Here is a 226,577-nt window from a genome sequence, read left to right as displayed (position 1 = left end):
CGTGCGCTGGAGCAGGTCCGGTAGGAAGACCCCGTCGACCGGGGCCGGCAGGTCGACCACCAGCACCTCGGGCAGACAGGCCATGGCCCGGGCGAGTGCGACCCGGAATCGTTGCGCCTCGGACAGCAGGTGCGGGCGCAGACCCAGCGTGGGGGCGAGTTCGAGCCGGTCGACCAGGGCGGCCGCCCAGCCCTCGGCGACGTCGCGTACCCACCGGCGTCGGCGCTGACCGTAGGAGATGTTGCGGCCGACGGTGAGGTGGGGCAGCAGGGCGCCGCCGGCCGGCACGTATCCGATGCGACGGCGCAGCGGCGGCAGGTCGGTGACGTCGCGGCCGCCGACCAGGATCCGGCCGGTGACCGGCGCGGCCAGCCCGGCCACCACCCGCGCCACGGCCGTGGCCGGCCGGGGCCGGGCGATCAGGGCGACCGTCGCGCCGACGGTCACGTCGATGTCGAGCGGCGACATGTCCGGCACGGCAACGAGGTCGTGCATGCGTAACGTGACCATCACCTCCGGCGAGCCTCGCTGTCATCCCAGCCTGTCACAGGCGCACCACGCTCGGTGTCCTCGACCGCCGTCCATCGTGGCCTGGGCGCTGCCGGTTACCGTGCCACCCATGGGAGCGACCCCCTTCGCCGCCGGCCGTGACGCCGACGTGTACGCCCTCGACGGCGGCCGGGTGCTGCGCCGCTACCGCGACGGCACCGACGTCGCCGTCGAGGCCCGATTCATGTCCCACCTGCACGCCGCCGGATTCCCGGTACCCCGGGTGCACCGCGCCGACGGTGCGGACCTGGTGATGCAGCGGGTGACCGGACCGACGATGCTCCAGGCGCTGGTCGACGGCACGACCGAGGTCGACGCCGCCGCCCGGATCCTCGCCGGCCTGCACCGCCGGCTGCACACCGTGCCACCACTGCCGGACGCGTCCGCAGGCGAGCGGATCCTGCACCTGGACCTGCACCCGGAAAACGTCATCCTCGCGCCGAGCGGTCCGGTGCTCGTCGACTGGCGCAACGTGCGCCACGGCCCACCCGGTCTGGACGTCGCCATGACCGCGCTGATCCTCGCCCAGGTCGCCGTCGACCCCGATCAGCCGATGGCCGACGCCGCCGCTGCCGCCCTGCGGACCTACCTGCTGGTGATCCGCGAGCATGCCGTACCGCTCGTCGCCGACGCCCTGGCGATCCGGCGCGCCAACCCCACCCAGACCGCCACCGAACTCGCGCTGCTCGACACCGCGGCGGCCCTGCTCACCTCCTGACTCGCGGATCTTGCGCTTGTGGCCGCCGGGATGCCCTTTTTGTCGCTGTGCGGCGGCAGAAAGTGCAAGATCGCGGCGGGGGTGGGTGGGAGGGTAGGGTCCGGTCGTTGGCGTGGGGTGGGAGGTGGAATGGGTCGGGAGCATGTCGACGTGCTCATCGTCGGCGCCGGTCTCTCCGGCATCGGAGCCGCCTGCCACCTGCGGCGTCGCCACCCGGGCCGGACCTACGCCCTGGTCGAGGCGCGCGACGCGATCGGGGGCACCTGGGACCTGTTCCGCTACCCCGGGGTGCGTTCGGACTCGGACATGTTCACCCTCGGCTACTCGTTCGCGCCGTGGACCGCCCCGAAGAGCCTCGCCGACGGCGACACCATCCGCGACTACCTGCGGCGTACGGCCGACGAGCACGACGTCACCCGACACATCCGGTTTCGGCACCGCGTCCAGCGGGCCGACTGGGACAGCCACCGGGCCCGCTGGACGGTGCACGTACGCCGCGAGGACACCACCGAGACCGTCGTACTGACCTGCTCGTTCCTGTACGCCTGCACCGGCTACTACCGGTACGAGGCGGGCCACACGCCGCACTTCACCGGCCAGGAGCGGTTCACCGGCCGGATCGTGCATCCGCAGCAGTGGCCCGCCGACCTCGACCTCACCGGCCGTCGGGTGGTGGTGATCGGCAGCGGCGCCACCGCCGTGACGCTGGTGCCGGCGTTGGCCCGACGGGCGGCCCGGGTGACGATGCTGCAACGCTCACCGACGTACCTGCTGGCGCTGTCCTCCCGCGACCGGCTCGCCGACGCCGTACGGCGGCTGCTGCCGGCGCGGCTGGCGCACCAGACCGTGCGCTGGAAGAACATCCTGCTCGCCACGGCCAACTACCAGCTCAGCCGGCGCGCCCCCGGGCTGGTACGCCGGCTGCTGCGGCGCGGGGCGGCCCGCCGGCTGCCCGCCGGCTTCGACGTCGAACGGCACTTCACCCCCCGCTACGACCCGTGGGACCAGCGGCTGTGCGTGGTCCCCGACGGTGACCTGTTCACCGTGCTCTCCGACGGGCGGGCCGAGGTGGCCACCGACACGGTGGACACCTTCACCGCCCGGGGCATCCGGCTGGCCTCGGGTCGGGAACTGCCGGCCGACGTGGTGGTCACCGCCACCGGGCTGGACCTGCTCGCCCTCGGCGGGATGACCCTGCGGGTGGACGGGACGGAGGTGGACCTGCCGGAGACCGTCGCGTACAAGGGAATGATGCTCTCCGGGGTGCCGAACTTCGCGATGACCATCGGTTACACCAACGCCTCCTGGACGCTCAAGGCCGACCTGGTGGCCGGCTACGTGTGCCGGCTGCTGCGCCACCTGGACCGCACCGGAACCCAGATCGTCACCCCGCTCGCCCCGCCACCAGGCCCGCGTACGCCGTTGATCGGCCTAACCTCCGGTTACGTGCGCCGCGGCGTCGGCAGGCTGCCCCGCCAGGGCACCCGGGCACCGTGGCGGCTGCACCAGAACTACCTGCGTGACCTGCTGCCCATGCGGTACGGCCGGCTGACCGACCCCAATGTCCGGTTCGACCGGGCCGGCGCGCCGCCACGGAGCCGGGTTGACGCCTAGGTTCTGCGTCACCGACGGCGCGCAGACGCGGTCGACCCGGTCGCCGGCCATCGGAGGGTCGCCGCCAGCCCGACCAGCACTACCGCCACCAGGTACACCGGCGCCGGTGTCAGCGGGGTGAGCAGGACCGCCGCCGTGGCCAGCGGCACCGCCACCGGCCGCGCCCGGTCCCTGACCGGGAGCATGCGCAGCCCCCACAGCACCAGCAGCACGACCGCCACCGGCACCGCCACCGCGTAGCCGGCGACCAGACCATCGACCTCGGCGGGACTGTGCTGGTGCTCGACCGCGACGGCCAGGCCCGCGCCGACCGCGCCGAGCCCGGCGAAGACGCCGTAGTGCCCGTACCCCCAGGCCAGCGCGCCCCGCAGGGACGACGGCACCTGGATCGGCCGGTCGAAGTACAGCCACCAGAGGGCGAAGACGATCGCGGTACCCGCGCCGGCCAACGGCCACAGCCACTCGTCCCCACTGCTCACGCCGGTCTGTACCGCCATGGCGATCGCCAGCACCACCTCGCCGAGCACGATGAGGGCGAACAGCCCGTACCGCTCGGCGATGTGTCGCGGATGCCACGAGGTCATCGCGCGCCGTTCGGCGACCACCGGCACCAGCAGATCGGCCACGGCAAGCGTGAGGAACGAGATCGGGCCCAGCGCGGGCGGCACCAGCAGCCGCAGCAGCCAGCCGAGCTGCACCCCGCTGACACCGGCGGCGAACCGCAGGGCAGTGCGCCGACGTGCCGGGTCGTTGGCGGCGGCCCGCAGCCAGTTGCCGACGGTGGCCAACCGCATCACCACGTACCCGAGCGTCACCGTCGCGTAGTCGGCGCCCTCGAACGCCTGCGGCACCCCGGCGGCCAGGATCAGCGCTCCGGCGACCTGCACCAGCGTGGTGAGCCGGTACAGGTCGTCGTCGGTGTCGTACGCCGAGGCGAACCAGGTGACGTTCATCCAGGCCCACCAGATCCCGAAGAACACCATCAGGTAGCTGGTGACGGCGTGCCAGACCTGGTCCGCGACCAGCGCGTCGTGCAGTTCCCCGGCGGCCTGGGTAATGGCGACCACGAAGGACAGGTCGAAGAAGAGTTCCAGTGGGGTCGCCGCTCGGTGCGGCTCGTCGCGGCGGCGGGGCCGCATCGGCCGACGCCACGGGCGGGCGGGCCGACTGGTGACCACGGACCCCTCCCTCGCGGCGTGCTCAGCCACACCATAGGTGTGGTGGTGGCCGTGCCGGGTCGGATCGCCCGTGTCCGCCGCCGGCCGCGCGCGGGCAGCGGTGGTGAAGCGGTGCCGATCCGTCGTCGCGGCGGTAGGTTCGCCTCCGGAGGCGAACGCGGCAGCCGCGCCGTGCGGCGACGGCGGGAGCCGCGGGGCCGGTGCGGAGTAGGAGGACAGCGTGAGCCAGCAGGTACGGGGAGTCATCTCCCGCAGCAAGGGCGCGCCCGTCGAGGTCACCGAGATCGTGGTGCCCGACCCCGGGCCGGGCGAGGCGGTGGTCCGGGTGCAGTCGTGCGGCGTCTGCCACACCGACCTGCACTACCGCGAGGGCGGCATCAACGACGACTACCCGTTCCTGCTCGGCCACGAGGCCGCCGGCATCGTCGAGCAGGTCGGCGAGGGCGTGGACGCGGTCGCACCCGGTGACTTCGTGGTGCTCAACTGGCGGGCCGTCTGCGGGGTGTGCCGGGCCTGCCGGCGTGGACGCCCGTGGTACTGCTTCGCCACCCACAACGCCGCCCGGAAGATGACCCTCACCGACGGCACCGAACTCGCCCCGGCGCTGGGCATCGGCGCCTTCGCCGAGAAGACCCTGGTCCACGCCGGCCAGTGCACGAAGGTGGACCCGGCGGCCCGGCCGGCCGCCGTCGGGCTGCTCGGCTGCGGGGTGATGGCGGGCCTCGGCGCGGCCATGAACACCGGTGGGGTGACCCGGGGTGACTCGGTGGCGGTGATCGGCTGCGGTGGCGTCGGCGACGCGGCGGTGGCCGGCGCGGCCCTGGCCGGCGCGACGACGATCATCGCGGTGGACACCGACTCCCGCAAGCTCGACTGGGCCCGTCGGTTCGGCGCCACCCACACCGTCAACGCCTCCGAGGCCGACCCGGTGGCGGAGATCCAGGCCGTCACCGGCGGCTTCGGCGCCGACGTGGTGATCGACGCGGTCGGTCGGCCGGAGACCTGGAAGCAGGCGTTCTACGCCCGTGACCTGGCCGGCACCGTCGTGCTGGTCGGCGTGCCCACACCCGAGATGCGCGTTGAACTGCCCCTGCTGGACGTCTTCGGTCGCGGTGGCGCCCTCAAGTCGAGCTGGTACGGCGACTGCCTGCCCAGCCGTGACTTCCCGATGCTCACCGAGCTGTACCTGCAGGGCCGCCTTGACCTGGATGCCTTCGTCACCGAGGAGATCGGCCTGGACGGGGTGGAGGAGGCGTTCGACCGGATGCACCGGGGCGACGTGCTCCGCTCGGTGGTGGTCTTCTGATGGCCGCCCGGATCGACCACACGGTCACCTCCGGCACCTTCTCCCTCGACGGTCAGACCTTCGACGTGGACAACAACGTCTGGGTGGTCGGCGACGACACCGAGTGCGTCGTGATCGACGCCCCACACGACGTCGACGCCATCCTCGAGGTGGTGGCCGGGCGGCGGGTCACCGCGATCGTCGCCACGCACGCCCACGACGACCACGTCCGGGTCGCCCCGCAACTGTCCCGGGCCACCGGCGCCCCGGTGCTGCTGCACCCCGCCGACCGGGTGCTGTGGGACATGGTGCATCCCGACGAACCACCGGGCGGCCCCCTCGGCGACGGCCAGGCCATCACGGCGGGCGGCACCACGCTCACCGTGCTGCACACCCCCGGGCACAGCCCCGGCGCGTGCTGCCTGCACGCCCCCGAGCTGGGTGCCGTCTTCACCGGCGACACCCTGTTCGCCGGCGGGCCGGGGGCCACCGGCCGCTCGTACAGCGACTTCGGCACCATCGTCGACTCGATCCGCGACCGGCTGCTCACCCTCCCGCCGGAGACGATGGTGCACACCGGGCACGGCGACAGCACCAGCATCGGGGCCGAGGCGCCGCAGTTGCCACAGTGGCTCGCCAGGGGGCACTGAGGGCGCTGTCGCCTCCGGCCCGGCCCGGCTCGCGAGAACGGGGATGCGGCCAGGAGCCGGTCCCGGCGAGACTGCCGGCATGTCCGTCGATCCAACACTTACCGCCGCGCAACGCGCGGCACTGCGCCACGTGCGCAGGGTGGCATTGCGCGACCGTCCCGCCGCGCTGGCGGTGATCGGGCGGGCGCTGGCATCCGTCGGGGTACGCCACGAACCGGAGCGGCTCGTCGCGGAGATCGGCCGGCAGGGACGGATCACCCTCAACTTCCACCCCGACCGGCTGCGCGCAGACGGCCGCACGGTCGCCGAGGCCCTCGCCACCGAGGGGGTCTACCGCAACCAGTTCGAGACGCGGATCTCCAACGGCGGCCTCACCGCGTACCCCGGTGGGGACCGTGACCGCTGGGAGGAGCGCCTGTTCGGCGGCGCCTACCAGCGACCGGGCGTCGGCCCGGCGGAGCGGCCGAAGTACGGCGGCCTCAATCTGCTCGACCACCCCGACGGCGCCTGCCCCCGGTTCGGTTCCTGTCACCTGCGGCTGCGTCCCGAGGTACTGGCCCGGACCACCTTCTGCTTCGGCGACAGCCACCTCGGACCACGTGACGTCGGCACCGTCGACGTGGTCGAGCCGGTGCTGGCCGCCCTGATCGCCGCCACCACCGATACCGGCGTGTGCCTGGGCCGGCCCGGTACGGACCTGGTGACCCTGACCGGTGAACTGCTGCGTCGTCGTGAGGCGGTGGCCGCGGCACCCCGGGCCGCCGGCCGGGCCCTCGACGACTACGTCGAGGCGCAGGTGCACGGCGAGGTCCGACTGGACCGCGACGTCCTGGAACTGGTCGTCGATCCCTCGTTCCGGGGCACCGACACCGCGGCGAGGCTGATCGCCGCCGCCCACCGGTACGGCTTCCCGATCCGCTGGCACGCCGGCTTCGCGTTGCCTGTGGACCGGGTGGACGCCGAGTTTCGTGGGCCGGCGATCCCGCCGTTGGCGGCCCGGGTGCACGCCGAGTTCGGCGGGGCGGGTGAGCCGCTGCACGCCGCGCTGATCGGGCGGGCCGCGGCGTCGGTGGTGACCGACCCGGGCCGGTGGGCCGACCACGGGCCGACCACGGACACCTTGCAGCAGCTCAAGCAGCTCTGGCACGTCCTGGTGCGGTTCGGCGAGCCGTACGAGGTGTGACGCTCGCTGTCCGTTTCATCCCCACCGAGCCGGTCTGCGCCGTGACCTGGGTCGCAGCCGACCACCATCAGCACATTTCCGGAATGGCGGACTTGTCAACCGGGTTGTGTCCCCCATAGCGCCGGCTGGCAAACCTCGACCAGCTCGGCCCGTCCCCCGAGAGCGGCTCACCCCGAGCGGCTCGTACCCGATCGAAAGGGCAACCATCGTGAAGCCGGACTTCACTCGATGGCTCCCGGCCATCGCGACGATCCCGAACCGGAAGACCGCGCTCAGCGTGGTGGGCGTGACCGCCCTCGCCGGACTCGCCTTCGGCCCCACGGCCGTGGCCGCACCGATCACCGCCGGTCCGCATGCCGGCGCGGTTGCGGCGATCGACCGGGCGACCGGTCGCACCAGCACCGGCGTCACCGTCGAATCCGGGCTGACCACCGCCGGCCGCACCGACAAGCCGGACGCTGGGAAGCCGACCCGGGACGAGCTGATCCCGCACGGTGTGCAGGGCGCCCAGTCGCGCGTCCCGCTCGACGACGCCCAGCGCGACAACGCCAAGACCATCATCGAGGTGGCCAAGCGCACCGGTGTCGGTGAGCGCGGCGCCGTGATCGGCATCGCCACCGCGTTGCAGGAGTCGAAGCTCTACAACCTGGGACACCTCGGCGCGTGGAACGACCACGACTCGCAGGGCCTGTTCCAGCAGCGTCCGTCCACCGGATGGGGCAGCGTGGAGCAGATCCGGGATCCTGAATACTCCTCGACCGTCTTCTTCGAGGCCCTGAAGAACGTCGGCGGCTGGCGGGAGCTGCCGCTGACCACCGCCGCGCAGACGGTGCAGGTGTCGGCCTACCCGTTCCACTACGCGCAGTGGGAGGAGCAGGCGGCGGACATCGTCTCCCAGCTCTGGTGACACCGCAGTCAGTGACCGCCCGGCCGGCCCCGCTCGCGGGGCCGGCCGCGGCGGTGGTTGCCGATGATGTCGACGGCGGCCGCCACCAGGGCCAGCGCGATGATCGCGGCCGAGGTGAGCAGGGACCGTTCGAACGCCCGGGACCAGGCGTCCGCGCCGTCGGCCAGCGCGGAGAAGAAGACCGCGCCGACCACCGCGATGCCGGCGGCCGAGCCGATCCGCTGCCCGGTCTGCAACATCCCGGCACCACTGCCGGCCTGCGGAACCGGCACCTGCGTCAGGGTCAGCGTCTGGTTGGGAGCGATCACCAGGCCGCTGCCGATGCCGGCGACCAGCAACGGCAGCGCGGTCACCCAGGGCACCGGCGCGCGCGGCGCCAGCTCGATGGCCAGCGCGGCGAGACCGAGACCGGTCACCACGCCGACCAGCCCGATGGCGACCAGCGGCCGGCCGTACCTGTTGACCAGCCGCCCGCCGACGGCGGACGCGACGGCTGACCCGAGCGCGAACGGGGTAATCGCCGCACCGGCGACCAGGGCGCTGTAGCCACGCCCGTTCTGCAGGTAGAGGGTGAAGATGAAGAAGATCGCGGTGAACCCGCCGAAGTAGAGCAGCGCGATCGTCGAGCCGAGGGAGTACGACCGGTGACCGAACAGCCGGACGTCGAACAGCGGCGGGCCGTGCCGGGCGTACCGGCGCTCCCAGCCGACGAAGGCGGCGAGGGTGATCAGGCCGGCGGGCATCAGCAGCCACTTCGTCGCGCCGTGCCACTGCTCGCGCTGCACCAGCGGCAGCAGCACGAGCGTCACGCCGATGCCGAGCAGCAGCACGCCGACCGGGTCGAACCGGCGTTGCGCACCGCGTGGGGTGATCCGGCCGGGCAGCAACCGCCAGCCGAGCAGCACCGCGACGATCCCCACCGGCACGTTGACGAAGAAGACCCACCGCCAGCCGTGTTCCGGGCCACCGGCGGCGATCAGCAGGCCGCCGAGCAACGGACCGATCGCGGTGGAGATACCGATGGTGGCACCGAGCCAGCCGAAGGGTCGGCCCCGCTCGGGCCCGGCGAACAGCTGCTGGATCAGGCCGGTCACCTGCGGGTTCACCACCCCGGCGGCGGCGCCCTGGAGGAGCCGGGCGGCGATCAGCCAGCCGGGGGACTGGGCCAGCCCGGCCAGCGCGCTGGTCAGCGTGAACAGCGCGATGCCGAAGACGAACGCGTTGCGTCGCCCGCGGACGTCACCGAAGCGTCCCGCCGGCACCAGAACCAGCCCGAAGCTCAGCGCGTACCCGGACAGCACCCATTGCAGGTCGCTCGGATCCGCCCGCAGGGCACGCTCCAGGGACGGCAGGGCCACGTTGACGATGCTGATGTCGAGCAGCGTCATGAACGCCGCGACCAGCCCCACGCCGAGGGCCTGCCAGCGCCGCCGCTCGTACGACGTGGTCCCGGACCCCGCCGAACCGTTGGGCTCCGCCGAGGTCAACCGGCCATCCGCCGGGCCAGGTGGCGGTCGTGGGGTGCGCGACCGACCGTCATGCCAGCTGTTGCGCGCAGAAGCGGGGGCCGAAGTCGAGCCCGGCCATCGGCGAATCCTCCCGATGCAGCAGGTTCTTCTCGGTCAGCAGGTGCAGCGGGGTCTGTAGTTGCTCCTCGGTCAGCCCGCACTCCTGAGCGATCATGTCCGGGTACGGTACCTGGCCGCGCGCCTCCAGGGCCGCCACCGCGTCGTACACCCGCGCCTCGACGTCCGACAGCCGCACCTCTTGCATGGTGTCCTCCTCGCGCCTCCGTCCGCCTGCGGCAGGCGGTCTGCGGCCGGCGGTTACCCGGCGCGCCGGAGAAGATGCCCGCGTCAGCGGCCTGTCCCGGCCGACCGTTACCGCCGCGCGCGCCCTGGTTGATCTACCCTGCACCAGTGAGCGTCTGGGAACTCGTGGTGATCGGTGGCGGCCCTGCCGGGCTCTCCGCCGCCGCCGTCGCCGCCCGTCGAGGCGTCCGCACGCTTGTCGTCGAGCGCGCCGCGCATCCGCGCTACAAGACCTGCGGCGGTGGTTTGATCGGCACCTCGCTCGCCGCGGTGGCCGGGCGGATCGAGGTACCCGCCCACGACACGGTGGACCGGGTCACGTTCACCCTCGACGGGCGAAGCGACTTCACCCGCCGGCATGGCGCCGGGCCGCTGGTGAGCATGGTGCGCCGGGAGGAGTTCGACGACCGGCTGCGGGCCGCCGCGGTGGCCGCCGGGGCCGAGGTCCGCGAGCGGGCGACCGTCCGGTCGGTGGAGCAGGATCCCGATGTCGTACGCCTGCGACTGGCCGACGGCGAGCTGCTCCTGGCCCGTACGGTCATCGGCGCCGACGGCTCGTCCGGGGTCAGCGGACGGCACGTCGGGGTACGTCACCGCCAGGTGGATCTGGGGCTGGAGCTGGAGCTGCCGGTGCCGCCGGCCGAGCAGGCCCGGTGGCGGAGTCGGGTGCTGCTCGACTGGGGGCCGCTGCCCGGTTCGTACGCCTGGGTGTTCCCGAAGGGAGATCGGCTCACCGTCGGTGTGATCGCCGGCCGGGGGGAGGGGGAGCGGACCCGGGAGTACCTGCGGAGGTTCGTCGATCGTCTCGGGTTGGCCCACGTCTCGCCGATCCATGACTCGGGTCACCTGACCCGCTGCCGGACCGACGACTCGCCGCTGCGGCGCGGGCGGGTGCTGGTGGTCGGCGACGCCGCCGGCCTGTTGGAGCCCTGGACCAGGGAGGGGATCAGCTATGCGCTGCGCTCCGGCGAGCTTGCCGGTGCGGCGGTGGCCGGCGCTGATCTCGCCGGCTACGAGCGGTCGGTGACCGAGCGCCTCGTCCCGGCCATGCGGGCCGGGCAGCGGCTGCTCGACGTCTTCTCCCAGCGACCGGCGCTCTGCCACAGGTTGCTGGCCACGCCGCCGGGCTGGCGTGCGTTCACCCGGTTCTGCCTGGGCCGGGCCGAGTTCGACGAGTTGCTCGGCCGGGTACCGGTCCGGGCCGCGCTGGCGTTGGCGGATCGCCTGCCCGCCCCGAGGCGCCGCGTCGCCGCACGACTGTCCGACTGACGCCTGGATGGCTGGTCCCGCACGCGGCGGGACCAGCCATCCAGGATCCTAGGATGCCTTAGCGGTGGTGACGCACCGCGATCCGTGCTCGTCGAGAGTCCGTGTCGTCGCGGCGACCGGACGGTTTCCACCGAGTTCGCCCGGGTAGGGGCTTGCGGGAGCGCAACCCCACGATCCCGGGCGAGGAGACCTCCGTGAGCGAGACGCAGCACACCCCGCAGGACCCGACCGAGCAGTACGGCCAGCAGTCAGGTCAGCCGAACCAGCAGCAGAGCCCACCGGGTCGTACCGGCGACATGACGCCCGAGCCGGATCACGGAGAGGACTCCTATCGGGGCACCGGCAAGCTTGACGGCAAGAAGGCGGTGATCACCGGCGGCGACTCGGGCATCGGCCGGGCGGTCGCCATCGCGTACGCCCGGGAGGGTGCCGACGTGCTGATCTCCTATCTCCGCGAGGAGGAGGACGCGGACGCCCGGGAGACGGTACGCCTCATCGAGGCCGCGGGTCGCAAGGGTGTGGCGGTCCGGGGTGACATCGCCGACGAGCGCAACTGTGAGACGTTGATCGAGCGGGCGGTGCGTGACCTGGGTGGCATCGACATCCTGGTGAACAACGCGGCGTACCAGATGGCGCAGGACAAGGGCATCGCCGGCATCAGCACCGAGCAGTTCGACCGGGTGTTCAAGACCAATCTGTACGCGATGTTCTGGCTGTGCAAGGCGGCGTTGCCGCATCTGGGCGAGGGGTCCACGATCATCAACACGTCCTCGATCCAGGCGTTCGACCCGTCGCCGCAGTTGCTCGACTACGCCACCACCAAGGCGGGAATCGCGAACTTCACAAAGGCTCTCGCCGCCGATCTGGTCGATCGGGGCATCCGGGTCAACGCGGTGGCGCCGGGTCCGATCTGGACGCCGCTGATCCCGGCGACCATGCCGGAAGGGAAGGTCGAGCAGTTCGGCACCGACACCCCGGTCGGTCGGCCTGGTCAGCCGGCGGAGCTGGCGCCTGCGTACGTCTTCTTCGCCTCGCAGGAGTCGAGCTTCATCACCGGTGAGGTCCTGGGCGTCACCGGTGGTCGCTTCACCAAGTGAGGTCCCCGTCGACGCGGTGCTCCCGCCGGCTCGGTGTGGGTCGGCGGGGCCGGGTCAGCGGGGCCAGGCGGCCAGGTGCCGCCGGACCTGGGCGATGTCGGCGGGGTCGAGGCCGTAGCGGGTGAACCGGGCGTCGGGGATCCGGTCGAGGTACCGGCCGGCCGCCCGTACGTCGTCGTCATCGAGGGCGGGATCGATCTGGCGGGCGAGTTCCAGCAGCTCCGCGACGGACCGGTGCTCCAGGGCGGAGGCCACGTCGATGTAGTCGCGTACCTCGCGACGGTTGACCAGGGCGGCGGTCTTGTTGGCGATGAGGTCCCGCACGTCCATGACCGGACCGAGGTCCATCACCACCGGGCTGCGGTGTCGGTCGAGCCGGGCCAGGCTGAGGCGGATGCGCCGCTCGTTCCGGCCGACGACGAAGTCCCGCAGATCCCGGTCGAAGCCGTCGAACAGGTCACCGAGGTCGCTGTCCGGATCGGCGTCGGCCACCTCGAACCCGGCGCGTTCCAGCGCAACCCGGACGTCGGCCGCTGCCGCGGCGGCGGCGCCCTCCACGTCGGCGAAGAGGTCGACGTCCTCGGTGGGGCGGGTGACCAGTCCGTGCGCGGCCCAGGCCACTCCGCCACCGAGGACGAAGCGGTGCGGCCCGGCGACGGTCAACGCGACCCGGGCGACCTCGCGGTAGAACTCGTGTGGGTGTGCGTCGGAGGTCGCGTCGGTCACGCCGACCGAAGCCCCTGGTGTCGGCTCTCCCACGCGAGGCGTACGCCCCGGGGCAGGTTGAGCAGCTGCCACACCCGGCGCAGCGTCCGCCCGTTGACCAGCCGGCGCAGGTCCTCGACGCTCGTGGTCTCGCGCAGCACGTTCTCGTAGAGCCAGAGCAACTGGTCGGGGTCGGCCAGGTCGAACGCGCGGTCGGCGCACCACATCAGCCGTACCGGCAGTTCCACCACCCCTCGGGTGGGCCCACGCAGCTCGGCGAGCGTCCGGGCCACCACGGCGGGACGGCCGGGCCGGGCCAGGTGCGCCACGCCGGTCATGGTGGGGGAGACCGCCTGCATGCTGTCAGGGTAACCCCAGATGGGGTCGGGGCGGTCCGATGACCTGTCCCTGGTGTCGCAGTCGGTGACCCTGTTTGGGGCTTTTTGTCGTCGCGGGCGGCCCCGTCCGAATGTGCCGGGTGTCCGGTTCCGCCGGTGTCCGTTGGCGATCTTGGTGCGATTTGCCCTTGGGTGGGCGGTTTCGGACCAAGATTGCTGGGCGGTCGGGGGCTTGGGGTGGAATGGGTGGCGGGGTGGGGGCGTTGGAGATGGCTGAGCGACCGAGGTAGAGGGCCTGCCGCAGGGTGGGCCGGGTGGCCCCGGGAATGTTGGCGGGCCGGCGGTCGTTGGACATGGTCTCGGCGGCGTGAAGCGGCGATACGCCCCGCGTGCCGGAGATCTTTCCCCCCTTTTTTGGTTTGAGCGCCCTTTCTGGTGCTTGCGTGCGTGCGCCCGTCTCCCTCGGTGTGCGTGCGTCGACCCCCGATTGGAGCTTTGTCATGAACTCGATGCTGCGGAAGAGCGTGCTGGGTATCGCGGGTGTGGCGTTCACCGGTGGTCTGTTCGCTGGTCCGGTGGCCGCTCACGCCGATGTCACCCCGGTGAAGACCGTCCCGGTCGCGGCGGTGCAGGCTGACAAGCCGGACATGGGCAAGCTGTTGCCGCACGGCGCCCCGGCCAACCAGTCGATGATCGAGTTGAACGATGAGCAGGTCGGCAATGTGAAGGCGATCATCGCGGCGACGAAGAAGGCCGGGATGGACGAGCGGGCCGCGGTCGTGTCGATCGCCACGGCGTTGCAGGAGTCGAAGTTGGAGAACCTGGGTCACCTGGGTGACCGCAACGACCACGACTCGCAGGGCCTGTTCCAGCAGCGCCCGTCGTCGGGTTGGGGCACGGTGGAGCAGATCACCGACCCCGAGTACTCGACCCTGGCGTTCCTGAAGGGGTTGAAGCAGGTCGACGGCTGGCAGGACATGCCCCTCACCCAGGCAGCGCAGACCGTGCAGGTGTCGGCCTACCCGGACCACTACGCCCAGTGGGAGCAGCAGGCCGCCGACCTCGTCGCCGAGCACTGGACCAGCTGACCCCCACCACGGTCAGACAACAACCGAAGACATTCCTCCACAGGGGGAGCAGAAAGCCGCTGGCCGGCACCCGATCTCAGGGTGCCGGCCAGCGGCATCCTCAGCGAGTGCCGGCCCTACTGTGGCGGCGGTCACGGCAGGGGTAGGAAGAAGCAGAGCGGGTAACCTGTTGACTCGGGTGTCGGTGTGTCAAGTGTCCCCGGGCCTCACCTAAATTGCCTTCGCGGAATACCGTTCGGCTGGAGCCGCGTCGCGCCACTCGCCGAGAGGCGACCTGCACACCGGCACCTTCGTCGCCCCCGGCCCGGTCTCGGGCCGGGGGCGACGTCGTGATGTGGTTCCGAAAGGTGGGTCGCCGATCTCGGCGCGCTGTCCTAAGGTCGAGACCGGAGGTGTCGAGCGTGGGGCTGCGGGACAGGTTGCTGGGCTGGCCGGTCTACCGGCAGCTCACCGGCACCGACCCGTTGGGCCGGGGCGCGGCGGCGTGCTCGAACCGCAGTGCCGAGTTGACCGCCCGCACGGAGGGCGCCGACCGGGTGGCCCGTTCCGTCTGCCCGTACTGTGCCGTCGGCTGCGGGCAACGGGTCTTCGTCACCGACGACCAGGTCACGCAGATCGAGGGTGATCCGGACAGCCCCATCTCCCGGGGTCGGCTCTGCCCGAAGGGCGCCGCCAGCCGGAGCCTGGTCACCAGCCCGCTGCGCCAGACCACGGTGCGCTACCGGCGGCCGTACGGCACCGAGTGGGAGGACCTGGACCTCGACACGGCACTCGACATGATCGCCGATCGGGTGCTCGCGGCCCGGGCCGAGACGTGGGAGGACGTCGACGCCGAGGGCCGGCCGTTGAACCGCACGCTGGGGATCGCCAGCCTGGGCGGGGCCACCCTGGACAACGAGGAGAACTACCTCATCAAGAAGCTGTTCACCGCGATGGGGGCGCTTCAGATCGAGAACCAGGCCCGTATTTGACACTCCGCCACCGTCCCCGGTCTGGGGGCCAGCTTCGGTCGCGGTGGCGCGACGGATTTTCAGCAGGACGTGGCGAACGCCGACGTCATCGTCATCCAGGGCTCGAACATGGCCGAGGCCCATCCGGTGGGCTTCCAGTGGGTGATGGAGGCGAAACGGCGCGGGGCCAAGGTCTTCCACGTCGACCCGCGGTTCACCCGCACCAGCGCGGTCGCCGACGCGTACCTGCCGATCCGGGCGGGCACCGACATCGCGCTGCTGGGCGCGGTGGTGAACTACATCCTCACCAACGAGCTGGATTTCCGGGAGTACGTGCTGGCGTACACCAACGCCGCGACGATCGTCAGTGACGACTTCGTGGATGCCGAGGACGCCGACGGGCTCTTCTCCGGCTTCGACCCGGCGACTGCCAGCTACGTGCAGGACAGCTGGCAGTACGCGGGCCACGAGCGGGACTCCGGCAGCGGGCACACCGCCCGGGAGCGGGAGACCGCGGCCGGCCTGCGCCACGAGTCGCACGGTGCCCCGGTGTCCCGGCAGGTCCAGCGGGACGACACGCTGCAACATCCGCGCTGCGTGTACCAGATCCTCAAGCGGCACTTCGCCCGCTACACCCCGGAGATGGTGGAACGGGTCTGCGGCATCCGCCGCGAGAAGTTCCTGGAATTGGCCCGCGCCTGGACGGAGAACTCCGGGCGGGAACGCACCGGCTGCCTGATCTACTCGGTCGGCTGGACCCAGCACACCGTCGGCGTGCAGTACATCCGCACCGGGGCGATCATCCAACTGCTGCTGGGCAACGTGGGGCGGCCCGGCGGTGGGGTGATGGCGCTGCGCGGGCACGCCAGCATCCAGGGCTCCACCGACATCCCGACCCTGTTCAACCTGCTGCCGGGCTATCTGCCGATGCCGCACCACGCCCAGCATCCCGACTTCGACGCCTGGGTGGACAGCATCCGGCACCCCGGTCAGAAGGGTTTCTGGGGCGGGGCCCGCGCCTACGCCGCCAGCCTGCTCAAGGCGTACTGGGGAGACGCGGCGACACCGGAGAACGACTTCGGTTACGGCCATCTGCCCCGGCTCACCGGCGATCACGGCACCTACCAGCAGGTGCTCAACATGATCGACGGCAAGGTGAAGGGATACTTCCTGCTCGGCCAGAACCCGGCGGTCGGCTCGGCGCACGGCCGGGCCCAGCGGTTGGGCATGGCCAACCTCGACTGGCTGGTCGTACGCGACCTGTTCATGATCGAGAGTGCGACCTTCTGGCAGCGTGGCCCCGAGGTCGCCACCGGTGAGATCGTGCCGGAGCAGTGCGCCACCGAGGTGTTCTTCCTGCCGGCCGCCTCCCACGTGGAGAAGGAGGGCACGTTCACCCAGACCCAGCGGCTGCTGCAGTGGCGGGAGAAGGCCGTCGACCCGCCCGGCGACGCCCGCTCCGAGCTGTGGTTCTTCTACCACCTGGGGCGCCGGATCCGGGAGAAGCTGGCCGGCTCGACTTTGCCGCGCGACCGGGCGCTGCTCGACCTGACCTGGGACTATCCCACGCACGGCCGGCTCGCCGAGCCGGACGCCGAGGCGGTGCTGCGGGAAATCAACGGATACGACACGGTCAGTGGCCGTCCGCTGTCGGCGTTCACCCAGGCCCGCGACGACGGGACGACCGCGATCGGTTGCTGGATCTACACAGGCGTCTACGCCGACGGTGTGAACCAGGCGGCCCGGCGTCGGCCCGGGCACGAGCAGGACTGGGTGGCCGCCGAGTGGGGCTGGGCGTGGCCGGCGAACCGGCGGATGCTCTACAACCGGGCCTCCGCCGACCCGCAGGGCCGCCCGTGGAGCGAGCGCAAACGGTACGTGTGGTGGGACGACGACGCCGGCCGGTGGACCGGTCGCGACGTGCCCGACTTCGAGGTGACGAAACCGCCGTCGTACCGGCCGCCGGAGGGTGCCACGGGGCCGGCGGCGCTGGCCGGTGACGATCCGTTCATCATGCAGTCCGACGGCAAGGGCTGGCTGTACGCGCCCAGCGGGGTGCTGGACGGGCCGCTGCCGACGCACTACGAGCCGGCCGAGTCGCCGGTGCGTAATCCGCTCTACGGCCAGCAGGCCAACCCGACCCGCAAGAGGTACGACCACCCGGTGAACTCGACGAACCCGAGCCCGCCGCAGCAGCACGACGAGGTCTTCCCGTACGTGTTCACGGTCAGCCGGCTCACCGAACACCACACCGCGGGCGGGATGAGCCGGACCGTCGCGCCGTTGGCGGAACTGCAACCGGAGATGTTCGTGGAGGTGTCGCCGGAGCTGGCGACGCTGGCCGAGCTGACCCATCTCGGGTGGGCGCACCTGATCACCGCCCGCGCGGCGATCGAGGCCCGGGTGCTGGTCACCGACCGGTTGGCGCCGCTGACGGTGGACGGCCGGGTGATCCACCAGCTGTGGCTGCCGTACCACTTCGGCTTCGAGGGACTGGTCACCGGCGACTCGGCCAACGACCTGTTCGGCATCACCCTGGACCCGAACGTCCTGATCCAGGAGAGCAAGATCGGCACCTGCGACGTGCGACCGGGGCGTCGGCCCACCGGGGCGGCGCTGCGGGAACTGGTGCAGGATTACCGCACCAGGGCCGGCATCGTGCCGGGTGTTCTACCGCCGGCGGTCACCCCTGGGGTGCCGGTCGAGCCGCCCGGGTCCACCGGCGACGGAGAGGGGAACCCCTGATGGTCGACCCGCCGCACCGGCCCGCCGTACCGCCACAGTCGTCGCTGCCGGCCGCCGATCCGGCGACCGCGGCCGGCTGGGTCGACGCGCCGCCGCGTATGGGCTTCTTCACCGACACCAGCGTCTGCATCGGCTGCAAGGCGTGCGAGGTGGCCTGCAAGGAGTGGAACGGGGTACCAACCGCCGGGTTGGATCTGCTCGGCATGTCCTACGACAACACCGGCGCGTTGACCGCCAACTCGTGGCGGCACGTCGCCTTCGTGGAACAGCCCCGACCAGCCGGTCACGGCACCGCGTCGTTCGCCGGGCACCCGACGAGCGACCCCGCGAGTGCGACCTCAGCCGACACCACGAACCCGACCGGAACCGAGGCGGGTGTGCTGCCCGGTGAACCGCCGGCCGCCGCCCGGATGACTGAGTTCCTCGGCATGCCGGCGGCCGGGCCACCCGGACGCACCGGCAGCGCCGAGGGCCGCAGCGACTTCCGCTGGCTGATGATGTCGGACGTGTGCAAGCACTGCACCCGGGCCGGCTGCCTCGACGTCTGCCCGACCGGGGCGCTGTTCCGCACCGAGTTCGGCACCGTGGTGGTGCAGGAGGACATCTGCAACGGCTGCGGTTACTGCGTGTCGGCCTGCCCGTACGGGGTGATCGACCGCCGGGTGGACGACGGCCGGGTGTGGAAGTGCACGCTCTGCTACGACCGGATCGGCGCGGGCCTGACCCCCGCCTGCGCGCAGGCCTGCCCGACTGAGTCCATCCAGTACGGCCCCCTCGACGAGCTGCGGGAACGGGCCGCCGCGCGGGTCGCCACGTTGCGGGAACGGGGGGAGACGCAGGCGCGGCTCTACGGCCACGACCCGGACGACGGGGTGGGTGGCGACGGCGCGTTCTTCCTGCTGCTCGACGAGCCGGAGGTGTACGGCCTGCCGCCGGATCCGCAGGTCACCACCCGGGACCTGCCGGCGATGTGGCGCCGGGCGGGGCTGGCCGCGCTGGCCATGACGGCGGCGGCGGTCGGTGCGTTCCTCGGTGGTCGACGGTGAACCGGGACCGACCGGCCGTCGGCGACCGGTTCCGGCGCTTCCGCGCCGGTCGCCGGGGTGGTGAGGAGCTGGCCGTGCCGCCGGCGGAATTCACCTCCTACTACGGCCGGCCGATCCTGAAACCGCCGGTGTGGACGTGGGAGATCGCCGCCTACCTGTTCACCGGCGGGCTGGCCGCCGGTTCGTCGCTGCTGGCCGCCGGTGGGCAGCTCACCGGGCGGGCCGGGGTGCGCCGCGCCGGCCGGTTCGCCGCGCTGGCCGCGGTCACCGCCAGCGCCGGCCTGCTGGTCAAGGATCTGGGCCGGCCGGAACGGTTCCACCACATGCTGCGGGTGGCCAAGCCGACCTCACCCATGTCGGTGGGCACCTGGATCCTCGCCGGGTACGGTCCGGCCGCCGGACTTGCTGCGGTCGCCGAGGTGGCGCCGCTGCTGCCCACGCGGGGTCCACTCGGGCTGGCCCGTCGGGCGTTGCCGCCGGTGGGGCGGGCTGCCGGGTTGGCCGCTGCGGTGGCCGCACCGGCCCTGGGCACGTACACGGCGGTGCTGCTGGCCGACACGGCCGTGCCGTCCTGGCACGAGGCGTACGCCGACCTGCCGTTCGTCTTCGCGGGCAGCGCGCTGGCCAGCGGCGCGGGAGTGGGTCTGCTCGCCGTGCCGCCCGCCCAGGCGGGTCCGGCGCGGCGGATGGCGGTGGCCGGCGCTGGACTGGAACTGTTCGGCGCGCACCGGGTGGAGACTCGTCTCGGCCTGCTGGGTGAGCCCTACCGGACGGGGCGGCCCGGTCGGCTGCTGCGCGCCGGGCGGGCACTGACCATGGCCGGGGTGGCCGGGGCGGTGCTGGGCCGGCGTAGCCGACTGGTCTCGGCGGTCTCCGGTGCCGCGTTGCTGGCCGCCTCGGTGGCCACCCGCTTCGGGGTCTTCCACGCCGGTGTCGCCTCGGCCCGTGATCCGAAGTACACGGTGCTGCCGCAGCGGGCCCGGCTCGACCGGCGGGCGGCCGATCCCGGCCGGTGACCGTGGTGCCGACTCGGCCGCACGCCCGCCGCCGAGCTGTGATCCAATGGCCGGTGGAGGCGTTCAGGCGGCTGGTGCCCCTCCCGGTCTTCAAAACCGGTGTGGTCCGGGATCCGGGCCAGGCGGGTTCGATTCCCGTCCGTCTCCGCCAGGCTGCGAGGAGATGAACCCATGGGCGACGGCGGCGCCGACCCGCGGCGCCGGGTGCCGCGTACCGATGTGCTGCTGGCTGAGCCGCAGTTGGTCGCGGCCGCTGCGGCGGTCGGCCGCGACCGGGTGCGCAGTGCGGTGCGGCAGGCCCAGGACCGGGCCCGCCGGGGTGAGATCGACCCCGCCGAGGTACGCGACGCCGCGTTGGCCGACCTGCCGCCGCCCGTGCCACGGGTCGTGCTGAACGCCACCGGGGTGGTGCTGCACACCAATCTTGGGCGGGCCGCTCTCTCCGAGGCCGCGGTGGCCGCGGTGACCGCCGCCGCCGGGTACACCGACGTGGAACTGGACCTGGGCACCGGGCGGCGGGCGCGCCGAGGGCGGGACGCGTTGCGGGCGCTCGCCGCCGCCGTACCGGCCGCCGAGGCGGTGCACGTGGTCAACAACGGTGCCGGCGCGCTGGTGCTGGCGGCCACCGCGCTCGCCGCCGACGCCGAGATCGTGGTCAGCCGGGGCGAACTGGTGGAGATCGGCGACGGCTTTCGGCTGCCGGACCTGCTCACCAGCACCGGTGCCCGGCTGCGGGAGGTGGGCACCACCAACCGGACCACCCTCGCCGACTACGCCGCCGCCGTCGGGCCGCGTACCGGGTTCGTGTTGAAGGTGCATCCGTCGAACTTCCGGGTCACCGGTTTCACCTCGGCGGTGCCGGTGCGGCGGCTGGCCGGGCTGGGGGTGCCGGTGGTCGCCGACATCGGCTCCGGGCTGCTCGTACCCGACCCGCTGCTGCCGGACGAACCGGATGCCGCCAGCACCCTGCGTGCCGGGGCGGCGTTGGTCACCGCCAGCGGCGACAAGCTGCTGGGTGGCCCGCAGGCCGGGTTGCTGCTCGGCGTCGCCGACCTGGTAGAGCGGCTGCGTCGACATCCCCTCGCGCGGGCGTTGCGGGTGGACAAGCTGACCCTGGCCGCCCTCGCGGGCACCCTCGGTGACCCGGCCACCCCGACCCACCGGGCACTGCACGCCGACCCGGCGGCGTTGCGTGAGCGGACCGAACGGCTGCGCGACGCGCTCGCCGCCGACGGCCGCAAGGCCGAGGTGGTGCCGTCGGTGGCGGTGGTCGGCGGCGGCGGCGCGCCTGGCGTCGAACTGGACTCGTGGGCGCTGAGCCTGCCCGAGCGGTACGCCGGCCCGCTGCGTGCCGCCGACCCACCGGTGCTGGGTCGGGTGGTCCGGGCTCGGCTCCTGCTCGACCTGCGGTGCGTGCCGGAGGGGGCCGACGGGTTGCTGCGCGCGGCGGTGCTGGCCGTGCCGGGGGACGACTGACCATGCTGGTGGTGGCCACCGCCGGGCATGTCGACCACGGCAAGTCCACGCTGGTGCGGGCGTTGACCGGGATGGAACCGGACCGTTGGGCGGAGGAGCGCCGTCGCGGCATGACCATCGACCTCGGGTTCGCCTGGACGTCGCTGCCGTCGGGTCGTACCGTCGCGTTCGTCGACGTGCCGGGGCACGAGCGGTTCGTGCCGAACATGCTGGCCGGGGTGGGTCCGGTGCCGGCCGCCGTCGTGGTGGTCGCGGCCGACGCGGGCTGGATGCCGCAGTCCGCCGAGCACCTGGCCGCCCTGGACGCGCTCGGTGTCGGGTACGGCCTGCTGGTGGTGACCCGCGCGGACCTGGCCGATCCCGCCGCGACCCTGGCCAGGGCCCGGTCGGAGCTGGCGGCGACCTCGTTGGGCGAGGTGGAGACGGTGACTGTCAGTGCCGCCACCGGTGCCGGTCTGCCCGACCTGCGGGCCGCCCTGGACCGGTTGGCCGACCGGCTGCCGGCCCCGGTGCCCGACGGGCCGGTTCGGCTCTGGGTCGACCGCTGCTTCACGGTGCGGGGCAGCGGCACGGTGGTCACCGGCACCCTGGGCGCCGGGCGGTTACGTGTCGGCGACGAACTGGAGCTGGCCGGGGCCGGTGAACCGGTGCGGATCCGGGGCCTGCATCGGCTCGGCGCGGCCTGCGACGAGGCGATGCCGGTGGCCCGGGTGGCGGTGAATCTGCGGGGCGTGGCCCGCGACCGGATCGGCCGCGGCGACGCCCTGCTCACCCCGGGCCGTTTCCAACCCACCGACCTGGTGGACGTCCGCCTGGCCGGTGTCGCGGTGGCCGAGTTGCCGGTGACGCTGACGCTGCACGTCGGTTCGGCCGCGGTGCCGGTGCGGGTCCGTCCGCTGGGCGGGGACACCGCCCGGTTGCGGTTGAGTCGTCCGCTGCCGCTGCTGATCGGGGACCGGGCGTTGCTGCGCGATCCGGGCCGCCGGTACGTCGCCGGCGGGGTCACCGTGCTCGACGTGCGGCCGCCACCGTTGGCGCGTCGGGGTGCCGCGGCGGCTCGGGCGGTCGTGCTGGCCACCCTTGACGGCCGTCCCGAGCTTGCTGGTGAGCTGAGCCGGCGGGGCCTGGCCCGGGTCGGTGACCTCGTCCGGGCGGGTGTTCCGGTGACGGTCGTCCCGGTGGCGGGTGACTGGCTGGCCGATCCGCAGCACTGGCGGGGGCTGGGCGACCGGCTCGCCGTGGCCGTGGCCGAGCACGCCCGCACACATCCGCTGGCACCTGGCGCTCCGGTCGAGCAACTGCGCCGACACCTCGACCTGCCCGACCGGTCTCTGGTCGAAGCCCTGGTGAAGCCGCCGCTGCGGTTGGTCGCCGGTCGGGTGGTGGCGCCCGGCGCGGCGTCGTTGCCCGAGCCGGTGGCCCGCGCGCTGGCGCTGGTGAGCGAGGACTACGCGGCACACCCGTTCCGCGCTCCCGATGCGGACCGGCTCGCCGCGGTCGGGCTCGGTACCCGGGAGATCGGTGCCGCGGTGCGGGCCGGGGCGCTGCTGCGGCTGACGGGTAACGTGCTGTTGCTGCCCGGCGCGCCGCAGCAGGCGGTGCGGGTGCTGACCGGGCTCCCGCAGCCGTTCACCCTCAGCGCCGCCCGGCAGGCGCTCGACACGACCCGCCGGGTGGCGGTGCCGCTGCTGGAGTTGCTGGACCAGCGGGGACTGACCCGTCGGCTACCCGACGATGCTCGGGTGGTGGTGGATTGAGCACATCGTCGGCGGGCGGCGGAGCCGGGCACCTACCGTGACGGCATGGACCCCTCCGCGGTCTGGCGGGACCGGCAGCACCGGTGGCGGATCGAGGCGTACCGGGCGCCGGACCTGCGGTTCGCCGTCTACGCGACGAACGGCACCACCGAGTCCGCGCCGCTGTGGCTGTTCGGCATGTCGGCGCTGGCCCGGTGGCTGATGAGCCACAAGATCTCCCTCGACGACCTGGAGGTCGACTGAGGAGTTCCCCGAGTGGGGGACAAAACCGGCTAATCCGCCATAACGGTGCCCGGTCGCGTACCGTGCCAGCTGTGAAGGACCGAGGCATCCGGAAGTTCGTCGCGGTGCTCGCCGGCCTCGCCGTGATCTACTTCGGCACCACGGGTCGGTCCCCGGAGGAGGGGCGCGGCCTCTCCGGCGGGCTGGTGGTGCTGGCGCTGCTGGCGTCGCTGCTGGTGTGGTATCTGACCAAACCCGGCGGTGACGCGGCGAAGTGACGGCGCTCAGCGGGCCGCCACACCGCGGCTGATCTGCCCGGCGGACTCCTCGCCGAGGGCGACCCGCACCAGCGCCGAGGCGAGCCGGCCGAAGTCGACGTCGTCGACGAGCCGGGCGAGCCGGTCCGTGCTGGCCGGCAGGCCGAGTCGCCGCGCGCCGGCCACCGCCCGCCGGTCGGCGTACGGGCGCAACTGCGGCCAGACCGACTGCACCTCGCGCAGGAAGATGTCCGCGCCGGTGGGCCCGATCCCGGGAAACTCGGTGAGCAGCCGACGCAACTGCGCCGGCTCACCGGCCGCCTCCCGGTGCAACCGCCGCAGGTCGCCGTGCCAGCGGTCCAGGCAGAGCCGGGCGCCCGAGCCGAGCATGGTGGCGGTCCGCTCGTCGTAGCGGCGGTAGTGTCCGCGCCCCAGCGCGTCGACCCGTTCCTGCCAGCTGGCGGCCTCCATGGCCTGCGGGGTGCGGTAGCCGGCCACGAAGAGTTCCCGGGCCGCCGCCACCCCCACCTGCGCCCGGATCCGGGTGCTGAGCAACGTGACCAGCACCAGCAACTGGTACAGCGGCGCGGGTCGGTCAGCCAGCGCGATGCCGGCCTCCTCGGCGTACGTGCGGCGGGTCAGCAGAGACCGCGCCAGCGCCCGTTGGTCACCCATCCTCGGGGGGTACCCGCTGCCGGCCCGGTTAGCCCTCGTGCCGGAATGCCCCCGGCGCGGGCGGGTAAGCCGCAGGTGACGCGGCGCCGTGCCGCGCTCGGGCGAAGGGAGACGACCGTGACGAACCCGCAGCAGCAGGAACTCCGGCGTAACGCCCTCGGTGACACCAGCCAGGACAACAAGGGCCCCGACCCGGCCGGCCATCCCCGCAACCGCGGCTCCTCGCCGGGGGACACCGGCCGCCCGGTGCCGCACGGCCAGGTGTCACCGTACGGACCCAGCGGTCGACCGGTCGCCGAGGACGACACCGACCGTTAGGCCCTGCTGCCGGTTGACGGCCGCAGCCGGTTCCAGGTGGCTGCGGCCGTCAGCCCGAAGGTGAGGTGCGGGACGATGTCGGCGAGCCAGTCGACGCGCCGCCAGGTGCGCGGGTCGGTGACGCCGAGCAGCGTCAGCGACCCGTCCGACAGGGTCATCAGGCCCCCACCGAGCAGCGTGGCCGCGCGCAGCAACGGTTGCCGACGGCCCCGGGCCAGCAGCGCGAAGCCGACCGTCGCGGCCGCGCCGAGCCCGTAGCCCAGCAGGGCGCCGAGGCCGCTGCGCCGGTTGTCCGCCTGTTGCGGCGGCCCCAGGGACAGGTGGAAGGCGCCGGCCAGTTTCCCGGCGCTCTGCTCGGGCGTCTGGCTGGCCGGTCGGGCCCGGGCCGTCATGTCCAGGTAGGTGACGATGTTGAGCGCTGCGGTGCCGACGGCCCCGGCGATGAGGCCGTCGGTCAGGTCGGCGGTCCTCACTTCTTCGGATCCCCGGGCTCGCGGTTTCCCTTGGGCCCGTAGGCGCGTTCGCCCCGCACGACGCCGCGCCGGCCCCGATCCTCCCGCAGGATCCGGTTGGCCGCCTCGTCGGCCTTCTGGTCCGGTGTGCCCCGGCCGGAGCCGTCGATGGCGTTGCGCAGGCGGGCACGCTGCTTGTCGTATGCGTTGCTGCCGGGCCGAGGTCCTGGCATGGCTGTATCCCCCTGTTCGTCGCCGGTGGCGTACGCGGCCCGTCTACCCGCCTGGGCCGCCGCCAACCGTGCCGGCCGGTCACCGGGGGCCGCGTACCACCGCGACCGGACAGTGGCTGTGGTGCAGCATCGACTGGCTCACCGAACCCAGCAGCAACCCGGTCACCTCACCACGCCCCTGCCCCCCGACCACCAGCAGTTGCGCCTGGCGGGACGCGTCGGTGAGCACCCGGGCGGCCCGACCCCGCACCGACTCCCGGGTGATCGGCACCTCCGGGTACCGCTCGGTCAGCCCGGCGATGGACTCGGCCACCGCACGGTCCTCGTCGTCGCGCAACTCGGACTCGTCGTACACCAGCGGCTGCATGTCACCCGGGCCGGTGGACACCGGGTGCCGGTAGGCGTGCAGGGCGAGCACCGCGGCGCCGCGCAGGGCGGCCTCGTCGACGGCGAACTCCACGGCCCGGCGGGACGACTCGGAACCGTCCACCCCGACCACCACGGCACCGTCGGGGTGCTGCGCGCCGCGCGCCACCAGCACCGGACAATCGGCGTACGCGGCCAACTTCACCGCGACCGAGCCGAGCAGCAGCGCGGCGATACCGCCTGCACCGCGGTCACCGAGGACCATCATCGCCGCGCCGGGCGCCTCGGCGAGCAGCACGGCCGCAGCCTCACCGTCGATAATCTCGCCGGTGACCCGTAGTCCCGGCGCGGTCGCCTCGGCCTCTTCGACAGCGTCGGCGACCATCCGTTCCGCTCGCGCCCGCAGACCCCCGCCGGGGGCGCTCTCCGTGGCCGGCCGGACGGGGGAGTGCAGCGTCGGCCAGATGAAGGCGTGTACCACCCGCAGCGGGCGGTCGCGGCGGGCCGCCGTCGCGGCGGCAAGTCGTACCGCGGCGCGGGCGGGCTCGGAGCCGTCCACGCCGACCACCACCGCCGCGCCGCTGACCGAGCTCACCGTCGCCTCCCTGTGCTGGGCCCCGCCGTCGGGACCGGTTTGGGTAAGTATCGCCGCCCCCGGCGGCCAACGGGGCGATACCGGCGAGCGACGTGCTGTCGGTACGCTGGCGACTGGGGAAGGAGCGTCGTCGATGGTGGAGCCCGACCAGCCCAGTACCGCACGGATGATTGATTTCTGGCTCGGCGGGACGCACCACCATCCGGTGGACGTGGCTGCCGCCCGCGCCTTCGAGCAGGCGTACGGGCCGTGTGCTCCGGTCTTCCGGGCGCTGCGCGCCTTTCTCGGCCGTGCCGTACGGGCGATAGCGGCCACCGGTGTGGACGGATTCCTGGTGTTCGGCGCCGGGGTGCCGACGATGGGCAACGTGCACGAGGTGGCACCTGACGCGACGGTTCTCTACACCGACGTGGACCCGGTGACCATCCGTCTCGGGCAGCGCATCCTGGCCGGCAGCGACCGGGCGGGTTACGGCTTCGGCGACGCCACCGACATCGGCACCGTCGACCCGGCGTTGCTGCACCGGTTCGTGCCGGGCTGGGGGCGTCGGCCGGTCGGGGTGGTCTTTCTCGGCCTGGCGGCGTTCCTCGACGACGACACTCTCGCCCGCACGCTGGACGAGTTGTACACCGCGGTGGCGCCGGGCAGTCACCTGGCGATCGACTTCGACACCGAGGAGCTCGCCGCGTATCCGCAGGCGCTGGCGATGATGGGGCCGGCGTTCCGAATGCGCCCGCCGGCCGCGTTCGGGCCGTTGCTCGGCCGGTGGCAGCCCACCCGGGACGGGATCGTGCCGGTGACCCGCTGGCGGCCGGAGGGGCGGCCGGCGGAGGTGCCGGACGCGTTTCACGGCGCGGTCGCCGTGCGGTCGGTCGGGTGACCATGGGCGAAACCGCCTCCGTATGATGCTTGCCCCAGAGCAAGTATTTTTCGGAGGATGGTCATGGCGGATGCGCCCACGGGGATTTCCCGCGCCCTGCGCGAGGCCCCGCCCGACCGCGTGGTCGAGGCCGCCGACGTGGCCATCCGGTCGGCGCTCGGCGCGTCGGGCACCATCGTGTTCGTTGCCGACTACCGGATCAGTGGGCTGTGGCCGGTGCTCGACTCCCGCCAGCCCGCCGTGGCGGTCGCCGAGGTTCAGGGTACGGTGCAGCGCTGCTTCAGCAGCCAGCAGCCGGTCCGGGAGTCCGGTGAGGACGGGCGGTGCCGCATCTACGTTCCGCTGACGGTGTGGGGCGAGCGGCTGGGCGTGCTCATGGTCGAGTTGGCCGGGGAGCCGACGGAGTCGGTGGTGCGCGAGGCGGTCGACATCGCCGGGGACATGGCCATGGCGCTGCGTGCGGCCGACCGGGAGACCGACCGCTACCGGCGGGCTCGGCGGCGGGAGCGGCTGAGCATGGCCGCCGAGTTGCAGTGGGAACTGCTGCCGGGGCGCAGTGTCAGCCATGACTCGTTCCAACTGGCGGGCCAGCTGGAACCGGCGTACACGGTGGGTGGTGACCACTTCGACTGGTCGCTGGACGAGGGCCGGCTGACCGTCACCGTCCTCAACGGCGACGGTATCGGGCTGGCCGCCGCCCTGTTGACGGCGGTGACGGTCAATGCCATGCGGAACGCCCGCCGTTCCGGTGGCGGTCTGGTGGAACAGGCCGAGCTGGCCTCCGACACGGTCTACTACCAGCATCGGGGGCACCGGCACGTGGCGACGTTGCTGCTCGAACTGGACTGTGTCACCGGGCGGGTGCGGGCGGTGGACGCCGGCTCGCCACATCTGGTGCGGGTGCGCGGCGGCGCCGTCTCCCGGGTCGCTCTCGAGCAGCAGCTCCCGCTGGGGATGTTCGGTGAGACCCGTTACGACCTACAGGAGTTCGACCTCGACCCGGGGGACCGGTTGTTCATCGTCTCCGACGGGGTGTGGGCGGCCGATCCGAGCGGCCGGGAGACGTACGGCGAGCGGGCGATGGCCCGGGCGATGCGGGCCACGCGGTTGCAGCCGCCGACCGAGGCGGTTGGTACGGTGATGCGCGAGTTGCAGACCTTCCACGCGGACACCGATCTGCGGGACGACGCGGTCGTCGTCTGCCTGGACTGGCGCGGCTCGGCCGGCCAGGAACAGGGTTGACCGACCCGTCGGCCGGTTCGGTGCAGGACCAGCGGGACAATCGCAGGGGACATCGCGTGGAGCGACCGGATCTCACCGCGGCGATCGACGCGGCCGCCGAGACGCTTGTGGGCGTGCTCGACTCGGCCGTTTCCCGGCACCGCCTCTCGGTGTCGCCGACCCAGCTGCGCGTGCTGTCCCTGCTGAGTATCCGCCCGGAGATCAACGTCAACGGGCTGGCCGCGCTGCTGGACGTGGTCCCCTCCTCGGCCAGTCGGCTCTGTGACCGGCTGGAGGCAATCGGGTTGGTGCGCCGAACGGCCGACCCGCGCGACCGTCGGGAGGTGCGCCTCGTCCCGACGGCGGCGGCCGAGGTGCTGTTGGCCGAGGTGCGATCACGCCGGCACGAGGCGGTGCGGGCCGTGCTCGAACGGATGCCGGCCCGAGGGCGGCAGGACCTGCTCGGGGCGCTGGTGGCGTTCGGGCAGGCGGCCACGATGTCGTCGAGTGGCGCGAGCGCCACTGTCCCCAGCACGGGAATCCACCTCGACTAGTGTCCTAGGATGCCTTACACGCAGTGACACCCATCACAATGGCAGCAACCAGCCATCGGCACGGACCCGCTGGGCAGCGAAACCACGGCAGCAGCCCGCTATAGTGGCAGCGCATTCGACCGGCCCGTGATCATCGACGATGGACGGCGGGTCAGGGGACGGATCCCGGCAGGGGATCACAGGGGGCGCCGGCAGCAGCCGGCTGGACACGCGTACGACGCCGAACGGCGGACCTGGTCCGCGGTGCCCGAGCGCGTCGCGGAGGAGGTTCGGTGTCGGGTCGGGCGGCTCGGGAGGAGCAACCGCAGGCCCGCGACGATGGCCGGGGACCGAACGACCGGGTGCTCACCTGGCCGAATCTGATCAGCTTCGTCCGCCTGCTGGGTGTTCCCCTCTTCCTCTTTCTGTTCCTGGTGGTGCGCGCCGACGCTGCCGCAATCGTGGTGTTGGCCGTCGGTGGCACCAGCGACTGGGTGGACGGCTGGATCGCCCGGCGGCTGGGGCAGGTCAGCCGGCTTGGCGAGTTGCTCGACCCGCTCGCCGACCGGCTCTACATCCTCGCCACCCTTGTCGCGTTCACCGCCCGCGAAGTGGTGCCGTGGCAGTTCACCGCCGCGCTGTTGGCGCGGGAGGTGCTGCTGCTGGGCTCGCTCGGGGTGCTGCGGCGGCACGGCTACGGGCCGCCGCCGGTGCATTACGTCGGTAAGACGGCTACCTTCCTGCTGCTGGCTGCCTTTCCGATCCTGCTGCTGGCCGCGGTGGTGCCGGCGGCCGCAGCGGTGGCCGGCACGATCGGCTGGGCGTTGGCGTGGTGGGGGCTGGTGCTCTACTGGGTCGCTGGCGCGCTGTACGTGATTCAGGCCCGGCAGTTGGTTCGTGCGGTACGCGGTCGGCAGGGAGCGGCGGCATGAGTGACGATCAGAGCCGGCGTGGGCCGAGGGCCTTCACCCCGGATTTCCTCACCGAGTTGTTCCGTAACCCGTTGGATCCGGGCTACGCCGACGCGGCGGCCCGGCGGGCAGAGACCGGCCGGCCAGCGCGGTCGGGCTGGTCGGTGGGGCCGGTCGGCCTGGTGGTGATCGTGCTGCTCGGCTTCCTGTTCGCGGTGGCCTACCGGCAGACCATGGCCGAGGAGCCGGGGCGTGCGCAGGCCCGGTCCGGCCTGGTGGCGCAGATCAAGCAGCGGCAGGGTGAGACCGACGCCTTGTCGACCCGGGCCGAGGAACTGCGCGAGGAGGTCAACCGGCAGCGGGAGGCCGCGTTGGGTGGTTCCCGCGCGGCCCGGTTGCGGGAGCTGGAGGCGAGTACCGGCCTGGGGCGGGTGCGCGGTGACGGTGTGGTGGTGGAGTTGGCGGACGCGCCAGGTGGCCAGGATGCGCTCGGCGGTGCCGATGCCGGTCCCGCCCAGGTGATTTACCTCGACCTGCAGAGCGTGGCGAACGATCTGTGGGGTGCCGGCGCCGAGGCGATCGCCATCAATGGGCAGCGGTTGACGTCGACGTCGACGATCCGTTCCGCGGGTCAGGCGATCCTGGTGGACTTCCGTCCGGTGACCGGGCCGTACGAGGTGAGCGCGATCGGACCGGGTGGCATGCGGGAGCGGTACGAGGCCAGCGGTAGCGCGTTGACGATGCGCCAGGTGGCGAAGGTGACGGGTCTGTCGTTCGCGGTGCGCGACGCCGATGACCTCACGCTGCCGGCTGCTCCGGAGCCGCGGCTACGCTACGCGGAGCCCGCGGTGAGTCCGAGTGTGTCGTCGTCGGGCGGTGACGAGTCGTCCGGCTCGGGTACGTCCCCCAGTCCCTCCGGAGGTGGTCGATGATCGCGGTGCTGGCCCTGTTGGCCGGGGTGCTGCTCGGGCTGTGGCTTGATCCCACGGTGCCGGCGGCGTTGCAGCCGTACCTGCCGATCGCGGTGGTGGCCGCGTTGGACGCGGTGTTCGGTGGGGTGCGGGCGAAGCTGGACCGCATCTTCGACGACAAGCAGTTCGTGGTGTCGTTCATCTCGAACGTGCTGGTGGCTGCGTTGATCGTGTATCTGGGTGACCAGTTGGGGGTGGGCGGTCAGTTGTCCACCGGTGTGGTGGTCGTGTTGGGGGTTCGTATCTTCGGCAACGTGGCGGCGATCCGCCGGCACCTGTTCCGGGCGTAGGTTTGTGGCGTGAGTGACGAGCACACGCAGACGGGTACGGGGTGGCCGCAGCCGGCGGAGCCGACGCGGCCGGATGGCCCGGCGGGGGAGCCGGATCCGCGTCCGGAGGCGCCGGATCCGGACGAGTTGAGTCCGTTGTCGCCGCAGGAGCGCCCGTCGGTAGAGGACGAGGATTCGTCCGCGACGCCGGCGGAGGGGGTTGCCGCGGCGGGCCCGGCTGCGGTGGTGTCGCCGTGGCGACGGTTCAGCTCGGCGGCGGTGATGATCGTTGTGTTGCTGGGGCTGCTGGGGTTCACCCTGGCCGTGCAGTTGAAGATGACGTCGACGGATTCGTCGTTGGCGGCGGCGCGGCAGGAGGATCTGGTTCGGATCCTGTACGACCTGGAGGCGCGGGAGATCCGGTTGCGGCAGGACATCACCGCGTTGGAGGAGAGTCAGCGGCAGTTGCGTTCGGGTGAGCAGGGGCGTCAGGCCGCGTTGGAGGAGGCGACCCGGCGGGCGGACGAGTTGGGCATCCTCGCGGGTACGTTGCCGGCGCGGGGCCCGGGTCTGACGGTGCGGTTCCAGGCGGGGGCGAAGCCGATCTCGGCGGTGCGGGTGCTGGATGCGGTGCAGGAGTTGCGGGGTGCCGGGGCGGAGGCGATGCAGATCTCCGGTGGTGACCAGGCGACGGTGCGGATCGTGGCGTCGACGTATTTCCTCAACGGGGAGAACGGGGCGTTGATCGTGGACGGGCGTCCGTTGACGGGGCCGTTCACCATCACGGTGCTGGGTGACCCGGCGACGATGCGTACGGCGCTCAACATTCCTGGTGGGGTGGTGGCGTCGGTGGCTGGCGACGGCGGTAACGTGATCGTTGAGGAGCGTGAGGTTGCCGAGGTGTCGGCGCTGCACGTGCCCCGCCCGCTGGAACATGCCCGTCCGGTCTCCTGAAGGTCGGCGGGCCGGCACCGGTTGGTCCGGTGTCGCGATGGATGAGGACGCTGCTGGTGATTCCTGAGGATCTGCGTTACACCGCCGAGCATGAGTGGGTGGCCGTCGCGGACGGTGGGGCCGTCCGGGTGGGCATCACTCATTTCGCGCAGGATGCGCTCGGTGACATCGTGTATGTGCAGTTGCCGGAGGCGGGTGCGACGGTGGCGGCCGGTGAGTCGCTGGGTGAGATCGAGTCGACCAAGAGCGTGTCGGAGTTGTACGCGCCGGTGGCCGGTACGGTGTCGGCGCGTAACGAGGCGTTGGTCGACACCCCCGAGGTGATCAACAGTGATCCGTACGGTGCGGGTTGGTTGGTGGAGATCACTGCGGCGGATGCGGCGGCGGTGGATGGTCTGTTGAGTGCGGCCGCGTATCGCGAGTTGACCGAGAGCTGAGCTTTTTGCTGTGCGGGCGGGGCGGTGTCTGCCGCGCGTCCGGTTGCCCTGTTTTTCGGCGCTGGCTAGGCTCGCCCAGTCGACCGAGAACCCATTAGTTGAGCGTCGCGGACAGCCTTTCGGGGCACGGAGAGCCAGCCGCCGGGTGGATGAGAGCCCGGCGGCCAGACCCGCCGTCACCCGACGCCGACCGAAACAGATTCCGTGAGGTGGTCCCCATGACTCGCCCAGGCGACGAGTTCCCCCCGCTCGACGTCACGTCGACGCTCAATCTCGGTTCGCTCGAGGAAGCGCTGGAGGGGCCGGACACCGATGTGGTGCCGAGCCGGATGTCCGGTTCGCTGCCGCCGGGGATGGCGCTGCTGGTGGTCCGGCGGGGGCCGAACGCGGGTGCCCGGTTCCTGTTGGATCACGATGTGACGACCAGTGGGCGGCATCCGGACAGTGACATTTTCCTCGACGATGTGACGGTGTCGCGTCGGCACGCGGAGTTCCACCGGGATGGTGGGACGTTCACGGTGCGGGACGTGGGCAGTTTGAACGGCACGTACGTGAACCGGGAGCGGGTCGAGGCGGCGACCTTGAGCAACGGTGACGAGGTGCAGATCGGCAAGTTCCGGGTGGTGTTCATCGCCGGTCCGCGCCCGGAGGGTGAGGCCGGCCGGGGGTGAACGAGCCTGCGGCCTCCAGGCCGTCCGGGGTGGGTGGCGCCCCGCCGTTGATGAGTATCGGCGAGGTGCTGGCCCAGTTGCGGGCGGATTTTCCGGACGTGACGATTTCGAAGTTGCGGTTTCTTGAGGCTGAGGGCCTGGTGGAGCCGCAGCGTACGGCGGCGGGTTACCGGAAGTACGGCTGGGACGATGTGGCGCGGCTGCGGTTCGTGCTGACGGCGCAGCGGGATCAGTATCTGCCGTTGCGGGTGATCCGTGAGCAGTTGGCGCGGTGGGACGCCGATGGTGAGGTGCCGGAGGGGTCGCGTCCGGCGTTGGTTGCTGTGGGCCCTGATGGTGAGGTGCCGGGTCGTGGTGCGGCGGCGTCGGTCGAGTCGGCGCAGGTCCGGTTGGATCGTGCCGAGTTGGTGGCGCGTAGTGGGCTGGACGAGTCGACGTTGGGTGAGTTGGAGCGGCTCGGGTTGGTGGTGTCGGATCCGCCGGGGTGGTATGACGGCGACGCGTTGATCATTGCGCGGGCGGTGGCGGGTCTGGCTGCGTACGGGTTCCAGCCGCGGCATCTGCGGGGTTATCGGACGGCGGCGGATCGCGAGGTCGGTTTGTTCGCGCAGTTGGTTGCGCCGTTGGTGCGGCAGAGTGATCCGGCGGCGCGGGCGCGGGCGGCGGAGACGGCGCGGGAGTTGGTGGCGTTGTCTCAGCAGTTGCATGCGGCGTTGGTGCGGGTGGGGTTGCGTTCGACGTTGGGTCGGTGAGGTGCGTGTGCGTACTGATCGGCTGGTTGGTGAGTGGCGTAGGCTTGCGGGGGTAACCCCTCTTCTGGCGCGGGCGTGGGTGCGTGCAGCGCATGAGACGGCCGTGTCGCGGTCCGTGTACCGTGCAGAGAAGGGCGCGGTGCGGCGTAGGTGACAACGACACGGAGGCGGCGGTGCGCGAGCTGAGCGTGGTCGGGGTTCGGGTGGAGTTGCCCAGTAACCAGCCGATCGTCCTGCTCAGGGAGGTCGAGGGGGACCGCTATCTGCCGATCTGGATCGGCGCGGTCGAGGCGACGGCGATCGCTTATGAGCAGCAGGGTGTCAAGCCGGCGCGTCCGCTGACCCATGATCTTCTGCGGGATGTGTTGGCGGCGTTGAAGGCGCCGTTGCGGGCGGTGGAGATCACCGAGCTGAAGGAGAACGTGTTCTTCGCTGATCTGTTGATCGGTGATGGGGTGCGGGTTTCGGCTCGGCCGAGTGATTCGATCGCTCTGGCGTTGCGGGTGGGTGCGCCGATTCGTTGTGCGGAGCAGGTCCTCACTGAGGCGGGGATCGTGATTCCCGACGAGCAGGAGGACGAGGTGGAGAAGTTCCGGGAGTTCCTGGAGCAGGTTCGCCCGGAGGATTTCGCCGGCTGAGTGTTCGGCCCTGCCGATGGCGGTGGGAAGGCCGTGTGGGCGATGACTGTCGGTGATGGTGATGGTCATCGCTGTCGATGCGCGGCGTGTCGCGACGGTTTCTCCGTGGTAACTCCTGATGGTCGCTATAGGGTTGCCGTGTCGAGGGGTGCACGTCCCGGAAGCGGCGTGGCACCGCACTGACGGGGAGGTTGTCGGGATGTACGAGCCGCGGGATTCCGATCAGGGTGCGGTGTCGGGTGAGCCGGGTGGGATGCCCGGGTCGGCAACTGACGGTGACGGTGCGGTGGGGTACCGGGGTGTGACGGCCTGCCATGCGGTGGGGATCAGCTACCGCCAGTTGGATTACTGGGCGCGTACGGCTCTGGTGGTGCCGAGTGTGCGGGACGCGTCGGGTTCCGGTACGCAGCGGTTGTACTCGTTTCGCGACCTGGTGGTGTTGAAGGTGGTGAAGCGGCTGCTGGACGCCGGGGTGTCGTTGCAGAACATCCGCAAGGCGATCGAGGCGTTGCGGTCGCGTGGGGTGGCGGACCTGGCCGGCATCACGTTGATCTCCGATGGGACGACGGTGTACGAGTGTCGTTCGCCGGAGGAGGTGGTCGACCTGTTGCAGGGCGGCCAGGGGGTGTTCGGCATCGCTATCGGTGGCGCGTTCAAGGAGATCCAGGGTTCGCTGTCGCATCTGCCGGCGGAGCCGGCGGCGGTGTCGGTGGAGCGGGGGGCGCCGGAGGTTGCCGAGGGTGGTGCGGTGGGCGACGAGTTGGCCGCACGGCGGGCCCGGCGGCGGGCGGGTTAGTCGTTCCACTGTGTCGTCGTGCGCTCGGGCGCGCCGCTGGTGACGTTCGGCCGCTGGCAGGCCACCGGGCCTGGTTGATCACGTTGGGTGTGGGTCCGGTTGTCCCGGGGTGACGGTCCGGGGTGAGATTTGTGACTCTTCGTGTCTGGTTGTGGTCGGGATTCCGATGGGCCGGCGGTGACGGGGCGGACGCGGCACGCTATCGTCCGACACGGTCTGCTGGCTGCCGCTGCCGTGGGGTGGTTCCGGTGTCGGCGGGTCGTCGTTGCGCGCGTTGACACCGCGCGTCCCCTCACGACGGAAGGAAACAACCGTGACGGTTACCGAGGAGACCGCTCCGGTCTCGCACTACGAGCGCATCGGCGGTGCGGCTTCGGTGAAGGCCGCTGTCGAGCTGTTCTACGACCGGGTGCTCGCCGATCCGGAGCTTGCCGGTTACTTCGCCGAGGTGGACATGGCGGGTCAGCGCCGGCACCTGGCGTTGATGCTGACGGTGGTGCTCGGTGGTCCGAACGAGTACACCGGCCGGGATCTGGCGTCGGCGCATCAGCCGTTGAACATTCCGGTGGCGCACTACGTCATGGTTGGTGAGCATCTGACGGCGACGTTGACGCAGCTGGGTGTGCCGGGTGACATCATCGCCGACGTGCAGGCGGTGCTGGCGCAGGTGCAGGACCAGGTGGTGGCCGGCGGGGACCAGGCGGGCGCCTGAGCGTGGACGTGCCCCGGCTCAAGCAGAGCTGGTCGCTGGTGGCCGCGCACGGCGACCAGGTGCCGCTCTACTTCTATTCGACGCTGTTCCTGGCGTATCCGGAGACCCGGCAGATGTTCCCGACGAACATGGCGGGTCAGCGGGATCGGCTGGTGAACGCGCTCGGTCACATCGTGTCCCAGGTGGACCAGGTGGACCGGCTGGTGGGTTTCCTGCAGGATCTCGGCGTCGACCACCGCAAGTTCGCGGTGCGGGCGGAGCATTACCCGGCGGTGGGGGAGGCGTTGCTGGCGACGTTGCGGCATTTTCTCGCCGACCAGTGGACCGACGAGTTGGCGCAGGACTGGGCGGCGGCGTACGGGCTGGTGGCGCAGGTGATGTCCGAGGCGGCGCAGGCCGCTGAGGCGGTGAGTCCACCCTGGTGGGCGGCGGAGGTGGTGGGGCACGAGCGGCGGGCGTTCGACGTGGCGGTGCTGACGTTGCGTCCGCAGTATCTGTTGCCGTTCACCGCGGGTCAGTCGATCGGGGTGTCGCATCCGGCGGTGCGGTCGTGGCGGTACTACTCGCCGGCTAACGCGCCGCGCGCGGACGGCACTGTCGAGTTGCATGTCCGGGCGGCGCCGGGCGGGGCGGTGTCGTCGCGGCTGGTGTACGGGTGTGCGGTGGGTGACCAGTTGCATCTGGCCGCTCCGGTGGGTGACGGGTTGACGTTGCGTCCGGCGGGTTCGGCGGATCTGCTGCTGCTGGCCGGTGGTACCGGTTGGGCTCCGCTGAAGGCGTTGGTGGAGCAGGTGGCGGCGGAGGGTTCCCGGCGTCGGGTCGACGTGTACGTGGGGGCGCGTTCGCGCAGCGAGTTCTACGACGGTGACGCGTTGGAGAAGTTGGCCGCCTCGTACGCCTGGTTGTCGGTGACGCAGGTGGTGGGGTTGGACCTGAACCGGCCGGGGGAGTTCGTGTATCCGGTGGATCGGGCGCTGGCCGACGGTGACTGGCGGTCCCGGCATGTGTACGTGTGTGGTTCCGACGACATGGTGTCGCACACGGTGGCGACCCTGACCCGGTCCGGTTTCCATGCCGGGCAGGTGCATCACGAGGGTCTGGGTAGGCACTGGTACGGCCCCTCGTGGCGGACGGCGGTGGGAGGCCCCGCTGTCTCTGACGATTCCGGAGGTGCCCGGTGAGTGAGCCTCGTGGCCGGGAGTGGCAGGCCGGTGCGGTGAGTGGAACCCCGGTCGGCAGGTACGACGGTGCGCAGGTCGCCGGTGGTGTGCAGGTGCGGATGACCGCCGACCGGGTGCGCCGGTGGGAGTTCGGGTCGTCGTCGTTCGGGCGTCGCGGCTACGACCAGAACGACGTGGACCGGTTCCGGGTGCAGGTGGCCGATGAGTTGGATCTGCTGTCGACGCAGGTGGCGAATCTGCGGGCGGAGAACGAGCGGCTCAACGACCATGTGGAGTTGCACCGGCACGGGGTGATTCCGAGTTCGGAGCCGACGGCGAAGGTGCCGGCGGCCAAGGAGGTGAATCTGCTTTCGGCGGCGCAGCGGGAGGCCGAGCAGATCATCGCCCAGGCGCACGACTATGCGCGGCGGGTCGCCGAGTACGCCCGTACCCAGTACGAGAGCTATGTGCGGGCGGCGGTGGAGGAGGCCCGTCAGGAGGCGGAGCGGGCGGTGCAGGACTACCACGTGGCGGCGGGTCCGACGTTCGACGACGGGGTGGCGGCGCGGGAGGCCCTGCGGATCTACGGCGAGATGATGATCTCGCACATGCAGGCGGCGGCGCGGCATCTGGACGACGGCAGTGAGCAGCTGTCGCGGACCATGGAGCGGATCGGGGCGCAGCCGGCGGCGGCCGGTGCGGCGGCGGCCCGGTCGTTGCCTCGGCATCAGCAGCGCTGACGCGAGCCCGTCTGGCGGTGCCCCGCTCACCGTGGGCGCCACCGGCGGCGGTGAACCGCCGCCGCCGGTGGCGTTCGTCGGCGGCGGTGGTGCTGGGGCACGATGGGTGGGTGCAGCAGCTGATCGAGCCGTTGGCGGGGCTGGTGGCCGCCGGTGGGGTGGTGGTGCTCAGCGGTGCCGGGTTGTCCACCGAGTCGGGCATTCCCGACTATCGGGGGCCCAGTGGTGTCGCGCGCCGGCACACTCCGATGACGTATCAGACGTTTCTCGCCGACGCGGTGGCGCGGCGGCGGTACTGGGCGCGCAGTCACCTGGGGTGGCGGTTGATCGCCGGGGCGGCACCCAACGACGGGCACCGGGCGGTGGCCCGCCTGCAGCAGAGCGGGCTGGTGACGGGGATCATCACGCAGAACGTCGACGGGTTGCACTCGGCGGCCGGTAGCCGGGACGTGACGGAGTTGCACGGTCGGCTCGACGAGGTGGTCTGTCTGGGGTGTCGACGCCGTACGTCGCGGGCGGAGTTGGACGGGCGGCTGCGGGCGGCCAATCCCGGGTTCATCGGGCAGGCCGCCGCGGTCAACCCGGACGGTGATGTTGATCTCGCTGACGCGCAGGTGGCGACGTTCCGGACGGTCGACTGCGTGGCCTGCGGCGGGCTGCTCAAGCCGGATGTGGTCTTCTTCGGCGAGACGGTGCCGGCGGATCGGGTGCAGTCGTGTTTCGCGATGGTGGAGCAGGCCCGGCTGCTGCTGGTGCTGGGGTCGTCGTTGACGGTGATGTCGGGTCGCCGGTTCGTGTTGCGGGCGGCGAAGCGGGACGTGCCGGTGGTGATCGTCAACCAGGGGCCGACCCGCGGTGACGAGTACGCGTGCCTGCGGGTGGAGGCGCCGTTGGGGCGGCTGTTGCCGGCGTTGGCGGACCGGCTGCTCGGTGCCGGGCCGGCGGTGGGGTCGGCGGCGTTGCCGGGGGTGCCGAGTCCAGTCGGCGGGTGAGCGGCGGGCAGGTCAGGGGCTTCGGTGCGGGCCGTCGGGCCCGCTGGTAGCGTTGATCGCGCCGGTAGCACCGACGTGGGAGAGACCGCCTGGCGACAGCCGGGGCGGCGCCGAAGGGGCAAATCCTCCCCGGAACCTCTCAGGCAGAAGGACCACGTCGGGTCAGGCACTGTGGAGCGCCCGCGGGGTGTGACAGAGGGGGAGGGCCGACCTGTCGACCCCCGCCCCTCGCAGGAGCGCCCATGACCGCCGAGCAGTTCGCCGATCGTCACATCGGTCCCGGCCCCGACGACGAGCGCCGCATGTTGGACGCCGTCGGGTACGCCTCGATCGACGAGTTGATGGACGCGGCGATTCCCGAGGTGATCCGCTGGCACGGCCGGCTGGACCTGCCGCCACCGGCCAGCGAGCACGAGGCGCTGGCGGAGTTGCGGGCCTTGGCGGCCCGTAACACGGTCGCCGTCTCCATGATCGGGTTGGGGTATCACGGCACCCACACCCCGGCGGTGATCCGCCGCAACGTGTTGGAGAATCCGGCCTGGTACACGGCGTACACGCCGTATCAGCCGGAGATCAGCCAGGGTCGGCTGGAGGCGCTGCTGAACTTTCAGACCATGGTGTCGGATCTGACCGGTCTGGCGACGGCGAACGCGTCGATGCTCGACGAGGGCACCGCGGCGGCGGAGGCGATGACCCTGGCGCGGCGGGCGTCGAAGAGCGGCAGCCGGGTGTACGTGGTCGACGCCGACGCCCTGCCGCAGACCATCGCGGTGATCGCCGGGCGGGCCGAGCCGCTCGGTATCGAGGTTCGGGTGCTGGACCTGGCCGTCGAGCCGTTGCCGGCGGAGTTCTTCGGGGTGCACCTGCAGTATCCGGGAGCGTCCGGGGCGGTGCGGGACCACGCCCCACTGGTCGAGGCCGCGCACGCGGTCGGGGCGTTGGTGACGGTGGCGGCGGACCTGTTGGCGTTGACGCTGCTGCGGCCGCCGGGGGAGATCGGCGCGGACATCGCCGCCGGCACCACCCAGCGGTTCGGGGTGCCGATGGGTTTCGGTGGGCCGCACGCCGGCTACCTGGCGGTGCGGGCGGGTCTGGAACGGATGCTGCCGGGTCGGCTGGTCGGGGTGTCCCGGGACGCGGCCGGCGCGGCCGCATACCGGTTGGCGTTGCAGACCCGTGAGCAGCACATCCGCCGGGAGAAGGCGACCAGCAACATCTGCACCGCGCAGGTGCTGCTGGCCGTGATGGCCGGCATGTACGCCGTGTACCACGGTCCGGACGGGCTGCGGGAGATCGCGGCCCGTACCCATCGGATGGCGGCCCGGTTGGCCGCAGGGTTGCGGGCCGGTGGGGTCGAGGTGGCCGACGTCGCGTTCTTCGACACGGTGACGGCGCGGGTGCCGGGTCGGGCCGGGCAGGTGGTCGCCGAGGCGCAGCGGCGTGGGGTGAATCTGCGGCTGGTCGACGCCGACCGGGTCGGTGTGTCCTGCGACGAGACCACCACGGCCGAGCAGGTGGCATTGGTGTGGGCGGCGTTCGGTGTCGACGGCGTGGCCGGTGAGGTGCCCGAGATGTTGCCGGCCGCGTTGGCCCGCACCAGTGACTTCCTCACCCATCCGGTGTTCCGTACCCACCGGTCGGAGACGGCGATGCTGCGGTACCTGCGTCGGCTGGCGGATTTCGACTACGCCCTGGACCGGGGCATGATCCCGTTGGGGTCGTGCACGATGAAGCTGAACGCCACCGCCGAGATGGAGCCGGTGAGCTGGGCCGAGTTCGCGAACATCCACCCGTTGGCTCCGGTGGAGCAGACCGCCGGCTACCGGGAGCTGATCGGCCAGTTGGAGGGGTGGCTGGCCGAGGTCACCGGCTACGACGCGGTGAGTGTGCAGCCCAACGCCGGTTCGCAGGGCGAGCTGGCGGGGCTGTTGGCGATCCGCGCGTGGCATCACAGCCGAGGTGAGCAGCACCGCGACGTGTGCCTGATCCCGTCGTCGGCGCACGGCACCAACGCGGCCAGCGCCGTGATGGCGGGGATGCGGGTGGTCGTGGTCGGCTGCGACGCCGACGGCAACGTCGACCTGGTCGACCTGGACGCCAAGATCGACGCGCATCGGGACACCCTCGCGGCGATCATGGTGACGTATCCGTCGACGCACGGGGTGTACGAGACGGGTATCGCGTCGTTGTGCGCGAAGGTGCACGACGCCGGTGGGCAGGTGTACGTCGACGGTGCGAACCTCAACGCGCTTGTCGGGTTCGCCCGGCCGGGCCGGTTCGGTGCGGACGTGTCGCACCTGAACCTGCACAAGACGTTCTGCATTCCGCACGGCGGTGGTGGGCCGGGGGTGGGTCCGGTGGCGGTGCGGGCGCACCTGGCGCCGTTCCTGCCGGCTGATCCGGCCGGTGCGCCGGTGCCGGGGCGGCCGGCGATCGCGGCGGCCCGGTACGGGTCGGCGGGGATCCTGCCGATCCCGTGGGCGTACCTGCGGATGATGGGCGCCGACGGCCTGGTGCGGGCGACGGGGGTGGCGGTGCTGGCGGCCAACTACGTGGCGGCGCGGCTGCGGGAGCACTTCCCGGTGCTGTACGCGGGCAACAAGGGCCTGGTCGCGCACGAGTGCATCCTGGATCTGCGGCCGGTGACGAAGGCGACCGGGGTGAGTGTCGACGATGTGGCCAAGCGGCTCATCGACTACGGATTCCACGCGCCGACGATGTCGTTCCCGGTGGCGGGGACGTTGATGGTGGAGCCGACCGAGAGTGAGGACCTGGCCGAGCTGGACCGGTTCTGCGACGCGATGATCGCCATCCGGGCGGAGATCGACAAGGTGGGTTCGGGTGCCTGGCCGACCGGGGACAACCCGCTCGCCAACGCGCCGCACACGGCGGAGATGGTCGGCGGTGACGACTGGCCGCACCCGTACCCAAGGTCGGTGGGCGCGTGGCCGGCGGGGGTGGAGCGGGCGGGGAAGTACTGGCCGCCGGTGCGTCGGGTCGACGGCGGGTACGGCGACCGGAACTTGGTCTGCTCGTGCCCGTCACCGCAGGCGTACGAGAGCTGACCGGGTCCGGTACCGCGCCGACCTGGTCGTGGCGGTCCCTGACCGGGGGACTAGCCTGGGTCGGCGCGGGAAAGACGTCGTGACGGATCGTGACGTCGCCTCAGGCGGCGAGCGCGTGTCGGGCGGGGCCTCGGTGCGGTGCGATGCTGCTGCCGTCGGGCAGCAGCTCGCCGGTGTCCTCGAAGACGATGACTCCGTTGCAGAGCAGGCTCCAGCCCTGTTCACGGAAGCAGGCGATGACCCTGGCGGCTTCCCGGTCGGTGGCTTCGGCGGAGGGACAGGTGGGTTGGTGCTGGCACATCGGGTTCTCCGGACTGTGGGGGCACTGTGTCATGGTTCACATGACCAGTGACGCACAGTACCAAGCGAAAGCTTGCCGCATCGAGCAGATGTACGCGTGGTGCGCGGGAAATCCGCTGAACGGATGAGCATGAACCGTCCAGACGTAGTGGAAGCGCTCCCACGGATGGTTGTCGATCCACCCGCGGTTCCCGCGCCCTGCCGCGGCCGGCTCGTCGAACACGCCCGCTGGCAGTGGCGCCCCACCGACGGCGGCGACCCGGCCGCGTACGCCGAGCAGTTCCTCGCCGAACACGGCCTGCACCTACGCGACCTGGCCCGCCCGGCGCGCCCCCACCACCAGCACAGCATCTGCGGAGCCGCGCTCTACCTCTCCGCCACCGCCGCGGCCTTGCTCGCCGGCGGCCCACCCGGCGCACCCAACCCCGCCGACCTGCCCGAAGTCGCCGTCGTCGTCTACACCCACACCGCGGCCCGCACCACCCACCCCCACCCACCACCACCCTCGTGGCACGGCGCCTGGACGGAAAGCTGGACCCCCCGCCAGCACGCCGACGCGGTCACCGCGATCCGCCGCGCCATCGGCCACGGCGAGGTCTACCAGGTCAACCTCGTCGGCCACGCCAGCACCCCCTACACCGGCGACCCACTGCCGGCCCTGACCCGCCTCGGCCGCCTACCCGGCGCCCGCTACGGCGGCGTGCTCACCGGCCCCGGCTGGGCCATCGGCTGCGCCAGCCCGGAAACCCTCATCGAGGTACGCGACGGCACCCTCACCACCCGACCGATCAAAGGCACCCGCCCGGCCACCGCCGCCGGCCGCGCCGACCTGCTCGCCTCGGCCAAGGAACGCGCCGAACACATCATGATCGTCGACCTGGAACGTAACGACCTGGCCCGCGTCGCCCGCACCGGCAGCGTCCGCGTCGACGACCTGTTCGCCGTACGCCGCTGGTGCGACCTGTGGCAGGCCGAATCCACCATCCGCGCCGACATCGCCGACGGCCTCGGCCTGGCCGACCTGCTCCGCGCCGTCTGCCCCGGCGGCTCCGTCACCGGCGCACCGAAACTCGCCGCCCTCAACCACATCGCCGCCCTCGAACCCGTCGGCCGTGGCGCCAGCATGGGCGCCCTCGGCTGGGTCGGCCCCGACCACATCGACCTCGGCCTGACCATCCGCACCGCCGCCGTCGACGCCAACGCCCTACACGTCTGGGCAGGCGGCGGCATCACCTGGGACAGCGACCCCGCCGCCGAGGTCGCCGAAGCCGCCGCCAAGACCACCCCGGTGCGGGCCGCTCTCACCGGCCACCGAACCGGGCCACCCCCGCCGACGGCCACCGCCCGATAACCTTGCCGACATGACGATGCGGGACATCCGAATCATCGGCGACCCGGTGCTCCGCACCCCCAGCGAACCGGTCACCAGCTTCGACGCCGAACTGCGCACCCTGGTCACCGACCTGATGGACACCCTGCTCGGCGCGCCCGGCCGCGCCGGCGTCGCCGCCCCCCAGATCGGCGTCAACGCGCAGGTCTTCGTCTACGACGCCGACGGCCACCGCGGCCACATGATCAACCCGACGCTGGAGCTTTCCACCGAACTCCAGGACGACGACGAGGGCTGCCTGTCCATCCCCGGGCTGTACTTCCCGACCCCCCGCGCCCTGCACGCCACCGCCCACGGCTACGACCAGCACGGCGAACCCCTCACCATCGCCGGCAGCGGCTTCCTCGCCCGCGCCCTGCAACACGAGACCGACCACCTCGCCGGCCGCCTCTACGTCGACACCCTGCGCGGCGAAACCCGCCGCCGCGCCCTACGCGAGATCCGCGCCGGCCGCTTCGACTCCTCCCGCCGCAGCTGAACCAGCCACCCACTGGTCGTACCCCAGCTTCGCCACCAACGCCAGCACCACCACCAGCAGCACCACCCGCACGAACCCGGAACCGCGTCGCAACGCCATCCGCGCACCCACCGACGCCCCCGCGATGTTGCACACCGCCATCGCCGCACCCAGCAGCCACCACACGTGCCCGGTCACCGCGAACACCGCCAACGCACCCGCGTTCGTGCCCGCGTTGACCACCTTCGCCATCGCCGAACCGTGCAGGAAATCCGCACCCACCAGCGCGGTGAACGCCAACACCAGGAACGTGCCCGTACCCGGACCGATCAACCCGTCATACGCGGCGATGCCCACCCCGGCCACCAGCACCGCCACCACCACCCGCGGCCGGGTCCGCCGCTGCGGCACCGCCAGCACCCCCAACGCGGGACGCAGCACCACGAACAACGCCACCGACACCAGCACCACCAGCACCACCGGCCGGTACGCCGACGGCGGCACCGCCCCGGCCAACGCCGCACCCAGACCCGCACACACCACCGCCAACGCCGCCGCCGGCCCCGCCACCGCCCAATCGATCTTCGTACGGCGGGCGAACGTCACCGCCGCCGTCGACGTACCGGCGATCGCCGCCAACTTGTTCGTCCCCAACGCCGTCGCCGGAGGAATCCCCGGGGCCGCCACCAGCAACGCCGGCAACAACAGCAACCCACCACCACCCACCACCGCATCCACCCACCCCGCCAGGGCGGCGGCGGTCAGCAACGTCACCACGGTCACCGGGTCCAACTCCACGACCAGGGATTCTCCCCACCGGCACCCCGCCCACACCGCCGGCTGTGGCCAGCCTCACCGGCCCCGACGACGCCGCACCCAGATCCCCACCCCAGCAACCGCCACAAACACCAGCACCGAACAGCACAACGCCCGCAGCATCGGGCAACTCTCCCACGCCGTCGCTAAGGTGACAGCGTGCGCCTGGCCACGTTCAACCTGCTGCACGGCCGGTCCCTCACCGACGGCCTGGTCGACCCGGCCCGACTGACCGCCGCCGTCGCCGCCCTCGACGTCGACATCCTCGCCCTCCAGGAAGTCGACCGTGACCAGTCCCGCAGCGGCAACCTCGACCTCACCGCCATCGCCGCCCAGGCCCTCGGCGCACCCGAGCACCGCTTCGCCGCCGCAGTCGTCGGCACCCCCGGCGAAAAGTTCCGCCCCCTCACCCACGACGACGACGGCCACGGCGAACCCTGCTACGGCGTCGGCCTGATCTCCCGCCACCCGGTCACCCACTGGCGCGTCACCCGCCTGCACCCCGCCCCGGTGCGCTCCCCGGTCTACGTGCCCGGCCCGGGCGGCGGCCTCATCCTGCTCCGCGACGAACCCCGCGTCGTCCTCGCCGCCGTGCTGGACACCCCCCACGGCCCCCTCACCGTCGCCGCCACCCACCTGTCCTTCGTCGCCGGCTGGAACGTCCGCCAACTCCGCCAGGTCATCCGCGCCCTACGCGCCCTACCCGCCCCACGCATCCTGCTCGGCGACCTGAACCTGCCCGCCTGGGCCACCCGAGCCGTCTCCGGCTGGCACCTGCTCGCCCGCCGGCCCACCTACCCCGCCGCGCAACCCCGCGTCCAACTCGACCACATCCTCGCCGACCGGCACGGCTACGACCAGCTACCCCCGGTCACCGCCGTGCGCACCCCACTGTCGACAATCTCCGACCACCGCCCCCTGGTCGTCGACCTCGGCAGCCGCCCCTGACCCCGCGAACCCGCCGGACGCCGCTCCTCCGGCGCCCCAGCAACATCAGGGTTGTCGCGGTGTCCGGTCCCCAGGAGGCGGCAACTACAGGCTTGTTGCCGCCTCCCCGATTTTAGGGCGCGCTCACCGAGGTAGTGCCTCAGCGCCACCGCCCTGGCGACACACCGCCCGGCCAGCCGCTGACCGGGCCGCCCGCAACGCGTTACGGAACAACATCGCCACCGTCACCGGACCCACCCCACCGACCCTCGGCGTGATCGCCCCCGCCACCCGCGCACACGACTCATCGACGTCCGGCAGCAACCGACGCCCCGCGTACCGCACCCCACCACCGACCACCACCGCACCCGGGCGCACATGCTCCGGCCGCACGATGCCCGGCACCCCGGCCGCCGCCACCAGAACTTCCGCCCGACGGGTGTACCGAGGCCAGTCCGCCACTCCCGTGTGCACCACCGTCACCGCCGCGTTCGCCGTCGACCGCTTCTGCGCCAGCAGCATCGCCAACGGCCGCCCCAACGTCGCCCCACGACCCAGGATCACCACCTCACGACCAGCCACCGGCACCCCGTGGTACGCCAACAACGCCTCGATCGCCGCCGGCGTGCACGGCAACGGCCCCGGCAACCCCAACGCCAGCCGCCCCATGTTCACCGGATGCATCCCGTCCACGTCCCGATCCGGGTCGAGGGTCTGCAACGCCCGGTCGTAGTCCAGACCGCCGGGGATCGGGTGCTGCACCAACACCCCGTGCACCCCAGGATCGGAGTTGAAGTCGGCCAGCACCGCGTGCACGTCGGCCTGCGACACCGACGCCGCCAACCGTACGTGCGGCGAGGCGAAACCCAGCTCCGCCGCCCGCCGAGACTTGATCCGGATGTAACCGGCACTGGCCTCGTCGTCACCCACCAGCACCGTCGCCAACGTCGGAGTCACCCCCGCCGCCCGCAGCTGCGCCACACCCTCGGCCACCTGGGCCAGAATTTCCTCCGCCACCGGCACACCCGGCAGCAACCGCGCCGTCGTCGACATGGCTCTCCTCGCCCGTGGCAGGCCCAGGCGGACGACCCCCCACGACGAGCTTCCCGATGGTCGATCCCATCCCCGATGCCGCCAGTCGCGTCCTCGCCAGCCTGCCACACCACCGGCCGCGTCAGCTCAGTCAGGAGCCGGCAGCAGCCCCGCCAACGCCCGGTTCGTACGGTTGGCCCGCACCGCCTCCCGCTGCTGCCCCGACGTCACCTCGATGTACGTCTGCGACGACGCCAACGACGCGTGCCCCAACAGCCGCATGATCTCCGCCGCCCCGGCGCCGTCCTCGGCCAACCGGGTGGCGAACGTGTGCCGCAGCGCGTGCAACCGCGCCCCACGCGGCACCCGGTCGACGATCCCGGCCCGCCGGTAGCAGGACTCCACCAGATACTGCAGTCCGCCCCGGCGCAGCGGCTCACCCTGACGGTCCACCAACAGTGGCGACACCTGCCGCACCGTACGCGCGCCGAAGCGGCGGGCACGGCTGTCCAGATAGCTCGCCAGCACCGCGTCCAGATCCGGCTCGATCGGCAGTACCCGGGGGCGCCCGCCCTTGCCGGCCACCTCCAGCCGGCGCTCACCGGGGCGGCCACCGAGCGAATCGACCCGTAATGCCAGCAGCTCCGACAGTCGCAGCCCCGCGCACAGGGCCAGCGCCAGCACCGCCACGTCCCGCTCCGGCCACGGGTCCCGCTGCCGTCCCTCGGCCCGTGCCGCCGAGGTGAGCAGGTGTTCGGGGGTGTCCTCACCACGCAGCGGCTTGGGCGTCGGCAGGGGAGTGCGGGGACGTCCCACGGCCGGCATCGGATTGCCGGGCACCACCTGCTCGGCGACCAGGAAGGAGAAGAAGCCGTTCCAGGTGGACCAGGCCCGACCGACGGAACTGGCCGCTCGGCCGGCGGCGAACCGGGCGAACGCGGCCCGGATCAGCCTGGGGGAGAGCGCGTCGACGGGCAGTTCGGCCAGGGGGAGGGGAGGGGTGGACAGCTCCGCGGCGAGGGCGGCGACGGCGGTCAGATCCCGCCGGTAGGCCGCCTGGGTGTGCGGGGAGGGCTTACGGGTGGCCCGGGCGGTCAGGAACTCCTCGATCAGCGTTGTTACCGATTCGTCCTGTTTGTCATGCATAAGGGATATTATGCATGACTTTCGCGTTCCGGGCCCGAGGGCAGGGGAGCGTTTCTGTCAGGGGTCGGAGCTACGGTGCGATCACCGAGTTCACCGTCACCGGAGGCGCACCATGACGACCCTGCCCGAGCGACCCAACACCGCGCTGCTCGTCATCGACGTGCAGAACGGGGTGGTGGCGGACGCCCATGACCGTGACGGCGTCATCGCCAACATCAACACGGTGCTGGGTAAGGCGCGCGCCGAGGGCGTGCCGGTCGTCTGGGTGCAGCACTCCGACGAAGGCCTCCCACCGGGCAGCGAGGCCTGGCAGTACGTGCCCGAGCTGCTCCGCCAGGACACCGAGCCGTTGGTGCACAAGCGCTACGGCGACTCGTTCGAGGACACCGACCTGGAGGCGGTGCTCGCCGAACGCGGCGTGGGCCGGCTGGTCGTCACGGGCGCGCAGACCGACGCGTGCATCCGATCGACTCTGCACGGCGCGTTCGTGCGCGGCTACGACGCGACGCTTGTCGGCGACGCGCACACCACGGAAGACCTGACCGCCTACGGCGCGCCGCCGCCGGAGCAGGTCATCGCCCACACCAACCTGTACTGGAGCTTCCACAGCGCACCCGGCCGCCAGGCCGGGACCGTCCAGGCCGCCGAAGTCAACTTCGGTCCCACCGGCTGACGGTCGGGTGGGCCCTTGGATCGGTCAGGGCAGGGGCCCCACCCGCCTCAACTTTACATAATGTGCATTATCGAATCGGTACGTGGACTGTCGTCGTCGAGGAGAGGCGGGGCCGCCGACGTGCGGCTTCCCACCTCTGGCGTTCACGATGTCGACGATGCGGCGAGATGAGTACGGCGACTCATGCTTCGTCTGACGGCGGCCAGCATCCTCGCAACCATGACTCCTCGTCACCTGGTCACGTCGGCGACAGCCGCAGCTCTGGTGTTCACGCTGGCGGCCTGCGGGTCGGACGCACCCACGCCCGAGGAAGCCAGCCGGGAGGCGCAGTCGGCAGCGGTCCGACAGGCAGGTGCGTCGAGCGCCGAGCAGATCAGCATCCTGCTCTCCGACGTGGCCCGGGCGTCGCCGCTCACGCCGGTCGCCGTGGCAACGCGGGATATCTGCCATGCCGGCGACACGAACGGTCTGTGGCCCCACGACGAGTACCGCCTCAGTTGCGGTCTCACCGAGACCAGGTACTTCGGGGCCGACGGCGACCTGCTGAAGGTGCTGCGGGAGGTCGACAGACACGCCAGAGCTACCGGGCTAATGCCGTCCACCGAGTCGGCCATCGAGGAGGTCGAGAGTTACTACGCGGCGAACGGCAGGACCGAGGACGGATTGCTGCTGCCTCCGCCCGCGTTGGGCTACCTCGTCCCTGGGCAGGACCTGACTGTTCAAGTCGGATGGTCACAGGACTGGACTGCTCGGGCCGAATGGTCACGGATCGGCGATCCGCTGAACAGCCAACCCGTTCCGGATCTCATCTGGCCGACTGTCTTCGTCGAGGCGCGACCGGTCGACCTCGACGCGCTACGGAACGGCCCGTTGCGGCGGCACGAGCATATTGTCACCATCTCCTCGGGGATCACGTACCACGAGGTGCCGTGGCCTGCCTGACGGTGGGCACGGGTACCGGCGGTTCAACGCTCAGCGGTGCTGTTCGTGGCCGGCGCGCTCGTCGACCATGTGTCGGGCGTACCAGTCCGGCCAGTCGGGGTCGGGGTGGCCGAGTTTCTTCTCGTGGCGGTCGTGGGCGGACGCCGCCCGGCGCAGCGCCGCGGCCAGGTCGTCCACCGAGTCGTAGGTGGTCTGCATGTCTGCTCCCCTCCTGCGTCGAGCAGCCGCCGGGCACCCCTGTGCGCGGTGGCGGCGTAGTGCGGCTACCCGCCAGGCCGGTGCGCATTCCCGTACGACGAGTTCGTTGGCGTGCCCGCACCGTCCCGCGCTGTCCGGTCGGCGGTCAGAGGCCGCCGCCGACGCGGAGGATGGCGCCGGTGGTGTAGGAGGCGTCGGGGCTGAGCAGCCAGGCGACGGCGGCGGCGACCTCGTCGGGTTCGCCGGGGCGGCCGAGTGGGATCCGGCCGGCGGCTTGGTCGGGCCGGTCGGGTTGGCCGGAGAGCGCGTGGATGTCGGTGCGGATGATGCCGGGGGCGACGGCGTTGACGCGGATGCCGCGGGGGGCGAGTTCCTTGGCTAGGCCGGTGGTGAGCGCGTCGGTGGCGGCTTTGACGGCGGCGTAGTGCACGTACTCCCCTGGGCTGCCGAGGGTGGCGGCGACGGAGGAGAGGTTGACGATGGCGGCGCCGTCGCTCATCCGGCGGGCGGCCTGTTGGGCGCAGAGGACGTAGCCGATGAGGTTGACGTCGACGACGCGGCGCAGGTCGTCGGGGTCGAGGTCGGTGAAGGGGCCGATCGGGCTGGTGATGCCCGCGTTGTTGACCAGGCCGGTGAGGGTGCCGAGTTCGGCTGCGGCGTCGAACAGGGCGGTGACCTGGTCGGGGTCGCGGGTGTCGGCGGGGACGGCGATGGCGCGTACGCCGGTGGCGCGCAGTTCGGCCACGACGGTGTCGGCGGCGGTGTGGTCGCGGCGGTAGCCGATGGCGATGTGCTGGCCGGTGTGGGCGAGGCGGCGGGCGGTGGCGGCGCCGATGCCGCGGCTGCCGCCGGTGATGACGGTGACGCTGTCCAATGGACCTCTCCCCTGCCCCGAGCCGGTGTCGGGGACGTTACCGGCGTGGTGGCGGTGGCGGGTAGCGCGGTGTGGTCGAGCGCACGGTCGGTGGTGGGCGATGGCTTACGCTCGCGGCGATGGTGTCGTTGGGAGGGCTTGTGGCGGGTGTGGGTGTCGGGGATCTGGTCGAGGATTTCGAGTTGCCGGACGAGACGGGTCGGCCGCGGCGGTTGACGGAGTTGCTGGCGGCGGGGCCGGTGGTGTTGTTCTTCTATCCGGCGGCGATGACGCGGGGGTGCACGGCGGAGAGTTGTCACTTCCGGGATCTGGCGGCGGAGTTCGCGGCGGTCGGGGCGCAGCGGGTGGGCATCAGCCGGGATTCGGTGCGGCGTCAGGCGGAGTTCTCGCGGTTGCACGGTTTCGACTATCCGTTGTTGTCGGATCCGGACGGTGTGGTGGCCGAGCGGTTCGGGGTGCGGCGGCGGTTGCCGTTGGGGCCGTTGAGTACCCGGCGGATGACGTTCGTGATCGGGGTCGATCGGCGGGTCGTCGAGGTGGTGCACAGCGAGTTGGGCATGAATGAGCACGCCGATCGGGCGTTGCGGGCGTTGGGGGGCTGATCTTCGGGTTGTCGCTGGCTGCTGGTATCAAGGCAGGCGGCTGAACACGTGTACGAGGAATGAGGTTGGGCGATGGGTGCCGCTGGTCAGGGTTTGTCCGAGGACGAGGTGCGCGGCATCCGGGAGGCGTTGGCCGCGGGGCGTAAGCCGAAGGTCGTGTTCACGGCGGCGGCCGGTCAGATCGCTGGTCAGTTGGGTCAGGTGGTGGAGTTGACCGATCCGGCGGAGTCCGACGAGTTCGTGGTGGTGCGGTTCGGGCGCGACGAGTTGCCCTTCTCCCCCGCCGATGTGGCGGTGGCGCCGCGGGGTGCGGGTCGGCGGCCGGCCGAGTCGAAGGTGGAGCCGGCGCCGGTCGAGCCGGCGGTGGTGACGCCGGAGTTCGTGTTGGATCGGGTGCCGCAGCAGCGTCGTGAGGAGCAGCCGGGTCGGGATGAGCAGTCGGGTCGGGAGGAGCCGAGGGTGGACGAGACGGTGGGGTCGAAGGTGGAGGCGAAGCCGGCTCGGCGGGCGGTGAAGGCGGCGAAGCCGAAGGGGCCGGCGGGGTTGACGGTGACGTTGGCCTATGCCGAGGGCGAGTGGACGGTCGCGGCGCAGCAGGGTGGGAAGGTGTTGGCCAAGCCGTATGTGCTCAAGCCGGCGGAGGCGCTGCGGATGGTGGCGTTGGTGGACGTGCCGGGGGTGCACGAGGCGGTGGAGCAGATCCTGGCCGCCGAGCGGTCGGAGGCGGAGCGGCAGGCGGAGAAGTTGCGGGCGGAGTTGGCGGAGATCGAGGCCCGGTTGGCGGAGTTGCGCGAGGCGGGCTGAGGGTTTCGATCCGATCGGTGGCCCGGTCCGGCATCCCCTGCCGGGCCGGGCCGTCGGCGTTTGTCAGAAGTAGTCGATGAGGTGGGCGGTGGGTCCGGCGGCGAGCAGGTCCAGGGCGGCCGGGTCGGGGGTGCGGTGGTGCAGCAGTCCGGTTTCGGCGAGGGTGCGGGCGGTGGCGGTGCCGGTGTAGAGGCGGGCGAAGCCGCGTACGGTCAGGTGCAGGTCGGCGTCGGTGGTGGTGCGGTGCAGGTCGGCGTGGCCGTCGGCGACGGTGAGTTGCCAGGTGCCGGTGTTCCAGTCGGCGAGGTCGTCGGTGAGGGTGAAGGTGACCTGGCCGTGGGTGTGGGTGGGCCAGCCGCGGGCCTGTACGGCGCGGACGATGTCGACGGGTCGGTGCATCCAGGCTTCGCGTTCGTGTTCGCGGGCGCGTTCCAGGGGCAGGTGGGTGCTGACGGTGTCGTCGGGTAGCGGGGTCACGCGCAGGGTCGGGGTGACGCTGTACCAGCTGGCGAGGGTGCCGACGAGGGCTTGGGCGGCGTCGGCGGTGGTGGCGAAGATGTCTTCGACTGTGAGTACGGCGTCGGGGCCGTAGCCGCGGCCTCGGTCCCAGCCGGCGTAGCCGACCAGTTGGCTGTCGTGTTCGACGAGGGTGAGCCCGTCGTAGGGCAGTTCGTCGGTGGCGGTGAACCGGCGGTGGGTGCGGGTGAGCAGGCCGTTGCGGTGGTGGGCGACGCGTCGGTAGAGCTCGGCGGTGGCGGGCAGGTCGGCGGTGGTGCCGGCGCGGATGGTCAGCCGTGGGTCGGGGCGGTGTCGGGGCAGGGTGGCGGTGGGTAGGTCGAGGGTGCGTAGTTGGCCGGTGATCTCCCAGCCGCAGGCGCGGTAGGGGGCGGCGGTGGTGGGGAACAGCGTGCTGACGGCGGCGCCGCGGTCGCGGGCGTGGCGGAGCAGGGTGGTCAGTAGGGCTCGGCCCACTCCGGTGCCGCGTGCTTCGGGGGCGACGGCGACGCCGGCGACGTCGGCGGCGGGTACGGCGTGTCCGCTCCACCATTGTTCGTCGTGCAGGTCGATGGCTTTGCCGATGAGTTTTCCGGTGGGGTCGAAGGCGCCGTGGGCGGTTCGGCCGGTGGGGTTTGGTGGTGGGGGTGGTTGCGGGTCGGAGCCGAAGGCGAGCCGGCCGAGTTGCCAGGCGTCGTTCAGGTCGTCGGGGGTGAGTTCACGCACGTCGGGCACGGGCCGACGATAGCGGTCGTGGTGGTGGGGTCGACGGGATTTCCGGTGGGTTCAGGTGGTGGTGACGGGGTGGTGGCGGACTGGGAAGTTGACCGAGTTGGCGATGAAGCAGGTGTGGTGGGCGTCGTCGTGCAGGGCGGTGGCGATGTCGGTGGTGGTGGGGTCGGCGACGGTGACGTGGGGTCGCAGGGTGACCTCGGTGAAGTGGCCGTTGCCGGTGTTGTCGGTGGTCATGGTGCCGGTGGCGTGGTCGATGTAGTCGGTGACGACGATGCCTTTGTCGGCGCACAGGTGCAGGTAGGCGAGCATGTGGCACTGGGACAGGGCGGCGAGGAGGAGTTGTTCGGGGTTCCAGCGGGTGCGGTCGCCGTGGAAGGTGGGGTCGGAGCTGCCGGGGATGGGTGGGCGGCCGTCGGTGGTGATGTCGTGGTCGCGTCGGTAGTCGCGGTAGCTGCTGGTGCCGGTGCCGAGGTTGCCGGTCCAGGTGACGGTGGTGGCGTAGTGGTGGGTGCGGGCCATGGTCAGCCTTCCGGTTCGCTGTGGTGGGTGAGCAGGAGGTCGAGCAGGCGGACGAGTTCGTGGCGGTCGGTGGGGTTCAGTGGGGCGAGCAGGGTGTCCTGGGCGGTGTCGAGGGCGTGTTGCAGGTTGGTGAGTTCGAGTTGGCCGGCGGGTGTGATGTGGACGATGTTGCGGCGGCGGTCGGTGGGGTCGGCTTGGCGGCGTACGAGGTGGCGGTCGGCGAGGTCGTTGAGGGTGGCGACGATGTCGCTGCGGTCGATGCCGCTGTGTCGGCCGAGGTCGGCCTGGCTGGCGGGGCCGGTTTCGGCGAGGGTGGCCAGTAGTCGGTAGTGGTAGCCGCGGGCGTGGCGGGTGGCGAGTGCGGTGGTGACGAGGCGGGTGGCGTGGGCGGCGGTCTGGGTGAGCAGCCAGCTGGGTGTGGTGCGCAGTCGTTTGGGTGTGGGGGCGCTGGGTTGCTCCATGTGGGGACTGTACGCGATTTCGTTGGCGGCACCCACGATCGGTGCTATGTTGGCCCCGCCAACGTTGGCTTCACCAATGAATAGAGGTTGACATGTCCCTCATCCTCAACGGGCAGATCCTCGGCCGGACCCACTACGCCACCCGGGCGGTGCTGGAGCGGGAGCTGGACCGTCTCGGGTTGACCTTCGCGCAGGCGTTGCTGCTCAACGCGTTGGCTGCCGCCGATGCTCCGCTCCCCCGCGTCGATGCCGCCCGTCGGCTGGTTGACGCGGTGAAGGTGTCGACCGCGACGGCGTACGCCACGCTTGCCGAGTTGATCGCGGCGACGCTTGTGGCACCGCTGCCCACCGACGCCTCCCGGGTCGCGCTGACCCCGACCGGGCGGCACACGCAGCAGCTGGTCGCCGCGGCTTCCGCCGAGATCGGCGCCCGGCTGTGGGCCGATCTTCCGACCGACGACCTCGCGGCGGCGGCGCGGGTGCTGGAGGTGGTGCGCCGCCGCGCCGAGCAGACCCTGGCGGCGGCGTGACGGGCGGGGCCCGGGTTTTCCCGGATCCCGTCCGCCGGCCGGTCAGTGTTGCGGGATGTGGGCCACGCCTATGCGCTTGCGGAAGACCCAGTAGGTCCAGCCCTGGTAGGCCAGCACGATCGGGGTGAAGAACACCGCCACCCAGGTCATGATCGTGAGGGTGTAGGGGGTGGAAGCGGCGTTGGTGGCGGTAAGTGTGCCGGCGGGGTCCAGCGTGGAGGGCAGCACGTTCGGGAACAGGGCGGCGAACAGGGTGGCCACGGCCAGGCCGATCGCGGCGGCGGTGCCGGTGAAGGCCCAGCCCTCCCGGCGTACCGTGGCGGCGGCGAGACCGCCGAGCAGGGCGAGCGCGGCGGCGACGGCGAGCACGACGGCGGCCGTGCTGGAGCGGATGGTCAGGGTCCAGCTCAGGAAGGCCACCGCGAGGACCGCCGCGGCCACGCCCAGGCGCACGGCGAGCGCGGCGGCCCGGCCGCGGATGTCGCCGACGGTCTTGAGGGCGACGAAGACGGCGCCGTGGGTGGCGAACAGCGCCGCGGTGGTCGCGCCGCCGAGCAGGGCGTACGGGTTGAGCAGGTTGAGCAGTCCGCCGACATACTCGTGGTCGGCGTCCAGCGGCACGCCGCGCAGGATGTTGGCGAACGCCACGCCCCACAGGATGGCGGGGACGAGGGAGCCGACGAAGATGGCGTTGTCCCAGCGGCGTTTCCAGGACGCCTCGGGACGCTTGTGGCGGTATTCGAAGGCGACGCCGCGGGCGATCAGGGCCAGCAGGACGAGCAGCAGGGGCAGGTAGAAGCCGGAGAAGAGGGTGGCGTACCACTCGGGGAAGGCGGCGAACATGGCGCCTCCGGCGGTGATCAGCCAGACCTCGTTGCCGTCCCAGACCGGCCCGATCGTGTTGATCATGACTCGGCGTTCCTTGTCGTCGCGACCGAGCACGGGCAGCAGCATGCCGACGCCGAAGTCGAAGCCTTCGAGGATGAAGTAGCCGGTGAACAGCACGGCGACGAGGAGAAACCAGATGGTGGTCAGTTCCACGGTGGGGCTCCGGACTCAGTAGGCGAAGGCGAGCGGGCGCTCGGCGTCGTCGGTGTCGTCGGGTTCGGGGGCCGGGGTGACGTCTGGTACGCCGGCCTTGGCGTAACGGATCAGCAGTTTCACCTCGATGACGGCGAGGACGGCGTAGATGAGGGTGAAGGCGGTGAAGGAGGTGAGCACCTCGGTCAGGGAGACGCTGCGGGACACGCCGTCGCGGGTGAGCATCTCGCCGAAGACGATCCAGGGCTGGCGGCCCATCTCGGTGAAGATCCAACCGAAGGAGTTGGCCAGCAGCGGCAGGATCGGCATGGCCAGGCCGGCGCGCAGCAGCCATTTGCTGTTCGGTACGGCGCGGCCTCTGCGCTGGGTCCAGAGCACCAGCAGGGCGATGGCGGCGGCGGCGAGCCCGAAGCCGATCATGAGCCGGAAGCTCCAGTAGGTGACCGGGATGATCGGGGTGTAGCTGCCGGCGCCGTACTGGGCGCTGTAGCGGGCCTGGAGGTCGTTGATGCCCTGCACGGTGCCGTTGGGGTCGCCGGTGCCGAGGTAGGACAGCAGGTACGGGATCTTGAGGGCGAACAGTTCGCGGCTGCCGTCGAGGCTGCCGACGGTCAGTACGGAGAACGACGCGGGGCTCTCGGTGGCGTAGAGCCCTTCGGCGGCGGCCATCTTCATCGGCTGCACCTGCGTCATGATCTTGCCTTGGATGTCGCCGGTGATGACGACGACCGTGGCGGAGACCAGGGTGACCCAGGAGCCGAAGCGGGCGGCGAAGCGGTAGGCCGGGGTGTCGGCGCTGTCGCGGTGGCGGATGAGGTGCCACAGGGCGACGGCCACCAGCAGCGACCCGGCGACCAGGAAGGCGCCGGCGATGGTGTGCGGAAAGGTGATCAGGGCGACCTTGTTGGTCAGCACGGCGACGAAGTCGGTCAGTTCGGCGCGACCGGTGTCCGGGTTGTAGCGGTAGCCGACCGGGTTCTGCATGAACGAGTTCGCGGCGAGGATGAAGTACGCCGACAGGTTGGTGCCGATGGCCGCGGCCCAGATGCTGGCCAGGTGCAGGCGTTTGGGTAGTCGGTCCCAGCCGAAGATCCACAGTCCGATGAATGTGGATTCGAGGAAGAACGCGACCAGGGCCTCGATGGCCAGGGGCGCGCCGAAGATGTCGCCGACGAAGCGGGAGTAGTCGCTCCAGTTCATGCCGAACTGGAACTCCTGCACGATGCCGGTGACCACGCCCATGGCGAAGTTGATCAGGAAGAGTTTGCCGTAGAACTTGGTGAGCTTGAGGTACTTCTCGTCCCCCGTGCGGTGCCAGAGTGTCTGCAGGATGGCGACCAGAACGGACAGGCCGATGGTCAACGGCACGAAGAGAAAGTGGTAGACGGTGGTGACACCGAACTGCCAGCGGGCGACGTCCAACGCGTCCACCTGCGACCCCCAGGCTATTCATACTACAAGACGTAGTAAATACTACAGCGTGTCGTACGAGGATTGGCAGAGGCGGCCGGCCCGAACCGGACCGGGACCAATGACCCTGCTCACCTCTGCCGTACGGCCCGCCCTGGCCGCCGCGCCGCCCGCCCGCCCGCCGTGCGACCATTTCCCGCTGATGGAAGCAGCCCACTCCCCCTGGCGTCCGCCGCTGATCTGGCGCGTCGCGTTGCTGCTGGCCCGCGTCGTCGTCGGGACGCTGGCCCGGCTGGAGGTCACCGGCGACATCCCGGCCCGGTTGCGTGGCGGGCCGCTGATCCTGGCCGCCAACCACATCAGCCCGTTCGACCCGATCGTGCTCGCCGCGGCCTGCCGGGCCCGCCGGGTGGCACCCAGGATCATGGCCACCGGCGGGCTGTTCCGGGCCCCGCTGATCGGGACCGCGATGCGCAGCGCCGGGCACATCCGCGTCGACCGGGGCACCAGCGGCGTACACCGGGCCCTGGACGATGCCGCCGCCGCGGTCGCCGCCGGCGCACCGATCCTGGTCTACCCGGAGGGACGCATCGGCCTGGACCCGGGCATGTGGCCCGAACGCGGCAAGACCGGCGCCGCCCGCCTCGCCCTGGCCTGCGGCGCGCCCGTGATTCCCCTCGCCCAGTGGGGATCCCACGAGGTGCTGCCCTACCAGGCCCCGAAAGGGATGCTGCGCGGCGTCGCCCGGGCGCTGGTGCGCCGCCCCACCGTACGGGTGCACTTCGGCGACCCGGTGGACCTGGCCGAGGTGACCCGTGGCACGCCGGGCGCGGCCCGACAGGCCACCGACCGGATCATCGACGCGCTCACCGACACCCTGGCCCCGCTGCGGCCGGACGAACCCGACCGCCCCCGCCACCTCGACCCCAGCCGGCCGGTCGACCCCAGCCGCGCCCACCGGCGCCGCCCCGCCACCGGCTGAGCCTCAGGTCGCCTGCTGCACCGCCCGCAACACCTCGGTCACGGCCGAGGCCACCGGCGCCACCGGCGCGGCCAGGGCCGCCAGGCGCTGCAACAGCGCCGTGACCCGGGCCGGTTCCGGATCCGGCCGTGCCAGCTGGACCCGCAGTTCCGCGGCCACCGCCCGAGCCGGCTCCGGCAGCTCGTCACGGTGCCGGTCGAGGGTCTGCACCAGCTGGGCCACCAGCGCCGGCACGTCCACCCCCGGCGCCGTGGCCCACAACGTCCCACCGACCGCGTGCGCTCCCGGACCCACCGCCTGGTTGCCGACCTGGCTCACCCCACCCGACTGCTGGATCCCGAAGTTGATCGAGTTGTCGGACGTGGTCATGACGGCCTCCCGGTGCCGGCTCGACGGCTTGTGCCCTGCGGTGACGGCTGTTCCGTGGTGGTCTGCTGCTCCGCCCGCGCGCCGGCGCCCACCGCCTGGTTGCCGACGACGCTGAGGCCGCCGGTCTGGATCACACCCTGGTTGAGGATCATGGTTTGCCGGGTGCGGAACTCGGCGGTGTCCACACCCTTGTCCTCCAGGAAGTCGACGATGGCGGCCAGCACGTGCCGCTCGACCACCTTGAGATGCTTCGCGGCGTCGAGCACCTGAAAGTAGTTGTGGTAGGTGGTGCCGGTGGCCAGCTCCCGCACCCCGGCCCGGGCGCCGTAGTCGTAGCCGAGGTCCTCGCGGGCCATCCGGCGGGACCGCGACTGCCGGATCTGGTGACGAACCACCCGGACGCCGTCGCGTACCAGGCGCACCGGCGCGCCGAAGGCGGTACGCACCAACTGCTCGGCGGCGGCGGTGAACAACTGGACGAACTGGCGCACCGGGATCCACTCGGTCAGCCGGTCCACGTCGTGGTACTCGATGCGGGGCGGCTCCAGCAACGTCCGGGCGCACTCCAGGTAGAGCACCCGACCATCGGTGGAGAAGTGCAGGAACGTGCAGGCCACCACCTCGCCGCCCCAGGACGGCACCAGAGCGCCCAGAAAGTGTCGGGCGGCGCCCTGCGGCCGGCTCGCCACCGCTCGCAGCCGCTCGTCGGACCAGCGTTGCCGGGGCATCCGGCTGCGCTCGGGCAGCAGCTGCGGATCGTCGGTCAGCAGACCGCCGTGCACGAAGACCCGATCCTCAAGCACCAGCCCGGCGAGCCGTTCCGGATTCAGCTCCGGGTCGCCGGCCGGGTCGAGCCGGATCGCCGCCAGTCGTTGCCGCACGTGGTCGATCAGATCCACCACGGCGAACTGTACGGTGGCGTCCGGGTCGTCGTCGGTGACCGCCGTCGCCGGTTCGGGCAGGTGCTGTTCGGCCCGGTGGATGGGCAGGGCGAACGACCAGCCGGCCACCGGTGCGCCGTGCCCCACGAACGGGGTGTACCCGCTGTAGATCGTCACGTTGCCGTGCTGGGCCGTGTCGAGCTGGGCCAGGCGTGCCGCGTGGCGCTGCGGCACCGGGCCGGTTTCGGCCGACGTGGGCTGGAAGTGACCGCGCCGCAGCCGCTGCACCAGCAGCTGCCGGGTGCCCAGCAGGTGCAGCACAAGGATCAGGTACGCGAGCAGCCCCGCCACCAGCGCCAGCCACGGCAGGCCGATCATCCAGTCGAGCGTGCCGTCCTCGTCGGTCTGCACCCCGGCGAACTGCGCCACCAGCCACAGCGACACCACGACCGTCGCGACCAGTGCCGCCGCCGAGGCCAGTGGGCCGTTCCGGTTGGCCCGGGTCAGCGACATGCCGACCGCCAGCACCGCCGCGGCCAGCAGCGTCCACAGCGGCGCCAGCAGCAGGGCCATGCTGCCGGCGATCAGCAGGCCGGCATCGCGACGGATGCGCCGCTGACGTGCCTCAAGGCAGTGCCGCAGCACGGTGGTCAGGTCGAAGCCGACCGAGGGCGCCACCGCCCGAAGTTCGTCGTCGAGGACCTCGGACAGGGCCGAGTCGGCGAACGTGTCGTCGGTGTGCGCCGCCACGCACAGGTAGCGGGTCGCCTCGCTCGTGGCGTCCGCCGGGCCCGCCGTCGAGACCTCGGGGGTGGCCTGCCGGATCACCATGTCAGTTGCCTCCCAGACCGGGAACGGTCGGTCGCGGCCGGCGCCGCCGTGCCGGCGCCACCGCGAGCAGCAGGCCGACGACGAAGCCGCACAGCAGTGCCCGTACCAGTTCGTTCAGCAGTTCCGCACGCATCGCCGACCCGGTGTAGACGCCGCTGTCGACGGCCAGGTGCACCAGGGCGCCGACGGTCGTGGCGAGCGTCGCCGCCACGACTGTCGCGCCGAGCGTGCCGAAGAAGCGGTACGCCCGGGGAGGCGTGGCCCAGGCGGCCAACCTGCGCAGCAGCACCAGCACGATCAGGACGAACAGCGCCACCTGGGCGGTGCGCGCGAGCTGGTAGCTGGACAGGGTGTCCGGGCTGCCCCACCGCAGCCACGACAGCCCCAGCAGCAGCGCGTCGACCGCGGTCGTGAGGATCCCGGCCGGGCCGTCGATGCGGGGCAGGTTGACGCTCAGCTCCCGCAGCACCTCGTACCCCCAGGGGCTGCCGGCGGCCAGGGTCGTGACCAGCAGCGCCCCGAACCCCGGCGGAAGATCGCGGGTCGCCGGGCGGCGCGGTGGCGCGACGCGTCCGGGCAGCGGGTGCACCGGGCGGATGGTCAGCGCCGCCGGCGTCGAGGGCGGGTCGTCTCGTCGCGGTACGGAACTCGTCCACGGCATCACCGGGGCATCGTCGCCGGTGCCGACCGAGCAGGGAAGGTTACTGTCCGGCATCCGGCAATCACCGGTGGGTATCGGATGGGGCGTGGACGACGGGACGAATCCGGGTCGCCGCCGGCCCGCCACCGGGCGGTCACCGGGGCCAGGCATACTGCGCCGCGTGCCCACGAACGCGCACCCCTACCTCGACGCACCCGCGCCGCTGGCCTTCGCCCATCGCGGCGGCGCCGCCGACGGCGACGAGAACACCGCCGCCGCGTTCGCGCGGGCGGTCGAGCTGGGCTACCGGTACGTCGAGACCGACGTGCACGGCACCGCCGACGGGGTGGCCGTGGTGTTCCACGACGACACCCTGGAGCGGGTCACCGGGCAGCGTGGCCGGGTAGGCGCCATGCGCTGGGCCGACCTGGCCACGCTGCGCGTCGGCGGCTCCGCCGTGGTGCCGCGCCTGGACGAGGTGCTCGGCGCGTGGCCACAGGTGCGGTTCAACATCGACGTCAAGTCCGACCAGGGGGTTACGCCCACGGTGACCACTGTCGACCGGGCTCGCGCCGCCGACCGGGTGCTGCTGGCCTCGTTCAGCGACGCCCGGCTGACCCGGCTGCGGGCGCTGACCGGCGGACGCGTCGCCACCAGCCTCGGGGTACGCGGAGTGGCCCGGCTGCGGTGGGCCTCGTGGACCGGACGGCCGCTGCGGTTACCGCCGTCGGTGGTGGCCGCGCAGGTGCCGGTGCGCTACGGGCGGGTGCCGGTGGTCGACCGTCGCTTCCTGCGCACGGCCCACCGGCTCGGCCTGCAGGTGCACGTCTGGACGATCGACGAACCTGCCGAGATGCACGAGTTACTTGATCTTGGGGTTGATGGCATCATGACCGACCACGTCGGCGTGCTGCGCGACGTCTACCGCAGCCGCGGCCACTGGGCCGCCTGAACACCTGGGCGGAGGACCCCCATGGCCGAGACGGTCACCCCGGCGGCGCAGGACATCCCACCACCGCGAAGCACCCGGCGCGAACGCACCGGCTGGTACTTCTACGACTGGGCGAACTCGGCCTTCCAGACCACAGTCATCACGGTGTTCCTGGGGCCGTACCTGACAAGCGTCGCCAAGCTCGCTGCCGGCTGCGAATCCGGTGCCGACAACTGCAGCGGCTACGTCTATCCGCTGGGCATCAAGGTGGCCGCCGGGTCGTACTACCCGTACACGATCTCGCTGTCGGTGCTGCTGACCGTCTTCGTGCTGCCGGTGATCGGCGCGATCGCCGACCGGTCGCTGCACAAGAAGCGGCTGCTGGCCGCAAGCGCGTTCACCGGCGCGTTCGCCACCACCGCGATGGTCTTCGTCACCGGCGACCGGTACCTGCTCGGCGGTGTGCTGCTGCTGATCGCCAACATCGCCTTCGGGGCGTCGATCGTGGTGTACAACTCGTTCCTGCCGCAGCTGGGCGGGCCGGACGAACGCGACGGCATCTCCAGCAGGGGCTGGGCGCTGGGTTACCTGGGCGGCGGTCTGCTGCTGGCGTTGAACCTGGTCGTGGTGCAGTCGTTCGACAACGGCACCGCCGAGCGCACCCTGGATCTGGCCCGCTGGTCGATCGTGTCGGCCGGGCTGTGGTGGGCGGCGTTCACCCTGGTGCCATTGCGCTGGCTGCGGGAGCACCCGACCGCCGCCGCGCTGGCCGCCGCCGGCCGCGGCAACGTGCTCACCGACGGGTTCCGGCAGCTCGGGCGCACCCTGCGGGGGATGAAGACGTACCCGCTGACGCTGTTCTTCCTGCTGGCGTTCCTGGTCTACAACGACGGCATCCAGACCGTTATCACGCTGGCCAGCGTGTACGGCACCGAGGAGCTACGGCTGGGGCAGAGCACCCTGATCGTGACGATCCTGCTGGTGCAGTTCCTGGCCTTCGGCGGCGCGTTGGCCCTCGGCGCGCTGGCCGGTCGGATCGGGGCGTGGAAGACGGTCCTGCTGAGCCTGGTGCTGTGGACCTTGGTGATCGTCGCGGCGTTCCGGTTGCCCGCTGAGGATCCGCTGCCGTTCATGGTGCTCGGCGCGGCCATCGGCCTGGTCCTCGGCGGCAGCCAGGCACTGAGCCGGTCGCTGTTCAGTCAGTTGATCCCCGACGGCAAGGAGGGTGAGTACTACGGCTTCTACGAGATCAGCGACAAGGGCACCAGTTGGCTCGGACCGGCGGCGTTCGGGCTGGTGTTCCAGCTCACCAACTCCTACCGGGTCGGTCTGGTCTCCCTGCTGATCTTCTTCGTGGTCGGCTTCCTGCTGTTGTTGGCGGTACCGATCCGACGGGCCATCGTCGCCGCCGGCAACACCCCGCCCCGGGTGCTCTGACCCGGGCAACGATGCGATGATCGACACCCCGGCCGGGTCGACCGCGCCAGCCGGGAGCACACCGCACTAGGCTGCCGGTCCGTGACGACCGACGACGCCGTACCGACCTGCCTGGCCCGCCCGACACTGCCCGCTGCGGGCGACAGCCCGGCCGGGTGCGTCGCCGCCCGTGGCGTCGACGGGCGGCCGGCGCACGCCGCCGCGCTGCGGTTCTACTGGGGGCCGATGGACTGCGGCAAGTCCACGATGGCGCTGCAGATGAATTACAACCATGCCCGCCAGGGCCGCCGGGGACTGGTGACCACCCGCATCGACCGCTCCCTGGGCCCGCAGGTCACCACCCGCATCGGGCTGGCCCACGAGGCCATCGAGGTGACCGACGCGCTCGACCTGCGCACGCTTGTGCGCGACGCCTGGGCCGACGGGGTGCGGGTGGACTACCTGATCTGCGACGAGGCCAGCTTCTACGGGGTCGAGCACGTGGAGCAGATGGCCGACCTGGTCGACAGCTACGACGTCGACGTGTACGCCTTCGGCCTGGCCACCGACTTCCGCTCCAGCCTGTTCCCGGCGGCGCAGCGGCTGTTCGAGCTGGCCGACTCGGTGGCCCGGATCCAGGTCGAGGTGCTCTGCTGGTGCGGCCGTGAGGGCCTGCTCAACGCCCGGGTCGCCGACGGGCGGGTGGCCCGCGAGGGCGCGCAGGTCGTCATCGGCGACACCGTCGACACCGCGGACGTGCGGTACCAGGTGCTCTGCCGGCGGCACCACCGCGCCGGTGACCTGGGCCCCGGCAGCGGAGGCCGCGTCCCTGCATAACGAAACGATCACCGCTGCGAACCTTTCGCGGGACTCGGCCCCTCCTGGTGCATGACGGCAGCAACCAGGGGCCACAACGGCCCGCGAACCGGCGGGGGTACAGGACACATGAGGTTCGCGTTGCGGCGTGCCCGGGCCACGAGGGGTCTGCTGCTGGCGGCCGCCGGGGCGGCGCTGGTGGCCACCGTCGCGCTCGCCGGTCTGGCCGCGTACAGCCGGGACGTCGTCGACTCCGGCACCCGCAACGTGCTGACGGCGGCCACCGCCGAGGAACGCTCGATTCTGGTACGCGCCTCCGCCGGCCGCACCGCGGAGGCGCTGCGGGACCGTGACGACGCGTTGCGCAAGCAGGTCGCCGCCGACCTGGCCGGCCTACCGGCCCGGGTCAGCACCGCCGGCTACGCGGCCGGTCGGCAGCTGCGCGGAGACACCGGCGACGCCGTCGCCGACCGCAGCGGTGCCACCTACGCGTCGGTGATGTTCCTCGACGATCTGCCCGCGCACGCGCGGCTGACCGCCGGGTCGTGGCCGCAGACCGGGGCCGGTCCGGTGCAGACCGCGATCGCCGAGGTGGCCGCGACGACGCTGCGGGTGGGCGTCGGCGACCGCATCCCGATCACCGACGGGCTCAGCGGGCAGGTCACCGAGGTCGTCGTGACGGGCGTGTTCACCCCGGTCGACCCGGATTCCGCGTACTGGCGGTTGGCGCCGGAGACGACAACCGGTTCGCTGCCGCAGGCGGCCACCTACGGCCCGATGACGGTGTCCCGGGACGACTTCGACACCCACTTCCTGGCCAACGCCTCCGCTGGCTGGCTGGTCGAGCCTGACCTGGCCGGGGTCGGCCCGACCGCCCTGGACCGGCTCGCCGACGCCGCCGGCCGGATCACCACGAGCAGCCCGGCCGAAGCCGGCCTCGGCGACTCGGCGGTTGTCAGCGGTGACCTGGTGGACCTGGTGCAGCGGCTGCGCCAGGCCACCCTCGTCGGCCGGTCCGCCCTGGTCACCCCGATGCTGCTGGTGGTGGTGCTCGGCGGGTACGCGCTGCTGCTCGTGGCGATCCTGCTCACCGAGCACCGGCGGGGTGAGACCGCGCTGCTGCGCGCCCGGGGTGCCGCCCGCTGGCAGGTGGCCGGGCTGACCGCCCGGGAAGCCACCCTGGTCGTCCTGCCGGCCGTGTTTCTCGCCCCGCCGCTCGTGGTGGAGCTGCTGGGGCTGGCCGACCGGCTGCCCGGACTCGCCGCCGTCTCGCTGCGGCCGGACTGGGCCGACCCGACGGTGTGGCTGGTGGCCGGGCTCGCGGCCGCCGGCTGCGCGGCCGCGATGATCGGTCCGAGTCTGCGCCGCGGCGACAGTTACGTCGCGGACCTGGCCAGCCGCTCCCGCCCGAGCCGGCGGGGCATGGTGCAGCGGGCCGGGCTGGACGTCCTGCTCGTCGGCCTGGCCCTGCTCAGCTGGTACCAGCTGAGCAGGTACTCGTCCCCGCTGTCCCGGTCCCGGGGCGGTCAGCTGGGCGTCGATCCGCTGCTGGCGGCCGCGCCGACGCTCGGTGTGCTGGCCGGGGCGGTGCTCGCATTGCGGCTGCTGCCGCCGCTGGTGCGGCTGACGGAACGCTGGGTGGACCGCCGGCCGTGGACCGCTGTCATGCTCGGCACCTGGCAGGCCGGGCGGCGTCCGCACGCCGGCCCGGTGCTGCTGCTCGCCCTCGCCGTGGCGGTCGGCACCCTGGCCTGGTCCCTCGCCGGGACCTCGCAACGTTCCCTCGACGACCAGGCCGCTCACCGGGTCGGTGCCGACCTGCGGCTCACCGAGGCCACCGGCGCCGCCCCCGACGGCCGCGCCGACCAGCTCGCCGACCTGCCGGGGATCCGGGCGGTCCTGCCGGCCTGGCGCGAGCCGGTACGGCTCGGCGCCGGCGCCGAGCCGGCCACCATGGTGGCGGTGGACGCCGGTGCTGCCGACCAGGTGCTGCGGCTACGTGCCGACCTGGCCGGTGGATCCACCGACCGGCTGCTCGGCGGCCTCGCCGACGCGCGGGTACCGGCACCGGAGACGGTGTTGCCGACCGGCACCCGACTGACCGGCCAACTACGTACCCGCGGTGACGTCGACAGTGGCGTGCCCATCCGTCACGAGATGGTGCTCAGCGACGCCCGGGGCGAACACCGTCGGGTGGCGCTGGGCTCGACCGGCTGGGATGGTGAGCCGCTGCGGTTCTCCGTCGAGCTGCCGGCCGGCGACGGGCCGTGGCGGCTGGCCGGCTTCACCGCCGAGACCCTCGGTGGTCCGCGGCTGAACCTCGACTGGCGGCTGTCGAACCTGCGTGCCGGCCCGGACACCACCACCGGCACACCTGTGGACCTGACTGCGGACGGGCCGTGGCAGCTGGTTGACCGCGCCGGTGCGGCCACCGCGCCGACCGTCTCCGGCGCCACGCTGGCCGGTCGCTACGAACGGGACATACCGGCGGGCTGGTTCGCCCGGAACACCCCTGTGCAACTGGCCGTCACCCGGACCGCCGGCCCGGGCCGGGTGCCGGTGGTCGCCACCGGTCCGGCGCTGGACATGCTGCACGTCGACGTCGGGGCGCAGACCCGGCTGTTCCTGGGTGGCGCCGAGGTCGACGTGGTCCTGGTGGACCGGGTCGCGGCCCTGCCCGGCGACGTCGAGGACGCCGCGTTGCTTGTCGACCTGCCGTCGCTGCGTACCCGGCTGTTCCACGAGCATGGCATCGTCCGCTCGCCGCAGGAGTGGTGGGTCGCCGCCCGGCCGGGTGCGGCGGCACAGGTCGCCGGGGCCGCCGCCGCGCTCGACGACCTGACCGTGCTGGACCGCCAGGACGTCGCCGACGAGCTGGCTCGCGACCCGTTCGGCGTGGGTGCCCGTGGCGCGCTCTTCGTCGCCGCCCTGGCTGCGGTGCTGCTGGCCGCGGTGGGCGTGGCCGTGGACGTCAGCGCCACGGCACGCCGCCGGGCCAGGGAACTGGCGGTGCTGCACACCCTCGGCGCGGGTCACCGCCTGGTGGCCCGGTCGCTGCTGGCCGAGCAGTCGTTCCTCGCCGGCATGGGTGTGCTGGTGGGGTTGGCCGTGGGCATCGGGGTGGCGGCGACGATGGCGCCGCTGGTGATCCTGACTGCGTCGGCGGACCGCCCCGATCCTCCGCCGCTGCTCAGCGTCGACTGGCCGCCGGTGCTGGGTACCGGCGTCGGACTGCTGGCGCTGGCCCTGGCGTTCAGCGCCGCGGTGTCGGTAAGCGTGCGGCGGCGGCTCACCGCCGCGCACCTGCGCACCGGGGAGGACCAGTGAACGCGAGGAGTGAGCTTGCGAGCCCCGCAGTCGCGAACGAAAGGTCGGCCCAGTGAGCGCGAGGCGGATCAGGGCGTACGGCGGGCAGGTGGGCCTGCTGGCGGTGCTGGGGTTGGTGGCGGCGCTGCTGCTGACCGCCGCGCCGCGGCTGGCCGGGGAGTACGCCGATCGGGGGTTGCGCGCCGACGTGGCCCGGCTGCCGCACCTGGTGCGGGACGTGTCACTCGCCGGGCAGCGGCCCGCGCCGGTGGCTGCCGGGCAGGCGGACCTGGACCGCTACGCCGCCGAGTTGCCGCAGCCGCTGCCGGGCCTGGTGGAGCGCCGGTGGTACGCGGCGTCGTTGGACGAGGAGCAACTGTTCGCCATCGGCGACGAGCCGCCGATGAACGGCGGTGCCCGGAAGATGTTCGGTCTACGCGCCCAGACCGGCGTCGTGGAGGCGGCCGAGCTGACCGCCGGGCGCTGGCCCCGTACCCGCCCGGGTGGCCCGGCGGAGGTGGTGGTGTCGGGGGCGGTGGCCGAGACGCTGTCGTTGCGTGCCGGCCAACGGTTGCGGTTCGCGGGGCGCGATGGTCAGGCGGACGCGCACCTCGTCGGGGTGTTCGAGCCGCGAGACGCCGCTGACCCGGTCTGGGACGACCTGGGCTACGCCCTGGAGCCGGTGGTCCCGGTGCTGGACGGTGAGCCGTACATCGTGGCGGGGGTGACCGACTGGGTCGGAGTGGACGTTGTCTCCGCCGGCAGTGGTGTCCCCGCGGTCGGTGGTTGGCGGTACCGCCTCGACGAGCGACGCCTGAACGCGGCGACGCTGGAGTCGGTGACGGCGGCGGTGGCCGAGGCCCGCCGCATGTCGTGGAGTTCGGGGGCGACCGTGCAGACGTCGTTGGACGGTGCGCTGTCGCGGTTCGCCGGGCAACTGCACGCGGTGCAGGCCCTGCTCGCGGTCGTGCAGGCGGGGCTGGTCGCCAGCCTGCTCGGGCTGATCGTGCTGGCGGCGCGGTTGACGGTGCTGCGGCGACGTGACGAGTTCGCGTTGCTGCGGGCCCGGGGTGCGGCGCTTTCCGCCATCGGGCTGCGTAGCCTCGCCGAGTCCGCGCCCGTGCAGCCGCTCGCCGTGTTTGTCGGTTGGCTTGTGGGCAGCCGGGTCCCGGGTCGCGACGGGGCGTTTCCGTGGTTGGTGCTGGCGGTGGCGGTGCTCACCACCGCCGTGGTGCCGGTTTTGGCGATGCACTCGCAGCGGCGGGTCGGGGTGGTGACCGGGCGTGCCGATGTGGCGTGGCGACGGCCGTCGGTGCGGCGGCTGACCGTCGAGGCGGGCGTGCTGGTGCTGGCCGCGCTCGGGGTGGTGTTGCTGCGCCGCCGTGGTCTCGACCCGGGCGCCGGGGTCGACGCGTACCTCAGTTCGGTGCCGGTGCTGGTCGCGGTCGCCGCCGCGCTGGTGGCGGTGCGGCTGTTGCCGTGGCCGCTGCGGGCGGCCGGTCGGCTGGCCGCGCGGGCCCGGGGTGCGGTGCTGTTCCTCGGTGTCGCCCGCGCCGGACGGGGTGCGCCGGTGGCGCTGGGTCCGTTGGCGGTGTTGATCGTCGCGGTCAGCACCGGGGTCTTCGGTGGGGTGGTCACCACCACCGTCGCGGCGGCCCGGGACCGGGCGGCCACGTTGACGGTGCCGGCGGATGCCTGGCTGACCGGGTACACCTTCTCCCCCGATGCTCAGGACGCGTTGTCCGGGGTGGCCGGGGTGACGGCGGTGGCTCGGGTGTGGGTGGACTCGAATCGTCGGCTGGCGCCGGGGGCCGGGGTGCCGTCGCGGCAGATCGGCACGGCCCGGGTGCTGGTGGTGGACGGCCCGGCTTTCGCGGAGGTGGTGGCGCGCAGCGGTGTAGAGGTGGATGTGCCGGCCGCCCTGCGGGCTGCCGCCCGGGGTGACGGGCCGGTACCGGCGGTGGTGTCGTCGCAGGTGGCGGCGCAGGTCGGTGACCGGGCTGCCGTCGATGTGCAGGGCAGGTTGTACGAATTCCGGGTCGCCGAGGTGACCGACGCCTTCCCGGGCGTCGGGTTGGGCACCGAACGGTTCGTGGTGCTGCCGTGGCAGGCGCTGCCCGAGTACGAGTACACGCCGATCATCCCGAACCGGTACCTGGTCGCCGGTGACGACATCGATCAGGCGCAGTTGTTGGGGGTGGCCGACGACGCGCAACGGCGGCGGCAGTCGGCGGTGCTCGGGGTGGAGGTGACGCGTACCCAGGTGCCGGCGGCCCTGGAGACCTGGCGGGCGTACCGCGAAAACCTGGACCGGACCGGGGCCAACGACGTCCTGACCTTGGCGTTCACGGCCGGCGCGGCCGGGGGTACCGCGCTGGCGGTGCTCGCCGTCGGGTTCGCGGTGGTCGCCGACGCGGCCGGGCGGGGCCGGATGCTGTCCCGGCTGCGCACCCTGGGCCTGTCCGCCCGCCGTGGCCGGCGGCTGCTGGTGTACGAGCTGGTGCCGTTGGTGCTGGTCGCGGCGTTGACCGGGGCGGCGGTGGGGGTGGCCCTGCCCCGGATCCTGGGGCCGACCCTCGGGCTGTCCGCGTTCGTGCCCGGCGTGCCGGTTCGTGATCACCTGGATCCGTTGGTCCTGGCTTCGGTGTTGGGGCTGGTGGTCCTGGGCCTGGTGACCGGGCTGGCGGTGGAGAACCTGATGAACCGGCGGATGCGCCTCGGTGAGGTGCTGCGTCTGGGAGAGGAGAACCGATGACGGCGGTGTCGGATGTGCCGGACCTGGCGACGTTGCAACGGCGGGCGGCGGAACGAGCCGCCGCCCGGGCCGGGGGCGCCGACCGGCTGCGCGGGCACATCGTCTGCGACGGGCTGGTCCGCATCTTCACCAGCGAGGGGGTGGAGGTCGTCGCGTTGCAGGGCCTCGACCTGGTGGTGGACCGTGGTGAGCTGCTGGCCATCGTGGGCGCGTCCGGTTCCGGCAAGTCGACGGTGTTGAACATCCTGTCCGGGTTGGACACGCCGACCGCGGGCATCGCCCGGGTGGCCGGTTACGACCTGCTGACCATGTCGGCCGCCAAGCGGTTGCGGTATCGGCGGCACACCGTCGGGTTCGTGTGGCAGCAGACCGCACGCAACCTGCTGCCGTACCTGACGGCCCGGGAGAACGTGGAGCTGCCGATGCGGCTGTCGCGCCGGGGTGGCCGGGCCGCTCGGCGGCGGGCGGCCGAGCTGCTGGAGATGGTCGGTGTCGGCTACTGCGCGGATCGTCGGCCGGGGCAGATGAGCGGCGGCGAGCAGCAGCGCTGCGCCGTCGCGGTGGCGGTGGCCAACGACCCGGAGGTGCTCTTCGCCGACGAGCCGACCGGTGAGCTGGACGAGGCGACGGCCGGGGAGGTCTTCGCCGCGCTGCGCACCATCAACGCCGAGCTGGGGGTGACCGTGGTGGTGGTGACCCATGACCCGCAGGTCGCCGCACAGGTGCGCCGTACGGTGTCGATCCGCGACGGCCGCACCGCCTCGGAGGTGCACCGCACGGCGCGGGTCGGCGCCGACGGCGTCGAGGAGTTGGTGACCGAGGAGTACGCGGTGCTGGACCGGGCCGGGCGGATGCAGCTTCCGGCGGGTTTCGTCGACGCGTTGGCGCTGCGGGACCGGGTGAGGTTGACCCTGGAGCCGGACCACGTCCAGGTCCGGTCCGGCGACGAGAGGAGTACGCGGTGAGCGAGCAGGATCTGATCCGGGTCGAGGGGCTCAGCCGCGACTACGGCGGTGGCGACCGGGTGGTCCACGCGGTGCGGGACGTCTCGTTGCGTGCTGGTCGCGGTGAGCTGGTCGCGGTGCGGGGCCGTTCCGGGGCGGGCAAGACCACCCTGCTGAACCTCATCGGCGGCCTGGATCGGCCCACCTCGGGGCGGGTGTGGGTGGCCGGTCAGGAGGTCACCGCGGCCAGCGAGAAGGATCTGCTGCGGCTGCGTCGGGACACCATCGGGTTCGTGTTCCAGTCCTTCGGGCTGGTTCCGATCCTGTCCGCGGCGGAGAACGTGGGGGTGCCGATGCGGCTGGCGAAGGTTCCGGCGGCGGACCGTGAGCAGCGGGTGTCGGTGCTGCTGGAGCTGGTCGGGCTGGGTGGTCACGCGGCGCAGCGGCCGTACGAGATGTCCGGCGGGCAGCAGCAGCGGGTGGCGATCGCCCGGGCGCTGGCCAACGATCCGGCGCTGCTTATCGCTGACGAGCCGACCGGCCAGTTGGACTCGGAGACCGGCCGGGCGGTGATGGACCTGCTGCGGGCGCTGGTGCATGCCCGGGGCATGACCGCGCTGGTGGCAACGCATGACCCGACGCTTGTGGAGCTGGCCGACCGGGTGCTGGTGCTGCGCGACGGTCGGCTGGTCGAGGCGGCCGAGTCAATCGGGGTGTGACAGGTCAGTACGGGTCGCCGCAGACCCGCCAGCCGCCGTCCTCCCGCACCACCGACAGGTCCCGTTGTTCGGTGCTGCCGCTGTCGCGGGTCAGCAGCACGGTGACCTTGCCGTGGGGTCGGCCGCCGCGGGTGGCCACGGACACGTCCACGATCTCGTAGTCGCGCACCACCGGCGGGGTGCGTACCCAGCTGGTGAAGCCGATCTCGCTCCACCGGGTACGCGCGTCGGCGCAGAGCCGCTCGTACGCGCTGCCGGTGTCGCCCGCGGTGACTTCGCGCAGGAACCCTTCGGCGGTCTGGCGAACCGGGGCGGCGGCCTGGGTGACCAGTTGCAGATTCCAGGCGCCCAGGCCGGCGACGCCGACGCAGCACAGCGCCACCGCGGCTCCGGCGACGGCGAGGCCGGTCCGCATCGGATGACGTCGCCGGGCCGGTCTGCTCCACGGCTGCGCAGCGCCCACACCACTCGACGGTAGAGAATCGGCCGGCGCGGCGGGCGGAAAGTGGGCGTGGCCGGGCGGGACCGCACCGCGTCCCGTCCGGCCACGCCGGGGGCGAATCGTTGATCAGGACTTGATTTCCTTGCGGCCGTTGCCGGTCGCGCTGATGGTGACCCGGCGGGGCTTGGCCCGCTCGGCCACCGGGATCCGCAGCGTCAACACGCCGTTGTCGTAGCCGGCCTCAAGCTTGTCGGTGTCGAGGGTCTCGCCGAGGAAGAGCTGGCGGCTGAAGACGCCCATCGGGCGTTCGGCGGCGACCAGTTCGACGTTGTCGCCGGCGGGGCGGCGGCGTTCGGCGCGGACGGTCAGCACGTTGCGCTGCACGGTGCAGTCGATGCTCTCCGGGTCGACGCCGGGCAGGTCGAAGGCGGCGTAGAAGTGGTCACCGTCCCGGTAGGCGTCCATGTGCATGACGGCCGGACGGCTGGTGCTGCCGAAGAACTGCTCGGTGAGCCGGTCGATCTCACGGAACGGGTCGGTGCGCATCAGCATCGGGTGCCTCCTCGGTTCTCCTGGCCGAAGGTCCTTAGTTGAGTCCGCATGACTCAACTTCTGCTTCTTATTTAGCGCGCCTGACGCCCACCGTCAAGTCGTCCGGTCGAGCACTACCGACCTGGCGGGCACGGGCGACAATGTCACGGTGACAACGGCGACGCCGCGGGTCCGAACCGGTGCGACACAGCAGCCGCCGGCCCCCGAGCCCGGTCTCCGGACCACCGGGCCGTGGCTGGTCGCCGCGACGGTCACCCTGGTCTTGCTGGCTCTGGCCCCACGCTACGGCTACCACCGCGACGAGCTGTACTTCCTGCTCGCCGGCAGGCACCTCGACTGGGGGTACGTCGACCAGGGGCCGTTGGTACCGGCGCTGGCTCGACTCGCCGACACGGTCGCCCCCGGCAGCCTGCTCGCCCTGCGGACGCCGTCGGCGCTGTTGGCCGGAGGTGCGGTGCTGCTGGTTGCCGCGACCGCCCGGCAGTTCGGTGCGGACCGGAGCGCACAGACGTTCGCCGCCCTGCTCGGCGCCACGTCGGGGATCGTGCTGGCCACCGGTCATCTGCTCAGCACCAGCACCGTCGACCTGGTGGTCTGGTTGGCCGCCGCGCTGTGCACGGTGCGACTGCTGCGCACCGGGGACGGTCGGTGGGCCCTCGCCGTCGCGCTGGTGCTGGGCGTCGGCATGTCCAACAAGCTGCTGCCCGCGTTGCTCGCCGTGGGGTTGGTGGCCGGGCTGGCGCTGGCCGGGCCTCGCCGGCTACTCCGTGACCGCTGGGTGCTGGCCGCCACCGCGCTGTTCGGGCTGCTCACCGCCGCGAGCCTGAGCTGGCAGGCGGTGAACGGTTTCCCGCAGCTGGGAGTCGCCGCGACGATCTCCGGCGGGGACAGTTCCTACAGCGGTCGGCTCGACGCCCTGCTGCTGCACTTCGTGATCATCAGTCCGTTCGTGGTGCCGATCTGGGTGACCGGGCTGGTGGTGCTGCTGCGCCGGGCCGGCTGGCGCAGCTACCGGGCGCTGGGCTGGGCGTGGCTGGTGGTGGCCGGCATCGTGCTGGTCGTCGGCGGCAAGGGCTACTACGACGCCCCGCTGCTGCTGGTACTCACCGCCGCCGGAGCGGTCGTCGCCGCCGGCTGGGCGGCGCGCGGTCGGATACGCCGCGCCCTGCTGGCGGCGGTTGTCGTCCTCACCGCCGCCAGCAACGCGGTGCTGCTGCTGCCGGTCCTGCCGGCCGACCGGCTGCCCGGCTTCGTCGTGGCGGTCAACTATGACGCCGGGGAGACCATCGGCTGGCCAGCGTTCACCGACTCGCTGGCTGCTGTGCACCGCACCCTGCCGGCGCAGGAGCAGGCCCGGGCGATCATCCTCACCGGCAACTACGGCGAGGCGGGCGCGGTGGCCCGCTTCGGTCCGCAGCGTGGGTTGCCCGCCGCGTACCCCGGACACAACAGCATGGCCGACTTCGGCCGGCCGCCGGACGACGCGGACGTGGCGATTGCCGTCGGCTGGTCACGGCCGGACCGGTTACGGTCCTGGTTCACCGACGTCACCCTCGCCGGGCGGGTGGACCTGGGGGTGGCGGTGGACAACGACGAGAACGGCGGACCGATCTGGTTGTGCCGTGGGCTGCGGCGTCCGTGGGCCGACATCTGGGACGCCGAGGTACGTCACACGGGGTGAACGGCAGCCACGCGGACCGCCACGGCGAGCACGCCGGGCGGGTTAAGGTGCTGCGATGGGTACCCACTCCGCCGCGGTCGAGGCCCTCAAGACCGACCCGCGCACCGCCTCGCTGCGCCGATCGCTTGAGGTCTACTACGGCGATCCCGACCGGGACGCGGCGATGGACGCGTTCTACGCCCGCTTCGTCCGCCCCGGTGACCTGGTCTTCGACATCGGTTCGCACGTGGGAGACCACATCGGCACCTTCCGCCGGCTCGGCGCCCGGGTCGTCGCCGTCGAACCGCAACCGCTGTGCCTGCGGGCGCTGCGGGCCATCTACGCCGCCGACGACCAGGTCACGCTGATCGAGGCGGCCTGCGGTGCCCAACCCGGGCGGATCGGCTTCCTGGTCAACTCGGCCAACCCCACCGTCTCCACCGCCTCCACCGACTTCGTCACCGCCGCCGCGGGCGCGGGCGGCTGGGAGGACCAGGTCTGGGACGGTCAGATCGAGGTGCCGGTGACCACCGTCGACACGCTCATCGCCGAGCACGGCACGCCGGCCTTCGTCAAGATCGACGTGGAGGGCTTCGAGGACGCCGTGCTCGCCGGGTTGAGCCGCCCCCTGCCCGCCCTGTCGTTCGAGTTCACCACGATCGGACGGGCGGTCGCGGTGCGGTGCCTGGACCGGCTCGCCACGCTCGGGTTCGACGGGTTCGACGTGGCGCTCGGCGACGACAAGTCGCTGACCCTCGGGCGTTGGGTGAATGCCGAGGAGATGGCCGCGCACCTGCTCGCGCTGCCGCACGAGGCCAACTCCGGCGACGTGTACTGCGTCCGCACGCCACGCGGTTGACCCGCCGGTCAGCCGCGGCGGCGGGCCCGGGCCGCCCAGATGGCGTACGCCGGATCCCGGTCCAGGTTGTGCCGGTCCCGGTCATAACGGCGGGTGGTACGCGGATCGGCATGGCCCATCGCGTCCTGCACGTCCTCCAGCGGCACCCCCTCGGACCGCGCGGTGGTGGCGAAGGCGTGCCGCAGCGAGTGCGGTGACAGCCGCGCCCACGCGTCGATCCCGGCGCTGCGGGCGAGCCGCCGGACCAACCGGAACACCGAGTGCCGGTCGAGGCGGGCGCCGCTGGCGGTGACCAGCAACGGGCCGGTCAACTGCGTCACCTCCACCCGCTGCGCGGCGGCCCGCTCGGCCAGGTAGGCGTCGACGGCGTACGCGGTGCCCGGGGTCAGCGCCCGACGGCGGGACCGGCCGCCCTTGCCGACGAAGCGCACGCTGCGGTGTCCCCGCTCGGCGCCCAGGTCGGTCAGGTCGAGCGAGACCAGCTCCCCCACCCGCAGTCCCAGGTCGGCGAGCAGCGCGACGGCCGCCCGGTTGCGGGCAGCGGTCGGCCCGGTCTCGGCCTCGGCCGCCGCCAGCAGCGCGTCCACCTCGTCGGGGGCGAGACCGACCGTGGCCGAGTGGTCCCGGTCGACCCGTGGCCGGTCGGCTCCGGCGACCGGGTTGAGTTCCACCGCCCGCAGTTTGACCAGGAAGTCGTACCAGCTCGACAACGCGGACAGTTTCCGGGCCACCGTCGCCGCGGTCAACGGGCGGCCGGTCCGGGCCGAGACGCTGTTCTCCAACGCCCGCCCGTACTCGTTGACATGCAGGAAGTTCGCGCGCAGCGGGTCCAGTTCCCGGGCGGCGCACCAGGCCAACCAGCCGGCGACGTCCCGGCGGTACGCATCGCGAGTGTGTTCGCTCAACCGCCGGTTACGCAACCATGCGTCGGTGACGGCCATCGGCCCGTCGGGCAGGGCCGGGTAGGCCGACGGGCGGTACTGCACCGAAGTGTCGTGCGGACGCATGTGAAAAATGCTCTCAGCCCTGCTGTGGGTTGACGATCAGGCGCGCCGAAACATCATGATCGGCCGCCGGTAGGCCGGGTTCCACGTCGCACCCGGCCCCTACGCTGACCCGGTGCTGTCTCAGGTCAACGGTCTGTCCCGACACTTCACCGAGGACACCCTGCGGGCGTACCTGCTGAGTCGGTCGACCCGGGTCGACACCGGATGCCTCATCGTGCGCGGCTACGGCAGCCGGCGCGGCGTGCACCAGAAGCTCGCCGGACGGGCGTGGGCACACATCGCCGCGTACGTGGTCTTCGTCGGCGGCTACGACCCCACCCTGGAGGTCCACCACGACTGCGGGGCGCCGGACTGCATCGAGCCGACCCACCTGCGCCAGCTCAGCCACGCGGACAACTGCCGGGAACGCACCCAGCCGCCGCGCTGCCGCAACGGGCACGAACGGGAGACCGATCCGGCGACGGGCCGCCTGCGCCGGGTCTGCCGCACCTGCAACCGGTTGGCGCAGCAGCGCTGGCGTGAGCGCCAGGCCGCAGAGGTGGCGCAGGCCCGGGCGGCGTACGGGCGCGCGCCCTGTTGACCCGGCAGTCCCCGCCGGCTGGCTGGCGCCTGGCCTCCCCGTGGCCCGGGCGGGCCGGGAGTGACCCGCCCGGGCCACCGGTCAGTCGCCGGCCAGCACGGTGAAGGTGAATCCGGTACTCCTCGGACGGCGCACCGGGATGTCGCACTTGATCCGACGCAGCGCCTCGCCCCTGCTCAGGCCGAGCCCGTGGGCGATGAGCCGTTCCGGACGCACCGGCACCGGATCGGCGAAGTCGACCGCCACCTGGACCGGCCACGTCTGGCCGGGCCACTCCGGCGGGGTGTCCAGCCGCCACGCCCCCGTCCAGTCGAGGGTGACTCGGTTACGCCCGGCGAACGACGGATCCAGCAGCGTGGACGCCACCAGCTCCGCGTCGTTGACCCGGTAACCGGTCAGCTCGACCGGATCGAACGAACTGACCGGCGTCCGCTCGTACACGGTGAGCTTGCTGGTCCGATCGCAGGACACGCAGCGGACCAGCAGCCACACGTCCAGCAACTTGTGGTTGGCGTTGACCCGGAACCTGCCGGGGCCGGTGGTGGCCGACTCCGACCCGCAGTCCACGCACCGCCGCGACAGCAGCGGCAGCCTGGTCCGACGGACGACCCAGGGCAGCACGATATGAGGTGGTGAAGACACGATTGCTCCGAAGACCTGACACGAGGCCGATTGCGCGCGGCCTCAAGCGCTGTACGACCGGGCGCGCGAGGGCAGCCCGGCGAGGCCGACGGGGAGGTCGGCTACCAGAGCGGAAGAGATGTCAGGTTCAGAGAGCAGGCGGGGTCACGCGGGTATGTGTCCTCTGTCTTCACTGGGACGGGTCGTCGGCAACCTATGGCAACGTCCAGGCGAGGCTCAACCGGTTTCCGTCCGGAGCCGCTGCCCGCGCGCCCGCGGCGGCTCGGTCGCTGGGTGGTCGGCGTCAGCCCGGGCTGAGGATGCAGAAGTCGTTGCCCTCGGGGTCGGCGAGGCACCGCCACGACACGTCGCCCTGGCCGACGTCGACGACTGTGGCGCCGAGCGCCTCCAGCCGCGCCACCTCCGCCGCCTGATCGTCACCGGAGTAGGGCTTCAGGTCCAGGTGAACCCGGTTCCACCAACTCCTGGGCCCCGGCTTGCGCAGGAACTCCAGGTACGGTCCGACGCCCTGGGCCGACCGCAACCGCGCATGGTCATCGGTCACCTCGTGCAGGGCCCAGTCCGTCGCCTCACCCCAGAACCGGGCCATGGCCCGCGGATCCGCGCAGTCGACCACCACGGCGGCGATCGGCCCGGTGTCCCGGTAGATCTCCCGAGGCTCCAGAACGCAGAACACGTTGCCCTCCGGGTCGGCCAGCACCGTCCACGGGACGTCGCCCTGACCGATGTCCGCGGGCGTCGCGCCGAGGTCCATCAGGCGGCCCACCAGCTCCGCCTGGTGTGCCGCAGAGGTGGTGGCGAGGTCGAGGTGCGTGCGGTACCGCACCGTCTCCGGATCCGGAACGATGACGACGTCGATGCATACGGCCGTCGGGTCCGGCCAGGTGAAGCCCAGGGGTTCGACGTTGACCACGCCGGGCTCCTCGACGGAGACGCCCCAGCCGAGCGCGTCCGCCCAGAACCGGCCGAGGGCTGATTCGTCCCGAGCCTTGTAGTTCACCTGAACGAGCCGTAGCGCCATGCCGCCCACCCTATGCCCCGCAGGACGGGCGGGTTGGCCGGCCGCGCACACCAGCCTAAATGCTTACGCACCTTAACAGTCATTATGATGTGCGTACGTTATGCCCGATTTCGGGCGGTCAATTAATGGATTGCAGTAGCCGGTAATCCATTAATTGGGGTGATGTGGTTGCCGATGACCGGGCAGAGCGCCACAGGTGTCAGGGACAGAAACCGGCGACGGGACCTGCAACCGACGGTGCGTCACGTCACGGCCCTGGATGAGGCGGTCACGCGACAGGCGTTGCGTCCCGCTGCGGGCTCAGAGCTGGTGTGGATCGATCGTCCGCGCCGACCGGCCGGTGGCGAGGGCGATCAGGCGGCGCGGCGGCGGCGGAACCAGGAGCGTCGTCGCGGCGCCGGCGGTTCGGCGACGGGCGGCGGGACCGCCTTCCGCCGCTCGTCCTGCCAGCGGCTTACCACCGCGTCAGCGTCGACCGGGCGCACCACGACCCGTGGGCCGGACGGGTTACGCAGCCAGGCCAGCACCTCGGCGTTGAGGTCGGCCACGACCGCCCGCACCGCCTGCTCGGTGGGCAGTTCCCGGACCTCGCTGGGGAGTTGCTCGATGCGGCGACGCAGCAGCAGCGGAGTGGGCAGCAACAGGCTGGTCGGCACCTGTTCGCGCTCCAGGAAACTCTTGATCCACCAGGACTCGTCGTAGGGCAGACCCCGGCCGGCGATCGGCTTGCCCGCACCGGGCAGATTGTCGAACTCGCCGCGCTCCTGCGCCGACCGGATCTGCGCCTCGACCGACGCCTCCCACCGCATCTCCACCGTCGCCACCTCCCCGGTCAACCGTAGCGTGACCACCGTCTCCTGATGGCGCAGCGTCACGGGCCCGACCGGCATTCCCCGGTGCCCTAGGCTCAGACACACGGTGGGACGGGGGTCACGGGCATGGTCAGTACGGCGGGAATCGTCGGCATCGCGTTCGTCGCCCTCGGGATGGTGCTGACGCCGGGGCCGAACATGGTCTACCTGGTGTCGCGGTCGGTGACCCAGGGCCGGCGGGCCGGGCTGATCTCGCTGCTCGGGGTCGCTGCCGGTTTCGCGGTGTATCTGGGTGCCGCGGTCGCCGGCATCGCCACCGTGTTCGTGCTGGTGCCGGCGCTGTACACCGCGGTCAAGCTGGCCGGCGCGGCGTACCTGCTGTGGCTGGCGTGGCAGGCGTTGCGCCCGGGCGGGCAGTCGCCGTTCAACCCGGCGCCGCTGCCACCGGATCCGGCCCGCCGGCTGTTCACCATGGGTCTGGTCACCAACCTGCTCAACCCGAAGATCGCCATCCTGTACGTGTCGCTGCTGCCGCAGTTCATCGACCCGGCACGCGGCAACGTCGCCGGGCAGAGCCTGCTGCTGGGGCTGACCCAGATCACCGTGGCGCTGACGGTGAACGCGTTGATCGTGCTCACCGCCGGTGGCATCGCCGGCTTCCTCAGCCGGCGGCCGCTGTGGCTGCGCGTACAGCGGATGCTGATGGGCACGGTCCTGGCGGCGATGGCGGTGCGGATCGCCGCCGACCGGTCCCGCGCCGCCGTCGCCACCGGCTGAGCCCCGCACCGCCATGGGCGGGGCAGCCCGGTCGAGGTCAGACACGTACCGGCCCGGTGGCCGCGTCCAGCAGTTTCTCCAGGACCGCGCGGGTGGGCAGGTGCGACAGCAGGTGCGCGACGCTGCGGTCGGCGTACCGCCGCTCCTCGTCGTCGGGTGCGTCCAGGGCGACGCTCACCTGGCCGGAGACGTAGTTGGCGAGGCTGGTGACCGCGCCCTGGAACGCGGCCAGGTCCAGCGGCGGCAGGGCGCCCGCCGTCGCGCGGTACCCGTCGAGCAACGCGCGGGCGCCGGCCACGTTGACCTCCCCACCGGGAACCACGGCCCAGTCCAGCAGTGCGTTGGCCAGCTCCCAGCTCGGCGGTTGACCACCGGCATGTTCCCAGCCGACGACGACGAGGCGGCCGTTGGTGGCCAGCCGGGTGCTCGCCGGTCCGAGGGTGTTGTGGCAGAGCACAGGTTCCGGCGTCCCGGTGTCGCCGCCGATGCCGTCGAGGTCCGTCAGGGTGGCCACTGTGGCGTCGAGCGCCCCAGCCCAGCTGGCCTGGCGAGCCGCGGCGACGGCGGCGAGTTCGGGCCAGCTCGCGGTGGCCAGCCGGGTGCCGTGCCACGGGCTGATCCGATCCACCGGCAGCCTGAGCCCGTGGATCGTGGCGAGGACGCCGCCGACCGCGCGGGTGAGCGACGAACGGGCCGGGGCGAGCAGTGGTGGCCCGGAATGCAGCCCTTCGTAGACCCGCCAACGGTGCCCGCCGATGGTTTCGACGATGCGGCCCGCACGGCTGCGCACCGGCGCGGGCAGCAGGACACCGGCGGCTGCGGCGGCCTGCTGCAACGCCACGTCGGTCTCGGCGTCGACGATGGGCCACCAGGTGTCCATCGTCCGCACCGCCCAGCGGCCCCGGTCCGTCACCAGCGACCATCGACGCCCCATGTCGTCGGCACGGGCGACTGTGCGCATCTCGCCGACGACGTCGCCGAGACCGTAGCTGGCGGCGATCGCGCGGGCCAGCGAAACCTCGGCGATCTCGGCCCGGCCCCGCACCCGGGCGACCTCGGTCTTCAGCGCTGCCCAGGTGGGAAAGCCGTACTGCTCGGCCAGCCGGGCCTGAGCGGTCGTCAGCGTCGCGGCCGGATCCATGTCGCGCAGGCCGGCGAGCAGGTTCTTGGCCTGCTGACGCAGGTGGTCGAGGCTGGGGTTGTCGGGCAGGGTCTTCACACGGCACCTCACTGCTCGCCCGGACTCGCACGGGCGGAACTGAGCTTCGGTGTCCGTCGCTCGACAGGTGGTGTGTGGGGGTGGCTTCGAGCCTACCGGCGAGTCTCGGCGCGTTCCCGACGCGCTGGTCCGAGATTAGCCAGCCAGAGTCGACGGATCAACCCTTGTGCTCGCGGAGCACCGCGACCCCGCCGGGCGCCAGGGTGACCGCCCGCTCGATCGGCGTCGCGGTGAGCAGGTCCACTCCACGCGCGGGTACGTGCAGCTCCTGGTCGGTGTGGTTGAGCAGGAACAGCCAGCTCGCCGCGCCGTCGCGGCGGCGTACCGCCTCGACGCCCTCGGGCGCGTCGGGGCAGACGGTGGTGACGCCGGCCGCCCGCGCCGCGGTGTCGAGCAGCCGCCGGTAGGAGGTGTCGTCGAGGCGGGTGGACACATACCAGGCGGTGCCGGCGCCGACCCGGTGCCGGGTGACGGCCGGCATAGCGTCGAGTACGCCACCGGTGTAGGCGACGACGGTGTCGGCGCCGGTCAGGCGCAGCGTCTCGGCCCAGATCCGCCCGGTCCCGCCGTCGTCGAGTCGGACCTGGTCGGCCGCGTCGAGGGGGTGGAACTCCTCCGCGTACGCGCCGAGCAGTTCCCGCAGGGCGCCGGGGTAGCCGCCGAGGCGTACCCGGGCGTGCTCGTCGGCGACGCCGCTGAGGTAGGTGACCAGCAGGTGTCCGCCGCCGTCGACGTAGCCGCGCAGCCATTCGGCGGTGGCGTCGTCGATCAGGTAGAGGGCCGGCAGGACGAGCAGCCGGTAACCGTCGACAGGGTCGCCCGGGGTGAGCGTGTCGCAGGCGTACCCGCTGCGCCACAGTGCCCGGTGCGCGGCGGCGAGTTCGTCGTGGTGGTCCGGCAGGGCCGACGGCAGGCCCGGGTGGCGCAGCGCCCAGCCGCTGGTCGCGTCGACCACCAGCGCCACGGCCGCCTCGACGCTGCCCCGGACCTCGCTGAGCTGACGCAACGCGGCACCGAGTGCGACGGTTTCCCGGAACACCCGGCTGTCCGGGCCGGCGTGCGGCACCAGGGCGCTGTGGAAGCGCTCGGCACCGCCGACCGGTGCCCGCCACTGGAAGAACATCGCACCGTGTGAGCCGCGGGCCACGTGGGCGAGGCTGTGCCGCAGCATCCGTCCCGGTTCCTTGGTGTGCATCCGTCCGGCGGTGTGGATCTGGTTGGGTGCGCTCTCCATCAGCAGCCATGCCGCTGCGCCGCCTGCCGGCGGCGAGCCGGGGCGCCGGTGGGCGGCGTGTCGGGCCCAGCCGCGGGCCAGGTCGGCGGCGAGCGCGGTCTGTTCCTCGGCGCCGCCGTCGACGGCGGACGGGTAGTGGTCGACGGCGACCAGGTCGACCTCGGTGGCCCAGCGGGCGTGGTCGACCGGCACCCAGTCACCGAGTACGTAGTTGGTGGTGATGGTGAGCGCCGGGTTCGCCGCCCGCAGCAGGTCGCGTTGCTCGGTGTACGCGGCGAGCAGGGTGTCCGACCAGAAGCGACGGAAGTCGAGCAGGTGGCCGGGGTTGGGCAGGTACTGGGTGGCCCGGGGGGTGCTGATCTGCGCCCAGTCGGAGTAGTGCTGGCTCCAGAAGCTGGTGACCCAGGCGTCGTTGAGGGTGGCCAGGTCACCGTGGCGGGTGGTGAGCCAGCGCCGGAAGGCGCGGGCGGTGTGCTCGCAGTGGCAGGTGGTGCCGTACTCGTTGTGCACGTGCCAGCCGGCCAGTGCCGGGTGGTGGGCGTACCGGTCGGCCAGGGCGGTGGTGATGCGCAGCGCGGCGTCGCGGTAGGCGGGGGTGGCGGCGCAGTAGGTGTCCCGGCTGCCGTGGTGCAGCCGGATCCCGTCGGCGGTGACCGGCAGCGCGCCCGGATGGGCCAGGGAGAACCAGGGCGGTGGCGAGGCGGTGGGGGTGGCCAGGGCGACCCGTACGCCCCCGCCGTGCAGCAGGTCGAGCACCTGGTCGAGCCAATCGAAGGTGTACCGGCCGGGTGCCGGTTCGAGCCGGGACCAGGCGAACACCCCCACGGTGACGAGGTTGACTCCGGCCTGGCGCATCAGCGCCACGTCCTCGGACCAGACCTGCGCCGGCCACTGCTCGGGGTTGTAGTCGCCGCCGTAGCAGAGCGGGCCGTCGGTCCACATCACCATCACCAGCCCACCGGTTTAGTTGGGGATGCATCCAAACTATGGATCATCACTGCGCATGTCAACAGGTCGAAGGTGGATTGCATTCATCGTCATCGTTGACAGTTCGTTGGATAGTTAAAGAAACTGTCGGCACCGCCGCGAAACGCCGCCGAGGAGAACTGATGCCGTACAGACCGCCGCTGGTGCCCTACGAGACCTTCGTCGCCGACCCACCCGACCTGCCGGTGCGCACCCCCGGTGAGGGTGGCCCGGCCATGGTGAGCCGGGCCGAGATCGCCGGCACCGACGCACACGGCGCCACCGTCAAGGCGGTGCTGGCCGACGGGGTGACGGCGGTGGTGCGCATCGACGCGGCTGGCGACGGCATGATCCGGGTACGGCTGGCCGAGGATCCCCAGGCCCGCAGCCGATCGGCCCGGCTGATGCCGCTGACGCATCCCCGTCCCCACCCGGCCACCGTCACCGTCGACGACCGGCAACTGCGGATCGACGCCGGCGCGCTGGTCGCCGAGATCCGGCTCGACCCGTGGCACATCCGGTTCCTGCGCCCCGACGGCTCGGTGCTGCTGGAGCAGGATCCGGGCACGATCGACATCAGCGGCCGGCAACGCACCCTCCCCTTCGGACACTCGACCAGCGACGGGGTCCGGGTCGCCTGGCACGAGAGCTTCGTCGCCCCCGGCGACGAGCGGTTCGTCGGCTTCGGTGAGAAGTTCACCCCACTGGACAAGCGTGGCCAGCGGGCTCTGATGTGGAACTTCGACGCCTTCGGCAGCGAGTCCGACCGGGCGCACAAGAACGTGCCGTTCTACCTGTCCAACCGGGGCTACGGCGTCCTGGTCGACAGCGGGCTGCCGGTGCAGTTCGACGTCTGCCAGTCCACCCACAGCGCCGTGCAGATCCTCGTCCCCGACGACCTGCTCGACTACTACGTGCTGGCCGGACCGACCCCCGCCGACGTGCTCGACCGGCTGCACCAGCTGACCGGGCAGCCGTACCTGCCGCCGCGCTGGGCCTTCGGCACCTGGGTCTCCTCGGGCTTCTACCCGGACAGCCAGGAACGGGTGCTGGAGCGGGCCCGGCGCCTGCGCGAACGCGACATCCCCTGCGACGTGCTGCACCTGGACTGCTACTGGCAGGTGGCCGGCAACTGGTCGGACTTACGCTGGGACACCGAGGCGTTTCCCGACCCGGCCGGCATGCTGCGGACCCTGTCCGAGCAGGGCTTCCGGGTCTGCCTCTGGATGAATCCGTACCTGATGACGGCCAGCCCGCTCTACGCTGAGGCCGACGCGGCCGGCTATTTCCTGCGTCGACCCGACGGCAGCACGTACGTCGCCGACGTGTGGCACGGCAGCTACCCGGCCTCGGCCATCGTGGACCTGACCAACCCGGCGGCGGTGGACTGGTTCACCGGGCTGCTGCGGCCCCTGCTGCGGCAGGGGGTGGCGGTGTTCAAGACCGACTTCGCCGAGGGGGTGCCCGCCGACTCGGTGGCGCACAACGGGATGAGCGGCGTCGAGCTGCACAACGTTTACGCCCTGCTCTTCAACGACGTGGTCGCCGCGGTCACCGAGGAGGTGGCCGGCCACCGGGCGGTGTGGGCCCGCTCGTCCTACCTGGGCGGGCAGCGGCACAGCGCGCAGTGGAGCGGCGACGTCAACGCCACCTGGCCGGCCCTGGCCAGCACGCTGCGCGGCGGCCTGTCACACGGCCTGTCCGGGGTGCCGTTCTGGAGCCACGACACCGGCGGCTTCCACGGCACCCCCGAACCCGACCTCTACGTACGCTGGTCGCAGTTCGGCGCGCTGTCGCCGTTGGTGCGGCTGCACGGCACCACCAGTCGGCTGCCGTGGGAGTTTCCCGCCGAGGCGGAACGGCTCGCGGTGGCCGCGTTGCGGCTGCGCTACCGGTTGATGCCGTACCTCTGGTCGGCGGCGGTGCAGGCGGCCCGCACCGGCGTACCGATGATGCGGGCCCTGCTTGTCGACACCCCGCAGGATCCGACGGCCTGGACGACCGACCTGCAGTACCGGCTCGGGACGGATCTGCTGGTCGCGCCGGTCACCGACGCCTCGGGCGAGCGGGACGTGTACCTGCCCGTCGGCGACGACTGGTTCGACGCCGCCACCGGCGAACTGCACCCGGGAGGCCGGCACCTGCGGGTGCGGGTGCCGCTGTCCCGGCTGCCGCTGTACGTGCGCCGGGGCGCGCTGCTGCCGCTGGTCGCGCCGCAGGCCACGGTCGGCGACGGGCCGTTCCGGGAGGTCACTCTGGTCTGCTGGGGCGCGGTGGAGGGGCGGACCGTCGTGCACGACGTGGCCGGCGACACGAGCATCGAGGCGGTCCGCGACGGCGACGAGTTGCGGATCCAGACCCGGGGGCCGCTGCTGGTGGGGCAGCTGGCGCTCGCGGGGGTCGGCGACGCCGACCGACCGGCCCGGTCACTGCTCAACGGTGCGGCGGTGACCGTCCTGCCCTTCGCGGGGCTCTTCCCCGCATCGGGCTGACCGTACCCGCGCGGTGCCCGACTGGACGGAGTCGGGCACCGCGCGGGTACGGGGCCGCGATCCGCGTGGGGGTCAGCCCTTCACCGCGCCGGTGATCACGCCCTTGGTGAAGTGCCGCTGCACGAACGGGTAGATGATCACCGCCGGGATCACCGTCACCACCACCACCGCCATCTTGACCGCGAGCGTCGGCGGGTACGCGGTCACCCCGGGCAGGTTCACCGACGCGCCCGAGACGTTCGGTGACTGCCCGGCCAGGATGTAGCTCTGCAGGACCCGCTGGATCGGGAACTTGTCGTTGGAGTCGATGTAGAGCACCGCGTTGAAGTACACGTTCCAGTAGCCGACCGCGTAGAAGAGCCCGACCACGGCGATCACCGCCTTGGACAACGGCAGCACGATCCGGGTGAGGATGCGCAACTCCCCCGCGCCGTCGATGCGGGCGCTGTCGAGCAGCTCGGCCGGCACGTTCATGAAGAACGCGCGGATCACCACCAGGTTGAACACGCTTATCGCGCTGGGCAGGATCAGTGACCAGAGGCTGTCCTTGAGGCCCAGCCCGGTCACCACCAGGTAGCTCGGCACCAGCCCCGGGAAGATCAGAAACGTCAGCAGGAAGTAGAACAGCAGCCCACGGTGGGCCACCGAGCCCGGCCGGGACAGCCCGTACGCGGCCAGCACGGTGAGTACCAGGCTGACCGTGGTGCCGAACACGGTGACCAGGGTGCTGACCCACACCGCCCGGGTGACGTCGCCGCCGCTGAAGATGGTGATGTACGCCGACGGGTCGAATTCCCGAGGGATCATCACCATGCCGCCCGCGTCGTCGATGGTGCCGCGTGAGGCGAGGCTGGTGACCAGCACCGCCCAGAGCGGCACCAGCACCGCCGCCACCAGCAGCGTGAGCACGACCCCCTTGCCGATGGTCAGCGACGTCGACGGGCGGCCCGCCCACACCGGACGACCGGGGTGACGTCGCCGTGGCGGTGGCGCGGGTGGCCCCGCTGTGGCCGGTGCCGCCGGTACCGGGCCGGCCCCACTGAGCTGTGCGGTCATGACTTGGAGTACACCCCCTGCTCACCGAGCCGATGTGCGATCTTGTTGGCGGTGAGGATCAGCACCAGCCCGACCACCGCCTTGAACAGGCCCGCCGCGGCGCCGAGCCCCCACTGCTGGGTGCTGATCGCCTGGTAGTAGACGAACGTGTCGAGCACCTCGGCCGCCTGCCGGCCGACCGCCTCCCGTTGCAGGATGAACTGCTCGAAACCGACCGAGAGCGCGTCGCCGAGCCGCATGATGAGCAGCAGCACGATCACCGGACGCAGTCCGGGCAGGGTGATGTGCCACAACCGCCGCCACCGGCCGGCCCCGTCGGCCGCCGCCGCCTCGTACAGGTTCTGGTCGATGGCGGACAGTGCGGCCAGGAACACGATCGCGCCCCACCCCAGGTCCTTCCAGACCGCCTCGGCGGTGACCAGCACGATGAACGTGTCCGGGTTGGTCATGATCCCCCAGGGCTCCAGACCGGCCTGGCGCATCTCCTGGGCCAGCAGTCCGGCTCCACCGAACATCTGCACGAAGAACGTCACCACCAGCACCCAACTGAAGAAGTGCGGCAGGTAGACGACGCTCTGCACGAAGCCGCGCAGCCGCCCGGAGACCACGCTGTTGAGGATGAGCGCCAGCAGGATCGGCAGCGGGAAGAAGAACACCAGCTGGAAGGCGGTGATGCTCAGTGTGTTGCGGACCGCGTCCCAGAACAGCGGGTCGCGGAAGAGCGCCTCGAAGTTGCCGAAGCCGATCCACTCGCTGTTGAGGAACGCGTCAAGCGGGTCGTCGCCGACGAACGGGTTGTAGTCCTGGAAGGCGATGATGTTGCCCAGCGTGGGCAGGTAGTGGAAGACCAGCAGCAGCACCGCCGCCGGTGCGGCCATCGCCAGCAGCGGCCAGTCGCGGCGCAACCGGACCCGCAGGCTGCGCCGCCCACCCCGCCGGGGACGCCGCGGTGACGGCGTACGCCCCGCGGGTGGTCGCGTGTCCACGGCGCCGGGGGCACTCACGACCGCACCCCGGCACCGGTCGGCGGCGCACTCACCCGCCCGCTCATCGGCCGTTGTCGGCGAGCGCCTTCTCGTGGAACGCGCGGCCCTCCTCGCCACCGGTGTCGAGGAACTCCTTGCGTACCTGGGCCAGGTCGCTGACCGGGCGACGGCCGCGCAGGATGTCCCGGATCTTGTCCTCGGTCGGCTGGATGATCTTCGACCAGTTCGCCGGCAGCTCCAGCTTGATCCCGGCGAACAGGTCCTGCTCCATCTGGCCGATGTGGTTGCGGTAGTACCCGATGTAGTCCTGCACGTAGTTCGGGGTGTCGCCGCTGCGCACCTTGACCGGCACCCGGCCGCCGATGTGGGTGTACTGCGCGCCGAGTTCCTTACGGCCCAGCTCGGTGAGGGCTGGCGTGCCGTCGGTGCCCCGGGTGAAGTGTTGCCCCTCCACGCCGTACTCGCGCAGCTCGAACTCCCGGCTGCCGAACGGGGCGGCACACCAGTTGAGCACCCGCAGCATCTCGTCGACCCGCTCGGCGGGCAGGTCCTTCTTGAGGAAGGTGTAGAAGATCGGCTTCTCGCTGCCCCAGATGACCGGCTGGGCGCCCTGCGCGCCGAAGACCGGCAGCGGCTGCATGTCGAAGGTGGGCAGTTCCTTGGCCCGTTCGCTCTGCATGCCCTGCCAGGCGCCGAGGCCGTCACGGTACATGAGGATCTTGCCGGAGTTGAACAGTTGCTTCTCGTCCTCGCCCTTGCTTTCCGCCGTGTCCGGGTGTACCAGGCCCTCGGCGAACAGCCGGGCGGTGAACGCCAGCGCCGCCTCGAACGCCGGGTCCTCGAACTTGTGCTGCAGACCGCCGTCGGGCTTCTTGCGCCAGGTCTGGTTGCAGCCGAAGTACTGCTGGATCATTTCGAAGACGCTGCCGAAGGCCCACACGCCCTTGGCCGGGTCGGTGGCCTTCTTGCCGAACTCGTACAGCTCGTCGGGGCTGGTGGGGGTGGCCAGGCCGGCGGCGCCGAGCAGATCCTTGCGGTAGAACATGGCCCACGCGAACGGACCGTCGGTGGGGAACGGCACGGCGTAGAGCCGCCCACCCCAGACCGAGTACTCCCAGGCGCCGCTGGGCAGCGCCGCCAGGTACGGGTACTTCGCCGCGTTGTCGCCCTGGAGGTGGTCGGTCAGGTCGGTGAACAACGCTTTGACCGCGTCGGAGAACCGGGCGACCTTGTCCACCTCCCAGTTCGGCGCGGACAGCAGCTCCGGCACGTCGCGGGCGCCGAGCATGGCGTTGAGTTTGTCGGCGTAGGTCAGGCCGTCCTGCAGGCTCGGGTTGACCTCCACGCCGAGCTTGCCGTTCACCGCGCCCAGGTAGGAGTTGCGGCCCAGCGGCGGCGGGGTCGGCCCCCACCAGGGGCTCATCGTCTGGATCGGCGGACCACCCCGGCCGGGTGTCTCGGTGACCGCGTCGACGAGTTCGCGCGGGTAGCTGAGGTAGCCGTGCGGGATCGGGCCCTCGCCGGGGATGTCCGGCTTGAGCAGCTCGGCCGGCTTGTAGGTGGGCAGCACCGCCTTGATGGCGTCGGCGTTCGTGGCGCTGCCCTGGCTGCCGGCCTCCTTGCTGCAACCGGCCAGGGCGCCGCCGCCCACGGTCGCGGCGGCACCGAGGCCGATCAGCCGCAGCATGGTCCGGCGGTCGGTGGATGTGCGCGCAGAAGGCGTCACGGCGCACTCCCTTCGTCGTCGATAACGGTTTGCGGAGCGGGGGACTCCGGCTAGGATTAGTTGGGGTTCTAGCCGAACAAACTAATCGACGGCAATCCGTCCCACAAGACAGCGCTGGCGGCCTGGTCGGCCCCGCCAGCGCGGTACGCGATGATGGACGCGCGCCGCGACACCGGCGCAGGGAGCGGGCAGATCGTGATCAGCATCCACAACGAACCGCAGCCGACCGACCTCGGTGACGTCCGCGTCGCCAACCGGGCGGTGGTGCTGCGGCACGTACGCCTGCACGCCCCCTGCTCCCGCGCCGACATCGCCGCCCGTACCGGCCTGAACAAGGCCACCGTCTCCAGCCTGGTGACCGAGCTGATCGACAAGCGGCTGGTCCGCGAGACCGGGCTCACCGAGAACCGGGTCGGCCGACCCGCCACGATGCTGGTCCTCGACGGCGAGCCGTACGCCGCGCTGGGCCTGCAGATCGGCCCCGACGAGCTGGTGGCTGTCGCCATCGACCTAGGCGGCAGCCGGCTGCTGACCTGGCGGCGGGCCTTCGCCGCGACCACCGTGCCCCCCACCGAGACGCTGCGCGCCCTGGCCGCGCTCGCCCGGCGGGCGGTCGGGCGGGTCACCGCGCAGGGCCGCACCGTGCTGGGCCTCACCGTCGGCGTACCCGGCCTTGTCGACCCGTCCGGCGCGGTGCCACTGGCCAGCGCCCTGGGCTGGCGGGACGTGCCGGTCGCGGCGGAACTGCGCGCCATCCTGCGGGATCCGGAGTTCGCCGTCGGGGTCGACAGCGTCGCCAACCTGGCCGCCCTCGCCGAGCAGCGGCACGGCGGTCACGCGGGCACCACCGAACTGGTCCACCTGACCGGCGGTATCACCGTCGACGCCGGCATCATCGCCGCCGGACGACTGCTCCGCGGCGGGCGTGGCTTCGCCGGGGCGATCGGGCACCTGCCGCTGGATCCGAACGGGCCGTCGTGCGCCTGCGGCGTCCACGGCTGCCTGACCGCCCTGGTCGGCCTGCCCGCCGTGGTGCACCGGCTGCTGCCCGACGCCGAGGCCGACGGCCCGGTCCTCGACTACCTGCCGGAGTTGACCCGGATCGTGGCGCTGGCCCGGCAGGACGATCCGGGGGTGTGCAGCGGCCTGGCCGAGATCGGCCGGCACCTGGGCCGCGGCGTCGCCGTCCTGGCCGACCTGCTCAACCCGGAGACGGTCGTGCTCGGCGACCATCTCGCCACCCTGGCGCCCTGGCTGCTGCCGGCGGCCCGGTCGGAGCTGGCCGCCCGGGCCCACGCCCCCGGCGCCGGCGGCTGCCGGCTGGAAGCCTCCACCCTGGACACGGCCGCCGCGCTCGGCGGCGCAACCGCCGCACTGGCCACCGTCGAGGCCGGACGGCTGCCCGTCCGCTGACCCGGCGGGCAACGTCACCGGTCGATACCCGCTCGGCCGGTCGGAGTCTTGACCCGACCCTTCCCAGGTGCCAACCTCGAAGCGAGCCGCTCCGCACGGGCACCCGGGGCGGCTTGCTTTCCACGGTTTGTCGAAGCGCTTCGCCAGCGTCCGGGCCGACGACCGTCACCCCACCATGACCTGCGAGGCCGCTCGGCCATCCGCCGTCGAAGCGCTTCGACCTCCGGCGCGCCGGGCACTGGAAGGCGATCCACCATGACCGACCGCACCACGCCCCCGATCCGAGACCGCGTCGACGACCTGCTGGCCCGACTCACCCTGCCGGAGAAGATCGGGCTGCTGCACCAGTGGCAGACCCCCGTCCCCCGGCTCGGCCTGCCCGGCTTCCGCACCGGCACCGAGGCACTGCACGGCGTCGCCTGGCTCGGACCGGCGACCGTCTTCCCCCAGGCCATCGGCCTGGCCAGCAGCTGGAACCCCGACCTGGTACGCGCCGTCGGTGACGCCGTCGGCGCCGAGGTACGCGCCAAACACCACACCGACCCCCAGCGCGTCGGCCTCAACGTGTGGGCGCCGGTGGTCAACCCGCTGCGCGACCCGCGCTGGGGACGCAACGAGGAAGGCTGGTCGGAGGATCCGTGGCTGACCGGCCGACTCGCCACCGCCTACGCCCAGGGGCTTCGTGGCGAGCATCCGCAGCGGCTGCGTACCGCCCCCACGGTCAAGCACTTCCTCGGCTACAACAACGAGACCGACCGGGCCACCACCTCCAGCGACCTGCCGCCCCGGGTGCTGCACGAGTACGAACTTCCAGCGTTCCGCGCCCCCCTCGCCGCCGACGCGGCGGTCGCCGCGATGGCCGCGTACAACCTGGTCGACGGGGTGCCGGCGCACCTGAGCCCGCTGATCGACGGTGAGCTGCGCCGGTGGGCGCCCGGCGAGGTTCTCGTCGTCGGCGACGCGGGGGCGGTGAGCAACATCGCCGAGGTGCAGGGCCACCTGCCCGACCACGTCGACGGATTCGCCGCGGCGCTACGCGCCGGGATCGACAGCTTCACCGAGGACGACACCGACAGCGCGCCCACCCGGCGACACCTCACCGAGGCCCTGGGCCGTGGACTGATCACCGAGTCCGACGTGGACCGGGCGGTCCGTCGGGTGCTCACCGTCCGGCTGCGGCTGGGCGACCTCGATCCGCCGCACACCGACCCGTACGCCCAGACCGGCCCGGAGGTGATCGACTGCCCGGCGCACCGGAACCTGGCCCGGGAGGCCGCCCGGCAGTCCATCGTGCTGCTGCGCAACCGCGGGCTGCTGCCGCTCGCGCCCGACCTGCGGATCGCGGTGCTCGGTCCGCTCGCCGACACCGTGCACACCGACTGGTACAGCGGCACCCTGCCGTACGCGATCAGCGCCCTTGCGGGGTTGGCCGAGCGGCTGCCGACGATCACCACCCACCCGGGTGCCGACCGGATCGCGCTGCGGGTGGGTGACCGTTACGTGGGCTGCACCGACGACGCCGAGGGCGGGCCGCTGACCGTCGGCGTCGACCCGGCCTCGTTCGACGTGTTCGACTGGGGTCGGGACACGGTCGCGTTGCGGGCCGTCGGCAACGGCCGCCACGTCGGCGTCGACGACGACGGCGCGCTTGTCAACGACCGGTCCGGCCCCGGCGGCTGGGTGGTCCGGGAAACCTTCCAGTTCGACCCGCTGCCCGACGGCACCGTGCTGCTGCGCCACCTGGCCACCGACCGGTACGTCACCGTGGACCAGGACGGCCGGCTGCGGGTCGACGGCGACGACCGGCAGGCCGGCACCGGCTTCGGCATTGACCTGGTCACCGACGGTGCGGCGCGGGCCGCCGAACTGGCCGCGGCCGCCGACGTGGCGGTGGTGACCCTGGGCAACCACCCGATGGTCAACGGACGCGAGACCGAGGACCGTCTCGACCTGGCCCTGCCGGCCCGGCAGGAGGCGATGCTGCGCGCCGTGCACGCCGCCAACCCGCGCACCGTGCTGGTGGTGACCAGCAGCTACCCGTACGCGCTGGGCTGGGCACAACAGCAGCTGCCGGCGGTGCTCTGGTCGGCGCACGGCGGGCAGGAACACGGCCGCGCCCTGACCGAGGTGCTCCTCGGCGACACCGACCCCGGTGGCCGGCTCACCCAGACCTGGTACGCCGACACCGCCGACCTGCCCGACCTGCTCGACTACGACGTGATCGGCGCGGACTCCACCTACCTGTACTACCGGGGCGAGCCGCTGTACCCGTTCGGGCACGGGCTGTCCTACGCCGAGTTCGACTACCGCGACCTGCGGTTGAGCGCCACGACGGTGAGCGTCGGAGAGGAGGTGGAGGTGAGCGTGGACGTCACGAACACCAGTGAACGTCCCGGTGTCGAGGTGGTGCAGCTCTACACCCGGCAACGGCGCTCCCGGGTGAAGCAGCCGCTGCGGCAACTACGCGACTTCGCCCGGATCGTCCTCTCCCCCGGCGAACGGCGTACCGTCACGCTGCGGCTGCGCAGCGCCGAGCTGAGCTGGTGGGACACCGACGCGGGCAGCTTCGTGGTGGAGGACGCCACCCACACCGTGCTGGTCGGGCGTTCCGCCACCGACGTGCGGCTGGTCGGCGCGGTGGCCGTACGCGGTGAGCCGCTCACGCCGCCGGCCCGGCCGCACGCCACGAGCGGAGTCCGGTGAGCGGGCGGGGCCGGGTGCCGTCCGGTCAACCCACCATCGCCGACGTGGCCCGCCACGCCGGTGTCGCGGTGAGCACCGTGTCGTACGTGCTCAGCGGCAAGCGGGCCATCTCGGAGCTGACCCGCAACCGGGTGCTGGCCAGCGTCCGGTTGCTCGGCTACCACCCGAACGCGGGCGCGCGGGCCCTGGCCAGCCGCCGCGCCAACGTCATCGCGTTGGTGTTGCCGCTGCGCTCGGGCATCCAGGTGCCGGTGGTGATGCAGTTCGCCACGGCGGTGGTGACCTCCGCCCGCGGTCACGACCACGACGTGCTGCTGCTGACCTCCGACGAGGGCCCGCAGGGGTTGCACCGCATCGCCGCCGGTGCCTTGGTCGACGGGGTGCTGGTGATGGACGTGGAACTGCACGACGTGCGGGTGCCGCTGCTGCGCGGGCTTGGGCGGCCCAGCGTGCTGATCGGGCTGCCCGCCGACCCCGACGGGCTGACCTGTGTGGACCTGGACTTCCACCGGGCCGGGCAGGTCTGCGTGGAACACCTGGCGGGGCTCGGACACCGCAGCATCGCGTTGCTCGGCGCACCGGCCGCCGTCTACGACCGGGGCACCGGATTCGCCCACCGCACCCGGGCGGGCGTGGTCGAGGCGGCGGCCCGGCACGGCGTCGAGGCGGTCGCGCTGCCCTGCGAGGAAAACGCCGCCGAGGTGCACGCACGGGTGGTCGAGCTGTTCGCCCGGCAACCGGAGCTGTCCGCTCTGGTGGTGCAGAACGAGGCGGCGGTCGGCCCGGTGCAGGCGACGCTGGCCGCGCTGGGTCGACGGGTGCCCGATGACGTCTCGGTGGTGGCCGTCTGCCCGGACCAGTTCGCCGAGCACGCCAGCCCCCGCCTGACCTCGGTGCCGGTACCCGCCGAGGAGATCGGCCGGCAGGCCGTGTCACTGCTCATGCGCAAGCTGCGGGACGAGCCGGCCCCGCAGGTGACGCTGCTGGAACCCCGACTGACCGTCCGGGACAGCACGGCCGCGGCCACCGGCGCGCCGGTGACGCACGACGGTCGGGCGGCGGCCCGGTGACCGGTCCGGTCCACCGGATCTGGGACACCGCACCGGCCACCGACTGGCAGGACGCCCTGCTCGCCGGCAACGGCGAGTACGGGATCATGGTGCACGGCCAGCCGTGGGCCGAACGCATCGTGGTCAACCACCACCGGTTCGTGCTGCCCAACGGCACCCACGACGCCCGTGCCCCACAGCTGGCCGCGCTGCTGCCCCGGATCCGGCGGTTGATCCTGACCGGTCGGCGGGCGCAGGCCAGCCAGCTGCTGGCCGGTGACGGCGTGCTGCGCTGGACCCAGTCGTTTCATCCCGGCTTCGCGCTCACCGTCGACGCCGACGGCCCACCGGTGGGCGACTACCGCCGGTACACCGACTTCGACACCGGCGAGGTCGTGGTGCGGTGGGCCGGCGGGAGCCGCCGCTCGTTCGTCTCGCGTACCGACCGGCTGATCGTCACCCGGCTGGACATGGGAGCCTGCCGGGTCGGGGCGACCGGCGAACTGCCCGGCCGCCCCGCCGGCCTGCGTTACGCGGTGTCGGCGTACCGCCGCGACGGGCTGGTCTTCCTGCGGGTGCGGGCCCGCTACCCGACGGCCGGCGCGGCGTACGGCTTCGAGGGGTTGACCCTGCTGCGCGGCGCGGTCGAGATCGACGGCGACCAGGTGCACGTCGACGGGCCCGCCCTGCTGCTGACGGTCCTCGACCGCCCGCGCGACCGGTGGCGTACCGGGGCGTTGCAGCGCCGGCTGACCGCCCACCGCGACGCCCGCTACGGTGACCTGCTCGCCCGGCACACGGCCCGGCACACCCCGGCGTACCGGCGGGTCGAGCTGGACCTGGCGGTACCGGCGGCGCAGCGGGCGTTGCCGGTCGGTGACCTGCTGGCCCGGCAGGCCGCCGACCCGCACACGCTGGACGCGGCGCTGCTGGAGCGACTGTTCCACGCCGGGCGTTACCTGTTGCTCAGCGCCAGTGGTGTGCTGCCACCCCGGCTGACCGGGTTGTGGCTCGCTTCGTGGGACGCGGCCTGGGCCGGCGACTTCACCACCGACGCCAACCTCAACCTGCAACTGGCCTCGGCCAACGTGGCGGCCCTGCCGGAGGTCACCGAGGCGCACGCCCGGCTGGTACGCGCCCAGGTCGAGCACTGGCGACGCAACGCCCGCGCCATCTACGGCGCGCGCGGCCTACTGGCGCCCAGCCGCACCGACGGCGAGCACGGCCACCTGTTCCATCTGCATCCGGACTGGCCGTTCGCGGCGTGGCTGCCGGGTGCGCACTGGCTGCTGTTCCCGCTCTACGAGCGGCATCTGGTGACCGGGGAGCCGCTGGGTGAGGTGGCGGGCTGGCTGGTGGAGGTGGCCGAGTTCTTCGCCGACGTGCTGACCTCCACCGGCGACGACGGGACGTGGGGGTACGTGCCGTCGTACTCGGCGGAGACCGGGCCGCTGGACGAGTCGGGCACGGCGGTGCACGTGGCGGTCAACGCCACCATGGACCTCGCCGCGGCGCGGCACGCGTTCACGGTGGCCGCCGCGCTGACCGGCCAGCGGCGGTGGACGCGGTTGGCGGCGCGGCTGCCGCCGTACCGCCTCGATGCCGACAGTGCGTTGACCGAGTGGGCGTGGCCCGGTTACCGGGCCGACGAGAACCACCGCCACGTCAGCCACCTGTATCCGGTGTGGCCACTGGACGAGATCAACCCGGAGGACACTCCGGAACTGGCCGCCGCCGCGCACCGGGCGTTGCGCCGCCGGGGCGAGGAGAACCTGTCCGCGCACGGCAGCCTGCACCGGGCGCTGGTCGCCGCCCGGTTGCACGACGGGCCACTTGTCGAAGCGAACCTCCTCAAGATCGTCGGCAACGACATGTTCTTCCGGTCGCTGATGAGCGCGCACAACCCGGGTCGGGTCACCTACAACGCCGACGCCGCGCACGCCCTGCCGGCGGTGCTGATCGAGGCGCTGGTGCAGGGGCGGCCGGGCCGGCTGCGGCTGCTGCCGGCGCCGTTGCCGGGGCTGCCCCGTGGCACCCTGCGCGGGGTGCGCTGTCCCGGGCGGGTCACCGTCGAGGAGTTGGCGTGGCGGCCGGGTGCGGTGCGGGCCCGGCTGGTCTCGGCGGTGCCCCGACGACTGCGCGTCCGCAGCCCGTACGGCGAGACGGTGCGGAGGATGCCCGCCGGTGAGCCGGTCGAGGTGTCCTTCAATGGGTAGCCCGGCGTCGCCGTGACCTGGTCGGCGGCGCCGGGCGGGGCACTAGACTGCCCGTTCGATGGACGTTGAGTCGACTTCCGCCGCCGACACCCGCCCCTGCGCCCACTGTGGGCGGGAGGTGCCGCAGCGGGCCGGCGCCGGCCGCCCGTTCCGGTACTGCCGGGACAACGACGGCGCCTGCCAGCGGGCCTCCCGGAACAGCCGCATGCGGCACCGCAACGCCCCGGGTCTGCCCGGGCAGGTGGCCCGGACCTGGGAGGCGGTGGACCGGCTCGACCAGATCGTGGACACCCTGACCGAGGCGCTGCACGCCGAGTTGTCCCCGGCCGGGGTGCAGCGGCAGCTGTCGCAGCTGCGTGCGGAGACCGCCGGGGAGATCGCGGCGGCGCAGACCGAACGCGACGAGGCGCTGCGGGCCGCCGAGGACGCGAACGCCCACGCCGAGCGGCAGCGTCGGCAGGCTCAGGCGGCGACCGTCGAGCGGGATGCCGCCCGGGCCGAGGCCGCCCGCGCGACCGAGCAGGCGGAATCGGCCGCCCAGCGGGCGCAGGATGCGCAGACCGCCCGGGACGAGGCGCGGCGGGAGGCCGCCGCCGCGCAGGCGTTGCGTTCGCAGGCCGAGGCCGATCGCGACGCCGCCCGCGCCGAGGTGACCTCGGTGCGCGCCGACCTGACCGCCGAGCGTCGTCGCCACGACGACCTGGTCGCCGAACGCGACGCCGCCCGTGCCGAGGCGGAGCGGGCCGCCACCGCCAGCGCCGCGGCGCTAACCGAGGCCGACCGGCTGCGGGTCGAGTTGAACCAGACCCGGGCCGCAGCCGAGCAGGCCCGAGTGGACACCGAGCAGGCCCGGGCGGAGTCGGCTGCGGCCCGGGCGGAGGCCGAACGGGCGGAGCAGGCGCGGGCGCAGGCCGAGGCCGACCGCGAACGGGCCCGGACGCAGGCCCGACAGGCCGGTGAGCAGCAGGCCGCGCTCGCCGGCCGCGCCGACCGGTTGGGTGAGGAACTGGCCGGCGTACGGGCGACGCTCAACGCCGCCGAGCGCCAGGTCAGCGAGCTGACGGTACGCCTACGCGCCACCGAGGCAGACCGCGACGGTGCCCGTGAGCGGGTGGCGCAGCTGGCCGCGAAGGTCGCCGACCTGGCCACCGCCCTCACCCGCCCCACTCCCTGACCCTCACCCGGCGCGGCAACGGGCGGCGGGTGGGGGTGGGGGAGGATGGCGGTATGGGTAAGACGCATGAGCGCATCGAGGGGCGGTTGCGGGAGTTCATCGAGGCACAGCCGATGTTCTTCACCGCGACCGCCCCGCTGGCCGGCGACGGCACCGTCAACCTGTCCCCGAAGGGCCTGCGGGGCTGCCTCGCGGTGCTCGACGAGCAGACGCTGGCCTATCTGGACTTCGCCGGCAGCAACGCCGAGACCATCGCCCACCTGCGGGAGAACGGCCGGATCACGCTGATGTGGTGCGCCTTCACCGGCCCGCCCAACATCGTGCGGGTACACGGCCGGGGCGAGCCGGTGTTCCGTGACGACCCCCGCTTCCCCGACCTGCTGGCACACTTCCCCGACATCGACGCCACCCAGCACGGCCTGCGAGCGGTCATCGTGGTGCACGCCCGGCTGATCCGCGACACCTGCGGCTACGCGGTGCCACTGATGACCTACGACACCGACCGGGACCTGCACGCCCGCCGTTTCGCCCGGGAGGACGACACGTCGCTGGACGCCTACTTCGCCGGCAAGGACAACGTCGCCACCAGCATCGACGGTCTGCCGGGGCTGCCGTTGCCGCTGCCACCGACACCGCGGACCGGCTGACCGGGCCGTCGCACACCAACGGGTGCCCGCCCGGCGCGTCAAGCCACTGCGTCGCCGGGCGACGACCTCGGCCGGTTACCATTCCCGCTGGCGGTGACGGTCCGCCGAGACGACCCGGCCGGGACGACCCTCGCCGGGCGTACGTCATGGCCGGCTACCCTGGACTGCGCACCCGGGTGTACGGGGTCGTCGAGGCGCGGGGAGCGGGAATGGCCCGGCGGAGACGGACCGTTACACCGATAGGACCTGCACCACCGAAGAGGGGAAGTCGATCATGGGCGAGCGTATGCTGCGCGGAAGCCGGCTGGGCGCGGTCAGCTACGAATCCGACCGCAACACGGAGCTCGCGCCGCGGCAGACCCGCGAGTACCTGTGCGCCAAGGGTCACCAGTTCGAGGTGCCGTTCGCCGTCGACGCCGAGGTGCCGACCACCTGGGAATGCAAGTTCGACGGCAGCGTGGCCCGGCTGGTCGACGGCAGCGAGCCCGAGCAGAAGAAGGCCAAGCCGCCGCGCACCCACTGGGACATGCTGCTGGAGCGACGTTCGATCGCCGAGCTTGAGGACATCCTGGCCGAACGGCTGCAAGAGGTTCGCACCCGTCGCGGCCGCGCCTGACCCGTTCACGTCAACGGCGCCCCCGGAAGTCCCGGGGGCGCCGTTTCGCGTACGTCAGCGCGGTTCCACGATCTCACCCTCGATGGCCTCGCCCTCCACCGCCGGACGCGTCCCGGCAGCGGAGGTCTGCGGCGGTGTCGTCGCCGGGCCCTGCGGCGGCGGAGCCTGCCCCGGCTGCTGCGGCCCACCCCGGTACACCCGCACCCGACGGGGACCGAACAGGTCACCGGCGGTCATCGACGACACCCGACGCTCAGCGGCCCGCTGCACCCCACCCCGGGTCAACCGGCGCACCGGCGGCACCAGCAACAGCAACCCCACCAGGCCACTGACCAGCCCCGGGGTCGCCAAAAGCAACGCACCGAGCAGCCCCACCAGCCCGTCGGTCACCTGCCGACCGGGCGGCCGACCCGACTGCGCCGCCTCCCGGAAACCCCGCCACGCCCGCACGCCCTCCCGGCGCAGCAACACCAGACCCAGCAGCGAGGCCGCGAACACCAGCAGCGTCGCCGCACCGAACCCGAGCGTCCGACCCACCACCACGAACACGGCGATCTCCACGGCCACGGACACCAGTAGAGCCAACGGTACGAACCTCAGTGTTCGGCGCATTTCACCCCAACCGCCTCACGGCGCCTCATCGTGGCGGCCCCGCCCCGGCGGCGCAGCCGTCCCGTTCGTCAAGCATGACACGCGACCGCTCAGCGCGGGTTCGAGGAGGCTCGCCCGTGGCGAACCGAGCCGCGCTCAGGGCCACCGCGCCTGTCCAGCCGTGGCCGCGCGCAGCCCACGCCGCACCGCCGTACGCCGGTCACGCACCGCCCAGCCGGTGATCCGCCACAGCGCCTCCACGACGATCAACGGGCTCATCTTGCTGGCGCCGCGTTCCCGCTCGGCGAACGTGATCGGCACCTCCACGATCCGCGCACCCGCACGGTGCGCCAGCCGGGACAACTCCACCTGGAACGAATACCCCTGCGAACACACCGAATCCAGATCCAGGGCGTCCAGCACCCCGGCCCGGTAGACCCGGTAGCCGCCGGTGGCGTCGGCGACCGGCATACCCAACGCCAGCCGCGCGTACAGGTTGCCGCACCGCGACAGCAACAGCCGCCGCAACGGCCAGTTCACCACCCGGGCGCCCCGGGTCCACCGCGATCCGATCACCACGTCGGCGTCGCGGGCAGCGGCCAGCAACGCCGGCAGGTCCTCCGGGGCGTGGGAACCGTCGGCGTCCATCTCCACCACCGCGTCGAAACCACGCCGCCGCGCCCACGCGAACCCCGCCAGGTACGCCGCGCCGAGTCCCTGCTTCCCCTCCCGGTGCAGCACGTGCACCCGCCGGTCGGCGCGGGCGATGCCCTCGGCGATGTCGCCCGTGCCGTCCGGACTGTTGTCGTCGGCGACCAGAATCTCCACCTGCGGCGCGGCCACGCGGACCCGCCGCACGATCGCGGTCACGTTGTCGGCCTCGTTGTAGGTGGGGATGACCACCAGCACCCGACCCACGCCGGGCACCCCGGTCATCACCGGACGGATGTCGGTTCCGCGTACCACCGCTGCCCCCTTCACCCCGGGTGGGCGGCCTCCGGCACCGGTCGGCCGTCCCGCCGACGCCGCAGCACCGCCGCGCCGGCCAGCGCAGCCACCGCCAGCCCGGCCAGCACCACCTCCGGCAGCACCCCGACCCGGGTGGCCAGCGTGCGCCCCTCGGTCAGCCGCAGCTGCCGCACCACGACCGCACGGGTGTTGAACCCGGTGGCGTCGCTTACCCGCCCGTCCGGGGTGACGAACCCGGACACCCCGACCGTGGACGCCATCAACGCCGCACGCCCGTGCTCGACGGCCCGCAGCCGCACCATGGCCAACTGCTGACGCGCCTCGGCCTCGTCGAAGGTGGCGTTGTTGGTCTGCACCACCAGCAGCTGCGCCCCACCGACGACGGTGTCGCGGACCAGCCCGTCGTAGGCGACCTCGAAGCAGATCACGTCGCCGAGCACCACCGGCCCGCTGTCGACCACCCCAGCCTCGGTGCCGGCCACGAAATCGGCCCGTACCCGGTCGACCTGGTCGCTGACCATCCGGGCGATCCGGCGCAGCGGCACATACTCGGCGAACGGCACCGGATGCCGTTTGACGTACAGCTGCTCCAGGTCGGGTCCGCTGCCCGGACGCCACAGCAGTCCCGCGTTGCGCACCTGCCCCCGTTCCGGCCCGAACAGCACGGCGCCGACCAGGATCGGCACCCCGACGGCGTCCGCGGCGGCGGAGATCCGCGCCCCGGCCGACGCGTTGCGCAGCGGGTCGATGTCGCTGGAGTTCTCCGGCCACACCACCAGATCCGGTCGAGGTCGGGTGCCGGCGGTGACCTCGCCGGCCAGGGCGATGGTGGCGTCGACGTGGTTGTCGAGCACGGCCTGCCGTTGCGCGTTGAAATCCAACCCGAGCCGCGGCACGTTGCCCTGCACGATCGCCACCGTCACACTCGCGGTGTCCCGGGTGGTGGCCACCGGCACCGCCAGCCCACCGGCGAACAGCAGCAGCACCGCCGCGGCACAGCCGGCCGCGGGCGCCCACCAGCGGGGGCCACCGGTGCCGCGGCGGGCCCGTGCCGTCCACCACGCCCCGGCGACCAGCAGCCCACCGGCCAGCGCCACCGCGAACGTCACAAGCGGCGCACCACCGAGCGCGGCCAGCTGCAGCAGCGGCGACTCGTCCTGGCCGAACGCCAGCCGACCCCACGGGAACCCGCCGAACGGCGTCCGGTCGCGCAGCGCCTCCTGCCCCACCCACAGCGCGCCGGTCAGCGCCGGCCACGCCGCCGGGAACCGGTCGGCCAGCGGCGACACCCACGCCGTGGCCATCCCCAGCACCGCCAGGTAGCCGGCCTGCAACAACGACAGCAACACCCACGGCAGGTAGCCGGTGTGCAGGTTCGTCCAGGCCAGCAACGGCGCGAACAGGGCCAGACCGGTCAGGAAGCCCAGACCGGCGCCGGCCCGCAGCCGCCGCCGGTGGGTCGCGGCCGCCAACAGGGCCACCCCGACCGGCGCCAGCGGCCACCACCCGTACGGGGGGAAGGCCAGCAGCAACGCCAGGCCCGCGGCCACCGCCATGGCGACGGCCACCGGCAGGCGCACCGGGCCGGCCACCGCCGGGGCAGGTGGCGGTGGGTCGGATCCGGCGGCACGGTCCACGGTCGTCACGGGCGGGTCGGGCGCGATCACGCGCCGAAGGCTACCCGCCCGCCATGATCGTCCGCCGACGACCCGACCCCCCGCCCCGGTGGTGGAGTGACCGTCAACGGCGGCGGGCCAGCAGCACCGCGTCGTGATGGACCACCTCACGCCCGTCCGGATCCGTCACGATGCGGGGCCGGGCCTGCACCGTGAGCACCTCGAACTGGTCCGGGTCCAGCTCCGCGGCGGCCTCCTCGGCGGTGTACATCATCTCCGGATAGTGCAGGCGATGTCCGGAGTTGGGCAGGTCCGCCGGGTGGTGCCCGACGATCAGCAGCCGCCCACCGGGCGCGACCGCGTCGGCCAGCCGGGCGAAGACCTCCCGCCGCTGCGGCGGCGGCAGCTGCATGAACTGCGCCGACACCAGGTCGTACGCGCCGGACGGCGGTGACCACTCGAACAGGTCGGCGTGGGTCCACTCGATCCGGGCGGCCACCTCCGCGCCGGCGGCCTGGGCGTGACCGGCGGCCCGGGCCAACGCGACGGTGGAGATGTCCACCGCGTGGACCTGCCAGCCCCGCTCGGCCAGCCACACCGCGTCGGCGCCCTCACCGCTGCCCACGTCCAGCGCCCGACCGGGCGCCAATTCGCTGACCTCGGTGACCAGCTGCGGGTTCGGTCGGCCGCTCCACACCGCCGGCTTGGACCGGTAACGCTCCTCCCACGCCGCCTCGGTGAACATGGTCTCCCGCTGCCGCCGGTGCTCGGCCACCGCCTCGCGGGTGTCCTCCTCCACCAGATCCATGTTGATCATCCCGCCGGCGGTCGTACCGGATGCCGCGGCACGAATCACCTGGGCGGACAGATCAGCCACGTTGCCGGCCACCCACACCCCCGGTACGGAGGTCGCGCCGGTGGCGTCGGCCGGAATCTGCCGACCGATGACGTGACCGGAATGCTCCACGTCCACCGGGATCAACCCGAGCGACTCCAGCAACGCCGAGCGGGCCGTCATCCGTGCGGCGACCACCACCGCGTCGAGCTCCACCAGCTCGCCGGAAGCCAACCGCACCCCGGTCAGCCGGTCCTCGGCGGTCTCCACGGCCACCACCCGCCCGGGCACCACGGGGACACCCAGGGCCGCCAACTGTTCGGCCTCCTGCGGGCCGGGCGCCGGGCTGTCGTGCAGCAGCAGCCGCACATGCGGGCTCCACTGCCGCCACAGCTTCGCCCCGTGCACGGCCAGCGGCCCGGTGGCCAGCACCCCGATCCGCCGGTCCCGGACCTCCCAGCCGTGACAGTACGGGCAGTGCAGCACGTCCCGCCCCCACCGCTGCGTCAACCCGGGCACCTCGGGCAACTCGTCGACCAGCCCGGTGGTGACCAGCAGCCGCCGGGCTCGCACCGTACGCCCCCCGTCGACGGTGACCACGAAGCCGCTGTCGTCGCGGACGACCGCGTCGACCCGCCCGGCCACGATCTGCCCGCCGTACGCGGTGACCTCCGCACGGCCCACGGCCACCAACTCCCCCGGCGGCGCGCCCTCCCGCCCGAGATAGTTGTGCACCCCGGCGGCCGGTGCGTTACGCGGCTCCCCCGCGTCCACCACCAGCACCCTGCGCCGGGCCCGGGCCAGCGTCAGCGCCCCGGCCAACCCGGCCGCCCCGCCGCCGACCACCACCACGTCATACCTGTCGTCCATTGCCGCCCCCTCGTCGGTGATGCCTCACACCCTGCAACCAACCCCGCCGATCGACAAGTAATGTTGCTGTTATGGCAAACGAGGAGGCTGCGGTGCTGGCAGCGGTCGGGCCCCGACTACGCGCCCTGCGAAAACAACGCGGCATCACCCTGAACGAACTCTCCGACGCCACCGGCATCTCGGTGAGCACCCTGTCCCGGCTCGAATCCGGGCAACGCCGCCCCACCCTGGAACTGCTGCTGCCGCTGGCCCGCGCCCACCAGGTGCCCCTGGACGAGCTGGTCGGCGCACCCGCCGTCGGCGACCCCCGGGTACGCCCCCGCCCCATCGTCCGCCACGGCATCACCTTCCTGCCGCTGACCCGCCGCCCCGGCGGCCTCCAGGCGTTCAAACAGATCCTGCCCCCACACACCCCCGCCGAGGCGCAGCCACAGACCCACGAGGGCTACGAGTGGCTGTACGTGCTCTCCGGCCAGCTACGACTACGCCTCGGCGAGCACGACCTGCTGCTCACCCCCGGCGAGGTCGCCGAGTTCGACACCCGGATACCGCACTGCGTCACCAACCCCGGCCCCGAAACCACCGAAGTGCTCAACCTGTTCGGCCCGCAGGGCGAACGCCTGCACGTACGCGCCCGCCCCGCCACCTGAACCAGATACGAAGTCGGGGCGCGGCATATGCCGCGCCCCGATGCTCCCAGGCCCCTCCCGGCCGGTGCGGCGGAATGTGGCACGCCGACCTTCGGACCGACCCGACGATGACTGGCTGTCCCCGCCTGACCGTTGTCTACTGGCCGTGCACCCCATCCTGCCCGTACACCGGTAACCGCGGCCGGTTCGCGCCGCCCCGCCGACCCCCGCCCGCTGGACCTGGCCGCCGCGACTGAACATGCACCGTGTCGCTCGGCCAGCGGACGAAGGGACGAAGCGAACAACAGCCGCTTCCCGTGGTAGGACTCAAAGACGGTACGTGGCCCACCCCCGGCCTTGTCAACCCACCCCCGACGAGTCGTCGCACCACCCCGGCGTGTCGCGGCGGCGGCAACCCCGACAACCACCCGCCGGCCTGCCCGCGACCGCCGCCGTCCACCCTGGTCAAACGAGCAACGACCGCAACAACCCCCGAGCCGCCACCGGATGCCCGTCGGCGAGCAACCCGGCGGCGGCCAGCACATAGTCGGTGTCCACCACCGGCCGCGCCGCCCGCGGCAACGCCCACCCACCGGCATGGTCGGTCAACACCGCGTCCAACACCCCGGCCGCGTCGTTGGCCGGAGCGTGCCGCAGCACCCCACCGGAACCGACCAGCAGTCGCACATCCCGCAGATCCCGGCCGGCCCGCTCACCGGTGCCCACCCCACGGGCATGCCGACGCAACGCCACCGTCGCCGCCAACGCCGCGATCCGGGCATCGACGGCCCGCCCCGCGGCGTCGCCCGGCAGGAAACCGGGATCGGCGGCACGCACCGCGGCCTCGGCCGCCAACCCGTCGACCGCCCCCGCCGCGAGCAGACGTTCCTCGACGGCCGCCCGCACCACCCCCGGGGCGCTCCACCGCACCCCCAGGTCCCCCTCGACCGTCCGAGCCCGCCACAGCTCACCGGCCACCTCCCGGCCCGGCCCACTGGCCCGCTCATCCGGCGTGAGCACCGAATACACGTCCGTCGTCGCGCCACCCACGTCGACCACCACCAGGTCACCGCCGGCCACGTCGGCCAGCACCTCCACCCCCGACAGCACCGCGTCCGGCGTCGCCGCCCGCACCAGCCGGGCAAACCGGCCACCCCGCGACAACCCCTTACCGCCGATCACATGCCGCAGGAACACCTGCCGGATCGTCGACCGCGCCGACAACGGCGCCAACACCCCGATGCGGGGCAGCACATTGTCGGCCACCGTCACCGGCACCCCCGCCCCGGCCAACAACCCGTGCAGGTCGGCACGGACATCGACGTTGCCCGCCAACACCACCGGCACCCGCCACCGGGCCCGCGCCAACCGCGTCGCATTGTGCGTGAGCGTCTCCGCGTCCCCGCCGTCCGTGCCACCCACCAGCAGCACCACGTCCGGGCGGGCCACCCGCAACGCCGTCAACTCCGCCCGACCCAGCCGCCCGGCCGCCACATGCACCACGTCCGCCCCCGCCGACAGGCCGACCCGCCGACCCGCCTGCGCGGTCACCAACGGCTCGTAGCCGATCACCGCCAGCCGCAACCCGCCGCCCGCCGACGAACACACAAACCACGGCACCTCACCCGAGGTGAGCCCGACGGTCGCCGCACCCACCGCCGCGTCCAAGCCCCGCAGCACATCCAACCCCACAGTGGTCGGCACCGCCGCCGTCGACACCAACCCACCACCGTCGAGATCGACCACCGCCACCTTCGTGTACGTCGAACCCACGTCGGCGCAGACCGCGACGTTCACACCGCAGCAGGCACGACCACCGTGCCGGTCGCCGTCACCGCCACCAACGGCTCGGCCAACACCTCCGCCGCCGACGAACCCCGATCCGGCCGCCCCCGACACACCACCCGGGCCTCGAAGTCGATGGTGCGGCTCCGGGTACCCACCCGGGTCACCGTGGCCACCACCTCCAGCACGTCACCAGCCCGCATCGGCGCCTTGAACTGCACATCCGAATACGACGCGAACAACCCCTCGTCCCCGTCGGTACGGATACACACCTCGGTGGCCACATCCCCGAACAAACCCAACGCGTACGCCCCATCGACCAGGTCACCCGCGTAGTGCGCGTGCGCGTACGGCACATACCGCCGATGAGTCACCGTCACACCCAACCGCCGGTCAGTCATGCCACCGTCGCCTTCCTACCCGTGATCAACGCGTGGACCAGATAGGACGCCACCTCACCCGGAGTCGTACCCCGACCGAAGATCCGATCCACCCCCAGCTCAGCGGCCTGAGACTCGTCGAACCGCGGCCCACCCACAATCAACAACGGCCGCCGCCCCGCCGGCATCGCCTCCCGGAACGCCGCCGACATCTCCCGCGTGTTGTGCAGATGCGCATCCCGCTGCGTCACCACCTGCGACACCAGCACCGCATCGGCCCGCGCCACCCGCGCCGCCTCCACCAACTCCGGCACACTCACCTGAGCACCCAGGTTCGTCACCGACAACTCCCGGTAGTACTCCAGACCCTTCTCCCCCGCGATCCCCTTCACATTGAGAATCGCGTCGATACCCACCGTGTGCGCGTCCGTGCCGATACACGCCCCCACCACCGACAACTTCCGCCGCAACCGCCGCTTGACGACCGCATTGACCTCCTTGGCGCCCAGCAACGGGAAGTCCCGCTCCACCACCCGCACCGCCGACAGGTCCACCAGATGGTTCACCCGCCCGTACACCACAAAAAACGTGAACCCGTCACCGATCGGCTTCGCGTGCACCAGCAACGCCGGGTCCACACCCATCTTGTTCGCCAACTGCACCGCCGCACCCTCGGCCCGCTTGTCATGCGGCACCGGCAACGTGAACGACACCTGCACCATGCCGTCACCGGTGGTGTCCCCGTACGGCCGGACGATCTTCTGACCGCTCACGGCCGGACCTCCTCGGACCGCGACCCCGGCACCCGCCCGCCCGCACCCGGCTGCTCCAGGACCTCCGTGGCCGGGTTGTAGTAACCCGCCTCATGCCGCGCCACCCCGTCCAGACCCTTACCCCGATCCGCCGGCCGCTTCATGATCCCGAACGTGCCCTCGGCGATCGCCGTCAACAACGACTGCGCACCGATCCGCTCCAACAACCCCACCGCCTCGGCCAGCACCCGATGGGCGCGCTGCTGGATGAACCCACCCGGCGCCGGCACGAAATCCTCGTGCAACCCACCCGCCGCACCGAGCACGTACCGCACGTTCTGCAAGGCGATGTCCCGGTCCGACAACCACGGCGTCACCACCGCCTCCGTCATCATCCCCACCAGCAGGATGCCCTGCCCCGTCATGGTGCCCACCAGATTGAAGAACCCGTCCAGCAGATTCCCCCGGAACACATCCCCGGTCATGTGCTTCGTCGGCGGCATCCACTTCAACGGCGCATCCGGAAACAACTCCCGCGCCAGCAACGCGTGCGCCAACTCCAGGCGAAACGACTCCGGCACATCCGGGTTGATCTCAAAAGCGTGCCCCAACCCCAACTGCCAGTCCGCCAACCCCGCCTCATGCGCGAAATACTCGTTCAGCAACTGCGACACCGTCACCGTGTGCGCCTCGTCCACCGCATCCGCAGTGGTCAGGTAGTTGTCCTCACCGGTGTTGATAACGATCCCCGCCCGCGCGTGCACCTGCCGCGAAAACCGCTGATCCACGAACGTCCGCACCGGATTGATGTCCCGGAACAGAATCCCGTACATCGAATCGTTGAGCATCATGTCCAACCGCTCCAGACCCGCGAGCGTCGCCATCTCCGGCATGCACAACCCCGACGCGTAATTCGTCAGCCGCACATACCGACCCAACTCCTTCGACGACTCGTCCAACGCCGCCCGCATCAACCGGAAGTTCTCCTGCGTCGCATACGTGCCCGCGAACCCCTCCCGGGTCGCCCCCTCCGGCACGTAGTCCAGCAACGACTGCCCCGTCGACCGGATCACCGCGATCACATCCGCCCCGGCCCGCGCCGCCGCCTGCGCCTGCGGAATGTCCTCGTAGATGTCCCCAGTCGCCACGATCAGATAGATCCACGGCCGCTGCCTCGGATCCCCGTACCGCCTCACCAACCGGTCCCGCTCGGCCCGCCGCCGATCGATCCGCCGGATCCCCGCCGCCACCGCCCTACGGGCGGCCCGCCGCGCCGCCGTCGCCGCCCGACCCGACGGCACCTGGAACCGCACCGACCCCGCCGCCGCCTTCTGCGCCAGCAACGTCACATCCGTGGTCTGCTCCCGCACCAGCGCGTCGAACACCGGCAACGCCACCCCGTGACCCAACCCGACATCCGCCACCACCGCATCCACCAGCCGGTTCACCCACGGAATACCGTCCGGATCCGCGCCGACCACCCCGGCCAGCCGCAACACCGCCCGCTCCACCGACACCGTCGTGTGGCTACGCGCCAACTCCACCACCGGCCGCCCGGCCCGCCGCGCCAACTCCCGCGCCCGCGCCACCAGCACCGGATCCAGATCAAGCTTCCCCGTCACGCGGACCCTTCCTCATAGATCACCTCACCGCGCAGCACCGTGCGCCGGCACACCGGCAACGGCGTCGGATCATCCGCGCCACGCGCCTCCGGATCCGCGGCCTGCAACACCGGCAACCCCCGCTCCACCCCACCCGGCGTGGACCACACCGCGAACGTCGCCGGCGCACCCAACGCCAGAACCCCCTCGTTGTCCAGATGCACCGCCCGCCAACCACCCCGCGTATGCGCCGCGAACGCCGCCCGCACACTCATCCGCTGCACCGGATTGTGATGCGCCACCGCCGCCCGCACCGAACCCCACGGATCCAACGGCGTCACCGGCGAATCCGACCCGAACGCCAACGCCACCCCGACCCCGTGCATCGCACCCATCGGATTCGACGCCAACGACCGCGCCAACCCCAACCGCGACTCGTACATCCGGCCCGCGCCACCCCACAACCGGTCGAACGCCGGCTGCATCGACGCCACCACCCCGAACTCCACGAACCCGGCGATCAACCGCCGATCCACGATCTCCGCGTGCTCCACCCGATGCCGCGCCGCCCGCAACCGATCCGTACCCAACCGCCGCGCCGCCCCCGCGAAACCCTCCAGCACCGTCGACACCGCCGCGTCACCGATCGCATGGAACCCGCCCTGCATCCCGTGCGCCGCACAATCCAACAAATGATCACGAACCTGGTCCGCGCTCAGATAACCGTGACCACACCCGTCACCATCGACATACGGCTCCGACAGATGCGCCGTCCGCGAACCCAACGCACCATCGGCGAACAGATCACCACCGGCACCGACCGCACCCAACTCCCGCGCCCGCGCCGCACCACCCAACTCACCCCAGTACCCGTACACCTCCGGCACCCCCGCACCGGAAATCCCCAACAGGCCAGTGAAATCCTCCTCGTCGGAAATCTCCGGCCCACCACACTCGTGCACCGCCGCGATCCCCACCGACGCCGCATGCCCCAACGCCACCCGCTGCGCCGCCACCCGCTGCGCCCGCGTCACCGACGCCCGCGCCACCGCCCGCACCACATGATGCGCGTCCCGACGCAGCCAACCCGACTCGTCGTACCCAGGCGCGGCAACCGCCTCCGGACACGCCGCCAACAACGCCTCCGACACCAACGCCGAATGAATCGACGCCTGCGACAGGTACACCCGCCGACCACCGGCCGCCCGCCCCAACTGCGCCGCCGACGGCGGCTGCGCCACCGCCCACGTCGACTCGTCCCACCCGTGACCCAGCACCACCGCGTCCGCCGGCAGCCCCGCCGCGTACGCCGACACCGCGTCCAACAACTCACCGGCCGACCGCGCCCCGGACAGATCCAGCCCGGACAACACCAGACCCGTGTCGCTGACATGCACGTGCGCATCCACGAAAGCCGGCGTCACCAACGCACCGTCCAGCTCCACCACCCGGTCCGCCGACGGAGCGTCGGGATCCGAACCCAGCCACACGATCCGCCCGTCACGGACCAGCAACGCCGTCGCGGACGGATCCGCCGGACAGTGCAACACACCAGCGCGGTACAACGTCGAGGGGTTGTTCGTCATGAGCTCAGTCTGCCGCCAGCCGAGCCTCGAACAGCCCACGCACCCCCGGCTCACCCCGCAGCAGACCCAACGCCAACTCCGCGTGCCCCGGCACGTACCCGTTGCCGACAAGCATCGTCACGTCCGCCGCCAGACCCTCCGCACCCAACGCCGCCGCCGCGAAGCTCGTCGCCATCGAGAAAAAGATCACCGTGCCGCCGTCCGCAGTCGCCAACACCGCCCCGTGCTCACAACCCGGCACATCCACGCACACCACCGTCACGTCCGCCGGCACCCCGAACGCCGACGTCACCGCCGTCGACAACGCCACCGGATCACGGGCGTCGGCCAACACCACCGCATCGGCCAGACCCGCCGCCACCAGCGCCTCGCGCTCCGCGACCACCGGCACCACCCCGACCGTACGGCCCGCGCCCGCCCGCCGCGCCGCCGCCAGCGCCAACGAACCGCTCTTGCCCGCGCCGCCGACCACCGCCACCGTCACCGGTCGGGCCTCCCCCTCGACCGCCCGCTCGGCCACGTACCGGGACACCACCCGCGACGTCAACGCCGGCGCACCACACACGTCCAACACCGCCAGAGACAGCTGCGGATCCAGATCCCCCGGCAGCACCGCCGCGACCGACCGGGCGAACAGAATCGCCCACCCCGCACACGGCACCTGCTCGCTCCGGCCATCCCAGCCGGCCAACCCGTCGGTCACCACCAGCGGAGTCAACGTCAGCGACACCAGCGTGGCCACCCGCTCGCCCGCCTTGAGCCCCAACGGCGAACGTCGCCCCGCCTCCTCGACCGTGCCGATCAGCATGCCGCCCGACCCCGTCACCGGGTTCTGCATCTTTCCCCGAGTCGCGATGATGTCGAGCACCTCGGCCCGGATCGCGTCGCCGTCCCCGCCGTGCTTGACGGACAACTGCCGGAAACTCGCCGCGTCCAGATTCAGCCGCTCCACCCGGATCCGCACCTCGTTCGGCGCGATCTCCTGACGCGTGTCGAGCCGCCAGGCCGCCTGAGGCAACACGCCCCCGGGCTCCAGGACGCGATGCAGACCCACTGGTGACGTCACGCCAACCTCCCCTGTCTGACCGCCTGAAACTTCGCCTTGGACTCGCATGGCGGGAAAACTTACGGCAGAATAATTTCTCAACCGAAATTTTTCCAGTAGCCTTCGGTTCGCCGATCACCCAGGCAGACCAGAGGAGGGGCCGTGACCCAGACCCGACCGCCGGTGCAGACCATCCCGGCACCCCCGCCGGCCCCCACCACCCTCACCGGCCAGCCCTACGAATACCGCCGCAGCCCACTCGTCGAACCCGACTGGACCCGCTTCCCCGGCTGGCGCGACGTAACCCGCGACCAGTGGGAAAGCGCCCAGTGGCAACGCGTCAACTGCGTCAAGAACATCAAGCAGCTGCGCACCGTGCTCGGCGACACCGTCGACGACACCTTCTACGCCGACCTCGAAGCCGACCAGCGCGCCCTGGCCACCATGTCCATGCTGGTGACCCCACAAATGATCAACACCATGGCACCGTACGGCCCACCCACCACCGACGCGCTGCTCGCCGACCCCATCCGGCGCTACATGATCCCCGTCGCCTCCGACCGACGCACCGACTGGCCGTCACACCCCTACGCCACCCGCGACTCCCTGCACGAACACGACATGTGGGTCGCCGAGGGCCTCACCCACCGCTACCCCACAAAGGTCCTCGCCGAACTGCTCTCCACCTGCCCGCAGTACTGCGGGCACTGCACCCGCATGGACCTGGTCGGCAACTCCACCCCCACTGTGGACAAGCTCAAGCTCAGCCTGAAACCCGTGGACCGCTACGACGCCCACATCGGCTACCTCCGAGCCCACCCCGGCGTCCGTGACGTCGTGGTCTCCGGCGGCGACGTGGCCAACGTGCCCTGGCGCAACCTTGAGTCGTACCTGATGCGCCTACTGGAGATCGAAACCATCCGCGACATCCGGCTCGCCACCAAGGCCCTCATGGGCCTGCCCCAACACTGGCTGCAACCCGACGTCGTCGAGGGCCTGGAACGGGTCGCCCGCACCGCCGCCCGCCGCGGCGTCAACCTCGCCATCCACACCCACGTCAACCACGCCCAGTCGCTGACCCCGCTGGTCGCCCGGGCCGCCCAGACCGCCCTCGACATCGGCGTCCGCGACGTACGCAACCAGGGCGTGCTGATGCGCGGAGTCAACGCGACAAGCACCGACCTGCTCGACCTCTGCTTCGCACTACAGGGCGAGGCGGGCATCCTGCCCTACTACTTCTACATGTGCGACATGATCCCCAACGCCGAGCACTGGCGGGTGCCGGTCTGGCACGCCCAGCAGCTCCAGCACGACATCATGGGCTACCTGCCCGGGTACGCCACCCCACGGATCGTCTGCGACGTGCCCTTCGTCGGAAAACGCTGGGTGCACATGGTCACCGAGTACGACCGGGAACGCGGCATCTCCTACTGGACGAAGAACTACCGCACCTCCATCGAGTCCGCCGACCTGGAGGCGCTGAGCAAGCGCTACGCCTACTACGACCCGATCGACACTCTCCCGGAGGCCGGTCAGCAGTGGTGGCGCGTCCACCGCGACGACTGAACCAGCTCAGCGCCCGGCCGGACGGCGCATCCTCCGCCAAACCGCGCCACACCGCGAAGTGGGCCGCCGGATCATTCCGGCGGCCCACTTCCGTACCGGGCGATCACTTGTTGAAAGCGTCCTTCGCGTTGCGCCCGGCCTCCTTGACGTTCTCACCGACCTGACGGGCGCGAGCATCGCTCTGCTGGTTGGCGCCCTCGGCCCGCATGCGCTCGTTGTCGGTCATGTCGCCGATCCGCTCCCTGGCGGCACCGCTCAGTTCCTCGACCTTGTTCTTCGCCTTGTCGGTGAAGCTCATGTCGCCTCCCTGCCTGATTCCGGCGGTTCGCGGAGCGGATCGCTCCGCTCTTTGTGGTGTCCCCCCGTGCTGTGGCCTGAAACGGTCTCGCCAGCCGTGGTGGGTGGCACAATCGCTTAGGCATCCTAGGACACTAGGGGTATCGTTCAGACGCGGTCGGGCAGCTCAGCGAGCGACGCGCCCCGGCCGATCCCGCCGCCGTCCGGCAACGGGCACGGTGTCCTGGTTGACTGAGGGCATGGGCCAACGAATCCAGACAATCGGCATGACGGGGTCGTGCCTTGCCCGGAAGCGACCTGCGACGGCATGAACGACATCCTGCTCATCCGGCACGGCGAGACCACGTGGAGCGCGAGCCGCCGTCACACCTCGTACACCGATCTCAACCTCACGCCCGACGGTGAGCGGCAGGCCCGCGCGCTCGGACCGGTCCTCGCCGGACGGCGGTTCGTCGCGGTGCTGACCAGCCCACGCATCCGGGCGCTGCGCACCGCGCAGCTGGCCGGGCTGGCCGTCACCGGTTCCGACGACGACCTCGCCGAATGGCACTACGGCGACTACGAGGGCCGCACCACAGCGGAGATCCAGGACGAACGTCCCGGGTGGAGCGTCTGGACCGACGGATGCCCGGGCGGCGAGTCGCCCGGCGAGGTGGGCGAACGCCTGGATCGGCTGCTCGCCAGGCTGCATCCCCTGCTCGACCGGGGCCCCGTCGCGTTGGTCGGACACGCGCACGCGCTGCGGGTGCTGGGCGCCCGCTGGGTCGGCCTGCCGCCGTCCGCAGGCGGGCTGTTCCGCCTGGACACCGCCACCCTCAGCCTGCTCGGACACGAACACGGCCGGCGGGTGATCCTCCGCTGGAACCAACCCGTCGCCCAGCCCACCGTGCCGGCCACCGGGTCAGCCGGTCGGCACTGACCCGTCGGAGAGCAAAGCTCCGGCAGCAGGCCGGCTCGATGACCGAACAACACCGGCTCCGGCCGGCGCGAGGCCGGGCCGGAGCCGGTACGAGAACCGCTGTCGAACTCAGAGGTAGCGGGACGCCTCGTCCAGGAAATGCTGGGCGTAGCGCTCCGGCGGAATGTCGCCGAGGTAGTACTTCTTGATGTCCTGTCGGGTGGAGGCCAGCGGATCGGCGCCGAGGAGGTCGTCGAGGATCGCGTCGAGCCCTTTGACCCGGCCGCCGTGGGCGTCGATGACATAGCTGGCCCGCCCCAGCGGGAACTCGTCGGTGAACGTGTCCGCCGGCGTCGAGACGGCCACCATCGCGAAGGGCTTCTCCGAGTACAGGTAGTCGGCCACCACACTCGACACGTCCGACACCATCGCGTCCGACGCGTTGAAGCAGTCCATCACCGACATCTTCACCTCGGCCTGCTTGCCGAAGACGTGCGGCCGCCCGTTGGCCTTGCGGTCCTCGGCCAGCAGCGCCTGGATCCGCTCACACTCACGGCCCAGCGCCGGATTCCGGTTGCTGTACGGGTGTGGCCGGAAGACGATGCTGCAACCGCGCTCGACCAGCGCCTTGACGATGTCGTAGCCGACGTGCAGTGACGAGTAGTTGGAGTCGGCGTAGAAACCCGCCCAGGTCGGCGCGTAGAGCACCCGGGGGTTGGCGATCGAGGCGATCGGCTTGGCCGCCACCGCCACGTTCTCCACCTGGGGTCGCCCGACGACGCTGAACATCTCGATCGGCATCTTCACGCCGTTGGCCGCGAAGCGGTCGATCGCGGCCTGGCCGGCGACGAAGTTCTTGTCGTACATCCGGAAGACCGGGTTGTGACTCGGCACCTTGTCGCTGTCGCCGTGGTTGAGCTGGATGTGCGTCAGGTTCGTGTACCGCAGGAGGTGGTTGTTCTTCGTCGCGGTGTTCACGTAGAAGGCGGCCCGCATGGACGGGGTGACCACACTGTCCATGTCCTCCAGGGCGGTGCGCAGCACCACCGGGGCCTTGGTCAGCGCCGCCACCTCGTTGAAGTTGGCCTCGCCGCGCACCAGCACGAAGAACTTGCGACCGAGCCGCTCCAGGTAGGGCAGCCACATCGCGACCTGGTACGCGGTGCCGGCCGGTGCGGTCCAGTGCACCACGAACGCCGGTTCGTAGGCGGTGAGCGCCTTGGTGAGGTTCCGCTCACTTGTCCGCCGCGCCCGCACCCGGCCCAGCCCCTGCCACAAGGTGAACAGCGACAGGCCGAGCGCGGCCGCCGACACCGCCGCGGCGATCAACCCGAGGTTGCCGATGAAGGCGCAGACGAGGACCACCAGCACCGCGGCACCGTTGACCAGCACCGCGCGGCTCGTGTTCGGACGCCGATAGGGCCGCGCGCCGATTCCCGGCAGATTGGCCGTCACCGGGTACGCGGCACGGGAAATGAACCCCATCGGTGTCTCGCTGAGCACCGCCAATCCGGCCAGGGCCACGCCGACGGCGAGCGCGAGATCGACGCCGCCGTGCACCGCGCCGAGCAGGTACGCGCTGGCCAGCAGCAGGACGCGCGGCACGGCGGCCTTCGAGGTGGACGCCGCTCCTTCGCGCCACGTCCAGGCCAGCAGACCGACTGCCAGCACGGCCGGCGGCAACGCCCAGAGCCGGGAACCGCCCACCGCCGCCAGCAGCAGCGCGGCGAGCGCCGACACGTCGATCGCCGTGGAGGTGATGCGCCCCCCCGTCTTCGACGCCACCCATGCCCCCAGTCGGGACGTGTTCGGAGCCGCAGTCGTCACCGACGGCCCCCCGTGGACAACGGGTTGATCCGCAGCACCCGCCCCATCCGACCCCGCCAGCTCGCCAGCGACTCCTGCTGCACCCTGAGTTCCTTCTCCAACTCGGTTACCCGCTCCTCAAGCGTCCTCTGTCCGCGCGGTTCGCGGAACGGTGGTTCGAATTCGTAGGCGCGGCGCTCCAGGTCGCCCTCGTGCCCCTGCCGTAGCCAACGCAGCCGGGACATCACCTGACGCCGCCCGACCACGTCCGAGGCCATCAGCGTGTGCACCGGGCCGGGGAACGGGGCAGCGGCGAGCGCCTCGTCGTAGGCCGGGTTCGCCTTGCCCGGCTGGAACACGTGCTCAAGGTCGTTGTGCTCGAGGAACCGCACGTAGGTCTCGAAGGTCTCGGCCTGACGCGGACCGAAGGCGTCGAAGTCCGCTTCCTCGTAGAGCCGCTGCGCGTCGACGTCCGGCGGCAGCTCCGAGTAGAGGCGGTACGGGATGCCGTGGTACTCGGAGAGTTCGACGGTGCGGGAGTCGTGCGCCAACACCACCGACGGCGTGCCCGCCAGCACGCCCGCGACGTTGCCGTGGATGCGCGTGCCGAAGGCGAAGTGCTGCTCGGCCATGAAGTCGACCCAGGTCGAGGCATCGACGAAGAACCGCATCCGGTCGTTCTCGTACAGCGGATGCTCGGTGTGGATGGGCATCCGCTTGTTGGGGACCTTGGCCGGATTCTCGCCCCACAACATGAGCGCCAACCGGTGATGCTGCTGCGGCACGATGACGCTGTTGGGGTACCGGTCGGTGTTCGCCTCGACCAGTCGGTCGACGCCCTTGACCTTCGGCGTGTACGAGATGGCGATCGGGCTGTCGTAGGCCAGCCGGTCCACCTTGCGTACCAACGGTCCCAGCGGCCCGTTGCCGAACATCGACGGGCAGCCGATCACCCGCACGTGCTCGTCGCCGAAGCCGAGATACTTCAGCATGCGTGCCGTGTACTCACCGCGCACACCGATGGAGGCCGACCGGTTGAGAACGGCCCGGGTGAACCGCGTGACGATCTTCTTGTAGTTGTCGGGGAGCGAGTCGAACTCGGTGCCGTACGGCAGCTGCGCGCCGATGCCGACCACCGTGACCGGGATCTTCAACCGCTCGATGACCTTGGCGAGACGCTCCAGGTGCGGCAGGAAGGTGTCCCGGTACGAGTTCGCCATCGGCAGGACGAACCGGTCGAACTCTTCGTTTGTCCGGTTGATGTAGGTGCCCAGGTGCACCGGACGCTCATGCACGTAGGAGTTGGCGACCACCTCGGCGCCGGGCACGCTCAGCACCCGGAACACCGCGCTGTAGAACAGCATGTTCCCAGAGTTTGACCCGAAGACACCCAACCGAGAGGTGGACAGGCTTTGCTCGTGGGACAGCACGGTCAACGGGCTCTTGCCGGCACGGATGAGAATGCGTGTCATGAGCGGACTCCGGCCGCCGGCTGGCTGGAACGCGATCGCATCGATCGGTACATCTCATCCTCCCCTTCGAGACACGCGAGGCGACCCGGACACCGGGCGGCACGAACCGCCCCGGCGTCCCGGTCATGATCCGGGTCTCACCTTCCGCCGAACCAGGGATGGATCCTAGCCCCGTCTCCTGGGTCGCAGCGGCACCGGGTGTTCCGGGTCAGTCCGCCTGTGTGCCAGCTGCGGCGGGCGGTACGCCCCGGGTGCGATGGTGCGCCGCCGGGTCGAGGGTGATCTTGGGCGGTCGGTGCTCGTACGGGGTGGACAGCACCACTGTCGTCCGGGTGGTGACGTTGGCCGCCGTCCTGATCTCCTGGAGCACTCGCTCCAGGTCGACCGGACCGGCCACCCGGACCAGCAGCAGGTAGAAGTCCTCCCCCGCCACCGAGTAGCACGAGTCGATCTCCGGCAGGTGAGCCAGCCGTTCCGGCGCGTCGTCCGGCTGGGACGGATCGAACGGCCGGATCGCCACGAACGCCGTCAGGGGCAGGTCCAGCGCCTCGAAGGAGACCCGCGCGGCGTAGCCCTTGATCACCCCACGCTGCTCCAGCCGACGCACCCGCTGATGCACCGCCGAGACCGACAGGCCGACCTTCTCCGCCAGGTCCGTGTACGACAGTCGGCCGTCCGCGGTCAGCGCCACCACGATGGCGCGGTCGATCTCCTCCACGGCGTGCAACCTACCGGGTACGACAGGTCGACGCGACTGACAAAGCCGCCCGCCGTCGCGTTCGGCGGGCGGATGGTCGCGTTCGGTCAGCCCTTCGCCAGCGCGCGGGAGATCACCAGCCGCTGGATCTGGTTGGTCCCCTCCACGATCTGCAGCACCTTCGCCTCCCGCAGGTACCGCTCGACCGGGTGGTCGGCGACGTATCCCGCGCCGCCGAGCACCTGCACCGCGTCGATTGTCACCCGCATCGCCACATCCGTGGCAAACAGCTTCGCCTTGGCCGCCTCGATCGAGTACGGCCGCCCGGCGTCGCGTAGCCGGGCCGCGGCCAGCGTCAACGCCCGCGCGGCGGAGATCTGGGTGGCGAGGTCGGCCAGGGTGAACCCGAGCCCCTGGAAGTCGATGACCGACCGGCCGAACTGCTCGCGTTGCCGGGCGTAGTCCACCGCGTAGTCAAGCGCCGCCTGGGCCAGCCCGACCGCGCAGGCCGCGATGCCCAACCGACCGGAGTCCAGGGCCGACATGGCGATGGTGAAACCCGCCCCGTCGCCGCCGATCAGCCGGTCGGCCGGCACCCGGGCCTCGTCGAAGACGAGCTGCGCCACCGGAGAGGAGCGCAGCCCCATGGTGCGCTCCGCGGCCTGCGGGTGGATACCCGGCGTGGCCCGGTCGGCGAGCAGGCAGGAGACGCCCTTCGGGCCGGGGCCGCCGGTACGGCAGAAGATGTTGTAGAAGTCGGCCACCTGCGCGTGGGTGATCCACGCCTTGGTGCCGGTGACGACATAGCCGTCGCCGTCGCGCACCGCCCTGGTGGTCAGTGCCGCGGCGTCCGACCCGCCCTGCGGCTCCGACAGGCAGTACGCCCCGAGCAACTCGCCGCCGATCATGTCGGGCAGCAGCTTGCGCTGTTCCGCGCTGCCGAACGCGGCGACCGGGTAACAGGACAGGGTGTGCACGCTGACCGCCTCGGCCACGGCCAGCCAGCGGCCGGCCAGGATCTCCAGCACCTGCAGGTAGACCTCGTACGGCTGGGCGGCGCCGCCGTACTCCTCCGGGTACGGCAGGCCGAGCAGTCCCGCCCGGCCCAGCGTGCGCAGCACCTCCCGGGGAAACTCGGCCCGCTGCTCGTACTCGGTCACCTTCGGCGCGAGTTCCCGATCGGCCAGCTCGGTGGTCAGCTCCAGCAGGTCGCGAGCCTCGTCGGTGGGCAGGATCCGGTCGACAGTCATAGCGCGATGAGCTCCGTGGGGGTGGTGTTGAGCCGTCGTACGCCGTCCGTCGTGCAGACGACGATGTCCTCGATCCGGGCGCCGTGCCGCCCGGCCAGGTAGATGCCCGGTTCGACGGAGAAGGCCATTCCCGCCGCCAGCGGGCGGTCGTTGCCGGCCACCACGTACGGCTCCTCGTGGCCGTCCAGGCCGATGCCGTGTCCGGTGCGGTGCAGGAAGGCGTCGCCGTAGCCCGCCGCGGTGATCGGTTCGCGGGCGGCGGCGTCGACCGCGGCGGCGCTCACCCCGGGGCGGACCGCCGCGACGGCGGCGCGCTGCGCCTCGTGCAGCACCGCGTAGTAGTCCACGAACTCGGCAGGTGGTGGCCCACCTGGGCAGTAGGTGCGGGTGCAGTCGGAGCGGTAACCCGAGGCCATGGTGCCGCCGATGTCCACCACGACCGGCTCACCCGCGCCGATGGGCCGGTCGGAGGTGCCGTGATGCGGGCTGGCGCCGTTCGGTCCGGCGGCCACGATGACGAAGTCGACAGTGACATGGCCTTCCGCCCTGATCGCGGCGGCGATGTCGGTGGCCACCTCCACCTCGGTCCGCCCTGGTCGCAGCCACTCCCCCATTCGGGCGTGCACCGCGTCGATCGCCGCGCCGGCCTCGGCGAGCGCCTCCACCTCGGCGGCCGACTTGTGGATGCGCAGCTCCCGCAGGACGGTCGAGGCGAGCCGCTGCCGGGCGTCGGGGAGCACCGCACGCAGCGCCAGCACCTGCTCGGCCCACATCCGGTCGGCCAGGCCGACCGCGCCGACCGGCCCGCCGAGAGCGGCGGTCACCAGTGGGTACGGGTCCGTGCCGTCCGGGTGGTCGACGAGGCGTACCCCGGTGGCCGGCGCCGGGGAGGCCTCGGCCGCCGGCCGCTCCAGGGTCGGCACGACAAGCGTCGGCTCGCCCTCGGCGGGCAGCACCAGCAGGGTCAGCCGCTCACCGGCGTGCGCGTCGTAGCCGGTCAGGTAGCGCAGGTCGGATCCGGGGCTGAGCAACAGCGCGTCCAACCCGGCGGCGGCGACGGCGCGCTGCGCCGTGGTCAACCGCTGCGGCGGATACAACTCCTCGAACCCCACACCGCTAGCTTAACGGTCGTTTGGGCCGACTGGCGCGGACGGTGCCGGACCGCCACGACACACCGGTCAGGAATCGAGAAGCACCGACCACCGGGACGTCACTAGCTTGACCAGGGTAGATCCCCGGCCGGGCAGCCGCTCGGGCCGGTGCGGAGAGTCAACCGGGAGGTTCGTGATGAGTGGGAGCAACTGGATCCGGCAGACCCATCGGTGGCTGGCGATCGTGTTCACGGTGACCGTCATCGTCACCTTCGTCGCGCTCGCGCAGGAGAATCCGGTCGAGTGGATCGCGTACCTGCCGCTGCTGCCGCTGGCGCTGCTGATGATCACCGGCCTGTACCTGTTCGTGCTGCCGTACGTCGCCAAGCGCCGCCGGCGGGCTACGGCTGGCGGAAGCTGAGGGCACCGCGGGGTCAGTCCGTCAGCCAGAGGCAGAACGGGTGGCCGTCCGGGTCCAGGCAGACCCGGACGTCCTCCTGGGGCTGAGCAGCGGCGAGCGTCGCCCCGCAGGCAAGCGCGTGCTCCAGCGCCGCCGGCAGGTCCTGCACCCCGATCTCCAGGTGCATCATCATCTGCTGCCGGCCGGGCTGCGCCGGCCAACTCGGCCGCATGTACGCGCGTTCCCGCTGGAAGGACAGCCCGACCCCACCGTCGGCGGCACGCAGGATCACGTCGTCGGCCTCCTCGACCGCGATGTCCCAGCCGAGCAGGCGCGCGTAGAAGCGGGCCAGGGCCGCCGGGTCGGGCGTGTCGAGGTTGACCGTGGTCAGCGTCAGCCGGGTCGGTACGGTCATCGGCTCCTCCTTCGTCGCTGCACCGGACCGCACCGTCGACCTGCCGTGCGCCGTGAAAGTCGGTGCGGTGTGCCAGGCTGTCGGACGTGACAGCGCAGACCCCGATCATGCTCATCGACGCGCCCAGTCTCTACTTCCGGGCGTACTTCGGCATTCCCGAGTCCGCCGCGAGGACGGCCGACGGCCAGCCGGTCAACGCGGTACGCGGGTTCCTCGACATGCTCGCCCAACTGGTGCGCACCCGGCGGCCGGGGCGGATGGTGTGCGCGATGGACCACGACTGGCGGCCCGACTGGCGGGTCGCGCTGCTGCCGTCGTACAAGGCGCACCGGGTGGCGCCCGAGGGCGGCGAGGTGGTGCCGGACACCCTCTCCCCGCAGGTGCCGATGATCCTGGAGGTGCTCGACGCGCTGGGTGTGACAGTGGTCGGCGCGACCGGCTACGAGGCCGACGACGTGCTCGGCACCCTCTCGGTCACCCAGCCCGGGCCGGTCGAGGTGGTCTCCGGCGACCGGGACCTGTTCCAACTGATCGACGACGCCCGGGGCGTACGACTGCTCTACGTCGGGCGGGGGGTGGCCAAGCTGGAGGACTGCGACGACGCCGCGGTGCGGGCCCGCTACGGCGTGCCGGCCGACAGGTACGCCGAGTTCGCCGCGCTACGCGGCGACCCGTCCGACGGGTTGCCCGGGGTGGCCGGCGTCGGCGAGAAGACCGCCGCCCGGCTGGTCGACAGGTACGGCGACATCGCCGGCATCCTCGCTGCCCTGGACGACCCGGCCGCCGGCTTCGCACCCGGGTTGCGCACCAAGCTCGACGCGGCCCGGGACTACCTGGCCGTGGCGCCGAAGGTCGTCAAGGTCGCCCTGGACGTGCCGCTGCCGCCGTTGGCCACCGAGCTGCCGGTGTCGCCGGCCGACCCGGAACGGCTGCTCGACCTGGCCGAGCGGTGGAACCTCGCCGGCTCCACCCGACGCCTGGTCGACGCGCTCGCCACCCGCACCACGACGAGCTGACCCGCTTCCAGGCCGGCTCGGGCGACCATCCGGCCCGGGGGCGACCGGTTGCCGACGCCGTTCAGGCGACCTCGCGCAGGTAGCCGTCGATGGCGGCGGCCAGGATCTGCTCGCCGGGGCGTGCCCAGACCTCGGCGTTGAAGACCTCCACCTCGATCGGGCCGGCGTAGCCGGCCGCGTCGACCTCCTCGCGTAGCCGGCGCAACTCGATGCAGCCGTCGCCGGGCAGCGCCCGGCCGAGCAGCACCCCCTCCGGCAGCGGGGTGATCCAGTCGCAGACCTGGAACGCGGCGATCCACTCCCCCGCGCGGGCGATCTGGTCGTGGACGGTGTCGTCCCACCACACGTGGTACGCGTCCACCACCACACCGACCACGCCCGGGTCGAACCGCTCGGCGATGTCCAGCGCCTGACCGAGGGTGGAGATCACGCACCGGTCGGCGGCGAACATCGGGTGCAGCGGTTCGATGGCCAGGGTCACCCCGGCGGCGTCGGCGTGCGGGGCGAGTTCGGCGATCGCGTCGGCGACCCGGGCGCGGGCGCCGTCGATGTCCCGGCTGCCGGCGGGCAGGCCGCCGGAGACCAGGACCAGCACCGGTGCGCCGAGCGTGGCCGCCTCGTCGATGGCGCGCAGGTTCTGCTCCCGCCAGTCGTCGGCGGTGAAGAACCCGCCCCGGCACAGGGTGGTGACCGCCAGCCCGGCGTCGCGGACCAGTTTCGCGGCGCGGCCGAGACCGTACTCGGCGACCGGTTCCCGCCACAGGCCGACGCCTGGCACGCCGGCGGCGACACAACCGGCGACCACGTCCGGCAGCGGCCAGTGCTGGGCGGTCGCCTGGTTGAACGAGAACCGGCGCAGGGCCGCCCGGCTCGCCGGCCCGGCCCCGTGAGCCCGCTCAGCCGCGTGAGCAGGCCCGGTCACTGGGGCACCCCGGCCACGGTGAAGAAGGCCCGGGCGCGGGCGGCAGCCAGCTCGGCGTCGGGCAGCAGCCCGGCGGCGTCGGCGAGGCTGAGCAGGGTGCCCAGGTGCTCCGGGGAACGGCCGGACTGCAATCCGCCGACCATTGTGAAGTGCTCCTGATGCCCGGCCAGCCAGGCGAGGAAGACGATGCCGGTCTTGTAGTACCAGGTGGGTGCGGCGAACAGGTGCCGGGCCAGCGGCACGGTAGGAGCGAAGATCTCGTCGTACCGGGTCAGGTCACCGCGGTCGAGGGCGGCGAACGCGGCCGACGCGGCCGGCGCGATGGCGGCGAAGACCCCCAACAGCGCGTCGGAGTGGCCGGCGTCGTCACCCCGGATCAGTTCCGGGTAGTGGAAGTCGTCGCCGGTGTAGAGGCGTACGCCCGCTGGCAGCCGGCGGCGCAACGCCACCTCACGCCCGGCGTCGAGCAACGACACCTTGATGCCGTCCACCCGGGCCGCGTGGGCCTTGAGCAGCTCGACGACGGTGTCGGCGGCCAGGTCCAGGTCGGCGGTGCCCCAGTAACCGGACAGCGCCGGGTCGAACATCGGACCCAGCCAGTGCAGCACCACCGGCCCGTCGGCGGCGTGCAGCAGTTCGTCGTACACCCGCAGGTAGTCCTCGGGGCCGCGGGCGGCGGCGGCCAGGTGCCGGCTGCACATCAGCACCGGCACCGCCCCGGCGGCCTGCACGTCTTCGAGCTGCGCCCGGTAGGCGGCGGTGACCTCGGCGAGCGTCGCCGGGCCGGGCGGCAACTGGTCGGTGGTGGCTCCGGCAACGATCCGCCCGCCGACGGACCGGGCCTCCGCCGCGCTGCGGCGGATCAGCTCCCGGGTGGCCGGGTAGTCCAGACCCATGCCGCGCTGCGCGGTGTCCATCGCCTCGGCCACCCCCAGGCCGTACGACCACAGGTGCCGACGGAAGGCGAGGGTGCGGTCCCAGTCCAGGACCGCCGGGGTGCCCGGGGTGTTGTCGGCGGCCGGGTCGGCCACCACGTGCGCGGCGGCGTACGCGATGCGGGTGCGCGGCGGGCCGTCGGGGCGGGGATGCCCGCTGCCGCCGGACAGCCGGATCCGCCGGCCGCCGGGCAGGGTCACCTCGGCGCTACCGAGCCTGCTGGTTCGCTCGCTCACAGGGCCAGCTCCGGCACCTCGACGCGGCGTCCCTCACGGGCCGACAGCAGGCCCAGTTCGGCCAACTGCACGCCACGGGCGCCGGCCAGGAAGTCCCACGGGAACGGTTCGCCGGTGGCGACGTGCCGTAGGAACGCCTCCCACTGCACCTTGAAGCCGTTGTCGAAGTCCTCGTTGTCCGGCACCTCCGTCCACTGCGAACGGAAGTCCTCGGTGGCGGGCAGGTCAGGGTTCCAGACCGGCTTCGGGGTGACCGCCCGGTGCTGCACCCGGCAGCGCCGCAGCCCGGCCACCGCGCTGCCCTCGGTGCCGTCGACCTGGAACTCGACAAGCTCGTCGCGGTGCACCCGGACGCACCAGGACGAGTTGAGCTGGGCGATGATGCCGCCCGCCAGCTCGAAGGTGCCGTAGGCGGCGTCGTCGGCGGTGGCCTCGTAGGGCCGCCCGGCCTCGTCGACCCGCCGGGGAATGTGCGTGGCGATGGTGGCCGAGACGCTGCGTACCTCGCCGAACAGCTCCGCGAGCACGTAGTGCCAGTGCGGGAACATGTCCACCACGATGCCGCCACCGTCGGCGGCCCGGTAGTTCCACGACGGGCGCTGTGCGGGCTGCCAGTCGCCCTCGAACACCCAGTAGCCGAACTCGCCACGTACCGACAGCACCTGGCCGAAGAAGCCGCCGTCGAGCAGTCGCTTGAGCTTGCGCAGCCCCGGCAGGAAGAGTTTGTCCTGCACCACGCCGGTGCGTACGCCGGCCGCCCGGGCGGCACGCGCCAGGTCCAGGGCGGCGGCGGTGTCCTCGGCGAGGGGCTTCTCGGTGTAGATGTGCTTGCCGGCCTCGATGGCCTGTCGGATGGCCTTCTCCCGCTGCTGGGTCACCTGCGCGTCGAAGTAGATCTGGATGTCGTCGCGGGCCAGGGCGGCGCTCAGGTCGGTGGTCCAGTCGTCCAGGCCGTGCCGTTCGGCGATCTCGCGCAGCTTGGCCTCGCTGCGGCCGACGAGGACGAGATGCGGCCAGACGGTGGTGCCGTCGGCCAGCGGCACACCACCGGCGGAACGGATGGCCAGCAGGGAGCGCACCAGATGCTGCCGGTATCCCATCCGGCCGGTGACGCCGTTCACGATGATGCCGATCGACCTGCGGGTCATGAGGGTCCTTCCGTCGTAGGCGCTCGTACCGATCAGGTAAGCGCTTTCCTGCACAGGTTAGGCGGTGCCGCGACGGCCAGGCAAGGGCTTACCCAACCGCGGTACTTTCGGCCGTCGCAGCCGTCGCCGGGGACGGCGGCAGGAGCAGACCGCTGGCCATCTCGCCGCCCCAACGAGGATCATCACTGGATGGCTGACCAGTCAGACGAGATCGTCGCGTACTACACGGACCGCTACCGCGAGGATCTGCGGCTCGCCGCGCGGCCACAGGCCCGGCTGGAGCGGACCCGGACGTTGGAACTGCTGCGCGCGTACCTGCCGACGCCGCCCGCCCGGATCCTGGACGTCGGCGGAGGGCCCGGTGCGTACGCCCGGGCCCTCGTCGCCCTCGGCTACCGGGTACGCCTGCTCGACCTGGTGCCGGCGCACGTCGAACAGGCCCGCGCCGGCAGCCCCGCGATCGACTCGGATGTCGCCGACGCCCGCGCGCTGCCCGAGGAGGACGACAGCTACGACGCCACCCTGCTGCTGGGGCCGCTGTATCACCTGCCGCGGCGCGCCGACCGGTGTCGGGCTCTGGCCGAGGCGCTCCGCGTCACGCGACCCGGCGGACGCGTCCTCGCCGCCGCGATCTCGCGGTTCGCCGGGCCGCTCGACTTCGCCGCCACCGGGCGACTCGACGACCGGACGGTCGAGGAAGCCGAGGTGCTGCTCACCGACGGCCGGAACGACGCGCGTCTGGGTTTCACCCACGCCTACTTCCACCGGGTCGAGGAACTCCTCGACGAATGCCGTACCGCCGGGTTGGTCGAGCTGGCCGTCGACGGCGTCGAGGGACCGGCCTGGATCGCCGCCGAAGCGGCCGCGCACGGGCCGACGGCGGAGACCGTGTACGCCGCCGCCCTGCGGCTCGCCCACGTCTTCCGAGGGGAGCCGACCCTGGTCGCGGCGAGCGCCCATCTCCTCGCCCGGGGCACGGTTCCCTGACCGCGCGGCGGAGACCGGACGGACCGCCCGGACCCGCGGCCTTGACCTGCGCGAACCACGCCCCGGAAAAGGCTCCGCGCTGCGGTACGGTGTCGCTGGTCGCCGCGACAGCGGCCGGCGCGACGCGTGAGGGGGCGGGTGTGGCGACGCTGTCCGATGTGGCCCGACGGGCCGGTGTCTCACCCGCCACCGCCTCCCGCGTGATCAACGGCAGCAGCAAGCCGGTCACCGAGGAGTTACGCGAACGGGTCTTGCAGGCCGTCGCCGAGTTGCAGTACGTGCCCAACGCGCACGCCCAATTGCTGGCCCGGTCGCACCGCGGCGCCGTCGGAGTGATCGTGCACGACGTCTCCGACCCGTACTTCTCGGAGATCACCCGCGGCCTGCAACGGGTCGCCACCGACCAGGGCCGCCTGTTGATGATCTGCAACAGCTACCGCGACCCGGAGCGGGAGTTGGAGTACGTCGAGCTGTTGCGGGGCCAGCAGGTCGCCGCCATCGTCCTGGCCGGTTCGGGATACCACGACGCCGACTTCACCCGGCTGCTCAACGGCAAGCTCGCCGCGTACGAGGCCACCGGTGGCCGGGTCACGGTGATCGGCCGCCACGAGCACTCCGGTGACGCGGTGATGCCGGACAACCGGGGCGGTGGCGGACTCCTCGGTCGGGAGCTGTGCCGCCTCGGCCACGAACACATCGGTGTGGTGGCCGGGCCCCGGGTGCTGACCACCATCACCGACCGGCTCACCGGGTTGCGCGCGGCACTCGCCGAACACGGCCTTGACCTGCCGGAACACCGCATCCGGTACGCCGATTTCGACCGTGACGGCGGTGCCGAGGCCACCGCCGCGCTGCTCGACGCGGAGCCCGGCCTGACCGCGATCGCGGCGCTCAACGACTCGATGGCCATCGGGGCGCTGGCGCTGCTGCGCGCCCGCGCGGTGCCGGTGCCGCAGCAGGTCAGCGTCTTCGGGTTCGACGACATGCCGATGGCCCGCGACGTTACGCCGGCGCTGACCACGGTGCGACTGCCGCTGGTGGAGATGGGTGCCCGGGCGATGGCCCTGGCTCTCGACCCGGGCGCCGCCAGCCCTCGGGTCGAGTCGCTCGCCGCCGAACTGATCCGTCGGGACAGCACCGGGCCCGCCCCGAGGTGACGCGAGTAGTGGGGGCTCGCGGCCCGGCCGAGGGCTCGTCTACCGCCACCGAAAACGTTATCGTGAGTGATCATCGTTAGGAGCCCCATGCCCCGCGCGCACCTCACCATCAACCCGGCCTTCACCATCGGCCCGGTCCGTCGCCGACTCTTCGGCGGTTTCGTCGAGCACCTCGGTCGCCACATCTACGACGGCATCCACGAGCCCGGGCATCCGAGCGCCGGACCGGACGGATTCCGGCGCGACGTGATCGATCTGGTCAAGGAACTCGGGGTCAGCACGGTCCGGTACCCGGGGGGCAACTTCGTCTCCGGCTACAACTGGGAGGACGGTGTCGGGCCGGTGGGCGAGCGGCCGCGCCGGCTCGATCTCGCCTGGCACTCCACCGAGACCAACGAGGTCGGCCTGCACGAGTTCCAGCACTGGCTCGACCTGGTGGGCAGCGAGCTGATGCTGGCCGTGAACCTCGGCACCCGGGGCCCGAAGGAAGCCGTCGAGCTGCTGGAGTACACCAACCTGCCGGCCGGCACCGCCCGCGCCGCGCAACGGGCCGCCAACGGCCGGGAGAAGCCGTTCGGGATCGCCATGTGGTGCCTCGGCAACGAGATGGACGGCCCCTGGCAGCTCGGCCACCGCGACGCGACCGACTACGGCAAGCTCGCGTCGATGACGGCGAAGGCGATGCGACAGGTGGACCGGGATCTGGAGCTGGTCGCCTGCGGATCGTCCGGCCGGGGCATGCCGACCTTCGGTGAGTGGGAACGCGTGGTGCTGACCCACGCCTACGACGACGTCGACTACATCTCCTGCCACGCGTACTACCAGGAACACGACGGGGATCTCGCGAGTTTCCTCGCCTCCGGGGTCGACATGGACACCTACATCGAGTCGGTGGTCGCGACCGTCGACCACGTACGCACGGTGAAGCGCTCGACCAAGCGGGTGGACCTCGCGTTCGACGAGTGGAACGTCTGGTACATGTCCCGCTGGCAGGAACAGGCCCGCACGTTCACCATCGACGAGTGGCCGGTCGCACCACGCCTGCTGGAGGACCGGTACACCGTCGCGGACGCCGTGGTCCTCGGCGGTCTGCTGATCTCGCTGCTCAACCACGCCGACCGGGTCACCTCGGCGAACCTCGCGCAGTTGGTCAACGTCATCGCGCCGATCATGACGGAGCCGGGCGGGCCGGCCTGGCGGCAGACGACGTTCTTCCCGTTCTCGGTGACCTCGCACGCCGCTCGGGGCGACGCGCTGCGGGTGCTGGCCGACGCCGACGAGACGACCACTGCCACCTTCGGCTCGGTGCCGGTGGTGGCCGCCGCCGCGACCAGCGACGGCGCCGAGCTGTCGGTGTTCCTGCAGAATCGGCACCTCACCGAGGCCACCACCGTGACGATCGACCTCGGCGCGTTCCAGCCGACCGGTGCGGTCTCGGCCCGGGGGATCTGGGACACCGACGTACACGCCGCCAACGACCTGCGCGACCCGCACCGGGTCGGGCTGCGGACCAACGACACCGCGCGGCTCGCCGACGGCCTGCTCACCGTCGAGCTGCCGCCCGTGTCGTGGACCGCACTCACGGTCGAGCGCGCCGAGCCCCGAAGGGGCTGACCGTTCCGGCGGTCGGACCGTATCGTCTCCGCCGTGTCACCGGCGTTCGGAAACCTCACCCGCCGGCAGCGCACGCTGCTGGCGCGGTGGCTTCCGGGGGCGACTGTCGAGGCAGACCACAGCTGGGGTCTGGTGGCCACCACGGTCCTTGAGGTGACCTGCGCCTTCGAGGCGCAGGGCCATCGCATGATCGCCGAGGCGCTCGCCGATGTCCGGCGCTGACCAGTCCGGCGGAGGCTGTGGCATCGCGATGCGATCATCGGTGCCATGCGCAAGATTGCCGTGACGATGGCCGTGGTCGTGCTGGTGTCGGGGTGCACCGGCGGACCGGCCGGCACGGACAACTCGGTCCCCGCTGGGACAGCCGTCGGCGGATCCCCCGAAGCCGTCGTCACCAGCCCGCCGGCACCGAGCTGGCGACTGGCCACGCTGCCGGAGCTGGCCGGGCCCACAAGCGTGCTGTGGGACGTGGTGTCGGTGGACGCGAGGCACGCGTGGGCCGTCGGCAGCGAGGCTTACTCGCCCGCCCAGCCGGACGACACCGGCACCCCGGTGATCCTTCAGTGGGACGGAAGAAGCTGGGCCCGCGCGCCGCTGCCGGCGATCTCTTGGCACGGGCGGCTCGACCTCGTCGCGGCCGACTCGCCGTCGAATGTCTGGGCGGTGGGCAGCACCGCCGCCGCCACCCCGGAGGAGCAGGTGACGCACGTCCTGCACTACGACGGCAGCGCCTGGCGCGAGGTGCCGTTCGCACGGGGCGACGGCGGAAGCCTTGCACTCATCACCGGACTCACCGTCGGCGGCGGACAGACGTGGTTGGTGGGCAACGACCTCAGCAATGTGATCATCGAGCAGTGGGACGGACGATCCTGGCGGTCACACCAGCCGCCCGCCGAATGTCGCACCGGCGGCACGTCCTTCGGTGGGATGCCGAACTTCTGCACCTTCACCGCGATCAAGGCCTTCGGCCCGGACAACGTCTGGGCCGCCGGCAACGGCGCGTGGCAGGGCTTCAAGGGCCCGTTGCTCTTCCACTGGAACGGCTCCGCCTGGCGCACCGTCCAGGTGGGCGTCAATGAGGAGGAATCCTCGTTCGGCGCGCTCGCGGGTCACTCGTCCGGCGATCTGTGGGCGGTGGGCGACGGCGGGTTGGCCGTGCGCGCGAGCGGTGGATCGTTCGAACTGCTCAGGTACGCGCAAGGTGGCGCGCTGCCCGACGTGGTCACCGACCTGGCCGGACGGCCGTGGCTGATCGACAACTCGCCAACGCCGAGCCCGTCGCTCGTCACGTACCGCACGGGCGGGTGGGCCCGCGTCCCGGTGCCGCAGCCGCCCGACGCCGTCGGCATGAGCCTGCACGGGCTCGACAGCGTCCCGGGCAGCCCGCTGATGTTCGCGGTGGGAGCGGCCGATCTTCCCACCAACCCGCGATATCTGAAGGGGATCGTCCTCGAGTACGCGCCGGCCCCGTCGGCCGAACCACGCCACTGACGGGCCGGTGCCGGAGGTGGTGCTGACCGGGGTGGTGACCGACGGCTGACCCGTACCGCCCGCCGGCCGCACCCCGGGTGGGGCCGGCGGGCACGGGACGGACAGCGGGCGGAGCGCGGCCTACGCTGTCCGGGTGGCACCGGTCAGTCCGACGCAGCGGGTCCTCTCCCCCGACGACGTGGTCGACTTCGTACGGTGCTCGTTCGGTCCGGATCGGCGGGTGGCCGACTGCGGGCCGCTGTCCGGTGGCGGCTTCGCCGCGGTGTGGTGGGTCCGCCTCGACGGCGACCGGCCGGAGGCGGGCCGCGCGCAACCAGGCCACCGGGACGTCGTGCTCAAGGTCGCCCCGCCGCCCACCGCCCGGCTGCTGCGCTACGAGACCGACCTGCTCGCCGCCGAGGCCCGGTACTTCCGGCTGGTCGCCGAGCGGGCACCGCAGGTGCCGGTGCCGCCGGTGCTGCACCACGGCCACGACCGGCGACTCGGTGAGTGGCTGGTCACCGGCCGACTGCCCGGCCGGGCCCTGCCCGAGCTGGACGGCGACGACGCGGCGGTCCGCGCCGACCTGGGCGCGGCCACGGCCGCCCTGCATCGGATCACCGGCGACCGGTTCGGCTACGACGCCGGCCGCACCGGCGGGGCGACCTGGTCGGCCGCGTTCGCGGCGATCATCGACGACCTGCTCGCCGACGCGGCCGACTGGGAGGTGACGCTGCCCGCGCCGCCGGAACGGTTCCGGGTGCTTGTGGCCCGGCACCGCGAACTGCTCGACACGGTACGCCGGCCGGCGCTGCTGCACTTCGACTGCTGGGACGGCAACGTCCTCGCCGCCCTGGACGGCGACGGTGTCTACCGGATGTGTGGCCTGGTCGACGGCGAACGGTTCCTCTACGGCGATCCGCTGCTCGATCTGGTCTCTCCGCTGCTGTTCCGTTGCGCCGAGGACGAACCGACGCACCCGTTCCTGCGCGGATACGCCGAGGCCACCGGCGGGCCACTGGTCTTCGACGACGGGGCCCGCCGCCGGCTCGCGCTGTACCGGATGCACCTGCACCTGCTGATGACCGTGGAGATGCCCAGCCGGGGCATCACCCCTGACAACGACCCGGGCCGGCACACCCTGCTGGCCGAGCTGCTCGACCGCGACCTGACCGAACTGGCCGGGGCATGACCAGCCTGCCGACGGCCGCACCGCCGGCCCTGGCCGGACCAGCCAGCCAGGCCCAGGCCAGCCGGCAGGGCCGACAGTGGAACATCATCGGAGGAGCCGCCGTTGCGAGACCGTCACGCCAACCTGGCGCGCATCCGGTCGCTCGACCCCGAGCGTGACCACCTGGCGATCTACCAGACCATGCTGCGCCACGAGTTCTGCTGGGACCTGCGGCTCGGGCTCAACCTGGCGTTCAACCGCTCCTTCTCGATCCCGGAGATCGCCGCCGTGCACACCGCCACCGGCGAGCTGACCCGGCGGACCCGCAAGCGCATCGACGACACCGGCCTGCTGATGTACGAGATGGTGCTCAACGGCTTCGACCATCCGCGCGGGCGCTCCGCGCTGCGTCGGGTCAACCAGATCCACCGCCCGTACGGCATCGACAACGACCACTACCGCTATGTGCTCGGCTGCCTGGTGGTGATCCCGACCCGGTGGATCGACAGGTACGGTTGGCGCCGTACCTGCTGCCACGAGCGGCGCGCCACCCACGTCTTCTACCGGGAACTTGGCCACCGGATGGGGATCACGGACATCCCGGAGACCTATCAGGAGTTCGTCGGCTGGTTCGACGCGTACGACGCGGCACACCTGCGGCCCAACGACGACGCGGCGGCGATCGAGCGGGCCACCCGGGGGCTGCTGCTCGGCCGGCTGCCGCGCCCCCTGACTCCGATCGGCGACGCCCTGGTCGCCGCGCTGTACGACGACCGACTGCGCGCGGCCACCCGGGTCGCCCGGCCGGCCTGGCCGGTGCGGGCCGGGCTGCACGCCGGGCTACGCGTCCGGGCGTGGCTGCTGCGCCATCTGGGCCGGCCCCGCGCCGAGCCGCTGTTCACCGACGGGGTGATCAGCACGAGGACGTACCCCGACGGCTACACCATCGACCAGCTCGGCCCACACCCCGGTTGATCCGCAACCGCCCCGGCAACGGCCGTCACCGGGGCGGGACCTGGGTGTGCCGCAGGTCAGGACGGTGCGAAGCGGGCGATCGGATTGGTCAGACCACCGACCAGTTGCAGGGCTGCGGACGGGTCGGCGAGGTCGACCATCTGCTGGTTGTCGCGCAGCTGAAGCCGGTTGAGGCAGGACAGCGCGAACTCCGGGGCGAACAGGTCGTAGCGGGTCAGCCGGTCGGCCAGGTGGGGTACCCGGCCGGCGTACTCGGTGGCGCAGTCGGCCACCGTACGCCAGAACTCCTCCTCGCCGATGACGCCCTGATCGGCCAGGGTCGCGCCGAGGAAGCGGAAGAAGCAGTCGAAGACGTCGGTGAAGATCGACAGCAGCTTCATGTCCTCCGGAATGTCGGCGCGGACCCGCTCCACCGCCGGTGGTAGCTGCGCCGCAGCGCTCATCACCACGATCTCCTCGGCGATGTCCTTGAAGATCGCCCGCTCCACGGCCCCGTCGCGCAGCACCAGGATGACGTTCTCGCCGTGTGGCATGAACGCCAGGTCGTAGGCGTAGAACGCGTGCAGCAGCGGAGTCAGGTAGGCGTCCAGGTAGCGGCGCAGCCACACCCCCGGCGCCAGCCCGGAGGCGGCGATCAGCTCGGCGGCGAACGACCGCCCGTCGGCGTCGACGTGCAGCAGTGACGCCATGGTGGCCAGTCGCTGGCCGTCAGCCAGGTCGGGCACCGGGCTCTCCCGCCAGAGCGCGGCAAGCATCTTCCGGTACGGCGAGTAGCGGTCGGTGGCGGCCTCGTACTGGCGGTGCCGGTAGCCGACGGCGGCCCGCTCCCGGATGATGGTCAGCCCGGTGGCTCGGAACACCTCGTCGCCGTCGATCAGGTCGGCCAACCAGTCGTTGATGGCCGGAGTGGCCTCCATGTACGCGGCCGACAGCCCCCGCATGAAGCCCATGTTCAGCACGGACAGCGCCGTCTTGACGTAGTGCCGCTCCGGATGGCTGACGTTGAAGAAGGTACGGATGGACTGCTGGGCGAGGTACTCGTCGGGGCCTTCACCGAGGCAGACCAGCCGGCGACGCGCCACCTCGCCGGCGAAGGTGACCGACAGCTTGTTCCACCACTGCCAGGGGTGCACCGGAATGAGGTGGTAGTCGGCGAGGTCCAGGCCCAGCTCGGTCATGGTCGCGGCGAAGCGGGCGAGGGTCTCCTCGCCCAGCTCGGCACGCAGCAGCGTCTCCTCGTCCAGGTCGGCGGCGCTGGTGAAGGTGGCGTGGTCGCGGTGGGCGGCGAGCCAGACCAGCCGGACCGGGTGGGCAGCCTCGGGGGCGTACCTGTGGTACTCGTCGACACCGAAGCCGAGTCGCCCGTTGTTGGCCACGAAGCAGGGGTGGCCCTCGGTCATCGACGTCTCGATGGTCTGGAAGTCGGCCTCCACCAGCTTCGCCGCGCTGGGCAGCGCGTTGTCCAGCTTGTATGCCAGGCCGGCGAGGGTGGAGGTGATCTCCTCAAGGTAGACCGGCAGGATCCGGTCGGTGAGGCCGAGCGCGTCGCGCAGGTCGAGGCAGAGGTCGACCGCGTCCAGCGGCAGCGGCTCGCCGTCCCGGTGCCGGGTGATGCTCTCCGGATCGATGTCCCAGTGCTCCAGGGTCAGCACCCGGGCCGCGAACCGGTACCGGACCGCGCCGGAGGCGGCGGTGACGGCGTACCAGCGGCGGCCGGCGCCGTCGGCGGCAGCCGGGCCGTCCGGTTCGGGAGTGAGCAGGCGCTCGTGGGTGAACTCGGCCAGCGCCTTGCGCACCAGCAGGCGGTTGGCCCGCTCCCAGGTCTGCGGGCGCAGGTGGGCGACGGGTGAGCGCGAGGTCATGCCGGTACTCCTTCGTCTCGGGTCGCGGCCAGGAACCGCTGCCGGGTGCAGACACTCAGCAGGGCCGTCTTCTCCGGCTTGGTGACCGGTCCGACCACCTCGAAGCCGACCGCCGCGTTGAGCGCGTGCACGGCGGTGTTACGCACGTCCGGCTCGACCACGACCCGCGCCGTGGCAGGATCGGCGAAAAGCCAGGCCATCACGGTGGTGATGACCGCCCGGGTGAAGCCGGACACGGGAGCGTCGGCGGGCGCGCAGAGGAAGTGCATCCCGACGTCGCCCGGCCGGGCGTCATGCAGGCCGACCAGCTCGACGCGCGCCGGATCGTAGCGTTCGGCGAGGAACGCCGGCTCGCCCCGCCACAGACCGAGGTACGCCTCGTGGTGCGGATGATCGGCGATGAGCTGGTACTCGGCGGCCACGGTGTCGACGTCGGCGTCCTGCATCAGCCAGAACGCCGCCTTGGGGTGGGTGACCCACCGGTGCAGCAGCGGCGCGTCGGCAGCCACGTCGAGCGTACGCAGGGCGAACTCGCCGAGTCGCCGATCGTGGCGGGTGTAGACGAGCTGGGTCACCCGGTCACCCCGAAGTCCTGGAAGGCGATCGACTTCTCGATCGGGTACGGCTCGCGGCCGAGCAGTTCCCGGATGATCCAGCTGTTGCGGTACGGACCCATGCCGAGATCGGGCGAGGTGATGCTGTGCGTGTGGGTGCCCCCGTTCTGCAGGAACACGCCACGCCCGGTGGAGTCCACACTGTAGTTGCGGGCGACGTCGAGCCGACCGTGGTGGTCGAAGCGCAGCCGGTCCCGGACCGGCTCCAGGAACGCGGGCACCTCGTACCGGTAGCCGGTGGCCAGCACCAGCCCCTCGGTGTCCACTGTAAAGTCCCGCTCCTGCTCGACGTGGCGCAGCCGGAGGGTGTGCACGCCGGTGCTCTCGTCGTGGGTGACCCCGGTCAGCTCGGTGTTGGTAAGCAACCGGGTGTTCACCGGGCCGTTGATGCTGGAGGCGTAGAGCAGGTCGTAGATATCGTTGACCAACTCGGCGGAGATCCCCTTGAACAGCCCTTTCTGGTCGGCCTCCAGCCGGTACCGGGTGGGCTCGGGCAGCGCGTGGAAGTAGTCCACGTAGTCCGGCGAGGTCATCTCCAGCGTGAGCTTGGTGTACTCAAGCGGGAAGAAGCGGGGCGAGCGGGTCACCCAGTTCAGCTGGTAACCGTGATGGTGGATGTCGCCGAGCAGATCGTGGTAGATCTCGGCGGCGCTCTGCCCGCTGCCGACGATCGTGATGCTCCGCTTGGCCCGCAACGCGTCCCGGTGTTCCAGGTACCGGGAGTTGTGCACCGCGTCGGAGTTCAGCCCGGCGCAGGCGCCCGGCAGGTGTGGCGGGGTGCCGGTGCCGAGCACCAGGTGCCGGGCCCGGTGGGTGACGGTGGCGCCGTCGGCGGTGGCGGTCACCACGTACCGGTCGTCGGCCGGGTCGTACTCGACGGCGGTGACCTGGTGACCGAACCGCAGGTTTGGCAGTTTGGCGGCGGCCCAGCGGCAGTACGCGTCGTACTCGACCCGCAGCGGGAAGAAGTTCTCCCGGATGTAGAAGGGGTAGAGCCGGCCGATCTCCTTGAGGTAGTTGAGGAAGGAGAAGGGCGAGGTGGGGTCGGCGAGGGTGACCAGGTCGGCCAGGAACGGCGTCTGCAACCGGGACGACTCCAGCAGCATGCCGGGATGCCAGGAGACGTCGTCGCGGGCCTCCAGGAACAGCCCGTCGAGGTCGGCGATGGGTGCGGTCAGGCAGGCCAGGCCGAGGTTGTACGGCCCGAGGCCGATCCCGATGAAGTCGTAGCTTTCCATCCGGCCCTCCAGGCTCGGGTCAGCAGGTGGCACGGTCAGCCGACCGGGCAGGTCAGGTCGGCGGTGGCCGCGCGGGCGTGTTCGTGCACGTGACGGCCGGCATGCTCGGCGATCAGGTCCAGCACGTAGGCGACGTCCTCGGTGGTGGTGGCCGGGTTCAGGACGGTGAACTTGAGGTACTGCCGGCCGTCGACCCGGGTGCCGGCGACCACGGCGAGACCGGAGGCGGCCAACGCCTCGCGGGCCCGCAGGTTGGCCGCGTCGGCCAGGTCCCGGCCGGGTCCGGTGGGTCGCCAGCGGAACACCACGGTGCTCAGCTGTGACCGGGTCAGCACCTCGAAACGCGGGTCGGCGGCGACCAGCTCCCACGCCTGCGCGGCCCGGTCGCACACCTCGTCGAACAGCTCACCGACGGCGTCGGGCCCCATCACCCGCAGGGTCAGCCAGAGTTTGAGCGCATCGAACCGGCGGGTGGTCTGCAGGCTCTTGTCGACCTGGTTGGGGATGCGCTGGGCGACCATCCGGGCCGGGTTGAGGTAGTCGGCGTGCCAGGTGGCGTGCCGCAGGGTCCGCCGGTCGCGGACCACCAGCGCACTGGAGCTGACCGGCTGGAAGAAGGACTTGTGGTAGTCGACAGTCACCGAGTCCGCGCGTTCGATGCCGTCGAGCAGGTGCCGGCGGGTGGGCGAGACCAGCAACCCGCAGCCGTACGCGGCGTCGACGTGCAGCCAGACGCCGGACGTCGCGCACACCTCGGCAATGTCGTCGAGCGGGTCGATGGTGCCGAAGTCGGTGGTGCCGGCGGTGGCCACCACCGCCATGACGGTCAGTCCGGCGCGCCGGCAGCGGGCGATCTCGTGGCGGACCGCGCCGGGGCGCATCCGCCGGTCGGGGCCCGTTTCCACCACCACGACCGCATCCGGTGCCAGGCCGAGCAGCTTTGCCGCCTTCTGCACGCTGAAGTGACCGGCCGCCGAGGCGATGATCCGCAGCTGGGGCAGCAGGATCCGTCGGTCGGCGGGCGTCGCGGCGGCCAGCGCCTCCTCCCGGGCCAGCAGCAGAGCATGCAGGTTGGACTGGGTGCCACCGCTGGTGAACACACCGTCGGCGGCCGGGCCGAGACCGATCCGGTCGGCGGTCCACTCGATGAGCCGGCGCTCGATCAGGGTGCCGCCGGCGCTCTGGTCCCAGGTGTCCATGGAGGAGTTGACGGCGCTGAGGACCGCCTCGCCGAGCAGCGCCGGGATCACCACGGGGCAGTTGAGGTGGGCCAGGTAACGAGGGTGGTGGAACCAGACCGCGTCGCGCAGGTAGACGTCCTCCAGTTCGTCGAGCGCGGCGGTGGTGTCGCCCAACGGCCGGTCCAGATCGATCGCCTCCACCTGCGGAGCGAGTTCGTCCGGGCGTACGCCGGTGAAGGGTCCGTTCGCCTCCGCCACCCGACGGGCCACCCGGTCGGTGCCGGCGGCCACCGCGCGGCGGTACTGCTCGACCGTGTCGGCGTTGAGCAGGTGTGCCCGGGCGGGTGTGGTCTCGGGCTTCGGGTGGGTCGGCGTTGCCTCGGCGGTGTGCACCGGCAGGGTCATGGACGTGTCCTCCACGCTCGGCGGTTCGGTTTTCGGGCAGCCGGAACCCGCCGCACGACAGGTGGGCGGCGGGCACTGCGATTCTGGGAGGGCGGTGGCGGGGCGGCCGGTGCGGTGGTCGACCGTGGCCGGCCGCCCGGCGGCGTCAGGTGAGCTTCTTCGCCCCCCGAATCGCCTTGGCGAGGTTCTCCAGCAGCGGAGCCGCGCCCGCGTACGAGAAGCGGGGCACCGCGTCCCACGGCGTGACCTGCCCGGCCTGCACGGCGGGCAGTTGCTTCCAGGTGGGCTTGGCGGCCAGGTCGGTGGGTTGCAGGGCGGTGCTGCGGTTGTCGAGCAGGATCAGGTCGGCGGGGAACTTGCCGGTGTTCTCCCAGCTGAGCGCCTCGAAGTAGTCGCCGGCTTCCAGCTTGGTCGGCACCACGATGTCGACGCCGAGTTCGGCGAAGTACATCAGGTCGGTGCTGACCTTCGGGTTGGAGACGTAGAACAGGTCGGGGCTGCCGGAGGCGGCCATCACCTTGATGCCGGGGTTGGCCGCGACGGCCTGGCGGACCGCCTCGGCGGCGGCCTCGAACCGGGCCTTGGCGTCGGTGACCTTCGGTGCCGACAGGTCGGCGCCGAGGGACTCGGCGAGCTGGGCGTACCGTTCGATGGGCTTGGTCATCGGCACCCGCGCGGTGGTGATGGTCACCACCGGCGCCAGCGGCAGGATCTTGTCCTTGCTCTCGTCGGGGACGTACCAGTAGGCGCCCGGGTCGTACATGTGGGTGACCAGCAGCTCCGGGCGGAGGGCGGCGTACTTCTCGACGCTGAACTCGCCCCAGACGTTGCCGAGGATCTCCACGCTCTCCACGTCCAGGTCACCGGCCTGCGGCTCGACGCTGCCGTCGGCCTTCTTCGTCTCACCGAAGACGCCGACGATCTCGCGGCCGAGTCCGAAGTCGACAAGTGCCGCGGCGGAACCGGTGAAGGCGACCACCCGCTCCGGCCGGGCGTCGGCGGTGACCTCCTCGGGGCGGTCGTCGGTGAACGACCAGGGCCCGGAGGCGTTGTCGCCGTTGGTTCCGGAGGCATCGTCGCGGCCGCAGCCGACGAGCGCGGCGGCCACGGCGGCACCGCCGACGGCGAGCAGCCCCCGGCGGGAGAGGCGACGGGGAGAGGGGTGCTCAGACATTCGTGTCGTCTTTCGATCAGGGTCTCGGACCATGGACAGCCGGGGGTTAGGCTAACCTAACCTAACTTCGTGCCTAGACTCGGCTCCTGTCAAGTCCCGACGGCGTTTCGCACCACACTGGAGTTCACACTGTCCGTCATCGAGTCGCCACCCTATGAGACGCCGACCCGGTCGACCGCACCGCCCCGGCACCGCCGCACCGCCCTACGCGCCAGCGGTCTCCTCATGGCCGCGCTGACCCTGCTCACGGTCGCGGTGCTCAGCATGGCCGTCGGTGCCAAGCAGATCCCCCCGGGCGAGGTCTGGCACGCCCTGACCGACCGCGACGCCGCCGAGTACGCGGTGGTGCGGGAGCTGCGGCTACCGCGCACGCTGCTCGGTCTGTTGGCCGGCGCCGCGCTCGGCGTGGCCGGCGCGGCGATGCAGGCGCTGACCCGCAACCCCTTGGCCGACCCTGGTCTGCTCGGTATCAACGCCGGAGCCGCCGCCGCCATCGCCACCGCCACCGCCCTGTTCGGCCTCGGTGGCGGCACCGGGCAGGTGTGGTTCGCGCTGCTCGGCGCCGCCATCGTCACCGTCGGGGTGTACGCGGTCGGCGGCGGTCGCGCGGCCACGCCCGCCCGCCTGGCGTTGGCCGGCGCGGCGCTCAACGCGGCCCTGTACTCGTACGTCAGCGCGGTGATGCTGCTCAACGCGGCCGGTCTGGAACGGCTGCGCTTCTGGACCGTCGGGTCACTGGCCAGCGCCGACACCGGCACGGTGCTGCGGGTGCTGCCGTTCATCGCCGTCGGGCTGTTTGTCGCGTTGGCCGCCGCCCGGCCGCTCAACGCGCTCGCCCTCGGCGACGACGCCGCGCAGGCCCTGGGAGCCCGGCCGGCCGTGGCCCGAGCCGGTGTGATCCTCGCCATCACCCTGCTCTGCGGGGCGGCCACCGCAGCCTGCGGACCTATCGTCTTCGTCGGGCTGCTCGTGCCGCACCTGGTCCGTGCCCTCACCGGCCCCGACCTGCGCTGGCTGTTGCCCTACTGTGCGCTGCTCGCTCCGGTGCTGCTGCTCGGCTCCGACGTGCTCGGCCGGGTCGTCGGCCGTCCCGGCGAACTTCAGGTCGGCCTGATCACCGCCGTGGTCGGCGGCCCGCTGTTCCTGACGCTGGTGCTCAGGACGAGGACGACCCGCTCATGATTGTGATTCGTACGCCCGGCCGGCTCTCCGTCCGGTTGCATCCCCGCGTCCTCGCCGTCGGCGCGGTCTGCCTGCTGCTCACCGTCGGCGTCGGCGTACTGGCCGTCGGGCATGGCGAGTACCCGATGTCACCGGCCGACGTGCTGCGCACGCTCACCGGTGGCGGCAGCGCCGCCGAGGAGTTCATCGTCACCCAGCTGCGGTTGCCCAGGCTGGTCACCGGCCTGGCCGTGGGCACCGCGCTCGGCCTGGCCGGAGCCGTCTTCCAGGCGCTGGTCCGCAATCCGCTGGGCAGCCCGGACGTGCTCGGTTTCACCCAGGGCGCGGCAACCGGCGCGCTCGTCGTGGTCGCCGTCGGCGGCAGCAGCGCCGCCCTCGCCGGCTCCGCGGCCCTCGGCGGCGTGGTCACCGGCCTGCTCATCTACCTGATCGCGTGGCGGCGTGGCGTGCACGGCTACCGGCTGGTCCTGGTCGGCATCGGCATGTCGGCCATCCTCACCGGCGTCAACGGCTACCTGATGACCCGGGTACCGCTGATGAGCGCTTCCCGGGCGATGCTCTGGCTCACCGGCAGCCTCGACGGCCGCGGCTGGTCCGACGCCGTGCCGCTGCTGGTCGCCCTCGTGGTGCTGGTGCCGGCGCTGCTGGCCTGCGCTCCGGCGCTGCGGATGACCGAGCTGGGCGACGACGCCGCCAGCGGGCTGGGGGTGAGCGTGCATCGGATGCGGATGCTGCTGCTCGCCGGGGCCGTGCTGCTGGTGGCGCTGTCCGCAGCCGCCGCCGGGCCGGTGCCGTTCGTCGCGCTCACCGCCCCCCACCTCGCCCGCCGGCTCACCCGGGCACCCGGGGTCACCCTGCTGCCGGCGGCGCTCATCGGCGCGTTGATCATCGTGGTCGCCGATCAGGTCGCTCTGCGCGCCCTACCCGGTCAGCTGCCGGTCGGCGTGGTGACCGGCGTGATCGGCGGCGGCTACCTGGTGTGGCTACTGGCCACCGAGCGCCGGGCGGGCCGGCTGTGATGCCCGGACGGTCCCGCGAACCGCAGCCGACCACCGTGCCGGTCCCGACCGTGACACCGGTCCCGACCACGACACCCGAGAACGGAGCAACAAGCATGTCGACCTCCCGGCTCGGTGGCAACGGGCTGCGGCTCGCCTACGACCGACGCGTCGTCGCCGAGGACCTCACCGTTGCCGTGCCCGACCGCTCCTTCACGGTCATCATCGGCCCGAACGCGTGCGGTAAGTCCACGCTGCTGCGGGCGCTGTCGCGGCTGCTGAAGCCGGCCGCCGGGGCGGTGCTGCTCGACGGTGCGGACATCCACCGGCTCTCCGCCCGCGCCGTGGCCCGTACGCTCGGGTTGCTGCCCCAGTCGCCGATCGCCCCTGACGGCATCGGGGTGGCCGAGCTGGTGGCCCGGGGCCGCTACCCGCACCAGGGGCTGCTGCGGCAGTGGTCCCCCGAGGACGAGCGGATCGTCGCCGAGTCAATGGCCGCCACCGGCGTCGACGACCTCGGGGACCGGCTGGTCGACGAACTCTCCGGTGGCCAGCGACAACGGGTCTGGCTGGCCATGGCGCTGGCCCAGCAGACGCCCCTGCTGCTGCTGGACGAACCGACCACGTACCTCGACATCGCCCACCAGATCGAGGTCCTCGACCTGTGTGCCCGGCTGCACGAGGAGCAGGGACGCACGCTTGTCGCGGTGCTGCACGACCTCAACCACGCCGCCCGCTACGCCACCCACCTGATCGCGATGCGCGGTGGCCGGGTGGTGGCCGCGGGCGAACCCCGCCGGATCGTCACCGCCGAGCTGGTCGAGGAGGTCTTCGGCCTGCCCTGCCGGGTCATCGACGACCCGGAGACGGGTACGCCGCTTGTGGTTCCCGCAGCCCGCGCCCGAGCCGGTACGGTGGCGCGGTGAGCGCCCGCCGCTACCGCGACGGTTACGGCGTCCCGCACCTGCGCGCTGACGACCACACGTCGCTGGCCTACGCCCAGGGTCGGGTCACCGCCCTGGACCGGGCCTGGCAGATCGAGGTGGAACGGCACCGTTCCCAGGGCACCTCCGCCTCGTTTCTCGGCACCGACGCGGTGGCCTGGGACAGCTTCGCCCGCCGGGCGAGGCTCGACGACACCGCGCGACGTTGCCACGCCGCCCTCGACCCGGCCACCGCCGGATGGGTGGGTCGCTACGTGGACGGGGTCAACGCCGCGCTCGCCGCCGGTGCGGCGCAGGCTCCGGAGTTCGCTGCCACCGGCCTGCGGCCGGGCCGCTGGCAGCCATGGACCCCGCTGGCGATCTGGCTCGGTCACCACGTGCTCTTCGCGGGCTTCGGCACGAAACTCTGGCGCGACCACGTGGCCCGCCGACTCGGCCCGCAGGCGACCGGCCTGTTCGCGGTCGACAACCACGTCACCTCGGGCAGCAACGGCTGGCTGCTCGCCGCCGACCGCACCGCCACCGGGGCCGCCCTGATCGCCGGTGATCCGCACCGGATCATCGAAGCGCCCGGCATCTACCAGCAGATCCGTCTCGCCTGCCCGGAGTACGACGTGCTCGGGTTCGCCGTGCCCGGCGTTCCGGGCATCCCCCACTTCGGCCACGCCGGCGGGGTCGCCTGGGCGATCACCAACGCGATGGCCGACTACCAGGACGGGTACGCCGAACGGCTGCGCCACCGGGGCGACCGGGTCGAGGCGTACGGGCCGGACGGGTGGCGACCCGCGCACCGGCACGTCGAGACGATCGAGGTGGCCGGCGCCGCACCGGTCGAGGTCGAGGTGATCGAGACCGACCGGGGGCCGCTGATCTCCGGTGGGCCCGACGACGACCCGGCCGTCACGGTCAGCCTGCGCTATCCGCCCCGCGTCCTCGGTGAGCTGGGCTTCAGCGTCCTGCCGGCGCTGCTGCGGGCACGGACCGTCGACGACATCGACGCGGCGCTTGACGGCTGGGTCGAGCCGGTGAACGTGGTCCTCGCGGCCGACACGGCCGGCGGACTGCTGCACCGGGTGGCCGGCCGGGTGCCGCGTCGCCACCCGGACAACGGGCTGCGGGTGGTTCCCGGTTGGGAGGCGAGCCACGCCTGGCGGGGCTGGCACGACATGCCGAAGGCGCCGGTCGACCGGGTGGCGGTGATGGCCAACGACCGCGGCATCGCCGCCGAACTCGGCGTGGAGTTCGCGCCGCCGTACCGGGCCGACCGGATCCGCCAACTGCTGGACGCCACCGACGACTGGCGTGCCGAACAGTTGGCGAGCGTGCACACCGACACCCATTTGGCCGCCGCCGCGCCGCTGTTGGACCTGCTCACCACGCTGGACGGGCTCGGCCCGGCCGCCGCCGGGCTGCGGGAACGTCTGCTGGCCTGGGATCGCCGGATGACCGCCGACAGCGTGGACGCCGCCGCCTTCGCCGACCTGCGGGCCGCCGTGACCCGCCGGCTCGCCGCCCACCCCACGCTGGCGACGCTGGCCGAACCACCCGCCTATCCCGAGGTGTTCCGGCCGTGGCTGGCCCTGCTCCCCCGGGTCGGGTACGCGGTGACCCCGCTGCTGCACGCCGTCCTGCCCGGCCTGGATCGGGCCGAGCTGCTGAGCGAGGCCCTGGCGGAGGTGGCCGCCCACGACGACCTCCCGTGCTGGGGCGAACGGCACCGCCTCCTGCCGTGGCAGGCGTTGCCCGAGCCGGCCGCGCCGCCGGGTCCGCAGCTCTCCGGCGACCACGACTGTGTGTTGGCCACCTCCAGCGTCCCCGGAGTCACCGACCTGTGCCTGCGCGGGCCGGCGGCCCGCTACGTCTGGGACCTGGCCCGGCGGGACGACAGCCGCTGGGTGGTGCCGCTCGGCGCCACCGGCAGTGGACCGCACCGCGACGACCAACTGCCGCTGTGGGCGAGCGGCGACCTGATCCAGATCGGCTGTGACTGGGACCGGCTGACCGAGGAGCACGATGACTGACCGTCACCACTACGAACGACACGTGCCCCGATTCGGCGTGGTCACCTTCCGGCCGGTCGAGCCCGACACCGACGCCGACGTCATCCACTCCTGGGTCAGTCAGGAACGGGCCCGGTTCTGGGGGATGCGCGACGCCGACCGGGAGCAGGTCGCCGAGATCTACCGGTACGTGGACTCGCTCTCCACTCATCACGCGTACCTCACCCTGCGCGACGGGCACCCGGTGGCGCTGTTCCAGACCTACGAACCGGAGCATGACCCGGTCGGCGAGTGCTACTCGGTGCGCCCCGGTGACCACGGCGGGCACCTGCTGATCGGCACCCCGGTACGGCCGGAACCGGGGTTCACCGGCACGCTGCTGGGCGAGTTCGTCACCTTCGTCTTCACCGACCGCAGCCGGCTACGTCTGGTGATGGAGCCGGACGCCCGCAACGACAAGGCGATCAGCCGGTTGCGGCGAGCCGGTTTCGTCGACGGCCCGCTGATCGACCTGGCCGACAAGCGGGCCCGACTGATGTTCCTCGACCGTCCCCCGGATTAGACCCTGGTCGAAGTCCTCGGTCGAGCCGAGGCGGAGTCCAGCCGGCGGTCCGGCCCGGCAGGGCCTAACCCCGACATGCGGCATGCCGCGCCTTCCCGCCGCCCGGACAGCGCGAGATGCGGCATGTCGCGGCACCCGCCGCGGCAGAGACACCGCGAGATGGCGCGTCAGTCGGCCTGCGTCGGTTCGCAGCGTTCGGACAGGGCGTAGCGGGTGAGCACCACGTCACCGATCTGCCGCGCCTCGACCACCTGCGCCCGCCGACCCGGGTGCCACGGGAAGCTGCCCTCGCCGACGAACCGCGGTGCCCGCCGGTCACCCACGAAGAACGGGGCCACCACCAGGTGCAGCTCGTCGGCGAGCCCCGCCGCGAGGAACTGTCCGTGCACGCCCGCGCCGCCCTCCACCAGCAGCCTGCCGATGCCCCGCTCGGCGAGGTCGGCCAGCATCCGCACCAGGTCGACCGGGTCACCGGCGTCGACCACGGTGGCCAGCGCGCCCAGCCGGTGCCGGGTCTTCTCAACGGCGCCGCTGGCGCTGTAGACGATCCGCTCAGTGTCACCGACGGTGAACAGCCGGGCCTGCGGATCCAGGTCGCCGCAGCCGGTCACGGTCACCCGGGTGGGCGACGCCGGCAGACCACGGGCGACCCGCGCGGCCCGGCGCCGTTCGCAGCGCACCAGCAACCGGGGATCGTCACGGCGTACGGTTCCGGCGCCGACCAGGATCGCGTCGCAACCGGCGCGGACCTCGTCCACCCGGTCGAGATCCGCGTCGTTGGACAGCAGCAGCCGCTCCTCGGTGGCGTCGTCGATGTAGCCGTCGATCGAGGTGGCGCAGCTGAGCAGCACGTACGGCCGGGCCACCCCGGGCGGGCCGGTCACCGGACGAAGGGAAGGTCGGCGGTGCGGGCCGCGCGGCTGGCCTTCGCCGCGAGGTAGTCGGCGTTGGCCGGGGAGAGGAACACGCCGGTGGGCACCTGCTCGGTCACGGTGATCCCGAGCCGACCCAACTGCTCGGTCTTCTCCGGGTTGTTGCTCAGCACCGCGATCGGTCCGACGCTGAGCGCGGCGAGCATCTGCGCGGCCACGGTGTAGTCGCGTTCGTCCTCGGCGTGACCGAGCGCGACGTTGGCCTCGAAGGTGTCCAGCCCCGCGTCCTGCAACGCGTACGCGTCGAGCTTGGCGTACAGCCCGATGCCCCGGCCCTCCTGGCGCAGGTAGAGCAGGTAGCCGCCGACGTCGGCGATGCGCTGCACCGCCTCACGCAACTGCGGCCCGCAGTCGCAGCGCTGGCTGCCGAACACGTCGCCGGTGAGACATTCGCTGTGCGGCCGGACCAGTGGCACGTTGCCGCCGCGTTCGGCCGCGGCGGTGTCGCCGAGGGCGAAGGCGAGGTGCTCCCGGCCGTCGACCAGCCCGTCGAAGGTGAACAGCCGGGCCGTGGTGGTGTAACCGTCGGGAAACCGCAGCGGCACGGTGACCTGCGTCCGGATGGTGGCGACAGGCAGTGATTCGGACATGGGTCTCCTCGTCAGACGGTGGCTGGTACACGGACACGTCGGGCCAGCAGCACGGCGGCTCCGGGCAGGCTCGCGACGAGCACCAGGGCGCCGTACACCGTCGCGGTGGCCACCCCCTCGGCGGCGGTCAGGCCGGCGGCGGCGAACGCCCACGCGGCCACCCCCTCGCGGGGGCCGAAGCCGGCGACGTTGGCCGGCACCCCCATCGCGAGCAGGGCCAGCAGGGTCAGCGGCAGCAGCAGGGTCAACGGGGCGGTGGAGCCCGCGGTGCGTGCCGCCACCAGGAAGGTGGCGAGGTGCCCGGCGACGGCCAGCGCCGAGGCGAACAGCACCCCGGCCCAGGTACGCCGGCCGAGCAGCCCGCGTCGTACGTCCGAGACGGCGGTACCCAACGCGCGCGCCCACCGGGAGGCACCGGACTGCGGCAGCAGGCGGGCGGCCAGCACCACGGCGACCAGCACCGCCACCGCCACGGCGGTCGCCACCGGCAGGAACGGACGCACCGGGGACGGGAAGGCGAACAGCAGCACCACGGCGACTGCGACCAGCACCACCTGCCCGGCCATCCGTTCCCACACCACCGCCCGAATGCCGCGTCCGACGTCACCCACTTCGCGGCCGTGCCGCACCGCGCGGTGCACGTCACCGAGGATCCCGCCGGGCAGCGTCGCGTTCAGGAAGATCGCCCGGTAGCAGTGGGCGACCGCCTCCCGCAGCGGCAGCCGTACGCCGAGCCCACCCGCGACGAGACTCCACCGCCAGGCGGCGCAGACGGTGGTGAGGACGCCGATGGCGAGCGCGGCGGCCAGGGCTGGCGCGTCGATCAGCCGCAGTCCGGCCAGGAACGGACCGGTGCCGAGCCAGCAGAGCAGCCCGACGAGGACGGCCAGTCCCAGCGCCAGTCGGGCCCAGCCCCAGAACGACCGGCCCGCCGGGGTCGCCGTGGGTGCGGCGCCGCCAGCTTCATCCCCCACCCGTGCCTCCCCGGCATGACGATCTTCCCTGACTGTACGCACGTAGCTGGTCGGCTGCCGGTTCAACGGGGCAGCGCCAGCAGGTCGACGTGACCGACCAGTACCCCGAGCCGACCGGTTTCAGCCTCCGCCAGCCGACGGCGTTCGTACTCGCCGGTTCGGGCGGTCAGCTCAACGCGTTCCTCACGAGCCGCGTCGAGCCATCCGGTGAACCACTCCGCCGCCAGGGCGGCCTGCTCCGGCCCGAGCAGCCAGGGGCTGGGGCGTCGTTCCACGTCCGCCCCGTGCCGGGCGAAGGCGGCCGCACAGGCGTCGACCGCGTCCGGCCCGAGCAGCCGCCGACCGCCGACGGTACGCCGCTGGTGTGCGTTGAAGGCGGCGGCGACCTGGTCGTCCAGCGGGTCGGCCGGGGTCAACCGCACGGTGCCGGTCACGGAGATCAGGAACAACGCCGGGCAACGGGCCTCGGCGCAGGCGGCGACCAGGTGGTCGAGTTCCTCGGCGGTAAGCATGTCGAGCAGGGCCGAGGCGGTGACCAGGGCGGCGTCGGCCAACTCGGCGGCGGTCAGTCGGGTCAGGTCGCCCTGGCGCGTCTCGACGGTCACCGGTGCGCCGTCTCTGGCGGCGGCCGGCATGCCGGCGCGGGCCCGGGCCAACAGGTCCGGATCCTGGTCGTACAGGATCCAGTGCTGTGCGCCGGGCAGCAGCGGGGCCAGCCAACGGCCCAGTGAGCCGGTACCGCTGCCGAGGTCATGCACCACCAGGGGGCCGTGGCCGGGCAGCGCCGCCCGCAGCTTGTCGACCAGTTCGGTGGACCGGGCTGCCACGTCGGCGGGTTCCCGCAACGCTAGCCACCGCGCGAAATCCGGCGGAAGATCGATGCTCATGCCGACGCCTCCTTCAGGGCCGTGGTGATCTGGGCGATCGTGCTGCTCCAGTCGGCGAGGGTGTCCCGTCGCTGGACGGCGACGTGCCGCAGGTGCGCGCGCAGGGCCGCGTCGTCGAGCCAGCGGCGCAGCGCCGTGGCGAGGGCTGCCGGGTCGTCGGGCGGCACCAGCAGACCCGGCCGGTCGCCCGCCGCCGTGCGCCCGAGGGCGTCGGGCAGCCCGCCGACGGCGGTGGCGAGCACCGGTACGCCACGCGCCAGCGCCTCGGTGACCACCATCCCGTACGTCTCACCGCGCGACGGGTGCACCAGCAGGTCGGCGGCGGCGTACGCGGCAGCGAGCCGGTCACCGGCCAACGGCCCGGTCAGCCGGATCCGATCGGTGAGCCGCCCGGCGCTGATCCGCTCGCGCAGCCGGTCGACGAACTCCGGCTCCCGGTGCAGCGGACCGACGCAGGCCAACGTCCAGTGCCGGTCGGCCACCATGGTCAGCGCCTCGACCAGGACGTCGTGCCCCTTGTGCCGGGCGACCGCCGCGACGCAGAGCAGGGCCGAACCGGTCGCCGAGCCGGTCGCCGGCGACGCCGGGTCCACCCCGGGCGGCGCCACGTGCACCCGTTCGGCGGGCAGCGGGTACCGCCGCAGCAACGCGTCGCGGGTCCAGGCGCTGGTGGCCACCACGGCGGTGACCGCGGCCAGCGCTCGGGCCTCGGTGTCGTCGTCCCGGGGCAGGTGCACCAGCGCGACCAGGCGCAGCCGCCCGGAGTGCGCGGCGAGCACGTCCGGCACCACCGAGGCGACCAGGCCGTCGACCAGCACCAGCGCACCGTCCGGCGTACCGGCCAGCACCTGCGCCAACGCAGCCTGCGCCGCCGGGGACGGTCTCGGCCAGTCACCGGCCACGGCGTGCTCGCGGACCAGCCAGCCGGCGGCGGTGAGCCCGGCGCAGATCCGCCGGTCGTAGCCGTTGCCGCCGCTGGGTGACGCCGGGTCGTCGATGTCGCCCGGCAGGATCACGTGCAGGGTCGGCACGTCAGGCGGCGCCCTCACCGACGGCGGTCGAGCCGGGCAGCGCCCGCTCGTAGCTGGCCCACGCCACGTGCGACTCGTGCAGCGTGACCGTGATCCCGGTCAGGCCCCGGGCACCGCCGCCGAGTTGACCGGCGGCCACCCGCTCGGCGAGCCGGTCGGCGATGGTGCGGGCCAGCACCTCAGTGGTGGTGTTCTGCCCGGCGAACGCGGGTTCGTCGTCGAGGTTGCGGTAGTTCAGCTCGCCGAGCACCGCCTTGAGCTGCTCGGTGGCCAGTCCGATGTCGACCACGATGCCGTCGTCGTCGAGGTCCGGCCGGCGGAAGGTGGCGTCGACCACGAACGTCGCGCCGTGCAGCCGTTGGGCGGGGCCGAAGACCTCGCCACGGAAACTGTGGGCGATCATGATGTGGTCACGGACGGTCACGCTGAACACGGTTCACTCCCCGTCGTAGGTGATGAGATGGCACAGCGCGGGCAGGTCGCCCCCGCTGAGTCGGGCGAGTACGTCGGGCAGTTCCGCGAACGGCGACCGGCCGGTGATCAGCACGTCGAACGCCGGGTCGGCAAGCAGGTCCAGGGCGAGCGCCATCCGGTCGGCGTAGCTGCGACTGCCGCGTCGCGCCGGCGCCACCATGCCGACCTGGCTGCTGCGGATGTTCAGCCGTCCGGAGTGGAACGCCCCGCCGAGGGAGAGTTGCACCGGCCGGTCGCCGTACCAGCTCAGTTCGAGCAGGGTGCCTTCCGGCGCGAGCAGGTCCAGGCCGCGTTGCAGGCCGGCGGCGCTGGCGCTCGCGTGCACCACCAGGTCACGGCCGTCGCTGGCGGTCTCGGGGGCAGCGAAGTCGACACCCAACGCGGCGGCCACCTCGGCGCGGGACGGATCGGTGTCGACCAGTTCCACCCGTACCCCGGGGAAGCGGGCCAGCAGGGCGGTCACCGCACAGCCGACCATGCCACCCCCGACCACTGTCACCCGGTCGCCGACCAGGGGCGGGGCGTCCCACAACGCGTTGACGGCGGTCTCCACGGTGCCGGCCAGCACGGCACGGGCCGCCGGTACCTGCGCCGGTACGACGGTCACCGCCTCCGCCGGCACCACGTACGCGCTCTGGTGCGGGTGCAGGCAGAACACCGTACGTCCGAGCAGGTGCGCCGGGCCCTGCTCGACCTCGCCGACACTGAGGTAGCCGTACTTGACCGGGGCCGGAAAGTCGCCATCCTGAAACGGGGCGCGCATCGCGGCGTACTGGCTGGCGGGCACGCTCCCGGTGAAGACCAGGGTCTCGGTGCCCCGGCTGACCCCGGAGTACCGGCTGCGCACCAGGACCTCGTCGGCGTCCGGTTCCGGCAACGTCACCGGACGGATCTCACCCGCGCCGGGAGCCCGGAGCCAGAAGGCGAGGGCGGTACGCGTCACGGATTTTTCTCCTTACCTGCGTCCAGACCGAACCGATCCGTCGTATTTTCCGTAGTTCCCTGGCAGGGGTCGTCGATCATAAACACGGAGGCACGGTGTCCACAGTTCGAACCGGTCCGCAAATCGGGCTGATCGTCCAGATCGCGCTGCTGGCGGCGCTCGCCGCGACGGTCGGTCTCGGTGTCGCGGGCTGGCTGGCGGGCCTGGCGTACGGGGCGGTGACCTGCCTGGCGCTCGTGCGTGGGCTGCGTCACGCGGGCTCGACCCGGCTGGGACCGGCCGACTGGGTGACGATGGGTCGGGGACTGCTGGTCGGGGCGGTGACCGCGCTGATCGCCGACTCGCTGACCGGCGATCGTCCCGCGCCGGTGGCGCTGCTGGTGACGATGACCGCGGTGGCCCTGGCCCTCGACGCGGTCGACGGCAAGGTGGCCCGCCGCACCGGGACGACAAGCGCCCTCGGTGCCCGGTTCGACATGGAGGTCGACTCGTTCCTGGTGCTGATGCTGAGCCTCTACGTCGCCCCCTCGGTCGGCGCCTGGGTGCTCGCCATCGGCCTGATGCGGTACGTCTTCCTGGTCGCCGGCTGGGTGCTGCCCTGGATGAACGCGCAGCTGCCGCACCGGTACTGGCGTAAGGTGGTCGCCGCGGTCCAGGGGATCATGCTCGCGGTCGCCGCCGCCCAGGTGCTGCCCGGGATGCTGACCACGGTCGTGCTGGTGGCCGCGATCGTCCTACTGGTCGAGTCGTTCGGGCGGGACGTCAGCTGGTTGTGGCGGCACCGACCCGTCCGGACCGTGCCGGCACTTGTGGTGCCGGCGGTGCCGACCATGCCGACCGTGCCGATCGGCGTGCGACGGGCCGATCGGGTCGACGAGCGCGACCTGTCCACCGCCCCCGTACTGTCGCTGCGCTGACCCGGGAGACCCAGTTGTCGATCGCCGACCCGGCGTCCACGCCCGACGCCGACCAGAACCCGAGCACCACCACCGACGCCAAGGACGCCGCGTCCCGGCCAGCGCCGGTCACCATTCGCCGACGGATCCTCGCGCGGGTGGCCACGGCGCTCGCCGCGCTGCTGGTGCTTGTCACGTTCACCCTGCCCAACCGGCCGTGGCAGCTGGAACCCGGCGCGTTTCTACGAATCCCACTGGAGGCGCTGCTGCTGGCGGCGCTGCTGCTCGCGCTGCCCGGTCGGCCCCGCCGGGTGGTGGCCGCGCTGGCCGGTGGGCTGCTCGGGCTCGTCGCCGTGGTGAAGGTCGGTGACCTGGGTTTCTACTCCTCGCTTGGTCGCCCGTTCGACCTGGTGCTGGACTGGTCGCTGCTGGACGAGGCGTTCACCTTCGTGGCCGAGTCGATCGGCCGACCGGGCGCGATAGCCATCGCGCTCGGCATCGGGCTGCTGCTGCTGGCCGTTCCGCTGCTGACCGCCCTGTCCGCAGTACGGCTGTCCGGGGCGCTGACCCGGCACCGCACCGGCAGTACCCGGGCGGTTGCCACGCTGGTGGTGGTCTGGGCGGTGCTGGCCGCCTTCGGGGCGCGGATCGTGCCCGCCATGCCGATGGCCGACACCAACGCCACCATCCTCGTGCAGGAGCATGCCGCCGAGGTCCGGGATCGGCTGTACGACCGCCAGGCGTTCGCCACCGAGGTCGGGGTGGACCCGTTCCGGGACGTGCCCGCCGACCAGCTGCTCACCGGTCTGCGCGGCAAGAATGTGCTGATCGCCTTCGTGGAGAGCTACGGCCGCGACGCGGTCACCGACGCCGAGTTCGCGTCCATTCCCCGGATGCTCGACGAGAGCGCCGATCGGTTGACCACGGCCGGGTTCGCCACCCGCAGCGGCTTCCTCACCTCGCCGACCATCGGCGGAGCGAGCTGGTTGGCGCACGCCACCCTGCTGTCCGGCCTGTGGGTCGACAACAACCAGCGCTATCGGAACCTGCTCGCCACCGACCGGTTCACCCTCGGCGACGCGTTCCGGCGCGCCTCCTGGCGTACCGTCGGAGTGATGCCAGCCGTCAACCAGGCATGGCCGGAGGGCGCCTTCTACGGCTACGAGCAGTTCTACAGCGGCCCCGACCTGGGCTACCAGGGCCCCAAGTTCGCCTTCGCCCCGATGCCTGACCAGTTCGCCATCCACCAGTTCCATCAGCGGGAGCTGGCCGGACAGCAGGACCGTCCGGTCATGGCCGAGCTGGCCCTGGTCTCCAGCCACTCCCCCTGGACGAAGGTGCCGTCGCTCGTCGACTGGGACACCATCGACGACGGCGAGGTCTTCCGGCGGGGCATCATCGGTACGCCGACGGCGCAGGCCCGCACCGGCTACCGGCACTCGGTCAGCTACACGCTGCGTACCCTCATCTCCTACGTGGAGCGCTACGGCGACGACGACACGGTGCTGGTCTTCGTCGGTGACCACCAGCCCGCGCCGGTGGTCACCGGCGAGAATCCGAGCCACGACGTGCCGATCCACATCGTGACCAAGGACCAGGCGGTGCTGCAGCGCATCAACGACTGGGGTTGGCAGGACGGCCTGACCCCGGACCCGAGCGCACCGGTCTGGCCGATGAACGAGTTCCGCGACCGTTTCCTCACCGCCTTCGGCCCCACCGGATCCCGCCCCCAAGCCCAACCCCGCTGACCCACCCCCACCCCCACCCCCGCGATCTTGCGCTTTCTGTCCCCGCAAGAGGGGCATAGGGCACATTTCGACGACCAAAACTGCAAGATCGCGGGGGTGGGGTCGGGTCAGGTGGGTTTGTGGGCTACCAGGACGTCGCGGACTATGGCTTGGTCGACGCGGTGGGAGAGGGCGCGCCAGGGGCCGGTGTCGAGGACGGTCAGGCCGGCGGCGGTGAGGCGTTCGGCGGCGGCCTCGCGGCGGGCGACGTTCGTGTTCCAGGAGATACCCAGCGCGCCACCGGGGCGCAGCACCCGCGCCCACCCGGGGGCGGCGGCGGTGAGCAGGGCGAGCGGGTCGCGGGCCAGCCCGTTCTCGGCGGTACGGCTGCCGTGCTGCACCCCGTAGGGCGCGTCGGCCACCACCACGTCGATCGTCTCCGGGCGGAAGAACTCACCGACCCGGGTGGTGTCCGCGTTCACCACGTCCACCGACTGCACGTCGCCCGCCTTGTGGGCCTCCTTCGAGGCGGCCAACTCCACCCGCAGCCGCCGGCCGACCACCTTGCGCTCCCGACGGATCGGCCCGGACTCCAGCACCCGGTGCTTGATCCGCTTGCGCTTGAGCCAGGTGCTCAGGAACGTCTGGTACGCCTCGAAGTCCTTGCTGTCCCGGTCCAGGCCGGCGGCGTCGAAGCCGTACATCATCGCCTGGTTGAGCGTGGTGCCCCGGCCGCACAGCGGATCGAGCACCCGGAACCGTCGGGTCAGCAGCTCGCCGGCCCCGTCCGAGGCGAGCAGTGTGACGTTGAGCAGCAGCTTGGTGAACTGCTCGTTGGTCTTGCCCGGGTACTTCTGGATGGTGAGCAGGTCGTCGTCGAAGCGGTCCAGCCGGGTCACCGGCACCGGACGCAGCAGCTCGCCGACGAACTCGAAGATCGCGTACGCGCCGGAGAGGTTGCCCAGCAGCGCGGCGTCCTGCTCGCTGAGGCCACCGGCGGCCTCGAACGTGATGTAGCGCGCCCCGCCGATGGTCGCGGTCGCCACCTCACCGATCCGCCCACCGAGCACCGCGTCGCCGAAGATCTCCAGCTCCGCCCGGGTCAACTCCACGGCCGCCCCCGAGTACACCCGGTTACTCGACGGCAGACTCAGCACCCCATACCTCGTCACGACCGCCCACTATCCCACCCCACCCCGCGCTCCCCCGCACAACCCTCGCCGATCATGCAGGTGTGGCACCCGGAACAGCCCGTTTCGGGGCGTTCGTGGGGCACCACACCTGCATGATCGCGGCGGCGCGGGTCAGGAGGGCAGGCCGCCGACCTGGGAGTTGATCCAGGAGCGGATCGAGGTCAGGTCACCGTAGATGGACGGGGCGGTGGCGCAGGTGGAGCTGTTGTTACCGGCTCGACTGGTCGCGCCGATCACGTTCCACACGCCGTTGATCCGGCGCACCTGCGGGCCGCCGGAGTCGCCGTAGCAGGCGCCGGCGTTGCCGTTGGTGTTGTTGGTGCAGATCTCGTACGGACCGTTGATGCCGCTGCACCGGCTGTCGGACACGATCGAGGTGTCCAGTTCGTGGGCCACGGTGGGCGCGGAGCCGCAGCCGCGGGGCGCGCAGGTCTGGCCCCAGCCGATGATCCGGGTGGCCGTGCCGACGGCGCCGGAGGTGGTCGGGATGGGTGCCGGCGCGTAGCTGACCGAGCTGGCGAGTTGGAACAGCTTGACGTCGATGCTCGGGTGGTTGACCGCCCGGCTGACCCGGACGACAGTGCCGCCGCTGGTGCGGTTGATGCTGCCCACCCGCACCGACGACGGGGTCGGGCAGTGCCGCGCGGTGACCACCCAGTTGGACTTGATCAGGGTGCCGGTGCAGCCGGAGGTGTAGACGAGCCACGGGTAGTTCTCGGTCGCCGGCCGGCCGTTGACCACCAGGATCCCGACACCGGCGTCCTCGGTCCAGGTGTAGCTGCCGGCCGCCGCCGACGCGCGCACGCTGCCGGCGAAGAGCTGGTTGACCCGGCTCGCCTCGGCGGCGCTGGGGTACGCGTTGGTGCAGGAGACCGGCGCGCTGCTGCCGGACATCAGGTCGGAGCAGAGCCCGGTGCGCCGGTCGGGCAGGCCGAGGATGTGACCGAACTCATGGGTGGCGATCCTGGTGCGGTGGTAGCCCTGGTTGACCGCCTGCCAGCCCATCCAGATGCGGCCGGAGCCGAGCCCGGTGACCTGCGCCCGGGGCCAGCCACTGTCGACGTAGATGGTGACGCTGGCGGGCGTGCCGGGCACCAGCCGCACGTTGCTGACCCGACTGTTCCAGATCTGCGCGGCCTGGTCGAAGTTGGTCCGGAACTCGCCGGCCCGGCTGGCGTCGTAGTAGACGGTCCGGGCCGCCGAGGCGCTGGCGGCGGTGGCCACCTGAAGCCCCGTCGCCGCCAGCACCGCCGCCAGCGCGGCGGTGGCCGCGCGCAGCAGTTGTCGTCGGATCATCACGCACTCCCTGCGAACTGAGCGGCGCGCCGACACGCCGCAATCGATGTGCGTAAATATTAATGGGCGCCCCTGGATGGTTGTCATCGCGAAAGCGTCATACCGCCCGGCGCTGTTACCCCTGCGTTACGCCACGGCGAAACTGCCGTGGCGTAACGGCGCGACCGTGGGATTTCACCAGGTCAAGCCCGCACGTCCCAGGGACGAGGCGGGCTGGAAGGGAGCACCGAATGAGGACCAGAAGGACCGTCACCACGCTGCTCGTGGCGCTCGCCGCGCTGATCGCCGCCACGGCCGCGCCGAGCACCGCCACGCAGGCGGCGACCGGCGCGCCGTACTGCGGAATCACCTGGGGCAGCGCCGACAAGACCGCCGGGGCGCTCAGCTCCGCGCCACTGATCGACGTGCGAACCGGTCGGCACGACTGTCACGACCGGGTGGTGTTCGAGTTCGACGGCCCGGTCACCGGCTACAGCGTCGGCTACGGCGAGACGTACACCGAGGGTGAAGGGTTGCCGCTGTCGCCGTACACCGCCGGTGGCGCGCTGCTGCGGGTCTCGCTGCGCGCCCCCGCGTACGACGACGAGCACCTCGCGACGGTGCCGTACCGGACCGGCGAGCACGTGGCGAACGTGCTGCGCTACCAGACCCTGCGCGACGTGGTCTTCGGCGGCAGTTTCGAGGGCTACAGCACATTCGCCGTCGGTGTCCGCGCCCGGCTACCGTTCCGGGTGTTCGTGCTGGCCGGACCCGGCAACCACAGCCGGATCGTGCTCGACGTGGCGCACCAGTGGCAGGAATGACCGACCGCTGCGGTGAGGGTCCGGCGCCGGCCGGACCCTCACCCTCGCCCGTCACGCCGAGCGACGTACCTGCCGTCCGGGACTACCCTGGGTGCATCATGGACGGCCGCGTGCTGGTGGTCGAGGACGACGCCTCCATCCGGGAGGTCACCGCCCTCGGGCTGCGTCGCGCCGGGTTCCGGGTGGACACCGCCGCCGACGGCCGGCAGGCGCTGACCGCCTGGCGGGCCGGGACCGTCGACCTGATCGTGCTGGACATCATGCTGCCCGGCCTGGACGGCCTCCAGGTGTGTCGGGAGATCCGGCGCAGCAGCGCGGTGCCGATCCTCATGCTGACCGCCCGTACCGACACCATCGACGTGGTGGTCGGTCTCGAATGCGGCGCCGACGACTACCTGCGCAAGCCGTTCGACCTGCCCGAGCTGGTGGCCCGGGTCCGTTCGGTGCTGCGCCGCGCCGTGGTGCCACCCGAGCCCGGCGCGTTGCGGGTCGGCGACCTGGAGATCGACCCGGGCGCGTTCGTGGCCCGCCGGAACGGTCAGGAGCTGCCGCTGACCACGACCGAGTTCCGGCTGCTGCTGGAGTTGGCCCGCCGACCGGGGCAGGTGTTCACCCGCGAGCTGCTGCTGGACCGGGTCTGGAACCACAGCTACCTCGGTGACAGTCGGCTGGTCGACGTGGCGGTGCAGCGGCTGCGCGCCAAGGTCGAGGCGGACCCGGGCGCCCCTCGGCTGATCCGCACGGTACGCGGCACCGGGTACAAGCTCGTCGCCGGATGAGCGGCCGACGGCGATGGGTGCAACGCCAGCACGGGAGACGACGGCAGGATCACCGACCGTCCGTCCCGGCCGGCTGCGCCGCCGGCTGACCATCGCGTTCGTGCTGGTCGCCGGAATCTCCGCCGGAGGGCTCGCCGGTGGGTCGTACCTGCTGCTACACCAGGCCCGCTACGACGCGTCGTTGCACGCCGCCGCGGCCGACGCCCGCTACCGGCTGGTGCTCGCCGGGCAGTTCCTGCCGCTGACCGAGCAGCGCCGCACCGAACTGCTGACCAGCTTCGAGGGCAGCGACCGGCACGTGGTGCTGATCGCCGAGAACGCCTGGCCGTCGGACCCGGCGTACGCGCCGCACCTGACCGAGCGGCTGCGCAGCACCGTGGCAGCCGGACAGCTCGGCTATCAGCGCAGCTCCGGACCGACACGGCTGCTCGTGGTGGGCGGACGGATTCCCGGCTCGACCGCCGAGCTGTACGTGATCACCGACGAGAACGACCTCGCGGCCGGGTTGGAGCAGCTCCGCAACGCGCTCGCCGCCGGCTGGGTGCTTGTGGTGCTGCTCGCCGCCACGGTCGGGCACACCCTCGCCCGGCGCACCCTGGAACCGGTGGGGCGGGCCAGCCGGGCCGCGCGAGCCATCACGGAGGGGCTGCTCGCCACCCGGCTGCCGGTGGCCGGCCGGGACGAGTTCAGCGGGTGGGCGGCGTCGTTCAACGAGATGGCCGAGGCGCTGGAGGCGAAGATCACCGCCCTGCATCACGCACAGGAACGCGAGCGGCGGTTCACGGCCGACGTGGCGCACGAGCTGCGTACCCCGGTGACCGCCCTGGTCGGCGCGGCCTCGCTGCTGCGCGACCACCTCGACCAGTTGCCCACCGATGCCCGGCGCGCCGGTGAGCTGCTGGTCATCGACGTGGTCCGGTTGCGTCACCTGGTGGAGGACCTGATGGAGATCTCCCGGCTGGACGCCGGGCGGGAGGCGGTGCACATGACCGACGTGGACGCACCGGACCTGGTACGCCGGATCGTGGCCGCTCGCGGCTGGCCCGACCGGGTCACGGTCGACGGCGACGCGCTGCGCCTTCGCACCGACCCGCGCCGACTGGAGCGGGTGCTGGGCAACCTGATCGCCAACGCGGTGCAGCACGGTGGCGGTGAGGTGCGGGTGCGGACGGCCCGGGCCGGTGACCGGGTGCAGATCGACGTCGACGACCGGGGGCCGGGAATCCCGGCAGAGCACCTGCCCCGGCTGTTCGACCGGTTCCACAAGGTCGACCCGGCGCGATCCGGCGGCGGTAGCGGGCTCGGTCTGGCCATCGCCCTGGAGAACGCCCGGCTGCTCGGCGGCCGATTGACCGTGCACAGCACCCCCGGCACCGGCACCCGATTCCGCCTCGACCTGCCCGACATCGCGCCCGCAGGCGTCCCGTCCGCAGAGCGCACCGGGCCCGGACGGGCGTCTGCGGGGCTACCCCCCGACGTCGGCGGCTCCGAGCTGACGGGCGGCACCGGATGATCCGGTGCCGATCCGCGACGCTGATCGCCCTGGTGCTGCTGGTCGCCGGGTGCGCGCCGTCGCGGTCAGGCTCGCTCGGGCCAGCGCCCACCGCCGCCGCGCCGATCGCGCCAGCTCCCACCAGCGTCGGCCCGTCCGCCACCATCGCGCCGCCGCCCACCGACGCCCCCGCACCGACCACGCCCGGCATCGGCACCACCGGCGTCGCCCGGCCGGAGACCCTCACCCTTGAGCTGTGGTACGTCCGTGACGGGCGGCTCGTCCCGACCCGACGCACCCGACCCGCCACCGTGGCCACCTCCCGGCTGGCCCTGGCCGAGCTGGCCGCCGGGCCGACCCGGCGGGAGGCCGACGCCGGTCTGGTCACCCTGCTGCCGGACGGCGCCGAGGTGAGCCGGATCGTCGCCGGTGTCGCCACCGTCCGGCTGGCCGTCGTGGCCGACCCGGTCACCGCCCGGCTCCGTGAGGCGCAGGTGGTCTACACCCTCACCCAGTTTCCCACCGTGCGACAGGTCGACTTCGGCACCGCCGCACCGGCCGGGCGTGCCGACCACGCCGACCTGCTGCCACCGATCGTGGTCACCGGCCCGGTCATCGGCGGCCGGGTGACCAGCCCGGTCACCGTCACCGGCAGCGCCGACGTCTTCGAGGCGACGGTCAATGTCCGGGTGCTTGACGCCGCCGGCCGCCAACTCGCCACCGCCTTCACCACCGCCACCTGCGGCAACGGCTGCCGGGGCGGGTACCGGGTGGCCGTGAGATACCGGCTGTCGGCCGAGCAGAGCGGCACCATCGAGGTGTACGAGGTGTCGGCGGTCGACGGCTCCCGTACGAAGGTGGTGGCGGTGCCGGTGACCCTGGCCGCGACGCGCTGAGCCGGCTCCGCAGCGACGGGCGGAAGGTCGGTCGCGGCCGGCGACTCGATCTCGACGACCGCGGCTACGATCTCCGACGTGTCTGCGAACGCCGTGACCGGGATGGCCGGTGCCTGGACGGCCGCTGCCTCGGCCCGCCGGACGGCGCTGCTGGTGCTGTCAGGGTTCGTCATCGCCGGGCTCAACACCGGCATCGGGTACGCCGCCGCCGGCACCAGGGCTGTCGCGATCGGGACCGGCATCGTCCTGTCGCTGGCCTTCGTGTTCGCCGTCCGCCTCCTGCACCGGGCGGCCTGGCTGGCCTTCCTCTCCCTCCTCCCGGCCCTCTTCGTCCTCGTCGGTTCGGTGCAGCTCGCCCCCGACCTGGCGCTCGAACAGCGCGGCGTACGCCAGGAGGTCACCGTCGTCGACGCACAGGCCGACGGCAGCCGGCACACCTTCACCCTTTCGGGCGCGACCGGGCCCCTTGCGGAACCGCTTGTCTACCAGGGCAGTGACCCCGGTTACCGGATCGGCGAGCGGCTCACCGTGCTTACCGACCCGGACGGGGAGCTCACCCTCCAGGACGCCGACCGGGTCGACTCCGGCGGCAAGCTGATCGCGCTCCTGCTCGGCGTCAGCGGCTGGACCTTGATCGCCCTGCTCGCCGGGTGGCGTGGTCACGTCCGCCGCCGCACCGGCCGCGAGGACACCCTGGTGATCTAGCGGGTAGCGATGGTGTCGAGCGAGGGCGGCAGGGATCCTCGACCTGGGGCGGTCACCCCGGCAGCCGCCTCGCAAGGAGGGCCGGTCACGAGCGACGATTCTGCCCTACGGCCGGAGTCTTTCTCTCGACACGGCACGGCTGGGCCGTTCGTCGGACCCCGATCGCACGACGTGACGGCGGCCACCACAGGAGGTTCACTGCATGACCGAGAACACTGCGAAACGTGACCGCACCGCCGTCTGGTCGCTGGTCCACGCGGAACGGGCGGCACTGGCCGACGACCTCGCCGGCCTGACCGCCGACCGGTGGGCCACTCCGTCGCTCTGCACAGGTCTGACGGTGCGTGAGGTCCTCGCCCATCTCACCGCGGCGGCGAGCCTGAACCCCGCGCGCTGGATGTTGGGCGTGATCCGATGCCGATGGGACTTCGACCGGCAGGTGCTCATGCGACTCCGGGAGCAACTGGGCGACACCCCCGACGACACCCTCGACAGGTTCCGCGGGATCGTCACCAGCACCACCAAGCCACCCCTGCCGGTGGTGGCGATGCTCGGCGAGCAGGTCGTGCACGGCGAGGACATCCGCCGCCCTCTGGGGCTGGAGCGCCCGTACCCGATCGAGACCGTCACCCGGGTAGCGGAGTACTTCGCCGGCTCCGACCTCACCGTGCCGGCCAAGGGTCGGATCGATGGGTTGCGCCTGGCGGCGACGGACGGCCCCTTCGCCACCGGTTCCGGGCCGCTGGTGTCCGGTGGCACGCTCGCGCTGACGATGGCGATGACCGGGCGGCGGGCCTACTGCGCCGACCTGACCGGCGACGGTGTGCCGATTCTGCTCGGCCGGTGCCCCACGGCGTGATCCCACCGTCCACCGGGTCGGTGAGCGCCGCCCACCGACCGTTAATGAGCCGTCCTCATATTTGGCGTTGACCCTCCCACCCGGACATGCGATATAGATATCCATGAAATCTGCGTCATCACCGTCCTCTCCCCCGCCGACGCTCGCCACCGGCCAACCGCCGCGCCGGTCTGGTAGCCATGGCCGGCGAGGGCTGGGCCGGCTCGTCGCCGGACTAACCGTCCTGGGCGTGCTGGTCCCGGCGGCACCGGCTCACGCCAGCTCACTGCCCAACCTGCCGCACAACGCCGGCGGCTACGAGTCGTCGTTCTCGCCCGCCTACGACTACGACACCGACGGCTGCTACGCCGTCTCCGCGATCAGCCCGGACGGCACGATCAACGGCGGGCTACGGACCACCGGGGCGATCAACGGCAGCTGCCGGGACCGCTCCGACCTGGACATGTCGCAGACGTACGCCCGGTCCAAGTGCAACAACGGCTGGTGCGCGATCGTCTACGCCAGCTACTTCGAGAAGGACCAGGCCGTGCACGGCAGCGGTCTCGGCGGCCACCGGCACGACTGGGAGCACGTCATCTCCTGGGTCGACCAGGCGGCCAACCGGGTCGAGTACGTCAGCACCACCCAACACAGCAGCCGGCGCACCTACCCGCGCGCCCAGGTACGGTTCGACGGCACGCACCCGAAGGTCGTCTACCACAAGGACGGCGCGTCGACGCACTTCTTCCGCCTCGCCAACAACAACGACGAGCCGCCGGAGAACCACTACCACGTCTGGCACTACCCACCCGTGGTGGACTGGAACGGCTGGCCCAGCACCGAGCTGCGCACCCGGCTGATGGACGCCGACTTCGGCGCCGCCACCATCAAGATCAAGGATGGCTCGTTCGAGTACCTGCTCAACGCCGCCAAGCCGGCCGGGATTCCCTTCGACCCGTACGGCTGACCGGCCGCGCGCCGGGATCGGCGGCGCGGTCACCGGTTCTGGCGTTCGATGCCGCGACGGACGAGGCCACGGATGCCGGGCAGGGTGACCGCCCGGATCGTGACCTCGTTCAGCCAGACGTGCAGGCGACTCGGTGGCGCGTACTGGTACATGCCCCGGCGGGCGAGCGCCTGCCGCTTGACGACCTCGGCGCGTAGGCCGGTCTCCCACTCGGTCAGCGCCGACCGGACGTCGTCGCCGTGTCGCCCCAGGGCGGTGCCGAGTTGGTCGGCACCTGCGAGCGCCAGGGCCGCGCCATGCCCGGCGAAGAGGCTGACGCACCAGGCCGCGTCACCGAGGAGAACCGTGCGACCGACGCTCCACTGCGGCAGCATGACCTGGCTGACCCGGTCGAAGTAGGCGTTCACCGGGTCGGCCTCCAGGTCACGCAGTGCCTCGGGTACGCCGCCGGCCACGTCCCCGAAGGCCGCGCGCAACGCGGGCACCGGCCCGCGTCGCAGTTCCCGGCCCGGCTCCGCACAACGGTAGGTGAAGAAGGCCGAGGACCGTCGCGGGCCCAGGTTGACGATTGCCGCCGTACGTCCCGGACCGATGAACGTGGTGGCAGACGACGCGGGCACGGCCTCGGGCGGACGGATTAGCGGAAAGGCCGCCACCACGTACGGCAGGTCGACCCGATGACCGCCGCCGAACAGGGTCGTCCGGGTCGCGGAATGCACGCCGTCGGCACCGACGAGCAGATCGGCCTCCTCGGTGGTGCCGTCGCTGAGCCTGACCACCACCCGGTCTGCTTCCTGCTCCACGGAGTCGACGGTGGTGCCGAAGCGCAGGTCGACCCGGTCGCGGACCGCCTCGTACAGCACGTCCTCCAGATCCCCCCGGAACACCGTCAAGGTGCGGGGGCCCAGTGCCGCCTCCGCGACGACCGAGGGCACCGTGAGCTTCGGCCGACCGTCCGATCGGACCAACACGGTGGTGAACAGGCCCAGCGCGCGCTCGGCGAGGGCGGGAACCAGACCGAGCCGCTCGACGGCGTCATAGCCCCCGCCGAGCAGGTTCACCAGGTAGCCACCACTGCGCCGGACCGGGGCACGTTCCACGACGATCGGCTGCCACCCGTCGCGTGCCAGTCGCAGGGCGGTGGCGAGACCAGCTATGCCGGCACCGACGATCACCGTTCGCTTCATTAAGACCCCCAGGTATGAGCGTTTGCTCAAACATGATGAGCGTATGCTCATCCGGGCGCAAGATGCGTAGACTGCCGGCATGCCACGCGGAGTCGCCATCACCGAGCCCCGGCAGCACCTCTTCGCCGCCGCGGAACGCCTGATCGCGACTGCGGGGCCCAGCCAGCTCACCAGCCGGGCCGTGACGCGGGAGGGTGGCGTCGCCACGGGGCTGCTGTTCGCCCACTTCGCCAGCTTCGACGACTTCCTGACCGGCTACGCGGTCGACCGGAGCTTCCAGATCGCCGCCGCCGTGGCCGGGCTTCCCGACCGCGCCGGCACCGGCACCCTCGACGCGAATCTCAGTGAGACGCTGCTCGCCACCCCGATGATCACGCTGCTCGCCGTCACCCGGCTCTTCGCCTACCGGCCGATCCTCACGGAGGCCGTCGAAGCGGTGCTGGGCAGCGGAAGCGCCGCGCTGCGCGCCCTCGAACGCGCGGTCGTCGACTATCTGGCCGCCGAGCGACACATCGGACGGCTACCCGCAGCCGCCGACACCGAGGCGCTGGCGGTGGCGGTGGTCGGGGTCCTGCACCACATCGCCCTCACCGACGGAGACGACCCGGCAGCGGCCAGCCGCGTCCGTCACGCCATCACCGCCCTGACGACCGCGACGGTGAGGGCGCCTTCATGACCGTACGTCCGGACGTTGTCGTCCTCGGTGCCGGAGTCGCCGGGCTCAGTACCGGCATCCGGCTGGCCGAGGCCGGTGCGCGGCCCCAGGATCGTGCTGCTGTCGCGCTCCGATGCCGAATGTCGTTGCCCGACACGACGACGGCTCGTAGCGTCGCCGGGTGACAGTTGAGGTGCCGTTCCGATCCCTCGCCATCGATCAGTCGGACGTCCGCTACCACCACGGCCCCGACTCGCACCGACAGCAGAGCACACCGAGCGGTCACACCATCTCATCCACCGCGGCGACATCCCGGCCGCTGTCGGCCTGTTCGTCGACCCTGGCATCCTCGTGAACGCCGAGCAGCCGAGGAACCGCAACGTCGAGTACGACGCGTTCGACGACCGCCTCGTCACCTTCCTGCTGACCGAGATCATCCCGCAGGTCACCGCACGCTACTCGATCACCGATGATCCGGACCGATGGGCCATCTGTGGCGGCAGCAGCGGCGGCAATGCCGCGTTCACCGTCGCCTGGCTGCGCCCGGACAGGTTCCGGCGGGTGGTGTGCTACCTGTCCAGCTTCGCCCAGATGCCCGGCGGGGACCCGTACCCGGAACTCGTCGCCAACGAAGCCCGCAAGCCCCTACGCGTCTTCATGCAGGCCGGTCATCGGGATCTGCACTGGAACGAGCCGCGCCGCAACTGGCTCTCCCACAATCTGCGCGTCGCCGCCGCCCTGGCCGAGGCAGGATACGACTTCCGGCTCGTGCTCGGCGACGGTGGCCACAACCCCAACCACGGTGGAGTCCTCCTACCCGACGCGCTGCGCTGGCTGTGGCGACCGACCGACACTTGACCTACTTCATCGCTCTTGGCGCGACGTCGGGCGTTGCGGCCAGCAGCAGCGCCGACCCGGCCGCGATGACGGCCGCGCCGAGATAAACCAAGCCCGGTGACGCGTACGTCAGCGACCAGCCGAACGCCAATCCGGCCGTGATCGGCACGACGGTTTCCGCCACGGCGCCGATGCCGGTCAGCGCGCCCTGCACGGTGCCCTGCTCGTCGGCCCGCATGCTGCGGGAGATCCACGACTGTGCGGCGGCGCCGCCGAGCGAGCCGAGCACGCCGACCGCGCACAGGAGATAGAGCAGCCACGGCACCGACACGAACGCCGTACCGCAGAGCGAGGCGACACCGAGGAGGCTGCCGAGCACCGCGGCACGTTTGTCGCCGAGACGGCGCACCACCGGTCCCACGGCTCGGGCCTGGTAGACCACGCCGGCGAGCGCGGATACGGCCAGCACGAGCCCGATCTGGGTGGTGCTAAAGGCGAACTGGTGGGTGAGGTAGAACGTCCAGGTCGACTGGTGCGTCATCCGGGCGACGTCGGCGCAGAATCGGGCGCGGGCGAGGCGGCCGAGCACCGGTCGGCGCAGGACGGCAGCGATGGCACCGATCGGGTTCGCCAGCCGCAGGGTCACCGGGGTGCTCGGGTCACCGGGTCGTGACTCCGGCAGGACGAACCAGCCGTACGCGGCGTTGGCGAAGCAGAGTAAGGCGGCGGCGACGAAGGGCAGGCGTACGTCGACGGCACCGAGCAGGCCACCGAGGACCGGACCGGCGACGAAGCCGAGCCCGAACGCGGCGCCGATCAGCCCGTACGCCTGGGCCCGCGACCCGGGTTCCGTGACGTCGGCGATGTAGGCGTTGACCACGGTGTACGTCGCCGCGCAGGCACCAGCGGCAGCGTGGAACACCAGCAGGGTCCACGGGCTTGGCGATGCCGCGTGGGCCAACCAGTCGACGCCGAGGCAGGTCAACGACGCGAGCAGGACCGGACGGCGACCGTGGCGGTCGGACAGCCGCCCGAGCAGCGGCGAGACCACGAACTGGAGCAGCCCGTAGACCGAGCCGAGCAGGCCGGACCAGAAGACAGCTGCGGCGACGTCCTCGGTGATCGAGGTCATCAGGGCTGGCACGACCGGCACGATCAGGCCGAGCCCGAGCATGTCCAGGAAGACGGTGCCGAGGAGGACGGTGAGAGCGGGCGCCCGGCGCATTGCGGCTCCTGAGTGTCGAGTGGGCAGGGCCCCCTCGACACTCACGGTCCGCCGAAAGTACGGAGGATCAGAATATGTGCGCTGTCAAACCGTTTTCGACGTTGTTCGCCGTGGTCCGCGCCGATGCCACCTCCCGGCGAAATCAGTGGACGACGGCTTCCCGGGGTGACCGATGATGGGTCCGTGGCCGAGACGTCCGTGGTGCGCAGAACAAACCTTCCCGCCTCGAGCGCGGAGGGGGCGTGGCAGGCGTTGGTTCTCGACGTCGGGCAGCCAGACCGACCGGCCCTGCGGGTGGAGGCAGCCGGGCGTGGCCTGCTCGTGCTGCGGCGTGGCGACGCGGTCCTGCTGCTGGCCAGTGTGGCTGATGACCACTTCGGCGTCGCGTATGCGTCAACGGGCCATCACCGCCCGCCGGTGCCGCCGATGAGCGCGGCTCGGGCGGCGGTCGTCGGGGCCGCCGACGCGGGCGGCGCCTGGCTGGCTCGGTGGGCTCATCACTTCGCTACCGCGCTGACCGGGACCGGCGCAGGCCCACTGCATGCCGGCCGTTGGGTCATCCGCGGCGACGACGGATACCCGGACGTCGGCGCGACGCAGCGACCGACCCCTGTTCCGCTGCCGCATGACCGGGGCTGGATCGACTGGTTCGGCGGGGACCGGCACCGGCAGATCCTGCCGCTCCGCCCGCTGGCGGGCCCCGGCTCCGCGCGGGTCAAGGCGTATCGGAAGCAGTTCCGGGAGGGTGTCCTGCCGCCGGTCCTGCTGTGGTGGATCAGCGGCCTCGACTGCCACGTCGTGCTGGACGGTCACGATCGGCTCGTCGCCGCGCTCGCCGAGGACGGACAGCCACCGCTGCTCCGGCTCTCCTCGGTGGGCCAGCATCAGGTCGACGGTGACACGGACACCGCCGTGCGCCGCTACTCGACGACCACCGAGGCCGTACGACTCCAGGTGGCCGCCGGCACGCCCGGAGCGGCGGACGCCCTCGCCGCCGTGCACCGCCGTTTCGCCCGCGAGCTGAGCGGGGTCGGAACCGGTTACGGCACCAGCCGCGCCTGGCCCCTGCGGGGCGGCCGCGCGACCTGGCACCGGCTCTCCGAAGCGCAGGCTCCGGACTGGCACGCGGAGATCTCAGCGGCAGGCGACGGGTGCGGCCGGCGCCCGCCCCCCGACGGGCGCCGACCGCGCCTCAGCCCTTCACGCAGATCACCTGCTTGAGGTGAGCGACCACCTCGACCAGGTCCTCCTGCTGCGCCATCACCTCGTTGATGTCCTTGTACGCGCCGGGGATCTCGTCGACCACCCCGGCGTCCTTGCGGCACTCCACACCCGACGTCTGCGCCGCCAGGTCAGCGGTGCTGTACGTCCGCTTCGCCTGGGCCCGGGACATCCGCCGGCCCGCCCCGTGCGAGGCCGAGCGGTAGCTCCAGTCGTTACCTGAGCCACGGACGATGTAGGAGCCGGTGCCCATGGAACCGGGGATGATGCCCAGGTCACCGAGGCCGGCCCGGATGGCACCCTTGCGCGTCACCAACACGTCCACCCCCTCGTAGGTCTCCTCCGCCACGTAGTTGTGGTGGCAGCTGATCGGCTCGTCGTACGTGATCTGCGGGAACCGGTCCCGCATCAGGTTCATCAGGACGGCGAGCATGACGGCGCGGTTGCGCCGCGCGTACTCCTGCGCCCACCACAGGTCCCGGCGGTAGGCGTCCATCTCCGGCGTGCCGGCGAGGAACACCGCCAGGTCCCGGTCGGGCAGGTCGGCGTTGTGCGGCAGCCGGCGGGCCACCGCGATGTGGCGCTCGGCCAGTTCCTTGCCGATGTTGCGGGACCCGGAGTGCAGCATCAGCCAGACCCGCCCGGCGTCGGCACCACCCTGTTCCAGGCAGACCTCGATGAAGTGGTTGCCGCCACCGAGGGTGCCGAGCTGCCGACGGGCCCGCGACTCCAGTTGCGCCACCCGCCGGTCCAGGTCGGTGAAGCGCCGCCAGAAGTCGTCCCAGCCGCGCTGTTCCAGCCCCCGTACCCGGCGCGGGTTCACCGGCTCGTCCCGTTGCGCGAAGCCGACCGGAATGGCGGCCTCCACGGCCCGGCGCAGCCCGGCGAGGTCGTCGGGCAGGTCGTCGGCGGTCAGCGAGGTACGCACCGCCGACATGCCGCAGCCGATGTCGACTCCGACGGCCGCCGGTGAGACCGCCTGCCGCATCGCGATGACCGAGCCGACCGTGGCGCCCTTGCCGAAGTGCACGTCGGGCATGACCGCGACGCCCTGCACCCACGGCAGCGCGCCGATGTTGCGCAGCTGCCGCGCGGCCTGCGGCTCGATGGCGTACGGGTCGGTCCACACCCGCACCGGCGCCCGCGTTCCCGCGAGCAGGCTGAAGCCCATGGTGGTGTTCTCCTGGTCTCTGAGGCGAAGCCCGCCGATCATGCACCTGTGGTCGGTGGAATGCAGCTTTTGCCCCGATTTGGACAGACCGCAACTGCATGATCCACGGCCGCGCGGGCGCGGGTGGCGGGTTGGTGTGAGAGATGCCGGGGCAGCCCGGGGTCGGTTGGGATGGTCGCTGAATCGTCGGCGAATCCGAGCCGGTCAGGGTCTGCCCTGCAGCGGCGCGCCGAGCGCCGGGACTACCTGCTGGTCGTCGGGAGGGCGGGTCTGCCGGCGAGCGCGACGGCGGGGCACCACAAACAACGACCGACCTGGCTGCGGTTCAGTTCTCGCACGGCATACTCCTTCCGGCTTCCGTCGTGATCGACCTGATGCGGGAAAGGCTAGGCATGATCCGCGCCGCCCGCAATGGATATTGAACCGGGGCTGCCAGCTGTCGAGGGCCCGGTCAGGCCGGCGCGGAGTGCTCCCGCTCGTCGGCGACACGGTCCAGGTGGGCGGCGAGTTCGTCGGTGACCAGCAGGTCGGTGCGGATGTCCTCGTGCGGGTACGCGACCCGGCCGACCATGTGGGCGGCAACCGGGGCCGTGGCAAGGGAGAAGGCACCGACCAGCACCAGCGTGGTGATGTCCACCCCGGTACGCAGTCGCAGAGCGCATCCGACCAGCACCAGCAACAGACCGAGCACCTGCGGTTTGGCCGCCGCGTGCATCCGGGTGAGCAGGTCGGGGAAGCGCACCAGGGCCACCCCGGCGGCCAGGCTGAGCAACGCGCCGGCGATCAGACAGATCGAGGCCACGACGTCGAACACCACGTCCAGGTTCACGGCTGGCTCCCGTCCGAGGTGGTGGACGTGGCGTTGTCGTCACGTCGGGCGGCGAACCGGGCGACGCTGACCGAGCCGACGAATCCGAGCACGGCGAGGACGACCAGCACGGGCAGCGCGGTGGCGTCCCGGCTGTAGGCGGCCTCCGTGGCGATCGCCGCGACGATGATGGCCAGCAGCACATCGGTGGCCACAGCCCGGTCGAGGATCGACGGCCCGCGGATGACCCGGGTGAGGGTGAGCCCGCCGGCCACGGCGAGCAGCACGGTGACGGTCACGGCGACTGCGGTCATGCGGGTACTCCTTCCCGGTCAGCCGGATTCTCCCGGATGCGGCGCAACTCCTCGGGTGAGCCGATGGCCTCGATGATGCGGGCCTCAAGCTCCAGCACGCCGCGGCGGAATCGCTCGACCTCGTCCCGGCTGGTCACGCCCAGTACATGGATGTAGAGCGTGCCAGTCCGCCGGTCGGCCTCCAGGATCAGGCTGCCCGGCAGCAGCGACAACGCCTCGGCGGTGAGTGTGAGGTTGAGGTCGGTGTTGACCCGCAGTCGCGCCGCGATGATCGCGCTCTGCGGAGTGTGGCCAACCCGCATGGCCAACCAGGCGACCTGCGCCGAGGCCACCACGAGGTCGCGCAGGAAGTGCAGCCAGAAGCGGAGCATCGGCAGTGGGTGGATGCGGCCGGCGAAGGTCACCGGCGGCAGCGGGAACACGGCAAGCAGGACGGCGGCCACCACCAGTCCACCGACGATGTTGGCCCAGGAGAGGGTGCCCCAGAGCAGCACCCAGACGGCGACCAGCGCGGTCACCGCGATGACCTGGTTGCGCCGCCGGGCCGTGCGGCTCAGCGCGGGGCGTAGCGGCTCGTTCGGCTCCGCCGGGGTCATCGGGTCGGAACTCACGGCGCACCTCCCGGGAAGACGGCATCGACGTACGGCGTCCGGCGCAGCAGGTCGTCGGCGGCGTCGGTGCTGAGGTCGAACAACGGGCCGGCGACCACGGTCAACGCGAGGCCGAGCACCACCAGCGCGAGCGTCGGCGCGATCATCAGCTTGGGCAGCACAGCGCCTGACTGCCCGCCACGGTCCGGCTCCACCGCGCCCTCGGTACGGGCCGCCTGCTCGGCGTCGTCGGCGGCCGGCATGTCCACGTGCGGCGTCCGCCAGAAGGCCAGATTCCACACCCGGGCGATGGCGTAGAGGGTGAGCAGGCTGGTGACCAGCCCGCCGGCCACCAGGATCCAGGCCAGCACGCCCCCGTCGTCGACGCCCGCCTGGATCAGGCCGAGCTTGCCGAGGAACCCGGAGAACGGCGGGATGCCGGCGAGGTTCAGCGCGGGCACGAAGAACAGCACGGCGAGCACGGGTGACAGCCGGGCCAGGCCACCGAGACGGTCCAGCGCGGTGCTGCCGCCCCGGCGTTCGACCAGACCGGCGGCGAGGAACAGGGTGGTCTGGATGGTGATGTGGTGCACCACGTAGAAGATCGCCGCGGACAGCCCGAGCGACGAGGTGAGGCCCACCCCGAACAGCATGTAGCCGATGTGGCTGATCAGCGTGAACGACAGCAACCGCTTGATGTCCGACTGGGCCACCGCTCCGAGGATGCCGACCACCATGGTCAGCACCGCCGTCACCAGCAGCAGCGTGGCGGTGCGTCCGCCGGGGAACAGCAGCGTCTCGGTACGGATGATCGCGTACACGCCGACCTTGGTGAGCAGGCCGGCGAAGACCGCGGTGACCGGGGCCGGCGCCGTCGGATAGCTGTCCGGCAGCCAGGCCGACAGCGGGAAGACCGCCGCCTTGATGCCGAAGGCCAGCAGCAGCATGCCCTGCAACAGCAGGCGCAGGTCGTCCGGCAGGGTGTCCAACCGGTCGACGAGTTGGGCGAGGTTGAGCGTGCCGGTCGAGGCGTAGACCAGGCCGATCGCGATCAGGAAGATCACCGAGGAGAGCAGGCTCACCACCACGTAGGTGGTGCCGGCACGGATCCGGTTCTCCGTGCTGCCCAGGGTCAGCAGCACGTAGCTGGCGACCAGCAGGATCTCGAAACCGACGTAGAGGTTGAACAGGTCACCGGAGAGGAACGCGTTGCAGACGCCGGCGGTCAGCACCAGGTAGGTCGGGTGGTAGACCGACAGCGGGGTCTCCTCGTGGCCGTCGGCCATGCCCTGCCCGATCGAGTAGACCAGCACGCAGAGCGTCACCGCGGCCGAGACCACCAGCATCAGCGCGGCCAACTGGTCGGCGACCAGCACGATGCCCAACGGGGCGACCCAGCCGCCGACCTCCACCACCAGCGGTCCGTGCAGGCTGGACTGCACCAGCAGTGCCGCCGACACCGCCACGGTGGCGGCGAGCACGGTGAGGCTCACCCACCGCTGGGCGTGCGGACGGCCGAGCAGCAGCAGCGTCAGCGCCGCGCCGAGCAGTGGCATCACCACCGGCAGCGGTACGAGGTACGTCATCCGGCCCGACCTGCCTCCACCACGTCGACGCCCGGACGGGCACCGCCGGCCGGCCCGTCGTCGTCACCGTCACCGGTGCCGCCCTCGATGTCGGCGGTGCCCGGGCCCTCGTCGCGGATCGCGAGATCCATGATCCGGCGGTCCTCGACGTCGTCCTGCACTTCGTCGTGCCCGTTGAGGTGCCAGCTGCGGTACGCCAAGGCGAGCAGGAACGCCGTCATGCCGAGGGTGATGACGATGGCGGTGAGAATCATCGCCTGTGGCAGCGGATCACTCATCTGCTCCGGATCGGTGGTGCCGACGATCGGCGCTCCACCGGCCCGTCCGCCGGTCAGCAGCAGCAGGTTGGCACCGTTGCCGAGCAGGATGACACCCATCAGCACCCGGGTGAGGCTGCGTTCCAGCAGCAGCGTCACGCCGGCGGCGACGAGCACTCCGACCACGATCACGTAGGTGAGGTTGGCGCTCACACCAGCTCCTTTTCCCTGCTCTCGGCGGTCTCGGTCTCGCTCTCGGTCTCGGTCTCGCTCTGCCGGTCCATCTCCGCGCCGAGGCTGCGCAGGATGTCCAGCACCAGACCGACGACGATCAGGTAGACACCGACGTCGAAGAAGACCGACGTGACGAAGTGGACGTGCCCCAGCACCGGTAGGTGGAAGTCGAGGACCGCGCTCTGCAGGAACTCGCCGCCGAGCAGCATCGCGCCCACGCCGGTACCGACGGCGACGAACAGCCCGGCGCCGAGCACCACACCGGCGTCCACGGGTGCCGCGCCGTTGAGTTCGGTGCGCCCGCCGGCCAGATAGCGCACGGCCAGCGCGAGACCGGCGACCAGGCCGGCGGCGAAGCCGCCGCCGGGGGCGTTGTGGCCGCTGAACAGCAGGTAGATGGAGAAGAGCACGATCGCGTGGAACAGCAGCCGGGTCACCACCTGGAGGACCACCGACTGGGTCCGGGTGGTGGCGCCGGTGGTCAGCCACCGTGGGCGGTTGTATCCGGCCCGGCCGTCGCCGGGAATGTCGGCCCGCCGGTGCAGGTCGCCAGCCCGGCGGAAGATCAGGCTGGCCACACCGGTGGCGGCCACCACCAGCACGGCGATCTCACCCATCGTGTCCCAGGCCCGGATGTCGACCAGGGCCACGTTGACGATGTTCTTGCCACCGCCGTACGACACTGCCTCGTCGGGAAAGCCCACCGAGACCGGAATGGCCTGGCGCGAGCCCGTGGCGACGTACGCCATACCGGCGGTGACCGCACCGACGGCGACGCCGATCGCGACGCGACCACGCCGGCTGGAGCGGATCGGCCGCTCCGAGAACCGCACCGGCAGGCGCCGCAGCACCAGCACGAACATGACGATGGTGACGGTCTCCACCAGGAACTGGGTGAGCGCCAGATCGGGTGCGCCGTGCAGGATGAACAGCAGCGCGGTGCCGTAGCCGGCCACGCCTACCAGGATCATCGCGGTGAGGCGGCGCAGGGCGCGGGCGGCCAGCACCGCCGCCACGATCACCACGGCGGCGGCCACCCCCTGCAACGGGGTGTCCCAGACGTGGAACCGCTGCGGCCAGGGCGCACCGATCAGCAGGGCCCCGCCGGGCAGCAGCACCAGCACCACCAGGATGACGCCGAGGTAGAACGGCAACGAACCACGCTGGGTGGCACCGGTCAGCTCCACGGCCAGCCGGTCGACGCCACCGATGACCCGCGCGTAGACGGTGGCGCTGTCGAAGGGCAGCCGCAGCGCGGCAGGCACCCGTTCGCGGCGGCGCAACAGGTGGAACAGCCCGGCGCCGCCGGCCACCGCCAGCACCGACAGCCCCAGCGCCGGGGTCAGCCCGTGCCACAGTGCCAGGTGGTAACCCGGCTCGGCGCTGGGATACAGATCGGCGTACGGGGCGAGCAGCCGGTCCACTGCCGGGGCGAGCAGTCCGGCCGCAGCGCCCGCGAGGGCCAGCGCCGCCGCCGGGGCGATGAACGGCCAGGACACGGTCGCCACCTCGGAAGGCGCGGTGTCCGGCTTGCTGGCGAAGGCGCCCCAGAGGAACCGCAGTGTGTACGCGACGGTCAGCGCCGATCCGAGCACCACACCGGCCAGCACCATCAGGTCGGACCCGCTGCCGTGCAGCAGCGCCTCGACGGCGGCCTCCTTCGCGACGAACCCGGCCATCGGCGGCAGGCCCGCCATGGACGCCGCCGCGAGCGCGGCCACCCCGGCGAGCACCGGCGCCCGCCGGCCCAACCCACTGAGCTCGCGCAGGTCCCGGGTGCCGGCGGCATGGTCGATGAGCCCGACGGTGAGGAACAGGGTGGCCTTGAACAGGGCGTGCGCGAGCACCATGGCCGCTCCGGCCAACGCGGTGTCGCGGGTGCCGGCGCCGAGCATCACAACCAGCAGGCCGAGCTGGCTGACCGTCCCGTACGCCAACAGCAGCTTGAGGTCGGTCTGGCGCAACGCCGCCCACCCGCCGAGGAACATGGTGACCACGCCAGCGGTCAGCAGCACCGGCCGCCACGGGGTGACCTCGGCGACCGCCGGCCCCATCAGGGCGACCAGGAACACGCCGCCTTTCACCATCGCGGCGGCATGCAGGTACGCGCTGACCGGAGTCGGTGCCGCCATCGCACCCGGCAGCCAGAAGCTGAACGGGAAGATCGCCGACTTACTGAGCGCGCCGAGCAGGATCAGCACCACGGCCACGGCGAGGTATCCGCCGCCGGGCAGGTTGCCGGCGATCTCGGACCAGCGGTAGCTGCCGGCGTGCTGGCCGAGCATGACGAACCCGGCGAGCATCGCCAGGCCGCCCAGCGTCGTCACCAACAGCGCCTGCATGGCCGCCCGCCGGCTGGCCCGTTTCGCCGGGTCACTGCCGATCAGCAGGTACGAGAAGACGGTGGTCAGCTCCCAGAACACGTAGAGCAGCAGCAGATCGTCGGAGACCACCAGGCCGAGCATCGCCCCGGCGAAGGCGACGAAGACGGCGGCGAAGCGGCCGAGACCGGGATCGTCGCTGCGGAAGTAACGCGCGCTGTAGGCCAGCACCAGCGCGCCCACCCCGCCGACCAGGACGACCATCAGCCAGGAGAGCGTGCCCATCCGGAAGGCGAGTTCCAGCCCGAGTTGCGGCACCCACGGCACCGTCTCGACCACCGGTGCACCGCCGCGTACCCCGGCGGCGTGCGTGAACGCCCAGACCAGCGTCGCGCCCGGTGCCAGCGCCACCAGGTAGAGGGCGTTACGCCCCCACAGCCGCACCAGCCTCGGGGCGATCACCGCTGTCAGCGCATGGACCGCCACCAGTGCCAGCACGCAGCCTCCCCAGAGATCATCAGACGGTGTAACGACCCTATCCGGTGACGCCCGTTATCCGCACCCGTCGTGATTCTGATCAAAGACGGACGCGACGGCAGGTGGTCATTCCTTGCCGACCCGGCGGAGGCGGCCGTCGTCGCGGTCGATGCGCAGCTCCCGTTCGAGCTCGACGATGAGCGTACGCAGGTCGTCGAGACGTTGACTGATCGCGATCCGGTCCACCTCGTCGGGGACGCCGTCACCGTCGGAGTCGTAGCCGGGGCCCAACCCTTCGGTCATCTCCAGCCGGCGCGCCTCCTCCATCGAGTTGACGAAGACCGCGATCAGGATGTTGAGCAGCAAATTGACAGTGATCACCACATAGCTGCCGTAGTAGAGCACCGTCCAGGGCGAGAACTCCATCCCCTGCTCGATGAGGTCCGGCAGCATCTCCAACGACAGCAGCACGAACAGCGTCAGCAGGGAGCGGCCGATGTCTCCGTACTGCTCCGGATAGACCTCGCCGAAAATCAACCAGCCGGCCATGCCGTACACGTAGAGCGTCACCACAGCCAGGGCGAAGAAGCCGCCGATGCCGGGCAGGCTGCGCCACAGCGCGGCGACGATCGTGCGCAGCCCGGGCGAGAACCGCACCAGCCGGACGATCCGCAGCACCCGGACCACCCGCAGCAGCGCCGAGTCGCCGTGCAGGCCGGGGATGAAGATCGCGGCGATCACCAGTAGGTCGAAGACGTTCCAGCCGTGCCGGAAGAAGTCCTGCGGGCGGCGACCGTACGCCAGGATCCGGATGGTGATCTCGGCGACGAAGACCGTCCGGAAGCCCCATTCCAACGCACGCAACGCGGTGCCCGCCGGCCCCAGATCGGGGTACGTCTCCAGGCCGAGCACGATCCCGTTGGCGAGGATCACCACGACGATGGCGATCTCGAACGAGCGGGACGCGGCGAGCCGGGCGCAGCACCCGAACAACCTGGTGGTACGCGCCCGTCCGCCTCGCGGAGCCGGCACAGGCGTACCACTCATGGTGCGACCGGCCCCGGTGCGGACACCGGGGCCGGCGCGGCCACCCACCGTGCGTCATCGGCGCGCTGACGTACGGCAATCATGGGCGACAGCCTACGGGGCGACGGAGTCCGCGCTCAGCCGCCCAGCCGGCGCACCATGTTCATCACCGTCTCCACCTGGGCGCCGCCCTTGATCGGGTAGTTGGTGGCGCCGAGGTATCCCCACCAGTCCCAGCATCCGTTCGGGTTGCTGGGCACGGTGATGGCCTGTGGGTACAACACGATCGTGGCGTTGGTGTCGGCGTACTGGTTGAGGTTGGCCCGGTCCACGAAGGCGGTGCCGACCCGGCTGTGGCCCTGGAGGCAGCCGTGCAGCGCCACCAGCAGCCGGCAACTCGCTCCCGAGGCGCAGGACGACGGGACGTAGGCGAAACCGTTGGCGTCCATGCTCAGGCCGTTGGCCCAGCCACCCGGCGCGAAGCTGTTCTGGCTGAACCGCACCAGCGTGCCGCCGAGCGGCCCGGTGTTCGGCGGCTGCACCGAACCGAAGAGTTTGCGCAGGAAGGTGTGCTGCGGGTCGGTGCCGCAGTCGTTGAGGTACGGCGCGGCCGTGGCCGTGCAGCCCACCGTGCCGTAGGGCGTGACCCAGCCATGGCCGGCGGCCGAGCCGCTGTCGTACTGGACGCTGGCACCGAAGTGCTGCTGATAGCGGACCAGGTCGTCGCTCACCGACCGCTTCACGGTGCCGTCGGATCCACCGTGGAACACGTAGACCGGTTCGCCGGACAGCCCGCTGACCGGGTCGACCCAGCCGTACCCGGCCCAGGTCCGGGTGTACGACTGCAACGCGCTCAGGTACGTCGGGTAGATGTTGTCGCCGCAGCCGTACAGCGCCTGCGCGACGTTGTTCTGCGCGCAGTAGTAGGGGCCGGCAGCGAACAGCGCCGCTCCCCTGATCCGCTTCGAGTAGGCCACCTGGAGTTGGCCCGCCAGGTAGGCGCCGGAGGAGACGCCGGCGACGTACACACCCGAGATGCGGTAGGTCGACAGGCTTCCGGACACGGGACTCTTGGTGTGCGGGGTGTCGGCGGCGTGGGCGGGTGCCACCGGGGTGAGCAGCAGAGCCGCGACGGCGGCGGCGAGCAGCCGCGAGACAGGTCTGATCATGACGCTCCCTGGGGTCCGGTGAGCGCCGGCGGTGGTGTCGGCGTACGGCGACGCTAGCGTGACCTGCGTCACCGCCGACATGAGCGCAACCCACACCTCACCGGACCCCACAGTGGTGCCGGCCACCGTCCCGCCCTCTCACCCACCACGCACCGTCCATTTGAGAGACGCTGCGTTCTGTCGCTTGCGGCAACCTTGCGGTTGTCAGCCGGCCGAGGAACGGGTCACCGGCAGGTCGAAGTAGGTGTCCGGCCAGGGTTCGTCGCGGTAGCGAAAGTGCCACCACTCCCGGTCGTAGCCGACGAAACCACCGTCGGTCATCAGCTGCCGCAGTTGCCGTCGGTTCTCACCGGCGACGGGTCCGACGCGGTCCGAGTCGGTGTGCGACAGCGGGTCGAAACAGTCGAAGCCGGTACCCATGTCGACGCTGTTGTCGGGGAAACGCTGCGCACGTGGGGCGGTGCAGGCCAGCAGCGGTTGACCGGGTTCGAAGCGGGCCTGCTCGGGCGGCGGCACGTCGACCAGGGTGAGGTCGACGGTGCTGCCCCGGCTGTGTGCGCTGGGTGCGCCGAGATAGCCGCGGTCGACCAGTTCCGCTTTGGCCACCCGAGGGTAGAACTCGGCCTTCATGGCGTCCTGCCCCGGCTGGCCGGCCCAGTTCAGGAAGTCCTCGGTGGCCCGCTGCGGGCGGTAACAGTCGTACACCTTGAGGCTGCGGCCGACGGCGAGCGCCGCCTCCTGCACCCGGCGCAGCGCCTCGGCGGCGCGTCTGGTGAGCAGGCACAGGGGTTCCTGGTAGCCGTCGACGCGGCGGCCGATGAAGTTGTACGCCGTGGCGTACCGGATGTCGGTGAGGATGCGATGGTCGACATCGGACAGCACCACGAAGCCCGGCGACACTGACGGCGAACGTGGTGGCGGTGCCGGCTCCGGTTCGTCGTCCCGTCCGCAGCCGACAGCCATGACCGCCAACGCCGCCGTCGCCGTCAGGCTCAGCCGGGCGAGGGAGCGCGACGATGCCGAGCGCGGCGGCGTGCCCGCCGTCCGCGCCGGGTCGCGCCTCGACCAGTGCCGTCGCCGCATCACCTCAACGCCGACCGGCACGCGTCCCGGCGGTACGGTGCCGGCGGCGACGGCGGCCGACCAGACCGCCCGCGAGCAGCGTCACCCCGACGGCGAGGCCGATCAGGGAAACCGACCGCAGGCGACCGGCCAGGATCGCCGAGCGCGATGTCTCGGCCCCGGACGCGCCGCCGGGCAACGCCTGCGGGGGTACGGCGGCAGGTGGGGCCGAGGCGGTGGCCGCACCCGGGCTCACCAGCACTCCCACCGAGGCCGCCGGAGGCAGCTCGAATCCCCAGTCGAGCAGGGCCGCACCCTGTTGCCAGCCCCGCTTGTCGATCACGTCCGCACCCAGCAACGTCACCACGAGCCGACGTCCGCCCCGCTCGGCCATCCCGATGTAGGTGTGTCGGGCCAGGTCCGTGTAGCCGGTCTTGCCGCCCAATGCGCCGGGATAGTGGTAGAGCAACTGGTTGTCGTTGTCGATTGTGAATCCCTTGGCGCGCTGTCTCGGCTGGGCCGGGATGCTCGCCTCGCGAGTGGCCACGTAGCGCCGGAAACGTGCGTCGGCGAAACAGGCCCGGGTGATCAGAGCCAGGTCGTACGCGCTTGTGAACTGCCCGGGACCGTCCAGTCCGGAGGGGGTCGCCGCGTGGGTCTGGTACGCGCCGAGCAGTCTCGCCTGCTCGTTCATCGCCCGTAGCCCGCCGGCCATGCCGTCGGCACCACCGCCGAGGCGGGCCAACGCGTTCGCCACCTCGTTTCCCGAGCGCAGCAGCAACCCCAGCCAGAGTGTCTCCACCCGGTACCGACCGCCCGCCACCAGCCCCACCGCGGAACTCCCCGGTTCAATGTCAAGATCACCCGCGGTGATGGTGACTACGTCGGCCGGATCAAGTTTCGGGAGCATGGTCGCGGCCAGCAGCAGTTTCTGCACGCTGGCCGGGGTCGCGTACTCGTGAGGACCGCAGCCACCCAGCACCTCACCGGTGTCCAGGTCGGCCACCAGCCATGAGGTGGCGGCCACCTTCGGCGGTTTCGGTACCCCGGGCGGCACCACCAGACCGGACGTGGCCAGCCGAGGGCCGCCGACGGCCCGCTGCACCGGGTCCGGGGAGGGCGTCACAGGTGGTGTGGGGCCGGGAGCGGGCGGCGCCGAGCGCGGACACGGAACCGGCGCTGCCGCGTGGGCGTCGACGACGGGCACCAGCGGCGTCGCCAGGAGCGCGACAGTCACCGCCACCGTAAGCGCGGAAGCTCTCACAATTAGCGACACTATCGGGTGATTCCCAACCAGTCCCTCAAATCCCCCCCACCCCCCACCCCCCTCTCCCCTCTCCCCCTCTCCCCCCGTCCCCCACCCACCACCCAACCTGCCCGGATCTTGGACTCGGACGGCCCCGATAGGGGCGATTTCGCACCAAGATCCACGGCGGGTTGGGCGGGTCAGGGACGGCGGGAGGTCGCGGCAGGGGTGGGGCCAGGGGTGGCTGAGGCGGAGGCAGGGGTGGCTGAGGCGGAGGAGGCAGGGGCGGCTGAGGCGGTGGGGGCAGGGGCGGGGCTGGTCGGGAAACGTCGCGCGGCTGAGGTGGTGGGGGCGGGGGGGCGGGGGGCGTGGGGGCGGGGGGGCGGGGGTGGTTGGGGATCGTCGGGCGGCGACGACTGCCAGGGTTATCGCGAGCGCTCCGACGGCCAGCGCCACGAGCATTCCGGCGCCTGGCCCGTCGTCGACCGACGAGGCGGTGCCCGCCGGCTGAGCGGTGCCCGCCGGCTGTGCGCTCCCGGCCGGCGGGGGCGACGCCGATGACGGTTCAGCGTCCAACTCCCCCGGCTCCACCAGCCGGCCGACGCTGGCCGGCCGGGGCAGCGTGAAGCCCCAGTCGAGCAACGCGGCACCCTGCTCCCAGCCACGTTGCGGTCGCGGCTCGGCACCGAGCAGCGTCACGACCAGCCGGCGACCGTTCCGCTCGGCCGCACCCACGTAGGTGTGCCGGGCGTAGTCGGTGAAGCCGGTCTTGCCACCGAGCGCACCGGGGTAGCGGTACACCAGTTGGTTCTCGTTCTGGATCTCGAAGCCCTTGCCCCGCAAGGCCTTTTGCGCCGGAATGCGGGTGCGCTCCGTGAGCACGTACCGCCGGAATGCCGGATCGGCGAAGCAGACCCGGGCGATCAGAGCCAGGTCGTACGCGCTGGTGAACTGGCCGGGGGCGTCCAGCCCGGACGGGGTCACCGCGCGGGTCTGCCATGCGCCGAGCTTTCGGGCCTGCTCGTTCATCGCCCGTACGCCACCGGCCACGCCGTCGGCGCCACCGCCGAGGCGGGCCAGCGCGTTCGCCGCCTCGTTGCCGGATTGCAGCAGCAACCCCAGCCAGAGCGTCTCCACCCGGTACCGGCCGCCCGGCAGCAGTCCGACGGCCGAACTGCCGGGGGCGATGTCCAGATCCTCTTTGGTGACAGTGACAACCTTGGCCGGATCAAGTCGAGGCAGCATGGTCGCGGCCAGCAGCAGTTTCTGCACGCTGGCCGGGGTCGCGTACTCGTGAGGACCGCAGCCACCCAGCACCTCACCGGTGTCCAGGTCGGCCACCAGCCACGAGGTCGCCGTCACCTTGGGCGGCGTCGCCACGCCGGGCGGCACGATCAATCCGGGGGTGGCGAGCGCATCTCCGCCGACCACCCGGTGTTCCGGAACGGGCGGCGGCGGCGTCGGCTTCGGTGACCGGACCACCTTCGGCGCGACCGCCTTCGGGCAGGGCACTGCCGTCGGGGCGGCGGGCCCCCGAACGGGTGGCGGCGTAACGGCGGCGGCCGGCAGAGCGGATGAGGTCAACGGTCCAGAACCGACGGTGATCGCCGCAACACCGGGAGTCGCGGGGATCGTCACGGCGGCGAGGGCGGCAAAACCGGCGGCGAGGGCCCGGATTCTCATGAACACGCAGACTAACGGCAGGATCTCCGGCGACGCCCACCCCGGCCGGCCGGTTCGGGACTGGCGGAGGGCCGCGATCTTCGCGGGGAGATGTTGAACCGATCGCTCGCACCCCCCGTATCCACGACCGAACACATGAAACGCCCGGACCTGCGACGGGAGCGCTCCCGCAGCTCGGTCCGACGTCACCCGTGAGAATCCTCGGCATGCGGGGCGGGGCCGGCCGCCGTTGCCGATCGTCTTTCCGGGCACCCCATTGCGCACCAGCCGATGGTCGACCCGTCGGGCGGTCAATCATGAGGAGAGAAGCATGGTCAGGCGTACGCAGCAGCACCGCAAGCACGCTGCCTTGAAGCTCGGCGGCGTCGGTGTCCTGGCGGTGGTGCTCCTGGGAGGCGGTCTGACGCTGGCCTCCGCCGACGACGGCGCTGCGCCGCAGACGGCAAACTGCCCGACGGTACGGGACAAGCTGTCCAACGTGCCCGCCGCCGCCGTTGCCGGAGTCGAACAGGAACTGGCCAACCTCGACAAGCAGATCGCCGAGGCGAACGCCCGCCTCGCGCAGCAGGCCGCCAACCCCCAGGGCGGCCCCAACTTCATCCAGAACGCCATCCTCGGCCCGCTGGCCAGCAAGCGAACCGCCGCCCTCGATCGCATCGGCATCAACATCAACCGCGTCGGCGGACAGCGCCCCGATCTCGCCAGCCTCGCCACCTGCGGACTCAACGCCGCAGGGGTGCCCAGCGCCGTCAACGGCAACGCCGGAAACGCAGGCAACGGCAACGCGGGCAATGCCGGCAACGGCAACGCCGGCAACGGGAACACCGGCAACGGCAACGCGGGGGCCGGTGTGGCGCAGCGGGTGAGCTGCCCGACGGTGGCCGACCGGCTCCCGGCCGTGCCGGCTCAGGCCGCAGCGGAGGTGCAGCGGGAACTCGCCAACCTGGAGAGCCAGATCGCTGACGCCAACGCCCGCCTCGCCCGGCAGGCGGCCAACCCGCAGGGCGGCCCGAACTTCGTGCGCAACGCCATCATCGGCCCACTGGAGGACCGGCGCGTCGCGGCGATCAACCGCATCGCCACCGCGATCGGCAGGGTCGACGGCAACCGGCCCGCCGACCTGGTCAACCTGGCCCGGCCCTGCTCGGCGGGCTGACAACCTGATCTACCCAGGAAGGGCGAGCGGGTGGGGACGCGAGTGGTCGACCTTCGAACACCACGCTGAGCGAGCTTCCATCGTGGATCACTTCAGGCGGTGATGTCACTCGGACATGTGCATGTCGGAGTGACATCACCGCCTTCGACCTAGGTGCCTGCCCAGCAGTGTCAGGCGGCCAGGTGGCACAGATAGTCGTGCAGGGTCGCTGAGGCGGCCAGTCGTCGCCGGCTGCGGCGGTGCAACTCCTGCTCGCGGCGGGCCAGCTCGGCGCGGACCCGCTGCGGGCTACCGGTGGTACGCATCTCGTCGAGCACCGCTGTGATGATCTCGAACGGGTACGCACCCCGGCGCAGCAGCGCCACCACCTGTGCGGCACGCTGCTCGGCCTCGTCGTACACCCGATAACCGGTGCCCGCCTCGCGGGCCGGACGCAGCAGGCCGCGAGCCTCCCACGAGCGCAGTTGCGAGGTGCGGACCCCGACCAGGTCGGCGACGACGCCGACCCGTACCGCCCGGCGTGGCACAGTGTGCTGGCGCGCACTCGTCACCACGGTTTCGAACGCGCCGAGCACCATCCGGATCTCGGCCCGTTCGCGGTCCAGTTCGGCGTGGCCGGCGTCCAACGACGCCAGCGCCGTCGGCAGGTCACCCCGGTGGACCGCCGCCATGATCTCGCGGGTACGCGTCCAGCCGTGCCCGTCGGCCACCGCGCGGGCCACCGTAAGAGCCCGCGCGTGCGCGTCGGTGAAGATCCGGTAGCCGCTCGGGGTGCGCTCCACCCGAGGCAGTACGCCGAGGTCGACGTAGTTGCGCACCTGCTGAACGGACACACCCGCCGTCGCGGCGAGATCCACCGCGCGCAGCCGTCCGCTGACCCGACGATCCACCACCGGTTCAGCCTAGCCTCTCACGTCTGTTTGAGACTTCTCGCCATCTACCGGACCTTGCACACGCTCGATACGTCACAAAAGCCTCTACGAGCACATCAATGCGACAATTGAATCTGGCCAGGCCAATCGGAAGCCAGTTCCCGGGCGGTAGTCCGTCCACGATCTCGCGAAGGGTTCGCATGCAGCAGCCAGCACGGTCCGCCGCGGACAGCCACGACATGATCGAGGTACGCGGGGCGCGGGAGAACAACCTCGATGACGTCTCGGTCGACATCCCCAAGCGCCGACTGACCGTCTTCACCGGCGTCTCCGGCTCCGGCAAGTCATCGCTGGTCTTCGGCACCATCGCCGCCGAGTCCCAGCGGCTGATCAACGAGACCTACAGCGCCTTCCTCCAGTCGTTCATGCCCAGCCTCTCCCGGCCCGACGTGGACTCGCTGCGCAATCTCACCCCGGCCATCGTGGTCGACCAGGAGCGGATGGGCGCCAACTCACGCTCCACGGTCGGCACCGCCACCGACGCGTACGCCATGCTGCGCATCGTGTTCAGCCGGCTGGGTGAGCCACAGGTCGGCGGTGCCGGCGCCTTCAGCTTCAACCTGGCCGAGGGCATGTGCCCCACCTGCGAGGGCCTGGGCCGGGTCTCCGATCTCGACGTCAACGAACTGGTCGACGTGGAGAAGTCGCTGAACGACGGCGCGATCACCGTGCCGAACTTCGCCGTCGACACGTGGTACTGGCAGACCATCGTCGGCTCCGGCCTGTTCGACCCGGACGTCAAGCTCCAGGACTTCACGCCGCAGCAGTGGGAGGACTTCCTGCACAAGCCCGCCACGAAGATCAAGGTAGGTGGCACGAACCTGACCTACGAGGGTCTGGTCGTCAAGGTGCGTCGGCTCTACCTCGCCAAGGACCGGGAGTCCATGCAGCCGCACATCCGGGCCTTCGTCGACCGGGCGGTCACCTTCACCACCTGCGCCGGCTGTGGCGGCGCCCGACTCAACGCGGCGGCGCTGTCCTGCCGCATCGCCGGGCGCAACATCGCCGAGTGCGCCGCCATGCAGATCAGCGACCTGGCCGAGTTCATCCGGGAGATCGACGACCCGTCGGTCGCCCCGTTGACCGTCAACCTTCGGGAACTGCTGGACTCGCTTGTCGAGATCGGTCTCGGGTACCTCAGCCTCGACCGGGAGTCGGCCACCCTCTCCGGTGGTGAGGCGCAGCGGGTCAAGATGGTCCGGCACCTCGGCTCCAGCCTTTCCGACATCACGTACGTCTTCGACGAACCCACCGTCGGCCTGCATCCGCACGACATCGCCCGGATGAACGACCTGCTGCTGCGGCTGCGGGACAAGGGCAACACGGTGCTCGTGGTCGAGCACAAACCGGAGACCATCGCGGTGGCCGACCACGTGGTCGATCTCGGTCCCGGTGCCGGCACCGCCGGTGGCGGCATCTGCTACACCGGTGACGTGGCCGGCCTGCGCCGCTCCGACACCCTCACCGGCCGGCACCTGGACCACCGGGTACGGCTACGGGAACCGGTCCGTACGCCTCGGGGCCACCTCGCGATCCGGCACGCCGACCTGCACAACCTGCGCGACGTCAGCGTGGACATCCCGCTCGGCGTGCTGACCGTGGTGACCGGGGTGGCCGGCTCGGGCAAGAGTTCCCTGGTGCACGGCTCACTGCCCGGCCGCGACGGTGTGGTGGTCGTCGACCAGGCCCCGATCCGTGGCTCCCGGCGCAGCAACCCGGCCACCTACACCGGCCTGCTCGACCCGGTACGTACCGCCTTCGCCAAGGCCAACGGGGTCAAGGCCGCCCTGTTCAGTGCCAACTCCGAGGGTGCCTGCCCCACCTGCAAGGGCATCGGGCTGGTCTACACCGACCTGGCGATGATGGCCGGCGTCGCCTCCGTCTGCGAGCAGTGCGAGGGTCGCCGGTTCACCGACGAGGTGCTCACCTACCGGCTGCGCGGACGCAACATCAGCGAGGTGCTCGGCATGTCGGTGGCCGAGGCCCGGGACTTCTTTCCCAGCGGCCCGGCCCGGGTCATCCTGGACCGGATGGCCGACGTCGGGCTGAGCTACCTCACCCTCGGCCAGCCGCTCACCACGCTCTCCGGCGGCGAGCGGCAACGGCTCAAGCTCGCCATCCACATGGCCGACAGGGCCGGCACCTACGTGCTCGACGAGCCGACCACGGGACTGCACCTGGCCGACGTCGACCAGTTGCTCGCGTTGCTCGACCGGCTCGTCGACGCCGGCAACACGGTAATCGTCATCGAGCACCACCAGGCGGTGATGGCCCACGCGGACTGGCTGATCGACCTCGGCCCGGGCGCCGGTCACGAAGGCGGCCGGATCGTGTTCACCGGCACCCCGGCCGACCTGGTGGCGCACGGCAACACGCTCACCGCCCGCCACCTGCGCGATTACGTCGCCGCCTGACCACCGCCGGAGCCGGTACGCGCCGGCCGGCTCCGGCACCCGAGGTCCGACCACGGTGCCTGCTGATCCGGGCGTCGACGCTGTGGAGGCGACGCACCGGCCACCGCCACCCGTGGTCGGTCCCGCTACGCCGCCGACAGCCGGCGCAGCCAGCGCCGCTGCCAGGGCGTCTCCACCGCGCCCGGACGGTAGGCGGCGCGCACCCAGTCGACCGCATCATCGGCGGGCAGCCCGTCGAGGACCGCCAGCGCCGCCAACGCGGTGCCGGTCCGTCCCGTGCCACCCCGGCAGGCCACCTCGACCCGCTGGCCGGCGTACCCGCGGCGCAGCGCCTCGCGGAAGGCGTCCAGGGCATCCGCCCGGTCCAGCGGGATCCAGAAATCCGGCCAGCGGAGCCGCCGGTACGCCCAGCCGGGCACCGGCCCGTCAGCGAGCAGCAGACTGAAGTCGGCCGGTGAGGCGGGGTCACCGATCCGGCGACCCCGCATCCGCACCCCACCGGGCAGTTCCACCACACCGACCTCGTCCGCCCAGTCCGATCCGCTCACCAGCACCTCCCTCGGGACAGCCAACCCCGTCCGGAGCCCGTTCGGGGCGGACGGGACGGGGCATCTCTACCGGCCGGACAGGAATCAGTGCCGGGGTTCCTGGTCGGTCGGTTGGTGGCCGTCCGACCAGACGCTGCGGTAGATGGTGCCCCGCCCGTCGGGATCCGGCACCCCGGCGGGCGTCGCGTCGGTCAGGCCGGTGCCGCTGTCGTTGGACCGCAGGCCGCCGGCTCGGCGGGAGCGGCGCAGACGGGTGACGACGAACCAGACGACACCCAGCGCCGTGGCGACGATGACCACGTTCTGCAGGATGCCGGCGTACCCCTCGACCAGGTGCCAGTTGTCACCGAGCAGGAAGCCGGCCATCACGAAGGTGGTGTTCCAGATCAGACTGCCCAACGTGGTGTAGACCGCGAAGGTGAGCAGCGGCATGCGTTCCACCCCGGCCGGGATGGAGATCATGCTCCGGAAGATCGGAATCATCCGTCCGAAGAAGACGGCCTTGACGCCGTGCCGCAGGAACCACTCCTCGGTCCGGTCGATGTCGCTGAGCTTCACCAGCGGCAGCTTCGCCGCGATGGCCCGCGTCCGCTCCCGGCCCAGCGCGGCGCCGACCCAGTAGAGCGCGAGGGCGCCGAGCAGCGAACCGAGTGTCGTCCAGAAGATGGCCCCGATGACGCTCATCCGCCCCTGCGCCGCGACGAACCCGGCGAGCGGCAGGATCACCTCGCTGGGAATCGGGGGGAACAGGTTCTCCAGCGCCACGGCCAGCCCCGCACCTGGGCCGCCGAGCCGCTCCACCAGGTCGGTGACGAAACCGACCAGGCCGTCCTCGGGTGGTGCGGACTGGCCGACGACCGAGGGCGAAGCGTACCGGACATGCATCATGTCCCACACGCTACGAACCTCAGCTGAGAGTCGCCGCACCGGCATCGCCTTTCCTGCGTGCGCCTGGCCGACGACGACAACGCCGCCGGCCGAAGCGCCAGGGCGCGCCGCAGCCCCGCCAGCCGTATTGCCGGTCGCTCTAAACTGCGCAGGTGCCGCGCCCCTCGCTGACCATCGCCGTCGCCCAGCCCCGATGCGTGTCGTACGACATCGACACGAACGTGGCGGCGCACGCGGCGATGGTCGGTGCTGCCGCGGCCCGGGTGGTGGTCTTCCCGGAGTTGTCGCTGACCGGTTACGAACTCGACGCCGCGCCGGTCGACCCGTCGGACCCCCGGCTCGCGCCGCTGGTTGCCGCGTGCGCGGCCACCGGGGCGCTCGCGCTGGTCGGCGCACCGGTGGCCGGAGAGCACATCGCCACCCTCGCCGTGGACGGCGGCGGGACACGGGTGGCGTACCGCAAGATGTGGCTCGGGGAGGTCGAGGCCCGCCGGTTCCGCCCCGGACCGGCGCCGGTCGTGCTGGACGTCGACGGCTGGCGGATCGGCCTGGCGATCTGCAAGGACACCGGAATCGCGGAACACGCGGCGCGCACCTGCGCTGCCGGCGTCGACGTGTACGCGGCCTCGATCGTCGACGCCGCAGCCGAGGCGCACGTGCCGGACCAGCGGGCATCGCGGATCTGCGCCACCCACCGGGTCGTGGTCGCGGTCGCCAGCTTCGCCGGCTCCACCGGTGGCGGCTACGTCGAGACGGCCGGACGGTCGGCGATCTGGGCGCCGAACGGTTCGCTCCTCGCCCGCGCCGGGACCGCTCCGGGCGATTTCGTGCGGACGACCCTGGCCTGATCCTGGCTCAGCGGCGGTGCCGGTCGACGCCGGACAGGGTCACTCCTCCGGCAGGTTGGCCTCGAGCCGCTCCAGCACGTCGTCGACCTGGTCGGCGAAGTCAGCGGGGAGGCGACCGCGGTCCACCTCGTCGTCCAGACGCTCCCGCAGCTTCTCCAGTCGCTTCTCCTGCTCCTTCGGCCTGCCCCCGGCCAGTTCGGTCAGCTCCTCACGTAGCCGGTCCGCGGCCTTACGGTCGATCTCTCCGGTGAGCTGTGCCTCGGTGAGCAACGCGATGAGTTCGACCGCGGCCCGTCCCAGGCTCACCGGCTCCGGCCGGGCGGCCGGCGAGCTGGCGGCGGGTCGTGGTGAGGCAGGCGCGGAGGTCGGCGGGGCGGCTGGCGGCGTGGTGGGGCTGACCGTCGACTGCCCGTCACTCCGGTCGCCGAGGACGAGCGCCGCGCCCAGGCCCAGCAGCAGGACCAGCGCGAATGTGACAAGCGCGCCTGCCGGCGGGCCGCTGTGCCCCCGCCGGCCCGGCGGCCGTCCGGGTGCCGGCCGGGGTCGGCCACGGCCGGACAGTGCTCCGCGCGTCGTGGATCGTGGTGCGACGCCGGACACGGTCTCGGGGCGGGTGGTCGGCTCGATCAGGGTCGGTGGATGGTGACGCACCGGCCGGGTCTGCGGCGTCTGCTGCCCGCCGGTGGCCGGTGTGTCGACCGTGGCCGCCGCCGGTCCGGTGGCGGCGGCGCGGAACCGGGTGGCCAGTCGGCCGGCCGTGGGACGTCGTTCCGGATCAGGGTCGAGACAGGCCAGCACCAACTCGGCGAGATCAGCCGGTAGGCCCGGCACCCGCGGGGGTGCGACAGCCGGGCGGTTGGCGTGCACCCTGACCGCATCGGGCCAGCTGCGCACGGGCAGCGGAACATCGCCGGTGAGGGTGCGGTACAGCAGCGCCCCGAGGGCGTACACGTCGCTGGCCGGATGGGGCGGGTCGGCGCTCAACCGTTCCGGCGCGAGGTACGCGGGCGTACCCATCAGGGCGCCACCCGCCGGGCGGGCGCCGGGCGACGGCGCACCGGCGAGCGCGGCGATACCGAAGTCGAGCACCTTGGCACCGTTGTCGGTGAGCATGACGTTGCCCGGCTTGATGTCGCGGTGCACCACGCCCAGGCGGTGCGCGGCGGCCAGGGCGGCGGCCACCTCCGCAGCCATCCGCAGGGCCGGCCGCCAGGGCAGCGGCCCGTCGGCCAGCCGGTCGGCGAGATTCCGTCCGTCGACCAACTCCATCACCAGGTACGGCACGACGTTACCGTCAGCCAGAGCCGCCTCGCCGTAGTCGTACACCTGGGTGACGTGCGGGTGGGCCAGGCGTGCCGCGGCACGGGCCTCCCGCCGGAGGGTGGCCCGCAGATCCGGGTCCACGGCGAACGTGCCGGCAAGGACCTTCACCGCGACCGACCGGCCCAGGACCTCGTCGTCGGCGCGCCACACCTCGGACATTCCGCCGAGGCCGATGCGATCGTGCAGCACGTAGCGGTCGTGCAACCGCAGGCTGGGGGTGAACGGCGACATGGGCCTCCAGTCTGCCTGCTGCACCACCCGGCGCACCACCCGCCCGGACGGCGGACCGGCCTAGGTGCGGCAGGCGGGTGGGGCGGGCACGGGACGCGGCTGGATGTGGTCGGCGAGCCGGCGCAGCGCCCCGGCGGCGAGCCGGCGGGTGACCACCAGCCGCGCCGGCCGGGGTACGTCGGGTCGGACCGGTGCGTCCGGCCGGGCGGACATGACATGACGGGTGACGGCGTCGACGGCCATGACGAAGCCGGTGGGCTGTTCCATGGTCAACTCCTCGGGGCGGGTCCGGAGCTGCTCCGGACGACGAGCGTGGTGGGCAGCAGGATCTGGCCCGCAGCGGCGTCAGCGGGCGGGTCGAGCAGCAGCGTGGCGGCGCTTCGACCCTTCGCCTCGCCGGGCTGGCGGACGGTGGTCAGGCCGGCCGGGGCGGCCTCGGCGATGTCGTCGAAGCCGGTCACGGAGACGCGCCGCCCCCGCTCACCGTCGGCACGCAGGACGTCGAGCGCACCGAGGGCGAGCACGTCGGAGCAGGCCAGCACCGCGGTGGGCGGTTCGGGCAGGTGCGCCAACGCCCTGGCGGCGGCGGCACCCGCCGCGCGGGTGTTGTCGGTCGCGGTGAGCACGGTCAGGTCGGGCCAGGCGACGCCGACCGCCGCGAACGCCTCGGCGAAGCCCGCCAGCCGGTCCCGGGTGGTGGGGTGCGGCACGTCGGCCACGTCGCCAACCCGCAGCGGCCCGACCGGTGCGCCGGGCAGGACGTCGTCGCCGAGCAGGGCGACCCGGCGGTGACCGAGCGCGGTCAGGTGTGCCGCGGCGGACCGGGCGGCGGACCGCTCATCGATGCCGACCCAGAGGTCTCCGGCGCGGGGCCGCGAGGAGGTGGTGACGAAGGGCAGCCCACGGCCGCGAATCGTGTCGAGGATGCTCTCCTCGTCACCGGCGCAGTAGACGCAGAACCCGTCGACGGCGGCGTTCTCCACCGCCGTACGCGCGCCGGCCGCGTCGTCGGGCAGCGGTATCAGCAGCAGGTTGCTGTCGTGGCGTTCGGCCGCCTCGGCGACGCCGGTCAGGAACCGGACGGCGAAGGGGTCGGTGAACGCGTACGACAGCCGGGAGGTGAACAGCACCCCGATGGCACCGACGAATCCCCGCCGCAACGATCGCGCGGTCGGGTCGGGCCCCGGGTAACCCATCTGCCGCGCGGTCTCCAGGATGCGCTGGCGCAACTGCGGTGAGAGCTGATCCGGGCGGCCGTAGGCGTTGGAGACGGTGCTGCGCGAGACACCGACAGCCTCGGCCACGGCCCGCAATGTCGGCTTCATCAGCACTCCCCGTTCTGGATCGATCCAGTTGCTGGATCGATCCAGACCATAACCCCCGCACCCCCACACCCGTCAACCCCATCCCCGGCCCTCGACGTGTTGATCACGAAATTCCCGTCCGGGCAAGCGCTTGCCAGCAGCGGTAGCCCCATGATCAGCGCGGAGGGGCGTGGGAAGGGTGAAGGTGTGGTGGTCAGCTGGGGTCGAGGTCGGCGATCATTCGTTCGAGGATCTCCGGCGTACGCTCCGGCGGCTCGGCCTCGACGCAGAGGCGTTCCATGGCGACCGCGTAGAAGTCGAGGTCTTCGCGCTTGTCCAGGTAGATGGCGCTGGTCAGCTGCTCGATGTAAACGATGTCAGGCAGGTCCTGATCACCGAAGCGCAGAATCGTGAAGGCTCCCCCGGCGGCGGCATGCCCACCGGCGGCGAACGGGATCACCTGAAGCCGCACGTTCGGCGTACGCGTCGCCTTGAGCAGTGCCTCCAGTTGACCGCGCATTACCTGGGGGCCACCGATCGGCCGGCGCAGCGCCGCCTCGTCGACGACCGCCCACAGGCGCGGTGGGCGCGGCCGGGACAGTAGTTCCTGTCGGCGCATCCGCAGATCCACCCGACGGTCGATCTCGTCGGGACCGGCCGTGCTGTGGCCGAGCAGCACCACGGCTCGGGCGTACTCCGGAGTCTGCAACAGACCCGGGACGAACTGGACCTCGTAGCTACGGATGAGGGCGGCCGCCGCCTCCAGGCCGAGGTACGACTGGAACCACGACGGCAGGACGTCGCCGTACCGGTGCCACCAGCCCGGATTGTTCGCGTCCCGGGCCAGTTTGAGCAACGCGGCTCGCTCCTGCTCGGCGGTGACGCCGTAGAGCGTGAGCAGATCGGCCACGTCGCGCTCCTTGAAGCCGACCCGACCCAGCTCCATCCGGCTGATCTTCGACTCGGAGGATCGAATCTCCCAGCCGGCGTTCTCCCGGGTGACGCCCCGCGACTCCCGCAGCCGTCGCAGTTGTGCACCCAGCAGCATCCGCAGCACGGTCGGGCCGGCCGCCGGACCCTCCTCGGCGGAAACCATGGTCACCTACCGTCCTCCGCATGCCGTCAGCGGCCGAACCGGTGGACCGACTCGACCGACGTGTAAGCATGCCATGAACCGTCAGTGAGGTGAACCGCCCATCCCGTGCGAGACGAATCCCGTCGATGGGATGCGGGGTCAGCCGATCAGGTGATCGAAGTCACCGTCCCGGGCACCGAGCACGAACGCGGCGATCTCGTCCACCGTGTAGATCAGCGCGGGTCCGTCCGGGTGCCGGGAGTTACGCAGGGCGATGCCCGCCCCACCGGGCAGCTCCGCCAGCTCGACACAGTTCCCACTGGGATTGCTGCGCCGACTCTTCTGCCAGGCAAGGGGAGGCAAGTGGTTGACGGAAACACCGTTGGGCGGCTGCTGCATGAGGGGCTTCTGTTCTCTCCGATTGGCGCCGGTGCCGTGGGAGGAGCGGTAGCGGCTTGACGGGCGGTGTCGGCTCGTTATGCACGTGCATCTGCTATTGCATCTGCAATGGACACCGGGGATGATAACGCACGTGCGTGATGCCTACCTGCTCACGTTCTGTCCCGCGAACCTGACAACCATCAGGGGAAACGAGGTGTCTGGCAGCGTCGGCCGATCGGTGCCCGACGTGTGTCGCGGAGAAGGGAGATGGTGGTGCCGGATCCGCTGACCGTCGCGTCCGGCATCTGCGCCGCAGGAGCGTTGCTCTCCTCCTGGCAACTGGGACGCCGGGCCGTGCGGGCGGAGGCGGAGATCGGGCGTCTTCAGGCGGAACTCACCGCCGAGCGGCACGCCGCCAGCCACGACCCGCTTACCGGTCTACCGAACCGGCGGGCCTTCTACCGGCTCGCCGCGACGCTGCTCACCGACCGCTCCGGCTGCCACCTGATCGCCGTGGTCCTCGACATCGACGACTTCAAGCAGATCAACGACCGGTACGGACACGCCGCAGGCGATCAGGTGCTGGTGAGCGTCGCCGAACGACTGGCCACCTTCGCCGGTGACAACCTGGTGGCCCGCCTCGGCGGTGACGAGTTCGCCGGGCTGCTGACCAGCCCGACCCTCGACCGACGGTGGATCGACCACGCGACCCGGCGGCTGTACGACATGCTGGCCGCCCCGATCCCGATGGGTGCCGTCACCCTCCGGGTGACCGCCTCGGTCGGTCTGGCACCCGTGCAGGACAGCCAGCTCACCGAGGCGCTCAACCGCGCCGACGCGGCGATGTACGAGGCCAAGGCGCTCGGCAGTGGCCGAACGGGCCGGGCCCTGCGCGACACCGCGTACCTCGCCGAGTGCTGACGCCACCCCGGTTGCGGCCCCGGCCCGGGCGTCACCGGTCCACAGGTGGGTACTCCGCCGGGATCAGGCTCGTACGGCGGAGGGAAGATCATGGCGGACATCCGGGCGTTGATCCTCAACTGCACCCTCAAACGCTCCCCTGCCCGGTCCAGCTCCGAGGTGCTGGGCCGGGAGGTGCTCGACGCTCTCGGCGAGCAGGGGGTCACCGGCGAACTGATCCGGGTGGTGGACCACGACGTTCGCTTCGGTGTCTCCACCGACGAGGGGAATGGCGACGCCTGGCCGCAGATCCGCGCGAAGCTGATGGCCGCGCAGATCCTCGTGATCGCCACGCCGATCTGGCTCGGCCAGCCGTCGAGCGTGTGCAAGATGGTCCTGGAGCGGCTCGACGCCGAGCTCAGCGAGACCGACGACCAGGGCCGGCTGCTCACCTACGGCAAGGTCGGCGGGGTGGCGGTGGTCGGCAACGAGGACGGCGCGCACCACACGATCGGGCAGGTGCAGCAGGCGCTCAACGAGGTCGGCTTCACCTGCCCGGCGGCCGGCGCGACGTACTGGGTCGGCGAGGCACTGCACAAGACCGACTACATCGACGCGCGCCCCAAGCCCGACACCACCGGTCGGACGACGAAGGCGCTGGCGCTCAACAGCGCCCACCTGGCGCGGCTGCTCGCCGAACAGCCGTACCCGCCGCCGGACGCCCGCGACGCCGCGGTCGACCCGGCCCAGCGGTCCGGCTGAGGCCAGCGGTCCCACGGCGCACGTCACCGGCGCCGCAGCGCACGCCACCGGCTCCGTGCGGAACCGCCGGGACCGGTCGGTCAGCGCCAGCCGTACCCGGCGCGCAGGGCCTGACCCACCCGGTCGAACCGGGCCCGGTCCAGGACCGCGCCTTCCCGCCGGATGCTGTCCTCCCGCATGGTCAGTACCCGGTCCAGGCGCACCCAGCTCGGCCGCCGGTCACGGTCCCAGTCGCCCGGCCCCAGGGCCAGCCAGTGCCGGTCGCCGTGGCGGTCCTGCTGGCTGGAGAGCATCAGCCCGAACAGCGTCCGGCTGTGCCGGCCCACCACCAGCACCGGCCGGTCCTTGCCCTGGCGAGGGTCGTCCTCGTAGGACACCCAGGTCCAGACGATCTCCCCCGGATCGGCCTGGCCGTCGGGCTCCGGGGCGTACGACAACTCGCGGCGCTGCAACGCGCTGACCTGACGCGGTCGCGCGAGCCGTGCCGGGGACGGACCGGCCGCGCGCGGCCTCGGGATGACCGCGCCGACACGGGACGCCATGCTCCTGAACAGACCTGCCACGGCGGCAGCCTATCCGCTGCCACCGGTCCCCCGGCCGGCAGGGAGCGCGCCGCGAGCCGCCGAGTGCCGGCCGCGCCTCATCCGACGATCGGGTCACTGCCACCGCCGGCCGCATGCAGTCGCGTCACCATCTCCTGGAACTCGCCGACGGTCACCGTCTCGCGCAGGGTGGCGAACACGGCCGCGGCCCCGGCGGCCGCCGTACCCTCGTCGACTCCGGCCCGCTCACCGACCCGGCGGAGGAAGTCCGCCGGCTCGCCCGGCGACACCGCGTCGGTCAGCTCGGTCGGCAGGTACCCGGTCGGGTCGGTCGGCGGTGCGCCGGTCATCCGCTCCACGACGGTCTGTAGCACCGCGCGCGCGACGCTGGCCGCGGGTTCGGACGCCAGCCCGGATCGACGGGACACCGCGGCGACGAACAGCGGAAACCGCACGGCGCCCTCCTGTCGTCAGCGCCGCGCTGGTTACCCCCGCCGACACCTGACAAACGCCTGCCCCGGGTGCTCGGGGTGGTCCCGTGCGGTGACCGGGCGGGCCCGCCAGGAACCGACCAGGTGCGAGGCCGGCGGGACGAGCGCCGCCCGGAGGTCCCTCGGCCGCCGGGTACGGCTCGCACGCACACGTCGCGCCCCCGTTCGCCACCACGTGTGCCTGCCCGAAAGACCATGCTGGCAACCCGCCGGGCCGGAGCTGTCCGGCCGCTGGGGTTGCCAGGCGAATGCCATCGTACGCGTACAGTTAGGAGTCCTGTCAATGCTGGATGCCATGTCCAGCCCTCGTGTAAATATGGTGTTCCGCCGTGCGAGGAGCCTCCATGCCTGAGGAGCCGCACCACCCCGGCGAAACCTTCGCCGAGCGTCTCGACTGGCTGTTCCGAACCACCTCGGACCCGACCGGCAAGCCGTACAGCGTCCGCCATGTCGCCGCCGAGTTGACCCGGCGCGGCTGCCGCATCTCCCACACCCATCTCAACAACCTGCGCCAGGGACGAGCACCGGACCCACGGCGATCCGTGGTGGAGGCGATAGCCGCCTTCTTCGATCGTCCGCCCTCGTTCTTCACCGGTCGACCGATCGATCGGGAGCTACCCGACGACGACCTCGTCCAGCTGCTTGCCGACCCGTACCTCCGGCAGGTGGCCCGGCGGCTGGTCGACGCCCGCCTGTCGCCGGAGGGACACGCCGTCGTGGTGGCGGTGATCGAGCAGGTCCGCCGGCTGGAGGCCGCGGCCGGAAACCGATGCGCCGCGGCCACCCACGTCGCCGGGAGGTGAATCACGCCGCCGGCTGGTCACAGGTCCGGCTGCGCGCCGACTTTCCCGGCTGTCTCGGGGCCGCGATGCTGTGCCTCGCGCCAACGTGCGGCGCGGACCCGGTCCATCGTGTAGCACAGCTCCCGAGGGGACTCCGGCCGCCCGGGCATTCGGTCGAACGGGAACCCCCGACCGGCGTAGTCGTAGTGGGCCTTGAGCAGCCGGGTCAACCCCGCCATCGCACCGATGATCTTCTTGCGGGGCCGTCCCGTAGCCTCGGCCAGGTCTGCCACCGTGAACAGCCGCTCCGGATCGGCGGCGAGCGCGTCGAGCACGGCCGCGACCGTCCGATGGGTGGCGCTGTGCCCCTGGCTGAGCCGACGCAGATCCTCGACCGTCCAGTCCGACTCCGCCGGATGGGGCGTCGGGTCGGCCCGCCGACGGGGCACCGGCCCCACCCGGTGCCGGGCGTCGAGGTCGGCCAGCAGCCGGGCCACGTGCGGGACGTACGCCAGCGGGACCGCCACCAGCACCATCCCCTCCGTCGGTGTGCCCGACGGCAGCGCCGGCATGTTCACGACGTCGTCGGCGTTGCCGTGGCCTGGGCGGGCACGAACCGGTAGCCCAGGCCGCGTACGGTCACGATCATCGGCGCCTGGTCGCCGTCCAGCGCCAGTCGCCGACGCAGCCGTTTGATGTGCACGGTCAGGGTGTTCGACGTGTCGTCGGAGATGCCACCCCAGACGGCGGCGAGCAGTTGTTCGCGGGTGACCGTCCGCTCCGCGTGCGTCATGAAGAAGTAGAGCAGCCGGAACTCCTTCAAGGGCAGGGCCACCGTCCGGCCGTCCAGACTCACCTCGAACGTCGCCGGGTCCACCCGCAACCCGCCCAGTTCGATGGGTGGATCGAGGGCACCGGAGGTCTCCGGGCGGATGGCCCGCAGGAGCGGCAGTACCTCCTCGGGCCGGTAGGGACGCCGGACGCAGGCCGTGGCACCGGCCTTGAGCGCGGCGGCGGCCACCCCACCGTCCTCGTCGCCGACCCCGACCACCGTGGGGATGCCGGCCCGACTGGCGAGCAGCCGCACCAACTCGGTGCAGCTCATCGTGGACAGACCGGCGGCGACCACGGCCGCGTCCGGTTGCAGTGCCCCGGCGGCCAGCAGCGCCTCGGCGGCGTGCGCGAAGTGGTGGCCGCGTACCCGGTGGTCGGCCAGCTGGGCGACCAACGCGGCACCGACGCTCTCGTCGTCGTCCACCACGAGCAGCACGAAACGCCCGTCGGATCGATGGTCACCCCTGGTGGCCTCGACGAGATTGTTCATCGCACACCGGCTCCGGTTCAGTTCAGGCCCGCCGCGACACCCTCGGTCGCGCAGGGCGATCCCCCGCACTACAGGTCGGCGACGGTCGGCCGGACGCGGCTGGGCTCACGACGAGCCAGCCACTCCCGGTGGGTCACCCTTGCCCAACGGCGACCCACCGCCGACCGTCGCGTTCGGCCTCAGCCGAAGCGACCGGTGATGTAGTCCTCCGTACGCTTGTCGGCGGGGTTGGTGAACAACTTGCCGGTCTGGCTGAATTCGACGAGCCGCCCGTGCCGCTCCTGCGCCTCGTCCACCTCGGCGGTGAAGAACGCGGTGTAGTGGCTGACCCGGGCCGCCTGCTGCATGTTGTGGGTGACGATGACGATGGTGTAGTCGTTCGTCAGCTCGAAGATCAGATCCTCGATCTTCGCCGTGGCGATCGGGTCGAGGGCCGAGCAGGGCTCGTCCATCAGGATCACCTCGGGCTTGACGGCGATCGTCCGGGCGATGCAGAGCCGCTGCTGCTGGCCGCCGGAGAGCGCCAGAGCGCTCTTGCGCAGCTTGTCCTTGACCTCGTCCCAGAGCGCGGCCTTGGTCAGGGCCTCCTCGACGTGGTCGTCGAGGCGACCCTTGATGCCGTTGATCCGCAACCCGTACGCCACGTTGTCGTAGATGGACTTGGGGAACGGGTTGGGCTTCTGGAACACCATGCCGATGCGGCGGCGCACCTGGATCGGGTCGACGTCCTTGGCGTACAGGTCCTGGCCGTGGAAGAGGACGTCGCCGCTGACCCGGGCACCCGGGATCGGGTCGTTCATCCGGTTGAGCGCCCGCAGCACCGTCGACTTGCCGCAGCCGGAGGGCCCGATCATCGCGGTGACCTGGTTCTGCTGGATCGGCATCGTGGTGCCGCGGACCGCCTCGTAGCTGCCGTAGTAGACGCTCACGTCGCGCAACTGCATCACGGACGCGTTGGCGGACTCCGCGCCGGAGACGGTGGTGCCGGGAGCGTGCACCGCCACGGACGGGCGGGTGGTGAGGTTGGTGTCGTTGCTGGCCATGTCAGCGCTCCTTGATGGCGAACCGGCTGGAGATGAATCGGGCGATGATCGTGAAGCCGAGCACGATCACGATGAGCGTCAGCGCCGCACCCCAGGCCCGGTCCTGTGCGGCCGGGAAGGGCTGGCTGGCATTACGGAAGATCTGCGCCGGCAACGCCGTGTTGGAACCGTCGAAGAGGTTCCAGTTGGGCGAGAAGACGATGCCGGTGACGATGATGATCGGGGCGGTCTCACCGGCCGCACGGGCCACGGCCAGCAGCGAGCCGCTGGTGATCCCCGAGATCGCCGCCGGCAGCACCACGGTCAGGGTGGTCTTCCACTTGCGGGCACCGAGCGCCATGCTCGCCTGCCGCAGCTCGTCGGGGACCAGCCGGAGCATCTCCTCGCTGCTCCGGATGACCACCGGCAACATCAGACAGGCCAACGCCAGCGCGCCGGCGAAGCCGGTCTGCTCACCGACGAGCAGCACCCAGGAGATGTAGATGAACAGGCCCATCACGATCGACGGCACGCCGGTCATCACGTCGGACATCAGCCGGATGACCCGGGCCAACGGCCGCTGCTTGCCGTACTCGTTGAGGTAGATCGCGCCGAAGACGCCGAGCGGGATCGCCATCAGGGCGGCCATCCCGGTGATGAGCAACGTGCCGACGATCGCCGGGCCCATCCCACCACCTTCGCGGCGGTAGGAGTTTGGGATGTCCTCGTTCAGGAACGACAGGCTCATCACCCCACCGCCCTTGGCGATGACGGTGTAGGTCACCAGCGCCAGCGGGATGACGGCGAGCAGCACGGCGACCCAGATGGCCGCCGTGGCGAGATGGTTGGTGAACCGGCGGCGGCCGGAGAGCGCCGCCCGGGTCAGGTCGGGCCCGCCGGCGGCCGGCCGGGCGGCGGGTGGTGCGGTGAGAGTCACGCGACGCTTCCCTTCATCCGGGCCTCGGCCCGACGGACGACCACCTGGGCGAGCACGTTGATCAGCACCGTCATCGCGAACAGCACCACGCCGAGACCGATCAGCGCGGCAGTGAAGGTGCCGGTGGACTCGCCGAACTGCTGCACGATGACGGCGGCCATCGAGTTGCCGGGGGCGAACAGGTTGGCGGTGATGTTGGTGGCGCCGCCAATGACCAGCGCGACCGCGATCGTCTCGCCCATCGCCCGGCCCAGGCCGAGCATCACCGCGCCGACCACCCCGCCGAAGCTGTGTGGGAAGACCGCGCCCCGGATCATCTCCCAGCGGGTCGCGCCCAGGGCGAGGGCGGCGTCCTTGTCGGCACGCGGCACCGTGCTGAACACCTCGCGGGTGATCGAGGTGATGATCGGCGTGACCATGATCGCGAGAATCAGGCCGGCGGTCATGAAGTTGCGGCCGCTGCCCACCGGGCCGAAGAGGCGGCCGAGCAGCGGGATGCCGCCGAAGACGTCATGCATCCACTGGTAGATCGGGACCAGGGCGGGTGCCACGACCAGGATGCCCCAGAGCCCGAAGACCACCGACGGCACGGCGGCCAGCAGATCGATCACGGTCACCGCGGGGCCGCGCAGCCGGCGCGGGGCCAGCTCGGTGAGGAACAGCGCGATGCCGACCGAGACCGGCACCGCGAACAGCAGCGCGATCAGCGACGAGACCGCGGTGCCGTACGCGAACGACAGCGCGCCGAAGATGGCGTCGCCGGTGGCCGGGTTCGGGTCCCAGACCCGCTCGGTGATGAAGCGCAGGCCCATCGCGTCGAACGCCGGCCAGGCCTCCCGGACGGTGGTGATGAGGATCAGCCCGAGGATGGCCAGCACCAGCAGGCCGGTGCCGAGCGTCCACCAGGAGAAGACGCGGTCGCCGAGGGCACTGCTGCCGCGCTGGGTCAACGTCGGCTTGGCGGCGGGGGGATTGTTCGTCAAGGTCATCTTCACTCCAGCTCAGGTACCCCGCTAGGGACGGGATCGACGTGATCCCGTCCCCAGCCGGAACGCCCTAGCGATCTTGATTTGATCAGCCCTGGATCTTCTCGACCTGGGCCAGCGCCTTCTCCTTGAGCGAGGCCGGCAGCGGTGCGAAGTCGACCTCCTCGGCCAGTTCCTGGCCGTCGTTGAGCAGGTAGGTGAGGAAGCCCTTGACCAGCGCGGCCTTGTTCGCGTCGTCGTAGGACGTCTTGACGATGATGAACGTCGGCGCGGTGATCGGATAGGCGGAGGCACCGGCGGCGTTGAGCGGGTTGTAGCTCAGGTCCTCGGCGACCTCGGCACCTTCCAGGCCGGCGGTGGTGCCCTCCAGGGACGGCTCGACGAACTGGCCGTCCTTGTTCTTGATGGCGGCGAACTTCAGGCCGGTCGCCTTGGCGTCGCTCAGGTCGACGTACCCGACGGCGCCGTTGGTCTGCTTGACGATCTGCGCGACACCGGTGTTCTTCTCGCCACCCTGGGTGCTGGCCGGCCAGGCCACCGTGTCACCGCTGCCCAGCTTCCAGGTGCCCGCCGCCGCGGCGTCGAGGTACTTGGTGAAGTTGCTGGTGGTGCCGGAACCGTCCGAACGGTGCGCGACGGTGATCGGCGTGTTGGGCAGCTCGACACCCGGGTTGTCGGCCTTGACGGCCGCGTCGTCCCAGGTCTTGATGTCGGTCTGGAAGATCTTGGCGAGCGTCTCCGGGCTGAGCTGGAGCTTGTCGACGCCCTCAAGGTTGTAGGAGACCGTGATCGGGGCCGCCACCGTCGGCACGTACATGAACGAACCGGCGGTCACGCCGTCGGTGTCCTTCACCAGGCTGTCGGTGCCGGCGAAGTCGACCAGGCCCTCACCGAACTGCTTCTTGCCGGTGCCGGATCCGGTCGCGTTGTAGGTGACCGTCACGTCGGATGCCTCGGCCTTGAAGGCCTCGACGACCTCTTGGTAGTAAGCGTCCGGGAAGCTGGCGCCCGACGCCTTCAACTCGCCGGACAGGTCGGCGTAGGCGCCGTCGCCGCCACTGCCGCCCGGCTCCGAGCTGTTGTCGTTGCTACCACAGCCGGTAAGCGCGAGCGCGGCAAGCGCGACGCCGGCAAGGACGCGCCGCGAAAGCACGTTGCGGTTCACCAGGTAAGCCTCTCTATCGGGGTGCATCAGCCCGTCCGGGCCGTACGCGAGTCAAGCTAGGAGGCCCAGGTAGCCGGACTCCCGGACCCAGGTGAACGAAAAATGAACTTGCCGGCTCGGTGATGGCCACCTGGGAGTCGGGATGTGAAGTTGCGGACGCGCCGTACCGGATGTCCGGAATCTGGGGCCCGCCGGCTGCCCTACGGGTGCCGCGTCAGAGCCGGATGGTGCCGGTCACCAGGTAGACGACCTGACGGGCGACGTTCACCGCCTGGTCGGCGTAGCGCTCGTAGTAGCGGCCGAGCAGGGCCAGGTCGATCGCGGACTCCACCCCGTAGGGCCAGCCGGAGACGAGCAGTGACAGCAGGCGTTCCTGGGCGGCGTCGACCTCGTCGTCGTCCAGCCCGAGCTGCATCGCGTCGAGCCGGTCCCGGGTGGCCAGCACGACCGCGCACTTGTCCGCCACCCGCGCCGCCGCCTCGGCCAGCGCCGTCATCACCGGCATCGCCGGCTCCGGGACCACCCCGACCGGGTGCCGGCGCAGCGCCACCTTCGCGACGTGCACCGCGAGGTCACCCATCCGTTCCAGGGCACCGGCCATCCGCAGCGCGCACACCACCAGGCGCAGGTCCGAGGCGACCGGCTGGTGCCGTACCAGCACCTCGGGGATCATCGCCTCCACCTCGGCCCGCCGGGCGTCCAGCACAGTGTCACCGGCGAGCACCCTCTCGGCCGCGTCCCGGTCCACCTCCAGCAGCGCGGTGCTGGCCCCCCGGATCGCCGAGCCGGCGTCCCGACTCATCAACGCCAGGACGCCGGTGAGCCGGTCGAGCTGCTCGTCGAAGCTGTCCCGGCTCATTGCGCGTCCCTCCAGTCGGGTCACCCGGTCACGGTGCCGCCCGGGACCGGCGCGGCAGCCGGCCGATCCTGGACAGCAACCTACCTGCCCCCGGGCAGCGCCACCCCGGGCAGGGCACCGGCAGGGTCCCGCCGCACCGGTCAGTCGGCCAGCACGTCCAGCAGCAGGGCCGCCGTCCAGCTGAACGCTGGTGAGCCCAGGCCGACACCGGTGTCCGGGTGGAAGTACTCGTGGCAACCGGCCGCCGCGACCAGGTCGATCATCGAGGAACGCAGCCCGGCCGCCAACCGGTCGTGTCCGTGCCTCAGCAGTCCATGCCGGATCAGCCAGGTGATGTTCATCCAGCTCGGGCCGCGCCAGTAGCGCAGCGGCTCGAAGTCGGTTGCGGTGCGGTCGTGGCTGGGCAGTGGCCGGGGCATCCGGGCGGCGAGGCCGAAGCGGGCCGAGCGTGCCTCGGCGAGCACCGCGTCGACCTGTCGCACCGGCAGGCCGGGCAGGATCAACGGGGTCAGGCCGAGCACCGTACGGGCCGGCGTCAATCGGCCGGTACGCAGGTCACGCGGGTGGAAGGTGCCGCTGACCGGGTCGTACAGCCGGGTCACCACGGCCTCGGTGATGGCGACGGCCCGCTCCCGGTGCGGGCCCGGGTCGACGCCGATCACCTCGGCGATGCCGGCGAGCGCCACCTCCGACGCGCCCATGGCCGCGTTGAACAGCGGACACTCGACCAGGAACGGATGCCGGTCGGCCAGGCCGTCGTCGCGGTAGCCGTCCGCCCGGTACGCGGTGACCATGGTGACGTACCGCGCGTAGTCCAGGTCGGTGGGTCGGTGGGCGGGATCGGCGTGCACGGTGTCGCGCCGCCGGTACGCGCGCATCACCGCCGCCTCCGCCGGCACCGCGGACATCGGCCCGTCCCAGGCCGGGCTGTTGTCCAGTCCGGACTCCCACGGGTGCACGATGCTGACCAACCCGGCGCCACCGACATCGCGACAGGTCGCGAGGTAGCGCTGCTGCGCCACCAGGCGCGGATAGAGCCGTCGCAACGCGGCGCGGCCCGCCTCCGACGGCACGCGACGGTACGCGTGCCAGGCGGCCAACGCGTGCACGGGCGGCTGCACCAGGCCGGAGGTGGCCACCGGCGGTGTTCCCTCGACGGTGTTCGACGACCAGAACCCGGGGCCGGGAAAGTAGGCGCCGCCGGCCACCGCCGGGTTGAACACGATGTGCGGCACCCGGCCGTCGCGCCACTGGGCGCGGAACAGGCTGTCCAGCTCCGACCAGGTGCGGTCGGGGCGGAGATGGGCCCAGCCGATCGCGATGAAGGCCGAGTCCCAGCTCCACTGGTGCGGGTACAGGGTGCGCGACGGCACCGTGTGTCCGCCCGCCCAATTTCCGTCGAGGGTGGCGCGGGCCACCCCCCACATTCGGCCATGCTCACCGGCAGCGTCAGTGCCCAGAGCCGGGCCCGGCCCGGCCGGCGGAACAGTTCGGTTCACCATGAGTCACGACATGGTAGCGCGCGAGTTGGGCTCCGGACACCTGCCGTTGGTCCTGTTCCGGTGGTCCGACGGCTGCCCCGAGCCGGTCCGGATACGGTGCAGACATGACCAACAGGACCCGATGGGCCACCGACACCGGTCCCGAGCACTCGCAGTGGTACGTCAACCGGTTCCGGCAGTTGGCGGCCGAAGGGGCGGATCTGGCGGGTGAGGCCCGACTGCTCGACACGCTGGTGCCGCCGGCCTCCCGGATCCTCGACGCCGGCTGCGGCACCGGTCGGGTCGGCGCCGAGTTGGCGGCGCGTGGTCACACGGTGGTCGGGGTGGACGCGGACCCGGTGCTGATCGACGCGGCCCGGGCCGACCACCCCGCGCCCCGTTGGCTCGTCGCAGATCTGGCCGAGTTGGACCTCGCGGCGGCCGGCGAGAGCGAGCCGTTCGACGCGGCGGTCCTCGCCGGCAACGTGATGGCCTTCGTCGCCGCCGGCACCGAACGCCAGGTGCTCAGCCGGGTCGCCGCGCACCTGTGCCCGGACGGCGTGGTCGCGGTCGGATTCGGCACCGACCGGGGGTATCCACTCACCGACTTCGACGCCGACGCGATCGGCGCCGGACTGCGTCTGGAACACCGCTTCGCCACCTGGGACCTGCGCCCGTGGCGCGACGACGCGGACTTCGCCGTCACCATCCTGCGCCGTCCCACCTGATCGCCGCTCCCCCGCCGTCCGCCATCCGCCGCGTCGACGCCCGAACCGGCTGATATTGACGTGGAAGCGTCACCGCGCCTCACCGTAGCCTGAACCGATGCCCCCACAGCTCCCGCACGCCGAGCCGGGCACGCCGGACACGAGGGGGCCACTGAGGTACATCTGGTGGCTGGTCCGCTGCCAGCCGTGGCGGGTGCTACGCGGCGGTCTCATCGGCACGGCCTGGATGCTCGGGTTGTCGGCCCGGCCGTACCTCGTCGCCCGCGCCATCGACGACGGACTGCGCGCCGCGGATCACCGGGCGCTGCTGTGGTGGGTGGCCGCGATCGTCGTCGCCGGGATGGCCTTGGCCTACCTGGGCATCATGCGGCACCGCACGATGACGTTCGTCCGGGAGGATGCGTCGGCCCGGTCCGCCGCGGTCCTGTTGCGTCACCTGTCCCGGATCGGTGCCGTGCTGCCCCGCAGACTCGCCGCCGGGGAGGTCGCCACCGTGGGCGGTGCCGACATCATCCACACCTCGGCGGTGCTGACCATGACCGGGCCGGGCGTCGGGGCCGTCCTCGCGTACGTCTTCGTCGCCTTTCTCCTGTGGTCGGTGTCCCCGTTGCTTGCAGTGTTCGTGCTGCTCGGTGTGCCGGCGGTGGTGCTGCTCGTCGGGCCGCTGCTGCGCCGCCTCGAACGGGTCGAGTCGGTCTACCGGCACCAGCAGGGTCTGCTAACCACTCGGGCCGCCGACATCGTGGCCGGGCTGCGGGTGCTCGCCGGGGTCGGTGGGCGGGGACTGTTCGCCCGTCGGTACACGGCCCGCTCGCAGCGGCTACTGGCGGAGGGGTACCGGGTCGGGGCCATGAACAGCTGGATCGAGGCGCTGACAATCGCCATCCCGGGGCTGTTCCTGGCCGCCGTGGTGTGGCTGGCGGCGCGGATGGCCTCGGCCGGTGACATCACCATCGGGCAGATGGTGGCCGTGTACGGGTACGTGGCGGTGCTCATCGTGCCGGTGTGGTTCCTGCTCGAAGGTGGCCACCAGCTGATCCGGGGGCGGGTCGCCGCCCGCCGGATCGTCGCGCTGCTCAACCTGAGGCCGGACGTGGCCGGCCCGCCGTCGCCGGTCGGCGGGCCGCCTCGACCCGCCCCGGACGGGCCCGCCGACCTGCACGATCCCGACACCGGGCTGACCGTACCCGCCGGGCGGCTGCTTGCCGTTGCCGCCGACGACCCGGCCGAGTCCATCGCCTTGGCCGACCGCCTCGGGCGGTTCGTCGCCAGCGAGGTGACCTGGGGTGGCGTACCGCTGACCAGCATCGCGCTGGACGAGGTGCGGGCCCGGATCCTCGTCGCCGACCACGACTCCTACCTCTTTGCCGGGACACTGCGCGAGATCCTGCACGTCCGGGCCGACCTCGACGACACCGACCTACGGACGGCCCTGTGGACGGCGTCGGCGGAGGATGTGGTCGACGCCCATCCGGAGGGGCTCGCGATGCCGATCGGCACGCGGGCCCGAACCCTCTCCGGCGGCCAGCGACAACGCGTACGCCTGGCCCGCGCTCTGCTCGCCGAGCCGGACGTGCTGATCCTCGTCGACCCGACCTCGGCGGTGGACGCGCACACCGAGGCGCGCATCGCGCAGCGACTCCGCGCGGCGCGGGCCGAACGTACGACAGTCGTGCTGACCACCTCACCGCTGCTGCTCGGTCATGCCGACCTGGTCGCCCACCTGCGCCACGGCCGGATCACTGCTGCCGGCAGTCACGTCGAGCTGCTCGAACAGGCACCGAGCTACCGGGCCCTGGTGTCCCGGGACAACGAGGTCGCCGACGCTGACGGGTCGCTGCGGTGAGCGGACTGCCCGTCGCGGACCGGCAGGTCGTCCGCCGTGCGGCGCTGGGCCTCGTCGCCGTGGACCGCCGCGCCGTCGCCGTGATGCTGGTGCTGCACAGCGCCGCAGCGGTCGCCGGGCTCGCCACGCCGTGGCTGGTGGGCAGGATCGTGGACGAGGTCGCGGCCGGTGCCGGCGTCGCCGCCGTGGACCGCCTGGCGCTCGCGATCGGCGGCTGCGTGTTGGCGCACGGGCTGCTCACCCGGTACGCCCAGTACACCGGTCACCGGTTCGGCGAGCGTGCCGTCGCCCGGCTGCGCGAGGGGTTCGTCGCCCGTACGCTCGACCTGCCCATCGCCGTGGTCGAGCGCGCCGGCACCGGCGAACTGGCCACCCGCAGCTCGGTGGACGTGACGACGGTCGGGAGCACCGTCCGGGACGTGGTGCCCGTCATGGTCATCGCCTCGACCCAGCTGACGCTGCTCTTCGGTGCGATCTTCCTGCTGCATCCGCTGCTCGGTCTGGCCGCCCTGACCGGGCTTCCGTCGATCGTCGCGGTCACCCGCTGGTACCTGCGTCGCGCCAGGCCGGCGTACCTTGCCGAAGGGGCCGCGACCGCCGAGCTGACCGAGGCGTTGACCACCACCGCGGAGGGCGCCCGCACCGTCGAGGCGCTCCGCCTCGGCGCCGACCGCACCGCGTACGGCCGGCAGCGCATCGGCCGGGTGTGGGCCACCCGCCGGGCGACCCTGGCGCTGCGATCGGTCTTCTTCCCGGTGGTGGAGGCGAGCTACGCGCTCCCGATCGCGGTGGTGCTGCTGTTCGGCGGTCTACTGCTGGACCGTGGCATGGTGAGCCTCGGCGAGGTGGTGGCGGCGGCGCTCTACCTGCAACAGGCGATCGAGCCGCTGGACCGGCTGCTGCAATGGATGGAGCAGGCCCAACGCGGTCTCGCCTCGTTCGCCCGCGTACTCGGTGTCGGCCAGCAGGCCGAAAGCGCCGCCGCCCCGCGACCACGCGTCCCGGCGCCCGCTCGTTCTGGGCGGCTCGTCGTGCGCGGCGCCCGGTTCTCGTACGCCGACGGTCCCGACGTGCTGCGCGGGATCGATCTGGTGGTGCACCCTGGCGAACGTCTCGCCATCGTCGGCCCTTCGGGGGCGGGAAAGTCCACTCTCGCCCGGCTGCTCGCCGGAATCGACGTGCCGCGCGAGGGGGTGGTGAGCCTCGACGGCGTCGCGGTCACCGACCTCGACCCGGCCGAGCGGCGCCGCCGGATCGCCCTGGTCACCCAGGAGCACCACGTCTTCATCGGTACGCTGCGCGACAATCTCGCCTTCGCCGCACCGGACGCGTCCGACGAACAGATGCGCGACGCACTTGTCGCGGTGAGCGCCGACTGGTACGCCGACCTGCCCGACGGGCTCGACACGCAACTCGGCGACGGTGCCCGTGAACTCGGTGCCGCCGACGCTCAACAGCTCGCGCTGGCCCGGCTGGTGCTCGCCGACCCGCACACCCTGATCCTCGACGAGGCGACGGCCGCGCTCGACCCGACGACCGCGCGGCGCACTGAGCGGGCCCTCGCCGCCGTGGTCAACGGGCGTACCGTCATCGCCATCGCGCACCGGCTCAACACCGCGCACGACGCCGACCGGGTGGCGGTGCTGGAGGACGGCCGGATCACCGAACTCGGCAGCCACCACGAACTCGTCCGCGCCGGTGGCGCCTACGCCGCCCTCTGGCGCTCCTGGCACGGCTGAAACCGTCTTGCACGGCCGCCTCGTCACCCCCGATCAGGCTCGACGCCGAGCAACACCGCAGGCTGTTTCGATATTCTTCTAGGTTGACATATCTCTAATCAAGGGGCAGTCTCTGCTTCGAAGGTTGTCGAGACAGAGCCGCGGTGCAGGGACATGCGTACGCCGCATCCTGATCATCCTGCGGCCATCGAGAGGAGTTCGAATGAGCAACAACACTCAAGCTGTCGGATCCACCGACCACCCAGCCACCGCTTCCGGTTCCTGCTGCGGCAGCCCCGCCCGGCCGGCGGACACGACCCTCCCGCTCACCGGCGAGACGCCGACCACCAGTCCCTGCTGCGGCTCGACGGCGGCCGCCCAGGCTGCCGGTTCCTGCTGCGATGCCAACGCCAAGGCCGCCGCCATCAGCGCAGGACAGGGATGTTGCGGATGACACGGGTCGGGTCCGAGGATCCGTTCGGACAGGTCCGCCCGGGCGGTGCGGCGACCCCGGTCTCGTCCATCGCCGGCGACGGTCGCCCGGGACGACCAGCCGCAGCCACCGTCTTCAGGCACGACGCCCAGGTGACGTCCCTGGTCGGCCCCGGTTGCACCGGCTGATGACCACCTCCACGGTGGTGTCCGCCGATCCGAGAGCCGACGGACACCACCCGTGGCGCATGGTCGCCGCCCTCGCCATCACCTCCACGGTGGGCTACGGCACGCTGTACTACGCCTACGCCGTCCTCCTCAGGCCCATGGCCACCAGCCTCGACACGTCCACCACCGCCGTCACCGGTGCGCTGACCACAAGCGTCCTCGCCGGGGCCCTGATGGCCATACCCGTCGGCAGATGGCTCGACCGGCACGGCGGACGCGTCCTCATGACCGCAGGCTCGATCACCGCCACCGCCCTGCTGGTCGCCTGGTCCCAGGTCCAGACCGTCGGACAGCTGTACGCCGTGATGACGGGCATCGGAATCGTCAGCGCGATGGTCCTCTACGAACCCGCCTTCGCCGTCATCGTCTCCTGCTTCTCCCCCGACCGACGCCCCACCGCCCTGCTCGCAGTCACCATCGTCGCCGGTTTCGCCAGCACCATCTTCATGCCCCTCACCGGCCACCTGGTCGCTCACCTCGGTTGGCGCGCCGCACTGCTCACGCTCGCCGCCATCCACGGCCTGGTGACCGTGCCGCTGCTCTCCCTCACAATCCCGCCGCCCACCGCGTCCACGCCCACCGCGCATCCGGACCGCGGCCAGCGACGGGCGGCGGCCAGCAGGGCCACCCACGACCCGCGATTCTGGATCCTCACCGCCGCCCTCGTCGCCCACGGCGCCGCGACCAGCATCATCGCCGTCCACCTCGTCGGCTACCTCACCAGCCGCGGCCACCCTGCCACCTTCGCCGCCACCACCACCGGCCTCCTGGGCGTCCTGTCCGTCACCGGCAGACTCGTCCTCACCGCCGCCCGACGCCGCTTCGCGGTCACCACAATCGTCGCCACGGTCTTCGCCATCCAGGCCGCCGCCATCCTCGCTCTACCTTTCGCCGGAGACAGCCGGATCGGGGCGGTCATCACCGTTACCGGATTCGGCATCGGGTTCGGCATCGCCCATCTCGCCGTCCCGGCCCTGCTCACCGGCCGCTACGGCACCACCGCCTACGCAACCATCGCTGGACGACTTGCCGCCCCCGTCACCATCGCCAGAGCCACCGCACCGCTCGGTGCCGCCGCGATCCTGCACACCGGCGGTGGATACCTTCTCGTACTCGCCGCCGTGGCCCTCTGCTGCGTCCTCGCCGCCGCCGGAATGCTCGTCAGAGCCGGCACCGCGACGCCGCCCACTTGAGCTGCGCCTACCCGGACCGGGACGCTTCCGCCTGTCCCAGTCGGCGCCGGGCCGTCAGGGTCGTACGCGCCCCACCTGATCGTCGCCGTGGTGGGAGCATCCTCGGCATGATTGTCTGGATCAACGGTGCCTTCGGCGTCGGCAAGACGACCACGGCGGGCCTGCTCGTGGAGCGGCTCCCGGATGCCAAGGTCTTCGACCCTGAGTACGTCGGTTACCTGCTGACCCGGTTCGTCACCTCGCCGACCGGGGACTTCCAGGATCTTCCACTGTGGCGTCACCTCGTCGTCGAGACGATGAGCGGCCTCGCCCGGGAGTATCCGCACCCCTGGATCGCGCCGATGAGCCTCATCAACCCCGTGTACCGCGAGCAAATTCTCGACGGTATCCGCGCGGACGGCGTCGAGGTGCACGAAGTCGTGCTCACCCTCCCCGAGGAGCAGTTGCGCGTCCGCATCGATGCCGACCAGTTGGATGTCGCTGCCCGCCAGTGGCGACACGACCATGTTGCCCGGGCGCTCAGCACCTTCGCCGACGTGACCGGCGCTCATCTCGTCGACGCGTCCCAGCCGCCCGACCAGGTGGCCGACGCCGTCGCCATGAGCATCAGGTCCGCGCCCAGCCACTGACCGGCTTCGGCTGTGGGTACATCTGTTGTCGTCGGAGCGACAACAGATGTACCCACCACGGTCAGGCGGGACGGTGCCGCACCACCGGCCGGGCCGGTCGGCTGATCAACGAACGACGTCGTAGACCAGCTTCTGGATGCCGTTGGCGTAGGACTCGCTCTCGATGAGCTTGAGGTTCTGCTTGTCCCGGTCGGTGTCGGAGAACAGCCGCTTGCCCGCGCCGAGCAGCACCGGAAAGACCAGCAGGTGGTAACGGTCGATCAGGCCGGCGTCGGAGAGGTTGCGGTTCAGCGTGGCGCTGCCGTGGATGCTGATCGGGCCGCCCTCGGTCTGCTTGAGCGCGGCGACGTCGTCAAGCGACCGGAGAATGACGATCTCCCCCCAGTTGGACACCAGGTCCTGCTCCTTGAGGGTGGTCGACACGACGTACTTCGGCATGGCGTTGTAGCCGGCGAACTCGACGGTCATCTCCGGCCAGACCGGGGCGAACGCCTGGTAGCTGACCCGCCCCATCATCATCGCGGTGGCCTCGTCCTGCTCACGGCCCTTGATCTCGTAGGCGGCCTCGTCGAACGCGATGTCGTTGAAGGTCCAGCCCGAGTTGCGGTAGCCCGGTTCTCCGCCGGGTGCCTCGACGACGCCGTCGAGCGAGACGAACGCGGTGGCGATCAGGGTACGCATCTGGTTGCTCCTTGAGGTCGGTCTGACGTGCTGTCGTCAGTGCGACGAGCGAGGGTCGCCGGATTCGACAACCCACGCCGAAAAATTTCCTACCACTTCCGCGGCGCGAGTCCGAGCAGGTCAGGCGGGGGCGGCGCGCTGGCGGGCCACACTCGGGTCGAGCGAGGCGCCAGCGGGTACGAGGCTGACCACGCCTGCGGGCAGCCGGACGGGTCGCACGTCCGCGTAGCCGAGCATGCCGGTCACCTCGGGGCCGGCGAGCGCGTACCGGCGGCCGAGGTCGGTCACCACGGAGATCGCGCCGCCGGTGGCGCCCGGCGTGGCGACCGATTCGACGACCGCGCCCCGCCCCGGCTCCACCAGCACGTGGTCAGCGGTCGTGGAGTCGGCCGACTGTTCCGGCGTCGAGGCCGGCGTCGGCAGTTCCACACCCCGCCGCACCTCGACCGCACCGGTGTCGTCAGCCACCCGCACGCAGATCGTCGACGGTTCCGGCGTGGCCAGCCGGGGCGGAGCAACCGGCGGCGCGTCGGGCCCGGCGGGGACGAGATCGGGCAGCTGGGGCAGGGCGGCGAACCGGCCGAGGCTGATCTGCTCCGGCGCCCGCTGACCGGTACGGGCGAGCAGCAGACCGGCCTGTAGCTCGGTGATGCCGGCGAGCCCGTCGCGCAGCACCACCGCGTACTGCCGCCCGCCGCCGGAGTTGCTCACCACCAGCACGTCACCAATCCGAGCCTCGGCGACCCGGGTGGACCGCCGACCCAGGTCGGGCGGGTCCAGTGGGGCCAGGTCGAGACCGGCCGGCACCGAGTTGAGCAGCGCGGCGGCCACCGGTACGGACCGGGAACGGGTGGTCACCAACGCGGCCAGCACCCGGTCGGTGTCCCGGATCAGGTGCCGCTGCTGGTGCCAGAGCAGGTGCAGCCGGCCGTCGGGGTCACGCAGCAGCAGTGCGTCCCGGCCCAGCGGCCGGCCGCCGGTGCCGCCGGTGCCCACCAGCAGCACCGACCGTGCCGCCGCTGCCGGCTCGGTCGGGGGCACCGAACAGACCGACCACGGTGCGGTGGCCAGCCGGGCCGCCGGGGGCAGCGAGTCGGGAGCGTCGCGGATACCCAACGGCGATCCCCTCGGCACCCCGTCGATCGACCGCCGGGACACCAGTACGGTCTTCGGCCGCTGCGTGCCGACGATGAGCAGCGCGGAGGCGTAGTTGAGCACCGGGTGCAACTTCTCCTCCCGGTAGACGAACCGGGCACCGGACTCCTTCTCCACGATCACCACGCCAGTGTCGCGCCACTTCGCGCCGCCGCCGGTGAAGAGGCCGTAGAGGGCGGCAGCACCCAGCCCGATGACCGCCACCAGGACGCCGGCCATCCCGGCTCCGGCAAGCCGCCGCATCGGGGACTGCGCCGGGTCGGTCTCCCGCGTCACCAGCGCGGCCACCGTCCGCTGGAGGGTGAACTGGTACGAGTGCAGCTGATCCTGCCGCGACGGCATCGCTTTTCCCCTCCGGCGAGACGAACGGGGCACAGGATATGCGCTGCGTCGATGTCCCGGGGACCGAGCGTCACGCCGCTCGTGGCAGTTCACCGGCCGGTAGCATGCCGGCGGTGAGCGTACGTTTCGAGGAACTGGCCTGGCGACCGACACCCATCGGCGAGATCAGTCTGCGCCGGCGTCGCGATCCCCGGCTCGACCTGGATGTGTACGAGGTCAAGCTCGACGACGAGTTCCTGATGTCGAGCCTGTTCACCGCCGGTGAGATCGAGTTGGCCCGGTTGGGGTTGGCGCCGCTGGCCGGTGACCGCCTCGACGTCGTCGTCGGCGGGCTGGGCCTCGGCTACACCGCCCGCACCGCTCTGGCGAACGACCGGGTCGCCTCCCTGCTGGTGGTGGAGGCCATCGAGGACGTCATCGACTGGCACCGGCGCGGCCTGCTGCCGTTCGCCGCCGGGCTGGCCACGGACCCGCGTACCCGGCTGGTGCGGGCCGACTTCTTCGCCCGGGTGGCCGGCCCGGACGGCCTCGACCCCGACGACGCCGGGCGTCGTTTCCATGCGGTGCTGCTGGACGTCGACCACTCCCCCCGGCACCCGCTGCACCCGAGTCACGCCGCCTTCTACCGGCCGGACGGGTTGCGCCGCCTGGCGCGGCTGCTGCATCCGGGCGGGGTGTTCGCCCTCTGGTCGGACGATCCACCGGACCCGGACTTCGAAGCCGACCTGGCCGCCGTGTTTCCCACCCACCACAGCCACGTGGTGCGGTTCGCCAACCCGCTGACCGGCGGCACGTCGGCCAACACCGTCTACCTGGGCAAACTTGCCGACTGAACCGGGTCGCCCACTCGCACAGACGGCATGATGCGGGTGGAAACGGGTAGCCGGACCGGCAACCGCGCCCGGACCGGCCGGGCGGCCGGGTGGGAGGTGGAGATGCGTGCCCTGCTCTGGGTGGTCGGCGTCGTCGCCGGGGCGCTGGTCCTGCTCGGGCTGCTTCTGGAAGCGGTCCGCTGGCTGGTCATCATCGGCCTCATCGCGCTCGCCGCGGTGATCGTGCTGGCCTTCGTCAAGGGCCGCCAGTCCGCCCACAACTACCCCAACCGCCGCTGACCGACCCACTCCCACCCCGCCCACCAACGCTGCGGTGGGCAACTTCAGGGCTGTTGCTGGGTCAGCGGGGCCTCCAGGCAGCAACAACCCCGAAGTTGTCCGAAAACGGCGGCGGCGGGACGAAGTCGTGGCGCGGCGGTCAGGCGGCGACGAGTTCCCTGGTGGAGTGGTCGGTGGAGTCGTCGAGTGGGATGGCGGGGGCCGCCGGCTGGCGACGGTTCGGCAGCGCGAGCCGGAAGACCTTCTTCCACGCGGAGAAGACCTGCCGGGGCAGCGAGCCGGTGGTGTACTTCAGCCCGTACCTGTCGAACAGCGCCCGGATCTCCGGCGCGATCTCCTGGTAGCGGTTGCTCGGCAGGTCGGGGAAGAGGTGGTGCTCGATCTGGAATGACAGGTTGCCGGTCATGATGTGCATCAGCCGGCTGCCGCTGATGTTGGCCGAGCCCAGCATCTGCCGCACGTACCACTCCCCCCGGGTCTCGCCCTCGATCGAGGTCTTCTCGAAGGTCTCCACCCCCTCCGGGAAGTGCCCGCACATGATCACTGAGTGGCTCCAGAGGTTACGGATCAGGTTCGCGGTGAAGTTGGCGGCCAGGGTGTGCAGGAACGACGGGCCGGACAGCACCGGGAACAGCAGGTAGTCCTTGAGGAACTGGCGGCGGATCTTCCGGCCGACCGCGCGGACCCGGCGCCGGAACTCGGGGTCCTTGTGGCCCCCGTTCTTCAGCTTGTTGCCCAGGTCGAGGTCGTACGCGGCGATGCCGTACTCGAAGAAGCAGGCGTTGAGGAAGTTGTAGAGCGGCTGCCCGAGGTGAGCCGGGTGCCAGGGCTGGTCCTCGTCGACCCGCATGATGCCGTAGCCGAGGTCGTTGTCCTTGCCGACCACGTTGGTGTACCGGTGGTGCAGCTCGTTGTGCGACTGCTTCCACTGGTCGGCCGGGGCGACGTGGTCCCACTCCCAGCTGGTCGAGTGGATCTTCGGATCACGCATCCAGTCCCACTGGCCGTGCAGGACGTTGTGCCCGATCTCCATGTTCTCCAGGATCTTCGCCACCGACAGCCCGGCGGTGCCGACGATCCAGGCCGGCGGGAACAGCGAGAACAGCAGCACCACCCGGCTGCTGATCTCCAGCTTCCGCTGCGTCGAAATGACCTTGCGGATGTACGCGGCGTCCCGTTCGCCCCGGGAGGCGATCACCCGTTCCCGGATGGCGTCGAGTTCCTTGCCGAGAGTCTCGATGTCCTCGGCGGTGAGGTGGGCGATCGGGTTGTCGGCCTTTTTCTGGATCACGGTCATGTCGGTCGGTCTCCGATCAGATCTCGAGTTCGCACGGGCCGGCGGCGGCGGACACACAGGTCTGCACGCGTACGCCGTCGCCCGGCAGGGCGGTGGTGAGCTGGCCGTTGCGTAGGTCGCGGACCGCGCCCTGGCGCAGCGGCAGCACGCAGCCGAAGCAGATGCCCATTCGGCAGCCCGAGGGCATCAGCACCCCGGCGTTCTCGCCGGCGTCCAGCAGCGGGGTGGCGCCGGTGGCCGCCACGGTCACCGACGAACGGGTGAAGGTGACCGTCCCGCCGTCACCGGCGGTGATCACCGTGGGGCGGAACCGCTCAGTGTGCAAGCGGGCGGCGTGGCCGCGGGCCGCCCAGTGTGCCTCGGCCGCGTCGAGCAACCCGAGCGGGCCACACGCCCAGGTCTGACGGTCCAGGTGATCGGGGACGAGCGTGTCCAACTCGGCCACGTCGAGCAGGCCCTCGACCTCGGTGTGCCGCTCGATCAGCCGGATGGCGCCACGCTCGGCGAGGCCGCGCAGCTCCGCGCCGAAGACCACGTCCGCGGCGGTGGGCGCCGAGTGCACAAGCACCACGTCGCTGCCGGCCAGGGCACCCGAGCGCAGCATTCCGGCCACCGGGGTGATGCCGCTGCCCGCGGTGAGGAACAGCACCCGCGACGGTGCCCGCTCCGGCAGCACGAAGTCGCCGCACGCCTGGTCGAGCTGCACGATGGTGCCCGGCCGGATGCGACGGACCAGGTGATTGCTGACCACGCCGTCGGGAATGGCCTTCACCGTCACCGAGATCGGATCGGCGCGCCGGCTGGGGGCGGAGGTGACCGAGTAGGCCCGCCACTGGCGCACCCCGTCGACGTCGACACCGAGCCGGACGTACTGGCCGGGGACGTGCCCGCGCCAGCTGCGGCCAGGCTGGATCAGCAGGGTCGCCGCGTCCGGCGTCTCCGGCTGCACGGCGAGGATCCGGCCGCGCAGGTCGGCACCGGCGCGGAGCGGAGCGATCAGATCGAGGTAGTCACTGGGCAGCACCGGCGTGGTCACCGTCTCGGCGAGCCGCCACAGGCGGCGCCGCAAAGATCTCGTCGTGCCCGGTGGCGGGACGGTGGCGGTCATACGACGATGGTCGCTGCGCGCTGGCATAAAATCTTGGCCAGCGAAGGTAAAGCGATCCATCCCTTTTGTGCGGGGAGAACAACCGTGGCGGAACCATCCGGAACGACCAATCGGGCGGCCCGCATCGAACTGGACCAGCGGGTGGCCCGCGAACTGCGCGACCGGCTGCCGCTGGTGGCCGGGCAGACCGTCACCGCGATCACCGCCGAGGTGCCCAGCTACTCCGGCACCCTGACCGGGCAGATGCGGGACAAGATAGAGAACGCGGTGCAGATCGCGTTGGGCACCTTCCTGCAACTGCTCGAACAGTCCCAGGCCGCCGACCGTACCCAGGTCAACGACCCGAGCACCCCGCTGGTCCCGGCGCTGGAGGCCGCGTACGCCCTGGGCAGCGGCGAGGCCCGGTCGGGCCGCAGCGTGGACGCGCTGCTGGCCGCGTACCGGGTGGGTGCCCGGGTCTCCTGGCGGGAACTGGCCGCCGCCACCGTGGCGACCGGCCTGCCCGCCGCCAAGGTCGCCGAGTTCGCCGAGTTGATGTTCGCCTACATCGACGAGCTGTCCGCCGCGAGCGTCGCGGGGCATGCCGACGAGTTGGCAAGCGTGGGCCGGGCCCGACGACGGAACCTGGAACGGCTCACCCAGCAGTTGCTCGCCGGTGAGGCGGAGGACGTGCTGCTGCGCAGCGCCGAGCGGGCCGACTGGCCGGTACCGCAGACCCTCACCGTGGCGCTGCTGCCCCAGGCGAAGCTGCGCGGGGCGCTCGCCCTGCTGGGCGAACACACCTTGGAGAGCAGCGAGGAGCTGCCGGCCGGCGAGCCGGGCGAGGAGACCGCGGTGCTGCTCGTACCGGACATGCACGGGGACCGGCGCCGGCAGCTCGCCCGGGTGCTGCACGGACGCCGCGCGGTGCTGGGGCCCTGCCGTCCCTGGGCCCGGGTCTGTTCCTCGTACCGGCGGGTGGTCCGGGTGGTCGCGCTCGGTATCGCGCAGCCCACCGACGGCGAACCCCTGGACACCGAACAGCATCTGGCCGAACTGCTGCTCAGCGCCGACGTCGAGGCGCTCGCCGACCTGCGTGCCCGGGTCCTGCAACCCCTCGCCGCTCTGCCTGCCGCCACCGCCGAGCGGCTCACCGAGACGCTGCGTTCCTGGCTGCTGCACCAGGGACGGCGGGATGACGTCGCCGCCGACCTCTTCGTCCACCCGCAGACCGTGCGCTACCGGATGGGTCAACTGCGCGAACTCTACGGTGACCGCCTCACCGATCCGCGCAGTCTGCTCGACCTCACGGTCGCGCTCGCACTGCCGGCCGGCGGGGCGGCGGCCGGCTGAGCGAACCCGCCGGGTAGGCGGGCCGGCCGGCTGAGCAGCGGTTACTCGGAGGTCGTCGGGCCGAGCAGGCGGATCTCCTCGACGTCCAGCCGGGCCTGCAACTCCTGCAAGACGGTGTCGTCGATCTCCCGCCGGTCGCGCATCGCGGTGATCTCGCGTCGCTTGTGTTCGAGGGCGGCCAGCCGCAGTTGACGCTCGACCTCCCGGGCGGTCAGCGACTCGTCCTCCGGCTCGGCCTGCATCGCGTTCAGATGACCCGAGTACTCGGCCCGGAGCCGTTGCAGGATCTCCGCCTCGGCACCCACCCGGTCGGCGAGGTCGGGCAACGCGTCGAGGGTGGCCTGGGTGGCATTCAGCTGCGCCTGCCGCGACTCCTCGACCCGTTCCGGATCGCCGCGCAGCCCGGCCCAGCTCATCACGAACGGCAGGGTGGTGCCCTGCACCAGCATGGTCACCATGATCACCGTGGCGACGCCGAAGATGATCAGATCCCGCTCCGGCACCGGGCTGCCGTCCTGCGCGGTCAACGGCACGGCCAGCGCCGCCGCCAGCGACACCGCACCCCGGAAACCGGCCCAGCCGGCGACCGTGCGCACCCGCCAGTTGACCTGGCGGGCGAGCTGCGACTCGCGCCGGTCCACCAGCCGGGCCACTCCGGCGATCAGGTGCAGCCACAGCATCCGCACGGCCACCAGCACCCCGGCCACCACTAGCGCGATCACGACGGCCCGGCCCAGGGAGACGCTCGTGACGTTCTGCACCGCCCGCGGAATCTGCATGCCGACCAGCACGAAGAGTCCACCGTTGACGAGGAAGGTGGTCAGGTCCCAGAAGGACAGCGCGAGAATCCGGGACCGGGCCCGGATCACCCGGGGGCTGGCGTAGGAGAGCATCAGACCGGCGACCACCACCGCGAGCACCCCACTCTCGTGGATGCTGTCGGCGAGCAGGAAGGCGGCGAACGGGGTGAGCACGCTCAACGCGCCCTCCCGCAGCGGGTCGTCGAGGCGCTTGCGGATCAGGATCACCACCGTGCCGACCACCATGCCGGCGGCGATGCCGCCGAGGAAGGACAGGCCGATCCGCTCGACGAGTTCGAAGGCGTTCGGTGCGGCGCCCCCGCCGAGCAGGCCGAGCGCGATGGCGAACAGCACCAGGGCGGTGCCGTCGTTGACCAGGCTCTCCGCGCGCAGGGTGGTCAGCAGCCGGCGGGGCATCCGCTTGGCCAGCCCGGCCACCGCCGCGGCGTCGGTCGGGGCGAGCACCGCGCCGAGCACCCAGGCCACCGCCGGGTCGACACCGAAGCGCTGCACGACAAGCGACACCGCGACCATCGTGACCCCGACCAGGCCGACCGCCAGCAACGCGATGACGACGATGTTCGCCCTGATCTCGCGCAGGCTGGTGACCAGGCTCTCCCGGTACAGGATCGCCGGCAGGAACAGCAGCAGCACCACCTCGGGTGCCAGGACCACGTGCGAGAACGGGGGCAGCAGCGCCACCAGGGCCCCCAGGCTGATCAGCAGCACCGGTGGGGCGACCCGGTACCGGCCGCCGATGGTGGTGCCGACCAGCACGACGACGCCAAGCGTGATGACCAGCAGCAGCTCGCGCACCTCGCCCCCCGTTCGTCGCCCCCCACATGGTGGTACGCGGACGGGCCGCCCCGGGCTGATTCGCCGCAGCGCCCAGACCGGGCTCAGCGACGGGGACCGGCGCTCAGGTCCTCCTCGATGCGCTTGGCCGTGGCCAGCAGCGGTGGCAGCAGCTCCCTGCGGATCATCTCGAACGAGCCTCGGCTGGCGTGGGCGGAGACGTTCACGGCGGCCACCACCGAGCCGTTGTCGCCGTGGATCGGCGCGGCCAACGACCGCAGCCCCTCCTCCAGCTCCTGGTCGACGAGGGCGTACCCCTGGGTGGCGATCTTCGTCAGGAGGCCGCGCAGCTTGTCCGGGTCGGTCACGGTGCGCCGGGTCAGCGGGCGCAGCTGCGCCGTGGCGAGATAGTCGTCCAGCCATCGGGGCGGCTGCCCGGCGAGCAGCACCCGGCCCATCGACGTGGCGTACGCGGGGAACCGGGTGCCGACGCTGATCCCCACCGTCATGATCCGCTTGGTGGGCACCCGGGCGACGTAGACGACCTCGTCACCGTCGAGGACCGACACGGAGCAGGACTCGTGCACCTGCGCCACCAGCGCCTCCATGTGCGGCTGGGCCACCTCGGGCAGGCTCAGGCTGGACAGGTAGGCGTAGCCGAGGTCGAGGATGCGCGGGCGCAGGGAGAACAGCCGCCCGTCGGTGCGTACGTAGCCGAGTTCGACCAGGGTGAGCAGGAAGCGACGGGCGGCGGCCCGGGTCAGCCCGGTGGCCCGGGCCACCTCACTGAGGGTGAGCTGCGGGTGTTCGGCGTCGAAGGCCCGGATCACGGCGAGACCGCGTTCCAACGACTGGACGAACTCGCCGGAGCGGGCCGTCGCCTCGTCGGTCACGGGGCCGCCTCCTGCCGCAGAGTCTCCTGGGCCACCTTGAACGCCCGGTTCGCCGCCGGTACGCCAGCGTAGACGGCCACCTGGAGCAGCACCTCCTTCACCTCGTCGGGGGTGAGGCCGTTGCGCAGGGCGGCGCGTACGTGCATGGCCAGTTCCTCGTCGTGGTGCAGGGTGGCCAGCACGGCGAGGGTGATGCAGCTGCGGGTACGCCGGTCCAGCCCCTCCCGGGTCCAGATCTCACCCCACGCGTAGCGGGTGATCAGGTCCTGGAAGTCGGCGGTGAACTCGTCGGTGCCGGCGATGGCCCGGTCGACGTGCGCGTCGCCGAGCACCTGCCGGCGTACCGCCATGCCGGCCTCGTACCGCTGCTGGTCGGTCATCAGGGCACCGCGCCTTTCGGGTCGAGGTGGTCCGCGAGCAGTCGGGTGACGGCCTCGGGTTGCTCGACGTTGGCCAGGTGCGCCGCCCCGTCGAGCACCACCAGGCGGGCCGACGGGATCCGCTCGGCGATGGCGGCCGCGTGCTCCGGCGGGGTCGCCGGATCGTCGGCCGCGCCGACCACGAGCGTCGGTGCGCGGATCGCGGTCAGGTCCGGGCGCAGGTCCATCGCGGCGATTGCCGCACAGCAGCCGGCGTACCCGGCGGCAGGTGTGCTGACCAGCATGTTCCGGTACGCGGCGACGGCGTCCGGATGGGTCGCGGTGAAGGCCGGAGTGAACCAGCGCTCGACGATCGCGTCGGCGATGCTGTCCAGCCGACCGGCACGGACGGCGGCGGCTCGGGCCCGCCAGCCGTCCGCCGGCCCGAGCAGTGCGGAGGTGCACAGCAGGGCGAGGCGGTCGATCCGTTCGGGGGCGTGCGCGGCCAGCCACATGCCGACCATCCCGCCGAGGGAGAGCCCGGCGTAGTGGACCCGGGTCACGCTCAGGTCGTCCAGCAGCCGCAGCACCTTCCGGCCGAGCAGGTCGATGGTGTACGGCCCGGCCGGTGTCGCCGAGCCGCCGTGGCCCAGATGGTCGTAGCGGACCACGCGGTACCGCTCGGCCAGCGCCGCCACCTGCGGCTGCCACATCGCGCCGGTGGTGCCCAGGGAACTGCCGAGCAGCAGCACCGGCGCGTCCGGCGGGCCGTCGACGGTGTAGTGCAGCGCGCCGGTCACGGCCGTACCTCGCCGTCCGGCCCGACGGACGCGGCCAGGTCGTGCGCCGCCCCGGGGTGCGGTCCGCTGGACGCGGCCGGGTCGTGCGCCGCCTCGCGGTGCAGGTCGAGGGCGCGGTCGATGAGGTGCCCGGTGCTGCCGAGCCAACCGGCCGGGTCGAGGGCGGCGTCGACGTCCGATTCCGACAGGTGGGCGCGCAGGTCCGCCTCGGCCAGCAGCGCCGCCCGGAAGTCGGGCCGGCCGGCGGCGCGGCGGACCAGGTCGTGAGCGGCGGCGCGGCCCAGGGCCGGTGCCAGCCGGGCGGCGACCGCCTCGGCGAGCAGCAGGCCGCCGGTGGCGTCCAGGTTGGCCCGCATCCGCTGCGGACGTACGTCGAGGTTGGCGAGCATCCGGGCGGTGCGGGCGGCGGCCCCGCCGGCGAGGTGCGTCAGGTCGAGCAGGGGCTCCCACTCGGCGTGCCAGCCACCGGTGGCCCGCTCGTGTTCCTGGCCGGCGGCGGCGAACAACGTGCCGACGAGCCCGGGGCCACGCCGGGCCGCGGCGGTGACCAGCACCGAGTCCACCGGGTTGCGCTTGTGCGGCATCGCCGAGGAGCCGCCCCGCCCCGCGCCTCCCTCGGCCACCTCGCCGACCTCGGTCTGCGCGAGCAGGCCCACGTCGAGGGCGATCTTGCCAGTGGCGGCGAGCAGCCCGCCGAGGGCGGCGGCCAGGTCGAGCAGGGGCTGGCGGCGGGTGTGCCAGGGCAGCGGGCTCGCGGCCAGGCCGAGCTGCGTGGCGAACCGGTCGACCATCGCCGGCCCGGCAGTGCCGTAGACGGCGAGGGTGCCGACCGCCCCGCCGAGCTGCACGGGCAGGTCGGCGCGCGCCCTGGCCAGCCGGGTCCGTGCCGCCACCAGGCCGACCAGCCAGCCGGCCGCCTTGAGCCCGAAGGTGGTCGGTGCGGCCTGCTGGCCGAGGGTACGGGCGGTCATCAGGGTGTCGCGGTGGGTCCGGGCCAGCCGGGCGGCGGCGTCGGCGGCGTCGGCGAGGTGCCGCAGCAGCGGCTCGGCGGCCCGGGCCGCCACCAGCGACAGGGCGGTGTCGAGCACGTCCTGGCTGGTCGCGCCGTGGTGGACCCAGGGCCGGGCCGGCGCGGCGACCGCGGCGGTCAGCTCCCGCACCAGCGGGACGACGGGATTGCCGGCTGCCTCGGCCGCCTCGCCGAGAGCGGCCGGGTCGTACCGTTCGACGCGGCACTGCCGGACGATCTCGTCGGCGGCCGGGGCAGGCACCAGCCCGACCTCGGCGCCGGCCCGGGCCAGGGCCGCCTCCGCGTCCAGCAGCGCCCGCAGCAGGGCGTGGTCGCCGAGTTCGGCGTCGACGTCAGGCGTGCCGGAGAGCCCGCGCAGCAGTGCCTCAGACGGCGAAGAAGACGGTCTCATGCTCTCCCTGAAGGCGGATGTCGAACTGGAACCCGTCCGTGGCCGGTCGGGCCAGCAGCGTGTCACGACGCTGCGGGTCGACGGTACGCAGCACCGGGTCGCTGGCATTGGCCGCCTCGCCGGGAAAGTAGACCCGGGTGACGAGACGGTGCAGCAGCCCCCGCCCGAACACCGACAGGGTCAGGTGCGGTGCCTCGGTGTCGCCGTCGAAGGTGGGCAGCGGCCCGGGTTTGACGATGTGCAGGGCGTACCGGCCCTCGGTGTCGGTCTCGGCCCGGCCGAAACCCCGGAAGCCGGGGACCGCCGGTGGCCGGGCGCCCCGTGGATCGTCGGGGTGGTCGAAGCGCCCGTCGGGATCGGCCTGCCAGCTCTCCACCATCGCGTCGACCACGGCCGCGCCGGTGCCGTCGAAGATCCGGCCCCGCAGCCAGAACGCCCCGGGCGTACCCTCCGGGACCACGTACGGCCCGTCGGGCCAGCGCAGGCCGATGTGCAGGTACGGCCCGACGGTCTGGGCGGGCGTGACGCCCAGCGACTCACTCATCGTCGTCCTCGTCCTCGAACACGGTGGCCTCCCGGCCGCGCAGCACGATGTCGAACTCGTAGGCGAGTGCCCACTCGGGGCGGGTGGCGGCGTGGTCGTAGCGGGCCACCATCCGCTGCCGGGCCCGCTCGTCGCGGACCGAGTTGAAGATCGGGTCCTGCAAGAACAGCGGATCGCCCGGGAAGTACATCTGGGTCACCAGCCGCTGGGTGAAGGCGCGACCGAAGAGGGAGAAGTGGATGTGCGCCGGCCGCCAGGCGTTGTCGTGGTTGCGCCACGGATAGGCGCCGGGCTGCACGGTGACGAAGTGGTAACGGCCGTCCGCGTCGGTCAGGGCGCGTCCGACGCCTGTGAAGTTCGGGTCCAGCGGCGCCGGCCAGGTGTCCGCCGCGTGCCGGTAGCGGCCGGCGGCGTTGGCCTGCCAGATCTCGACAAGGGTGTGCGGCACCACGCGGCCGTCGCCGTCGAGGACCCGGCCGTGCACGATGATCCGCTGCCCGAGGGGTTCGCCGTCGTGCTGGCGGGTCAGGTCGTGGTCCAACTCGCCGAGGCGACCCTCGCCGAGCAGCGGGCCGGTGACCTCGGTGAGCCGCTGCGGCAGGTAGGTCAATGGCTGCTGCGGCGCCCGGGTCACCGTCGACCGGTAGCCGGGGCTGAGCAGCGGCGGGTGGGCGTCGACGTCGTCGCGCCGGTAGCTCGGCAGGATCAGTTTCCGCTCGGCGTCCTGGGTCAAGGCCGCTCCTCCCCTTCAGTCGATCCGAGTATCCGCGACCCGGAGGATTCGAGCGGGTGCCCGCTGACGATCGCACCACCCGGCGGTTCGGGCTGCGGCTGGTCGGTCATGCCGCCGCCCGCATTGTCGCTTCGAGGGCGCGCAGCACTCTGAGTTCCTCGGCGGTCGGTGGCTCGTTGGTGCTCAGGTCGTCGGCGACGGCGAGCGGCCAGCCGGTGGCCTCGAGGACCCGCTCGACGGTGACGCCCGGGTGCAGCCGGGTGAGGGTGAGTTCGCAGCTGTCCGGGTCGGCCTCGAGGACGCCGAGGTCCGTGATGACGGTGCGGGGTCCACCGCCGCGTAGACCGAGCCGGGCCCGGTCGCCGGGGCCGGCGCCGTAGCCGACCGAGGTGACGAAGTCGACGCGCTCGGTGAAGGTACGCCGGCTCTGCCGGACGATCACCACCACCTCGCCGCAGGAGGCGGCGATCTCGGGAGCGCCGCCGGCACCGGGCAGGCGCACCTTCGGGTCGGTGTAGTCACCGCCGATCACGGTGGTGTTGATGTTGCCGTACCGGTCGAGCTGCGCGGCGCCGAGGAACCCGACGTCGATGCGTCCGGGTTGCAGCCAGTAATTGAACACCTCGGGCACCGGGATCACCGCGTCGGCGGTGTCGGCGAGCACGCCGTCACCGATGGAGAGCGGCAGCCGGTCGGGTTTGGCGCCGAGACAACCGGACTCGTAGATCAGCACCAGGTCCGGGGCGTGGGTGGCGCGGGCCAGGTTCGCCGCGGTGCTGGGCAGTCCGATCCCGACGAAACAGGCGGTGCCGTCGCGCAGTTGCCGGGCGGCCGCCACCGTCATCATCTCGTCGGCGGTGTACTGACTCATGCCGGCCCTCCGCTGCGCTGCGGGCCGACATGAGGCACCAACGCACTGAGTTGATGATTCGCTCGCTGACGCTCACTCATGCCGGCCCTCCGCTGCGCTGCGGGCCGACATGAGGCACCAACGCACTGAGTTGATGATTCGCTCGCTGACGCTCACTCATGCCGGCCCTCCGCTGCGCTGCGGGCCGACATGAGGCACCAACGCACTGAGTTGATGATTCGCTCGCTGACGCTCACTCATGCCTTCGTCCCCGCGTTCTGCACATGCCGTTCGATCCAGTCCTGGAAGGTGTCACGGTCCCGGCTGATCTCGTCCCAGGCGACGTAGAAGGCGTTGTCCCGCACCGAGTAGCCGTGCGCGTACGAGGGGTGGGCGCCGCCG

The 226,577-nt window shown here is 71.9% G+C and carries 217 protein-coding genes, 1 tRNA gene, 2 pseudogenes and 2 riboswitches (2 of these 222 running past the window's edge); of the genes and pseudogenes, 105 read left to right on the top strand and 115 right to left on the bottom strand.

Annotated elements, in window-relative coordinates; all coding sequences use genetic code 11:
* Positions 1-495, bottom strand: partial view of an ATP-binding cassette domain-containing protein gene (locus tag ACN26Z_RS17255; protein WP_421462276.1) — the 5' portion only. 135 nt of this gene lie to the left of the window's left edge; 495 of the gene's 630 nt are visible here — the first part of the coding sequence; its start codon is at positions 493-495; its stop codon lies off the left edge, out of view.
* A 124-nt stretch (positions 496-619) separates the two neighbouring features.
* Between ACN26Z_RS17255 and ACN26Z_RS17250 the strand changes: the two genes are divergently transcribed.
* Both ACN26Z_RS17250 and ACN26Z_RS17245 read left to right on the top strand, forming a co-directional pair.
* On the top strand, positions 620-1,267 hold the full coding sequence (locus ACN26Z_RS17250) for a phosphotransferase (RefSeq protein WP_282238408.1): 648 nt from the start codon (positions 620-622) through the stop codon (positions 1,265-1,267).
* A 129-nt stretch (positions 1,268-1,396) separates the two neighbouring features.
* Entirely contained in the window at positions 1,397-2,881 is a 1,485-nt protein-coding gene (locus ACN26Z_RS17245) for a flavin-containing monooxygenase (RefSeq protein ID WP_421462273.1), read from the top strand.
* An 8-nt stretch (positions 2,882-2,889) separates the two neighbouring features.
* On the opposite strand, the gene ACN26Z_RS17240 is transcribed toward ACN26Z_RS17245, so the two are convergent.
* Positions 2,890-4,059 carry a low temperature requirement protein A gene (locus ACN26Z_RS17240; protein ID WP_421462271.1) on the bottom strand — a complete coding sequence of 390 codons (1,170 nt, stop codon included), beginning with the start codon at positions 4,057-4,059 and terminating at the stop codon, positions 2,890-2,892.
* A gap of 220 nt (positions 4,060-4,279) precedes the next feature.
* On the opposite strand from ACN26Z_RS17240, the gene ACN26Z_RS17235 reads away from it, so the two are divergent.
* The 4 genes from ACN26Z_RS17235 to ACN26Z_RS17220 all read left to right on the top strand — a co-directional run bounded on the left by ACN26Z_RS17235 (position 4,280) and on the right by ACN26Z_RS17220 (position 8,084).
* Positions 4,280-5,365: an S-(hydroxymethyl)mycothiol dehydrogenase gene (locus tag ACN26Z_RS17235; protein WP_421462269.1), complete on the top strand. Its 1,086-nt coding sequence runs from the start codon at positions 4,280-4,282 to the stop codon at positions 5,363-5,365.
* Positions 5,365-5,994: an MBL fold metallo-hydrolase gene (locus ACN26Z_RS17230; RefSeq protein ID WP_421462267.1), complete on the top strand. Its 630-nt coding sequence runs from the start codon at positions 5,365-5,367 to the stop codon at positions 5,992-5,994. The genes ACN26Z_RS17235 and ACN26Z_RS17230 overlap by 1 nt, the downstream gene beginning before the upstream one ends.
* A 79-nt stretch (positions 5,995-6,073) precedes the next feature.
* The gene (locus ACN26Z_RS17225; protein ID WP_421462265.1) at positions 6,074-7,177 is read left to right on the top strand and encodes a DUF3626 domain-containing protein; all 1,104 of its coding nucleotides are present in this window, start codon (positions 6,074-6,076) and stop codon (positions 7,175-7,177) included.
* A 208-nt stretch (positions 7,178-7,385) separates the two neighbouring features.
* Entirely contained in the window at positions 7,386-8,084 is a 699-nt protein-coding gene (locus ACN26Z_RS17220; protein ID WP_282238412.1) for a hypothetical protein, read from the top strand.
* Between the two features lie 8 nt (positions 8,085-8,092).
* Here the strand turns inward: ACN26Z_RS17220 and ACN26Z_RS17215 are convergent, their stop codons facing one another.
* Together ACN26Z_RS17215 and ACN26Z_RS17210 are read right to left on the bottom strand one after the other, a co-directional pair.
* On the bottom strand, positions 8,093-9,571 hold the full coding sequence (locus tag ACN26Z_RS17215; protein ID WP_421462263.1) for an MFS transporter: 1,479 nt from the start codon (positions 9,569-9,571) through the stop codon (positions 8,093-8,095).
* A 49-nt stretch (positions 9,572-9,620) separates the two neighbouring features.
* Positions 9,621-9,857 carry a hypothetical protein gene (locus tag ACN26Z_RS17210; RefSeq protein WP_093405548.1) on the bottom strand — a complete coding sequence of 79 codons (237 nt, stop codon included), beginning with the start codon at positions 9,855-9,857 and terminating at the stop codon, positions 9,621-9,623.
* A gap of 146 nt (positions 9,858-10,003) precedes the next feature.
* Between ACN26Z_RS17210 and ACN26Z_RS17205 the strand changes: the two genes are divergently transcribed.
* Positions 10,004-11,164, top strand: coding sequence for a geranylgeranyl reductase family protein (locus tag ACN26Z_RS17205; RefSeq protein ID WP_421462261.1), 1,161 nt, complete (start codon positions 10,004-10,006; stop codon positions 11,162-11,164).
* A gap of 194 nt (positions 11,165-11,358) precedes the next feature.
* Entirely contained in the window at positions 11,359-12,261 is a 903-nt protein-coding gene (locus tag ACN26Z_RS17200; protein ID WP_421462259.1) for an SDR family oxidoreductase, read from the top strand.
* A 54-nt stretch (positions 12,262-12,315) separates the two neighbouring features.
* Here the strand turns inward: ACN26Z_RS17200 and ACN26Z_RS17195 are convergent, their stop codons facing one another.
* Both ACN26Z_RS17195 and ACN26Z_RS17190 read right to left on the bottom strand, forming a co-directional pair.
* Positions 12,316-12,987 (bottom strand): nucleotidyl transferase AbiEii/AbiGii toxin family protein, encoded by a 672-nt coding sequence (locus ACN26Z_RS17195; RefSeq protein WP_421462257.1) that lies wholly within the window; start codon positions 12,985-12,987, stop codon positions 12,316-12,318.
* Entirely contained in the window at positions 12,984-13,325 is a 342-nt protein-coding gene (locus ACN26Z_RS17190; protein WP_421462255.1) for a hypothetical protein, read from the bottom strand. The genes ACN26Z_RS17195 and ACN26Z_RS17190 overlap by 4 nt, the downstream gene beginning before the upstream one ends.
* A 479-nt stretch (positions 13,326-13,804) precedes the next feature.
* On the opposite strand from ACN26Z_RS17190, the gene ACN26Z_RS17185 reads away from it, so the two are divergent.
* The 9 genes from ACN26Z_RS17185 to ACN26Z_RS17145 all read left to right on the top strand — a co-directional run bounded on the left by ACN26Z_RS17185 (position 13,805) and on the right by ACN26Z_RS17145 (position 23,882).
* Positions 13,805-14,392, top strand: a complete 588-nt coding sequence (locus tag ACN26Z_RS17185) for a hypothetical protein (RefSeq protein WP_421462253.1) — start codon at positions 13,805-13,807, stop codon at positions 14,390-14,392.
* 401 nt (positions 14,393-14,793) lie between these two features.
* Entirely contained in the window at positions 14,794-18,087 is a 3,294-nt protein-coding gene (fdh, locus tag ACN26Z_RS17180) for a formate dehydrogenase (protein WP_421462251.1), read from the top strand.
* Positions 18,087-19,133, top strand: coding sequence for a 4Fe-4S dicluster domain-containing protein (locus ACN26Z_RS17175; RefSeq protein ID WP_421462249.1), 1,047 nt, complete (start codon positions 18,087-18,089; stop codon positions 19,131-19,133). The genes fdh and ACN26Z_RS17175 overlap by 1 nt, the downstream gene beginning before the upstream one ends.
* On the top strand, positions 19,130-20,149 hold the full coding sequence (gene nrfD, locus ACN26Z_RS17170) for an NrfD/PsrC family molybdoenzyme membrane anchor subunit (RefSeq protein WP_282238419.1): 1,020 nt from the start codon (positions 19,130-19,132) through the stop codon (positions 20,147-20,149). Before ACN26Z_RS17175 ends, nrfD begins: the two co-directional genes overlap by 4 nt.
* A gap of 55 nt (positions 20,150-20,204) precedes the next feature.
* Positions 20,205-20,300, top strand: a tRNA-Sec gene (locus ACN26Z_RS17165).
* A 20-nt stretch (positions 20,301-20,320) separates the two neighbouring features.
* Positions 20,321-21,625: an L-seryl-tRNA(Sec) selenium transferase gene (selA, locus tag ACN26Z_RS17160; RefSeq protein WP_421462247.1), complete on the top strand. Its 1,305-nt coding sequence runs from the start codon at positions 20,321-20,323 to the stop codon at positions 21,623-21,625.
* Between the two features lie 2 nt (positions 21,626-21,627).
* On the top strand, positions 21,628-23,382 hold the full coding sequence (gene selB / locus ACN26Z_RS17155; protein WP_421462245.1) for a selenocysteine-specific translation elongation factor: 1,755 nt from the start codon (positions 21,628-21,630) through the stop codon (positions 23,380-23,382).
* A gap of 45 nt (positions 23,383-23,427) precedes the next feature.
* Positions 23,428-23,625: a hypothetical protein gene (locus ACN26Z_RS17150; protein WP_093402430.1), complete on the top strand. Its 198-nt coding sequence runs from the start codon at positions 23,428-23,430 to the stop codon at positions 23,623-23,625.
* Positions 23,626-23,696: 71 nt separating this feature from the next.
* A complete protein-coding gene (locus ACN26Z_RS17145; RefSeq protein ID WP_093402429.1) occupies positions 23,697-23,882 on the top strand; it encodes a hypothetical protein in 186 nt (61 codons plus the stop codon).
* Positions 23,883-23,888: 6 nt separating this feature from the next.
* Here ACN26Z_RS17145 and ACN26Z_RS17140 read toward each other — a convergent pair whose 3' ends face one another.
* Complete coding sequence (locus tag ACN26Z_RS17140) at positions 23,889-24,536, bottom strand: hypothetical protein (RefSeq protein WP_282238422.1); 648 nt, start codon at positions 24,534-24,536, stop codon at positions 23,889-23,891.
* A 117-nt stretch (positions 24,537-24,653) separates the two neighbouring features.
* Between ACN26Z_RS17140 and ACN26Z_RS17135 the strand changes: the two genes are divergently transcribed.
* Positions 24,654-24,854, top strand: coding sequence for a hypothetical protein (locus ACN26Z_RS17135; protein WP_282238423.1), 201 nt, complete (start codon positions 24,654-24,656; stop codon positions 24,852-24,854).
* Here ACN26Z_RS17135 and ACN26Z_RS17130 read toward each other — a convergent pair.
* The 3 genes from ACN26Z_RS17130 to ACN26Z_RS17120 all read right to left on the bottom strand — a co-directional run bounded on the left by ACN26Z_RS17130 (position 24,851) and on the right by ACN26Z_RS17120 (position 26,500).
* Entirely contained in the window at positions 24,851-25,327 is a 477-nt protein-coding gene (locus ACN26Z_RS17130) for a hypothetical protein (protein ID WP_093402426.1), read from the bottom strand. The genes ACN26Z_RS17135 and ACN26Z_RS17130 overlap by 4 nt on opposite strands.
* Positions 25,324-25,539, bottom strand: coding sequence for a phosphatidylethanolamine-binding protein (locus ACN26Z_RS17125; protein WP_282238424.1), 216 nt, complete (start codon positions 25,537-25,539; stop codon positions 25,324-25,326). Before ACN26Z_RS17125 ends, ACN26Z_RS17130 begins: the two co-directional genes overlap by 4 nt.
* 79 nt (positions 25,540-25,618) lie before the next feature.
* Positions 25,619-26,500 carry a universal stress protein gene (locus tag ACN26Z_RS17120; RefSeq protein WP_282238425.1) on the bottom strand — a complete coding sequence of 294 codons (882 nt, stop codon included), beginning with the start codon at positions 26,498-26,500 and terminating at the stop codon, positions 25,619-25,621.
* 133 nt (positions 26,501-26,633) lie between these two features.
* Between ACN26Z_RS17120 and ACN26Z_RS17115 the strand changes: the two genes are divergently transcribed.
* From ACN26Z_RS17115 to gcvP, 17 genes are all read left to right on the top strand, one after another.
* Entirely contained in the window at positions 26,634-27,380 is a 747-nt protein-coding gene (locus ACN26Z_RS17115; RefSeq protein WP_282238426.1) for an SAM-dependent methyltransferase, read from the top strand.
* A 63-nt stretch (positions 27,381-27,443) separates the two neighbouring features.
* Positions 27,444-28,622 (top strand): PP2C family protein-serine/threonine phosphatase, encoded by a 1,179-nt coding sequence (locus tag ACN26Z_RS17110; RefSeq protein WP_282238427.1) that lies wholly within the window; start codon positions 27,444-27,446, stop codon positions 28,620-28,622.
* 56 nt (positions 28,623-28,678) lie between these two features.
* Positions 28,679-29,155 carry a MarR family winged helix-turn-helix transcriptional regulator gene (locus ACN26Z_RS17105; RefSeq protein ID WP_421462241.1) on the top strand — a complete coding sequence of 159 codons (477 nt, stop codon included), beginning with the start codon at positions 28,679-28,681 and terminating at the stop codon, positions 29,153-29,155.
* 272 nt (positions 29,156-29,427) lie between these two features.
* On the top strand, positions 29,428-30,066 hold the full coding sequence (locus tag ACN26Z_RS17100; protein WP_421462239.1) for a CDP-alcohol phosphatidyltransferase family protein: 639 nt from the start codon (positions 29,428-29,430) through the stop codon (positions 30,064-30,066).
* Positions 30,063-30,977 (top strand): DUF881 domain-containing protein, encoded by a 915-nt coding sequence (locus ACN26Z_RS17095; RefSeq protein ID WP_282238429.1) that lies wholly within the window; start codon positions 30,063-30,065, stop codon positions 30,975-30,977. Before ACN26Z_RS17100 ends, ACN26Z_RS17095 begins: the two co-directional genes overlap by 4 nt.
* Complete coding sequence (locus tag ACN26Z_RS17090; protein ID WP_093402419.1) at positions 30,974-31,306, top strand: small basic family protein; 333 nt, start codon at positions 30,974-30,976, stop codon at positions 31,304-31,306. Before ACN26Z_RS17095 ends, ACN26Z_RS17090 begins: the two co-directional genes overlap by 4 nt.
* Before the next feature lie 9 nt (positions 31,307-31,315).
* Complete coding sequence (locus ACN26Z_RS17085; RefSeq protein WP_421462236.1) at positions 31,316-32,239, top strand: DUF881 domain-containing protein; 924 nt, start codon at positions 31,316-31,318, stop codon at positions 32,237-32,239.
* A 56-nt stretch (positions 32,240-32,295) separates the two neighbouring features.
* Entirely contained in the window at positions 32,296-32,676 is a 381-nt protein-coding gene (gcvH, locus tag ACN26Z_RS17080; RefSeq protein WP_093402500.1) for a glycine cleavage system protein GcvH, read from the top strand.
* A 218-nt stretch (positions 32,677-32,894) separates the two neighbouring features.
* Positions 32,895-33,347, top strand: a complete 453-nt coding sequence (odhI, locus tag ACN26Z_RS17075; protein WP_093402417.1) for an oxoglutarate dehydrogenase inhibitor Odhl — start codon at positions 32,895-32,897, stop codon at positions 33,345-33,347.
* Between the two features lie 50 nt (positions 33,348-33,397).
* Positions 33,398-34,099, top strand: a complete 702-nt coding sequence (locus ACN26Z_RS17070) for a MerR family transcriptional regulator (protein WP_281562901.1) — start codon at positions 33,398-33,400, stop codon at positions 34,097-34,099.
* 173 nt (positions 34,100-34,272) lie between these two features.
* On the top strand, positions 34,273-34,737 hold the full coding sequence (locus ACN26Z_RS17065) for a bifunctional nuclease family protein (protein ID WP_204037358.1): 465 nt from the start codon (positions 34,273-34,275) through the stop codon (positions 34,735-34,737).
* Positions 34,738-34,936: 199 nt separating this feature from the next.
* Positions 34,937-35,533 (top strand): MerR family transcriptional regulator, encoded by a 597-nt coding sequence (locus tag ACN26Z_RS17060; RefSeq protein WP_421462232.1) that lies wholly within the window; start codon positions 34,937-34,939, stop codon positions 35,531-35,533.
* A 313-nt stretch (positions 35,534-35,846) separates the two neighbouring features.
* Positions 35,847-36,245: a group I truncated hemoglobin gene (locus ACN26Z_RS17055; protein ID WP_093402414.1), complete on the top strand. Its 399-nt coding sequence runs from the start codon at positions 35,847-35,849 to the stop codon at positions 36,243-36,245.
* Between the two features lie 2 nt (positions 36,246-36,247).
* Positions 36,248-37,426 (top strand): globin domain-containing protein, encoded by a 1,179-nt coding sequence (locus ACN26Z_RS17050; protein ID WP_421462230.1) that lies wholly within the window; start codon positions 36,248-36,250, stop codon positions 37,424-37,426.
* Complete coding sequence (locus ACN26Z_RS17045; RefSeq protein ID WP_275415471.1) at positions 37,423-38,145, top strand: DivIVA domain-containing protein; 723 nt, start codon at positions 37,423-37,425, stop codon at positions 38,143-38,145. The genes ACN26Z_RS17050 and ACN26Z_RS17045 overlap by 4 nt, the downstream gene beginning before the upstream one ends.
* 110 nt (positions 38,146-38,255) lie before the next feature.
* Positions 38,256-39,137 (top strand): NAD-dependent protein deacetylase, encoded by an 882-nt coding sequence (locus ACN26Z_RS17040; RefSeq protein WP_421462228.1) that lies wholly within the window; start codon positions 38,256-38,258, stop codon positions 39,135-39,137.
* A gap of 66 nt (positions 39,138-39,203) precedes the next feature.
* Positions 39,204-39,302, top strand: a riboswitch (glycine riboswitch).
* Positions 39,303-39,379: 77 nt separating this feature from the next.
* Positions 39,380-42,202 (top strand): aminomethyl-transferring glycine dehydrogenase, encoded by a 2,823-nt coding sequence (gene gcvP, locus ACN26Z_RS17035; RefSeq protein ID WP_421462226.1) that lies wholly within the window; start codon positions 39,380-39,382, stop codon positions 42,200-42,202.
* A gap of 100 nt (positions 42,203-42,302) precedes the next feature.
* Here the strand turns inward: gcvP and ACN26Z_RS17030 are convergent, their stop codons facing one another.
* Complete coding sequence (locus ACN26Z_RS17030) at positions 42,303-42,503, bottom strand: DUF5999 family protein (RefSeq protein ID WP_093402410.1); 201 nt, start codon at positions 42,501-42,503, stop codon at positions 42,303-42,305.
* A 96-nt stretch (positions 42,504-42,599) separates the two neighbouring features.
* Here ACN26Z_RS17030 and ACN26Z_RS17025 point away from each other — a divergent pair, with 96 nt between their 5' ends.
* Together ACN26Z_RS17025 and def are read left to right on the top strand one after the other, a co-directional pair.
* Positions 42,600-43,853 carry a chorismate-binding protein gene (locus tag ACN26Z_RS17025; protein WP_421462224.1) on the top strand — a complete coding sequence of 418 codons (1,254 nt, stop codon included), beginning with the start codon at positions 42,600-42,602 and terminating at the stop codon, positions 43,851-43,853.
* Positions 43,854-43,863: 10 nt separating this feature from the next.
* Entirely contained in the window at positions 43,864-44,370 is a 507-nt protein-coding gene (gene def, locus ACN26Z_RS17020; RefSeq protein ID WP_093402408.1) for a peptide deformylase, read from the top strand.
* Here the strand turns inward: def and ACN26Z_RS17015 are convergent.
* Positions 44,323-45,147: a TSUP family transporter gene (locus ACN26Z_RS17015; protein WP_275415470.1), complete on the bottom strand. Its 825-nt coding sequence runs from the start codon at positions 45,145-45,147 to the stop codon at positions 44,323-44,325. The genes def and ACN26Z_RS17015 overlap by 48 nt on opposite strands.
* Positions 45,148-45,324: 177 nt before the next feature.
* On the opposite strand from ACN26Z_RS17015, the gene ACN26Z_RS17010 reads away from it, so the two are divergent.
* Positions 45,325-46,113 (top strand): endonuclease/exonuclease/phosphatase family protein, encoded by a 789-nt coding sequence (locus ACN26Z_RS17010; RefSeq protein ID WP_396888002.1) that lies wholly within the window; start codon positions 45,325-45,327, stop codon positions 46,111-46,113.
* Between the two features lie 123 nt (positions 46,114-46,236).
* Here ACN26Z_RS17010 and ACN26Z_RS17005 read toward each other — a convergent pair whose 3' ends face one another.
* Together ACN26Z_RS17005 and ACN26Z_RS17000 are read right to left on the bottom strand one after the other, a co-directional pair.
* Complete coding sequence (locus tag ACN26Z_RS17005; protein ID WP_421462222.1) at positions 46,237-47,145, bottom strand: bifunctional 5,10-methylenetetrahydrofolate dehydrogenase/5,10-methenyltetrahydrofolate cyclohydrolase; 909 nt, start codon at positions 47,143-47,145, stop codon at positions 46,237-46,239.
* Positions 47,146-47,159: 14 nt separating this feature from the next.
* A riboswitch (ZMP/ZTP riboswitch) is annotated at positions 47,160-47,244 on the bottom strand.
* A 27-nt stretch (positions 47,245-47,271) separates the two neighbouring features.
* Complete coding sequence (locus ACN26Z_RS17000; RefSeq protein WP_421462220.1) at positions 47,272-48,270, bottom strand: tyrosine-type recombinase/integrase; 999 nt, start codon at positions 48,268-48,270, stop codon at positions 47,272-47,274.
* 112 nt (positions 48,271-48,382) lie between these two features.
* Between ACN26Z_RS17000 and ACN26Z_RS16995 the strand changes: the two genes are divergently transcribed.
* Entirely contained in the window at positions 48,383-48,943 is a 561-nt protein-coding gene (locus ACN26Z_RS16995; protein WP_421462218.1) for a cysteine hydrolase family protein, read from the top strand.
* 219 nt (positions 48,944-49,162) lie between these two features.
* Positions 49,163-49,885, top strand: coding sequence for a hypothetical protein (locus ACN26Z_RS16990; protein WP_282238441.1), 723 nt, complete (start codon positions 49,163-49,165; stop codon positions 49,883-49,885).
* Positions 49,886-49,915: 30 nt separating this feature from the next.
* On the opposite strand, the gene ACN26Z_RS16985 is transcribed toward ACN26Z_RS16990, so the two are convergent.
* Positions 49,916-50,083 carry a hypothetical protein gene (locus ACN26Z_RS16985; RefSeq protein WP_282238442.1) on the bottom strand — a complete coding sequence of 56 codons (168 nt, stop codon included), beginning with the start codon at positions 50,081-50,083 and terminating at the stop codon, positions 49,916-49,918.
* A gap of 145 nt (positions 50,084-50,228) precedes the next feature.
* Positions 50,229-50,957, bottom strand: a complete 729-nt coding sequence (locus tag ACN26Z_RS16980; protein WP_421462216.1) for an SDR family NAD(P)-dependent oxidoreductase — start codon at positions 50,955-50,957, stop codon at positions 50,229-50,231.
* Positions 50,958-51,076: 119 nt separating this feature from the next.
* Here ACN26Z_RS16980 and ACN26Z_RS16975 point away from each other — a divergent pair, with 119 nt between their 5' ends.
* Entirely contained in the window at positions 51,077-51,559 is a 483-nt protein-coding gene (locus ACN26Z_RS16975) for a peroxiredoxin (protein WP_282238444.1), read from the top strand.
* A gap of 72 nt (positions 51,560-51,631) precedes the next feature.
* A complete protein-coding gene (locus tag ACN26Z_RS16970) occupies positions 51,632-52,363 on the top strand; it encodes a hypothetical protein (RefSeq protein ID WP_093402401.1) in 732 nt (243 codons plus the stop codon).
* 63 nt (positions 52,364-52,426) lie between these two features.
* Here the strand turns inward: ACN26Z_RS16970 and ACN26Z_RS16965 are convergent, their stop codons facing one another.
* Genes ACN26Z_RS16965 through ACN26Z_RS16955 form a run of 3 tightly spaced genes read right to left on the bottom strand, consistent with a single transcriptional unit; the run spans position 52,427 to position 54,573 of the window.
* Positions 52,427-53,593, bottom strand: a complete 1,167-nt coding sequence (locus tag ACN26Z_RS16965) for a GNAT family N-acetyltransferase (RefSeq protein ID WP_421462214.1) — start codon at positions 53,591-53,593, stop codon at positions 52,427-52,429.
* 51 nt (positions 53,594-53,644) lie between these two features.
* Positions 53,645-54,112 (bottom strand): OsmC family protein, encoded by a 468-nt coding sequence (locus ACN26Z_RS16960; protein WP_093402399.1) that lies wholly within the window; start codon positions 54,110-54,112, stop codon positions 53,645-53,647.
* A 2-nt stretch (positions 54,113-54,114) separates the two neighbouring features.
* Complete coding sequence (locus tag ACN26Z_RS16955; protein WP_421462212.1) at positions 54,115-54,573, bottom strand: MarR family winged helix-turn-helix transcriptional regulator; 459 nt, start codon at positions 54,571-54,573, stop codon at positions 54,115-54,117.
* 92 nt (positions 54,574-54,665) lie between these two features.
* Between ACN26Z_RS16955 and ACN26Z_RS16950 the strand changes: the two genes are divergently transcribed.
* A complete protein-coding gene (locus ACN26Z_RS16950; RefSeq protein ID WP_421462211.1) occupies positions 54,666-55,103 on the top strand; it encodes a hypothetical protein in 438 nt (145 codons plus the stop codon).
* A 42-nt stretch (positions 55,104-55,145) separates the two neighbouring features.
* Here ACN26Z_RS16950 and cydB read toward each other — a convergent pair whose 3' ends face one another.
* Together cydB and ACN26Z_RS16940 are read right to left on the bottom strand one after the other, a co-directional pair.
* Positions 55,146-56,144 (bottom strand): cytochrome d ubiquinol oxidase subunit II, encoded by a 999-nt coding sequence (gene cydB / locus ACN26Z_RS16945; RefSeq protein ID WP_421462210.1) that lies wholly within the window; start codon positions 56,142-56,144, stop codon positions 55,146-55,148.
* A gap of 15 nt (positions 56,145-56,159) precedes the next feature.
* Positions 56,160-57,575, bottom strand: a complete 1,416-nt coding sequence (locus ACN26Z_RS16940) for a cytochrome ubiquinol oxidase subunit I (RefSeq protein WP_421462209.1) — start codon at positions 57,573-57,575, stop codon at positions 56,160-56,162.
* A 181-nt stretch (positions 57,576-57,756) separates the two neighbouring features.
* Here ACN26Z_RS16940 and ACN26Z_RS16935 point away from each other — a divergent pair, with 181 nt between their 5' ends.
* Complete coding sequence (locus ACN26Z_RS16935; RefSeq protein ID WP_396888014.1) at positions 57,757-58,536, top strand: lysophospholipid acyltransferase family protein; 780 nt, start codon at positions 57,757-57,759, stop codon at positions 58,534-58,536.
* A gap of 3 nt (positions 58,537-58,539) precedes the next feature.
* Here the strand turns inward: ACN26Z_RS16935 and ACN26Z_RS16930 are convergent, their stop codons facing one another.
* The 3 genes from ACN26Z_RS16930 to ACN26Z_RS16920 are packed head-to-tail and all read right to left on the bottom strand — an operon-like array spanning position 58,540 to position 61,332.
* Positions 58,540-58,905, bottom strand: coding sequence for a hypothetical protein (locus ACN26Z_RS16930; protein WP_421462208.1), 366 nt, complete (start codon positions 58,903-58,905; stop codon positions 58,540-58,542).
* Positions 58,902-60,617 (bottom strand): hypothetical protein, encoded by a 1,716-nt coding sequence (locus ACN26Z_RS16925; RefSeq protein WP_421462207.1) that lies wholly within the window; start codon positions 60,615-60,617, stop codon positions 58,902-58,904. The genes ACN26Z_RS16930 and ACN26Z_RS16925 overlap by 4 nt, the downstream gene beginning before the upstream one ends.
* Position 60,618: 1 nt before the next feature.
* Entirely contained in the window at positions 60,619-61,332 is a 714-nt protein-coding gene (locus ACN26Z_RS16920) for a hypothetical protein (protein ID WP_421462206.1), read from the bottom strand.
* 106 nt (positions 61,333-61,438) lie between these two features.
* On the opposite strand from ACN26Z_RS16920, the gene ACN26Z_RS16915 reads away from it, so the two are divergent.
* The 7 genes from ACN26Z_RS16915 to ACN26Z_RS16885 all read left to right on the top strand — a co-directional run bounded on the left by ACN26Z_RS16915 (position 61,439) and on the right by ACN26Z_RS16885 (position 72,144).
* Complete coding sequence (locus ACN26Z_RS16915) at positions 61,439-62,209, top strand: glycerophosphodiester phosphodiesterase (RefSeq protein ID WP_282238454.1); 771 nt, start codon at positions 61,439-61,441, stop codon at positions 62,207-62,209.
* Between the two features lie 21 nt (positions 62,210-62,230).
* Positions 62,231-63,625: an MFS transporter gene (locus tag ACN26Z_RS16910; protein WP_282238455.1), complete on the top strand. Its 1,395-nt coding sequence runs from the start codon at positions 62,231-62,233 to the stop codon at positions 63,623-63,625.
* Between the two features lie 111 nt (positions 63,626-63,736).
* Entirely contained in the window at positions 63,737-64,441 is a 705-nt protein-coding gene (locus ACN26Z_RS16905; protein WP_373870615.1) for a thymidine kinase, read from the top strand.
* Positions 64,442-64,549: 108 nt separating this feature from the next.
* Entirely contained in the window at positions 64,550-67,747 is a 3,198-nt protein-coding gene (locus tag ACN26Z_RS16900; RefSeq protein WP_421462204.1) for an FtsX-like permease family protein, read from the top strand.
* 52 nt (positions 67,748-67,799) lie between these two features.
* The gene (locus ACN26Z_RS16895) at positions 67,800-70,481 is read left to right on the top strand and encodes an FtsX-like permease family protein (RefSeq protein WP_421462202.1); all 2,682 of its coding nucleotides are present in this window, start codon (positions 67,800-67,802) and stop codon (positions 70,479-70,481) included.
* Entirely contained in the window at positions 70,478-71,446 is a 969-nt protein-coding gene (locus tag ACN26Z_RS16890) for an ABC transporter ATP-binding protein (RefSeq protein WP_421462200.1), read from the top strand. Before ACN26Z_RS16895 ends, ACN26Z_RS16890 begins: the two co-directional genes overlap by 4 nt.
* Positions 71,443-72,144 (top strand): ABC transporter ATP-binding protein, encoded by a 702-nt coding sequence (locus ACN26Z_RS16885; RefSeq protein ID WP_282238459.1) that lies wholly within the window; start codon positions 71,443-71,445, stop codon positions 72,142-72,144. Before ACN26Z_RS16890 ends, ACN26Z_RS16885 begins: the two co-directional genes overlap by 4 nt.
* Before the next feature lie 4 nt (positions 72,145-72,148).
* Here the strand turns inward: ACN26Z_RS16885 and ACN26Z_RS16880 are convergent, their stop codons facing one another.
* On the bottom strand, positions 72,149-72,607 hold the full coding sequence (locus ACN26Z_RS16880) for a hypothetical protein (RefSeq protein ID WP_282238460.1): 459 nt from the start codon (positions 72,605-72,607) through the stop codon (positions 72,149-72,151).
* Between the two features lie 105 nt (positions 72,608-72,712).
* Complete coding sequence (locus tag ACN26Z_RS16875; RefSeq protein ID WP_421462198.1) at positions 72,713-73,138, bottom strand: Hsp20/alpha crystallin family protein; 426 nt, start codon at positions 73,136-73,138, stop codon at positions 72,713-72,715.
* Positions 73,139-73,286: 148 nt separating this feature from the next.
* Between ACN26Z_RS16875 and ACN26Z_RS16870 the strand changes: the two genes are divergently transcribed.
* A complete protein-coding gene (locus tag ACN26Z_RS16870) occupies positions 73,287-74,819 on the top strand; it encodes an ArnT family glycosyltransferase (RefSeq protein ID WP_421462196.1) in 1,533 nt (510 codons plus the stop codon).
* Between the two features lie 55 nt (positions 74,820-74,874).
* The gene (locus tag ACN26Z_RS16865) at positions 74,875-75,657 is read left to right on the top strand and encodes an FkbM family methyltransferase (RefSeq protein WP_421462194.1); all 783 of its coding nucleotides are present in this window, start codon (positions 74,875-74,877) and stop codon (positions 75,655-75,657) included.
* Between the two features lie 8 nt (positions 75,658-75,665).
* On the opposite strand, the gene ACN26Z_RS16860 is transcribed toward ACN26Z_RS16865, so the two are convergent.
* Entirely contained in the window at positions 75,666-76,664 is a 999-nt protein-coding gene (locus ACN26Z_RS16860) for a tyrosine-type recombinase/integrase (protein ID WP_282238464.1), read from the bottom strand.
* 112 nt (positions 76,665-76,776) lie between these two features.
* Here ACN26Z_RS16860 and ACN26Z_RS16855 point away from each other — a divergent pair, with 112 nt between their 5' ends.
* Entirely contained in the window at positions 76,777-77,244 is a 468-nt protein-coding gene (locus tag ACN26Z_RS16855; RefSeq protein ID WP_421462192.1) for an HNH endonuclease, read from the top strand.
* Positions 77,245-77,325: 81 nt separating this feature from the next.
* Here the strand turns inward: ACN26Z_RS16855 and ACN26Z_RS16850 are convergent, their stop codons facing one another.
* The 3 genes from ACN26Z_RS16850 to ACN26Z_RS16840 form a co-directional block, all read right to left on the bottom strand.
* Entirely contained in the window at positions 77,326-77,886 is a 561-nt protein-coding gene (locus tag ACN26Z_RS16850; protein ID WP_421462191.1) for a DUF1062 domain-containing protein, read from the bottom strand.
* 283 nt (positions 77,887-78,169) lie between these two features.
* Positions 78,170-78,907, bottom strand: coding sequence for a VOC family protein (locus tag ACN26Z_RS16845; protein ID WP_282238467.1), 738 nt, complete (start codon positions 78,905-78,907; stop codon positions 78,170-78,172).
* Positions 78,908-79,260: 353 nt separating this feature from the next.
* Entirely contained in the window at positions 79,261-79,782 is a 522-nt protein-coding gene (locus tag ACN26Z_RS16840; RefSeq protein WP_421462190.1) for a DUF1992 domain-containing protein, read from the bottom strand.
* Positions 79,783-79,845: 63 nt separating this feature from the next.
* On the opposite strand from ACN26Z_RS16840, the gene ACN26Z_RS16835 reads away from it, so the two are divergent.
* Positions 79,846-80,496 (top strand): LysE family translocator, encoded by a 651-nt coding sequence (locus tag ACN26Z_RS16835; protein ID WP_421462188.1) that lies wholly within the window; start codon positions 79,846-79,848, stop codon positions 80,494-80,496.
* A 37-nt stretch (positions 80,497-80,533) separates the two neighbouring features.
* Here ACN26Z_RS16835 and ACN26Z_RS16830 read toward each other — a convergent pair whose 3' ends face one another.
* Together ACN26Z_RS16830 and ACN26Z_RS16825 are read right to left on the bottom strand one after the other, a co-directional pair.
* On the bottom strand, positions 80,534-81,715 hold the full coding sequence (locus ACN26Z_RS16830) for a phosphotransferase (protein ID WP_421462185.1): 1,182 nt from the start codon (positions 81,713-81,715) through the stop codon (positions 80,534-80,536).
* 157 nt (positions 81,716-81,872) lie between these two features.
* The gene (locus ACN26Z_RS16825) at positions 81,873-83,897 is read right to left on the bottom strand and encodes a beta-galactosidase (RefSeq protein WP_421464671.1); all 2,025 of its coding nucleotides are present in this window, start codon (positions 83,895-83,897) and stop codon (positions 81,873-81,875) included.
* A 161-nt stretch (positions 83,898-84,058) separates the two neighbouring features.
* On the opposite strand from ACN26Z_RS16825, the gene ACN26Z_RS16820 reads away from it, so the two are divergent.
* Complete coding sequence (locus ACN26Z_RS16820; protein WP_421462183.1) at positions 84,059-86,407, top strand: TIM-barrel domain-containing protein; 2,349 nt, start codon at positions 84,059-84,061, stop codon at positions 86,405-86,407.
* Between the two features lie 72 nt (positions 86,408-86,479).
* Here ACN26Z_RS16820 and ACN26Z_RS16815 read toward each other — a convergent pair whose 3' ends face one another.
* Genes ACN26Z_RS16815 through ACN26Z_RS16805 form a run of 3 tightly spaced genes read right to left on the bottom strand, consistent with a single transcriptional unit; the run spans position 86,480 to position 90,175 of the window.
* Positions 86,480-87,463 (bottom strand): carbohydrate ABC transporter permease, encoded by a 984-nt coding sequence (locus ACN26Z_RS16815; protein ID WP_093402373.1) that lies wholly within the window; start codon positions 87,461-87,463, stop codon positions 86,480-86,482.
* Positions 87,460-88,467, bottom strand: a complete 1,008-nt coding sequence (locus tag ACN26Z_RS16810) for an ABC transporter permease (protein ID WP_093402372.1) — start codon at positions 88,465-88,467, stop codon at positions 87,460-87,462. Before ACN26Z_RS16810 ends, ACN26Z_RS16815 begins: the two co-directional genes overlap by 4 nt.
* Before the next feature lie 43 nt (positions 88,468-88,510).
* The gene (locus ACN26Z_RS16805) at positions 88,511-90,175 is read right to left on the bottom strand and encodes an extracellular solute-binding protein (RefSeq protein ID WP_282238472.1); all 1,665 of its coding nucleotides are present in this window, start codon (positions 90,173-90,175) and stop codon (positions 88,511-88,513) included.
* 195 nt (positions 90,176-90,370) lie between these two features.
* Between ACN26Z_RS16805 and ACN26Z_RS16800 the strand changes: the two genes are divergently transcribed.
* The 7 genes from ACN26Z_RS16800 (at position 90,371) to ACN26Z_RS16770 (ending at position 99,993) form a co-directional block, all read left to right on the top strand.
* Positions 90,371-91,588: an ROK family transcriptional regulator gene (locus tag ACN26Z_RS16800; RefSeq protein WP_421462181.1), complete on the top strand. Its 1,218-nt coding sequence runs from the start codon at positions 90,371-90,373 to the stop codon at positions 91,586-91,588.
* A 255-nt stretch (positions 91,589-91,843) separates the two neighbouring features.
* Entirely contained in the window at positions 91,844-94,291 is a 2,448-nt protein-coding gene (locus ACN26Z_RS16795) for a beta-glucosidase family protein (RefSeq protein WP_421462179.1), read from the top strand.
* Positions 94,288-95,361 (top strand): LacI family DNA-binding transcriptional regulator, encoded by a 1,074-nt coding sequence (locus ACN26Z_RS16790; protein ID WP_421462177.1) that lies wholly within the window; start codon positions 94,288-94,290, stop codon positions 95,359-95,361. The genes ACN26Z_RS16795 and ACN26Z_RS16790 overlap by 4 nt, the downstream gene beginning before the upstream one ends.
* On the top strand, positions 95,358-97,556 hold the full coding sequence (locus tag ACN26Z_RS16785) for a glycosyl hydrolase family 95 catalytic domain-containing protein (protein WP_421462175.1): 2,199 nt from the start codon (positions 95,358-95,360) through the stop codon (positions 97,554-97,556). Before ACN26Z_RS16790 ends, ACN26Z_RS16785 begins: the two co-directional genes overlap by 4 nt.
* Positions 97,557-97,614: 58 nt before the next feature.
* A complete protein-coding gene (locus tag ACN26Z_RS16780) occupies positions 97,615-98,730 on the top strand; it encodes a hypothetical protein (protein ID WP_421462173.1) in 1,116 nt (371 codons plus the stop codon).
* A gap of 53 nt (positions 98,731-98,783) precedes the next feature.
* The gene (locus tag ACN26Z_RS16775) at positions 98,784-99,377 is read left to right on the top strand and encodes a pyridoxamine 5'-phosphate oxidase family protein (RefSeq protein ID WP_093402366.1); all 594 of its coding nucleotides are present in this window, start codon (positions 98,784-98,786) and stop codon (positions 99,375-99,377) included.
* Positions 99,378-99,651: 274 nt separating this feature from the next.
* Entirely contained in the window at positions 99,652-99,993 is a 342-nt protein-coding gene (locus tag ACN26Z_RS16770) for an RNA polymerase-binding protein RbpA (RefSeq protein ID WP_046564157.1), read from the top strand.
* A 54-nt stretch (positions 99,994-100,047) separates the two neighbouring features.
* Here ACN26Z_RS16770 and ACN26Z_RS16765 read toward each other — a convergent pair whose 3' ends face one another.
* From ACN26Z_RS16765 to ACN26Z_RS16750, 4 genes are all read right to left on the bottom strand, one after another.
* Positions 100,048-100,605 carry an FxsA family protein gene (locus ACN26Z_RS16765; RefSeq protein ID WP_282238479.1) on the bottom strand — a complete coding sequence of 186 codons (558 nt, stop codon included), beginning with the start codon at positions 100,603-100,605 and terminating at the stop codon, positions 100,048-100,050.
* A gap of 135 nt (positions 100,606-100,740) precedes the next feature.
* Positions 100,741-101,520: a polyprenol monophosphomannose synthase gene (locus ACN26Z_RS16760; RefSeq protein ID WP_421464670.1), complete on the bottom strand. Its 780-nt coding sequence runs from the start codon at positions 101,518-101,520 to the stop codon at positions 100,741-100,743.
* 41 nt (positions 101,521-101,561) lie between these two features.
* Positions 101,562-103,328: an apolipoprotein N-acyltransferase gene (gene lnt / locus ACN26Z_RS16755; RefSeq protein ID WP_421464669.1), complete on the bottom strand. Its 1,767-nt coding sequence runs from the start codon at positions 103,326-103,328 to the stop codon at positions 101,562-101,564.
* A complete protein-coding gene (locus tag ACN26Z_RS16750; protein ID WP_421462170.1) occupies positions 103,294-104,874 on the bottom strand; it encodes an FAD-dependent oxidoreductase in 1,581 nt (526 codons plus the stop codon). The genes lnt and ACN26Z_RS16750 overlap by 35 nt, the downstream gene beginning before the upstream one ends.
* A gap of 71 nt (positions 104,875-104,945) precedes the next feature.
* Here ACN26Z_RS16750 and ACN26Z_RS16745 point away from each other — a divergent pair, with 71 nt between their 5' ends.
* Positions 104,946-105,524, top strand: a complete 579-nt coding sequence (locus tag ACN26Z_RS16745) for a helix-turn-helix domain-containing protein (protein ID WP_421462168.1) — start codon at positions 104,946-104,948, stop codon at positions 105,522-105,524.
* A gap of 444 nt (positions 105,525-105,968) precedes the next feature.
* Here ACN26Z_RS16745 and ACN26Z_RS16740 read toward each other — a convergent pair whose 3' ends face one another.
* The 6 genes from ACN26Z_RS16740 to ACN26Z_RS16715 are packed head-to-tail and all read right to left on the bottom strand — an operon-like array spanning position 105,969 to position 112,721.
* The gene (locus tag ACN26Z_RS16740) at positions 105,969-107,300 is read right to left on the bottom strand and encodes a glutamate mutase L (protein WP_421462166.1); all 1,332 of its coding nucleotides are present in this window, start codon (positions 107,298-107,300) and stop codon (positions 105,969-105,971) included.
* Positions 107,297-107,689, bottom strand: coding sequence for a hotdog domain-containing protein (locus ACN26Z_RS16735; RefSeq protein WP_093402361.1), 393 nt, complete (start codon positions 107,687-107,689; stop codon positions 107,297-107,299). The genes ACN26Z_RS16740 and ACN26Z_RS16735 overlap by 4 nt, the downstream gene beginning before the upstream one ends.
* Positions 107,686-108,441, bottom strand: coding sequence for an OAM dimerization domain-containing protein (locus ACN26Z_RS16730; RefSeq protein WP_421462165.1), 756 nt, complete (start codon positions 108,439-108,441; stop codon positions 107,686-107,688). The genes ACN26Z_RS16735 and ACN26Z_RS16730 overlap by 4 nt, the downstream gene beginning before the upstream one ends.
* Positions 108,438-110,042 (bottom strand): lysine 5,6-aminomutase subunit alpha, encoded by a 1,605-nt coding sequence (locus tag ACN26Z_RS16725; RefSeq protein WP_282238485.1) that lies wholly within the window; start codon positions 110,040-110,042, stop codon positions 108,438-108,440. The genes ACN26Z_RS16730 and ACN26Z_RS16725 overlap by 4 nt, the downstream gene beginning before the upstream one ends.
* Positions 110,039-111,607 carry an amidohydrolase gene (locus ACN26Z_RS16720; protein ID WP_421462163.1) on the bottom strand — a complete coding sequence of 523 codons (1,569 nt, stop codon included), beginning with the start codon at positions 111,605-111,607 and terminating at the stop codon, positions 110,039-110,041. The genes ACN26Z_RS16725 and ACN26Z_RS16720 overlap by 4 nt, the downstream gene beginning before the upstream one ends.
* Before the next feature lie 4 nt (positions 111,608-111,611).
* Complete coding sequence (locus ACN26Z_RS16715; protein ID WP_421462162.1) at positions 111,612-112,721, bottom strand: zinc-binding alcohol dehydrogenase; 1,110 nt, start codon at positions 112,719-112,721, stop codon at positions 111,612-111,614.
* Positions 112,722-112,814: 93 nt separating this feature from the next.
* Here ACN26Z_RS16715 and ACN26Z_RS16710 point away from each other — a divergent pair, with 93 nt between their 5' ends.
* Positions 112,815-114,218 (top strand): KamA family radical SAM protein, encoded by a 1,404-nt coding sequence (locus tag ACN26Z_RS16710; RefSeq protein ID WP_421462160.1) that lies wholly within the window; start codon positions 112,815-112,817, stop codon positions 114,216-114,218.
* Positions 114,219-114,321: 103 nt separating this feature from the next.
* On the opposite strand, the gene ACN26Z_RS16705 is transcribed toward ACN26Z_RS16710, so the two are convergent.
* Positions 114,322-114,516, bottom strand: coding sequence for a CsbD family protein (locus ACN26Z_RS16705; protein WP_282238489.1), 195 nt, complete (start codon positions 114,514-114,516; stop codon positions 114,322-114,324).
* Positions 114,517-114,822: 306 nt separating this feature from the next.
* Between ACN26Z_RS16705 and ACN26Z_RS16700 the strand changes: the two genes are divergently transcribed.
* On the top strand, positions 114,823-115,434 hold the full coding sequence (locus ACN26Z_RS16700; protein ID WP_282238490.1) for a histidine phosphatase family protein: 612 nt from the start codon (positions 114,823-114,825) through the stop codon (positions 115,432-115,434).
* 108 nt (positions 115,435-115,542) lie between these two features.
* Here the strand turns inward: ACN26Z_RS16700 and ACN26Z_RS16695 are convergent, their stop codons facing one another.
* From ACN26Z_RS16695 to ACN26Z_RS16675, 5 genes are all read right to left on the bottom strand, one after another.
* On the bottom strand, positions 115,543-117,198 hold the full coding sequence (locus ACN26Z_RS16695) for a CDP-glycerol glycerophosphotransferase family protein (protein WP_421462158.1): 1,656 nt from the start codon (positions 117,196-117,198) through the stop codon (positions 115,543-115,545).
* 38 nt (positions 117,199-117,236) lie between these two features.
* Complete coding sequence (locus ACN26Z_RS16690; RefSeq protein ID WP_093402353.1) at positions 117,237-118,691, bottom strand: polysaccharide pyruvyl transferase family protein; 1,455 nt, start codon at positions 118,689-118,691, stop codon at positions 117,237-117,239.
* 208 nt (positions 118,692-118,899) lie between these two features.
* Positions 118,900-119,409 carry an Lrp/AsnC family transcriptional regulator gene (locus ACN26Z_RS16685; RefSeq protein WP_421462156.1) on the bottom strand — a complete coding sequence of 170 codons (510 nt, stop codon included), beginning with the start codon at positions 119,407-119,409 and terminating at the stop codon, positions 118,900-118,902.
* A gap of 86 nt (positions 119,410-119,495) precedes the next feature.
* Positions 119,496-120,638: an acyl-CoA dehydrogenase family protein gene (locus tag ACN26Z_RS16680; RefSeq protein ID WP_396886694.1), complete on the bottom strand. Its 1,143-nt coding sequence runs from the start codon at positions 120,636-120,638 to the stop codon at positions 119,496-119,498.
* Positions 120,635-121,750, bottom strand: coding sequence for a M24 family metallopeptidase (locus ACN26Z_RS16675; protein ID WP_282238493.1), 1,116 nt, complete (start codon positions 121,748-121,750; stop codon positions 120,635-120,637). Before ACN26Z_RS16675 ends, ACN26Z_RS16680 begins: the two co-directional genes overlap by 4 nt.
* A gap of 175 nt (positions 121,751-121,925) precedes the next feature.
* On the opposite strand from ACN26Z_RS16675, the gene ACN26Z_RS16670 reads away from it, so the two are divergent.
* The gene (locus tag ACN26Z_RS16670) at positions 121,926-122,150 is read left to right on the top strand and encodes a hypothetical protein (RefSeq protein WP_282238494.1); all 225 of its coding nucleotides are present in this window, start codon (positions 121,926-121,928) and stop codon (positions 122,148-122,150) included.
* A 13-nt stretch (positions 122,151-122,163) separates the two neighbouring features.
* Here ACN26Z_RS16670 and ACN26Z_RS16665 read toward each other — a convergent pair whose 3' ends face one another.
* Positions 122,164-122,544, bottom strand: a complete 381-nt coding sequence (locus ACN26Z_RS16665) for a VOC family protein (RefSeq protein WP_421462153.1) — start codon at positions 122,542-122,544, stop codon at positions 122,164-122,166.
* Positions 122,545-122,651: 107 nt separating this feature from the next.
* On the opposite strand from ACN26Z_RS16665, the gene ACN26Z_RS16660 reads away from it, so the two are divergent.
* Entirely contained in the window at positions 122,652-123,560 is a 909-nt protein-coding gene (locus ACN26Z_RS16660) for a 5'-3' exonuclease (protein ID WP_421464668.1), read from the top strand.
* A gap of 61 nt (positions 123,561-123,621) precedes the next feature.
* Here ACN26Z_RS16660 and ACN26Z_RS16655 read toward each other — a convergent pair whose 3' ends face one another.
* The 3 genes from ACN26Z_RS16655 to ACN26Z_RS16645 are packed head-to-tail and all read right to left on the bottom strand — an operon-like array spanning position 123,622 to position 126,802.
* Positions 123,622-124,419, bottom strand: coding sequence for a sugar phosphate isomerase/epimerase family protein (locus tag ACN26Z_RS16655; RefSeq protein WP_421464667.1), 798 nt, complete (start codon positions 124,417-124,419; stop codon positions 123,622-123,624).
* Between the two features lie 59 nt (positions 124,420-124,478).
* Positions 124,479-125,654, bottom strand: a complete 1,176-nt coding sequence (locus ACN26Z_RS16650; protein WP_421462151.1) for a dihydrodipicolinate synthase family protein — start codon at positions 125,652-125,654, stop codon at positions 124,479-124,481.
* Complete coding sequence (locus ACN26Z_RS16645; RefSeq protein ID WP_421462149.1) at positions 125,651-126,802, bottom strand: Gfo/Idh/MocA family protein; 1,152 nt, start codon at positions 126,800-126,802, stop codon at positions 125,651-125,653. Before ACN26Z_RS16645 ends, ACN26Z_RS16650 begins: the two co-directional genes overlap by 4 nt.
* 189 nt (positions 126,803-126,991) lie before the next feature.
* On the opposite strand from ACN26Z_RS16645, the gene ACN26Z_RS16640 reads away from it, so the two are divergent.
* The 7 genes from ACN26Z_RS16640 (at position 126,992) to ACN26Z_RS16610 (ending at position 134,176) form a co-directional block, all read left to right on the top strand.
* A complete protein-coding gene (locus ACN26Z_RS16640) occupies positions 126,992-127,789 on the top strand; it encodes a class I SAM-dependent methyltransferase (RefSeq protein WP_421462147.1) in 798 nt (265 codons plus the stop codon).
* Positions 127,790-127,929: 140 nt separating this feature from the next.
* The gene (locus tag ACN26Z_RS16635) at positions 127,930-128,946 is read left to right on the top strand and encodes a LacI family DNA-binding transcriptional regulator (RefSeq protein WP_282238497.1); all 1,017 of its coding nucleotides are present in this window, start codon (positions 127,930-127,932) and stop codon (positions 128,944-128,946) included.
* 87 nt (positions 128,947-129,033) lie between these two features.
* Positions 129,034-130,560, top strand: coding sequence for an alpha-N-arabinofuranosidase (locus tag ACN26Z_RS16630; RefSeq protein ID WP_421462145.1), 1,527 nt, complete (start codon positions 129,034-129,036; stop codon positions 130,558-130,560).
* 33 nt (positions 130,561-130,593) lie between these two features.
* On the top strand, positions 130,594-130,782 hold the full coding sequence (locus ACN26Z_RS16625; protein WP_421462143.1) for a hypothetical protein: 189 nt from the start codon (positions 130,594-130,596) through the stop codon (positions 130,780-130,782).
* 45 nt (positions 130,783-130,827) lie between these two features.
* Positions 130,828-132,051, top strand: coding sequence for a hypothetical protein (locus ACN26Z_RS16620; protein ID WP_421462141.1), 1,224 nt, complete (start codon positions 130,828-130,830; stop codon positions 132,049-132,051).
* A gap of 133 nt (positions 132,052-132,184) precedes the next feature.
* Positions 132,185-133,222: a phosphotransferase gene (locus ACN26Z_RS16615; RefSeq protein ID WP_421462139.1), complete on the top strand. Its 1,038-nt coding sequence runs from the start codon at positions 132,185-132,187 to the stop codon at positions 133,220-133,222.
* A 102-nt stretch (positions 133,223-133,324) separates the two neighbouring features.
* The gene (locus ACN26Z_RS16610; protein WP_421462137.1) at positions 133,325-134,176 is read left to right on the top strand and encodes an oxygenase MpaB family protein; all 852 of its coding nucleotides are present in this window, start codon (positions 133,325-133,327) and stop codon (positions 134,174-134,176) included.
* A 56-nt stretch (positions 134,177-134,232) separates the two neighbouring features.
* On the opposite strand, the gene ACN26Z_RS16605 is transcribed toward ACN26Z_RS16610, so the two are convergent.
* The 5 genes from ACN26Z_RS16605 to ACN26Z_RS16585 all read right to left on the bottom strand — a co-directional run bounded on the left by ACN26Z_RS16605 (position 134,233) and on the right by ACN26Z_RS16585 (position 140,650).
* Complete coding sequence (locus tag ACN26Z_RS16605; RefSeq protein WP_421462135.1) at positions 134,233-136,038, bottom strand: IucA/IucC family protein; 1,806 nt, start codon at positions 136,036-136,038, stop codon at positions 134,233-134,235.
* Positions 136,035-136,613 carry a GNAT family N-acetyltransferase gene (locus ACN26Z_RS16600; protein WP_421462133.1) on the bottom strand — a complete coding sequence of 193 codons (579 nt, stop codon included), beginning with the start codon at positions 136,611-136,613 and terminating at the stop codon, positions 136,035-136,037. The genes ACN26Z_RS16605 and ACN26Z_RS16600 overlap by 4 nt, the downstream gene beginning before the upstream one ends.
* A complete protein-coding gene (locus ACN26Z_RS16595; RefSeq protein ID WP_421462131.1) occupies positions 136,610-137,890 on the bottom strand; it encodes a lysine N(6)-hydroxylase/L-ornithine N(5)-oxygenase family protein in 1,281 nt (426 codons plus the stop codon). Before ACN26Z_RS16595 ends, ACN26Z_RS16600 begins: the two co-directional genes overlap by 4 nt.
* A gap of 35 nt (positions 137,891-137,925) precedes the next feature.
* Entirely contained in the window at positions 137,926-139,476 is a 1,551-nt protein-coding gene (locus tag ACN26Z_RS16590; protein WP_421462129.1) for a pyridoxal phosphate-dependent decarboxylase family protein, read from the bottom strand.
* 145 nt (positions 139,477-139,621) lie between these two features.
* On the bottom strand, positions 139,622-140,650 hold the full coding sequence (locus ACN26Z_RS16585) for an ABC transporter substrate-binding protein (protein ID WP_093402337.1): 1,029 nt from the start codon (positions 140,648-140,650) through the stop codon (positions 139,622-139,624).
* Between the two features lie 225 nt (positions 140,651-140,875).
* Here ACN26Z_RS16585 and ACN26Z_RS16580 point away from each other — a divergent pair, with 225 nt between their 5' ends.
* From ACN26Z_RS16580 to ACN26Z_RS16560, 5 genes are all read left to right on the top strand, one after another.
* A complete protein-coding gene (locus tag ACN26Z_RS16580) occupies positions 140,876-141,832 on the top strand; it encodes a FecCD family ABC transporter permease (RefSeq protein ID WP_421464666.1) in 957 nt (318 codons plus the stop codon).
* On the top strand, positions 141,829-142,851 hold the full coding sequence (locus ACN26Z_RS16575; protein ID WP_093402335.1) for a FecCD family ABC transporter permease: 1,023 nt from the start codon (positions 141,829-141,831) through the stop codon (positions 142,849-142,851). Before ACN26Z_RS16580 ends, ACN26Z_RS16575 begins: the two co-directional genes overlap by 4 nt.
* 95 nt (positions 142,852-142,946) lie before the next feature.
* Positions 142,947-143,756 carry an ABC transporter ATP-binding protein gene (locus ACN26Z_RS16570; RefSeq protein ID WP_198413132.1) on the top strand — a complete coding sequence of 270 codons (810 nt, stop codon included), beginning with the start codon at positions 142,947-142,949 and terminating at the stop codon, positions 143,754-143,756.
* Positions 143,753-145,795: a penicillin acylase family protein gene (locus tag ACN26Z_RS16565; protein ID WP_421462127.1), complete on the top strand. Its 2,043-nt coding sequence runs from the start codon at positions 143,753-143,755 to the stop codon at positions 145,793-145,795. The genes ACN26Z_RS16570 and ACN26Z_RS16565 overlap by 4 nt, the downstream gene beginning before the upstream one ends.
* Positions 145,788-146,336 carry a GNAT family N-acetyltransferase gene (locus ACN26Z_RS16560; protein WP_421462125.1) on the top strand — a complete coding sequence of 183 codons (549 nt, stop codon included), beginning with the start codon at positions 145,788-145,790 and terminating at the stop codon, positions 146,334-146,336. The genes ACN26Z_RS16565 and ACN26Z_RS16560 overlap by 8 nt, the downstream gene beginning before the upstream one ends.
* Positions 146,337-146,503: 167 nt before the next feature.
* Here the strand turns inward: ACN26Z_RS16560 and ACN26Z_RS16555 are convergent, their stop codons facing one another.
* From ACN26Z_RS16555 to ACN26Z_RS16525, 7 genes are all read right to left on the bottom strand, one after another.
* Positions 146,504-147,220, bottom strand: a complete 717-nt coding sequence (locus ACN26Z_RS16555; protein ID WP_232511096.1) for a RibD family protein — start codon at positions 147,218-147,220, stop codon at positions 146,504-146,506.
* Positions 147,217-147,858, bottom strand: a complete 642-nt coding sequence (locus tag ACN26Z_RS16550) for a GTP cyclohydrolase II (RefSeq protein ID WP_093402332.1) — start codon at positions 147,856-147,858, stop codon at positions 147,217-147,219. Before ACN26Z_RS16550 ends, ACN26Z_RS16555 begins: the two co-directional genes overlap by 4 nt.
* Positions 147,859-147,869: 11 nt before the next feature.
* The gene (locus ACN26Z_RS16545) at positions 147,870-148,760 is read right to left on the bottom strand and encodes a lysylphosphatidylglycerol synthase domain-containing protein (RefSeq protein ID WP_421464665.1); all 891 of its coding nucleotides are present in this window, start codon (positions 148,758-148,760) and stop codon (positions 147,870-147,872) included.
* A gap of 134 nt (positions 148,761-148,894) precedes the next feature.
* Entirely contained in the window at positions 148,895-149,719 is an 825-nt protein-coding gene (locus ACN26Z_RS16540) for a methyltransferase domain-containing protein (RefSeq protein ID WP_421462123.1), read from the bottom strand.
* The gene (locus ACN26Z_RS16535; RefSeq protein ID WP_421462121.1) at positions 149,716-150,768 is read right to left on the bottom strand and encodes a glycosyltransferase family 4 protein; all 1,053 of its coding nucleotides are present in this window, start codon (positions 150,766-150,768) and stop codon (positions 149,716-149,718) included. The genes ACN26Z_RS16540 and ACN26Z_RS16535 overlap by 4 nt, the downstream gene beginning before the upstream one ends.
* Positions 150,752-151,183: a 6-pyruvoyl trahydropterin synthase family protein gene (locus ACN26Z_RS16530; RefSeq protein ID WP_396886713.1), complete on the bottom strand. Its 432-nt coding sequence runs from the start codon at positions 151,181-151,183 to the stop codon at positions 150,752-150,754. The genes ACN26Z_RS16535 and ACN26Z_RS16530 overlap by 17 nt, the downstream gene beginning before the upstream one ends.
* 3 nt (positions 151,184-151,186) lie before the next feature.
* The gene (locus ACN26Z_RS16525; protein ID WP_421462119.1) at positions 151,187-152,167 is read right to left on the bottom strand and encodes a zinc-dependent alcohol dehydrogenase; all 981 of its coding nucleotides are present in this window, start codon (positions 152,165-152,167) and stop codon (positions 151,187-151,189) included.
* A gap of 95 nt (positions 152,168-152,262) precedes the next feature.
* Between ACN26Z_RS16525 and ACN26Z_RS16520 the strand changes: the two are divergent.
* A pseudogene (locus ACN26Z_RS16520) lies at positions 152,263-154,811 on the top strand (CDP-alcohol phosphatidyltransferase family protein).
* A 107-nt stretch (positions 154,812-154,918) separates the two neighbouring features.
* Here ACN26Z_RS16520 and ACN26Z_RS16515 read toward each other — a convergent pair.
* Positions 154,919-155,962 (bottom strand): TRM11 family SAM-dependent methyltransferase, encoded by a 1,044-nt coding sequence (locus tag ACN26Z_RS16515; RefSeq protein WP_421462117.1) that lies wholly within the window; start codon positions 155,960-155,962, stop codon positions 154,919-154,921.
* Positions 155,963-156,094: 132 nt separating this feature from the next.
* Entirely contained in the window at positions 156,095-157,279 is a 1,185-nt protein-coding gene (locus tag ACN26Z_RS16510; RefSeq protein ID WP_421462116.1) for a snapalysin family zinc-dependent metalloprotease, read from the bottom strand.
* 230 nt (positions 157,280-157,509) lie between these two features.
* Between ACN26Z_RS16510 and ACN26Z_RS16505 the strand changes: the two genes are divergently transcribed.
* The 7 genes from ACN26Z_RS16505 to ACN26Z_RS16475 all read left to right on the top strand — a co-directional run bounded on the left by ACN26Z_RS16505 (position 157,510) and on the right by ACN26Z_RS16475 (position 163,759).
* Positions 157,510-158,082: an AMIN-like domain-containing (lipo)protein gene (locus ACN26Z_RS16505; RefSeq protein ID WP_421462114.1), complete on the top strand. Its 573-nt coding sequence runs from the start codon at positions 157,510-157,512 to the stop codon at positions 158,080-158,082.
* Positions 158,083-158,180: 98 nt separating this feature from the next.
* Positions 158,181-158,861, top strand: coding sequence for a response regulator (locus tag ACN26Z_RS16500; RefSeq protein WP_421462112.1), 681 nt, complete (start codon positions 158,181-158,183; stop codon positions 158,859-158,861).
* A gap of 13 nt (positions 158,862-158,874) precedes the next feature.
* Positions 158,875-160,374, top strand: a complete 1,500-nt coding sequence (locus ACN26Z_RS16495; protein WP_421462111.1) for an ATP-binding protein — start codon at positions 158,875-158,877, stop codon at positions 160,372-160,374.
* Entirely contained in the window at positions 160,371-161,249 is an 879-nt protein-coding gene (locus tag ACN26Z_RS16490) for a Gmad2 immunoglobulin-like domain-containing protein (protein WP_421462109.1), read from the top strand. The genes ACN26Z_RS16495 and ACN26Z_RS16490 overlap by 4 nt, the downstream gene beginning before the upstream one ends.
* A 78-nt stretch (positions 161,250-161,327) precedes the next feature.
* The gene (locus ACN26Z_RS16485) at positions 161,328-161,954 is read left to right on the top strand and encodes a hypothetical protein (protein WP_421462107.1); all 627 of its coding nucleotides are present in this window, start codon (positions 161,328-161,330) and stop codon (positions 161,952-161,954) included.
* Between the two features lie 202 nt (positions 161,955-162,156).
* On the top strand, positions 162,157-162,813 hold the full coding sequence (locus ACN26Z_RS16480) for a maleylpyruvate isomerase family mycothiol-dependent enzyme (RefSeq protein WP_421462106.1): 657 nt from the start codon (positions 162,157-162,159) through the stop codon (positions 162,811-162,813).
* A gap of 229 nt (positions 162,814-163,042) precedes the next feature.
* On the top strand, positions 163,043-163,759 hold the full coding sequence (locus ACN26Z_RS16475; protein WP_421462105.1) for an NPP1 family protein: 717 nt from the start codon (positions 163,043-163,045) through the stop codon (positions 163,757-163,759).
* A 29-nt stretch (positions 163,760-163,788) separates the two neighbouring features.
* On the opposite strand, the gene ACN26Z_RS16470 is transcribed toward ACN26Z_RS16475, so the two are convergent.
* The gene (locus tag ACN26Z_RS16470) at positions 163,789-164,946 is read right to left on the bottom strand and encodes an FAD-dependent oxidoreductase (protein WP_421462103.1); all 1,158 of its coding nucleotides are present in this window, start codon (positions 164,944-164,946) and stop codon (positions 163,789-163,791) included.
* A 79-nt stretch (positions 164,947-165,025) separates the two neighbouring features.
* On the opposite strand from ACN26Z_RS16470, the gene ACN26Z_RS16465 reads away from it, so the two are divergent.
* Entirely contained in the window at positions 165,026-165,622 is a 597-nt protein-coding gene (locus ACN26Z_RS16465) for a TetR family transcriptional regulator (RefSeq protein WP_421462101.1), read from the top strand.
* Positions 165,623-165,805: 183 nt separating this feature from the next.
* The gene (locus ACN26Z_RS16460) at positions 165,806-166,459 is read left to right on the top strand and encodes an alpha/beta hydrolase (RefSeq protein WP_421464664.1); all 654 of its coding nucleotides are present in this window, start codon (positions 165,806-165,808) and stop codon (positions 166,457-166,459) included.
* 1 nt (position 166,460) lies between these two features.
* On the opposite strand, the gene ACN26Z_RS16455 is transcribed toward ACN26Z_RS16460, so the two are convergent.
* A complete protein-coding gene (locus ACN26Z_RS16455; RefSeq protein ID WP_421462099.1) occupies positions 166,461-167,663 on the bottom strand; it encodes an MFS transporter in 1,203 nt (400 codons plus the stop codon).
* A 183-nt stretch (positions 167,664-167,846) separates the two neighbouring features.
* Between ACN26Z_RS16455 and ACN26Z_RS16450 the strand changes: the two genes are divergently transcribed.
* Entirely contained in the window at positions 167,847-168,884 is a 1,038-nt protein-coding gene (locus ACN26Z_RS16450) for a hypothetical protein (protein WP_421462098.1), read from the top strand.
* On the opposite strand, the gene ACN26Z_RS16445 is transcribed toward ACN26Z_RS16450, so the two are convergent.
* From ACN26Z_RS16445 to ACN26Z_RS16390, 12 genes and pseudogenes are all read right to left on the bottom strand, one after another.
* Positions 168,856-170,055, bottom strand: coding sequence for an RtcB family protein (locus ACN26Z_RS16445; protein WP_421464663.1), 1,200 nt, complete (start codon positions 170,053-170,055; stop codon positions 168,856-168,858). The two genes, ACN26Z_RS16450 and ACN26Z_RS16445, sit on opposite strands and share 29 nt — an antisense overlap.
* Positions 170,056-170,506: 451 nt before the next feature.
* Complete coding sequence (gene mnhG / locus ACN26Z_RS16440) at positions 170,507-170,884, bottom strand: monovalent cation/H(+) antiporter subunit G (RefSeq protein WP_282238530.1); 378 nt, start codon at positions 170,882-170,884, stop codon at positions 170,507-170,509.
* Positions 170,881-171,177, bottom strand: a complete 297-nt coding sequence (locus ACN26Z_RS16435; protein WP_093402310.1) for a monovalent cation/H+ antiporter complex subunit F — start codon at positions 171,175-171,177, stop codon at positions 170,881-170,883. The genes mnhG and ACN26Z_RS16435 overlap by 4 nt, the downstream gene beginning before the upstream one ends.
* Entirely contained in the window at positions 171,174-171,788 is a 615-nt protein-coding gene (locus tag ACN26Z_RS16430) for a Na+/H+ antiporter subunit E (RefSeq protein ID WP_421462095.1), read from the bottom strand. Before ACN26Z_RS16430 ends, ACN26Z_RS16435 begins: the two co-directional genes overlap by 4 nt.
* On the bottom strand, positions 171,785-173,353 hold the full coding sequence (locus ACN26Z_RS16425) for a Na+/H+ antiporter subunit D (RefSeq protein ID WP_093402309.1): 1,569 nt from the start codon (positions 173,351-173,353) through the stop codon (positions 171,785-171,787). Before ACN26Z_RS16425 ends, ACN26Z_RS16430 begins: the two co-directional genes overlap by 4 nt.
* Entirely contained in the window at positions 173,350-173,823 is a 474-nt protein-coding gene (locus tag ACN26Z_RS16420; RefSeq protein ID WP_282238532.1) for a Na(+)/H(+) antiporter subunit C, read from the bottom strand. Before ACN26Z_RS16420 ends, ACN26Z_RS16425 begins: the two co-directional genes overlap by 4 nt.
* Positions 173,820-176,663: a Na+/H+ antiporter subunit A gene (locus tag ACN26Z_RS16415; RefSeq protein ID WP_421462092.1), complete on the bottom strand. Its 2,844-nt coding sequence runs from the start codon at positions 176,661-176,663 to the stop codon at positions 173,820-173,822. The genes ACN26Z_RS16420 and ACN26Z_RS16415 overlap by 4 nt, the downstream gene beginning before the upstream one ends.
* 105 nt (positions 176,664-176,768) lie before the next feature.
* Complete coding sequence (locus ACN26Z_RS16410) at positions 176,769-177,689, bottom strand: ion transporter (protein ID WP_421462090.1); 921 nt, start codon at positions 177,687-177,689, stop codon at positions 176,769-176,771.
* A gap of 116 nt (positions 177,690-177,805) precedes the next feature.
* The gene (locus tag ACN26Z_RS16405) at positions 177,806-178,837 is read right to left on the bottom strand and encodes a poly(3-hydroxybutyrate) depolymerase (RefSeq protein ID WP_421462088.1); all 1,032 of its coding nucleotides are present in this window, start codon (positions 178,835-178,837) and stop codon (positions 177,806-177,808) included.
* A gap of 204 nt (positions 178,838-179,041) precedes the next feature.
* Positions 179,042-179,941 carry a M15 family metallopeptidase gene (locus ACN26Z_RS16400; RefSeq protein ID WP_421462087.1) on the bottom strand — a complete coding sequence of 300 codons (900 nt, stop codon included), beginning with the start codon at positions 179,939-179,941 and terminating at the stop codon, positions 179,042-179,044.
* A complete protein-coding gene (locus ACN26Z_RS16395) occupies positions 179,925-181,163 on the bottom strand; it encodes a D-alanyl-D-alanine carboxypeptidase family protein (protein ID WP_421464662.1) in 1,239 nt (412 codons plus the stop codon). The genes ACN26Z_RS16400 and ACN26Z_RS16395 overlap by 17 nt, the downstream gene beginning before the upstream one ends.
* Positions 181,164-181,556: 393 nt before the next feature.
* Positions 181,557-182,828: pseudogene (locus ACN26Z_RS16390) on the bottom strand (D-alanyl-D-alanine carboxypeptidase family protein); the annotation flags it as partial.
* A 310-nt stretch (positions 182,829-183,138) separates the two neighbouring features.
* Between ACN26Z_RS16390 and ACN26Z_RS16385 the strand changes: the two are divergent.
* Positions 183,139-183,984 carry a hypothetical protein gene (locus tag ACN26Z_RS16385; RefSeq protein ID WP_421462086.1) on the top strand — a complete coding sequence of 282 codons (846 nt, stop codon included), beginning with the start codon at positions 183,139-183,141 and terminating at the stop codon, positions 183,982-183,984.
* Between the two features lie 170 nt (positions 183,985-184,154).
* On the opposite strand, the gene ACN26Z_RS16380 is transcribed toward ACN26Z_RS16385, so the two are convergent.
* Positions 184,155-184,877 (bottom strand): MerR family DNA-binding transcriptional regulator, encoded by a 723-nt coding sequence (locus ACN26Z_RS16380; protein ID WP_421462085.1) that lies wholly within the window; start codon positions 184,875-184,877, stop codon positions 184,155-184,157.
* A gap of 179 nt (positions 184,878-185,056) precedes the next feature.
* Here ACN26Z_RS16380 and ACN26Z_RS16375 point away from each other — a divergent pair, with 179 nt between their 5' ends.
* A complete protein-coding gene (locus ACN26Z_RS16375) occupies positions 185,057-187,330 on the top strand; it encodes an ATP-binding cassette domain-containing protein (RefSeq protein WP_421462084.1) in 2,274 nt (757 codons plus the stop codon).
* A 125-nt stretch (positions 187,331-187,455) separates the two neighbouring features.
* Here the strand turns inward: ACN26Z_RS16375 and ACN26Z_RS16370 are convergent, their stop codons facing one another.
* Entirely contained in the window at positions 187,456-187,818 is a 363-nt protein-coding gene (locus tag ACN26Z_RS16370; protein ID WP_421464661.1) for a protein-tyrosine phosphatase family protein, read from the bottom strand.
* A 144-nt stretch (positions 187,819-187,962) separates the two neighbouring features.
* The gene (locus tag ACN26Z_RS16365) at positions 187,963-188,763 is read right to left on the bottom strand and encodes a DedA family protein (protein ID WP_421464660.1); all 801 of its coding nucleotides are present in this window, start codon (positions 188,761-188,763) and stop codon (positions 187,963-187,965) included.
* A 155-nt stretch (positions 188,764-188,918) separates the two neighbouring features.
* Between ACN26Z_RS16365 and ACN26Z_RS16360 the strand changes: the two genes are divergently transcribed.
* Positions 188,919-189,614 (top strand): carbon-nitrogen hydrolase family protein, encoded by a 696-nt coding sequence (locus ACN26Z_RS16360; protein WP_421462083.1) that lies wholly within the window; start codon positions 188,919-188,921, stop codon positions 189,612-189,614.
* Between the two features lie 39 nt (positions 189,615-189,653).
* On the opposite strand, the gene ACN26Z_RS16355 is transcribed toward ACN26Z_RS16360, so the two are convergent.
* The 5 genes from ACN26Z_RS16355 to ACN26Z_RS16335 form a co-directional block, all read right to left on the bottom strand.
* Entirely contained in the window at positions 189,654-191,168 is a 1,515-nt protein-coding gene (locus tag ACN26Z_RS16355; RefSeq protein WP_421462081.1) for a serine/threonine-protein kinase, read from the bottom strand.
* 60 nt (positions 191,169-191,228) lie between these two features.
* Positions 191,229-191,435, bottom strand: coding sequence for a hypothetical protein (locus tag ACN26Z_RS16350; protein WP_093402301.1), 207 nt, complete (start codon positions 191,433-191,435; stop codon positions 191,229-191,231).
* A 2-nt stretch (positions 191,436-191,437) separates the two neighbouring features.
* Positions 191,438-192,493, bottom strand: a complete 1,056-nt coding sequence (locus ACN26Z_RS16345) for a LacI family DNA-binding transcriptional regulator (protein ID WP_421462079.1) — start codon at positions 192,491-192,493, stop codon at positions 191,438-191,440.
* Positions 192,494-192,686: 193 nt separating this feature from the next.
* Positions 192,687-193,568, bottom strand: a complete 882-nt coding sequence (locus tag ACN26Z_RS16340) for a helix-turn-helix domain-containing protein (RefSeq protein ID WP_373870614.1) — start codon at positions 193,566-193,568, stop codon at positions 192,687-192,689.
* Between the two features lie 138 nt (positions 193,569-193,706).
* Positions 193,707-193,946, bottom strand: coding sequence for a DUF397 domain-containing protein (locus ACN26Z_RS16335; protein WP_093402299.1), 240 nt, complete (start codon positions 193,944-193,946; stop codon positions 193,707-193,709).
* A 255-nt stretch (positions 193,947-194,201) separates the two neighbouring features.
* Between ACN26Z_RS16335 and ACN26Z_RS16330 the strand changes: the two genes are divergently transcribed.
* Complete coding sequence (locus ACN26Z_RS16330) at positions 194,202-194,849, top strand: GGDEF domain-containing protein (RefSeq protein WP_421462077.1); 648 nt, start codon at positions 194,202-194,204, stop codon at positions 194,847-194,849.
* A gap of 90 nt (positions 194,850-194,939) precedes the next feature.
* Positions 194,940-195,590: a flavodoxin family protein gene (locus tag ACN26Z_RS16325; protein ID WP_421462076.1), complete on the top strand. Its 651-nt coding sequence runs from the start codon at positions 194,940-194,942 to the stop codon at positions 195,588-195,590.
* A gap of 80 nt (positions 195,591-195,670) precedes the next feature.
* On the opposite strand, the gene ACN26Z_RS16320 is transcribed toward ACN26Z_RS16325, so the two are convergent.
* Both ACN26Z_RS16320 and ACN26Z_RS16315 read right to left on the bottom strand, forming a co-directional pair.
* On the bottom strand, positions 195,671-196,153 hold the full coding sequence (locus ACN26Z_RS16320) for a type II toxin-antitoxin system PemK/MazF family toxin (protein WP_307870907.1): 483 nt from the start codon (positions 196,151-196,153) through the stop codon (positions 195,671-195,673).
* Positions 196,154-196,230: 77 nt separating this feature from the next.
* Positions 196,231-196,587: a DUF2267 domain-containing protein gene (locus tag ACN26Z_RS16315; RefSeq protein ID WP_421462074.1), complete on the bottom strand. Its 357-nt coding sequence runs from the start codon at positions 196,585-196,587 to the stop codon at positions 196,231-196,233.
* Between the two features lie 380 nt (positions 196,588-196,967).
* On the opposite strand from ACN26Z_RS16315, the gene ACN26Z_RS16310 reads away from it, so the two are divergent.
* Positions 196,968-197,426: a hypothetical protein gene (locus ACN26Z_RS16310; protein WP_282238548.1), complete on the top strand. Its 459-nt coding sequence runs from the start codon at positions 196,968-196,970 to the stop codon at positions 197,424-197,426.
* A 17-nt stretch (positions 197,427-197,443) separates the two neighbouring features.
* On the opposite strand, the gene ACN26Z_RS16305 is transcribed toward ACN26Z_RS16310, so the two are convergent.
* The 8 genes from ACN26Z_RS16305 to ACN26Z_RS16270 all read right to left on the bottom strand — a co-directional run bounded on the left by ACN26Z_RS16305 (position 197,444) and on the right by ACN26Z_RS16270 (position 205,125).
* Entirely contained in the window at positions 197,444-197,977 is a 534-nt protein-coding gene (locus ACN26Z_RS16305; protein ID WP_421462071.1) for a hypothetical protein, read from the bottom strand.
* Between the two features lie 2 nt (positions 197,978-197,979).
* A complete protein-coding gene (locus ACN26Z_RS16300) occupies positions 197,980-198,729 on the bottom strand; it encodes a winged helix-turn-helix transcriptional regulator (protein WP_093402293.1) in 750 nt (249 codons plus the stop codon).
* Positions 198,730-198,908: 179 nt separating this feature from the next.
* Positions 198,909-199,772 (bottom strand): phosphate ABC transporter ATP-binding protein PstB, encoded by an 864-nt coding sequence (pstB, locus tag ACN26Z_RS16295; RefSeq protein WP_281562765.1) that lies wholly within the window; start codon positions 199,770-199,772, stop codon positions 198,909-198,911.
* A gap of 1 nt (position 199,773) precedes the next feature.
* Entirely contained in the window at positions 199,774-200,688 is a 915-nt protein-coding gene (pstA, locus tag ACN26Z_RS16290; protein WP_282238549.1) for a phosphate ABC transporter permease PstA, read from the bottom strand.
* Entirely contained in the window at positions 200,685-201,677 is a 993-nt protein-coding gene (gene pstC / locus ACN26Z_RS16285) for a phosphate ABC transporter permease subunit PstC (protein ID WP_232511087.1), read from the bottom strand. Before pstC ends, pstA begins: the two co-directional genes overlap by 4 nt.
* Before the next feature lie 85 nt (positions 201,678-201,762).
* Positions 201,763-202,839 (bottom strand): phosphate ABC transporter substrate-binding protein PstS, encoded by a 1,077-nt coding sequence (pstS, locus tag ACN26Z_RS16280; RefSeq protein ID WP_093402289.1) that lies wholly within the window; start codon positions 202,837-202,839, stop codon positions 201,763-201,765.
* A 214-nt stretch (positions 202,840-203,053) separates the two neighbouring features.
* Complete coding sequence (gene phoU / locus ACN26Z_RS16275; protein ID WP_421464659.1) at positions 203,054-203,698, bottom strand: phosphate signaling complex protein PhoU; 645 nt, start codon at positions 203,696-203,698, stop codon at positions 203,054-203,056.
* Positions 203,699-203,838: 140 nt separating this feature from the next.
* A complete protein-coding gene (locus tag ACN26Z_RS16270) occupies positions 203,839-205,125 on the bottom strand; it encodes an MGH1-like glycoside hydrolase domain-containing protein (RefSeq protein WP_421462069.1) in 1,287 nt (428 codons plus the stop codon).
* 179 nt (positions 205,126-205,304) lie between these two features.
* Here ACN26Z_RS16270 and ACN26Z_RS16265 point away from each other — a divergent pair, with 179 nt between their 5' ends.
* The 3 genes from ACN26Z_RS16265 (at position 205,305) to ACN26Z_RS16255 (ending at position 209,492) form a co-directional block, all read left to right on the top strand.
* Positions 205,305-205,907, top strand: coding sequence for a class I SAM-dependent methyltransferase (locus ACN26Z_RS16265; RefSeq protein WP_421462067.1), 603 nt, complete (start codon positions 205,305-205,307; stop codon positions 205,905-205,907).
* A gap of 97 nt (positions 205,908-206,004) precedes the next feature.
* Positions 206,005-207,753: an ABC transporter ATP-binding protein gene (locus tag ACN26Z_RS16260; protein WP_421462065.1), complete on the top strand. Its 1,749-nt coding sequence runs from the start codon at positions 206,005-206,007 to the stop codon at positions 207,751-207,753.
* Positions 207,750-209,492 (top strand): ABC transporter ATP-binding protein, encoded by a 1,743-nt coding sequence (locus ACN26Z_RS16255; protein WP_421462063.1) that lies wholly within the window; start codon positions 207,750-207,752, stop codon positions 209,490-209,492. Before ACN26Z_RS16260 ends, ACN26Z_RS16255 begins: the two co-directional genes overlap by 4 nt.
* A 216-nt stretch (positions 209,493-209,708) precedes the next feature.
* Here ACN26Z_RS16255 and ACN26Z_RS16250 read toward each other — a convergent pair whose 3' ends face one another.
* Positions 209,709-209,897: a hypothetical protein gene (locus tag ACN26Z_RS16250; RefSeq protein ID WP_170863330.1), complete on the bottom strand. Its 189-nt coding sequence runs from the start codon at positions 209,895-209,897 to the stop codon at positions 209,709-209,711.
* 194 nt (positions 209,898-210,091) lie between these two features.
* Between ACN26Z_RS16250 and ACN26Z_RS16245 the strand changes: the two genes are divergently transcribed.
* Together ACN26Z_RS16245 and ACN26Z_RS16240 are read left to right on the top strand one after the other, a co-directional pair.
* Positions 210,092-211,324 (top strand): MFS transporter, encoded by a 1,233-nt coding sequence (locus ACN26Z_RS16245; RefSeq protein WP_421462061.1) that lies wholly within the window; start codon positions 210,092-210,094, stop codon positions 211,322-211,324.
* Between the two features lie 107 nt (positions 211,325-211,431).
* Positions 211,432-211,953 carry an AAA family ATPase gene (locus tag ACN26Z_RS16240; protein WP_421462059.1) on the top strand — a complete coding sequence of 174 codons (522 nt, stop codon included), beginning with the start codon at positions 211,432-211,434 and terminating at the stop codon, positions 211,951-211,953.
* Positions 211,954-212,058: 105 nt separating this feature from the next.
* Here ACN26Z_RS16240 and ACN26Z_RS16235 read toward each other — a convergent pair whose 3' ends face one another.
* The gene (locus tag ACN26Z_RS16235) at positions 212,059-212,634 is read right to left on the bottom strand and encodes a dihydrofolate reductase family protein (RefSeq protein WP_093402281.1); all 576 of its coding nucleotides are present in this window, start codon (positions 212,632-212,634) and stop codon (positions 212,059-212,061) included.
* 120 nt (positions 212,635-212,754) lie between these two features.
* Positions 212,755-214,131 (bottom strand): type VII secretion protein EccB, encoded by a 1,377-nt coding sequence (eccB, locus tag ACN26Z_RS16230; RefSeq protein WP_421462057.1) that lies wholly within the window; start codon positions 214,129-214,131, stop codon positions 212,755-212,757.
* Positions 214,132-214,244: 113 nt separating this feature from the next.
* On the opposite strand from eccB, the gene ACN26Z_RS16225 reads away from it, so the two are divergent.
* Positions 214,245-214,964: a spermidine synthase gene (locus ACN26Z_RS16225; RefSeq protein ID WP_421462055.1), complete on the top strand. Its 720-nt coding sequence runs from the start codon at positions 214,245-214,247 to the stop codon at positions 214,962-214,964.
* Positions 214,965-215,000: 36 nt separating this feature from the next.
* Complete coding sequence (locus tag ACN26Z_RS16220) at positions 215,001-215,243, top strand: hypothetical protein (protein WP_421464744.1); 243 nt, start codon at positions 215,001-215,003, stop codon at positions 215,241-215,243.
* 139 nt (positions 215,244-215,382) lie between these two features.
* On the opposite strand, the gene ACN26Z_RS16215 is transcribed toward ACN26Z_RS16220, so the two are convergent.
* Entirely contained in the window at positions 215,383-216,540 is a 1,158-nt protein-coding gene (locus tag ACN26Z_RS16215) for a fatty acid desaturase family protein (RefSeq protein WP_421462053.1), read from the bottom strand.
* Between the two features lie 16 nt (positions 216,541-216,556).
* Positions 216,557-217,648 (bottom strand): ferredoxin reductase, encoded by a 1,092-nt coding sequence (locus tag ACN26Z_RS16210; RefSeq protein WP_421462051.1) that lies wholly within the window; start codon positions 217,646-217,648, stop codon positions 216,557-216,559.
* An 84-nt stretch (positions 217,649-217,732) separates the two neighbouring features.
* Between ACN26Z_RS16210 and ACN26Z_RS16205 the strand changes: the two genes are divergently transcribed.
* On the top strand, positions 217,733-218,980 hold the full coding sequence (locus tag ACN26Z_RS16205; RefSeq protein WP_282238561.1) for a PucR family transcriptional regulator: 1,248 nt from the start codon (positions 217,733-217,735) through the stop codon (positions 218,978-218,980).
* A gap of 41 nt (positions 218,981-219,021) precedes the next feature.
* Here ACN26Z_RS16205 and ACN26Z_RS16200 read toward each other — a convergent pair whose 3' ends face one another.
* From ACN26Z_RS16200 to ACN26Z_RS16160, 9 genes are all read right to left on the bottom strand, one after another.
* Complete coding sequence (locus tag ACN26Z_RS16200) at positions 219,022-220,596, bottom strand: Na+/H+ antiporter (protein ID WP_421462049.1); 1,575 nt, start codon at positions 220,594-220,596, stop codon at positions 219,022-219,024.
* An 83-nt stretch (positions 220,597-220,679) separates the two neighbouring features.
* Positions 220,680-221,468, bottom strand: a complete 789-nt coding sequence (locus ACN26Z_RS16195; protein ID WP_282238563.1) for an IclR family transcriptional regulator — start codon at positions 221,466-221,468, stop codon at positions 220,680-220,682.
* Entirely contained in the window at positions 221,465-221,848 is a 384-nt protein-coding gene (gene pcaC, locus ACN26Z_RS16190) for a 4-carboxymuconolactone decarboxylase (protein WP_421462046.1), read from the bottom strand. The genes ACN26Z_RS16195 and pcaC overlap by 4 nt, the downstream gene beginning before the upstream one ends.
* Positions 221,848-222,627, bottom strand: coding sequence for a 3-oxoadipate enol-lactonase (gene pcaD, locus ACN26Z_RS16185; RefSeq protein ID WP_282238564.1), 780 nt, complete (start codon positions 222,625-222,627; stop codon positions 221,848-221,850). Before pcaD ends, pcaC begins: the two co-directional genes overlap by 1 nt.
* Positions 222,624-224,048, bottom strand: a complete 1,425-nt coding sequence (gene pcaB / locus ACN26Z_RS16180; RefSeq protein WP_421462044.1) for a 3-carboxy-cis,cis-muconate cycloisomerase — start codon at positions 224,046-224,048, stop codon at positions 222,624-222,626. The genes pcaD and pcaB overlap by 4 nt, the downstream gene beginning before the upstream one ends.
* On the bottom strand, positions 224,023-224,592 hold the full coding sequence (gene pcaG, locus ACN26Z_RS16175; protein ID WP_421462042.1) for a protocatechuate 3,4-dioxygenase subunit alpha: 570 nt from the start codon (positions 224,590-224,592) through the stop codon (positions 224,023-224,025). Before pcaG ends, pcaB begins: the two co-directional genes overlap by 26 nt.
* Positions 224,585-225,325 carry a protocatechuate 3,4-dioxygenase subunit beta gene (gene pcaH, locus ACN26Z_RS16170; protein ID WP_421462040.1) on the bottom strand — a complete coding sequence of 247 codons (741 nt, stop codon included), beginning with the start codon at positions 225,323-225,325 and terminating at the stop codon, positions 224,585-224,587. The genes pcaG and pcaH overlap by 8 nt, the downstream gene beginning before the upstream one ends.
* Before the next feature lie 106 nt (positions 225,326-225,431).
* A complete protein-coding gene (locus ACN26Z_RS16165) occupies positions 225,432-226,196 on the bottom strand; it encodes a CoA-transferase subunit beta (protein WP_421462038.1) in 765 nt (254 codons plus the stop codon).
* Between the two features lie 236 nt (positions 226,197-226,432).
* A protein-coding gene (locus tag ACN26Z_RS16160) for a CoA transferase subunit A (protein ID WP_282238567.1) crosses the window boundary here: on the bottom strand, positions 226,433-226,577 show its 3' portion. 674 nt of this gene lie beyond the right edge of the window; only the last 145 of its 819 coding nucleotides appear in the window; the start codon falls outside the window, past its right edge; it ends in the stop codon at positions 226,433-226,435.

The organism is Verrucosispora sp. WMMD703 (assembly GCF_049178935.1).
Classification (GTDB): domain Bacteria; phylum Actinomycetota; class Actinomycetes; order Mycobacteriales; family Micromonosporaceae; genus Micromonospora; species Micromonospora sediminimaris.
Note: the sequence above shows the minus strand (reverse complement) of the source record. Positions and strands in the feature narration are given on the sequence as shown.

Excerpts from the sequence above, each read along its gene's own strand:
- ACN26Z_RS17250 (WP_282238408.1), top strand. The coding sequence starts at position 620 with ATGGGAGCGACCCCCTTCGCCGCCGGCCGTGACGCCGACGTGTACGCC.
- ACN26Z_RS17245 (WP_421462273.1), top strand. The coding sequence starts at position 1,397 with ATGGGTCGGGAGCATGTCGACGTGCTCATCGTCGGCGCCGGTCTCTCC.
- ACN26Z_RS17230 (WP_421462267.1), top strand. The coding sequence starts at position 5,365 with ATGGCCGCCCGGATCGACCACACGGTCACCTCCGGCACCTTCTCCCTC.
- ACN26Z_RS17225 (WP_421462265.1), top strand. The coding sequence starts at position 6,074 with ATGTCCGTCGATCCAACACTTACCGCCGCGCAACGCGCGGCACTGCGC.
- ACN26Z_RS17210 (WP_093405548.1), bottom strand. The coding sequence starts at position 9,857 with ATGCAAGAGGTGCGGCTGTCGGACGTCGAGGCGCGGGTGTACGACGCG.
- ACN26Z_RS17190 (WP_421462255.1), bottom strand. The coding sequence starts at position 13,325 with ATGCAGGCGGTCTCCCCCACCATGACCGGCGTGGCGCACCTGGCCCGG.
- ACN26Z_RS17185 (WP_421462253.1), top strand. The coding sequence starts at position 13,805 with ATGAACTCGATGCTGCGGAAGAGCGTGCTGGGTATCGCGGGTGTGGCG.
- ACN26Z_RS17175 (WP_421462249.1), top strand. The coding sequence starts at position 18,087 with ATGGTCGACCCGCCGCACCGGCCCGCCGTACCGCCACAGTCGTCGCTG.
- selA (WP_421462247.1), top strand. The coding sequence starts at position 20,321 with ATGGGCGACGGCGGCGCCGACCCGCGGCGCCGGGTGCCGCGTACCGAT.
- selB (WP_421462245.1), top strand. The coding sequence starts at position 21,628 with ATGCTGGTGGTGGCCACCGCCGGGCATGTCGACCACGGCAAGTCCACG.
- ACN26Z_RS17150 (WP_093402430.1), top strand. The coding sequence starts at position 23,428 with ATGGACCCCTCCGCGGTCTGGCGGGACCGGCAGCACCGGTGGCGGATC.
- ACN26Z_RS17140 (WP_282238422.1), bottom strand. The coding sequence starts at position 24,536 with ATGGGTGACCAACGGGCGCTGGCGCGGTCTCTGCTGACCCGCCGCACG.
- ACN26Z_RS17125 (WP_282238424.1), bottom strand. The coding sequence starts at position 25,539 with ATGCCAGGACCTCGGCCCGGCAGCAACGCATACGACAAGCAGCGTGCC.
- ACN26Z_RS17115 (WP_282238426.1), top strand. The coding sequence starts at position 26,634 with ATGGTGGAGCCCGACCAGCCCAGTACCGCACGGATGATTGATTTCTGG.
- ACN26Z_RS17110 (WP_282238427.1), top strand. The coding sequence starts at position 27,444 with ATGGCGGATGCGCCCACGGGGATTTCCCGCGCCCTGCGCGAGGCCCCG.
- ACN26Z_RS17095 (WP_282238429.1), top strand. The coding sequence starts at position 30,063 with ATGAGTGACGATCAGAGCCGGCGTGGGCCGAGGGCCTTCACCCCGGAT.
- ACN26Z_RS17090 (WP_093402419.1), top strand. The coding sequence starts at position 30,974 with ATGATCGCGGTGCTGGCCCTGTTGGCCGGGGTGCTGCTCGGGCTGTGG.
- odhI (WP_093402417.1), top strand. The coding sequence starts at position 32,895 with ATGACTCGCCCAGGCGACGAGTTCCCCCCGCTCGACGTCACGTCGACG.
- ACN26Z_RS17070 (WP_281562901.1), top strand. The coding sequence starts at position 33,398 with ATGAGTATCGGCGAGGTGCTGGCCCAGTTGCGGGCGGATTTTCCGGAC.
- ACN26Z_RS17060 (WP_421462232.1), top strand. The coding sequence starts at position 34,937 with ATGTACGAGCCGCGGGATTCCGATCAGGGTGCGGTGTCGGGTGAGCCG.
- gcvP (WP_421462226.1), top strand. The coding sequence starts at position 39,380 with ATGACCGCCGAGCAGTTCGCCGATCGTCACATCGGTCCCGGCCCCGAC.
- ACN26Z_RS17030 (WP_093402410.1), bottom strand. The coding sequence starts at position 42,503 with ATGTGCCAGCACCAACCCACCTGTCCCTCCGCCGAAGCCACCGACCGG.
- def (WP_093402408.1), top strand. The coding sequence starts at position 43,864 with ATGACGATGCGGGACATCCGAATCATCGGCGACCCGGTGCTCCGCACC.
- ACN26Z_RS17005 (WP_421462222.1), bottom strand. The coding sequence starts at position 47,145 with ATGTCGACGACGGCGCGGTTGCTGCCGGGTGTGCCGGTGGCGGAGGAA.
- ACN26Z_RS17000 (WP_421462220.1), bottom strand. The coding sequence starts at position 48,270 with ATGCATGACAAACAGGACGAATCGGTAACAACGCTGATCGAGGAGTTC.
- ACN26Z_RS16995 (WP_421462218.1), top strand. The coding sequence starts at position 48,383 with ATGACGACCCTGCCCGAGCGACCCAACACCGCGCTGCTCGTCATCGAC.
- ACN26Z_RS16990 (WP_282238441.1), top strand. The coding sequence starts at position 49,163 with ATGACTCCTCGTCACCTGGTCACGTCGGCGACAGCCGCAGCTCTGGTG.
- ACN26Z_RS16985 (WP_282238442.1), bottom strand. The coding sequence starts at position 50,083 with ATGCAGACCACCTACGACTCGGTGGACGACCTGGCCGCGGCGCTGCGC.
- ACN26Z_RS16975 (WP_282238444.1), top strand. The coding sequence starts at position 51,077 with ATGGTGTCGTTGGGAGGGCTTGTGGCGGGTGTGGGTGTCGGGGATCTG.
- ACN26Z_RS16970 (WP_093402401.1), top strand. The coding sequence starts at position 51,632 with ATGGGTGCCGCTGGTCAGGGTTTGTCCGAGGACGAGGTGCGCGGCATC.
- ACN26Z_RS16960 (WP_093402399.1), bottom strand. The coding sequence starts at position 54,112 with ATGGCCCGCACCCACCACTACGCCACCACCGTCACCTGGACCGGCAAC.
- ACN26Z_RS16955 (WP_421462212.1), bottom strand. The coding sequence starts at position 54,573 with ATGGAGCAACCCAGCGCCCCCACACCCAAACGACTGCGCACCACACCC.
- ACN26Z_RS16950 (WP_421462211.1), top strand. The coding sequence starts at position 54,666 with ATGTCCCTCATCCTCAACGGGCAGATCCTCGGCCGGACCCACTACGCC.
- ACN26Z_RS16935 (WP_396888014.1), top strand. The coding sequence starts at position 57,757 with ATGGAAGCAGCCCACTCCCCCTGGCGTCCGCCGCTGATCTGGCGCGTC.
- ACN26Z_RS16930 (WP_421462208.1), bottom strand. The coding sequence starts at position 58,905 with ATGACCACGTCCGACAACTCGATCAACTTCGGGATCCAGCAGTCGGGT.
- ACN26Z_RS16925 (WP_421462207.1), bottom strand. The coding sequence starts at position 60,617 with ATGGTGATCCGGCAGGCCACCCCCGAGGTCTCGACGGCGGGCCCGGCG.
- ACN26Z_RS16920 (WP_421462206.1), bottom strand. The coding sequence starts at position 61,332 with ATGCCGGACAGTAACCTTCCCTGCTCGGTCGGCACCGGCGACGATGCC.
- ACN26Z_RS16910 (WP_282238455.1), top strand. The coding sequence starts at position 62,231 with ATGGCCGAGACGGTCACCCCGGCGGCGCAGGACATCCCACCACCGCGA.
- ACN26Z_RS16900 (WP_421462204.1), top strand. The coding sequence starts at position 64,550 with ATGAGGTTCGCGTTGCGGCGTGCCCGGGCCACGAGGGGTCTGCTGCTG.
- ACN26Z_RS16890 (WP_421462200.1), top strand. The coding sequence starts at position 70,478 with ATGACGGCGGTGTCGGATGTGCCGGACCTGGCGACGTTGCAACGGCGG.
- ACN26Z_RS16875 (WP_421462198.1), bottom strand. The coding sequence starts at position 73,138 with ATGCTGATGCGCACCGACCCGTTCCGTGAGATCGACCGGCTCACCGAG.
- ACN26Z_RS16865 (WP_421462194.1), top strand. The coding sequence starts at position 74,875 with ATGGGTACCCACTCCGCCGCGGTCGAGGCCCTCAAGACCGACCCGCGC.
- ACN26Z_RS16860 (WP_282238464.1), bottom strand. The coding sequence starts at position 76,664 with ATGCGTCCGCACGACACTTCGGTGCAGTACCGCCCGTCGGCCTACCCG.
- ACN26Z_RS16845 (WP_282238467.1), bottom strand. The coding sequence starts at position 78,907 with ATGGCGCTACGGCTCGTTCAGGTGAACTACAAGGCTCGGGACGAATCA.
- ACN26Z_RS16835 (WP_421462188.1), top strand. The coding sequence starts at position 79,846 with ATGGTCAGTACGGCGGGAATCGTCGGCATCGCGTTCGTCGCCCTCGGG.
- ACN26Z_RS16825 (WP_421464671.1), bottom strand. The coding sequence starts at position 83,897 with ATGGTGATGTGGACCGACGGCCCGCTCTGCTACGGCGGCGACTACAAC.
- ACN26Z_RS16820 (WP_421462183.1), top strand. The coding sequence starts at position 84,059 with ATGCCGTACAGACCGCCGCTGGTGCCCTACGAGACCTTCGTCGCCGAC.
- ACN26Z_RS16815 (WP_093402373.1), bottom strand. The coding sequence starts at position 87,463 with ATGACCGCACAGCTCAGTGGGGCCGGCCCGGTACCGGCGGCACCGGCC.
- ACN26Z_RS16795 (WP_421462179.1), top strand. The coding sequence starts at position 91,844 with ATGACCGACCGCACCACGCCCCCGATCCGAGACCGCGTCGACGACCTG.
- ACN26Z_RS16780 (WP_421462173.1), top strand. The coding sequence starts at position 97,615 with ATGGACGTTGAGTCGACTTCCGCCGCCGACACCCGCCCCTGCGCCCAC.
- ACN26Z_RS16775 (WP_093402366.1), top strand. The coding sequence starts at position 98,784 with ATGGGTAAGACGCATGAGCGCATCGAGGGGCGGTTGCGGGAGTTCATC.
- ACN26Z_RS16770 (WP_046564157.1), top strand. The coding sequence starts at position 99,652 with ATGGGCGAGCGTATGCTGCGCGGAAGCCGGCTGGGCGCGGTCAGCTAC.
- ACN26Z_RS16765 (WP_282238479.1), bottom strand. The coding sequence starts at position 100,605 with ATGCGCCGAACACTGAGGTTCGTACCGTTGGCTCTACTGGTGTCCGTG.
- ACN26Z_RS16760 (WP_421464670.1), bottom strand. The coding sequence starts at position 101,520 with ATGACCGGGGTGCCCGGCGTGGGTCGGGTGCTGGTGGTCATCCCCACC.
- ACN26Z_RS16750 (WP_421462170.1), bottom strand. The coding sequence starts at position 104,874 with ATGGACGACAGGTATGACGTGGTGGTGGTCGGCGGCGGGGCGGCCGGG.
- ACN26Z_RS16745 (WP_421462168.1), top strand. The coding sequence starts at position 104,946 with ATGGCAAACGAGGAGGCTGCGGTGCTGGCAGCGGTCGGGCCCCGACTA.
- ACN26Z_RS16735 (WP_093402361.1), bottom strand. The coding sequence starts at position 107,689 with ATGACTGACCGGCGGTTGGGTGTGACGGTGACTCATCGGCGGTATGTG.
- ACN26Z_RS16720 (WP_421462163.1), bottom strand. The coding sequence starts at position 111,607 with ATGACGAACAACCCCTCGACGTTGTACCGCGCTGGTGTGTTGCACTGT.
- ACN26Z_RS16715 (WP_421462162.1), bottom strand. The coding sequence starts at position 112,721 with ATGCGAGTCCAAGGCGAAGTTTCAGGCGGTCAGACAGGGGAGGTTGGC.
- ACN26Z_RS16705 (WP_282238489.1), bottom strand. The coding sequence starts at position 114,516 with ATGAGCTTCACCGACAAGGCGAAGAACAAGGTCGAGGAACTGAGCGGT.
- ACN26Z_RS16700 (WP_282238490.1), top strand. The coding sequence starts at position 114,823 with ATGAACGACATCCTGCTCATCCGGCACGGCGAGACCACGTGGAGCGCG.
- ACN26Z_RS16690 (WP_093402353.1), bottom strand. The coding sequence starts at position 118,691 with ATGACACGCATTCTCATCCGTGCCGGCAAGAGCCCGTTGACCGTGCTG.
- ACN26Z_RS16680 (WP_396886694.1), bottom strand. The coding sequence starts at position 120,638 with ATGACTGTCGACCGGATCCTGCCCACCGACGAGGCTCGCGACCTGCTG.
- ACN26Z_RS16670 (WP_282238494.1), top strand. The coding sequence starts at position 121,926 with ATGAGTGGGAGCAACTGGATCCGGCAGACCCATCGGTGGCTGGCGATC.
- ACN26Z_RS16665 (WP_421462153.1), bottom strand. The coding sequence starts at position 122,544 with ATGACCGTACCGACCCGGCTGACGCTGACCACGGTCAACCTCGACACG.
- ACN26Z_RS16660 (WP_421464668.1), top strand. The coding sequence starts at position 122,652 with ATGCTCATCGACGCGCCCAGTCTCTACTTCCGGGCGTACTTCGGCATT.
- ACN26Z_RS16645 (WP_421462149.1), bottom strand. The coding sequence starts at position 126,802 with ATGACCCGCAGGTCGATCGGCATCATCGTGAACGGCGTCACCGGCCGG.
- ACN26Z_RS16640 (WP_421462147.1), top strand. The coding sequence starts at position 126,992 with ATGGCTGACCAGTCAGACGAGATCGTCGCGTACTACACGGACCGCTAC.
- ACN26Z_RS16630 (WP_421462145.1), top strand. The coding sequence starts at position 129,034 with ATGCCCCGCGCGCACCTCACCATCAACCCGGCCTTCACCATCGGCCCG.
- ACN26Z_RS16620 (WP_421462141.1), top strand. The coding sequence starts at position 130,828 with ATGCGCAAGATTGCCGTGACGATGGCCGTGGTCGTGCTGGTGTCGGGG.
- ACN26Z_RS16605 (WP_421462135.1), bottom strand. The coding sequence starts at position 136,038 with ATGACCTCGCGCTCACCCGTCGCCCACCTGCGCCCGCAGACCTGGGAG.
- ACN26Z_RS16595 (WP_421462131.1), bottom strand. The coding sequence starts at position 137,890 with ATGGAAAGCTACGACTTCATCGGGATCGGCCTCGGGCCGTACAACCTC.
- ACN26Z_RS16590 (WP_421462129.1), bottom strand. The coding sequence starts at position 139,476 with ATGACCCTGCCGGTGCACACCGCCGAGGCAACGCCGACCCACCCGAAG.
- ACN26Z_RS16585 (WP_093402337.1), bottom strand. The coding sequence starts at position 140,650 with ATGTCTGAGCACCCCTCTCCCCGTCGCCTCTCCCGCCGGGGGCTGCTC.
- ACN26Z_RS16580 (WP_421464666.1), top strand. The coding sequence starts at position 140,876 with ATGGCCGCGCTGACCCTGCTCACGGTCGCGGTGCTCAGCATGGCCGTC.
- ACN26Z_RS16575 (WP_093402335.1), top strand. The coding sequence starts at position 141,829 with ATGATTGTGATTCGTACGCCCGGCCGGCTCTCCGTCCGGTTGCATCCC.
- ACN26Z_RS16570 (WP_198413132.1), top strand. The coding sequence starts at position 142,947 with ATGTCGACCTCCCGGCTCGGTGGCAACGGGCTGCGGCTCGCCTACGAC.
- ACN26Z_RS16560 (WP_421462125.1), top strand. The coding sequence starts at position 145,788 with ATGACTGACCGTCACCACTACGAACGACACGTGCCCCGATTCGGCGTG.
- ACN26Z_RS16550 (WP_093402332.1), bottom strand. The coding sequence starts at position 147,858 with ATGTCCGAATCACTGCCTGTCGCCACCATCCGGACGCAGGTCACCGTG.
- ACN26Z_RS16540 (WP_421462123.1), bottom strand. The coding sequence starts at position 149,719 with ATGAGCATCGATCTTCCGCCGGATTTCGCGCGGTGGCTAGCGTTGCGG.
- ACN26Z_RS16510 (WP_421462116.1), bottom strand. The coding sequence starts at position 157,279 with ATGATCCGACGACAACTGCTGCGCGCGGCCACCGCCGCGCTGGCGGCG.
- ACN26Z_RS16505 (WP_421462114.1), top strand. The coding sequence starts at position 157,510 with ATGAGGACCAGAAGGACCGTCACCACGCTGCTCGTGGCGCTCGCCGCG.
- ACN26Z_RS16500 (WP_421462112.1), top strand. The coding sequence starts at position 158,181 with ATGGACGGCCGCGTGCTGGTGGTCGAGGACGACGCCTCCATCCGGGAG.
- ACN26Z_RS16495 (WP_421462111.1), top strand. The coding sequence starts at position 158,875 with ATGGGTGCAACGCCAGCACGGGAGACGACGGCAGGATCACCGACCGTC.
- ACN26Z_RS16490 (WP_421462109.1), top strand. The coding sequence starts at position 160,371 with ATGATCCGGTGCCGATCCGCGACGCTGATCGCCCTGGTGCTGCTGGTC.
- ACN26Z_RS16480 (WP_421462106.1), top strand. The coding sequence starts at position 162,157 with ATGACCGAGAACACTGCGAAACGTGACCGCACCGCCGTCTGGTCGCTG.
- ACN26Z_RS16470 (WP_421462103.1), bottom strand. The coding sequence starts at position 164,946 with ATGAAGCGAACGGTGATCGTCGGTGCCGGCATAGCTGGTCTCGCCACC.
- ACN26Z_RS16465 (WP_421462101.1), top strand. The coding sequence starts at position 165,026 with ATGCCACGCGGAGTCGCCATCACCGAGCCCCGGCAGCACCTCTTCGCC.
- ACN26Z_RS16455 (WP_421462099.1), bottom strand. The coding sequence starts at position 167,663 with ATGCGCCGGGCGCCCGCTCTCACCGTCCTCCTCGGCACCGTCTTCCTG.
- ACN26Z_RS16445 (WP_421464663.1), bottom strand. The coding sequence starts at position 170,055 with ATGGGCTTCAGCCTGCTCGCGGGAACGCGGGCGCCGGTGCGGGTGTGG.
- ACN26Z_RS16435 (WP_093402310.1), bottom strand. The coding sequence starts at position 171,177 with ATGACCGCAGTCGCCGTGACCGTCACCGTGCTGCTCGCCGTGGCCGGC.
- ACN26Z_RS16425 (WP_093402309.1), bottom strand. The coding sequence starts at position 173,353 with ATGACGTACCTCGTACCGCTGCCGGTGGTGATGCCACTGCTCGGCGCG.
- ACN26Z_RS16410 (WP_421462090.1), bottom strand. The coding sequence starts at position 177,689 with ATGAGTGGTACGCCTGTGCCGGCTCCGCGAGGCGGACGGGCGCGTACC.
- ACN26Z_RS16405 (WP_421462088.1), bottom strand. The coding sequence starts at position 178,837 with ATGATCAGACCTGTCTCGCGGCTGCTCGCCGCCGCCGTCGCGGCTCTG.
- ACN26Z_RS16385 (WP_421462086.1), top strand. The coding sequence starts at position 183,139 with ATGGTCAGGCGTACGCAGCAGCACCGCAAGCACGCTGCCTTGAAGCTC.
- ACN26Z_RS16375 (WP_421462084.1), top strand. The coding sequence starts at position 185,057 with ATGCAGCAGCCAGCACGGTCCGCCGCGGACAGCCACGACATGATCGAG.
- ACN26Z_RS16370 (WP_421464661.1), bottom strand. The coding sequence starts at position 187,818 with ATGCGGGGTCGCCGGATCGGTGACCCCGCCTCACCGGCCGACTTCAGT.
- ACN26Z_RS16365 (WP_421464660.1), bottom strand. The coding sequence starts at position 188,763 with ATGCATGTCCGGTACGCTTCGCCCTCGGTCGTCGGCCAGTCCGCACCA.
- ACN26Z_RS16355 (WP_421462081.1), bottom strand. The coding sequence starts at position 191,168 with ATGTCGCCGTTCACCCCCAGCCTGCGGTTGCACGACCGCTACGTGCTG.
- ACN26Z_RS16350 (WP_093402301.1), bottom strand. The coding sequence starts at position 191,435 with ATGGAACAGCCCACCGGCTTCGTCATGGCCGTCGACGCCGTCACCCGT.
- ACN26Z_RS16345 (WP_421462079.1), bottom strand. The coding sequence starts at position 192,493 with ATGAAGCCGACATTGCGGGCCGTGGCCGAGGCTGTCGGTGTCTCGCGC.
- ACN26Z_RS16340 (WP_373870614.1), bottom strand. The coding sequence starts at position 193,568 with ATGGTTTCCGCCGAGGAGGGTCCGGCGGCCGGCCCGACCGTGCTGCGG.
- ACN26Z_RS16335 (WP_093402299.1), bottom strand. The coding sequence starts at position 193,946 with ATGCAGCAGCCGCCCAACGGTGTTTCCGTCAACCACTTGCCTCCCCTT.
- ACN26Z_RS16325 (WP_421462076.1), top strand. The coding sequence starts at position 194,940 with ATGGCGGACATCCGGGCGTTGATCCTCAACTGCACCCTCAAACGCTCC.
- ACN26Z_RS16310 (WP_282238548.1), top strand. The coding sequence starts at position 196,968 with ATGCCTGAGGAGCCGCACCACCCCGGCGAAACCTTCGCCGAGCGTCTC.
- ACN26Z_RS16305 (WP_421462071.1), bottom strand. The coding sequence starts at position 197,977 with ATGCCGGCGCTGCCGTCGGGCACACCGACGGAGGGGATGGTGCTGGTG.
- ACN26Z_RS16300 (WP_093402293.1), bottom strand. The coding sequence starts at position 198,729 with ATGAACAATCTCGTCGAGGCCACCAGGGGTGACCATCGATCCGACGGG.
- pstB (WP_281562765.1), bottom strand. The coding sequence starts at position 199,772 with ATGGCCAGCAACGACACCAACCTCACCACCCGCCCGTCCGTGGCGGTG.
- pstC (WP_232511087.1), bottom strand. The coding sequence starts at position 201,677 with ATGACCTTGACGAACAATCCCCCCGCCGCCAAGCCGACGTTGACCCAG.
- phoU (WP_421464659.1), bottom strand. The coding sequence starts at position 203,698 with ATGAGCCGGGACAGCTTCGACGAGCAGCTCGACCGGCTCACCGGCGTC.
- ACN26Z_RS16270 (WP_421462069.1), bottom strand. The coding sequence starts at position 205,125 with ATGTGGGGGGTGGCCCGCGCCACCCTCGACGGAAATTGGGCGGGCGGA.
- ACN26Z_RS16265 (WP_421462067.1), top strand. The coding sequence starts at position 205,305 with ATGACCAACAGGACCCGATGGGCCACCGACACCGGTCCCGAGCACTCG.
- ACN26Z_RS16260 (WP_421462065.1), top strand. The coding sequence starts at position 206,005 with ATGCCCCCACAGCTCCCGCACGCCGAGCCGGGCACGCCGGACACGAGG.
- ACN26Z_RS16250 (WP_170863330.1), bottom strand. The coding sequence starts at position 209,897 with ATGGCGGCGGCCTTGGCGTTGGCATCGCAGCAGGAACCGGCAGCCTGG.
- ACN26Z_RS16245 (WP_421462061.1), top strand. The coding sequence starts at position 210,092 with ATGACCACCTCCACGGTGGTGTCCGCCGATCCGAGAGCCGACGGACAC.
- ACN26Z_RS16240 (WP_421462059.1), top strand. The coding sequence starts at position 211,432 with ATGATTGTCTGGATCAACGGTGCCTTCGGCGTCGGCAAGACGACCACG.
- ACN26Z_RS16235 (WP_093402281.1), bottom strand. The coding sequence starts at position 212,634 with ATGCGTACCCTGATCGCCACCGCGTTCGTCTCGCTCGACGGCGTCGTC.
- eccB (WP_421462057.1), bottom strand. The coding sequence starts at position 214,131 with ATGCCGTCGCGGCAGGATCAGCTGCACTCGTACCAGTTCACCCTCCAG.
- ACN26Z_RS16215 (WP_421462053.1), bottom strand. The coding sequence starts at position 216,540 with ATGACCGTGATCCAGAAAAAGGCCGACAACCCGATCGCCCACCTCACC.
- ACN26Z_RS16210 (WP_421462051.1), bottom strand. The coding sequence starts at position 217,648 with ATGACCGCCACCGTCCCGCCACCGGGCACGACGAGATCTTTGCGGCGC.
- pcaC (WP_421462046.1), bottom strand. The coding sequence starts at position 221,848 with ATGACCGACCAGCAGCGGTACGAGGCCGGCATGGCGGTACGCCGGCAG.
- pcaB (WP_421462044.1), bottom strand. The coding sequence starts at position 224,048 with ATGAGACCGTCTTCTTCGCCGTCTGAGGCACTGCTGCGCGGGCTCTCC.
- pcaG (WP_421462042.1), bottom strand. The coding sequence starts at position 224,592 with ATGAGTGAGTCGCTGGGCGTCACGCCCGCCCAGACCGTCGGGCCGTAC.
- ACN26Z_RS16165 (WP_421462038.1), bottom strand. The coding sequence starts at position 226,196 with ATGAGTCAGTACACCGCCGACGAGATGATGACGGTGGCGGCCGCCCGG.